General features: G+C 51.4%; 189 protein-coding genes, 4 tRNA genes and 1 pseudogene (1 of these 194 cut by a window edge). 129 read left to right on the top strand and 65 right to left on the bottom strand.

The window, feature by feature from the left end; translation table 11 throughout:
- Nucleotides 1-818 carry the 3' portion of an MBL fold metallo-hydrolase gene (locus ACQ9LF_RS03110; RefSeq protein ID WP_462487903.1) on the top strand. It extends 25 nt beyond the left edge of the window, so 818 of the gene's 843 nt are visible here — the last part of the coding sequence; the start codon falls outside the window, past its left edge; the stop codon is at nt 816-818.
- Nucleotides 819-861: 43 nt separating this feature from the next.
- On the opposite strand, the gene ACQ9LF_RS03105 is transcribed toward ACQ9LF_RS03110, so the two are convergent.
- From ACQ9LF_RS03105 to ACQ9LF_RS03090, 4 genes are all read right to left on the bottom strand, one after another.
- Nucleotides 862-2,910: an amylo-alpha-1,6-glucosidase gene (locus tag ACQ9LF_RS03105; protein ID WP_462487902.1), complete on the bottom strand. Its 2,049-nt coding sequence runs from the start codon at nt 2,908-2,910 to the stop codon at nt 862-864.
- Between the two features lie 16 nt (nt 2,911-2,926).
- Nucleotides 2,927-4,144: a glycoside hydrolase family 57 protein gene (locus ACQ9LF_RS03100; RefSeq protein WP_462487901.1), complete on the bottom strand. Its 1,218-nt coding sequence runs from the start codon at nt 4,142-4,144 to the stop codon at nt 2,927-2,929.
- Between the two features lie 27 nt (nt 4,145-4,171).
- Nucleotides 4,172-5,524: a glycosyltransferase gene (locus tag ACQ9LF_RS03095; protein WP_462487900.1), complete on the bottom strand. Its 1,353-nt coding sequence runs from the start codon at nt 5,522-5,524 to the stop codon at nt 4,172-4,174.
- A 343-nt stretch (nt 5,525-5,867) separates the two neighbouring features.
- Entirely contained in the window at nt 5,868-6,083 is a 216-nt protein-coding gene (locus tag ACQ9LF_RS03090; RefSeq protein ID WP_462487899.1) for a hypothetical protein, read from the bottom strand.
- 307 nt (nt 6,084-6,390) lie between these two features.
- Between ACQ9LF_RS03090 and ACQ9LF_RS03085 the strand changes: the two genes are divergently transcribed.
- Together ACQ9LF_RS03085 and ACQ9LF_RS03080 are read left to right on the top strand one after the other, a co-directional pair.
- Complete coding sequence (locus ACQ9LF_RS03085) at nt 6,391-6,702, top strand: hypothetical protein (RefSeq protein ID WP_462487898.1); 312 nt, start codon at nt 6,391-6,393, stop codon at nt 6,700-6,702.
- A 41-nt stretch (nt 6,703-6,743) separates the two neighbouring features.
- A complete protein-coding gene (locus tag ACQ9LF_RS03080) occupies nt 6,744-7,088 on the top strand; it encodes a hypothetical protein (protein ID WP_462487897.1) in 345 nt (114 codons plus the stop codon).
- 83 nt (nt 7,089-7,171) lie between these two features.
- Here ACQ9LF_RS03080 and trpA read toward each other — a convergent pair whose 3' ends face one another.
- The 6 genes from trpA to ACQ9LF_RS03050 are packed head-to-tail and all read right to left on the bottom strand — an operon-like array spanning nt 7,172 to nt 13,097.
- Nucleotides 7,172-7,969, bottom strand: coding sequence for a tryptophan synthase subunit alpha (gene trpA, locus ACQ9LF_RS03075; protein WP_462487896.1), 798 nt, complete (start codon nt 7,967-7,969; stop codon nt 7,172-7,174).
- A gap of 9 nt (nt 7,970-7,978) precedes the next feature.
- Nucleotides 7,979-9,157, bottom strand: coding sequence for a tryptophan synthase subunit beta (gene trpB, locus ACQ9LF_RS03070; protein WP_462487895.1), 1,179 nt, complete (start codon nt 9,155-9,157; stop codon nt 7,979-7,981).
- Complete coding sequence (locus ACQ9LF_RS03065) at nt 9,154-9,792, bottom strand: phosphoribosylanthranilate isomerase (protein ID WP_462487894.1); 639 nt, start codon at nt 9,790-9,792, stop codon at nt 9,154-9,156. Before ACQ9LF_RS03065 ends, trpB begins: the two co-directional genes overlap by 4 nt.
- A gap of 22 nt (nt 9,793-9,814) precedes the next feature.
- Complete coding sequence (gene trpD / locus ACQ9LF_RS03060; RefSeq protein WP_462487893.1) at nt 9,815-10,831, bottom strand: anthranilate phosphoribosyltransferase; 1,017 nt, start codon at nt 10,829-10,831, stop codon at nt 9,815-9,817.
- Nucleotides 10,832-10,849: 18 nt separating this feature from the next.
- Complete coding sequence (locus ACQ9LF_RS03055; protein WP_462487892.1) at nt 10,850-11,455, bottom strand: anthranilate synthase component II; 606 nt, start codon at nt 11,453-11,455, stop codon at nt 10,850-10,852.
- 10 nt (nt 11,456-11,465) lie between these two features.
- The gene (locus ACQ9LF_RS03050) at nt 11,466-13,097 is read right to left on the bottom strand and encodes an anthranilate synthase component 1 (RefSeq protein ID WP_462487891.1); all 1,632 of its coding nucleotides are present in this window, start codon (nt 13,095-13,097) and stop codon (nt 11,466-11,468) included.
- A 461-nt stretch (nt 13,098-13,558) separates the two neighbouring features.
- Here ACQ9LF_RS03050 and ACQ9LF_RS03045 point away from each other — a divergent pair, with 461 nt between their 5' ends.
- From ACQ9LF_RS03045 to ACQ9LF_RS03035, 3 genes are all read left to right on the top strand, one after another.
- On the top strand, nt 13,559-14,944 hold the full coding sequence (locus tag ACQ9LF_RS03045) for a sulfatase-like hydrolase/transferase (protein WP_462487994.1): 1,386 nt from the start codon (nt 13,559-13,561) through the stop codon (nt 14,942-14,944).
- 99 nt (nt 14,945-15,043) lie between these two features.
- Nucleotides 15,044-16,075 (top strand): 2-hydroxyacid dehydrogenase, encoded by a 1,032-nt coding sequence (locus ACQ9LF_RS03040; RefSeq protein ID WP_462487890.1) that lies wholly within the window; start codon nt 15,044-15,046, stop codon nt 16,073-16,075.
- A 118-nt stretch (nt 16,076-16,193) separates the two neighbouring features.
- On the top strand, nt 16,194-18,551 hold the full coding sequence (locus ACQ9LF_RS03035) for a phosphoketolase family protein (RefSeq protein ID WP_462487889.1): 2,358 nt from the start codon (nt 16,194-16,196) through the stop codon (nt 18,549-18,551).
- A gap of 16 nt (nt 18,552-18,567) precedes the next feature.
- Here ACQ9LF_RS03035 and ACQ9LF_RS03030 read toward each other — a convergent pair whose 3' ends face one another.
- The 10 genes from ACQ9LF_RS03030 to hydG all read right to left on the bottom strand — a co-directional run bounded on the left by ACQ9LF_RS03030 (nt 18,568) and on the right by hydG (nt 32,053).
- A complete protein-coding gene (locus ACQ9LF_RS03030) occupies nt 18,568-19,722 on the bottom strand; it encodes a SpoIIE family protein phosphatase (RefSeq protein WP_462487888.1) in 1,155 nt (384 codons plus the stop codon).
- Nucleotides 19,719-21,461, bottom strand: a complete 1,743-nt coding sequence (locus ACQ9LF_RS03025) for a [Fe-Fe] hydrogenase large subunit C-terminal domain-containing protein (RefSeq protein ID WP_462487887.1) — start codon at nt 21,459-21,461, stop codon at nt 19,719-19,721. Before ACQ9LF_RS03025 ends, ACQ9LF_RS03030 begins: the two co-directional genes overlap by 4 nt.
- Nucleotides 21,462-21,579: 118 nt before the next feature.
- The gene (locus ACQ9LF_RS03020; protein ID WP_462487886.1) at nt 21,580-23,598 is read right to left on the bottom strand and encodes a [FeFe] hydrogenase, group A; all 2,019 of its coding nucleotides are present in this window, start codon (nt 23,596-23,598) and stop codon (nt 21,580-21,582) included.
- Between the two features lie 2 nt (nt 23,599-23,600).
- Nucleotides 23,601-25,496: an NADH-ubiquinone oxidoreductase-F iron-sulfur binding region domain-containing protein gene (locus ACQ9LF_RS03015; RefSeq protein WP_462487885.1), complete on the bottom strand. Its 1,896-nt coding sequence runs from the start codon at nt 25,494-25,496 to the stop codon at nt 23,601-23,603.
- Entirely contained in the window at nt 25,496-26,005 is a 510-nt protein-coding gene (gene nuoE, locus ACQ9LF_RS03010; RefSeq protein ID WP_462487884.1) for an NADH-quinone oxidoreductase subunit NuoE, read from the bottom strand. Before nuoE (ACQ9LF_RS03010) ends, ACQ9LF_RS03015 begins: the two co-directional genes overlap by 1 nt.
- Nucleotides 26,006-26,083: 78 nt before the next feature.
- Complete coding sequence (locus ACQ9LF_RS03005; RefSeq protein WP_462487883.1) at nt 26,084-26,731, bottom strand: redox-sensing transcriptional repressor Rex; 648 nt, start codon at nt 26,729-26,731, stop codon at nt 26,084-26,086.
- 203 nt (nt 26,732-26,934) lie between these two features.
- Nucleotides 26,935-27,987 carry a [FeFe] hydrogenase H-cluster radical SAM maturase HydE gene (gene hydE, locus ACQ9LF_RS03000; RefSeq protein WP_462487882.1) on the bottom strand — a complete coding sequence of 351 codons (1,053 nt, stop codon included), beginning with the start codon at nt 27,985-27,987 and terminating at the stop codon, nt 26,935-26,937.
- Nucleotides 27,987-29,231, bottom strand: coding sequence for a [FeFe] hydrogenase H-cluster maturation GTPase HydF (gene hydF / locus ACQ9LF_RS02995; protein ID WP_462487881.1), 1,245 nt, complete (start codon nt 29,229-29,231; stop codon nt 27,987-27,989). The genes hydE and hydF overlap by 1 nt, the downstream gene beginning before the upstream one ends.
- The gene (locus tag ACQ9LF_RS02990; protein WP_462487880.1) at nt 29,212-30,657 is read right to left on the bottom strand and encodes an aspartate ammonia-lyase; all 1,446 of its coding nucleotides are present in this window, start codon (nt 30,655-30,657) and stop codon (nt 29,212-29,214) included. Before ACQ9LF_RS02990 ends, hydF begins: the two co-directional genes overlap by 20 nt.
- A 1-nt stretch (nt 30,658) precedes the next feature.
- A complete protein-coding gene (hydG, locus tag ACQ9LF_RS02985; RefSeq protein WP_462487879.1) occupies nt 30,659-32,053 on the bottom strand; it encodes a [FeFe] hydrogenase H-cluster radical SAM maturase HydG in 1,395 nt (464 codons plus the stop codon).
- 363 nt (nt 32,054-32,416) lie between these two features.
- On the opposite strand from hydG, the gene ACQ9LF_RS02980 reads away from it, so the two are divergent.
- A complete protein-coding gene (locus tag ACQ9LF_RS02980) occupies nt 32,417-33,205 on the top strand; it encodes an HAD-IIA family hydrolase (protein ID WP_462487878.1) in 789 nt (262 codons plus the stop codon).
- 1 nt (nt 33,206) lies between these two features.
- Here the strand turns inward: ACQ9LF_RS02980 and ACQ9LF_RS02975 are convergent, their stop codons facing one another.
- The gene (locus tag ACQ9LF_RS02975) at nt 33,207-34,145 is read right to left on the bottom strand and encodes a site-specific tyrosine recombinase (protein ID WP_462487877.1); all 939 of its coding nucleotides are present in this window, start codon (nt 34,143-34,145) and stop codon (nt 33,207-33,209) included.
- Nucleotides 34,146-34,279: 134 nt separating this feature from the next.
- Between ACQ9LF_RS02975 and ACQ9LF_RS02970 the strand changes: the two genes are divergently transcribed.
- From ACQ9LF_RS02970 to ACQ9LF_RS02955, 4 genes are all read left to right on the top strand, one after another.
- A complete protein-coding gene (locus ACQ9LF_RS02970; protein ID WP_462487876.1) occupies nt 34,280-34,852 on the top strand; it encodes a hypothetical protein in 573 nt (190 codons plus the stop codon).
- On the top strand, nt 34,849-35,832 hold the full coding sequence (gene galE, locus ACQ9LF_RS02965) for a UDP-glucose 4-epimerase GalE (protein ID WP_462487875.1): 984 nt from the start codon (nt 34,849-34,851) through the stop codon (nt 35,830-35,832). The genes ACQ9LF_RS02970 and galE overlap by 4 nt, the downstream gene beginning before the upstream one ends.
- Nucleotides 35,833-35,873: 41 nt before the next feature.
- The gene (locus ACQ9LF_RS02960) at nt 35,874-37,181 is read left to right on the top strand and encodes a hexokinase family protein (protein WP_462487874.1); all 1,308 of its coding nucleotides are present in this window, start codon (nt 35,874-35,876) and stop codon (nt 37,179-37,181) included.
- Nucleotides 37,182-37,468: 287 nt separating this feature from the next.
- Nucleotides 37,469-37,897 carry a hypothetical protein gene (locus ACQ9LF_RS02955; RefSeq protein ID WP_462487873.1) on the top strand — a complete coding sequence of 143 codons (429 nt, stop codon included), beginning with the start codon at nt 37,469-37,471 and terminating at the stop codon, nt 37,895-37,897.
- A gap of 5 nt (nt 37,898-37,902) precedes the next feature.
- Here the strand turns inward: ACQ9LF_RS02955 and larE are convergent, their stop codons facing one another.
- Nucleotides 37,903-38,736 (bottom strand): ATP-dependent sacrificial sulfur transferase LarE, encoded by an 834-nt coding sequence (larE, locus tag ACQ9LF_RS02950; RefSeq protein WP_462487872.1) that lies wholly within the window; start codon nt 38,734-38,736, stop codon nt 37,903-37,905.
- A gap of 71 nt (nt 38,737-38,807) precedes the next feature.
- Nucleotides 38,808-38,879: transfer RNA gene (locus tag ACQ9LF_RS02945), tRNA-Thr, on the bottom strand.
- Nucleotides 38,880-39,073: 194 nt separating this feature from the next.
- Here ACQ9LF_RS02945 and mscL point away from each other — a divergent pair.
- Nucleotides 39,074-39,490 (top strand): large-conductance mechanosensitive channel protein MscL, encoded by a 417-nt coding sequence (gene mscL / locus ACQ9LF_RS02940; protein ID WP_462487871.1) that lies wholly within the window; start codon nt 39,074-39,076, stop codon nt 39,488-39,490.
- Between the two features lie 39 nt (nt 39,491-39,529).
- Here mscL and ACQ9LF_RS02935 read toward each other — a convergent pair whose 3' ends face one another.
- Nucleotides 39,530-40,177: a precorrin-2 dehydrogenase/sirohydrochlorin ferrochelatase family protein gene (locus ACQ9LF_RS02935; protein WP_462487870.1), complete on the bottom strand. Its 648-nt coding sequence runs from the start codon at nt 40,175-40,177 to the stop codon at nt 39,530-39,532.
- 155 nt (nt 40,178-40,332) lie between these two features.
- Here ACQ9LF_RS02935 and ACQ9LF_RS02930 point away from each other — a divergent pair, with 155 nt between their 5' ends.
- The 3 genes from ACQ9LF_RS02930 (at nt 40,333) to ACQ9LF_RS02920 (ending at nt 42,179) form a co-directional block, all read left to right on the top strand.
- Nucleotides 40,333-40,869, top strand: a complete 537-nt coding sequence (locus ACQ9LF_RS02930) for a FumA C-terminus/TtdB family hydratase beta subunit (protein WP_462487869.1) — start codon at nt 40,333-40,335, stop codon at nt 40,867-40,869.
- 52 nt (nt 40,870-40,921) lie between these two features.
- The gene (ychF, locus tag ACQ9LF_RS02925; protein WP_462487868.1) at nt 40,922-41,989 is read left to right on the top strand and encodes a redox-regulated ATPase YchF; all 1,068 of its coding nucleotides are present in this window, start codon (nt 40,922-40,924) and stop codon (nt 41,987-41,989) included.
- Between the two features lie 116 nt (nt 41,990-42,105).
- A tRNA-Val gene (locus ACQ9LF_RS02920) sits at nt 42,106-42,179 on the top strand.
- A gap of 345 nt (nt 42,180-42,524) precedes the next feature.
- Here ACQ9LF_RS02920 and ACQ9LF_RS02915 read toward each other — a convergent pair.
- The 3 genes from ACQ9LF_RS02915 to adhE form a co-directional block, all read right to left on the bottom strand.
- Nucleotides 42,525-43,220, bottom strand: coding sequence for a methyltransferase family protein (locus ACQ9LF_RS02915; RefSeq protein WP_462487867.1), 696 nt, complete (start codon nt 43,218-43,220; stop codon nt 42,525-42,527).
- A gap of 21 nt (nt 43,221-43,241) precedes the next feature.
- Nucleotides 43,242-43,751, bottom strand: a complete 510-nt coding sequence (locus ACQ9LF_RS02910) for a cupin domain-containing protein (RefSeq protein WP_462487866.1) — start codon at nt 43,749-43,751, stop codon at nt 43,242-43,244.
- Nucleotides 43,752-43,847: 96 nt separating this feature from the next.
- Nucleotides 43,848-46,478, bottom strand: coding sequence for a bifunctional acetaldehyde-CoA/alcohol dehydrogenase (gene adhE, locus ACQ9LF_RS02905; RefSeq protein WP_462487865.1), 2,631 nt, complete (start codon nt 46,476-46,478; stop codon nt 43,848-43,850).
- A 305-nt stretch (nt 46,479-46,783) separates the two neighbouring features.
- On the opposite strand from adhE, the gene ACQ9LF_RS02900 reads away from it, so the two are divergent.
- A complete protein-coding gene (locus ACQ9LF_RS02900; protein WP_462487864.1) occupies nt 46,784-47,191 on the top strand; it encodes a hypothetical protein in 408 nt (135 codons plus the stop codon).
- Nucleotides 47,192-47,198: 7 nt separating this feature from the next.
- Here the strand turns inward: ACQ9LF_RS02900 and ACQ9LF_RS02895 are convergent, their stop codons facing one another.
- Nucleotides 47,199-49,316: a spermidine synthase gene (locus tag ACQ9LF_RS02895; protein WP_462487863.1), complete on the bottom strand. Its 2,118-nt coding sequence runs from the start codon at nt 49,314-49,316 to the stop codon at nt 47,199-47,201.
- A 266-nt stretch (nt 49,317-49,582) separates the two neighbouring features.
- Between ACQ9LF_RS02895 and ACQ9LF_RS02890 the strand changes: the two genes are divergently transcribed.
- The 9 genes from ACQ9LF_RS02890 to ACQ9LF_RS02850 all read left to right on the top strand — a co-directional run bounded on the left by ACQ9LF_RS02890 (nt 49,583) and on the right by ACQ9LF_RS02850 (nt 61,172).
- On the top strand, nt 49,583-50,290 hold the full coding sequence (locus tag ACQ9LF_RS02890; protein ID WP_462487862.1) for a PTS sugar transporter subunit IIA: 708 nt from the start codon (nt 49,583-49,585) through the stop codon (nt 50,288-50,290).
- A 49-nt stretch (nt 50,291-50,339) separates the two neighbouring features.
- Nucleotides 50,340-52,346, top strand: a complete 2,007-nt coding sequence (locus ACQ9LF_RS02885; protein ID WP_462487861.1) for a proton-conducting transporter transmembrane domain-containing protein — start codon at nt 50,340-50,342, stop codon at nt 52,344-52,346.
- Between the two features lie 64 nt (nt 52,347-52,410).
- Entirely contained in the window at nt 52,411-54,393 is a 1,983-nt protein-coding gene (locus tag ACQ9LF_RS02880) for a proton-conducting transporter transmembrane domain-containing protein (RefSeq protein ID WP_462487860.1), read from the top strand.
- 1 nt (nt 54,394) lies between these two features.
- A complete protein-coding gene (locus ACQ9LF_RS02875; protein ID WP_462487859.1) occupies nt 54,395-55,303 on the top strand; it encodes a respiratory chain complex I subunit 1 family protein in 909 nt (302 codons plus the stop codon).
- Nucleotides 55,304-55,305: 2 nt separating this feature from the next.
- Complete coding sequence (locus ACQ9LF_RS02870) at nt 55,306-55,947, top strand: hydrogenase (protein WP_462487858.1); 642 nt, start codon at nt 55,306-55,308, stop codon at nt 55,945-55,947.
- 3 nt (nt 55,948-55,950) lie between these two features.
- Nucleotides 55,951-57,381 carry a proton-conducting transporter transmembrane domain-containing protein gene (locus tag ACQ9LF_RS02865; RefSeq protein ID WP_462487857.1) on the top strand — a complete coding sequence of 477 codons (1,431 nt, stop codon included), beginning with the start codon at nt 55,951-55,953 and terminating at the stop codon, nt 57,379-57,381.
- Nucleotides 57,381-58,913 carry an NADH-quinone oxidoreductase subunit D-related protein gene (locus ACQ9LF_RS02860; protein WP_462487856.1) on the top strand — a complete coding sequence of 511 codons (1,533 nt, stop codon included), beginning with the start codon at nt 57,381-57,383 and terminating at the stop codon, nt 58,911-58,913. Before ACQ9LF_RS02865 ends, ACQ9LF_RS02860 begins: the two co-directional genes overlap by 1 nt.
- Before the next feature lie 142 nt (nt 58,914-59,055).
- Nucleotides 59,056-59,856, top strand: a complete 801-nt coding sequence (gene nuoB, locus ACQ9LF_RS02855) for an NADH-quinone oxidoreductase subunit NuoB (RefSeq protein WP_462487855.1) — start codon at nt 59,056-59,058, stop codon at nt 59,854-59,856.
- Nucleotides 59,857-59,969: 113 nt separating this feature from the next.
- Nucleotides 59,970-61,172 carry a THUMP domain-containing class I SAM-dependent RNA methyltransferase gene (locus ACQ9LF_RS02850; RefSeq protein WP_462487854.1) on the top strand — a complete coding sequence of 401 codons (1,203 nt, stop codon included), beginning with the start codon at nt 59,970-59,972 and terminating at the stop codon, nt 61,170-61,172.
- 77 nt (nt 61,173-61,249) lie between these two features.
- On the opposite strand, the gene ACQ9LF_RS02845 is transcribed toward ACQ9LF_RS02850, so the two are convergent.
- Nucleotides 61,250-61,636: a hypothetical protein gene (locus ACQ9LF_RS02845; RefSeq protein ID WP_462487853.1), complete on the bottom strand. Its 387-nt coding sequence runs from the start codon at nt 61,634-61,636 to the stop codon at nt 61,250-61,252.
- 306 nt (nt 61,637-61,942) lie between these two features.
- Here ACQ9LF_RS02845 and ACQ9LF_RS02840 point away from each other — a divergent pair, with 306 nt between their 5' ends.
- The 14 genes from ACQ9LF_RS02840 (at nt 61,943) to ACQ9LF_RS02775 (ending at nt 80,354) form a co-directional block, all read left to right on the top strand.
- On the top strand, nt 61,943-62,827 hold the full coding sequence (locus tag ACQ9LF_RS02840; RefSeq protein WP_462487852.1) for a metallophosphoesterase: 885 nt from the start codon (nt 61,943-61,945) through the stop codon (nt 62,825-62,827).
- A 19-nt stretch (nt 62,828-62,846) separates the two neighbouring features.
- On the top strand, nt 62,847-63,962 hold the full coding sequence (locus ACQ9LF_RS02835; protein ID WP_462487851.1) for an MJ1255/VC2487 family glycosyltransferase: 1,116 nt from the start codon (nt 62,847-62,849) through the stop codon (nt 63,960-63,962).
- A 320-nt stretch (nt 63,963-64,282) separates the two neighbouring features.
- Entirely contained in the window at nt 64,283-65,926 is a 1,644-nt protein-coding gene (locus tag ACQ9LF_RS02830; protein ID WP_462487850.1) for a hypothetical protein, read from the top strand.
- A 459-nt stretch (nt 65,927-66,385) separates the two neighbouring features.
- Nucleotides 66,386-67,045, top strand: coding sequence for a PEP-CTERM sorting domain-containing protein (locus tag ACQ9LF_RS02825; protein ID WP_462487849.1), 660 nt, complete (start codon nt 66,386-66,388; stop codon nt 67,043-67,045).
- Between the two features lie 41 nt (nt 67,046-67,086).
- Nucleotides 67,087-68,610 (top strand): alkaline phosphatase, encoded by a 1,524-nt coding sequence (locus ACQ9LF_RS02820; protein ID WP_462487848.1) that lies wholly within the window; start codon nt 67,087-67,089, stop codon nt 68,608-68,610.
- Between the two features lie 301 nt (nt 68,611-68,911).
- Nucleotides 68,912-69,898, top strand: a complete 987-nt coding sequence (locus tag ACQ9LF_RS02815; RefSeq protein WP_462487847.1) for a YibE/F family protein — start codon at nt 68,912-68,914, stop codon at nt 69,896-69,898.
- 463 nt (nt 69,899-70,361) lie between these two features.
- Nucleotides 70,362-71,615 (top strand): hypothetical protein, encoded by a 1,254-nt coding sequence (locus tag ACQ9LF_RS02810; protein WP_462487846.1) that lies wholly within the window; start codon nt 70,362-70,364, stop codon nt 71,613-71,615.
- Nucleotides 71,609-74,590 carry a TonB-dependent receptor gene (locus ACQ9LF_RS02805; RefSeq protein ID WP_462487845.1) on the top strand — a complete coding sequence of 994 codons (2,982 nt, stop codon included), beginning with the start codon at nt 71,609-71,611 and terminating at the stop codon, nt 74,588-74,590. The genes ACQ9LF_RS02810 and ACQ9LF_RS02805 overlap by 7 nt, the downstream gene beginning before the upstream one ends.
- A gap of 221 nt (nt 74,591-74,811) precedes the next feature.
- A complete protein-coding gene (locus ACQ9LF_RS02800; protein WP_462487844.1) occupies nt 74,812-75,579 on the top strand; it encodes a DUF3450 family protein in 768 nt (255 codons plus the stop codon).
- 14 nt (nt 75,580-75,593) lie between these two features.
- Complete coding sequence (locus ACQ9LF_RS02795; RefSeq protein WP_462487843.1) at nt 75,594-77,045, top strand: MotA/TolQ/ExbB proton channel family protein; 1,452 nt, start codon at nt 75,594-75,596, stop codon at nt 77,043-77,045.
- Nucleotides 77,042-77,734 carry a MotA/TolQ/ExbB proton channel family protein gene (locus ACQ9LF_RS02790; protein ID WP_462487842.1) on the top strand — a complete coding sequence of 231 codons (693 nt, stop codon included), beginning with the start codon at nt 77,042-77,044 and terminating at the stop codon, nt 77,732-77,734. Before ACQ9LF_RS02795 ends, ACQ9LF_RS02790 begins: the two co-directional genes overlap by 4 nt.
- Nucleotides 77,735-77,778: 44 nt before the next feature.
- Nucleotides 77,779-78,192 (top strand): ExbD/TolR family protein, encoded by a 414-nt coding sequence (locus ACQ9LF_RS02785; RefSeq protein ID WP_462487841.1) that lies wholly within the window; start codon nt 77,779-77,781, stop codon nt 78,190-78,192.
- 12 nt (nt 78,193-78,204) lie between these two features.
- Complete coding sequence (locus ACQ9LF_RS02780; protein ID WP_462487840.1) at nt 78,205-78,879, top strand: energy transducer TonB; 675 nt, start codon at nt 78,205-78,207, stop codon at nt 78,877-78,879.
- A 5-nt stretch (nt 78,880-78,884) separates the two neighbouring features.
- Nucleotides 78,885-80,354 carry a tetratricopeptide repeat protein gene (locus ACQ9LF_RS02775; RefSeq protein WP_462487839.1) on the top strand — a complete coding sequence of 490 codons (1,470 nt, stop codon included), beginning with the start codon at nt 78,885-78,887 and terminating at the stop codon, nt 80,352-80,354.
- 21 nt (nt 80,355-80,375) lie between these two features.
- On the opposite strand, the gene ACQ9LF_RS02770 is transcribed toward ACQ9LF_RS02775, so the two are convergent.
- Entirely contained in the window at nt 80,376-81,590 is a 1,215-nt protein-coding gene (locus ACQ9LF_RS02770; protein WP_462487838.1) for a 6-phosphofructokinase, read from the bottom strand.
- A gap of 213 nt (nt 81,591-81,803) precedes the next feature.
- Here ACQ9LF_RS02770 and ACQ9LF_RS02765 point away from each other — a divergent pair, with 213 nt between their 5' ends.
- The 17 genes from ACQ9LF_RS02765 (at nt 81,804) to purH (ending at nt 99,218) form a co-directional block, all read left to right on the top strand.
- Entirely contained in the window at nt 81,804-83,375 is a 1,572-nt protein-coding gene (locus ACQ9LF_RS02765) for a Ppx/GppA phosphatase family protein (protein ID WP_462487837.1), read from the top strand.
- Complete coding sequence (ppk1, locus tag ACQ9LF_RS02760; protein ID WP_462487836.1) at nt 83,375-85,492, top strand: polyphosphate kinase 1; 2,118 nt, start codon at nt 83,375-83,377, stop codon at nt 85,490-85,492. The genes ACQ9LF_RS02765 and ppk1 overlap by 1 nt, the downstream gene beginning before the upstream one ends.
- A gap of 398 nt (nt 85,493-85,890) precedes the next feature.
- Nucleotides 85,891-86,508 (top strand): nicotinate (nicotinamide) nucleotide adenylyltransferase, encoded by a 618-nt coding sequence (nadD, locus tag ACQ9LF_RS02755; RefSeq protein ID WP_462487835.1) that lies wholly within the window; start codon nt 85,891-85,893, stop codon nt 86,506-86,508.
- Between the two features lie 150 nt (nt 86,509-86,658).
- Nucleotides 86,659-88,425: a HEAT repeat domain-containing protein gene (locus tag ACQ9LF_RS02750; RefSeq protein ID WP_462487834.1), complete on the top strand. Its 1,767-nt coding sequence runs from the start codon at nt 86,659-86,661 to the stop codon at nt 88,423-88,425.
- A 34-nt stretch (nt 88,426-88,459) separates the two neighbouring features.
- Nucleotides 88,460-88,729 carry an AtpZ/AtpI family protein gene (locus tag ACQ9LF_RS02745; protein WP_462487833.1) on the top strand — a complete coding sequence of 90 codons (270 nt, stop codon included), beginning with the start codon at nt 88,460-88,462 and terminating at the stop codon, nt 88,727-88,729.
- Nucleotides 88,730-88,737: 8 nt separating this feature from the next.
- Nucleotides 88,738-89,241 carry a hypothetical protein gene (locus ACQ9LF_RS02740; RefSeq protein WP_462487832.1) on the top strand — a complete coding sequence of 168 codons (504 nt, stop codon included), beginning with the start codon at nt 88,738-88,740 and terminating at the stop codon, nt 89,239-89,241.
- Nucleotides 89,168-89,950: a F0F1 ATP synthase subunit A gene (atpB, locus tag ACQ9LF_RS02735; RefSeq protein ID WP_462487831.1), complete on the top strand. Its 783-nt coding sequence runs from the start codon at nt 89,168-89,170 to the stop codon at nt 89,948-89,950. Before ACQ9LF_RS02740 ends, atpB begins: the two co-directional genes overlap by 74 nt.
- An 85-nt stretch (nt 89,951-90,035) precedes the next feature.
- Nucleotides 90,036-90,308 carry an ATP synthase F0 subunit C gene (atpE, locus tag ACQ9LF_RS02730; RefSeq protein WP_462487830.1) on the top strand — a complete coding sequence of 91 codons (273 nt, stop codon included), beginning with the start codon at nt 90,036-90,038 and terminating at the stop codon, nt 90,306-90,308.
- 27 nt (nt 90,309-90,335) lie between these two features.
- Nucleotides 90,336-90,956 (top strand): F0F1 ATP synthase subunit B, encoded by a 621-nt coding sequence (atpF, locus tag ACQ9LF_RS02725; protein WP_462487829.1) that lies wholly within the window; start codon nt 90,336-90,338, stop codon nt 90,954-90,956.
- A gap of 24 nt (nt 90,957-90,980) precedes the next feature.
- Nucleotides 90,981-91,604 carry an ATP synthase F1 subunit delta gene (gene atpH, locus ACQ9LF_RS02720; protein WP_462487828.1) on the top strand — a complete coding sequence of 208 codons (624 nt, stop codon included), beginning with the start codon at nt 90,981-90,983 and terminating at the stop codon, nt 91,602-91,604.
- Nucleotides 91,605-91,655: 51 nt separating this feature from the next.
- A complete protein-coding gene (gene atpA / locus ACQ9LF_RS02715) occupies nt 91,656-93,179 on the top strand; it encodes a F0F1 ATP synthase subunit alpha (RefSeq protein ID WP_462487827.1) in 1,524 nt (507 codons plus the stop codon).
- A 22-nt stretch (nt 93,180-93,201) separates the two neighbouring features.
- Complete coding sequence (atpG, locus tag ACQ9LF_RS02710; RefSeq protein ID WP_462487826.1) at nt 93,202-94,098, top strand: ATP synthase F1 subunit gamma; 897 nt, start codon at nt 93,202-93,204, stop codon at nt 94,096-94,098.
- A 33-nt stretch (nt 94,099-94,131) separates the two neighbouring features.
- A complete protein-coding gene (gene atpD / locus ACQ9LF_RS02705) occupies nt 94,132-95,559 on the top strand; it encodes a F0F1 ATP synthase subunit beta (protein WP_462487825.1) in 1,428 nt (475 codons plus the stop codon).
- Between the two features lie 11 nt (nt 95,560-95,570).
- Nucleotides 95,571-96,014, top strand: coding sequence for an ATP synthase F1 subunit epsilon (gene atpC / locus ACQ9LF_RS02700; RefSeq protein ID WP_462487824.1), 444 nt, complete (start codon nt 95,571-95,573; stop codon nt 96,012-96,014).
- Between the two features lie 109 nt (nt 96,015-96,123).
- Nucleotides 96,124-96,420 (top strand): hypothetical protein, encoded by a 297-nt coding sequence (locus tag ACQ9LF_RS02695; protein ID WP_462487823.1) that lies wholly within the window; start codon nt 96,124-96,126, stop codon nt 96,418-96,420.
- A 13-nt stretch (nt 96,421-96,433) separates the two neighbouring features.
- The gene (locus tag ACQ9LF_RS02690; RefSeq protein WP_462487822.1) at nt 96,434-97,564 is read left to right on the top strand and encodes an outer membrane protein assembly factor BamB family protein; all 1,131 of its coding nucleotides are present in this window, start codon (nt 96,434-96,436) and stop codon (nt 97,562-97,564) included.
- Between the two features lie 40 nt (nt 97,565-97,604).
- A complete protein-coding gene (purH, locus tag ACQ9LF_RS02685; protein ID WP_462487821.1) occupies nt 97,605-99,218 on the top strand; it encodes a bifunctional phosphoribosylaminoimidazolecarboxamide formyltransferase/IMP cyclohydrolase in 1,614 nt (537 codons plus the stop codon).
- Here the strand turns inward: purH and ACQ9LF_RS02680 are convergent.
- Entirely contained in the window at nt 99,212-100,312 is a 1,101-nt protein-coding gene (locus ACQ9LF_RS02680; protein WP_462487820.1) for a Rid family hydrolase, read from the bottom strand. The genes purH and ACQ9LF_RS02680 overlap by 7 nt on opposite strands.
- 631 nt (nt 100,313-100,943) lie before the next feature.
- Between ACQ9LF_RS02680 and ACQ9LF_RS02675 the strand changes: the two genes are divergently transcribed.
- From ACQ9LF_RS02675 to ACQ9LF_RS02630, 10 genes and pseudogenes are all read left to right on the top strand, one after another.
- Nucleotides 100,944-102,026, top strand: coding sequence for a sensor histidine kinase (locus ACQ9LF_RS02675; protein ID WP_462487819.1), 1,083 nt, complete (start codon nt 100,944-100,946; stop codon nt 102,024-102,026).
- A 108-nt stretch (nt 102,027-102,134) separates the two neighbouring features.
- Complete coding sequence (locus ACQ9LF_RS02670; RefSeq protein ID WP_462487818.1) at nt 102,135-102,878, top strand: IclR family transcriptional regulator; 744 nt, start codon at nt 102,135-102,137, stop codon at nt 102,876-102,878.
- A 21-nt stretch (nt 102,879-102,899) separates the two neighbouring features.
- Nucleotides 102,900-104,000, top strand: a pseudogene (locus ACQ9LF_RS02665) (glycoside hydrolase family 88/105 protein); the annotation flags it as partial.
- Nucleotides 103,983-105,110: a DUF4861 family protein gene (locus tag ACQ9LF_RS02660; RefSeq protein ID WP_462487993.1), complete on the top strand. Its 1,128-nt coding sequence runs from the start codon at nt 103,983-103,985 to the stop codon at nt 105,108-105,110. The pseudogene ACQ9LF_RS02665 and the gene ACQ9LF_RS02660, both read left to right, overlap by 18 nt.
- 10 nt (nt 105,111-105,120) lie before the next feature.
- Nucleotides 105,121-105,951, top strand: a complete 831-nt coding sequence (gene kduI, locus ACQ9LF_RS02655) for a 5-dehydro-4-deoxy-D-glucuronate isomerase (protein WP_462487817.1) — start codon at nt 105,121-105,123, stop codon at nt 105,949-105,951.
- A 12-nt stretch (nt 105,952-105,963) separates the two neighbouring features.
- A complete protein-coding gene (kduD, locus tag ACQ9LF_RS02650) occupies nt 105,964-106,725 on the top strand; it encodes a 2-dehydro-3-deoxy-D-gluconate 5-dehydrogenase KduD (RefSeq protein ID WP_462487816.1) in 762 nt (253 codons plus the stop codon).
- Between the two features lie 28 nt (nt 106,726-106,753).
- Entirely contained in the window at nt 106,754-107,851 is a 1,098-nt protein-coding gene (locus tag ACQ9LF_RS02645; protein ID WP_462487815.1) for a glycoside hydrolase family 88/105 protein, read from the top strand.
- A 2-nt stretch (nt 107,852-107,853) separates the two neighbouring features.
- A complete protein-coding gene (locus ACQ9LF_RS02640; protein WP_462487814.1) occupies nt 107,854-108,954 on the top strand; it encodes a sugar kinase in 1,101 nt (366 codons plus the stop codon).
- A gap of 84 nt (nt 108,955-109,038) precedes the next feature.
- Nucleotides 109,039-110,253: a glycoside hydrolase family 88/105 protein gene (locus ACQ9LF_RS02635; RefSeq protein WP_462487813.1), complete on the top strand. Its 1,215-nt coding sequence runs from the start codon at nt 109,039-109,041 to the stop codon at nt 110,251-110,253.
- 44 nt (nt 110,254-110,297) lie between these two features.
- Nucleotides 110,298-110,975, top strand: a complete 678-nt coding sequence (locus tag ACQ9LF_RS02630) for a bifunctional 4-hydroxy-2-oxoglutarate aldolase/2-dehydro-3-deoxy-phosphogluconate aldolase (RefSeq protein ID WP_462487812.1) — start codon at nt 110,298-110,300, stop codon at nt 110,973-110,975.
- On the opposite strand, the gene lexA is transcribed toward ACQ9LF_RS02630, so the two are convergent.
- The 13 genes from lexA to ACQ9LF_RS02565 all read right to left on the bottom strand — a co-directional run bounded on the left by lexA (nt 110,972) and on the right by ACQ9LF_RS02565 (nt 125,584).
- Nucleotides 110,972-111,622: a transcriptional repressor LexA gene (gene lexA, locus ACQ9LF_RS02625; RefSeq protein WP_462487811.1), complete on the bottom strand. Its 651-nt coding sequence runs from the start codon at nt 111,620-111,622 to the stop codon at nt 110,972-110,974. The genes ACQ9LF_RS02630 and lexA overlap by 4 nt on opposite strands.
- Nucleotides 111,623-112,378: 756 nt before the next feature.
- Nucleotides 112,379-113,368 carry a hypothetical protein gene (locus tag ACQ9LF_RS02620; protein WP_462487810.1) on the bottom strand — a complete coding sequence of 330 codons (990 nt, stop codon included), beginning with the start codon at nt 113,366-113,368 and terminating at the stop codon, nt 112,379-112,381.
- A 13-nt stretch (nt 113,369-113,381) separates the two neighbouring features.
- Nucleotides 113,382-114,257 (bottom strand): diaminopimelate epimerase, encoded by an 876-nt coding sequence (gene dapF / locus ACQ9LF_RS02615; protein WP_462487809.1) that lies wholly within the window; start codon nt 114,255-114,257, stop codon nt 113,382-113,384.
- Between the two features lie 102 nt (nt 114,258-114,359).
- The gene (gene plsY / locus ACQ9LF_RS02610) at nt 114,360-115,016 is read right to left on the bottom strand and encodes a glycerol-3-phosphate 1-O-acyltransferase PlsY (protein ID WP_462487808.1); all 657 of its coding nucleotides are present in this window, start codon (nt 115,014-115,016) and stop codon (nt 114,360-114,362) included.
- Nucleotides 115,013-116,203, bottom strand: coding sequence for a glycosyltransferase family 4 protein (locus ACQ9LF_RS02605; RefSeq protein ID WP_462487807.1), 1,191 nt, complete (start codon nt 116,201-116,203; stop codon nt 115,013-115,015). The genes plsY and ACQ9LF_RS02605 overlap by 4 nt, the downstream gene beginning before the upstream one ends.
- Nucleotides 116,204-116,226: 23 nt before the next feature.
- The gene (locus ACQ9LF_RS02600; protein ID WP_462487806.1) at nt 116,227-117,078 is read right to left on the bottom strand and encodes a lipopolysaccharide kinase InaA family protein; all 852 of its coding nucleotides are present in this window, start codon (nt 117,076-117,078) and stop codon (nt 116,227-116,229) included.
- Entirely contained in the window at nt 117,075-118,109 is a 1,035-nt protein-coding gene (gene waaF, locus ACQ9LF_RS02595) for a lipopolysaccharide heptosyltransferase II (protein ID WP_462487805.1), read from the bottom strand. Before waaF ends, ACQ9LF_RS02600 begins: the two co-directional genes overlap by 4 nt.
- Before the next feature lie 7 nt (nt 118,110-118,116).
- On the bottom strand, nt 118,117-119,187 hold the full coding sequence (locus ACQ9LF_RS02590) for a D-glycero-alpha-D-manno-heptose-1,7-bisphosphate 7-phosphatase (RefSeq protein WP_462487804.1): 1,071 nt from the start codon (nt 119,185-119,187) through the stop codon (nt 118,117-118,119).
- A gap of 9 nt (nt 119,188-119,196) precedes the next feature.
- Nucleotides 119,197-120,672, bottom strand: a complete 1,476-nt coding sequence (gene rfaE2, locus ACQ9LF_RS02585; protein ID WP_462487803.1) for a D-glycero-beta-D-manno-heptose 1-phosphate adenylyltransferase — start codon at nt 120,670-120,672, stop codon at nt 119,197-119,199.
- Nucleotides 120,665-121,741, bottom strand: a complete 1,077-nt coding sequence (lpxK, locus tag ACQ9LF_RS02580; protein WP_462487802.1) for a tetraacyldisaccharide 4'-kinase — start codon at nt 121,739-121,741, stop codon at nt 120,665-120,667. The genes rfaE2 and lpxK overlap by 8 nt, the downstream gene beginning before the upstream one ends.
- Nucleotides 121,742-121,785: 44 nt before the next feature.
- The gene (locus tag ACQ9LF_RS02575; protein WP_462487801.1) at nt 121,786-122,859 is read right to left on the bottom strand and encodes an isocitrate/isopropylmalate dehydrogenase family protein; all 1,074 of its coding nucleotides are present in this window, start codon (nt 122,857-122,859) and stop codon (nt 121,786-121,788) included.
- A 296-nt stretch (nt 122,860-123,155) separates the two neighbouring features.
- The gene (locus ACQ9LF_RS02570; protein ID WP_462487800.1) at nt 123,156-124,310 is read right to left on the bottom strand and encodes an iron-containing alcohol dehydrogenase; all 1,155 of its coding nucleotides are present in this window, start codon (nt 124,308-124,310) and stop codon (nt 123,156-123,158) included.
- 35 nt (nt 124,311-124,345) lie between these two features.
- Nucleotides 124,346-125,584 carry a DUF401 family protein gene (locus ACQ9LF_RS02565; RefSeq protein ID WP_462487799.1) on the bottom strand — a complete coding sequence of 413 codons (1,239 nt, stop codon included), beginning with the start codon at nt 125,582-125,584 and terminating at the stop codon, nt 124,346-124,348.
- Between the two features lie 213 nt (nt 125,585-125,797).
- Here ACQ9LF_RS02565 and ACQ9LF_RS02560 point away from each other — a divergent pair, with 213 nt between their 5' ends.
- From ACQ9LF_RS02560 to ACQ9LF_RS02525, 8 genes are all read left to right on the top strand, one after another.
- The gene (locus ACQ9LF_RS02560) at nt 125,798-128,701 is read left to right on the top strand and encodes an FAD-linked oxidase C-terminal domain-containing protein (protein WP_462487798.1); all 2,904 of its coding nucleotides are present in this window, start codon (nt 125,798-125,800) and stop codon (nt 128,699-128,701) included.
- A complete protein-coding gene (gene amrS, locus ACQ9LF_RS02555; protein ID WP_462487797.1) occupies nt 128,698-129,711 on the top strand; it encodes an AmmeMemoRadiSam system radical SAM enzyme in 1,014 nt (337 codons plus the stop codon). Before ACQ9LF_RS02560 ends, amrS begins: the two co-directional genes overlap by 4 nt.
- Before the next feature lie 40 nt (nt 129,712-129,751).
- Nucleotides 129,752-130,621, top strand: coding sequence for a PAC2 family protein (locus tag ACQ9LF_RS02550; protein ID WP_462487796.1), 870 nt, complete (start codon nt 129,752-129,754; stop codon nt 130,619-130,621).
- A gap of 230 nt (nt 130,622-130,851) precedes the next feature.
- Nucleotides 130,852-131,451, top strand: coding sequence for an RNA polymerase sigma factor (locus ACQ9LF_RS02545; protein WP_462487795.1), 600 nt, complete (start codon nt 130,852-130,854; stop codon nt 131,449-131,451).
- Nucleotides 131,448-132,410, top strand: a complete 963-nt coding sequence (locus ACQ9LF_RS02540) for an anti-sigma factor family protein (RefSeq protein WP_462487794.1) — start codon at nt 131,448-131,450, stop codon at nt 132,408-132,410. The genes ACQ9LF_RS02545 and ACQ9LF_RS02540 overlap by 4 nt, the downstream gene beginning before the upstream one ends.
- 49 nt (nt 132,411-132,459) lie before the next feature.
- Nucleotides 132,460-132,999 carry a hydrolase gene (locus ACQ9LF_RS02535; RefSeq protein WP_462487793.1) on the top strand — a complete coding sequence of 180 codons (540 nt, stop codon included), beginning with the start codon at nt 132,460-132,462 and terminating at the stop codon, nt 132,997-132,999.
- Between the two features lie 164 nt (nt 133,000-133,163).
- Entirely contained in the window at nt 133,164-133,907 is a 744-nt protein-coding gene (gene kdsB / locus ACQ9LF_RS02530) for a 3-deoxy-manno-octulosonate cytidylyltransferase (RefSeq protein WP_462487792.1), read from the top strand.
- A gap of 15 nt (nt 133,908-133,922) precedes the next feature.
- Nucleotides 133,923-135,707, top strand: a complete 1,785-nt coding sequence (locus ACQ9LF_RS02525; protein ID WP_462487791.1) for a CTP synthase — start codon at nt 133,923-133,925, stop codon at nt 135,705-135,707.
- Nucleotides 135,708-135,751: 44 nt separating this feature from the next.
- Here the strand turns inward: ACQ9LF_RS02525 and ACQ9LF_RS02520 are convergent, their stop codons facing one another.
- Entirely contained in the window at nt 135,752-136,087 is a 336-nt protein-coding gene (locus ACQ9LF_RS02520; RefSeq protein ID WP_462487790.1) for a hypothetical protein, read from the bottom strand.
- A gap of 281 nt (nt 136,088-136,368) precedes the next feature.
- On the opposite strand from ACQ9LF_RS02520, the gene ACQ9LF_RS02515 reads away from it, so the two are divergent.
- From ACQ9LF_RS02515 to ACQ9LF_RS02505, 3 genes are all read left to right on the top strand, one after another.
- Nucleotides 136,369-137,538: an FtsW/RodA/SpoVE family cell cycle protein gene (locus ACQ9LF_RS02515; protein ID WP_462487789.1), complete on the top strand. Its 1,170-nt coding sequence runs from the start codon at nt 136,369-136,371 to the stop codon at nt 137,536-137,538.
- 30 nt (nt 137,539-137,568) lie between these two features.
- Nucleotides 137,569-138,684 carry a UDP-N-acetylglucosamine--N-acetylmuramyl-(pentapeptide) pyrophosphoryl-undecaprenol N-acetylglucosamine transferase gene (locus tag ACQ9LF_RS02510; RefSeq protein ID WP_462487788.1) on the top strand — a complete coding sequence of 372 codons (1,116 nt, stop codon included), beginning with the start codon at nt 137,569-137,571 and terminating at the stop codon, nt 138,682-138,684.
- Between the two features lie 293 nt (nt 138,685-138,977).
- Nucleotides 138,978-140,162 (top strand): glycoside hydrolase family 88/105 protein, encoded by a 1,185-nt coding sequence (locus ACQ9LF_RS02505; protein ID WP_462487787.1) that lies wholly within the window; start codon nt 138,978-138,980, stop codon nt 140,160-140,162.
- A gap of 211 nt (nt 140,163-140,373) precedes the next feature.
- Here the strand turns inward: ACQ9LF_RS02505 and lpoB are convergent, their stop codons facing one another.
- The 7 genes from lpoB to ACQ9LF_RS02470 all read right to left on the bottom strand — a co-directional run bounded on the left by lpoB (nt 140,374) and on the right by ACQ9LF_RS02470 (nt 147,088).
- The gene (gene lpoB / locus ACQ9LF_RS02500; protein WP_462487786.1) at nt 140,374-140,994 is read right to left on the bottom strand and encodes a penicillin-binding protein activator LpoB; all 621 of its coding nucleotides are present in this window, start codon (nt 140,992-140,994) and stop codon (nt 140,374-140,376) included.
- A gap of 76 nt (nt 140,995-141,070) precedes the next feature.
- Complete coding sequence (locus ACQ9LF_RS02495) at nt 141,071-141,511, bottom strand: YcfL family protein (protein WP_462487785.1); 441 nt, start codon at nt 141,509-141,511, stop codon at nt 141,071-141,073.
- A 26-nt stretch (nt 141,512-141,537) separates the two neighbouring features.
- Entirely contained in the window at nt 141,538-142,896 is a 1,359-nt protein-coding gene (locus ACQ9LF_RS02490; protein WP_462487784.1) for a COG3014 family protein, read from the bottom strand.
- 305 nt (nt 142,897-143,201) lie between these two features.
- Nucleotides 143,202-143,287: transfer RNA gene (locus tag ACQ9LF_RS02485), tRNA-Leu, on the bottom strand.
- Between the two features lie 41 nt (nt 143,288-143,328).
- Nucleotides 143,329-144,447 (bottom strand): glutamate 5-kinase, encoded by a 1,119-nt coding sequence (gene proB, locus ACQ9LF_RS02480; protein ID WP_462487783.1) that lies wholly within the window; start codon nt 144,445-144,447, stop codon nt 143,329-143,331.
- 2 nt (nt 144,448-144,449) lie between these two features.
- Nucleotides 144,450-145,775 (bottom strand): glutamate-5-semialdehyde dehydrogenase, encoded by a 1,326-nt coding sequence (locus ACQ9LF_RS02475; RefSeq protein ID WP_462487992.1) that lies wholly within the window; start codon nt 145,773-145,775, stop codon nt 144,450-144,452.
- Nucleotides 145,776-145,936: 161 nt separating this feature from the next.
- Nucleotides 145,937-147,088, bottom strand: coding sequence for a putative glycoside hydrolase (locus ACQ9LF_RS02470; protein ID WP_462487782.1), 1,152 nt, complete (start codon nt 147,086-147,088; stop codon nt 145,937-145,939).
- Between the two features lie 164 nt (nt 147,089-147,252).
- On the opposite strand from ACQ9LF_RS02470, the gene ACQ9LF_RS02465 reads away from it, so the two are divergent.
- The 22 genes from ACQ9LF_RS02465 to ACQ9LF_RS02360 all read left to right on the top strand — a co-directional run bounded on the left by ACQ9LF_RS02465 (nt 147,253) and on the right by ACQ9LF_RS02360 (nt 166,206).
- Nucleotides 147,253-147,717 (top strand): Fur family transcriptional regulator, encoded by a 465-nt coding sequence (locus ACQ9LF_RS02465; RefSeq protein ID WP_462487781.1) that lies wholly within the window; start codon nt 147,253-147,255, stop codon nt 147,715-147,717.
- 53 nt (nt 147,718-147,770) lie between these two features.
- Nucleotides 147,771-148,343, top strand: coding sequence for a rubrerythrin (gene rbr, locus ACQ9LF_RS02460; RefSeq protein WP_462487780.1), 573 nt, complete (start codon nt 147,771-147,773; stop codon nt 148,341-148,343).
- Nucleotides 148,344-148,580: 237 nt separating this feature from the next.
- Nucleotides 148,581-149,093, top strand: coding sequence for a thiol peroxidase (gene tpx / locus ACQ9LF_RS02455; protein WP_462487779.1), 513 nt, complete (start codon nt 148,581-148,583; stop codon nt 149,091-149,093).
- A 55-nt stretch (nt 149,094-149,148) separates the two neighbouring features.
- A complete protein-coding gene (locus ACQ9LF_RS02450) occupies nt 149,149-150,327 on the top strand; it encodes an FprA family A-type flavoprotein (protein ID WP_462487778.1) in 1,179 nt (392 codons plus the stop codon).
- Nucleotides 150,328-150,394: 67 nt separating this feature from the next.
- Nucleotides 150,395-150,769, top strand: coding sequence for a desulfoferrodoxin (locus ACQ9LF_RS02445; RefSeq protein ID WP_462487777.1), 375 nt, complete (start codon nt 150,395-150,397; stop codon nt 150,767-150,769).
- 63 nt (nt 150,770-150,832) lie between these two features.
- On the top strand, nt 150,833-151,351 hold the full coding sequence (locus ACQ9LF_RS02440; RefSeq protein WP_462487776.1) for a ferritin: 519 nt from the start codon (nt 150,833-150,835) through the stop codon (nt 151,349-151,351).
- A 113-nt stretch (nt 151,352-151,464) separates the two neighbouring features.
- Nucleotides 151,465-151,956 (top strand): ferritin family protein, encoded by a 492-nt coding sequence (locus ACQ9LF_RS02435; protein ID WP_462487775.1) that lies wholly within the window; start codon nt 151,465-151,467, stop codon nt 151,954-151,956.
- A 139-nt stretch (nt 151,957-152,095) separates the two neighbouring features.
- Nucleotides 152,096-153,124, top strand: a complete 1,029-nt coding sequence (locus ACQ9LF_RS02430) for an RnfABCDGE type electron transport complex subunit D (protein WP_462487774.1) — start codon at nt 152,096-152,098, stop codon at nt 153,122-153,124.
- A complete protein-coding gene (locus ACQ9LF_RS02425; RefSeq protein WP_462487773.1) occupies nt 153,121-153,726 on the top strand; it encodes an FMN-binding protein in 606 nt (201 codons plus the stop codon). The genes ACQ9LF_RS02430 and ACQ9LF_RS02425 overlap by 4 nt, the downstream gene beginning before the upstream one ends.
- On the top strand, nt 153,723-154,349 hold the full coding sequence (gene rsxE, locus ACQ9LF_RS02420) for an electron transport complex subunit RsxE (RefSeq protein ID WP_462487772.1): 627 nt from the start codon (nt 153,723-153,725) through the stop codon (nt 154,347-154,349). The genes ACQ9LF_RS02425 and rsxE overlap by 4 nt, the downstream gene beginning before the upstream one ends.
- A gap of 5 nt (nt 154,350-154,354) precedes the next feature.
- The gene (locus tag ACQ9LF_RS02415) at nt 154,355-154,966 is read left to right on the top strand and encodes an Rnf-Nqr domain containing protein (protein WP_462487771.1); all 612 of its coding nucleotides are present in this window, start codon (nt 154,355-154,357) and stop codon (nt 154,964-154,966) included.
- Nucleotides 154,967-156,070, top strand: a complete 1,104-nt coding sequence (locus tag ACQ9LF_RS02410) for an FAD-binding oxidoreductase (protein WP_462487770.1) — start codon at nt 154,967-154,969, stop codon at nt 156,068-156,070.
- Between the two features lie 9 nt (nt 156,071-156,079).
- Nucleotides 156,080-156,538, top strand: a complete 459-nt coding sequence (locus ACQ9LF_RS02405; RefSeq protein ID WP_462487769.1) for a hypothetical protein — start codon at nt 156,080-156,082, stop codon at nt 156,536-156,538.
- 88 nt (nt 156,539-156,626) lie between these two features.
- Entirely contained in the window at nt 156,627-156,785 is a 159-nt protein-coding gene (gene rd, locus ACQ9LF_RS02400) for a rubredoxin (protein WP_462487768.1), read from the top strand.
- Nucleotides 156,786-156,836: 51 nt separating this feature from the next.
- Nucleotides 156,837-158,375, top strand: coding sequence for a glucose-6-phosphate dehydrogenase (zwf, locus tag ACQ9LF_RS02395; RefSeq protein WP_462487767.1), 1,539 nt, complete (start codon nt 156,837-156,839; stop codon nt 158,373-158,375).
- A 250-nt stretch (nt 158,376-158,625) separates the two neighbouring features.
- Nucleotides 158,626-159,267 carry a redox-sensing transcriptional repressor Rex gene (locus ACQ9LF_RS02390; protein ID WP_462487766.1) on the top strand — a complete coding sequence of 214 codons (642 nt, stop codon included), beginning with the start codon at nt 158,626-158,628 and terminating at the stop codon, nt 159,265-159,267.
- A complete protein-coding gene (locus ACQ9LF_RS02385; RefSeq protein ID WP_462487765.1) occupies nt 159,264-161,105 on the top strand; it encodes a cache domain-containing protein in 1,842 nt (613 codons plus the stop codon). The genes ACQ9LF_RS02390 and ACQ9LF_RS02385 overlap by 4 nt, the downstream gene beginning before the upstream one ends.
- 3 nt (nt 161,106-161,108) lie before the next feature.
- Nucleotides 161,109-161,462, top strand: a complete 354-nt coding sequence (locus ACQ9LF_RS02380; protein ID WP_462487764.1) for a (2Fe-2S) ferredoxin domain-containing protein — start codon at nt 161,109-161,111, stop codon at nt 161,460-161,462.
- A gap of 113 nt (nt 161,463-161,575) precedes the next feature.
- The gene (nuoF, locus tag ACQ9LF_RS02375; protein WP_462487763.1) at nt 161,576-163,369 is read left to right on the top strand and encodes an NADH-quinone oxidoreductase subunit NuoF; all 1,794 of its coding nucleotides are present in this window, start codon (nt 161,576-161,578) and stop codon (nt 163,367-163,369) included.
- A gap of 14 nt (nt 163,370-163,383) precedes the next feature.
- A complete protein-coding gene (locus ACQ9LF_RS02370; protein ID WP_462487762.1) occupies nt 163,384-165,156 on the top strand; it encodes an NADH-dependent [FeFe] hydrogenase, group A6 in 1,773 nt (590 codons plus the stop codon).
- A gap of 14 nt (nt 165,157-165,170) precedes the next feature.
- Entirely contained in the window at nt 165,171-165,668 is a 498-nt protein-coding gene (gene nuoE, locus ACQ9LF_RS02365) for an NADH-quinone oxidoreductase subunit NuoE (RefSeq protein WP_462487761.1), read from the top strand.
- A 154-nt stretch (nt 165,669-165,822) separates the two neighbouring features.
- Entirely contained in the window at nt 165,823-166,206 is a 384-nt protein-coding gene (locus ACQ9LF_RS02360; RefSeq protein WP_462487760.1) for a response regulator, read from the top strand.
- 61 nt (nt 166,207-166,267) lie between these two features.
- Here the strand turns inward: ACQ9LF_RS02360 and ACQ9LF_RS02355 are convergent, their stop codons facing one another.
- The 3 genes from ACQ9LF_RS02355 to ACQ9LF_RS02345 are packed head-to-tail and all read right to left on the bottom strand — an operon-like array spanning nt 166,268 to nt 169,799.
- Nucleotides 166,268-167,077, bottom strand: a complete 810-nt coding sequence (locus ACQ9LF_RS02355) for a ZIP family metal transporter (protein ID WP_462487991.1) — start codon at nt 167,075-167,077, stop codon at nt 166,268-166,270.
- A 41-nt stretch (nt 167,078-167,118) separates the two neighbouring features.
- Nucleotides 167,119-167,997 (bottom strand): EamA family transporter, encoded by an 879-nt coding sequence (locus tag ACQ9LF_RS02350; RefSeq protein WP_462487759.1) that lies wholly within the window; start codon nt 167,995-167,997, stop codon nt 167,119-167,121.
- Nucleotides 167,998-168,005: 8 nt separating this feature from the next.
- Nucleotides 168,006-169,799, bottom strand: a complete 1,794-nt coding sequence (locus ACQ9LF_RS02345; RefSeq protein ID WP_462487758.1) for a YgiQ family radical SAM protein — start codon at nt 169,797-169,799, stop codon at nt 168,006-168,008.
- 149 nt (nt 169,800-169,948) lie between these two features.
- Between ACQ9LF_RS02345 and ACQ9LF_RS02340 the strand changes: the two genes are divergently transcribed.
- Nucleotides 169,949-170,020, top strand: a tRNA-Ile gene (locus tag ACQ9LF_RS02340).
- A gap of 292 nt (nt 170,021-170,312) precedes the next feature.
- Here the strand turns inward: ACQ9LF_RS02340 and ACQ9LF_RS02335 are convergent.
- The 3 genes from ACQ9LF_RS02335 to ACQ9LF_RS02325 form a co-directional block, all read right to left on the bottom strand.
- Nucleotides 170,313-171,473, bottom strand: coding sequence for a hypothetical protein (locus ACQ9LF_RS02335; protein ID WP_462487757.1), 1,161 nt, complete (start codon nt 171,471-171,473; stop codon nt 170,313-170,315).
- A gap of 41 nt (nt 171,474-171,514) precedes the next feature.
- Nucleotides 171,515-173,833 carry a tetratricopeptide repeat protein gene (locus tag ACQ9LF_RS02330; RefSeq protein WP_462487756.1) on the bottom strand — a complete coding sequence of 773 codons (2,319 nt, stop codon included), beginning with the start codon at nt 173,831-173,833 and terminating at the stop codon, nt 171,515-171,517.
- 370 nt (nt 173,834-174,203) lie between these two features.
- Nucleotides 174,204-174,665, bottom strand: coding sequence for a MarR family winged helix-turn-helix transcriptional regulator (locus ACQ9LF_RS02325; RefSeq protein ID WP_462487755.1), 462 nt, complete (start codon nt 174,663-174,665; stop codon nt 174,204-174,206).
- Between the two features lie 197 nt (nt 174,666-174,862).
- On the opposite strand from ACQ9LF_RS02325, the gene ACQ9LF_RS02320 reads away from it, so the two are divergent.
- From ACQ9LF_RS02320 to ACQ9LF_RS02300, 5 genes are all read left to right on the top strand, one after another.
- A complete protein-coding gene (locus ACQ9LF_RS02320; protein WP_462487754.1) occupies nt 174,863-176,254 on the top strand; it encodes an MATE family efflux transporter in 1,392 nt (463 codons plus the stop codon).
- Nucleotides 176,255-176,459: 205 nt separating this feature from the next.
- Nucleotides 176,460-177,530, top strand: a complete 1,071-nt coding sequence (locus ACQ9LF_RS02315; protein ID WP_462487753.1) for a class II aldolase/adducin family protein — start codon at nt 176,460-176,462, stop codon at nt 177,528-177,530.
- 53 nt (nt 177,531-177,583) lie between these two features.
- Nucleotides 177,584-178,852 carry an L-rhamnose isomerase gene (locus ACQ9LF_RS02310; protein WP_462487752.1) on the top strand — a complete coding sequence of 423 codons (1,269 nt, stop codon included), beginning with the start codon at nt 177,584-177,586 and terminating at the stop codon, nt 178,850-178,852.
- 23 nt (nt 178,853-178,875) lie between these two features.
- Complete coding sequence (locus ACQ9LF_RS02305) at nt 178,876-180,150, top strand: L-rhamnose/proton symporter RhaT (protein ID WP_462487751.1); 1,275 nt, start codon at nt 178,876-178,878, stop codon at nt 180,148-180,150.
- 136 nt (nt 180,151-180,286) lie between these two features.
- On the top strand, nt 180,287-183,550 hold the full coding sequence (locus ACQ9LF_RS02300) for a family 78 glycoside hydrolase catalytic domain (RefSeq protein WP_462487750.1): 3,264 nt from the start codon (nt 180,287-180,289) through the stop codon (nt 183,548-183,550).
- Nucleotides 183,551-183,610: 60 nt separating this feature from the next.
- On the opposite strand, the gene ACQ9LF_RS02295 is transcribed toward ACQ9LF_RS02300, so the two are convergent.
- The 3 genes from ACQ9LF_RS02295 to ACQ9LF_RS02285 form a co-directional block, all read right to left on the bottom strand.
- Nucleotides 183,611-184,519, bottom strand: coding sequence for a helix-turn-helix domain-containing protein (locus tag ACQ9LF_RS02295; RefSeq protein ID WP_462487749.1), 909 nt, complete (start codon nt 184,517-184,519; stop codon nt 183,611-183,613).
- Nucleotides 184,520-184,578: 59 nt separating this feature from the next.
- Nucleotides 184,579-187,053, bottom strand: coding sequence for an alpha-ketoacid dehydrogenase subunit alpha/beta (locus ACQ9LF_RS02290; RefSeq protein ID WP_462487748.1), 2,475 nt, complete (start codon nt 187,051-187,053; stop codon nt 184,579-184,581).
- A 62-nt stretch (nt 187,054-187,115) separates the two neighbouring features.
- Nucleotides 187,116-187,904: a DeoR/GlpR family DNA-binding transcription regulator gene (locus ACQ9LF_RS02285; protein ID WP_462487747.1), complete on the bottom strand. Its 789-nt coding sequence runs from the start codon at nt 187,902-187,904 to the stop codon at nt 187,116-187,118.
- A 160-nt stretch (nt 187,905-188,064) separates the two neighbouring features.
- Between ACQ9LF_RS02285 and ACQ9LF_RS02280 the strand changes: the two genes are divergently transcribed.
- The 6 genes from ACQ9LF_RS02280 to ACQ9LF_RS02255 all read left to right on the top strand — a co-directional run bounded on the left by ACQ9LF_RS02280 (nt 188,065) and on the right by ACQ9LF_RS02255 (nt 196,917).
- Nucleotides 188,065-189,660 carry a 2-oxo acid dehydrogenase subunit E2 gene (locus tag ACQ9LF_RS02280; RefSeq protein ID WP_462487746.1) on the top strand — a complete coding sequence of 532 codons (1,596 nt, stop codon included), beginning with the start codon at nt 188,065-188,067 and terminating at the stop codon, nt 189,658-189,660.
- Between the two features lie 36 nt (nt 189,661-189,696).
- A complete protein-coding gene (gene lpdA, locus ACQ9LF_RS02275; protein WP_462487745.1) occupies nt 189,697-191,127 on the top strand; it encodes a dihydrolipoyl dehydrogenase in 1,431 nt (476 codons plus the stop codon).
- 17 nt (nt 191,128-191,144) lie between these two features.
- Nucleotides 191,145-192,404, top strand: a complete 1,260-nt coding sequence (locus ACQ9LF_RS02270) for a hypothetical protein (protein ID WP_462487744.1) — start codon at nt 191,145-191,147, stop codon at nt 192,402-192,404.
- Between the two features lie 84 nt (nt 192,405-192,488).
- Nucleotides 192,489-193,580, top strand: a complete 1,092-nt coding sequence (locus ACQ9LF_RS02265; RefSeq protein ID WP_462487743.1) for an SDR family NAD(P)-dependent oxidoreductase — start codon at nt 192,489-192,491, stop codon at nt 193,578-193,580.
- Nucleotides 193,581-193,749: 169 nt separating this feature from the next.
- Nucleotides 193,750-195,429 carry an alcohol dehydrogenase catalytic domain-containing protein gene (locus ACQ9LF_RS02260; protein WP_462487742.1) on the top strand — a complete coding sequence of 560 codons (1,680 nt, stop codon included), beginning with the start codon at nt 193,750-193,752 and terminating at the stop codon, nt 195,427-195,429.
- A 9-nt stretch (nt 195,430-195,438) separates the two neighbouring features.
- Entirely contained in the window at nt 195,439-196,917 is a 1,479-nt protein-coding gene (locus ACQ9LF_RS02255; protein ID WP_462487741.1) for a rhamnulokinase, read from the top strand.
- 26 nt (nt 196,918-196,943) lie between these two features.
- On the opposite strand, the gene ACQ9LF_RS02250 is transcribed toward ACQ9LF_RS02255, so the two are convergent.
- Nucleotides 196,944-197,888, bottom strand: coding sequence for an AraC family transcriptional regulator (locus ACQ9LF_RS02250; RefSeq protein WP_462487740.1), 945 nt, complete (start codon nt 197,886-197,888; stop codon nt 196,944-196,946).
- A 439-nt stretch (nt 197,889-198,327) separates the two neighbouring features.
- Between ACQ9LF_RS02250 and ACQ9LF_RS02245 the strand changes: the two genes are divergently transcribed.
- The 18 genes from ACQ9LF_RS02245 to ACQ9LF_RS02160 all read left to right on the top strand — a co-directional run bounded on the left by ACQ9LF_RS02245 (nt 198,328) and on the right by ACQ9LF_RS02160 (nt 224,869).
- Nucleotides 198,328-199,164: a prepilin-type N-terminal cleavage/methylation domain-containing protein gene (locus ACQ9LF_RS02245; RefSeq protein WP_462487739.1), complete on the top strand. Its 837-nt coding sequence runs from the start codon at nt 198,328-198,330 to the stop codon at nt 199,162-199,164.
- A gap of 62 nt (nt 199,165-199,226) precedes the next feature.
- Nucleotides 199,227-200,393 (top strand): Gfo/Idh/MocA family protein, encoded by a 1,167-nt coding sequence (locus ACQ9LF_RS02240; RefSeq protein WP_462487738.1) that lies wholly within the window; start codon nt 199,227-199,229, stop codon nt 200,391-200,393.
- A 33-nt stretch (nt 200,394-200,426) separates the two neighbouring features.
- Nucleotides 200,427-201,428: a sugar phosphate isomerase/epimerase family protein gene (locus ACQ9LF_RS02235; RefSeq protein WP_462487737.1), complete on the top strand. Its 1,002-nt coding sequence runs from the start codon at nt 200,427-200,429 to the stop codon at nt 201,426-201,428.
- 14 nt (nt 201,429-201,442) lie between these two features.
- Nucleotides 201,443-202,759: a Gfo/Idh/MocA family protein gene (locus ACQ9LF_RS02230; RefSeq protein WP_462487736.1), complete on the top strand. Its 1,317-nt coding sequence runs from the start codon at nt 201,443-201,445 to the stop codon at nt 202,757-202,759.
- Between the two features lie 420 nt (nt 202,760-203,179).
- On the top strand, nt 203,180-206,515 hold the full coding sequence (locus ACQ9LF_RS02225) for a ThuA domain-containing protein (RefSeq protein ID WP_462487735.1): 3,336 nt from the start codon (nt 203,180-203,182) through the stop codon (nt 206,513-206,515).
- 35 nt (nt 206,516-206,550) lie between these two features.
- Nucleotides 206,551-207,927, top strand: coding sequence for a Gfo/Idh/MocA family protein (locus tag ACQ9LF_RS02220; RefSeq protein ID WP_462487734.1), 1,377 nt, complete (start codon nt 206,551-206,553; stop codon nt 207,925-207,927).
- Nucleotides 207,928-207,980: 53 nt separating this feature from the next.
- Nucleotides 207,981-209,351, top strand: a complete 1,371-nt coding sequence (locus ACQ9LF_RS02215) for a Gfo/Idh/MocA family protein (RefSeq protein ID WP_462487733.1) — start codon at nt 207,981-207,983, stop codon at nt 209,349-209,351.
- Nucleotides 209,352-209,405: 54 nt separating this feature from the next.
- Nucleotides 209,406-210,824, top strand: a complete 1,419-nt coding sequence (locus tag ACQ9LF_RS02210; protein ID WP_462487732.1) for a 3-keto-alpha-glucoside-1,2-lyase-like domain-containing protein — start codon at nt 209,406-209,408, stop codon at nt 210,822-210,824.
- Nucleotides 210,825-210,843: 19 nt separating this feature from the next.
- Nucleotides 210,844-212,199 (top strand): Gfo/Idh/MocA family oxidoreductase, encoded by a 1,356-nt coding sequence (locus ACQ9LF_RS02205; RefSeq protein ID WP_462487731.1) that lies wholly within the window; start codon nt 210,844-210,846, stop codon nt 212,197-212,199.
- A 19-nt stretch (nt 212,200-212,218) separates the two neighbouring features.
- A complete protein-coding gene (locus tag ACQ9LF_RS02200; RefSeq protein ID WP_462487730.1) occupies nt 212,219-214,042 on the top strand; it encodes a cytochrome c3 family protein in 1,824 nt (607 codons plus the stop codon).
- A 1-nt stretch (nt 214,043) separates the two neighbouring features.
- Entirely contained in the window at nt 214,044-214,667 is a 624-nt protein-coding gene (locus ACQ9LF_RS02195; RefSeq protein ID WP_462487729.1) for a hypothetical protein, read from the top strand.
- Between the two features lie 30 nt (nt 214,668-214,697).
- Nucleotides 214,698-215,864 (top strand): MFS transporter, encoded by a 1,167-nt coding sequence (locus ACQ9LF_RS02190; protein WP_462487728.1) that lies wholly within the window; start codon nt 214,698-214,700, stop codon nt 215,862-215,864.
- A 22-nt stretch (nt 215,865-215,886) separates the two neighbouring features.
- Nucleotides 215,887-217,143, top strand: coding sequence for a Gfo/Idh/MocA family protein (locus ACQ9LF_RS02185; RefSeq protein WP_462487727.1), 1,257 nt, complete (start codon nt 215,887-215,889; stop codon nt 217,141-217,143).
- 71 nt (nt 217,144-217,214) lie between these two features.
- Nucleotides 217,215-218,000 (top strand): discoidin domain-containing protein, encoded by a 786-nt coding sequence (locus tag ACQ9LF_RS02180; protein WP_462487726.1) that lies wholly within the window; start codon nt 217,215-217,217, stop codon nt 217,998-218,000.
- A gap of 121 nt (nt 218,001-218,121) precedes the next feature.
- Nucleotides 218,122-220,614 carry a flippase activity-associated protein Agl23 gene (locus ACQ9LF_RS02175; RefSeq protein WP_462487725.1) on the top strand — a complete coding sequence of 831 codons (2,493 nt, stop codon included), beginning with the start codon at nt 218,122-218,124 and terminating at the stop codon, nt 220,612-220,614.
- A gap of 152 nt (nt 220,615-220,766) precedes the next feature.
- Nucleotides 220,767-222,791: a sodium:solute symporter family transporter gene (locus tag ACQ9LF_RS02170; RefSeq protein WP_462487724.1), complete on the top strand. Its 2,025-nt coding sequence runs from the start codon at nt 220,767-220,769 to the stop codon at nt 222,789-222,791.
- A 13-nt stretch (nt 222,792-222,804) separates the two neighbouring features.
- On the top strand, nt 222,805-224,058 hold the full coding sequence (locus ACQ9LF_RS02165; RefSeq protein WP_462487723.1) for a galactokinase: 1,254 nt from the start codon (nt 222,805-222,807) through the stop codon (nt 224,056-224,058).
- Between the two features lie 187 nt (nt 224,059-224,245).
- Nucleotides 224,246-224,869 (top strand): FMN-dependent NADH-azoreductase, encoded by a 624-nt coding sequence (locus tag ACQ9LF_RS02160; RefSeq protein WP_462487722.1) that lies wholly within the window; start codon nt 224,246-224,248, stop codon nt 224,867-224,869.
- A 15-nt stretch (nt 224,870-224,884) separates the two neighbouring features.
- On the opposite strand, the gene ACQ9LF_RS02155 is transcribed toward ACQ9LF_RS02160, so the two are convergent.
- The 3 genes from ACQ9LF_RS02155 to ACQ9LF_RS02145 all read right to left on the bottom strand — a co-directional run bounded on the left by ACQ9LF_RS02155 (nt 224,885) and on the right by ACQ9LF_RS02145 (nt 230,565).
- Entirely contained in the window at nt 224,885-225,832 is a 948-nt protein-coding gene (locus tag ACQ9LF_RS02155; protein ID WP_462487721.1) for a fumarylacetoacetate hydrolase family protein, read from the bottom strand.
- A gap of 37 nt (nt 225,833-225,869) precedes the next feature.
- The gene (locus ACQ9LF_RS02150; RefSeq protein ID WP_462487720.1) at nt 225,870-226,190 is read right to left on the bottom strand and encodes a hypothetical protein; all 321 of its coding nucleotides are present in this window, start codon (nt 226,188-226,190) and stop codon (nt 225,870-225,872) included.
- A 535-nt stretch (nt 226,191-226,725) separates the two neighbouring features.
- Nucleotides 226,726-230,565: a glycoside hydrolase family 2 TIM barrel-domain containing protein gene (locus ACQ9LF_RS02145; RefSeq protein ID WP_462487719.1), complete on the bottom strand. Its 3,840-nt coding sequence runs from the start codon at nt 230,563-230,565 to the stop codon at nt 226,726-226,728.
- Nucleotides 230,566-230,686 lie beyond the last annotated feature (121 nt).

Genomic DNA, 230,686 nt, shown 5'->3' with positions numbered 1-230,686 from the left:
GGATGCCGCAATTGGATGTGTGCTTTGATATCGGCAAGGCGCCGGATCAGATAATTCCGATTCAAAACATCCTGTTGACGCATGGCCACATGGATCACGCGGCGGGGATTGCGTATTACCTGTCGCATCGGAATTTTTTGAAGATGAGCCCGGGAGTGGTGTTGACGCCGCCGAATACGATCGATTCCCTGAACCAGATCTTGCAGGCCTGGGGGCGTCTGGATGGCAGCCGGATACCGGCACAACTGGTTCCGATGCGGCCAGGTGATGAATATAAGGTTAAACCCAATCTGTTTGTGCGTGCATTTCCCACCAAACATACCCGGGAATCCATCGGTTTTTGTGTGATTGAACGACGAAAAAAACTCAGGCCGGAGTATCATGATCTCAGCGGGCCGGAGCTGGTGCAGCTCAAAAAGAAGGGCGTTTCAATCGACAGCCCGCTGGAAATTCCGATTGTTACATATCTGGGGGATACCTCATATGTGGATTTTTCGCAACTGGACTATGTTGCCAATAGCCAGATTCTGATTGCGGAGTGCACTTTTTTTGAAGATGAACATACTGATCGGGCCGATGCCGGTCGTCATATGCATATTGATGAATTCGGGCCGCTGCTGGAGCGAATGAATAACCGGTATATTGTGATTACTCATTTAACTCAGCGAACCACGGTGGGACAGGCACGGGCGATGCTGCGAAAAAGGCTGCCGTCTGATGTGTTTAAGAAAATTTATTTCTTAATGGATCGAAAATACCGTCAGTTCGGTGATACTAATATACCAGAACACCCCACAAGTAATTCATCCGAGGCTTAATGTCAGTTCCATCGCCATTCGGCGAAGGCCACTGCACGAGGGATTATTTGCCTTTATGAATCAGCATCCAGGCACGCAGGACTTCGGCAACACTCCATGCCTGGGCAAAGCAGCCTTTGGGTTTCTGGGGCGGGTCGCCGTCAAAGACCTCGCTGATACTGCCGATGCAGCCATCCTCGATAAAATGCGTCAGAAGCGGTTCAAGAAAAAGACCGGCCTGGCGTTTGGCTTCCGGCGTGAAATTGTTAACCCGTAAATAGGCTTCGATAAAAGGTCCGATCAGCCATGCCCAGACGGTTCCCTGGTGATAGGCTGAATCCCGTTCATAGGGGCCGCCTTCGTAACGTGGGGCATATCGGCTGTCCGTCGGGCTGAGACTTCGCAGGCCGTGTGGGGTCAGAAGATGGTCTTGTACCACTTGAACGACTTTTTGCTGCTGCGACCTGGTCAAGGGTGAATAGGGCAGGCTGACGGCCAGGATTTGATTGGGTCGAATACTGGCATCTTCGGTGCCATCCGGCAGGACACAGTCAAACAGGCAATTGTATTTTTCATTCCAGAAGACCCTGGGAAAGTTTTTGTGAACCTCTTCGGCCAGAGAGTGATAGAAGGCGGTCTGCTCAATGTTTTTGTCCTGATAATACCATTCCAGATTCCGCAGGGCATTATACCACAGTGCGTTAATTTCGACGGCCTTGCCATAGCGGGGTGTAAATACAACCCCGTTGCATTTGGCGTCCATCCAGGTCAGCTGGGTATCGGCGTTGCCGGCAGATATCAGGCTGTCTTTATCGGCATGAATGTCAAAGCGGGTCCCTCGCCGATAGGAGTCTACGATCCATTTAATGGCAGGAAGCAGTTTGCCGCTGAATGTCTGGCGATCGTCGGTGGTTCGTAAATAGGCGAAGGCGGCATGGATAAACCACAGTGATGCATCGACGCTGTTATAATGAGCTCCATGACCATAATCGTCAAAACGGTTCGGAATCATGCCTTCACTGACGGCTTTGGCAAAGGTTTGCAGCACGCCGGCAGCGGTCAGATATTGTCCAGTACACAGGCACAGACCTTCCAGAGCAATAAAGGTGTCCCTGCCCCAGTCAAGGAACCACGGATAACCGGCAATGATTGTTGGCGTTGGGCGATCGCCGATATTTCGCTCCACCACAAACTGGCCGGCGGAAATGAACAGCTGGCTGCAGACAGGTTCAGTGGTGTCGGCTTTTTTGAGCCACTCTTTGTGCTTGAGCGTCAGACTGTCGATGACAATATCGAGATCCATTTGATCCAGATTGTTATTGGGTTCCATCTCATCGGCCAATGATGCCCAGAATGTCAGTCGGCAGGGTTTTTCGATTCGCCGTGTAAAGATGCCCGGCGACCAGAGGTCTTCAAAGCAATCCTGCCCGCGACGCTGTTCCTGACGATAGAAAAACCGTCGCCACCACTGGGGATGCTGTTCAAACCGAGTTGAATCACAATACAACAGCAGCTTGCCATGATGGGGACTGTCATTTTGAACAATGATTTCCTGGTCATTCCACAGAGAATAAAGATGGGAGGATTCATTCTGGAGGCTATGGAAGTCTTGCATGGAGGCAAACGGCCTGATGGAAAAATCAAACGGCTCTTTGACTTCGGTAAAATGATAGCTCAACGCTATCGTGTCGCTGTCAGGAAGAAGATATAGCGACCGGGTCAGTGCGGCAAACTCCATGCGGTAATCCCAGTGAACGCCGATATCTTTTCGAAATGCGGTCAGATATTGATATCCCTGGGGGTGAAATGCCTTATCGAACTCAAAACAACTAAAAGAAAATTCCTGGCCGTTGCTCCGAAGCAAGGTTTCCAGGCAGGTCGCCAGAGCTTTAATGCGGTTGGCCGGGGGAGTACGGGACCCAACCAGCAGGGCGTGATAGCGGCGGGTATTGCAGCCGGCCAGGGTGCTGCTTGAAAAGCCAGCCCGACTGTTGGTCAGCAGCCATTCTCGCTCCACTACATGCTCCAGCGGGGCGTTTTTGAGGTTAAACTGAATCGTCGTACCTTGCAGGTGTTTCTTGGTCTGGGCCATAAATTCAGGAACTCGGTTCACTGGTCAACCCTTGTCGCTATTGAGATGAATCCTTTTGTGTCGCCTGTCCCGGCAAGGCTTGTTCGCAGCGAGCCTTGAGATTATTCAGGACGTTCATATAATTGATATAAGAATCGTATGGTGAATCATAGGGGTTGAAATACTTGTGCACATCGCCGTCGGCAAAGTATTTGGTGCACATATAATAAAAATGATCCGAGGTTTGCAGCTTTCTCCAGTCTGCCAGAAGCTGATCGTCCCGTGTCTGCTTGACCATCTTTTCAAGACGATAGACCTCGTGGAGGGCATTGGACTGCATGGCGTTGCCAAGCCAGGCCGACAAATCCCGTTCGGTATCAGCCCAGCTGATGATATGCGGGACATCGACGACGTCCATAGCCGGGTAGGCATCTGCCACTTCACTGGGTGTTTTGAAATCATTGTCCTGATGGCTGAGGACTTCCCGGGGCAGATGGGCCATGAAATCGAATATCCCGGTATCCTGCCACTGGTGCTCACCGAAGGTTTCGTAGTCCATAAAGAGATTGACGACCTGACCGTTGCCGTTGATGCGGTTGACCCACGATGCGAATTTGTTGGCCATCAGGGGATATTCATTCCACTGGCGGTTACTGAATCGAAATGCGATATCGTCACTGAGCGAATAATTTTTCAACAGCAGCTTGAGATGCTTGCAGTTCGGCGGGCGATAGACGAAATTGCTGTTGCGATGGCCCAGGACATGGTCGGCACCTTCGGTAATTACGGCATCAAATTTCCCCATGGCCTCGATAGTCTCGGCAAGCTGATTGTTGTAAATCAGCTCGGTATTGCGAAAGACCCGAGGTGTCTGTCCGAACAGTTTTTGGATCAACTGCATCTGCATGTTGACCTGCTCAATGAATTCCTGGCGGGAGTACAGAAAACTGAGGCTATGATAATAGGTTTCCGCCAGAAATTCCACACAGCCGGTCTGTGCCAGGGCATCGAAGGTACTCATGACCTCAGGACAGAACTGCTGAAATTGTTCAAGCACCACTCCGGTCAGGCTGAAAGCGATCTTAAACCGTCCTTCGTACCGCCGGATGATATCCAGCAAGAGCCGGTTGGTAGGCAAATAACATTTGTTGGCTACTTTACGACAGATAGACGCATTACGAAAATCATCGAAATAATTCGGTGTTTTATCGAATACCGTATAATGTCTGAGTCGAAAAGGCTGATGAACTTGAAAGTAGAAACAAACCGACGGCATAACAATCCTTATTGTTCAGCAAAGCGATCAAGCGCCCTGCGTCATTTCCTGATAGACTTTTATACATTTCCTCGCGGCATCGGACCATCGCAGCTTGCGAACCTCGAAATTGCCGTGCTCACGCAGGGTTAGCTGCAGGGGGGGATATTTGAGCACTGCGATAATCTTGTTGGCCATTTCGTTGATGTCCCAGAAATCAACCTTTAATACGTGATGCAGCACTTCAGCCACACCACTTTGCTTGCTGATGAGCACGGGCACATCATAATTGAGGGCTTCCAGCGGAGCAATTCCAAAAGGCTCCGATACGGAGGGCATGACATATAGATCCGCCATCTGGAAGACTTTCTGGACGTCTTTGCCGTGGAGGAAGCCGGTAAACAAGACTTTGTCGCCGATGCCCATTTGTGCGGCCATTTCAATCATTCGGTGCATCATATCGCCGGAACCGGCCATGACGAACTTGACATTATCCATGACCTCAAGGACTTTACGGGCAGACATCAGAAAGTATTCCGGACCTTTCTGCATGGTAATGCGTCCGAGGAACAGGACGATCTTCTCGTCGCTGCGAATGCCCATTTTGTTGTATTGTGAGGCGTCCCCGTTGCGTTCGACACCATTGTAGACAACTTCTACCTTGTCCCCGGTAATGCCATAACGAGCCAAAATGATATTTCGGGTCATGTGGCTTACGGCAATAATCTTCCGGGCGGCGTGCATTCCCCGGCGTTCGATGTCGTAAATCATCGGATTGACATGCTCGCCGCTGCGGTCATATTCGGTCGAGTGGACATGGATAACCAGGGGCTTTCCGGTGAATGCGGCAACGGCAATGCCGGCCGGATAAGTCATCCAGTCGTGAGCATGAATGACATCAAATTGTTCCTGCATGGCCAGCCGAACGGCCGAGGCAGCATAGCGATGGACTTCGGTGTACATATCGCCGCTGTAATTGCCGGGCTGTCCCATGACAGTGGGTTCCTGGCTGAGCCAGTGACAAATCTCATCCATACCGCCGATGGCTTTAAGCTGCTCCTGTGTGACCTTCTGATGGATGAGCTGTTCAATTTGCTGCTGATACATCTGTGGTGTAGCATAGGGCTGCAAAGCCGAGTTAATGGCATGGAATGTTACATGTTTGAGCTCTTTTTGAGTAAAACTGGTTGCAATTTGGGTGGATGTTCCCGTTTGCGGTTTGACCTGCAAAGGCGTCAGCATGCGTACATGGTTGCTCGCGGTTTGTTGAAATGGTTTTGGAAGAACGAAGATAACTTCCACGCCCAGATCGCTCATCGCCCTAGTCAATCCGTGACAAGCTGTTCCAAGGCCACCGCTGATAAACGGTGGAAACTCCCAGCCGAGCATGAACACTTTCATAGCTTAACCCCGATTCGCCTCAATGCTTTATGTTTATGTGAAAATTCCATTTTTCAGCCAGAGCTTAAGACATAAAATGTCATCTTTATTTTTAATTCTATTATTATAAAGATGGTTTGATGAAGCGTCTATAAATTTTTTATGAAAAAATTTGAAATGAGAGAATCAGGGCAACAGAATTTAATTCTATATTAAAAGGTAATGTATATATACTACTATATCTATTGAGGCTTTGCTGTGGTCAAGTCCTTTTATGAAGAAAAAGACCGTTTCTTTTGAAACGGTCTTTTTCTGTTGAGTCATGTCAGACGAGCCACTCAAGGCAGGGTCGTCGAATCCCCAATTAGAGGTCCTGGGGTTTCAGAGTGCTGCGTTTGTTGGCTTCAGTGCGAGCCAGAGCGGCATCCAGCATCGCGTAGATGCAATCATTCAGCGCCGGGAGTGCTTCCGAAGATGTCATCATGCCTTTGCTTTTGACATAGGCCTTGACTTTGCTGGCGACGATCAGCATTTCTTTTTCTTTCTTGGCGCTCTTTGCTGCGGCTTTCTTCTTTGCCATTTGTGTTTACCTCCATGTTAAGTGGTTCCAATAATATCGCCTGATTTAGGCGTAAAACGCAATCCTCGTGGGTATTTTGTAAATCTTGACGGTGAAAAGCAACAAAAAAATTTGAAAAAAACACAAAATTTTGCATTCGGAGGCCGTATAACCGCAAATTATGAATTTTGCGAAGCTGTTTTTGGTGTTTTGCCCGTGAATTTTGGTTCCGCAAGCCTGTTTCACGTTAACTCATCCCCCGAAATGACCGAAACAACCTGCGTCTGATGCGTTGTATTGAGGCCTCAGAAGTCAAGAAAGGCTGATTATGGGAAGACCCAAAAAACTACTGGAGACTCCGCCGGACCTCAAAAATTTAGTTACGGTGGCGTTTGCCGAGGATATGGAGCTGGCTGAACAATATAAGCGACAGTTGCTCGAAAACAGCATTCCGGCGGCAATTGAGCCGCTTTCGGATACAAAAAAGATGCCTATGGCTGAGGTTGCCGTCATGGTGCCGGAGGAGTATCTTGAACAGGCGTATACATTTCTGGCTCGCCAGGCTGCCTGTGATGATTTCTTTGATATGGTCTTTGGTTCCGATGGCCAGACCAGTGAACAGTGGGATGATGAAGACTAATACGTTTTTGAAAATCAGGAACCTTTAACTACGGGTGCAGAATGACAGAACAAAAAAACACGACGACCGGCGATCAGGAAGAACGTCGCGGATTTATTGAACGCAGGAAAAATGTAGTGGATCGCCGTCTTGGGCTGGATCGTCGCAGAGGTCCTGGTCATCGTCGGACCGAAGAGCGACGCAGTGCCGAAGAAGGCGAAATGACGGAAGAACAGTTCGAATTTCTGATGGCCATTGACCAGTATAAACGGGCCAACCAGCGTCCGTTTCCCGCCTGGACAGAAGTGCTGGAAGTGATCAAGGCACTGGGCTATCGCAAGGTTGCCGAGCCGCAATCCCTGGAATCCTTCCGCAAACAGGATAAGGAGCAGCCGGTTCACGTTTAAGGCTGAACAAGGCATTACACCAACGGCCGCCCGGGACTGCTGAGGCGGCCGTTTTTTATTGGTATGAAAGATGGTTTTGGGGTTTATGCTTTTTGGAGTGCTGTCTGCACCGAAGCGATAAACGCTGCAACCTGATGTTTCATAGTCTGAGGATTGTCAAGGTTGTCTTCGATAATTTTAACCACGCGAGAGCCGATAATCACGCCGTCGGCCCCGGCCGAAGCAACCTGAGCGGCATGGTCGGCGGAACTGATACCGAAGCCGACACAAATCGGTTTATCCGTGATGGCCTTGAGTTTGGCAACAAGAGGCCTGACTGCTGCGGATAAGGTATTCCGCTGTCCGGTGGTGCCCAGCAGGGAGACGGTATAGATAAATCCGGTGGTTTTGTCTGCAATTTGCTGCAGTCGGTGATCGGGGGTATTGGGGGTTACCATAAAAACGGTTTCCAGTCCTGCAGACAAGGCGGCAGGGGTGATTTCGTCAGCATCATCAATGCTGATGTCTGCGACCAGGACACTGGTCCCGCCGGCCTGTTTGAAGTCTTTGAAAAACGCCTCCACGCCATAATGGTAAATCAGGTTGTAATACACCAGTAATCCTATAGGGATGGCTTTATAGGCTGTGATTTGGGCGATCAAATCGAGGGCTTTTCGGGGTGTCATGCCCGCCTGTAAAGCTCGAATATCGGCTTTCTGGATGGTCGGGCCGTCGGCAATCGGATCTGAAAAGGGAATTCCCAGCTCAAGAATATCCGCTCCCGCGTCAATGGCTGTTTTAATTAAATCCAGACTGGTTTTTTCGTCCGGATCTCCGAGCACAAAAAAGGGGATCAGTGCTGTCCTGTTTAATTGATTAAAAATGGTTTTGTATGAAATCATAAGCGTGCCTTATTTATTCAAAGGTCGATGTTGTTCCACGATACCGATGTCTTTATCGCCGCGGCCTGACAAATTTACGACGACGACGGTTTGGCTGGGGTATTTGCCTTTTTGTTCACTGACCCAGGCCAGGGCATGGGCGCTTTCCAGTGCCGGCAGAATACCCTCCAGACGTGTCAATAGGAAAAAGGCGTCCAGAACCTGTTCATCGGAGACATGGACATAGCGGGCACGCCCCATATCCTTAAGATAAGCGTGTTCGGGGCCGACGCCGGGGTAATCCAGGCCGGCGGAGATGCATTCGGTTTCGTGAATCTGGCCGTTTTCGTCCTGGAGCAGATAGGTTTTGGCTCCGTGAAGGACTCCCACTGTGCCTGTGCACAGGGTGGCACAATGATGGCCGGTCGAAATGCCTTTGCCGCCGCCCTCAACACCAATTAATTGAACCGTGTTGTCGGGGATGAAGCCGTTAAAGATGCCGATGGCATTGGAACCGCCGCCGACACAGGCTACGACCATGTCCGGCAATTTACCAATCTGATCAAGGCATTGCTGGCGGGCTTCCTTGCCGATGGGGGACTGAAAATGCTTGACAATGGTGGGGTAAGGATGAGGGCCTCCTGCCGTGCCGAACAGATAGAATGTATCCTCGACATGGGATGTCCAGTACCGCAGGGCGTCGTTGATGGCATCTTTGAGAGTGCAGGTTCCGCCGCGAACAGGGATCACTTCTGCTCCCAGCAGTTTCATTTTATGGACATTGAGGCTTTGCCGCTCGACATCAATAGCTCCCATGAAAATTTTGGTTTCCATGCCAAACAAGGCCCCGACGGTTGCGGTGGCCAGGCCGTGCTGGCCGGCACCGGTCTCGGCAATCAGCTTCTTTTTGCCCATATATTGAGCCAACAGCCCCTGGCCCAGGGTATTGTTAATCTTGTGTGCACCGCCATGCAGCAGGTCTTCGCGTTTGATGTACACCTGAAATCCCACATACTCGCTGAAGCGTCTGGCATAATACAGGGGGGAGGGTCTGCCGGCATAATTGGTATAGAGAGTATTCAGGTCGGCTACAAATTGCGGGTCGTTTTGAAATCGATCAAACGCCTGTTCGATTTCCTCCAGGGCCGGAATCAGCACTTCCGGCACATAAAAGCCTCCGAATTGGCCAAATCGTCCGTTGTGTTTCATGCTCGTACCTTCCAGCCTGTGGCCTGATGAATGTTGTCAAATAATTGTTTCATTTTGATATGATCTTTTTTGCCGGGAGCGGATTCTATGCCGCTGCAGACGTCGATGCAATAAATGCCTATCTGGATGGCCTGAACTGCATTGTCGGGATTGATTCCTCCGGCCAGAAATAATCTGCGATGCAGGTTTCCAATCAGCGACCAGTCAAACGGCTTGCCTGTCCCGCCATAGAGATTCTTATCATAAGAATCCAGCATAATCGCATCGACGGGATATTGATAGGCTCTCTGGATATCCTCAGCGGTTCTGACGCGGATGGCCTTAATCAGGCGGGCATTTGTCCAGGTCAATGAGCGGCAAAACTCCGGTGTTTCATCACCATGAAGCTGAATCCAGTTTAAGAAGCCTCCTTCGACAATCCGTTTTAATTCCGTGGGTGTGGGGTTGACAAATACTCCAACGGTGTCAATGGAGGTTGGTATTTTCTTGATAATTTGGATGGCCTGTTCATAGGGGATATAGCGAGGGCTTTTCTCGTAGAAATTAAAACCCAGCATATCCGCCCCCAGATCCACTGCCGCAAGAGCGTCCTCACTGTTGGTGATACCGCAGATTTTGACTTTGATTGATAACATAATGCCGCTGTCTCCTGAGTATTCAACTGTTGCTGATAGCAATTAATTGTTCCAGGCATTTGGCTGCCGACCCGCTGTGGATGGCTTGATCGGCCAGCTCGATACCTTCGGCAAAATCTTTTGCCAGACCTGCCACCATTATAGCCGCTGCGGCGTTTAATACCACAATATCTTTTCGCGGCCCGTTCTGGCAGCCGGTGATAATATCCCTCACGATGCGGGCGTTGGTTTCCGCTTCGCCGCCGATCAGGTCATTATAGTCAGCTCGGGGGATACCCAGATAAACCGGGTCAAGGCATTCATTGCGGAACTGTCCGTTTTCTAAGTGAATGATATTGCTGGGGCTCATCGTGCTGATTTCATCCAGCCCGCAACTATGAACCACGATGGCTCGCTTGACCCCCAAAACCTTCAGTGTCTCGGCGATGCGGGGCATCAAAGATTCATCCGAGACCCCCATGACCTGGGCGGTTGCCCCGGCCGGATTGGCCAGCGGGCCAAGGATATTAAAGGCTGTTCGAAAATCCAGAGATTGCCGCACCGGCTGGACGTGCTTCATGGCGGGGTGAAACTGAGGGGCAAACATAAAACCGATATGTGCCTGACGAATGCACTGTGCGACTTTTTCCGGCCCGGGAGCGATATTGACACCTAAGGCCGTCAGGACGTCGGCAGAGCCGCAGGTGCTGGTGATGGCACGATTGCCGTGTTTGGCAACATATACCCCCGCTCCGGCCGCCACCAGCGCGGCGGCTGTGGAGATGTTGAAGGTTTTCATCGCTGCACCGCCCGTGCCGCAGGTATCCACCAGATTATCCAGACCGGTTTCGACCTTGATGGCGTGATTTCGCAGGGAAGAAGCCAGCCCGGCCAGTTCACTGACGGCGGCTTTTTTGACCCGCATGGCCGCCAGAAAGGCTGCAATCTGCAGCTGAGGGACCTCGCCGGTGAAAATGATATCCAGCAGGGTTTGGGCCTGTTCAAAACTCAGGTCTTTTCCTTCCAGAATAATCTCGAGATATTCGGTAATCTTTTTCATCTTGGAGGCTCCGATAATTTATTGATTTGGTTTAAACGCTGAGGCAATCGCCAGCATGTTTTCGATAATGCGTCCACCGGTTGGAGTTAAAATGCTTTCCGGGTGAAACTGGACACCATAAATCGGCAGTGTTTTATGATTGGCTCCCATGATAATTCCCTCGAATTCTGCGGTGGTTTCCAAACAGTCCGGCATTTTTACCGCAGCAAGACTGTGATAGCGTCCAACCTGCAGGGGATTTTCAAGGCCCTCAAAAAGCCCACGCCCATTGTGGGTGATGCGCGACGGTTTGCCGTGCATCACTTCACGGGCATGGCTGATGACACCGCCGAAATACTGGACAATGGCCTGATGACCGAGGCAGACACCCAAAATAGGCAAATGTCCCTTGAAGGCGTCAATTGCTGCCAGTGTTACTCCGGCAGTGTCGGGGTTACCCGGTCCTGGCGACAAGACCAGCAATTGAGCTCCAAACTCCTGCGCGGCCTTCTTGAGTTCTTCCAGCGGCGTATCGGCCCGATAGACTTTGGTCGGACAGTGTCGCTTCGCGAATTCATCCACCAGATTATAGGTGAACGAATCAAAGTTATCGATAAACAGGACTCGAACAGTTGGTTTTTCCATTGGGATTTCCTTATTGTTTGTGCGGTTTTGCGATGTCTTCGACGGCACTGCGAATGGCCTTCAGACATGAGCCGGCTTTGTGAACGGTCTCTTCATATTCGGTTTTGGGGACGCTGTCATGAACGATTCCTGCACCGGCCCGGATATAGGCCTTGTGGTCGCGTATCTGCATACTGCGTATCGTGATGCAACTGTCAAACTGGCCATCCACAGTCAGATACATGACGGCGCCGCCATAATAGCCCCGTTTGGTATGTTCCAGATTGCGAATGATTTTCATGGCTTCGATTTTCGGCGCCCCCGTCAGGGTTCCCATATTCATAGTGGCCAGATAGGCGCTGAGGGCGTCGAGGTCTTTGCGGAGAATCCCGCGCACATTACTGACCAAGTGCATCACAGATTCGTATTTTTCCACCGTCAGCATCTCGTTGACGGCCCGACTGCCGGGGTTGGAAACGCGGGCGATATCATTGCGGGCCAGATCGACCAGCATCATATGTTCGGCCAGTTCCTTGCGATCCAGTTTCAGCTCGGCTTCATACCGCATATCCATATCGGGATCGATTTTGTTGTTTACCCGACCGCGGGGTTTGGTGCCGGCAATCGGGCGGATTTCCACGACGCGTTCTGATGAACCACTGACTCGCAGATTCAATTCCGGGCTGGCTCCCATCAGTACGGTATTGTCCGTATTCAGATAAAACATATAAGGAGACGGATTGAGCTTTCGGAGCTTGCGATAGACATCCAGCGCCTCGGCAGGGCAGGGTTCAATATGCGTCCGACTCAGAACCACCTGAAAGATATCGCCATCCAGAATGTGCTGTTTGGCCTGGAGCACCATGTTTTCATAATCTTGCTGCGGGGTGTCGGTAGCGGGACCGGGCAGGGGGACAGTGCAAGGCCTGGGCTGCGGCATTTCCTTGTGTATTTTATTGGTATAGAAATCAAAGGTATCCATGGCTTCCTGATATATCTGGTCCCGGTCGCCATCGGTGACTACGGCGTTAACGACAACAAAACCCTGTCCTTTTTTATGGTCCATCAGGAAGATGTTGTCGGCAAAATACAGCTCGTAATCGGGGTTTTCGAGGATATCACAGCGGCTTGCCGGCAGTTTTTCAAATTGATCGATAAAATCATAGCTCAAGGCCCCCAGCAGCCCGCAGGTGATGCGGAAAGGTTTGCTGGCCAGCTCGAAAGCAAATGCTACGGCTCGAATGACGTCCATCTGATTAGTGCTTTTCAGACGACTTTGTTCATCGAGGGTTTGCTGTGGCAGACTAAATGATCCGACAATCCGATCCTGTTCGTAGGAGACCCTGTCGCAAAAGGAGAAGCGTCTTGGGTTTGAAGCCAGATATCTCAAAATACGCTTCCCGGCAGGAGTTAATGCTTCGATCCGAAAGTGGGTACCTTTGCCGGTTAAGTAAAGGGCGGGCTGTGCTGTTGCAAAGGTTAATTCACCTGCTCCACTTCCGGACAAATAATCTCTTGATTCAAACAGGCAGCATGGTTTACGCCGGCCATAATCAGTCAGCCGGGCAAAGTATTCTACCGGACATCGGATGTCGATTTCACGCACAATGGGGATGATTTGTCCCGGCCGGGCCTGGTGAATGCGTTTTTGTAATTCGTTCATAATCAAGACCTTGTGAGTAATGTCAATTGTGTATTAATAAAAAAAGACCTGAATGCTATTTTCGAGCCTTCAGGTCGTTATTTCGTGTTATAGACTATAGAAACCTCGGATCCTGTCGGCCTATCCAACAGGGCGCCACCAACCAAAAGATACGATCTTATTTGTATTGTTTCTATTCATAGAAACAACTATACATCAATTTGTATTTCAGGTCAATCCCAAAAATATTTTTTTGTGTAAAAAATTGCGGTCTCCAGTCAAATATGCATAATGGATGTATAGAGCCTCATTGGCCATTTCGTTAGGTATAGCGGGAAGAGATATTCACCTTAAGCTGATTTTGCTCATAGAATAATCCTGTCTGTGAGGCAGAGAAAGGACATTGCGATCTCGTGTATTCCAGAAGAGAATTTATGAAATGGATGGGAACTGCTGTTGCGGCAGTGGGCGGTGGTGTCAGCATGCTGCGGGCTGACGAACCGAAGGTGGTCCAACCGAATATTGTTGTTGTGTTTATTGATGACATGGGATGGGGGGATCTGTCCTGTTTTGGGGGGCGGGACGTTACGACTGAAAATATTGATCGTCTTGCGAGCGAGGGGATTCGTTTCGAACAGTTTTATGTGAATTCCCCGATCTGTTCGCCTTCCCGAGTGGCTATCTCCACCGGGCAATATCCGCAGCGCTGGCGCATCGGTTCTTACCTGAGTGACCGTGCAGAAAATGAGAAACGCGGCATCGCCCATTGGCTCGACCCCGCCGCACCGATGCTGGCGCGTTTTCTGAAGGAAGCCGGTTATGCCACGGGCCATTTCGGCAAATGGCACATGGGCGGCCAGCGTGATATTGGTGAGGCTCCGCTCATCAGCCAATATGGTTTCGATGAGTCGCTGACCAACTTCGAGGGGCTTGGTCCCCGTGTTCTGCCGCTATGCGACTCTTATGACGGCAAAGGTCCCCGGAAATATGCCCTTGGCTCCGATACTCTTGGACGCGGCCCCATCACCTGGCAGGACCGCTCCAAAGTGACCGAATCGTTTGTTGCGGCTGCGATTCACTTTATCGAAAAAGCCCGCGCCCACAAGAAGCCCTTTTACATCAATCTCTGGCCTGATGACGTTCATTCTCCCTTCTTTCCACCCGAGGACATGCGGGGGGACGGCAAGAAGCGGACGCTCTACAACAGCGTTCTGGATACCATGGACCGACAGCTTGGCGTTCTGTTCGACACCATTCGTCGGGACGAGGACCTGCGGAACAATACCCTCATCGTCTTCTGCTCGGATAACGGACCAGAGCAGGGGGCCGGTATCGCCGGACCGCTGCGGGGCCTGAAGGCCATGCTGTATGAAGGAGGGATTCGCTCGCCGCTGATTGTGTGGGGACCGGGGCTGATTGAGTCAAGACAGGCAGGGACGGTCAACCGACACTCTTTTCTGGCGGCCATCGACCTGGTTCCGTCTCTGCTGGCGATTGCCGGGGTTAAGGTGCCGCAGGATGTTCAGTTTGATGGGCAGCCGCTGGAGGATGTGCTGACGGGCCGATCAAATCGCTCACGTCAGGGGCCGTTGTTTTTCCGCCGGCCTCCAGATCGGGATGCAATCTTCGGAATCGATGACCTCCCTGATCTTGCAGTGCGTGAGGGCGAATGGAAGCTGCTTTGTGAGTATGACGGGTCAAACGCTCAGCTATACAATCTTGCTGCTGATCCCGCCGAACGGCGGAACCTCGCATCTGAGTATCCTGAACGGGTCGAGCGACTGACCCAGGCGGTGATTCAATGGCATCGGTCTATGCCGCCGGATCGCGGTGCAACTTACGGAAAAAAGAATAAAGAAAAACCGTAATCCGCTGTCAAGTCAGATACGCAAAGCTATTTACCAGTCCGATCGCTGTCAGCAAGAACAAATAGCATTATCAAACGTATCAACAGCAGAGGTGCAGCAATGAAGATCGCATTATACAGCAATAAACCCTATACACAGCGATATTTCGAGATGGCCAATAAAGCTTTCGGCCATGAAATAATCTATTTGGAACAGCGGCTGGGACCTGATACGGTAGAACTTGCCAAGGGCTGTCAGGTTGTCTGCGTGTTTGTCAATGATGTTCTGGATGCTGTGGTATTGACCCGCCTGGCGGAGCTGGGAGTTCGGCTGATTGCCCTGCGATGTGCCGGATTCAATAACGTGGAACTGGATACGGCTGAGAAACTGGGACTTTCGGTGGTCCGCGTTCCTGCCTATTCGCCTTATGCTGTGGCCGAGCACACGATTGCCCTGATGCTGGCGCTGAATCGTCGGACGCATAAGGCCCATGCACGGGTTCGTGAGGGTAATTTTTCACTGGAGGGCCTGCTGGGTTTTGATATGTACCAGACGCCGGTGGGCATTATCGGCACGGGTAAAATCGGCGCTCTTGTGGCCCGGATACTGCATGGCTTCGGGTGCGATTTATACGCCTATGATGTTCATCCGAATCCGGACTGTCTGAAACTGGGTGTCAGGTATGTATCGCTGGATGAATTGTACAGGACGTGCCGGATTATTACCCTGCACTGCCCGCTGACCCCGCAGACATATCATCTGATCAATGCCGAGTCTATCGGTAAAATGCAGGATTGTGTGATGCTGATTAATACCAGCAGAGGAGCACTGATCGATACCAAAGCCGTCATCGAGGGACTCAAAACCGAACGGATTGGCTATCTTGGCCTGGATGTCTATGAGGAAGAAGGCGATTTATTCTTTGAGGATTTGTCCAACCAGATTATTCAGGATGATGTCTTTGCTCGGTTATTGATGTTTCCCAATGTCATCATTACCGGGCATCAGGCCTTTTTCACCCATAATGCCCTGACTGCGATTGCTGAAACGACGCTGTCCAATATTAGTGAATTCGAGCAGGGCCGCTGCCAGAATGCCGTTCTATGCCAGAACATGGTTTCCCACAAAAAATGCGGTCGTCAGTCGCATTAAATCCTGATTGCAGCAATCAGAAGGGTGATTTTTTTCTTGTACTGCTCTCAAACAGGGTCTAATATGGATTGCTGGAATTGCAGCATAACCAGTTTCAGGAGCATGGAAAGGAGTCTATATGGCCACGGCATTAACGGCAGCAGAACAAAAACGACTGGATGCATACTGGCGTGCGGCAAATTATCTGTCCGTCGGACAGATTTACCTATATGATAATCCCTTACTCAAAAAGCCGCTGTCTATCAAGCATATCAAGCCTCGTCTGCTTGGGCATTGGGGTACGACGCCGGGGTTGAATTTCATCTATGTCCACCTGAATCGGATTATAGACAAATACGACCTGAATATGATTTATATTGCAGGCCCCGGCCACGGCGGTCCGGCCTTGGTTGCCAATACGTATCTGGAGGGTACGTATACAGAATTTTACCCGGCCGTGACGCAGGATGAACAGGGGATGAAAAAGCTCTTTAAGCAGTTTTCGTTCCCCGGCGGCATCCCCAGCCACGTCGCCCCGGAAACACCCGGCTCCATTCACGAGGGGGGAGAGCTTGGGTATGCCATTTCTCATGCCTACGGGGCGGTGTTTGATAATCCGGACCTGATTGCCGCCTGTGTGGTCGGTGATGGGGAAGCCGAAACCGGGCCGCTGGCGGCTTCCTGGCATTCCAATAAATTCCTCAATCCTGCCCGCGACGGGGCTGTCCTGCCGATTTTGCATTTGAATGGCTATAAGATTAATAATCCCACGCTGCTGGCCCGGATCAGCAAGCAGGAATTGCAGGAACTGTTCAGGGGGTACGGCTATAAGCCTTATTTTGTCGAGGGTTCCGACCCGAAAAAACTTCACCCGCTAATGGCCGAAACACTTGACAAGATAATTGCTGAAATCCGCCGAATACAGACCGACGCCCGCAGTAAGAAAGGGATTAAACGTCCTCTGTGGCCGATGATTATTTTCCGTACCCCCAAAGGCTGGACTGGCCCGCGTCTGGTGGATGGAAAGCCCGTCGAGGGGACCTGGCGATCGCATCAGGTGCCATTTTCAGAACTGGCGGAGAAAAAATCTCACATTCGCCTGTTAGAAAAATGGATGAAAAGCTATAAGCCCAGGGAATTATTTGATGCCGAGGGCCGGTTTAAGCCTGAACTGGCGGCATTGGCTCCCAAAGGGGCAAGGCGGATGGGGGCCAATCCCCACGCCAACGGCGGAGTCCTGCTCAAAGACCTCAAGATGCCGGACTTTAAGGCGTATGCTGTCAAAGTACCCAGACCCGGCAACGTTACCGCTGAAGCCACACGGGTTATGGGTGCCTTTGTTCGGGATATCATGAAAAATAACCCCGACAATTTCCGATTGTTTGGGCCGGATGAGACCGCCTCCAACCGTCTCGGGGCGGCTTTTGAAGTGACGGATAAGACCTGGGTGGCCGACCAGCTTCCAACCGATGAACATTTAGGTCCTGACGGACGGGTGATGGAAATTCTCAGCGAACACACCTGCCAGGGCTGGCTGGAAGGGTATCTTCTGACCGGAAGACATGGGCTGTTCTCCTGTTACGAAGCCTTTATCCACCTGGTGGATTCCATGTTCAACCAGCATGCCAAGTGGCTTAAGGTTACGCGCAGCCAGATTCCGTGGCGGCGTTCTATTGCCTCGCTGAATTATCTGCTGACCTCGCATGTTTGGCGGCAGGATCACAATGGTTTCAGTCATCAGGACCCTGGTTTTATTGATCACGTGGTCAACAAAAAGGCTGATATTGTCCGAGTCTATCTGCCGCCGGATGCCAATACACTATTGTCGGTTACAGACCATTGCCTTCGCAGCCGCAATTATGTCAATGTGATTGTTGCAGGCAAGCAACCGGCTTTGCAGTATCTGGATATGGATGCGGCGATCAAGCACTGTACCGCCGGGATCGGCATCTGGGAATGGGCCAGTAACGACCGGGGCGGCGAGCCGGATGTGGTTCTGGCCTGTGCCGGAGATATTCCAACCCTTGAAATCCTGGCGGCTGCGTCAATTTTGCGAAAACAACTTCCGGAGTTGCGTGTTCGAGTCATCAATGTGGTTGACCTGATGACCCTCCAGCAGAAAGAGGAGCATCCCCATGGGCTTTCAGACAAACAATTCGACGCCCTGTTTACGGTCGATAAGCCAATCATCTTTGCCTATCATGGTTATCCATGGCTGATTCATCGGCTGACCTATCGCCGTACCAATCACGACAATCTGCATGTGCGGGGATATAAGGAAGAAGGGACCACCACCACGCCATTTGATATGGTCGTCTTGAATGATCTCGACCGGTATCATCTGGTGATGGATGTGATTGATCGCGTGCCCGGCCTGGCAGTCAAGGCCGCTTATCTACGCCAGCAGATGCGGGATAAGCGCATTGAGCATAAGCATTACATCTATGAACATGGCGAAGATATGCCTGAAATACGCAACTGGACATGGCCATTTTAAAGGCTGCGGCACTGTTTTAAAAAGGATGGATGACGACCAGTTTGCCTTTAGCCCGGAGTTTATCAGCCAGGATAGGGACAATCTTTTCGCGGGTTAGAATGCCTTTCTGGCAGAAGGTAATGCCGCCGGAGCCGGGATTTTTCCGGTTGCCCATCAAAAACTCGATGCGGTCTGCATCCATGAGGAGGTCATACAGTTCGGTCACAGAATTGGTCTCTTCAAATTTCGGCTCTGCGATATCCAAGATGTTGCAAAGCTGATTTAAAGTGACCGCTCCTTCTGTTGCCAGATCAATCCCTTCCATATAATATCGCGGGGGAGCGACCAGACTGGATGGCATGTCTTCCATTTCCAGAGTTTTATTTCCTTCGCGGGCAACAACTGCAGCGGTCGTTGCGCCGCAGACCACCTTGGCACCTGCGGATTGCAGAAAACGTCGAACGACGGCTGCATCTTTGGCCGGCTCCGAAGGGGGGCCGGTCAGAATAGTCACTGTCCGTCCGGGCCGGCATCGGGCATAAATCACCGTGGCGTCATCGTGCGACTGGCCGCCGGATAAATCACAGGCTTTCTCAAGAATCCTGTCACAGTACTCCGCCGCAGGGGTGTGATCGGCAATCAGACGACTCAGATAATCGGCAACCCGTTCGCTGCCCCAGCCGCCGATCAATTCTCTGCCTAAACCCGCCTGGCTGATACCGTCGCTAAAGAGTACGATTCCTTCTCCGGCAATCAGATAACAGCTATATTCGTGGGCTATCGCTCCTTCCATGAGGAACGGTTTTTGCGGCAGGACCGTGGCGATTCCCTGCCCGACCAAAACAGGAGCCGGGGCTTCATAAGCCAGAACCGTGGTCTGGCCATCATTCAGAATGCGAGCCGCACTGATCGCACAATACGGCATTTGCGGGTCCTTCCATTGTTCCAGCGTCTTGACGACAATCTGAAACGCCTGACGAAAGGAAAATCCGTTATCCAGTAATCCCTTGAACGTGGAAGTGCACAGTGTGGCTGCAATATGGGCCGAGGAGCCGGAGCCGACCCCATCGCACAGCAGGATTGTGGTCGCTTCTTCAGTGCGCCATTGCAGGATGGCATCGCCGCAAACATCATCAAAACGCTTGGGCATCTGCCGGGACAAAATGTCGATATGCAGGTATCCGGATTTCATTGTTCGGGTGCCAGCGGTTTCCGCGGAGGATTCTTTTCCTGGGCCATCTGCATCAGATTGTCCACCAGCCGTTGTCCCTGAGCGGAACTTTCACCCAGGAACTGAGCAATCCGGCGGGCCATATCAATCTGGTGGCTTAACAGGTTCTGAGCCTGCTGAAGTGTCTGGCTGCGCAGCTCGTCGAGCTGTTTACGTTCAGCCAGACTTTGTGTCATATCCACAAAGATCCCGACATATTGCTTTTCCTGCGGCAGGGCGTACACAATCTGGTGACAGACCAAACCGTATTTTTTATGTTCAATGAGGGCTTGCAGTCGCTCTTTCTGACCGCTGGCTACTTTTTCAAAGGTATCCGGGTCAATCAGTGTTGAGATATGCTTGCCGCATAAAGCCGTTGAACACATGAACATTCGTCGAAACGAGGGGTTCATGTTCAGGATGTTGAGATGTTCATCCAGAATAACAATCCCGTTGGGGCTGGTGTCGATAATCTTATCGGTTTTCTGCTCAGCCAGTCGTCGCATAAAGGGAATGCACATCTCCGGCTCGGCCATCTGGCGAAAGACAGCAATGGCCTGCTGACGGCAAGTCGAGTACCCGCATGCTCCGCAATTCAACTGGTCGGAAGGATCCTTTTTGCCGCTCATTTCCAGAATAATCCGGATGACTTCCTCGTTAATTGGTTCCTCAGCCACGGGATTGAGTCGATATGGCTTTTCGGTAATGCCCGCAGGAATCGCTTCGATGGATTCCACGCCGGGCAAATTGGCCGCATAGTCCAGCACGGCTTTGCGACGCTGGAATACCGGTAGTGTCTGTTGAGGCACGGCCGGGCCGTTAATACAGCCCTGTCGGCAAAACAGCGGTTCGACCAGAACATGCTGTCCCTTCCCGTCTCCGCAGGAGGCGATCCATTCCCGGATTTCCTCGACACCGCTCATGGCCAGGGTGTTCTCGGCCAGCATATCGGTGTTCTCCGAAGCTGTTTTCAATGCTCCCCCGGCCAGGGCAAACAATCTTGCCCATCCGGCGGGCTGCTGATCAAACGGACTTTCTTCCAGATTGGCCAGATTGAGATGGTCTGATTCAAACCATTCTTCCAATTCCTGAAACGTTAGTACTGCATCTATGGGTTTGTCCGGATAGCGGTCTGCCTCGGCCTTTTTGGCCACACAGGGACCGATGAAAACCACCCTGGTCCCCGGCCCCAGTTGAATCTTGAGCATACGGCCGTGGGCAATCATCGGTGAAACCACCTGTGCCAGATTAGCGGCCAGTTGCGGCTGCAGCCGTTCGATAAACCCCACCACAGCAGGGCAGGCCGTACTGATGCAGGCTCCCTGCTGGCACTGCTCAAAATACTGGCGTGTCGCCTGAGCAACCGGATACGCTCCGACGGAGGTTTCCGCGACAAATGCAAATCCAAGTTTGCGCAGAGCACTGGGCAGACGCTTCTGCTGCCAGGGCTGGAAAAAGGCAGCAAACGACGGGGCAATTGTTACGGCCACCGGTCCGCCTTGATGCAGTAAATCCCGAACCATTTCCACATCGTTGCGATAAACCTTGGCTTTTTGAGGACATTCTCGAATGCAGGTCCCGCAGCAGATGCATTTTTGCGGGTCGACATACGCCTGCCCATCACGGATCCCGATGGCGTGGACCGGACAGATGCGAATGCACCGGTAGCAGTCCCGACATCGGGCTTTATTCGTAAACACGACTTGATTGGGCGTCTGCATGGTTCGAGTTCCTTAACTAATTCAACTTGTAATGTCCCATTTCGTCGCGGCTAAGACCAGCAGCTTCAACCTCTTGTTTTTTTGTTCGCGGTATACTCAAACCGATTGAGTATCAACATCAGGCACGGACATTTAACTGGTTATCAATCTCCCGGGTTGCTGTTTTCAGGTCGCATTTATGCAGAATCGTATCGCCGATTTTGACCGTGGGTCCTTTAGTGCATGCCTCAAAGCAGAATGTCGCCTTGATGTGCAGCTTATCATCGATGCCTTTGGTACGGGCGGTATCCAGCAGTTGCGTCAACAGCGTCTGAGAGCCGCGGAGGTAGCAGCCGGTTCCCACGCAGACCGATACATTCAGCTTGCCGTCACCATTGCCTTCCGACAGGTTGATGGCACTGCCGCACAGCCGTTTGCGGCTGTTGTATTCAGTATGCAGGATCTCATGAGCCTTATGGCTGCCGGGTTTTTCCAGAGTCGTCTGGTAGCACTGCTGAATATAGGGGTTATCCTGCGACTTATGAAGCTGGAGAGTCTTATCGGCTTCATAAAGGCCTTTGGCACGCTGCAGGATGACCTCGCTGCCTTCACAGACCGGCTGGCCGGCCCCGGCAACGCATCCACCCGGACAGGCCATCACTTCAATTAAATCATAATCACAATTGCCGGCCTTGACCTGATCGGCAATCTTGCGGGCATTGGACAGGCTGTGTACAATCGCCAGTTTCAGATAAATGTCCCCGATTCGCAACGTCTTGCTGAGGATACCGGTGTTGCCGCGGACCTCGGTGAAATCAGGATTTTCCAGCCGTGTCCCGGTCAGCTTCTCATAGGCATATCGCAAGACCGCTTCACTGACACCTCCGGTGGTGCCGAAAATCACGCCGGCACCGGTCTTAAAGCCCATCGGCATATCGAGCGATTCGGGAGTCAGTTTATGGAATTGAATACCGGCCTGCTTAATCATCTTGCCCAGTTCCTGGGTCGTCAGGACCGCATCTACATCGGCACCGGCCGGACCACGAAATTCAGGACGTTTGGCCTCGAATTTCTTGGCCGTACAGGGCATAATCGATACCACATACAGTTGTTCCGGCTTGATCTTTAATTGGTCCGGCAAAGTGGTCTTGGCTAATGAACCGAACATCTGCTGCGGGCTGCGGCAGCTCGACAGATTCGGAAGCAGTTCGGGATAATACTGCTCGGCATACTTGACCCAGCCTGGGCAGCAGGAGGTAAACAGCGGCAGCTTCTTGCCCAGAGTTTTACGTTCTATAAATTCTGTCGCTTCTTCCAGCACCGTCAAGTCGGCGGCAAAGCTTGTATCATACACTTTGTCAAAGCCGATTTTTTTCAGAGCAGCGACAATGCGCCCGGTCGTAGCCACGCCGGGTTCCAGTCCGAACATCTCGCCGAGGGCCACACGCACCGCCGGGGCAATCTGAGCCACGACAGTCACATTCGGGTCATTAACGGCTTTCCAAACCTCCTCAATTTCGCTCTTGGGAACAATCGCACCGGTGGGGCAGACGCTGGCACAAAGGCCGCAGTTGACGCAATCAACCTGCCCCAGGTCTTTATTGAACGCCGGAGCGACGACGGTGTTGGCACCGCGGCCGGCAAAGTCAATTGCACCTATACCCTGAATTTCGCTGCAAGCCCGGACGCAGTCGCCGCAGAGAATGCATTTATTCGGATCACGTACCAGCGAGGGGCTGGAGGTATCGGCCTGCATATGTTTGGGAATGGACGGGAATCGCACCTCCGTCACACCCATCTGCCGGGCTAGTTCCTGCAGCTTGCAGGCGTCGGATTTATCACAGGTGGTACAGCTCTGGTGGTGGTTGGCCAGCAGCAGTTCCAGAAACACCCGCCGCATCTTGCGAAGCTGGTCGGTATGTGTGCGAACCACCATGCCGGGAGTCGGCACTGTGCTGCACGAGGTGACCACGCCCATGCCGTCAATTTCCACGATGCACAACCGGCAGGCGCCATAAACGCTTAATTTTGAATGATAGCAGAACGTCGGCAGTTCAATGCCTGTTGATCGAATCAGCTCCAGCAGATTCTTTTGCCCGTTGATCGCAACCGGCTGACCGTTCAGAAGGATCTGTTCATTGGTTCCATTGGTATTCATGATTATACTCCAGCAACCGCGTTAAACTTGCAGGCCTGGGCACAGGCGCCGCAGCGTATGCATTTATCCGCGTCAATTTTATGAGGTTGTTTCCGTTCGCCTGTGATTGCCCCGACAGGACACTTCTTGGCACATAATCCGCAGCCTTTGCACAATTCGGCTACAATTTCCGGCATCGCCAGCGCCTTGCACGCACCGGCAGGGCAGCGTTTCTGGAAAATATGCGCTTCGTATTCATGCCGGAAATAATTCAGCGTGCTCAATACCGGGTTGGGGGCCGTTTTGCCCAGCCCGCACAGCGAGCCTTTCTGGACGGCTTCGGCCAGCGTCTGGAGGGTGTCCAGGGTCTTGGCAGTGCCCTTGCCTTCCATAATTTGTTCCAGCAGCAGCAGCATCTGCTTGGTGCCTTCCCGACAGGGGATGCATTTGCCGCACGATTCATTCTGTGTAAACCGCATGAAAAAGTGAGCGATCTGCACCATGCAGGTCTTGTTATTCATCACCACCAGACCGCCGGAACCTACCATGGCCCCGATCTTTTTGACCGTGTCGAAATCCAGAGGATAATCCAGGTGCTCTTTAGTCAGACACCCGCCGGATGGTCCGCCAATCTGAACGGCCTTGAAGGCATCCGGGTCGATTTCGCCGGTGGCATCCGTGACGCCGCCGCCAATATCAAACACGATTTGCCGCAGTGTCGATCCAAACGGAACCTCAATCAGTCCCGTATTGGCCACATGGCCGGTCAGGGCAAAGGTTTTGGTCCCCGGTGAGCCTTGCGTGCCGCACTCACGATACCAGCCTGGCCCGTTGGTGATGATCAACGGGACACAGGCCAGGGTTTCTACGTTGTTAATCACGGTGGGTTTGCCCCACAATCCAGATTGTGCCGGGAACGGGGGTTTGGGACGCGGCATTCCGCGCTGGCCTTCAATCGAGGCCATCAAAGCAGTCTCTTCGCCGCAGACAAATGCACCGGCACCTTCCATGACCTCACAGTCAAAGGCCATGCCGCTGCCGAATACATCTGCTCCCAGGATGCCCAAAGCCCGTGCATCCTCCACAGCCTTGCGTACCCGTTCCACAGCCAGCGGGTATTCCGCACGAACATATACATATGCAAAGTCCGCTTCGATTGCACGACCGGCAATCATAATGCCTTCCAGTACCCGGTGTGGATTGCCTTCCATTAGACTGCGATCCATAAAAGCACCCGGATCGCCTTCGTCTCCATTGCAAACGACATATTTCCTGTCGGATTTCTGCTGCAGGGTCAGTGCCCACTTTTTCCCTGTGGGAAAACCGCCGCCGCCGCGTCCTCGCAAGCCCGACGCCGTAATTTCTTCGCAGACCTGCTGGGCCGTCATCTTGGTATAAGCCCGGCGAGCCGCCTGATAGCCGCCTTGGGCGATATATTCCCGGATATCCTCCGGATCAATGTGGCCGCAATCACCCAGCTCGATGCGTTTTTGCTGGGCATAGAAAGGGATCTCTTTTTGCGTATGACAGACCTGGCCATGTGCCGGATCCACATACAGCAGCCGTTCGACCTTGCTTTTATCAATGAGTGTGGTCTTGATGATTTCGGCTGCATCCTCAACCTTGACTTTCACATAAAGGATACCTTCCGGTTCAATCGTGACCAGCGGGCCCATCTGGCAGAATCCCTGGCAGCCGCTCTTGCTCAGATGAATCTGGCCTTCATTGCATTCCTCCAGTGCCACAACTGCGGTCAGTCCGTTGGCTTGGACTTCTTTTTTCAGGGCTTCAAATACTTTCAATGAGCCATTCGCGACACAACCGGTACCCGCACAGATGATGATACGATGCTGGATGGGCTTGGCCGCCTTGTCATAACCCTCTTTAATCTGTTCCAGGTTTTGCATATCAGTAAGCATTAGTTTCGTTCCTTTTTGATGATTTCATCGACAATGGCCACCGCCGCTTCGGGGGTGACCTGGCCGTGCACTTCTTCATTGACTGTCATTACCGGGGCCAGTCCGCAGGCTCCCAGGCATGACACCGGCTGAACCGTGAACAGCATGTCTGTTGTCGTATTATTTTCCGCTGTAACATTCAGTTTTTTGAACAAGGCGTCTTTAATCTTGCCCGAGCCTTTGACATGGCAGGCTGTACCCTCACAGATATGAATGACATACTTGCCTTTGGGTTTGAGGGCAAAATTGGCATAGAAGCTGGCGACCCCGTACACCTTGGCAGGGGACACACCCAGCGAGGTTGCGATAAATGCCATCACTTCTTCAGGTAAATACCGGTATTCTTTCTGGACTTCCTGCAGAATTGGAATCAGCCGTGATGGATTATGCTGATGTTTGTCAAGAATTCGGCATACTTTTTCAAACCGCCGAACCTGCTCCTGCTGAGCATTACAACACGATGAACACATGATTATCCCTTTCTATCTATAGACGCTGACCGTTGTCAGCTATCATTCGTATTCAGATTCAGAATATATACCTGTATGTTATTTGTTAGCTGCCTTTAATTTGCTGGATAAGACCGCCAGACTGGCCGCCAGATCAACCTGTTCCACGATGGTATTATCACTCACACTGAGTTTTACCGGCGTGAAATTCCATATTGCGTGAATGCCGGCCTTTATCAGCATATCGGCAACCGGCTGAGCCACTTTACCCGGGACTGTCAGAATGCCGATTTGAATATGCATCCGCTCCGTCAGAGAAGAAAGCAATTCGATATCAAACACGGGTTTGCCGTGAATTTTCATTCCGATAATTTCAGGGTTAGAATCAAACGCGGCAACGATATTCAGGCCATAACGGGCAAACCCATCATATCCCAGCAAGGCTTGTCCCAGATTGCCGGCCCCGACAAGAATCGCATCCCGCATATTGTCCCACCCCAGCAGGCGTTCAATGGCACCGATAAGTTCGCGGACATTAAATCCGACCGCAGGCTGACCAGTAACCCCAATCCCGGCCAAATCCTTGCGAACCTGGATTTGTTCCAGACCGAGGCGGTCTGCAATCAGGGTGCTGCTGACGTGCTCACTAGATGACTCAATCTCTTTGAGAATAGTCATATACAGTGGTAAGCGTCGCACCGTTGGAACAGATACACTGGTTAACTCTTTCAATGTTTGGTTCTCCATCTATGAGTATATGTTATCGATACCATTATATCGATAAATATATATCATTTCTTGAAAGATGTCAACCTTAATTTTGTGAAAAAAATCACTATATTTAAAATAATAATATAAATAATTAATATACATATTATTTAATGTGTTATATATCACAATAAATTGTGTTGGTGTTATAAAAGCTTAGTTTTCTGAATTGAGAATCAAGGCTATTTGGGTCTTATATGTCTTCCGCCTGGCCCAGTTCCAACGGTTCTGCCAATAGAAGCAATTCGACTCCGCAGACAGCCATTGCATTGCTCCGCTGTCTCATTAATGCAGGCTTTTCCAGGATAAATCTCATATTTTTCACGGTATTGCACCGGAGTCAGGTTCGGCATCACAACATTGGCTCCCCGCATTAGCCCTAATTCCCGTCCGCTTTCCTTATTGATGGTTGCAAGGGCGGTGGTGCTGGGGATATTGGCATCCGGACGGACAAGCCGCGTCAGGGCGACTACCTTATAGGTCATTAATTCCGTGTTCGGAACCTGTTGGGCTGGATCAATATCAAAATGGATTTCACCTCGTCCCAAAGGCGTATTCGGACTGGGAATAAAGGGCCCCACCCCTATCATGTCCAAATCCATCGTACTAAATATCTGGATATCTCGGGCCAGGATTGCATATGTCTGGCCGGGAATACCAATCATCACGCCGCTGCCAGCCTCGTACCCCAGTTCCTGAAGCTGCCGCAGGATTTCAAATCGATCGGATTTTTTCCCCGGCAGCGAGGGGTGAATTAATTCATATAAATGCGAATCGGAGGTCTCAAATCGCAGCAGGTAACGATCTGCCCCGGCCTGTTTCCAGAGTTTCAATTCGTCGTAGGGTCTTTCACCCAGGCTCAGCGTTACAGCCAGCGGCGTTTGTGTTTTGATTTCTCGAATCACTTCAGCCAGCCAGTCGGCGGTGATCCCATAATCTTCACCGGCCTGCATGACCACAGTGCCATAGCCCAGCCGCACGGCCTTCATCGCACACTCTAAAATCTCCTCCCGCGTCATCCGATAGCGTTCGATGGTTCGATTGCCTGCAGCCAGCCCGCAATAGGCGCACCTGCGCACACAGTGATTGGAAATTTCAATCAGGCCGCGCAGATGTACCTCGTCGCCAACTGTGGCTTTGCGTACTTGATCCGCTCGTGCCCAGAGCGTCTCAAGGGCCTTTTCGCTGGTTTCTCTAAGCCAGTGTTCTATTTCATGCAGAGTGATCGGTTCCATTATGACGCTTGTTCTTTCTGTTTGAATTGGCGATATACTTCACGTGCCGCCGGGAATGGCTCCAGAGCACGCTCAAAAATACCAAGGCTGTAGGCTATGACCAGCCCATAATTCGTAATCGGCACACCCGCCTTGCGGCATTCCAGCAGTCGCGAGAGCATCTGGCGCCGATTCCACATGCAGGCGCCGCAGTGAATAATCAGTTTATACTTGCTGATATCCTCCGGCCAGTCCCGTCCGGCCAAAATCGTAAAATCGAGCTTGCCGCCGACATAATGTGTCAGCCATCGCGGAATTTTCACACGACCGATATCTTCTCCAATTGGATGATGGCTGCAAGCCTCGGCAATCAGAACCGGATCACCTGCTTTCAGGTTATCGACTGCCATCGCTCCGAGTGTCTGTGTTACAAGGTCGCCTTTGAAGCGGGCAAACAAAATCGAAAAGCTGGTCATCAAGACCTCTTTGGGGGTATCTGCGGCAACCTTCAAAAACGCCTGCGAATCGGTCACTACCAGCTTTGGCGGTTCTCTCAGTTTATCAATTGCCGCTCGCAATTCCCGTTCTTTAACGACCATACAGCAGGCATCTCCGTCCAGTAAATCTCGTATCGTCTGGACCTGCGGAAGAATCAGTCTGCCCTTGGGGGCCTCTTTATCAATCGGAACAACCAGAATCGCCGTCTGTCCGGGTCCGACCAGGTCGGCCGCTATTGCTGGATTTTCAACAAACTCGGCAGGGGCATTATCCAGCAGAGCCTGTCGCAATTCAGTCAGCCCTCGTTTTTCTTTGGCGCTGACTAAGACTGTCGGCACCTTGTTATTGTGTAAAGCATCGATAATCTGCTGTTCCGGGCGAACCTGGTCAATCTTATTGAACAGGGCAATATAAGGGATTTTCAGTTCGGCAAGCTGGCTGGCAATAGCCTCTTCAAAGCCCCCCCACAAGCCATCGCTGACGATCACTGCCAAATCAGTCCGTTCAAAAACCTTGCGTGTCCGGGCAATGCGCAGTTGACCCAGCGCTCCCTCATCATCCACCCCGGCCGTATCAATAAACACCACCGGCCCCAGCGGCAGCAGTTCCATCGGCTTTTCCACCGGGTCAGTGGTTGTTCCCGCATGTTCGGATACAATCGACACATCCTGTCCAACAATGGCATTGAGCAGGCTGGATTTGCCGACATTGCGTCTGCCGAATAGCCCAATATGAAGACGTAAACTTTTAGGTGTTGTCTGATCCATGGTTTTTAGGTTTTGTTTTCTTTTTGGGGTGGCCTAACCGACAGACGGCCTCGGGGCTGATTATGGCCTCAAATTCCTGCTCTGTCAGCAGGTGCTGTTCTGTTACAAGCTGACGAATGGATTTCCCGGTCGTTTCTGATTCTTTGGCAATTCGGGCACAGATATCGTACCCGAGCTCAGGCAGCAGGGCAGTAACCACTGCCGTGGCATTTTCCACATATTGCCTGCATTGCTCGTGATTGGCCTTGATGCCTTCTACGCAATATTTTCGTAATATATTGCTGGCTACCGTCAGCAATTCAATACTTTCCAGCAAATTCGCTGCAATCACCGGCAAAAAGGCATTCAACTCAAGGGTGCCAGCCGAAGCGGCATGGGCAATCACGACATCGTTGCCCAGGACCTGCATTGCTGCCTGGCTGACTGATTCGGGAATTACCGGATTGACCTTGCCGGGCATAATGGATGAGCCGGCCTGTCGCGGCGGCAGGGTGATTTCTCGCAGTCCCCCCGCAGGTCCGCTGGACAATAGCCGCAAATCCCCGCTGATTTTTAACAGGGAACTGGCGCAGGCCTTTAGGATCCCCGACACCTCCACAAATACATCTGCATTTTGTGTGGCATCAATCAGGTTTTCGGCCCTGGCCAGTCCCAGACCAGTCAAATCTCGCAAGGTTTCTGTCACACGGAAAATATAGTCACGCGGTGCCGATAGTCCCGAACCGATCGCCGTTCCGCCCAGATTCACAACCCGCAGCCGTTCAACACATTTATAAACACGCCAGCGGTCTCGGTTGATCGCTTCTGCATACGCTGACATTTCCCGCCCGAGGGTGGTCAGTACGGCATCCTGGTATTCCGTTCGTCCGATTTTGACCACATTGGCAAACTCTTTTTCTTTGGCCTGAAATGTTTCCTGCAGGGCAACCAGAACTTTTTCAAGTTGCTGGATCGATTGAATTGCTGCGACACGCAACGCTGTCGGAAACGTATCATTGGTCGATTGATAGCGATTGATATCTTCCAGCGGATGAACGCGGTCATAGCTGCCCAGCGGCAGATTCAGGATTTGCAGTGCCCGGTTAGCCAGGACTTCGTTGACATTCATATTCAGGCTCGTTCCTGCTCCACCCTGGAACAAATCCACCCGGATATGTTCATCAAGCAAACCCGCAGCCATCTGGGCACAGGCTCGTACCATTGCGTCGCCTTTGGCAGGCTCGTCGGCCCATTCACCAAGCTCAAGGCAGGTCTGGATACAGGCCTGCTTGACTACCCCATAGGCACGAATAAATCCAGACGGTACCGGCCGGGACGAGTAGGGGAAATTCTCCATTGCCCGTACGGTATGAATTCCGTACAGTACCTCTGCCGGGATGTCCATTCGCCCCAGCGAATCCTGTTCTGATCGATATCTCTGGGCCATGTCAGCAATAGACGTCCCGCTTGCCGGATCGAACCGCTTCGAGCATTTTTGTGCTGCGCATTCTGGGTTTGTCATCCATGCTGTTTAAGGTTTTTTCGATCAATTTCAACCCGGCCTGCCTGGTGGCTTCCGATGCGTAGTCCTGCAAGTATTCCAAAAAGGTTGATAGGGCGTTTGGGTCGCAGTGTTCTTTGATCAAGCCCGGCTTGGCCATATCCATAAAGTCCTGTCCGGTCCTGCCGAGGCGATAGCATCCTGTACAAAAAGAGGGAATATAGCCTAATTCTGTAATGTCCCGAATGACCTCATCCAGCCCACGGTGGTCACCCAGCGAAAATTGTGCCTCATCCAGCACATCCTTGCCCTCAACATAACCGCCGGGATTGGTGCGGGAGCCTGCCGATATTTGAGATACACCCAGGGCAAAGGTTTCACGCCGCATATTTGGATTTTCGCGGGTGGACATAATAATGCCCGTATAGGGTACTGCCAGCCGCAGAATGGCAACAATCTTGCGAAACTCGACATCTTCGACCGGTTTTGGCGGGTGACTGGCCATGTCCGACCCCGTGGCCGGCTCAAGTCGCGGTACGCTGATGGTGTGCGGGCCAACGCCAAATTTGGCTTCCAGATGATGGATATGCTGCATCAGGGCCAGGAGTTCATAACGCCAGTCGCACAGACCAAACAAGACACCAATCCCTACGTCATCGATGCCTGCCTCCATCGCACGGTCCATCGCAGACACTCGCCAGTCATAATCGACTTTCTTTCCACCTAAATGTACACTCTTATAGGTCTGTCGATGATAAGTCTCCTGAAACAATTGATAGGTTCCAATCTTGGCCGCTTTGAGCTGCTTAAATTCTTCCAGGGTCAACGGGGCCACATTTACATTGACCCGGCGGATTTCACCCGGCCCGACTTTGACAGAGTAAATCGTCTCAATCGACTTCAAAACATACGAAAAACCTTCTTTGGGATAACTTTCTCCGGCCACCAGAAGGACACGTTTGTGACCTTGTTTGACCAGTTCTTCGACTTCCCTGTAAATTTCAGGCTGGGTCAGGGCTCTTCTTTTAATCTCTTTATTTCGAGCTCTGAATGCACAATATAAACACTCGTTGCTGCAGAGGTTGGAAATATATAAAGGAGCAAACAATACCAGACGACGTCCATAAATGGTTTCTTTGACCTTCTTGGCTGCATCAAACAGTTTGGCCAGCAATTCCGGATCACTGATGGTTGAAAGTATCGCGATATCCGGCAAATCTAACCCCTTCATTTCCAATGCTTTAGATATAACATCTTCGACTGCCGCCCGGTCTTTGCGAACCGCATGGCTGAGCGTCTGTTCAATCACTGAATCCTGAATAAAATCCGACTGTCCGTTCATTTTTATCTCCAAAAATCACATCATCAAAAACACAGAAAGAGCAGGTCGCAAATCAGATATAGCTCTTTGCCTGCTCTTATTATCTATCAAAACAGATGAAAATCCACCCATCTTTTCATATTTTACGCCATATTATAAAAGGCTGTTCAAATTAATGCAACAAATATCACCAATAATATTCTTTTTCGGAGCAATAAATGGATTTGTTGTTATATAATGTGAATAGTGGAACAATAATGCATGTATATTAAAAACCATATTTTATCTATTACAGCGAATCCAGATTCTCAGCTCTAAAAGATATGAAAAGATTGCTTATCCGGGTATAATTCTGAGGCACTAAAAAGAAAGGAATCCGATACGATGACCATGCTTGAGGAAATTCGCAATAAACGAGCCTTTATCTGTGATATGGATGGTGTGATTTATCATGGCAGAAAGGTTTTGCCTGGTGCCAAGCCTTTTATCAATTGGCTTAAGAAAAATGAGAAACCTTTTTTATTTCTGACCAACAGTTCCGAACGCACCCCCCAGCAACTTTCTGACCGTCTGGCCGGGATGGGGATTTCGGTTGGGCCGGATCACTTTATGACCAGCGCCATTGCCACTGCCAGTTTTCTGCGAAGCCAGTCCCCAGGTGCCAAAGTCTATGCCATTGGCGAAACGGGTTTAATGGAAGCCTTACGGGAAGGAGGAATGCAATTTGACAGCGAGAGTCCCGATTATGTTGTTTTTGGCGAGACCACCCATTATACGTATGATAAAATTGAAACTGCCATACGCTGTGTTCTTCGTGGTGCCCGGCTCATTGGCACGAATCCTGATGTTACTGGCCCGGGTGAAAAGGGGATTGTTCCCGCCTGCCGGGCGCTGATTTCCCCGATTGAGCTTTCTACGGGCCGCCAGGCGTATTTTATTGGGAAGCCGAATCCACTGATTATGCGGCATTCACTCAAGAAGCTTAATGTTCGACGTGAAGAAACGGTTATTGTGGGGGACCGTATGGATACGGATATTATTGCCGGCATAGAATCGGAAATCGAAACAGTCCTTGTTCTTAGCGGGATTACCAAAAAAGAAGAAATAGAACGTTATGCGTATCGCCCCAGCCTTGTACTGGATCATGTGGGGCAAATTGCTGAATCGCGATAAGTTACGGTCTGGGGTGAAATTGTTTGTGTATTTTTCGCAGCCGATCGTTGTCCACATGGGTATATATCTGGGTCGTGCGAATATCGGCATGCCCCAGCATCTCCTGCAGAGAACGCAAATCGACTCCGCCCGACAGCAAGTGTGTGGCAAAGCAATGCCTTAGCGTGTGGACTGTCATGGTCCTGGGCATTCCTGCCCGCAGGGCGTGCCGTTTTACGATTCGCCACAAATCAATCCGGTCCATCGCTCGCCCGGTCCGGGTCAAAAACAGGTTTTCGGGGCTTTTGGGTTTTTCTAAAGCTGGGCGAAGATTGTCCAGATATTGCTGGATGACCTGCCCAGCCACTGTTCCCAGCGGTACAATCCGTTCTTTACTTCCTTTACCAAAGCATCGGACATATCCGACCTTGATATTGACATCTCGAATCTTCAGATTGACAACTTCCGAAGCCCTCGCACCTGTGGCATACAACACCTCCAGCAGTGCTTTATCTCGCAGATAGTATGGCTCCTTCGGGTCCGGTGTATCCAGCAGCTTGAATATCTGCTCATATCCGGCCACACTGGGCAGACGTTTCCACAGCTTGGGGCCTTCCAGACTGCTGACAAAATCGTCCTTTAGCTTGCCTGTGGAAAGACAGAACCGCAACAGCATTTTGATGGCTACCATCGCCCGGCTGATTGAGGCTTCGACCTTACCTGCCCGGCTAATAGCTTTTAAATGTCCATAAATATGGGTCACTTCCAGGGCCGAGATTTCTTTCAAATTGATGCCCTGACAATACCGGCAAAATTCCAGCAAATCGCGTCCATAAGCCAGGACGGTGTTGGCGGATAATCCAGCTTCCAGGGCTAAATAGTCCAGAAATTGGCAGACTTCGGCCCCAATTGCATAGGTTCCCAGTTTCTTTTTTAGGGTGATGATTTGGTTGTTCAGCATACCCGAAATTCTAATTCGAAACTCAAGAATTGTAAATTGTTATCCTCAACTGGATAAAAAAGGGGGTTTTGACCCTTGAGAGTTGCAACAAAAGCCGATAGAATAACCCGGAATTTGATAAATAGGGTAAGACTATGAAAAATGGATTTTATCAGGCGATTATAGTTGGTTTATTGGTTGTTGTGGCTGGCTGTGCAAATCAGAACAAGCAGCTTAGCCAGCCATACTGTTTTGACGCCATCGGTACGGAAAAGCTGATGCAGGTTTCCGAAAAAGTGCTGCTGGACATGCAGTTTCGAATCCAGAAATTTGATGTCGACAATGGCATCATCCGTACCCATCCGCTTCGGGCCAAACAGTTCTTTGAGTTTTGGCGCCGGGATAATGTTGGTTTTTATAATTCGGCCGAGGCCAACCTGCAAAGCCTTCAGCGTTCTGTGGAACTGGTCTTTCGTACGGAACAAAATCGTGTCTGTGTAGAATGTATTACACTCGTCCAGCGGTTATCGCTGCCCGAAGAAGCCATCCGAGGCTACAATACCGCACCGGCCCTTTATACCGCCAGTGATCGCAGTAAACAGCGGCTTGAAGTGGAGCCGGAACGGCTTGAACAAATGCGATGGATTGATCTGGGACGTGATGACGCTCTCGAGTATCAAATTATAACTCAAATCCAGAAATCAATTGAAAAGGAACTCCGTTCATGAAAGTTCTCGTTTGCGGCGGGGCCGGATATATCGGCAGCAACATGACCGAACTGCTGAGTCGTGAGGGGCACAGCCCGGTCGTTTTGGATAATCTCAGCAAAGGCCACAGGGCCGCGGTTCAGAAAGCAGAATTCGTTCAAGGCGATTTTGGTGATTTCGACTTTACGGTCGAAGTGCTCAAGAAACACAAAATTGAAGCGGTTATGCATTTTGCTGCGTTCATCGAAGTGGGTGAATCGGTTGAACAGCCGCTGCGATACTATGATAATAACGTCAGCAAAACCCGCACACTTCTGGCGGCGATGGAAGCAGCGGGGGTGCAGAAATTCGTCTTCAGCAGTACCGCTGCCGTGTATGGCATGCCCGACCAGATTCCGATTACGGAAGACACCACCAAATGTCCCATCAATCCATATGGTGAAACCAAGTGGGCAGTGGAGCGGATGTGCCATTTCCAGAGCCAGACGGGTCGGCTGCGTTACGCGGCCTTGCGGTATTTCAACGCCTGCGGTGCCGGCTTTAATGCCACCCGCGGCGAAGACCACAAGCCCGAATCACACCTGATTCCGCTGATTATTCAGGCTGCTATGGGCAAACGTGACAATATCAAGATTTTCGGTACCGATTATCCGACGCCGGACGGCACCTGTGTCCGCGATTATATTCACGTTGAAGACCTCGCCAAGGCTCATTTGCTGGCATTGGCTCGGCTTGATTCAGAAGCCCAGCAGGTGTATAACCTCGGCAACGGCAAAGGCTATACGGTTCGTCAGGTGATTGACTGCGTTCGCAAGGTCTCCGGCAAAGCGTTTAAGGTGGTTGAGACGGGACGCCGTCCCGGGGACCCGCCGGTGCTGACTGCTGATGCAAGCAAGGCACGCAGTGTGCTGGGCTGGAAGACTGATTACCCAGAGCTGGAAAAGATTGTCGAGTCAGCATGGAAATTCCATATCGCCAATCCCAACGGGTATTGTGAATAGCACAACAGCCCCCTTTATTATCCACATAAGGAGAAATGACCGTGAAGACAATCAAACGGAATGTTGTTCGTTTTCTGAGTGATTACGGGATGGACTATCGGGATGTGGATATGGATGCCAATGTAAAGTTGTTTCTGGAGGAGATGCAGCGAGGCCTGGCCGGTAAGAAAAGCAGCCTTGAAATGATCCCTACTTACATCAGTGTCGAAGGCGATGTCCCCACCCATAAAAAGGTTATCGTTGCCGACGCCGGCGGGACCAATTTCCGGGTCGCTACCGTTTATTTCGACCATCAGAAAATGCCCGTGATTGAAAATCTCAAACTGTTCAAGATGCCCGCGGTGGATCGTGAGATGGGTAAAACGGAATTTTTCAGGACGATGGCCGGGTATTTTCGTGATGTCATTGAGGTTTCCAGCAATATCGGTTTCTGTTTTTCCTATGCGGTCCAGATGTATCCTAACAAGGATGGCCGACTGATTCGCTTCTCCAAGGAAGTCCGTGCCGAAGAAGTCAAAGGCCAGCTTGTCGGCGAAAATCTCAATCAGGCGCTGGATTCTCTGGGGATGGGGGGCAACAAGCATATCGTTCTGCTCAATGATACTGTCGTTACGCTGCTGGCGGGAATGGGTTATAAAAATAAGGTGTACAGCGGTTATATCGGGTTTATCCTCGGTACCGGCACCAACACCTGCTATATTGAGAAAAACTGTAATATCACCAAAAACAAGGACCTGGATCCGGCCAAGACTCAGATTATCAATACAGAATCCGGCGGTTTTGCCCGCGGTCATCGCGGCAAACTCGATATTGCCTTTGACAAATCCACCGCCAATCCCGGCGTCAACCCATTCGAAAAGATGATCTCTGGTGCCTATCTTGGCCCGCTGTTTGGGGATATTATCCGCAAGGCCTGCAGGGATGGCTTGTTTAGCAAAGCCGTCGCATCCCAACTAACCGCCCTCAAAGACCTTTCGACTAAAGAGATGAATGAGTTCATGATATATCCCTATGGCAGCAGCAGGCTGGCCGAAATCTGCAGGCGGGGCGGCGATGCGGACACCCTGACGATGTATCTGCTGGCCGATCGCACGACCGAGCGAGCGGCGAAATTCACAGCGATCAATCTTTCGTCCATGGCCATCAAGAGCGGCCAGGGCACCGACCCGTCCAGGCCCATCTGCATTGTCGCGGAGGGCACGACCTTCTACCAGATGAAGACCCTCAAATCTCGTGTCGAGTTCTATCTCAAACAATATCTGGAAAACAAGAAGGGCATCTTCACCGACATCATCTGTGTCGATAACGCAACCCTGGTTGGTGCGGCGATCGCGGGATTGACCAACTGAGTATGGACTCAGTATGTGATTGATATGGCATAGAGACAGTATAGAAGGAGAACCTTATGATATTGCCGTTGACGGAAAACTTTCGGGCGAAAGTTATTTCCCGGGGAATTGTTTTCGCTCTGCTGAGCCTGGGGATGATTTCGTTCTGGATGGCTGGAACATCATTATTTGGCAGTGTATCCGGCAAATCCTTATTTTTGCTGTTTTTTGCGGTACCCTTTTTTATTTTCAGTTATTTTTGCCTTCGCGATGCCTATCTGATGTGGACCGGCCCGTCTGTCTCCGCCATGAATCATTTGGCCTGGATTGTGGCGATTCTGGTGTTTATTGTATCCGGCGTGCTCTTGAATGATCTATTCGGTTCCCTTGATAAACAGCATGTGCATGGCCTTGCGTTATCAGGTCAATTTCTATCGTTATGCGCGGCAGGAGCCGGCTTTTATCTGACAAAATATAAACTGAGCCTATTGCTGAATATTCAAATGAATGAAGACTGGTCAAAAAGGGCTTCGGCCTGGCGTACCTATTTCACATGGCTGGCATTATTCCTGTGGGGCAGTATTGGTGTCGCATGGTTTGAATATGAGAAAAAGACAACGCAGCAAGGCGATGATAAAAATGTCTTGCTGGGAGTAATTGTCCCTCTTGCAGTTGCTATTATTTTTTATTACACCTGCATAGCCATCTTTTGCCGTCGGCCGAAAGAGCAGGAATAAAGGCATTAGTGCATTTTCTGCTCTATTGACAGTCCTTCGTTCATTGAGCCGCTGCGGAAACCCTGTAAATCGAGGGTGACATAGCCAAAGCCGATGGTCTTCAACTCATCCACAATCTGCCTGCGAACCGATTCACTCGTGATTTTCTGGAAATCGTCCGGCCGGACTTCAATCCGGGCAATTACCCCGTGATGGCGAACCCGAAACTCCACAAATCCCAGCCTTCGCAGTACCTCCTCGGCTTTTTCCACCTGGGCCAGTTTTTCCGGGGTAATCTCCATTCCGTAAGCCACCCGGCTGGCCAGGCACGGTGAGGCCGGCAAGTCTGCTGTAGGCAACCCCAGTTGCCGGCTGTATTCCCGAATTTCTGCCTTGGTGATCTCCGCATCCATCAGCGGGCTAAGTACTCCAAATACCTGGGCCGCATGGTGCCCGGGACGGTAATCGTCTTTGTCATCAAAATTGGCCCCGCAAAGGACATAATCGATCCGCTCCTGCCAGGCTTTTTCAGTGAATAATTTGTACAAGCGGCTTTTGCAATGAAAACACCGGTCTGCTTTATTGGCCCGGTAAGCATCGTTGTCCATCTCATCGACCGGGATTTCCTCCAAGCGGCAGCCAACCAGCTTGGCAATCTCACGGGCCTGAGCCAACTGATGGGCGGATAGCGAACTGCTGATCCCGATACAGGCCAGCACATTGGAAGTACCCAGCGTGTCCACGGCGATTTTCAGCAGAAAGCTGCTATCTACCCCGCCAGAAAAGGCGACCAGTACACGTTTCAGGCCGGACAGTTTCTGCCGAAGATGGTTCAGTTTGTCATGGGAGATTGGGGGCATCAATATAGTTAAATACTGGTGATATCGGAATTACTATGAACTATGAACTCAAAACTACGAACTTTTATCAAAGCCGAAGATGGGATTTGAACCCACAACCCCGGCTTTACGAAAGCCGTGCTCTACCGTTGAGCTACCTCGGCGGAAAAAAATGAATATATCTAACCACAGGGGTTTTGTAAAGACTTTTTCCAGCCAGTCCGGGTGTTTATTTCTCTGAAATTAGGCTTTACAGGGGAATAATATCGAATACACTGGATACAGTTACAGAGGTTGGGTTATTTGACAAGTGTAAATTAAATATATCCAGACAACACTTATCTTGAAAGGGCGAATTATGAGCTTATGGCAGGAATTCAAAACATTTGCGATGCGCGGTAACGTGATGGACATGGCCGTTGGTATCATTATCGGTGCCGCATTTGGGCAGATTGTCAATTCATTAGTCAAGGATGTGATTATGCCGCCCATCGGGATTCTTCTGGGCAAGATGGATTTTTCCAAACTTGGCATCACGCTTAAAGCGGCAGTGATGGAAGGGGATAAGGTTGTTGCAGAGGCAGTGAAGATCAATTATGGGGTATTTATCAATACGGTAGTGAATTTTCTGATTGTTGCCGTTGCGGTGTTTGCGATGGTTAAAGTCATGAATATGGCCAAGAAGAAAGAAGAAGCCAAACCGACGCCGCCGCCAGCTCCGACTAAAGAAGAATTGCTGCTGACAGAAATCCGGGATATCTTAAAATCCAAATAACAGAGGTGTCTGGTCCACTTGGCCGGGTGGCCTGAGGGGTTAGCTCTGCTGGATTTTGTGAATTTGTTCGCGGCAGTGCCGGTGCCACTGTTCGGCACCATAGGCGCTGAAATATTCAAAGGATTCGTCGCTGGCCAGATCGCCTAATAGAATCTTGCGATGGTCAGGATTGGGGATTTCCACGATCACATGCCGCCGGACTCTTTCCAATTCTTCGACAAACCGCCCATGGGTCTCGGTAAAGAGCTCCTCAAGTTTTTTCCGGATATGCCCGGCATAGGCTGGACAATTGCCGTCGGTCCCGATGGCAATTTGTAAATTACCCCGTTTAACCACCGCCGGGACATAAAAATCACATAACTCCGGCTGATCCACCACATTGCACAAAATCTCGAGTTCCTGGCAGTCTGCGTAGATCTGTTTATTCACTGCCATATCATTGGTTGCGGCAATACACAAAACCGCACCCACCAGATAATCCTTCCTGTAAGTACTTATCACCAATTTCACATTGGGCAGGTTAAATGCGGACACCATATTGGCCGGTACATGTTCAGCAACGACTGTCACACGTGCTCCGGCTTCAACCAGGGATTGTGTTTTCCGCAGGGCTACCGTTCCCCCGCCTATGACCACCGTCCGGCGGTTTGACAATTCAAGATAGATTGGATATTTAGCCATACTCATATTATAACCCGTTTTGGGATGTCCAGAGCAAAAAAATGGGGTAATTCGTCAAAAAATACAACTTCAAGGTTAGAATCTTCAGTTTTCAGTCGAAAAACGCGAAAAATTTGCTAAAATAGACGCAAACTTTTATCTTTAATATGAATAATTGAGCCATGACCATAAAATCCATACAATTACAGACGCCACTGGATGATGCGGACGTCAAAGCCTTGCGGGCTGGCGATGAAGTCCGGATCAGCGGCTATGTCTATGCTGCCCGGGATCAGGCCCATAAGCGGCTATGTGCCCTGATTGAGCAGGGGCAGCCATTGCCATTTGACATTCGTGGAGCGATGATCTATTTTGTCGGTCCGACACCCGCCAGGCCCGGCCAGGTTATCGGAGCTGCAGGACCGACCACCTCCAGCCGGATGGACGCCTTTAGTCCGATGCTCTACTCGCAGGGCCTTAAGGCTACGCTGGGCAAAGGCTACCGCAGTTCCGAAGTACGCCAGGCCCTGCAGCAGCACACTGCAGTTCACTTGTCCACGCTCGGCGGGGCGGGGGCGCTGCTCAGCAAACACATTGTCGCAAGCGAACTGGTCGCCTACGAAGACCTGGGTGCGGAAGCCATCCGCAGGCTCACATTTAGGGATTTTCCGGCTGTCGTTGCGTATGATGCGTATGGTAATACTGTTTACCAGCTGTAACCAGCTTTGGTTTCCAATAATAATAAACCGATAACAATATGAGGTAGTTTGAATGAAAGTTGCATTAATTGGCCTGCCCCAATCTGGCAAGAGTACGATCTTATCCGCTATCTCCGGCAAAGCCCCGGCGATGATGGGGTCCACTGAAATCCATGAACAGATTGTGCCGGTACCCGATGAGCGGCTCGATTGGCTGAATAACCTGTATCAACCCAACAAGCTTGTCCCCGGAACCGTGGACTGTCTCGATTTGCCGGGAGTGTCTTTTGCGGATGAGCATGGCAGAGCCGCTGCACGCAAGTTGTTCGGCAACATCCGTACCGTGGATATGTTTGTGCTGGTGGTGCGGGCATTCGCCAATGATTCAGTGCCTGCGTATCGTGAACGTATCGATCCAGCCAAAGACCTCGAAGAGCTTCGCACCGAATTCCTGCTGGCTGATCTTGAGCTGGTCACCACCCGCATCGAACGCCTCGAGAAACAGGTCAACAAACCCACCAAGACCCAGGCTCAGGATAAGGCTGAGCTGGAATTGCAATTGAAACTGCAAAAAGCCCTCGAATCTGAACAGCCTGTCAGGAGCGTCATCCAAAGCGATCATGAACTGGAGATTATCAAGCCACTGGGCTTTCTGACGCTGCGTCCCATGATGGTTGTTGTCAATGTTGGCGAAGACCAGATCGACAAGCCTATTGATTTGTCCAGGGTTGCTCCCGGGGTCGAAATTGTTCAGCTTTGTGCCAAAATCGAAAGCGAGCTGGCCAGCCTGGATCCGGAAAGCCGTAAGGAATTCATGGCCGATCTTGGCCTCAAAGAGCCGGCTTCCATCAAATTTGTCCAGAGTTGCTACAAAACCCTCGGCCTGATCAGCTTTCTGACGGTTGGCAAAGATGAAGTTCGAGCCTGGCCCATTACTGCCGGAACGACGGCGCTTGACGCCGCTGGCAAGATTCACAGTGATATCAAACGCGGCTTCATCCGTGCCGAGACCATGGCCTACAACGACCTTAAACAGCTCGGCGACGAAAAAAATGTCAAAGCGGCCGGCAAAATGCGGCTCGAAGGCAAGGCCTATGTCGTTCAGGATGGTGACATTATCAATTTCCGCTTTAATGTATAGAGGCAGAATAGCCAGGATAGTGGATGGGGTAGGGATACATAAATTGCTATATTATAATCCTTGTCCACAAACCTCTTGACAGAGCTGGATTTTGGCTATATAAATTATTTTCTTTCGGGCGTTTAGCTCAGTTGGTTAGAGCGCACGGATCACACCCGTGAGGTCACAGGTTCGAGTCCTGTATCGCCCATTGGACAAGATTTGTCTTGAATTTGTTCTGCTCTGTAACAACCCGCAAACATAGAGATTTATGTAATATCCTCGGTTTTTTGATGGTCCATACCAGTCCCTGATTGTGCCGCTTTTTTGGGCCTTTTTGCATACTTGAAGTATCTTATTCAGTACCCCGCTAAGGTTAGGTAAACTGCTGATGAGGTTATGGTCGGAGTATAGTTGGGGACGGGGACAAGCATTTTCCGCATAATGAGCAGATTGCCTTCCAAAGGAAAAAGACAGCGTTACGGAAATCCGTAAAAGGCCGTTCCGGGAAGGTGAGAGATATTTTTCCCATGTCCCGACAAGACAAAAAATCTGCTTACCAGAGAAGCGGGATGAGACGATACCGTGTTTTCTGGCAGTAGTCCGGATAGCCCGGCAACTGGTCTCGCAGCAGGGTTTCTTCCTGCAGGAGCCTGAACACGATCAACGGCGGCAGGAGGGCAAAGGGAATTAACGCCCAGTAGGACCCGAGTGCCAGCGGGGTAAAGAGATAAAATAGGATGGCACCCAGATACATCGGATGGCGAACCAGGGCATAGGGGCCAGTGGAGATGACCTGCTGCCCCTGTTCGACTTCAATGATGCGTGAGGCGTAGGTGTTTTCCCGAAAGACGAAAAAGATCATTGTGTAGCCCAGAAAGACAAACACATCGGCGATAAGAACCAGTGCCGCCGGGACAGCCGACCCCAGGTGACGATGGTCCAGGCCGGCAATTATCAGGCCTGCGAAAAATAGAAAACCCATCAGCCGGACGATCCATTGCTGCGTTTTTTGTTTTTCGCGTTTTCGGGCGCGTCGCGACAGCAGGGCGGGGTCATATTTCCATAAATACATCAGTGTGGCCATGGATGGGATGGAAATGAAACCATAATAAAGCCACCCCTGCCAGTAGTGAAAGCTCCCGGCAGGCATAAACAGGAGCATTGCCAGGATAACGTAGAACAGGCCTGCACGGATTAATAACCGTCGTTGTGTTTTACGGATGTCCAACTGAGGTTCGTTGTGGTTCATGGTGTTAATTGAGCCTGATTATCAGGTCAGTTGCAGGATGTCCTTTTTCCGTTTGGGCCAGCGGGCGATTAAGTCTTCCGATCTGCCGTGCTCGTAATCTTCGTATTCGAATCCGGGCGCGACGGTGCAGCTCATCAGGCACCACCGGCCGGCGTCGATGAGCCGGGCTCCCTGCCATGTGCCGCGAGGGACGATGACCTGGACCTGCTGGCCGTGCAGGATATCGGGTCCGATGACGATTTCGCGGCTGGTTCCATCCGGACACAGCCACAGCATCCAGGCTGGGTCGCCGAGGTGATAGTGGAATATTTCATCGCTGCGGACGCGGTGCATCTTCGAACATGACTCCGGAGTTAACAGATACAGAATATCCGTGCAGTAACAGCGGTCGCCGGGGTAGCGGGCAGCCAGGCTGGTCCGGGCGATTTTCTCGGCGGCCCGATAGGTCTCCACGAACCAGCCGCCTTCCTGTCCCAGCGGCTGCATGCCAAAGTGGTCAATAATCTGTTGTGCGGTATAGCTGTTCATCATTGCAGCAGTATAGCATCAAGCCATGATGCCACAAAATAAAAAAGGCCGAACACAAGGTCCGGCCATACTATAGAACATCGGCGAGAGCCAAAAGGGTTAGCGTTTAGGAGGATTGAACGCCTGAATATACAACTGTTTAATCTCGCCGAATAAGGGATATCGCGGGTTAGCCCCAGTACACTGGTCATCGAAGGCCATTTCGCTAAGCTCGTCAAGGCTGTTCATGAATGTCTTTTCGTCTACGCCGGCGTTTTTGATGCAGGCCGGGATGTCCAGTTCGTATTTCAGTTTGTTGATAGCCCCGATCAGGCTTTCGACAAGCTGGTCATCGTTAGTGCCGGGCAGTTCCAGATACCGGGCGATGCGGGCATAGCGGGCCTTGGCGTTGGGATACTCGTACTGCGGGAAGGCCGTCTGCTTGCGCGGGGCGTCGGTGGCATTATAGCGAATGACCTCATTAATCAGCAGGGCATTAGCCAGGCCGTGGGGCAGATGGAACATGGCCCCCAGTTTGTGGGCCATTGAGTGGCACAGCCCGAGGAAGGCATTGGCGAAGGCCATTCCCGCCATCGTCGCGGCGTTGTGCACTTTTTCGCGGGCCAGCTCATCCTTGGCGCCGTTTTTATATGCACGCGGCAGGTATTTCATCAGGATGCGAATGGCTTCCAGTGCCAGGCTGTTGGTATAGTCGGTGGCCGTCACCGCGGCAATCGCCTCAATCGCGTGGGTCATTGCATCAATACCGGAATAGGCGGTCAGGGTCTTGGGCATGTTCATCACCAGCTCGGAATCGACGATTGCCATGTTGGGTGTCAGCTCATAGTCGGCAATCGGGTACTTCCGGCCAGTCTGGTCATCGGTAACCACGGCAAACGGCGTCACTTCACTGCCGGTACCGGAGGTGGTGGGAATCGCCACGAGGATTGCCTTTTGGCCGAGTTTTGGGAACTGGTATACGCGTTTGCGAATGTCCATGAACCGCATGGCAAGGTCTTCAAACTCCACGCCGGGATGTTCGTATTGCAGCCACATAATCTTGGCCGCATCCATGGGGCTTCCGCCGCCCAGAGCGATAATTACATCCGGCCCGAAGACGTTCATCTGCTCAACGCCTTTGTGAATTGTGCTTAGATCCGGGTCGGGTTTGACTTCATAGAAGATGTCACTTTCGATACCCATTTGTTCCAGGATCTGAGTCACTCTGTCAGTCATTCCGAGTTCAAACAGCGGCTTATCGGTCACGATAAATGCCTTCTTTTTGCCCGCCAGGTCCGACAGGGCAATCGGCAGGCAGCCGCGTTTGAAATAGACTTTCGGCGGGACACGGAACCACAGCATGTTTTCACGCCGTTCGGAAACGGTTTTGATATTCAGCAGGTGCTTGACGCCAACGTTTTCAGAGATGCTGTTGCCGCCCCAGCTTCCGCATCCGAGTGTCAGTGACGGTTCCAGACGGAAATTGTAAATATCGCCAATGGCGCCATGACTGGAGGGCTGATTAATCAGGACGCGTGCCGTGGACAGATGCCGACCGAAGACCTCGATGCGGTTGTCGTTGGCTTCATCGGTATAAAGCACGGCGGTGTGGCCCATGCCCCCGAACTCGACGAGTCTGGCTGCGACCCTGACGGCATCCTCAAATGCAGGGACACGGTACATCGCCAGAACCGGCGAGAGTTTCTCAAAGCTGAACGGTTCGGTTACACCTACGGTCTCAACTTCGGCAATCAATATTTTGGTTTCTTCCGGCACATTGAAGCCTGCCAATTGGGCGATTTTGTGTGCGGATTGTCCGACGATAGCCGAATTCAGCTTGCCGTCCTTGACAATGGTCTGGCCGAGGGCGGTCTTTTCTTTGCCTTTGACGATATAGGAACCGCGACGCAGGAATTCATTGCGAACTTGTTCATAGACAGCCTCTACTACGACAACTGACTGCTCTGAAGCACAAATCATGCCATTATCAAAGGTTTTACTCAGCAGGATGGAGTTGACGGCCATTTGGATGTCGGCGGTTTCGTCGATGACGGCGGGGGTGTTGCCTGCCCCCACACCCACGGCGGGCTTGCCGGAAGAGTAGGCCGCACGAACCATGCCTGGGCCGCCGGTAGCCAGGATCATATTGACCAGTGGATGGGTCATCAACTGATTGCTCAGTTCAACGGTGGGCTCCTCGATCCATCCAATGATGTCCTGCGGGGCACCAGCCTCCACTGCCGCCTGGAGAACGACCTTGGCGGCTTCTATGGTGCACCGTTTGGCACGAGGGTGCGGCGAGAAGATGATGCCGTTGCGGGTCTTCAATGCCAGCAGGGCCTTGAAGATGGCCGTGGAGGTAGGGTTGGTTGTGGGGATAATCCCCGCCAGAATCCCGACTGGTTCGGCAATCTTTTTGATGCCAAAGGTCTCATCGTCTTCGATGATGCCGCAGGTGGGCGTGTTTTTGAATTTGTTAAAGACAAATTCGGATGCAAAATGGTTTTTAATCACCTTGTCCTCGGCGATGCCCATGCGAGTTTCCTGAGCGGCCAGCTTGGCCAGCTCGATGCGTTTGGAATTGGCCGCCATTGCTGCTTCACGGAAGATTTCGTCCACCTGTTTCTGGGTATAGCTCGAATAGAGCCGCTGGGCGTTTTTGACCTTTTGGATCAAAGAATCCAATGCTGCGGCCGGAGTTGGCGTATTGTCGACAACCGTTGTCTGTTCTTTGTTAGTCTGAGTAGTCATTGTACATTCTCCTGAATATAATAAATAGGGAATCGTCTTTGTGTCACAATCGGACTGTTACTGTTTATATCAGTAAATTAATATCGATATATTACAATCCATTGCTATTCGAGTCAATAAAAAATGTGAAAAAAATCATAATATATTTATTTTTTTATATTCTGTTGTTTTTATAACAATAATTATTGTTCTTTATTGGTATATTAATGCGGAATTCTAATTAAAACCGGATAAAATTGTGTTATAAAGGTCTCTATGCCGATAAGTTTTCAATAGGAGTTCAATTGCAAAGGCAGGGATTGATCATGCGTGATGAAAAAATGCTGAAAATACTCCTGCAAATCACAGGCGGGGTAATGATGATGGCGATTGTCTTTGTTTTTTGTCCATTTTCGTGGATGCAGGCCATCCATAAAATGATTGGTCTGGGCGAACTGCCGTTCACGCCGTTGATGGCGTACCTAACTCGAAGTTTGTCCGGCCTTTATGTCCTGTTAGGGTTTGTTTTGGTTTTTATCGCTCGGGATATCCCGCGATATCTGGACCTGTTGCGGGCATTGACCTGGTTGAGCCTGGCGGCATCGGTGTGTCTGGCTGTATATGATTTTGTGATTAAGATGCCGCTGTTCTGGTCGTTGTCGGAAGGACCGGCGACGATTGTATTGTGTGTCGCTATCCTGTTGCTGTGCCGGAAAATCAGCCGCACGTCCTGAGTGAGAATTATTCGACTTTTTTCTTCAATATTTGCAGCAGGTTTATGTGGTCATCGGTCCATAAATTCACTCCGCTGCTATCCGGGGGCTGGGTGCTGATCGCCTTGGCTATCTGCGGTGTCGCCAGCATGGCAGGGTTGCGGCTTAGCAGTATCCAGTCCGAAAACACGCTGCCGCTTTGCGGATTGATCTGGCCTTCAATGTAGACTGAGTGGAGATGGTATTCCTCGGCCATCCGCCAGACGACTTTTTCCAGATGCAGATAATTGGACGAGATATGAAATGCCAGCACGCCATCGCTGTTAAGGTGCTTCAGATAGATTTCGATAGCTTCCTTTGTCAGCAGATGTACCGGTACCGAGTCAGAATTGAATGCATCAAGGACCAGGACATCGTAATTTTGCGGCGGCTGATTCTCGAGTGTCAGTCGTGCATCCCCCAGAAGAATCTGAATCTCCGCTTTGGATTCGGATAAATAGGTAAAATAGCGTCTGGCCAGACGCTCCACTTCGGGATTGATTTCATAAAAGCAAATCTGGTCCGTCGGCTTGCCGTAGATGGCGATAGTCCCCACACCCAAGCCGACAATCCCGATGCGGCGATGGTCCTGTTTGGGCATTGATTCCAGCAGCAGACCCACGCCGCTGGTTGGGCTGTAATAGGACGTGGGCAGCAGTTTTTTGTCGGGTGCCTGAAACTGCAATCCGTGGAATGTGGTGCCGTGCTGCAGGAGTAATTTATGATCTTCCGGGATGTGCGGTGCTTCTTCCCATACGGTCAGCACCCCGAAGAAATTACGGACATTAATAATGGCGGTTTGATCCTTGACGGATTTGCGTCCCTGAAACACGATGCCGACGGCGCCGACAAGCACCAGTGCCGTTACCCAGATCCGCCGGCGTTTTTGCTGGTCGGGTTTCAATCCCTGCTGGGCCATCATCACGGCTGCCGCCGAGGCCAGCAGGCCCAGGTGCAGTTCGTGATAGACTCGGAAAATGAGCGGAGCGATTACTGCCACCAGAATCCCCCCAATGGCTCCGCCTGTCGAGATTGCCAGGTAGTATGCTGTCAGTTGCGAGGACTCTGGCCGCAGGCGGAACAGTTCACCATGACAGACCATCGAGCAGAAAAACAGCATCGCCAGATAGAGTCCAACCATCGTTGCAGTGTTGAGATGTTCTCCGAGGTTGATGGCGATAATCACGCCGATAATTCCGGCCATGAACAGGATCAGAAAGACCGGTCGGACATACCAGCGGGGATGGTCAAAGCAGATGATAAACGACAGCAGATACAAACTCAGGGGCACAATCCATAAAAACGGAACGACCGCGATATCCTGTGTGATTTTGGTTGTCACCGCCAGCAGCTCAACCGATGCGCAGGCCGGCAGGGCGATCCACAGCCAGAACAGCGACCGTGTGATTTTCGGCGCAGGCTTAAGGGACTCGGGGCCTACCGATGCGTCAGCGGCAGGGGCGGACCGCCATTGGAGGAGTGCCGCTGCCGCATACAGCCCCGCATATATCAAAAAACCTGCCGACCAGAATTTGGCGATTGCCAGCCGGGTAAAATACGGCTCGAAAAACAACGGGAAGCTGACTAAGGCCAGCAGGGATCCGGCATTGCTGAGGGCATATAAACGGTAGGGCGACTGGCCCGGCAAGAGCTTGGCAAACCACGATTGCAGCACTGGCCCCGTGGTGGACAGCAGAAAATACGGCAGTCCCACGCTGGCCGCACATATTAGCAGTATCTTGAGTATCGGGTTGTCCGTTGGTGCGGGCTTCAGCGAATCGGCCGGAACCACCGACAGCGTTACTGCCGCGATGACCAGAAGTCCAATCTGGACAAGACTTTGCCTCCGGGGAGTCAGAAAGCGGATGCACAGATGCGCCCATCCGTAGCCGGCCAGCAGGAACAACTGAAAAAACAGCATACAAGTTGTCCAGACCTCAGGGCTGCCCCCAAACCACGGCAGCAGAAACCTCCCGATCAGCGGCTGGACCTGAAATAGCAAAAACGCTCCCAGAAAAATGGTTACTGCAATCAGCGAAGCAAATCCGGGTCGCTTGACTGCGACAGTGGTCTGAATTTTTGTTGTCTGGTTTACTTTGTTTTTCATTTTCGTCTGGATTTTAAATGGCTTTTGAGCTTATCGGGTTTCAGTAAAAAAATCAATTTATATCCCATAAAAGATTATCCGCAAAGAATATAAGGATAAGTCAGGAAAACAAAAGGAGGGGGAATCACACAATAGAAAATGTGGATAATCCTATATTGATAATATGATGTGTGTCATTTTTGGATTTATATTGACATTCTTGGACATGCTGTAATAAAATTCCATGGTGTCCTATTAAGGGCAAATATTACTGTGGAGAGTCATAAATGCAATTGTCAGTAAAAGATACAGCGGCGCTGTTAAATGTTTCTGAAAAAACGATTTATCGCTGGATTAAGCAGGAAGCGATTCCGTTTTATCGAATCAATGAGCAATTCCGATTCAACCGGTCCGAATTGCTGGATTGGGCTACCTCCCGGCGGATTCAAGTATCACCGGAGATTTTCAAGGAAGTGGACCCGAATAAAACACCGTTACCCAGTTTGACGGATGCATTAAAGGCCGGAGGGATTTATTATCGTGTTGGCGGCAACGACAAGCCGTCCGTTTTGCGGGCAATTGTTGACGTGCTGAATCTTCCGGAGGAAGTGGACCGAGAATTCCTGTATCAAGTGCTAATGGCTCGTGAAACGCTCGGTTCGACCGGTATTGGGGATGGAATTGCGATACCGCATGTCCGGAACCCAGTTGTTCTGCATGTCTCAAAGCCTAGTATGGCCCTGTGTTTCCTCGATCACCCGATTGATTTTCATGCGATTGACGGTCAGCCGGTCGGTACTTTATTTACGCTTACCAGTCCCACTGTTCGGGCGCACCTGCATATGCTGTCGCGTTTGGGGTTTGTTCTGCAGAATCAGGAATTCAAGGCAGCCCTGAAACGTCAGGCCTCGCGAGAGGAATTAATGGAGACTTTGGCCCGTGCCGAAGCCTCGCTGCCAACAGCTCCTGCGACTCAGAATGGTCAGAGTAAATGATTTGACGTGAACGGATGCCGACGGATTGCCGGCCTGAAAGGATGCATTGATGTCTTTATCCCTGATCCTGATAGCAATTGGTCTTGCAGCCGCCAGCGGTCTGCCGGGACTGGGCCTGTCGCGGTCATCAGTCTGGGTGCAGAGGTTGTCCGCTGGGTTTATGATGCTTGCCGCGATTTCAGGATTGAGTGGTGCTGCGGGGGGCTTATTCACACAGTATAATCCAATTATTCAGTTCCCCTGGCAGGCGGCGGGGGATTCCTTTGTTGGCCTTGATGCTCTCAGTGCTTTTTTTCTGTTTCCGATTTTTTTGATGGGGGGGCTGGGGGCGATTTACAGCCTTGGCTACTGGTCCCAGCAGGAGTATCCGCACAATGGCCGGAAACTTCGCTTGTTTTGGGGTTTGTTGACGGCGGGGATGGCGCTATTGGTCATTAGCCGACATGCCATGGCCTTTTTGTTCGGATGGGAAGTGATGGCCCTCGCGGCATTTTTTCTGGTCTCGACCGAAGATGAAAAAACCGAGTGCCAGCAAGCGGGCTGGATCTATCTGATTGCCACGCATATTGGCACACTGACTTTGTTTGGCATGTTTGCCCTGTGGCGATGGGCTACGGGGTCTTATACCCTGACGCCGGTCGCTCACGATGTTCTCAGTCTGCCGGTGATGAACATCCTGTTTGTTATGGCGCTGGTTGGATTTGGGCTTAAGGCAGGTGTCATGCCGCTTCATTTCTGGCTGCCTGGAGCGCACGCCAATGCTCCCAGTCATGTCTCGGCGATGCTGTCGGGGGTGGTGCTCAAGATGGGCATCTACGGATTGGTACGGTTTTTGTGGCTGCTTTCCGACCCGCCTGCTGTCTGGGGCGGCCTGATTCTTCTGCTGGGCGCTGTTAGCGGTTTGCTTGGCGTTGTATTTGCCATCGGTCAGCACGATCTCAAGCGCCTGCTGGCTTATCATAGTGTTGAAAATATTGGTATTATCCTGATGGGGCTTGGGCTGGCGATGCTGGGTCGTTCTCTGGACCGGCCCGAATGGGTCGTGTTGGGACTGGCCGGGTGTCTGCTGCATGTGTGGAATCACAGCCTGTTCAAGGCATTGTTGTTTTTATGTGCCGGCTCGGTTGTGCACTGCACCCATACCCGCCAGATTGATCATCTCGGCGGGCTGGCCAAAGCCATGCCCTGGACTGCGGCGATGTTTCTGGTTGGTGCGGTTGCCATCTGCGGGCTACCGCCGCTGAACGGCTTTATCAGTGAATTATTTGTCTATTTGGGCTTGCTGGGAGCGATGTCTTCGGATGGGACCACTGGCTCGGCGGCGGTTCTTGTCGTACCTGTGCTGGCGATGATCGGGGCACTGGCAGTGGCCTGTTTTGTGAAAGTCTATAGCGTGGTTTTTCTCGGCAGCCCGCGCACGCCGGCTGCGATGAACCCCCACGAGGCTCCGTTTTCGATGCGAGGACCGATGATTGTGCTTGCTGTCTGCTGTGCGGTGATTGGCATTGTGCCGATTTTGCTGAGTCCCGTTCTAGATTCTGCGATTGCCGTCTGGATGCTGGATTCGGATCTTATGTCGCCTGGTGTCTGTATGGCGGCCCCGCTGGGAGCCATCAGTGTGCTGTCTATCGTGCTGATCACTTTGTTTGCGGGATTGTCGCTGGCTCTGGGGCTGCATCATTCGCCTCTGCGTTCCACGGTGACCTGGGATTGCGGCTATGCCGCCCCGACCAGCCGGATTCAATATACGGCGTCTTCGCTGGCCCAGATGATTGTGGCCTTATTCAATTGGGTGCTGCGTCCCCGGATGCACAAGCCGCATGTCGAAGGTGTATTTCCTCATGCGGCACAGATGCACAGCCACGTGGACGATGCGGTTCTGGATAAGGTGCTGCTTCCTTTTGGGAGCAGGATTGAGAGATGGTTTGGCTGGTTTCGTCGATTCCAGCATGGCATGATACAACAATATGTACTCTACATCCTGATTGCGGTAATCCTGATGCTGAGTACATTAATACCTTTTGAGGAATTTATGACGCGACTGTTTGCGCGTTGAGTGTTAAAGAAGATGAATGCGGCCGCGGTTGATATGCGATCCGTATCAAGGATATGAAAACAATATGAGTGTGTGGATGATACTTGCGGCGATTGCCGCACTGGGCCTTAGTGGTCTGCCGGCGTGTCTGTTTTCGTCCCGGTGGGCGGCGGGGCAAAAGCTGACAACATTATTGATGCTGCTGGGCAGCGGACTGGGATTGAGCGGTGTTGTGATGTCGCTGAATGAACCAACAACGGCGTCGGTGGGTGCTGCATGGTTTTTGCCCTGGGGCCGATTTGCTGTTGCCATCGATCCGCTCAGTGTTGTGTTTCTGCTGCCGGTGTTTGTGGTGCCGGTGCTGGGTTCGATTTACGGCCTGGGTTACTGGAACCAATCCGAGCATTCGAGCAATGGCCGGCGGCTCGGGTTGTTTTATGGCCTGCTGGCCGGTGGGATGGCGCTGGTGACGATTGCCCGGGATGGTGTTCTGTTTCTGATTGCCTGGGAAATCATGGCAATTGCCGCCTATTTTGCCGCGACTGCCGAAGATGACAACCCTGAAGTTCGCCGTGCGGGCTGGGTGTATCTGATAGCGACCCATATCGGGACCCTCTGTCTGATAGCGATGTTTGCCCTTTGGAATCAGGCGACGGGATCCTTTGCCCTAAGTCCGACACAAGGCATGTCGTCGGAACTGGCCGGAGCACTTTTTATCCTCGCAGTGATTGGTTTTGGCTTCAAGGCAGGCCTGATGCCGCTGCATGTCTGGCTGCCGGGTGCTCACGCCAACGCTCCCAGCCATGTCTCGGCGGTCATGTCCGGTGTCATGCTTAAGATGGGCGTATACGGGATTGTCCGGATGACTGCTCTGTTGCCGGCTCCGGAGATGTGGTGGGGCGGTGTCTTGCTGGCTGTGGGGGCGGTTACGGGGATTGCTGGCATTGCCTTTGCGATTGGTCAGCATGACCTCAAACGCCTGCTGGCCTACAGCAGCATCGAAAATATTGGCATTATTGCGATGGGGCTGGGGCTGGCACTGCTGGGCCGCACGCAGGATCGTCCCGACTGGGTTCTGCTTGGACTGGGTGGGGCCCTGCTGCATGTCTGGAATCACAGCCTGTTCAAGTCGCTGCTGTTTTTTAATGCCGGTGCGATTATTCACGCCGTGCATACACGGGATATCAACCGGTTGGGCGGCCTGACACGACACATGCCGCTGGTGATGGGACTATTTGTCGTGGGGGCGGTTGCCATCTGTGGATTGCCTCCATTGAACGGCTTTGCCAGCGAATGGCTGCTGTATGTAGGCTTATTCCGTACACTCGGTTCGGAAGTGCAGGCGGGTTGTCCAGCTGCGGCACTGGCGGCGGTGGCTCTGGCGATGATCGGGGCGCTGGCAGTGGCGTGTTTTGTCAAGCTGCTATCGGCGGTTTTTCTGGGTTTGCCGCGTTATGCCTTGCCGGGGCATCCGTATTCGGTCTCGACCCGCATGACGATTCCCATGCTCCTGCTGGCCGGTGGATGTACAGCAATAGGGCTGTATCCGATGTTGACCATCGGTTTGCTCGAAAGAGCTATCGGCATGTGGATGACATTGCCTGTCATGGCGAACTCTGTCAGAGCGGTTGCTCCGCTGAACTGGGTTACCATGCTGGGGCTTGCCCTGATTGTTCTGGTTGGTCTGATTAGTCTGGTTGTGAGGTTTTTGCCCATGTCAACCGTTGTTCGCGAAGTGGGTACCTGGGATTGCGGCTACAGCCGACCGACTGCCCGCATTCAGTACACCGGTTCGTCACTGGGCCAGATGCTGGTCAGGCTGTTCGGATTTTTCCTGTGGCCCAAAACCGAAGGGCCAAAACGGCAGGGCATTTTTTCCGGGGCCACCCAGTTCAAGAGTCTTGTTCCGGATACGGTGCTGGACCGGCTGGTTGTACCCGTGTTTAATCTGGCCGGGCGATACCTGCCGTGGCTGCGGATTATGCAGCAGGGCCAGACGCATTTGTATGTACTCTATATTATTGTCATTGTGATGATATTGATGATTTGGGGGGCGATTGGGAATTAGTATGGTCGAAAAAGTGATTCATATTGGGGTGCTGCTGGTTTTGCCGCCGCTATTGCTGGGCGTGATCAACAAAACCAAGGCGTGGTTTGCCGGACGCAACGGTCCGGTTTTGCTGCAGGTCTATTACGATCTGTTCAAGCTGATGCGCAAGGGCATGGCCATCAGCACGACGACAACCTGGGTTTTTCTGGCCGGGCCGGTGATTACCCTGGCTACCGTCCTGCTGGCGGGGTTGCTTGTGCCGATGGGCCGTTTTGATGCCCCGATTGCCTTTACGGGCGATCTGATTCTGTTTGCGTATCTGTTCGGCCTGGCGCGATTTTTTACGACCACCGCGGCGATGGATACGGGTTCTGCCTTTGAAGGCATGGGCACAGCGCGTGAGGTGACCTTTGCCTGTTTGTCTGAGCCGGCGTTATTTTTTGCTTTGCTTGTGCTGGCCAAAGTGTCTGGTTCGCTGAAGCTGACCGAGATGCTGCATGGCCCTGCGGGTGGATTCACCGCAACGGTGGCGGCGCCGCTGGTGCTGGTAGCTATTGGCCTGTTTATTGTGCTGCTGGCTGAGACCTGCCGCATTCCCGTGGATGATCCCAATACCCACCTCGAACTGACCATGATTCACGAGGTGATGGTGCTGGACCACAGCGGTCCGCTGTTCGGGGTGATTGTCTATGCTGCGTCCCTTAAGATGCTGGTTATCGGCTCGGTCCTGCTGCATGTGGTCTTTACGTTCCAGACCGGCCGGGCGTGGCTGGACTGGCCTTTGTTTATCGGCGAACTGCTCGGGCTGGCCGTGGTGATTGGGGTTGTCGAATCTGTGATGGCGCGACTTCAGATGCGCCATGTTCCGTATCTGCTGATTGCCGCAATCCTGTTTTGCGGTTTCGGTTTTATTCTGCTGGTGAGGTAATTATGACCAATCTGCTTAATGCTGTTCTGGTATTGCTGCTGGTGATGAATTTGGCGGCGCTGGGCACCAGCCGTATCCTGGCGGTTACGCATATTGTTGCCGCGCAGGGTGTCCTGCTGGGGCTTATCCCGCTATTGGTGCATGAACACCTGTCGATGGCAGTGGCCCTGACGGTGATCGCGGCGGTGGTGATCAAGGCTGTCGTTATTCCTGCGATTATTATTCGTGCCCTGCGGGACGCCCAGATCAAACGGGAAGTTGAGCCGCTGATCGGTCTGCTGCCGTCTTTGATTCTGGGTGCGATTGCCACAGCTTTTGCGCTGCTGTTTGCTGACCAGCTTCCCCTGGCTAAAACTCATGAAGGTACTCTGATTGTCCCCACAGCTATTTCGACAGTCTTTGTCGGTTTTATTGTCCTGGTCACCCGCTACAAAGCCATCAGCCAGGTCATCGGCTACCTGATTCTCGAAAACGGCATCTTCATCTTTGGTATGCTGCTGATCGAGGCCATGCCGCTGGTGGTGGAACTGGGTGTGCTGCTGGATCTGTTTGTAGGCATTTTCGTAGCCTGTATTATCATTAATCACATCAACCAGGCGTTTTCCTCGATGGATACACGCAAGCTGGTTTCTCTGAAGGAATAATTCATGGCTTGGGTAATGATTTGTTTTCCGTTGATGATGGCAGCTCTGACTGCGGCGATTTCCTCCAACCGCCTGCGGCCCTGGCTGCTGCCGGTGACCGCCGTGGTGCATCTGGCCATGGTTGTGTTTGTCCTGTCCCGGCCGGAGCTGATGACTGCTGCGGCGTGGCTGGTGCTGGATCCGCCCGGACGCATCGTCCTGCTGGTGGTCAGTGTGCTGTTTTTGTTCTGTTCGTTCTATGCTGCCGGATACCTGCAGTATCGGTCCGAACGTCCCAACCGCGTCTTCTGTGCCTGTCTTCAGGCTTTTGTCGGCATCATGAGCCTCGTTGCCTGGTCGCATCATCTGGGGCTGATGTGGGTGGCGATTGAAGCCACCACGCTGGCTACGGCACCGCTGATATACTTCAATCACACCCAGCGCAGCATCGAAGCCACCTGGAAATACCTTATCGTCGGCTCTGTGGGTATTGCGCTGGCGTTGCTGGGTACTTTTTTTCTGGCCTATGCCTCGCTGGAAGGCGGGCTGGAATCCACAATGACTTTTGAATCCCTTCTGCAGCACGCCTCGCAGTTATCCAAACCGTGGCTTCGGGCGGCATTTATTCTGCTGCTGGTCGGATATGGTACCAAGATGGGCCTGGCCCCGATGCACACCTGGAAGCCGGAAGCCTATGGCGAAGCTCCCGGCGTGGTCGGCGCGATGCTGGCCGGCGGTGTTACCAGTTGTGCGTTCCTTGCGATACTGCGCATCTATCATATTTGTCTGGCCGCCGGAGAAAACGTTTACATCTCCCGACTGCTGATATTTATGGGGCTGTTTTCTATGGCTGTCGCGGGTCTGTTTATGGTTGGCCAGCGGGATTTCAAACGCATGCTGGCCTACTCCAGTGTTGAACACATGGGTATCCTGGCGCTGGGGCTGGGTATCGGCGGACCAGCGCTGTTCGGCACGATGCTGCACGTCATTACCAATGGCATGACCAAAGGAGTCTTGTTTCTGTCGGCTGGCAATATTCATCGTGCCTACGGCAGCAAAAACCTCGATCAGGTCAGCGGTGCCATGCGTAAGGTCCCCTTGTCCGGGATGCTGTTTCTGGCCGGCTTTCTGGCCATCACCGGCTCGCCGCCATTTGGCCCATTCATTAGTGAATTTGCCATTCTCAACGGTGCATTTAATGCAGGACGCTTCATTGCCGCAGGGCTGTTCCTGTTTTTGCTCCTGGTGGTCTTCATCGGCATGGGCTCGACTGTCCTGCAGGTGGTTCAGGGAACGCCATCGAAGGAAATCACGGATAAACCCTATCGCGAGAGTATTCTGACGGCCGTACCCGTTGTTGTCCTGATGGCGATTGTGTTGCTCATCGGTTTGTATATCCCCGCCCCGTTAAGTGCATTAATTAACGACGCGGTGGCTTTTCTGGAGTGTAAATAATGACTTCCAACACGATACAGTTTGCGACGCTGACCAGTGGTCGGGCCGTGAGGCTGGATTCAATTCCGACTCTGACGATGGACGATTTCCAGCAGGGCATCTGCAATGCCGTTGCATTCGATCATCGCGTTTCAGCCCTGTTTGGCGTCTCGACCAGCCAGGCCGACCTGACACAGCTATATGTCGTTCTGGCCGATGACGCCCAGAACCAGCTCTATGTCGGCCGTACCGAAGTCAAAGGGAACAGTTTTCCGTCGCTGACCCCGCGCTGCCCGCAGGTCCATCTGTTCGAGCGTGAAATCGCCGAGCAGTTCGGCCTTAAGCCCATCGGTCATCCCTGGTTCAAGCCAGTTCGGTATCATCGGTCTTTGACCGGACGTGATGCCTGGGACCGGCCTGCCAGCGAGGCCATCCTGCCTGCCGTCAGCGATTTCTATCGCGTCGAAGGGGATGAAATACACGAAGTTGCCGTCGGTCCCGTCCACGCCGGCGTGATCGAACCGGGCCATTTCCGCTTTCAGTGCCATGGCGAAAAGGTCTTTCATCTGGAAATTGCTCTGGGCTTCCAGCACCGTGGTGTCGAGCAGGCCCTCATCGGCGGCCCCAATCGCCGCAGTCTGCATTATGCTGAAACGCTGGCCGGCGATACGACCATTGCCCACACCACCGGTTATTGCCAGATGATCGAGGCGTTTGCCCGCTGTCAGAAATCCGCCCGTGCCCAGACGCTGCGCGGTATCGCTCTGGAACTCGAACGCCTGGCCAATCATATCGGCGACCTTGGCGCTATTGGCAATGATGTAGGGTTCCTGCCTACTTCCAGCTATTGCGGCCGGATCCGCGGCGATGTGCTCAATATGTCGGCGGTGCTGTGCGGCAGCCGCTTTGGCCGGGGTATGGTCTGTCCCGGCGGAGTCGGCTTCAATATCGACGACGCCCGTGCCGCTGAACTTCTGCGTCGGCTGGATTTGGCCGAACGCGACGCTACCGTTGCCATCAACCTGCTCTGGGATACGCCGTCGGTCATGGCCAGGCTGGAAAACACCGGCCCGCTGCCGCGTCAAATCGCCATCGAGCTGGGTATCGTCGGTCCCGCGGCTCGTGCCGCAGGTTTGGCCCGTGATATCCGTCAGGACCAGCCCTCGGGCATTTTTCGCTTTGTCCATGTGCCTGTATCCACCTGTGAGACCGGCGATGTCTTTGCGAGGGCCTTTGTCCGCTGGCTGGAGATCCAGCAGTCCTTCGAGTTTGTTCGTGAACAGCTCCGTGCTATCCCTGCCGGGGCACCCCAGTCGTCGGTTGGTTCACTTGCGTCGGAAAGTCTGGCGGTCACGCTCAACGAAGGCTGGCGCGGCGAGGTTTGCCACGTTGCTATCACCGACTCGCAGGGCCGCTTTGCCCGCTACAAGGTGGTGGACCCGTCTTTCCATAACTGGTCGGGGCTGGCCTATGTTCTTCGCAACCAGGAGATTTCCGATTTCCCATTATGCAATAAAAGCTTCAACCTTTCGTATTGTGGATATGATTTGTAATATATATCCAACGGATATGATTATTCCGCGAGCAAAAGAAGCCCGTGGTCAATGCCGCTAGACTTAGCCGCGACGAAACGGAAATGTTCAAATAAGATTAGTATAACAAGACCGCGTCTGATACGCGGATGAGGAACCAGAGATGTTTAAGATTATTCTTGCACGACTCCAGCAGGGCCACAGAACAATTAAATACCCCGACGGCCTGCCGCCGGAATTGCCCGATCGGCTGCGTTGCCGCCCCTTGTTCGATACGAGCAAATGCCCCGATGGTTGTCATGCCTGTGTTGAGGCATGCCCGACCGGGGCGATTACGATGGCCGGCAAAAAGGTCACGGTGGACCTGGGCAAATGCCTGTTCTGCACTGACTGTGCCAATGCCTGTCCGCACCAGGCCATCACTTTTTCGAGTGACTACCGCCTGGCTGTCCGTCAGCGTCAGGACCTTGTCGTTGATAATCAGCAGACCCTGAAACTGGCGGCTGCTCTTGACGGCAAACTCAAGAAGCTGTTCGGCCGCTCGCTGAAGCTGCGTCAGGTCTCCGCCGGCGGCTGCAACGCCTGCGAGGCGGATTGCAACGTGCTTACCACGCTGGCCTGGGATCTTGGACGCTTCGGCATCCAGTTTGTCGCCTCACCCCGTCACGCCGACGGCCTTTTAATCACAGGTCCCGTTACCGAAAACATGCGTCTGGCCCTGAAAAAAACCTACGATGCTCTGCCCGACCCTCGTATCGTGATTGCCGTTGGCTCCTGTGCTGTGTCCGGCGGCCCCTATATCGACCATCCCCAGGCTCATAACGGGGCCGAGTCGGTTGTTCCCGTGGATCTGTATATCCCTGGCTGCCCGCCGCATCCGCTGACCATTCTTGATGGGTTGCTCCGCTTCATTGGCCGTCTTGAAAAAGGCGATCCCTATCGTCCCCCGGTTGCTGCAGAATAAGGGGGTATCCCATACAGATAAAGGTTAAAAGCTTTTTACAATGTGATTGCATTTGTATCAATCTGTGATACAGTCATTTTTAAGATAAAAAACACTTAGAAATGACTTGATTTATGAATCCTAACGAGAAAAATACAATATTAGTGACCTGTTCGCCGGGACTGGGGGAGTATCTGCAAAAGGAACTCCAGTCTCTTGATTTTAAGTTGGATACGGTCCGCCCAGCCGGCGTCGAGCTGCAGGGGACGATGTCCGATGCCATGCGGCTCAATCTCCATTTGCGGACGGCCTATAATGTCCTGTGGCTGCTCAAGGAATTTCGGGCAGTCCGGCCGGATGACTTATACCGTGAAGTCAAGGACTTCCCCTGGGAGGAGATTATCTCCACCAAAGAAACGCTGACGGTCATCGGCCGAGTCGATACTGAGGCCATTGATAATTCCATGTTTGCCAACCTCAAGGTCAAGGATGCCATTGTGGACCGCATCGCCGATAAGACCGGTTCCCGTCCCGACTCCGGCAAGGAAAAAACCGGCGTGGTGGTGCAGTTTTTCTGGAAGCAGGACTCTTGCCGGGTGTTTCTCAATACCTCCGGCCTGAAACTGTCGGACCGCGGCTACCGTCGAATGCCCCACAAGGCCCCGCTGCGGGAATCACTGGCTGCGTCTATTCTGATGGCAGCCGAGTATGACGGTACTGTACCGCTAATTTGCCCGATGTGCGGCAGCGGGACGCTGGCGATCGAAGGGGCGCTGATGGCCACCGGCCGCGCTCCCGGACTGCTGCGTTCCAACTACGGCTTTATGCATACCCGTTTTTATGACCCGGACCTTTGGCAGCAGATGCGGTCGACTGCCCTTAAGCAGAATAAAAAGCGGGGCGGCAAGACCGACACCAAGCCTGCCCCGATTATCGCCACCGATATTGACCCTGAGGCTGTTACTGCTGCCCGCAAGAATGCAATGACGGCTGGAGTAGATCACCTGATTGAGTTTGGCGTCTGTGACTTCGCCGAAACGCCTATGCCTGCCCAGCGGGGGATTGTGATTCTGAATCCCGAATACGGCAAGCGGATGGGCGAGATTGAAAAGCTGCGGGAAACGTATAAGCGAATTGGCGATTTTTTCAAGCAGAAATGTGTTGGCAGTACTGGTTATGTCTTTACCGGCAACCTTGAGTTGGCCAAGGCTATCGGTCTGCGGACCAGCCGCCGCATTATCATGTTTAATGCGGATGTGGAATGCCGGCTCCTGAAGTATGAACTCTACGCCGGCAGCCGCAAGCACACCGATATACCGCCTGTTCCGGCTGACTAATACAATCATCACTGGGGGAGCAGGAAACCAGATAACGATAGTCATTTCACCTGTATTGTCGTAGAGATCCGCAACGGTCATTCATAGAACAGTTCGGCGTACTCTTCGTCCTGTTCCCAGTCTTCGATTTCCATGAGATAATTGACAAATAAACTGGTTTTGTCAGCCAGCAAGCTGATGTCAATGCCCGGCCGTAAACGCATGGCATCACGTAATGAATCCGCTAAATAGCGGCATTGCGGGGTGATATTGTCGGAATCTGGAGTGGGCCATTGTAATTCCCACCATGTGCCCTTGAGTTTTTCCAGACACTCCTCTGTGATTTGATTATGATCGGCCTGGTGTGAGTGTCTTATGTGAAGCGATTTTATATGCAGTATCGTATCCAATTTCTCTGAAAAGCCGTTTTGGGTTAGAAAATCAACCAATTTTTCAAACGGTAGCAGTGAACTGTGGCATTCCATGGTTTATTCTCCTGAAAAGCAATCTTTTATTGTGATTCTACGGCAGGAGATTAGGGTAGTATTAAGGCCAGATGAGAAAATAGCAAATCTTTGATACCCAAGGGTATGATTATTCCGCAAGCCAAAGAAGCAAGGGGGGGCAGTGACTGTACTTAGCCGCGACGAAACGGGAAATTTCAAGTAGGATCAGGAGAGAAAAGAGTGCCTGCTGTGTACGGCTAATCCAAATCTAACACACCGCTAACTTATCCCCAAAATCTCTGTGTTATTCATTTAAACGTGGGGACGTTATTTGAAAGGAAAACTGTGCCTGCGAACCATGAGGTAAATCGGGATCGGCATGAGCATGACATCTTTGTGGTGAGTGACTTGCATATCGGCGACGGCTCAGCTAAAGACAGCCTGTTGAAGCGGGATAATCAGACCTTGTTATATCGATTTCTGGACAAGGTGGACCACTGCAGGGGGCGTCTGATTATTCTGGGGGATTTATTTGAGTTATGGCGCTATTCACCTCAGACCGTGGTAAATCGATGGAGTGGTTTGCTGGATCGATTTGCGGTCATGGATGTGACTTATGTGCCCGGGAACCACGACTGGCAATTCTGGAAAGAACGCCAGTACTGGCAGCTGCAGCATCCTTTTTTTGCCCGGATGAGAAAGCCGTTTGTGATGAAAATTGGTGACAAGTATTTCAAATTTATGCATGGCCATGAGGTGGACCCGATGATTTCGGAGACGATGGGGCGTTTGCGTCCGGCGATGAAACTGATTAGCGGTGTGCTGGAATTTCGATCTGACTCATGCCTTGTGACGTCGGATTGTCTGACCGATATACTCCTTGAAGCCGGCGAACAGATACTGCATCTCTGGCAGCGGCTGACGCGACAATTCAATCGGGCAATCTATGAACCTCTGGGGCTGGATGACGGGTACCGTACTATCATTCGTCCCATCCGAACACGCAATATGATGGCCCGGTTTTATCACCAACAGCAGCAGGGAGCGTATAACGTTACCATTACCGGGCATACGCATCAGGCGGGCCGATTCGGGCAATGGTATTTCAACAGCGGATGCTGGACTCAATCCGTAGTCAATTACCTGCGTATTCGTCCGGAGGGAACAATCGAAGTCTTTAACCGAAAGGCCGATGGAGAGAGTCTCAATCATACTGTGGTTTTACGTTAATGGATAAAAACGAGTAAACATGGCAAAGGTTCTTTATGGTGTGGCCGGCGAGGGGTATGGGCACAGCAGCCGATCCGAAATCATTGGTCGTCGTTTGCTGGAAGCGGGCCATGAAGTTCGATTTGCGGCGTCGGGGAAGTCTCTGTCTTATCTGGCGCCCTTATTTCCGGGGCGAGTGCATGAGGTGTTCGGACTTCAGTTGGTTTATTGTCATGGTGCAGTGCAAACCATAAAAACCATTGGACAGAATATAAAAGAATATCGGGCTGGAAGCTCTGTCAATCAACGCCTGTTTGAGATGGCCAAACAATTTGAGCCGGATCTTGTTATTTCCGATTTTGAACCGTTTTGCGGCTGGTGGGCATTTCGTCGAAGAATTCCCTGTGTCTATATTGATCATCAGCATATTTTAACTTTGGCCAGACTGGAAGGGATTCCGATGGGATGGGGACGGCTGCAGACGGATTGTGTGGTTCGTGCCTATCACAGTTTTGCACAATGTTATGTGGGGATCAATTTTTTTCGGGTAGAGGTCAAGACGCCCAGGCTTGTTCCGGTCAATCCTGTCGTACGCAGACAGGTGATGGAATTGTCCCCCACTTACGGCGACCACATTCTGGTTTACGTTACTGACTCAAGGCCCGAAACCCAGCAATATCTTATCCAGCAATTTGGACCTTTTTGTTCCTATCACTTCCATATTTATGGATTTCACGTCGAACAGGAGCATGGTAATTGTATTTTTCGAAAGATCAGTACCGATGGTTTTCTGCAGGATTTATCATCTTGTGCGGGAGTCATTGCGACGGCGGGTTTCTCCCTGATTAGTGAATGTCTTTATCTGAAGAAACGAATGCTGCTGATGCCCATCAAGGGGCAATTTGAGCAGCAGGTGAATGCGGTATATGCTGAGCGGCTGGGGTTTGCCCGCAATGTCAGAAGGCTTGAATTGGATTCCCTGGAGCTGTTTCTGAAGGATATCGAAAGAGAGTTTCCCCGGGATGATCGGATTCTCTGGCCGGATAATGAGCGTTTTTTCAGTAGTCTGGATCATGTACTGCGGAGCAATCGGATCTATTTAGGCCTCAATCGGACAGCGGCAGGGCGTTTATGCGACCGCAGCCTTTTGTCTTAGATTTGCATGTACCGGGTGATGCTCTGGATTCTGGACTCTGTTGCGGTTGAAGCAGTCGCTTTGTGATTTATTCCAAATCTAACACAAGCCAAGTTCTTTTTTAATACGCCAATGGACAATGGAGCCTTTGGCTATCAAGACTCATCAATGACCGCCAGAGGCAATCTAATGGAAATCTAACTCAGGTCTAACAGGGGTGTAAAAATTCATAAATGAATATGGTGTAGGGTGTGGCAAAGAGGATGGTGTTTTGGGTTCGGGTGTGTTGCCCGATGCCGTAAAAACGCTCTAATGAATTCAAAAGAAGAAAGGTTGACAGAATGAAAAGCTTGAAACAAATTGCAATGCTGGTTGTGTTGATAGCCCTGTCTATTGCCCAGTCCGCCGGGGCGGCAGAGGTGCTGGTGACCGAAGACATTGCCACGTCCGTCACATGGACGGCGGACAATGTGTATAATCTCCAGAAACAAATTTATGTTTTGCCGGGGGCGACGCTGACTATTGAGCCGGGTACTCTGATACAAAGCACAGCCGGCCTGGGCGGCAGTCTGGCGGTTTGCCGCGGGGCCAAGATTTATGCCAATGGCACCAAGGATGCACCCATTATCATGACTTCCACCAACGACAATTTGACCTCGTGGCATGAAGGCTGCAATGAGTGGGGCAATCTGACTATCATGGGGAATGCCCTGATTTCGGCTTCGCACTATGGCGGTCAACAGGTGGGTTCCAATACCAAACTGCCGACCGGCCTAAATGAAAAACAGATGGAAGGGCTTGTTGCGGCTTATCCTGGCGATCCCAAGGTGATGTACGGCGGCAACAATGATAATGATGACAGTGGTTCCATCAGCTACCTGTCGCTTCGTTATGGCGGCAAAGTGGTGGGATTGGCAAATGAGTTGAATGGTCTGTCTCTGGGGGGTGTTGGACGTGAAACGGATATTCATCATATTGAGATCATGAATAATGTGGATGATGGTATCGAAATCTGGGGCGGCACGGTCAATCTGAAATATGTCAACATTTGGAATGTTGGTGACGATAGTCTGGATGTGGATGAAGGCTGGCGCGGCAAGGCCCAGTTTGGCTTGATTGTCCAGGGATATAGTGCTGACGCTGTTCAGGGTTCTGGTGTGGGTGATAACTGTATCGAAATGGATGGCGCTGAAGATTCGGATGCTCAGCCGGTAACGACATCGACCATTTATAATTTCACCGTGATAGGCCAGCCGATTGACGGCGATCACGGAACCGCTTGGCGCGACAATGCCCGTGTTCAGTTCCGTAACTGTATCTTTATGGATTTAGGTGAAGTGCTGGTCAAGAATGATCATTCCGACGGAGATGGTGCCAATGGCTACGGTTACAACGGTACTCTGTCGTGGGCAAATACCTGGGCTACGGATTACAGTGTGACTTCACCGGTCAATATCGGTTCGGCGGACCCGTCAGTACTCTATACTGTTCAAACCTCCGGCAAGCTGGCTGAAATTACCGACAGCGTCTTCTTCCGTAACCTCTATGCTTCGGCCTATACCGAATCCAACACGGTCGGGGTCACCGTGTCTGGCGGCAGCAACCCGGCTAAGAATAATGTGGTTGCCCCCTATAATTCCGCTTCTCCAAATGATAACATGCCGATTCAGTCTCTGACACGCGGTGTGCTGGTGACCAAGGGCGGCAAGAAGATGCTTCCTGTGACCCATATCAATCCGTGTGCAGCCAATGCTGCAGTGCTCAGTGCTGCCAAAGCTCCGGAGGATGGGTTCTTTACGCCGGCCCCCTATCGGGGTGCTTTCAGTCCCTATCAGAACTGGCTGGAAGGCTGGACTGCGGTAGCCGCTTATGGCATGACCGATACATCCATGAACAGTCCCGCCACCGGCGATATCAGCGGGGATGGTGTGGTGGATATCACGGACTTTGTGATTCTCAGTCAGGACTGGCTGCAGGTCAAATAATATCTCTAACACAGATATTCCAAATACGCTTCTGTTGCCTGTCAAACAGGGCCGACGGCGGAGACTCAGTGCTCCGCCGTTGGTTTTTGATGGGGGTTTGCAATGACCTGCCGTGGTAGATTCACAAGGATGGTCTGTGATAGGCAGGACTTCTGAGAATCATTTTTCGCTGATTATGTTTCTTCGTATCGCAGAGAGGTGACGGATGAAGAAACAGCCTTCCATGAGACCGAAAATACAGGAAGGATCCGTCTATGTTGAAATTAATCGTAATCATATCATCTCTTTATCGGGCGTAAATAATAGGTCTGTATACTTTTCCTTGTAAATGGGAGTCATTGCTGCAGCAGGGATGATTCCCTGATACCCTGGAGTTGAGTGACCTGTTGGTCATGCTTTGGCTGCCGGCGCCAAAGGTGTCGAATGTTAACCCAATAATACTCTTTTCAAGGAGATTCTATGCGCAAAATTGCTGTTTTGTTGATGGTGCTTGCAGCCCAGTGCGGGCTGAGGGCGGGCCTGTCTCTGCCGGAATGGATTGGCGGCCCAGGTACAGTTCACGCGGAATGGTCCCGATGGGATGCTGCCGAAGGCGTATTTATTCCGGATACCTGGTTTGCAGCCGAGGCTTCTGCGCTGAGCCTGGCAGATGCGCCGGATGCGATGGTCTATGAGGACGCCTGGTTTGTGAATCAGCTTGATGGCCGTGATGGAATAATGATGCTGAAGGGACTGGGGTATTCGAATATGGATTTCTTCGTTCCCAATTATAAGGATGGGATTTTGAAGGAGATTTGTTTCGAAATAACCTATCAGGCGATCGGATACAGCCCCAATCTTGGGCTGGAAGCCTTTGTCGGGCAAACCCCTCTGACCAGCGGCATTCTGGGCCCTTATTGGGACGGGCGGCAGGTCGAGCAAGGCAACTGGATAACCGAGGCGTACCGGTTTGTGATTGCTTCTTGCTGTGATTATGAATTCGTTACGCTGGGTTTTGGTTACAGTGGAGATACGGCGATTGCTGTGGATCGTGTTGTGATTGATACCGTCTGTGTACCTGAGCCGGCGACGATGGGGATTCTGGCTTTGGGTGCGATGGTGCTGATGCGAAAAAAATAAGTCAATACAAGGATTACTATTTCAAAGAAAGGATTGCAGACATGAAAACAAAGACCATAAAAATGATGGTAGTGCTGGCAATGCTGGCCGTATGTGTGACCGTTGTTCAGGCTCGCCCGTCTCGGGAGCCTTATGCCGGGGCCAAGTATGTCTTTCTGTTCATTGGCGATGGTATGTCGATGGCTCAGATTCACGGTGCCGAAGCCTATTTAGCGGCAAGTTATGCACCGGGACAGGATCCGAAAGATCCAAACAAGCTTTTGCCGGTTCAGCCTGTACAGGCTGCCAAGCTGGTGATGACACAGTTTCCGGTCATGGGGCTTTGCACGACCTATGATTACGGCAGTCTAATCACCGATTCAGCTTCGGCTGGAACCGCTCTGGCAACCGGCAAGAAAACACTGAGCGGAGTCATTAATTTGTCTCCGGATTTCAGTACAAAGTACACAACGATTGCCGAGTTAGCCAAAAAGATGGGCAAGAAAATCGGCATTGTCACCAGTGTATCGCTGGATCATGCCACTCCGGCGTCGTTCTATGCTCATCAGAATTCCCGCGGGAATATGTATGAAATCGGTATCGAGCTGGCCAACAGCGGTTTTGATTATTTTGGCGGCGGCGGTTTTGTGATTCCCGTATCGAAAAAAGACCCCAATGCTCCAACGGTCTTTGATGCACTGACTGCCAATGGTTATACCTATGTAAATACCAAAGCGGCTTTTGAGGCGTTGACGCCGGGTATGGGCAAGGTTGTGGCGGTCAATCCGGTTCTGGACAGCAGCAAGGCTTTGCCGTATGAAATCGACCGTAAACATGATCAAGCCAATAATATTTCACTGGCTGAATTTACCCGCAAGGGCATTGAGATGATTTATGATGCAGCCAATCCCTATGGTTTCTTTATGGTGATTGAAGGGGGCAAGATCGACTGGGCCAATCACGCCAACGATGCCCGTTCTGCACTGGAAGATACCCTGGCATTCGACGATGCGGTTGCCCAGGCAGTGGCCTTCTACAATGAGCATCCGAATGATACCCTGATTATTGTTACCTCCGACCATGATTGCGGTGGTATGTCCCTGGGATGGGCTGGGACGGCGTATGATAACCGCTTTGATCTGCTGGACGGCCAGACGGTTTCTTATCTGACATTTGAGGCCCAGGTGAAGGCCTATCGTGCAGCACATCTGGACCCTAACGGGGTGTATGCAGGGCCTGCAGATATGGATGAACAGATGAAATCCATGATTCTTGCTGGATTTGGGATGGATCTGTCCACGCTTTCACCGGCTCAGCAGCAGTCCATCGAGTCGGCTTTTGATGTAGCGATGGCGGGTCAGAAAGGCGACTATGTACTTTACGGCGGCTATAATCCGCTGTCAGTAACCCTGACCCATGTGCTGAATAACAATGCCGGTATAGGCTATACCAGCTATTCCCACACGGGTATTCCGGTGCCGGTGATGGCTCTGGGAAAAGACAGCTATTTGTTTGAGGGCTATTATGATAACACCGATATTGCCAGAAAGATGGCAGGTATCATGCGGCTGAAACTGGCGAATTAAGGTTTTGGCTCCTCGTATCCCGAACCCGTACCAAGGCAGACCTTTTTGGCAAGGTCTGCCTTTTTCCTGTTAACAGTTGGACCTGAGTCGAAAGTAGTGTGAGATGGAAAAGAAAAACAGTGTTATCGTGATCTTGTTGATATTATGTTGTCTGGCATTATATTGGATGCCGACAGGGTATGAGGGAAGTCGTCAAACGAATTCGACTATAGCAAGAGGTCGGATTCTGTCTGTAAAAGACGAAGTGATTCATACTGCCAGGATCATCAAGACAGGAACCCAATTACTGCAGGTGGAGATTATGGAAGGGCAATGGAAAGGCAAGCAGATGGAGGCAACCAATCTCTTGACCGGCAAGCTGGAAGTGGATGAATACTATACGACTGGCGATGAAGCCCTGGTGGAATTTTCGGTTGATTCTCAGGGAACAATCCGGGCCAGTTTTGTACGCGGACATTATCGGCTGCATTATGAATGGATTCTGGCAATCGTATTTTCAGTGCTGTTGCTGGTGACGGCGGGGTGGACCGGTGTCAAGGCCCTTCTGTCGTTTGTCTTTTCTGTGCTAATGATCTGGAAATTCATGGTGCCGCTGTTTTTGCGAGGCGGCATTTCCTTTGGGGGCCGGTTATGGGGGATTGATCCGGTTGTTCTGGGGTTGTGTGTGGTGGCTTTATTGACGGCGGCTGTATCCTTCCTGGTGGGCGGATTCAGCCGCAAAGGCGTTACAACGCTGGTTGGTTCATTTCTCGGCTTGCTGCTGACCGGAATCCTGGCAATCTATTTTACGAAATGCTTCAAAATTCATGGGGCTGTGCAGCCGTTTTCGGAGATGCTGTTGTATTCGGGGCATCCTCATGTGGATTTAACGCGTATTTTTATTGCCAGTGTGTTTATCGCTTCATCGGGGGCAGTGATGGATTTGGCGATGGATGTCGCTGCGGCCATGGATGAGATTAAATTGAAAAATCCAGGTATGAAAATGAAGGAGCACATGGAATCCGGGCTGCGTGTCGGGCGGGCGGTCATCGGGACCATGACTACAACCCTGTTTTTGGCGTATTCAGGGGGGTATATTTTTCTGTTGATGTATTTGATGTCCATGCAGATACCCGGCCCCATTTTTTTAAACAAGACCATCATTGCCGCCGAGATTCTTAATACCCTGGTTGGCAGTCTCGGGTTGGTGATGGTGGCACCCCTGACAGCAGTTACAGGGGGAATTGTATATCACGTTGCTGAAAGAAAGTCCAATAAACAAGAGGCCATAATGCATCATGCTGCTTGAACAGCCATACAGGAATTGCAATGTGTAGCCTCCATTTGAAGGAATTGTTGTACTATGGCTGACTGTGTGATTTACGGTCATTGCTGCAGGTTGCTGAGAGGGCACTCCATCGGGGATTAGCTCATCTATAAACCCGTAAGCTGAAAAAGCATGCGGTTGAAGCTGCTGTCCTTTACCGTAACAAATGAAAAAGGACAAGCGGGTTTTATTCTATTATGACAGCCACATCAAAACTGAATAAAACGCTAACCATATGCACATAATCGGGTGATAAAGTTCGCCCTCAAGTACCCTGTGCTGATTGGTCGCGGCAATGGAAATGCAGCGTATCAATACGGATAAGTCATGATGCGGTGTTGTCAGTATTTGATAATCCAGATTTGGGTCCGCCGATCAATCAATAGTGGAACCAGGAATAATGCAGGGAGTGTTTGTCGGGAATATCAATAACAAAGGATATTGAGTGAGCAACAGAGCGTTAAGGATCAGATTCATTCTTATTGCGGCTGGAGTAGTCTGGCCGGCGTTACTATGCGGTTGTGATCGCAAGTCAGGCCTGGGACCTTCTGCCGCGACCGGACCCGTTCAGGCCGTGTCCATTTCCGATCAGCCCCTGGCGGAGTATCAAGTCAGGCTGCTGGACCTGGCCTTCCAGACGGCTTCGGCCATTCCGAAAAATCCACATCTCAAAGACCGAAGTCGTGCCCAGGAGGCTGTGGTGATGGCCTGTTTGAAGCTGGAGCAGCCCGAACGTGCGGTCCGGTACTGCGAAGGGATTGACGACTGGCGGCGAGGACTGTGTTATGCGGAACTCGCGTTTTATTACGCCAAACGCGGGGCGATCGAGACGGCGCGGGATTATCTGGACAAAGCCCAACAAATATGCGACGAGGCTCAGGATTGGCGCAAAGATACAATCCGGGTTAAGATGGCCGGCGTGCTGGTCCTGCTGGGACAAAATGATCAGGCCAGTCAATATGAAACCGGTGTGGTGGATTCGCAAAAAGGAAAAGTTGCCGGCATTCGAGCAATGCAGTGCGATGAAGGGGCTTTTGAAGAGCAGATGCAGGCACTGGCATCCCTGGGCAAAGAAGGGGGCTTTGATGTTCTTCAGAATGTCCAGCAGGCGTATGCTTTATTGTTCAATCGGTTTTACTCCGATACGCAGCGTCGTGATCGAATCGAACAACAGATGAAATCACTCTGGAATACGATGCCGTATTTCGTTCGGATGGAACTCTTGATGACACTGGCCGGATTTGCGTTGAATCACGGTGATTCCGTCAAGGCCCTGGACCTGGTCCATGAGGCGGATCAGCTCTTGAACGAAAGCCAATGGCGTCTGGATCATCGCATCTTCCTGATGGCAAGCCTTTCAGCGATTCGGTTTAAGGCCGGCGATACCACAACAGCTCGCCATGACTGCGATGCTGCACAGTCCCTGTTTGACGCTCAGCGGCTTTCGATTGTCAATATCGATCGCGCCCGGACGCTGCATAAACTTGCCGAAGCCTATCAGGTTATGGGAGACACCAGGACGGCACTGCTGGTTTACAAAAAAGCCGTCGAAGAAGGGGTTGAAAATCCAAATTCCAGACCGCGGGCCGAGGATTTATCGGCTGCCTGTTGCTCCATGGCATTGTCTGCTGTCGAGCCGGACGCTGAGTTGTGGACTCGACTGAACCAGATTCGTGAGGGACTGAGCCAACCATGGTAAAATGCCGTCTGTTCTGCAGATTCTGGGTGATGGTATTGCTGCTGTCTGCTGCGTCCGCACGGACGGCTGAGCAGACCGGCGGTATTCGCGGTGTGATATCGGACCAGGATTTTGATGTTCCGCTGGCCGCGGTGGAGGTCACGATTGTCGAGACTGGGGCGAAAACCATCGTCACCGATGAAGGTAATTATGTGTTCAATCAGGTTCCGGCGGGTACCTATACCCTGATTTTTGCCAAAGAAGGCTATCTTCGCCAGGTCAAGCCCGGTGTTGTGGTCAAAGCCGGGGCCATGACTGAGCAAAATGCAGCCCTGGCCGGAGATTTTACTGAGATGGAGGAATTCATCGTTCAGGATATTCAGCTTGGCGGGGGCACGGAAGCGGCACTGCTGGACTTGCGAATGGAAAGTCCTGCCCTGATGAGTTCAATCAGTGCTGAATTGATGAGTCGGGCGGGAGCCAGTGACGCAGCGAGTGCCCTGAAGCTGGTTTCCGGGGCAACAGTCCAGGATGGCAAATATGCTGTGATACGCGGCCTGCCGGATCGCTATGTCAATTCCCAGATGAATGGTGTACGCCTGCCGACGGCGGATACCGACAAGCGAGCAGTGCAGCTGGACCAGTTTCCTTCGGCGGTGATCGAGAGCATTCAGGTCAGTAAAACCTTCACTCCCGATCAGCAGGGCGATGCATCCGGCGGGGCGGTCAATGTGGTCCTTAAGGGCATTCCGGAACAAACCGTATTCAGTTCATCCATCGAAACCAGCTTCAATACCCAGGTCTTCCGTAATAATGATTTTCTGACCTACCATGGAGGGGGAGTGAATTGGCTGGGCAGGGATAAGCGGGATATCCCTTCAAATGGCTTTTTTGATGAATCGGTAGGAGTGACGCGAGATAATGCTCCGATTGACTACAAGTGGTCGCAATCGGCCGGCGGGAAATATGTGTTTGATAATGGCGTTAAGATAGGTGGTTTCGGCAATGTTTTTTATGAACGCGACAGTTCTTATTATGATGATGGAATAGATGACTCGTATTGGGTAGAAAGTCCCGGCAGTCTGATGACACCTCAATATAGCCAGGGATCGCCGGACCATGGGGATTTTAAGACGTCTTTGTTTAATGTGACGCAGGCCAGCGAAGAAGTGCAGTGGGGCGGGCTGGGTGTTCTGGGGATTGAAACGGACAGCAGTGCCTATAAATTCCTGTATATGTACACGCGTTCCGCCGAGAGCACTGCTACCCTGGCCGAAGACACCCGCGGCAAGGCCTGGTATTTCCCCGGCTATAATCCCGCTGATCCTTTGGATCCGGGCAATCAGGAGCCGGATGCGGCGCCGTATTTGCGAACCGAAACCCTCGAATATACAGAACGCACGACACAAACCGTTCAGATAAGCGGGAAACATACCCTGCCGGAACTGGAATGGACGCTGAAAAACCTGTTTACCTTCCTGAGTCCTGAAGTGGATTGGGGTGTTTCCTGGAATTCAGCGACGTTGTATCAGCCCGACAAGCGGCAGTTTGGTTCGTTGTGGGTGGCGGAGTCTTATGACCCCGGTTTTCCGCCGTGGGTACCACCGTCAACAAATCCTGCTGTCCATTATCCCTTTAAACCTGCGGCCAATTTTACACTTGGTAATCTTCAGCGCACCTGGAAAGAGATTGAGGAAGAAAGCAATCAGTACTATGTGAATCTGAAATTACCCTTTGAGCAGTGGACCGAAGATGAAGGATATATGAAATTCGGGATTTTCAGCGATAGTACCACCCGGGATTACAATCAGGATTCGTTTAGTAATTTTAATGATAACAGTGCCTATTACGAAGGCCCCTGGAGCGATTACTGGAGCCATGTATTTCCATATGAAAACCACCCGGTCACGGCAGCCGATATTGATGTGGATTACCAGGGGCAGCAGGATATCTCTGCGGCCTATTATATGCTTGATGTACCGGTCAATTCCTATTTCAATATCATCGGTGGTGCCCGATTTGAAAAGACCGAACTGAGCATTACCAATGAGGCCGAAAGTGATGTGACCTGGATACCCCCGGGGGCAGCTGGCCCGGTTGCACTGAATCCCGGCGATGCCGATGTGGATTTCAAACAGCGGGATATACTCCCTTCACTTGGATTTGAATTTACCCCGTTTGATCCCTTTTCGATTCGCGGTTCCTACAGCCGTACTGTCGCTCGTCAGACGTTCAAGGAGTTGACTCCGATTCAGCAACAGGAATTTCTTGGCGGTGATGTTTTTATTGGAAATCCCGGCCTGCAGATGAGCGATTTGCACAATTACGATTTACGGATGGACTATACACCATACCAGGGAGGATTGTGGTCGGCCTCATATTTCTATAAATACATTGAAAATCCGATTGAATATGTCCAGCGAAACGCAGGGTTCACCTATACAACGCCGATGAACTATCCGGAAGGAACAGTACGCGGGATAGAGCTGGAAGTGCGTCAAAAACTTGAGCATTTGTGGGATAGTCTGGATGGTATTACCGTTGGCGCCAATGCCACATTTATTCGTTCAGAAGTGATTTTGCCGGATGAGGAAGCTGCTGAGTTCGACCAGCCCAATATCAATGCTCCGATGTCAAAACGGGATATGACCAATGCCCCGGAACATATTTATAACTTTTTTATGACCTATGATCTGAAAGAAACCGGGACCCAATTGGGCTTGTTTTATACCATACAGGGCGATACCCTTGTGGCCGGGGCAGGGCAATCCAATGGAAAGTATATCCCCAGTATTTATGCCCGGGAGTACGGTACCTTGAACTTCAGCCTGACTCAAAAGCTGGGAGATGTCTGGAAACTGAAATTCCAGGCCAAGAATCTCCTCGACCCGGCCATCAGGACGGTCTATCGATCGGATTATATTGGCAGTGATGTGACCCGGAGTTCATATCACAAAGGTATGGAGTTTGGAATTGCTCTTATGGCTGAGTTTTAAGGATAACCCGAAGTAAACTGGTTGGTTCACCACTGAAGGATGAACACAACCTAATTGTATCGTAACAGAACGCTAATGCTTTGCTCATATTGGATTGTTAGGGTTTGGCATTGATGAGGTGTACCCTATATAAGGATGACAGAAAGATGTTAAAACAATTGCACAGATTTAATTGCAGGTCGGGTGGCGGGGGTCGAACTGGTCGAAAAGGGATCCGGTGGATGGGGGCAACGATCGTATGGGCCGGCCTATCGGCTTTGATGCTGATGGGAGCTTCGCCGGATGACAATACTCCCCAGACTATTCAGGATACCCGTTTGGCACTTGAGAAATGGGTTGAAACCCAGCGGATTATTTCACTGGAAAAACGTGATTTGGCCCTGGCTGTCGAAATGCTCAACGAACGAATCGGAATGGTTCAGCGGGAAATCGAATCCTTGCGCACCAAGATAACCGAATCCGAAGCCGGGATTGCCGAAATGGATGCCAAAAAGGCTGGCCTGATGGAAGAAAATGACAAACTGAAGCAGGCCTCCGCTTCTCTGGGAGATACGATTGCCGCCCTGGAAGATCGGACGCGGCGACTACTGGTACGGCTTCCAGATCCTATTCGGGAACGCGTCAAGCCCCTGAGTCAGCGGCTGCCGGAAAAGGGTGCGGAAACGAAACTGTCCATTGCAGAGCGTTTTCAAAATACCGTGGGTATTTTAAACGAGGTGGATAAATTCAATCGGGAAATCTCCCTTGCCAGTGAGGTGCGGACATTGCCGGATGGAACCTCAGTCGAGGTTACGGCAGTCTATATCGGCATCGGGTATGGATACTATGCCAGCGCCAACGGGACTGTTGCAGGAATTGGTACTGCGTCTGAGACCGGCTGGATATGGACTCCCAATAATACGGTGGCACCGCAGGTCCGCGATGTCATTGCTATCTTGAAGAATGAAAAAGTAGCGTCATTTGTGCAGTTGCCCGTGGATATTCGCTAAACAGGAAATCAGGTATGTCAAACAGATACAAAATAGGTTTTGGACTTTGGTTGCTGATGATTTCAGGGATTATTCTGGCACAGGAACAGCCGCAAGACTCCGGATCGACGTTCCAACAGGTTGCCGGGGTGGTGCAGAAAAAGCTGGAAGACAGCCTTGCACAACTGCGTTCCCTGCGGGAACAGGCCGCAGCTGAAAAGATTCCCCTGAGTCGCAAACTCAGTGAATTGGAAAGTGAATTATCACAAGTACGCCTGGAATATCAGCAGGCCTCCCGTCTGGTGGATACCCGGACGCTGGATTTGACCAATTTGCAAAATGAGATCAAATCTCGTCGCGAAGAATCCGCCTATCTGTCCAACTTGCTGAGCGAATATATCCGCAATTTTGAATCCCGGCTTCACATCGCCGAAATTCAGCGGTATCGAGAAGCCCTGGAAACCGCCAAATTGGCTGCGGAAAATACCGGATTGTCGGAAGAGGATATCTATCTGGCCCAGGCCAAACTGCTGGAGGTGTCTCTGGATCGGCTGGATGATGCCCTTGGCGGAACTAAATTTGACGGGACTGCGGTGGATTCGACCGGTTCGATTCATCATGGAACATTTGTCCTGGTTGGTCCGGCGGCTCTTTTTGAGTCGGATGACGGCAGGAATATCGGGACCGCTGAACAGCGGCTTGGTTCTCTGGAGCCGGCGGTGATTCCCTTCGGCACTCCTGCTGACGCCCAGGCAGCGACTCATTTTTTTGTTCGCACTCAGGGTTTGTTTCCTCTGGACCCTACCCTTGGAAACGCTCATAAAATAGAACAGACTGAGGAAACACTGATTGAGCATATTCAAAAGGGTGGTCCGGTCATGTATCCGATTTTTACGCTGGCAGGAGCAGCCTTATGTGTAGGGCTTCTGAAGTGGCTGAGCATGGCGTTTATTCGCAATCCCTCGCAAAAACGCATCGCGGCTCTGCTGAAGGCATTGTCTGCCCATAATCACAAAGCTGCCCTTGAGGCGGCCCAATCCATCGGCGGGCCGGTGGGGGAAATGCTGCTGGCCGGAGCCCAGCATCTGGACCAGCCCCGTGAACTGGTGGAAGAGGTAATGTATGAAAAAGTCCTGTCCATGCGTCTAAAACTGGAGCGGTTTTTGCCGTTTATTGCCATCAGTGCTTCAGCTGCCCCGCTGCTGGGGTTGTTGGGGACTGTGACCGGGATTATCAACACCTTTAAACTGATTACGGTGTTTGGTTCCGGCGATGTCAAGACCCTGTCGGCTGGGATATCTGAGGCTTTGATTACAACGGAATTCGGCCTGATTGTAGCCATCCCTTCGCTGTTGATACATGCCTTTTTATCGCGTAAAGCTCGCGGCGTGATTAATCAGATGGAAAAAGCCGCTATTGCCATGGTCAATCAGATTAGTAAACAATCCGACGCATTGGTTCAGGCAGCGGAAGGTGTCGAAGAATGAACGGGACGCTGGGAGTACAGTTTGAAAAGGTATGGCAGCAGGCCGTTGAAATATGGATTTCCGGCGGCTGGGCAATGATCCCGATCGCTGTCAGTGCCCTGGTGATGTATGCTCTGGGTATGCATGTACATCTGAGGTTGTTGGGTAAGGGATTCACCACGATATCTGAGAAGACCTGGCGTCACTGGATTGACCATCCCCGGGAACGTAAAGGCCCGATTGGCGAGCTGCTGGATTTTGTGACTGGTGGGGAGTCGCTTGAGGATATGACGCTTTTTTTTGAAGAACTGCATGTGACGGAAATTGCTCCATTTGATCGGGATCTGCGAGTGATGAAAATCTGTGTCGGCGTGGCGCCGCTGCTTGGATTACTGGGTACGGTAACCGGTATGCTGGCGACATTTGCGGCACTGGCTTCCGGTTCGGGTGGAGAAAAAACGATGGGCATGATTGCCAAGGGAATTTCCGAGGCCCTGATTACAACTGAAACAGGGCTGGTGGTTGCCTTGCCGGGCTTGTTTTTCCGGTACCAGCTGGTGCGAAAGCATGAGCGATACAAAGCCTTTTTGGCGCACCTGGAAACGGTATGTACACAGAAACTGTATAAAAAGCTGCATCATCAAAACCAGCAGAATGAATGTGAATCACAATCTCCGACCAGGGATTGCAGCCGGCTGCCGGCAGAATAGCACTGCGGAAATTTGGATTGATTGTATTAACCAATGAGGATTTTATGGGACGATTTCGTCAAACAGGATCGGATGAAGGCAATGAAGCCGGAATCGACATGTCGCCGATGATGGACTGCATCTTTATCCTTTTGATTTTCTTCATCGTCACAACAACATTTGTGGAAGAGACAGGTATTGAAGTGGACAAGCCCCAGGCGGCATCCTCAGTCAGGCTGGAAAAAACCAGTATTCTGATTGCACTGACGGCCAAAGGGGAAGTGGTGTATGGCGGAAGGGAAATCGGCTTTAGCGGTATTCAACCCCTGGTCAAACGGATGCTCCAGAAAGAAGAGATTCCCGTTATTATTCAGGCAGATACAGCGGCACCGTCCGGCCTGCTGGTTCGCGTTATTGATGAGGCCAAGCTGGCCGGAGCGGTCAAGGTCAGCGTGGCGTCACGGCAAAACAAAAAATAAATCATACCTGATATGAATAATCTCCAATCCAAATCATTGTGGATGCTTAAGGAACTGGCTCATCGGCTGCTGGTGTTGCTGGGAGCCGTCGGGCTGACGTTTCTGCTGTTTCTGGTTCTGCCTCTGATGCAGACGCTCAGTAAGCCGCCTTCCACAGACATGATTGTTCAGTCAGTTGACACGGCCAAGCTCGATGCACCGCCTCCGCCGCCGCAAGAAGAACCCCAGAAAGAAACGCCGCAGGAAGACACACCTCCGGAATTAAATGAAGAAGCTCCGCCGCTGGATCTGTCACAGCTTGAACTGGCGCTGAATCCGGGTATCAGCGACGGCTGGACGACTGGCGATTTTGCGGTCAAGCTGAATACAGTGGTCTCCTCTGGAGAAAGCGGCGTGGATGCGCTGTTTTCGGTGGCTGATTTGGACCAGACACCGCGTGTAATCTATCAGCCTGGCCCCATGCTGACCAGGGAACTGCGCAAAAAAGCACCCGGCACTGTATATATTATCTTTGTGGTCGATCAGGAAGGCCGAGTCGAAAATCCGATGGTCCAGAAATCCTCGGATCCGATCTTTGAAAAGCCGGCTCTGAATGCCGTAAAACAATGGAAATTTGAACCCGGTAAACGCAACGGCAAGCCCGTGCGATTCCGGATGCGTGTTCCCTTTACTTTTCCAAAAGGATAAGCGTCATGAAAGCAAAACAGATTATGAGGAAACAAGGCAAGATGAAGTGCTTTTCAATCCAGTCCTTCCGGCTGAATGCCGCCACCAGGTGCCTGCTGCGGGCTGTATTCATTGCAATCCTACATCAGTCTGCCCTGGCACAAGCTACGGTTGAATCTCCGATTCCCGTCGAGACACATTTAACCCAAGAGCAATTAAAGATATGGAATGATCCAGCTTTTCAAAAGCAGTTTATTGAAAGTTACATGGCCGAAACCGAAATTGAGCCGCGAGTAACAACTAATGAACGTGACCAGATGCAGAAAGTGCTGGATTTGATTTCTTCTGATAAAATGGATCAGGCGGTCGAGTTACTTAAAAAAAGTCAGACCAAAGCGACCAGTGCGGTATTCGATTTCACGCTGGCCAACATCTATTTCCAGCAGGAAAAACTTGACCAGGCCGCTGTATCTTATCTGGCGGCTGTGGAAAAATATCCAAAGTTTCGTCGGGCATGGCGGAACCTGGGGCTGATTTATATCCGTCAGAACCAGTATGACAAGGCCTTACCCGCCCTGACACGTGTTATTGCTCTGGGCGGAGGGGATGCAATTACCTTTGGATTGCTGGGTTTTGCGTATGCTTCAGTGGATAATCATCTTTCGGCTGAGTCTGCTTATCGCATGGCGATTCTGCTGGATCCGGCGACTCTGGACTGGAAGATGGGGCTGGCACGCTCTTTTTTCAAGCAGGAACGGTTCGGCGAAGCAATTGCGGTGTGTAATCAACTGGTTGAAGCTCATCCTGATCGGTCGGATTTGTGGCTCTTGCTGGCCAATGCCTATATTGGTATGAATCAGCCCGCAAAAGCTGCGGAAATTTATGAATTAGTGGACCAGATGGGGCAATCCACCATCGCCAGTCTCAATATGCTGGGAGATATCTATATCAATGAGCAATTGTACGAATTGGCTGTCAAATCGTATATTCGTGCCCTTGACAAAAAACCGCAGGGCTCTGCGGATCGCTTTATCCGGTCGGCTAAAGTTCTGGCTGCCCGCGGGGCAACCAGGGAAAGCCGCCAGTTGATTGAAACAATCGAAGCTTGTTTTGGTGATACCATTGGCTCCCAGGAGCGTAAGGATATCCTGAAATTAAAGGCTCGACTGGCTGTGGCTGAAGGAGCAGGCCAGGAAGAAGTCAAGGTTCTTGAAGAGATTGTCGCGTTGGATCCGCTTGATGGGGAGGCCCTCATTCTGCTGGGACAAAACTATGCCCGCAAAGGAGATGCGGAAAAGGCGGTATTCTATTATGAACGAGCGGCCAGTATTGAGTCATTCGAGGCTGATGCCAAGATTCGTCATGCCCAATTGCTGGTGGGAAATGGCAAATATGATGAGGCTTTGCCGCTGTTGCGTCGTGCCCAGCAGTTGAACCCGCGGGACAACATCCAGAAATATCTGGAACAGGTCGAACGTGTGGCCAAAAGCCGGTAGTGCAACTGGCCGTTTGATCAATTAAAATTTGGGGATTTCATCCCCCAGGCAGGTTCCGACCAGACGGGCCGAGATGATCATCGGATGAGATAACGGAATGGTTTTTCGTTTGTATGCGACCTCTGCGATGGGAATGGGCTTGCAGATCCCTGAATCATAGGCAACCATAACGTTGTATTCCCCCCTGGCTAATAATTGAACGGCTTTGGTGCCCAATCGTGTGCACAGCAGGCGATCAAAGGAGCTGGGGGTACCGCCTCGCTGAACATGTCCGAGCGATGTTACCCGTGCTTCGATGCCGGTCAGTTCCTGCAGTTGCCGGGCCAGCCGACTTGCCGTGGGTTCCTCAACCAGGGTATAGGGCCGTTTATCATCGTCCATGGAGTCACTTAGACTGTCTTCCAATTCTGCCATGCCAGGTGATACCGACGATTTCTTTTTGCGATTCTTCTTGGTTGTTTTATTGTTGATTGATTTGGCAAGTGCTTTTTCGCGGGCCTTGGCTTGTGCAACAGAAATGGCGCCTTCGGCTACCGCAACAATGGAAAAACGGCTGCCGCGTCGTCGGCGTTCCTGGAGATATTCGGCTACAATATCCAGATCGTAGGGTATTTCGGGTATCAAAATCACATCTGCTCCGCCGGCAATACCGGAACTCAAGGTTAACCAGCCTGTGTTATGCCCCATAATTTCACACACGATAATGCGATGATGGCTTGTGGCCGTTGTGTGCAGCCTGTCTATGGCTTCAGTGGCTATCTGCATGGCCGTATCATACCCAAATGAGACATCTGTACCGTCAATATCGTTGTCGATTGTCTTGGGCAAATGAATGACATTGATTTTCCCCTCTTCATGCAGCCTCAGGGCATTTTTGAGTGTTCCGCCGCCGCCCAGACAAACCAGGCAGTCAATGTGATGACGTTTGAGGTTTTCGACAGCAACCGGGATCATATTGCGATATTTTCCGCCCATTAACATTTTGTGAATTTTGTCACGACTGGTCCCAAGGATGGTTCCGCCGCGGGTCAGGATGCCGCTGACATCTTTTTGTTCCAGATGAATAACCCGGTTTTCGACAAGCCCGCGAAAGGCATCAAGGATCCCGATAACCGTCATCCCGTATTCATTAATGGCCGCTTTCGTCACGGCCCGAATGGCAGCGTTCAAACCCGGACAGTCACCGCCTGCAGTTAATATCCCTATACATCGAGTTTTGGATACGAGCTTTGCCATAATCAACCTCATTTCTGGTACCAATTGATATTGTGGATACTATAACTATCTAACCGATACCAATCAACCTTTTTATGTGACCAGGGTGGTTTATGGTATGCATTTCCTGGGATTGAAAGCGATTCAGGGATGCAATCAAATTGAATCTTAATCGAATTCTAACAATTCAGACAATTGACAAAGAAGACAAATTACCTCAATATATTAAATCTTATGACTCAACAACAGCAAAATGAATTTGAATCGCAGACCCTGGCGGCTATCGATATCGGAAGCAACTCGATTCGCATGACAATTGGCCAGCTTAATCCCGATGGGACTTTCGATATTCTTGAACGAGCCAATCGGCCGGTGCGGCTGGGCAGGGATTGCTTTCGTTATTTTCGTTTGACGCCGGCGACTATGCGGGCGGTAGTCAATATCCTGCGGGAATTCAAACGCCGTATCGATGAATATCAAGTCCGGCATATCTGGACGGTTGCAACCAGTGCGGTGCGTGAAGCTCGTAATGCGGATGTATTCTTGGATCGGATACTGATGGCTTGCGGTTTGCAGGTACAGATTATAGACGCCTCACAGGAACGACGCATTACCGTTTCGGCGGTACGGGCAGCGATGAATAGCAGCCCCATGCGTTTTCCTGGCGGTCAGATGATGATTTGTGAAGTCGGCGGCGGCAGTACGACCATAACGATTATGCAGCGTGGTAAAGTGATTAGTTCGCACAGCCTGGTGCTCGGATCAATCCGAATCCAGGAGATGTTCGGCTCCGAAGGGCGTTCCACGACACAAATTGTCGAGTTGATCGAAAACGAAATTGATTCAGTGCTGGCGACGGTGAAAACCCTGGTACCGCTGGGACGTGTCAAAACCTTTATTGCGGTGGGCGGTGATGCTCGGTTTGTGGCATCTCGTGCCGGACAGCCGATGGATAATCCTCAATTTCATCGAATCTCCCGTCAGGCCTTTGAAGACTTTGTTCAATCTCATCGCAATCAGACGGTTGATCAATTGGCGCTTCAGTCGGAGTTGTCGTATTCGGAGGCCGAAACGCTGCTGCCGGCACTGCTGATTTTCCAATCCCTGCTGCGGTTGACCCGTGTCAAAGAAGTGATTGTTCCTGCGGTATCCATGCGTGATGGGCTGCTGCTGGAACTGTCCCGGCGGTGTCGGGGGCAGGAAGATGAATCCGTCGCTCAGGAAGCAATCCAATCGGCGATGGCGCTGGCAGAGAAATACCGTGTCAATCTGCATCATGCCCGTCGTGTTGCGGATTGTGCCCTGCGTCTTTATGATGAAATGAAGAGCATTCATGGATTGGATTTGAGGGCAAGGCTGCTTTTGGAAGTCGCGGCGCTGCTGCATGAGTGTGGAACCTTTGTTTCAACTCGTGCTTATCACAAACATACGTACTATCTGGTAGCCAATTCGGAAATATACGGTTTGCTGCCCAAAGAAGTGGCGGTTGTTGCCCATGTTGCACGATATCATCGTCGCAGTGCACCCAAGATATCCCATCTGGAATACACGGCACTTCCCCAGGAATCCCGGATTCTGGTCAATAAGCTGGCGGCAATTTTGCGGCTTGCCAAGGTGCTGGATGTAACCAATATTCGTCGGATTGACCGTGTGCGATGTATACTGGATCAGGATTCCGTACGGATTCAGGTGCCGGATTTGTCAGATGAGTCGCTGGTTAAGCGATCCATGGAAATTCACAGCAGTATGTTTGAAGATGTATTTGGATTAAATCTTGAACTGGAAGCATTACTGGAATTGACTTGATGGCTGCGACTTCAAAGATACCACTGAATCTGGATGAGCCCCGATACTATATCAACAGGGAGCTGAGCTGGTTGTCCTTTAACGAGCGTGTGCTGGAAATGGCTGAATGCCAGGATGTGCCGTTCCTGGAACGGATGAAGTTTTTGGCGATATTCAGCTCGAATCTCGATGAATTCTTCATGATTCGTGTGGCGGGTCTGATGCAGCGTGTGCAGGCGGGTGTTCAGACCAAAGACCCGAGCGGATGGACTGCCAATGAACAGCTGGAAGCGGTTCGTCAAAAGACACTGGCCCTGTCAGCACGTCATGCCGAGGCTGCCAAAACGCTGTTGAAGCTGCTACAGAAGCATGGGCTTTATGTCCTGAATCGGAAGACCTGGAATAATGACCAGCGTCGATTTTTAAGGGACTATTTTCAGTCACATCTGTTGCCGTTGCTGACCCCGATAGCGGTGATGGATACGCAGTCTTTCCCTCTGCTGCCCAATTTGCAGCTGCATATTGGCATTACACTGTCTGCCCAAGCCGGCGACGAAAAACAGCTCATGGTGATTCCCGTTCCCACCGTCATGTCGCGGTTTATCGGATTGCCCAGCAGAGAGGGGGAATTCTGGGTCATGCTGGAAGACGTGTTGATGGAATATGCAGGCCTGGTGGTCCAGGGCAAACGGATCGAAGCGGTGGATTTGTTCCGTATTACCCGTGATGCCGACATCAAGATCCAGGAAGAAGAAGCCGGAGATTTGCTGGAAACGATTGAGGCGGCGGTTCTGGAACGTCGTCATCGCCAGGCTGTTCGTGTGGAACTGTCTGCGGATTGTTCTCCGACACTGCAGAACTGGATTCTTGATCAGTTCCAGGTTGGCCCGCAGCAGATTTATCCCATCGCGGGAATCCCGGACTTGCGATGTCTGTGGGAACTGGTTGGGCGGGGAGGATTTGAAACGTTGCGATGGCCGGACTGGCCTGCACAGCATCCTGCCGATCTGGCGGGTTATGAATCGATATGGGATGCTGCCAGCGATCATGATGTGATGTTGTTTCATCCCTATGAGTCATTTGAGCCGGTGGTGGAATGGATCCGGGAGGCAGCTGAGGATCCCAGTGTGCTTGCCATCAAGCAGACGCTGTATCGAACCAGCCCGGATTCGCCTGTGATCTCGGCGCTTGAACAGGCCGCACGCAGCGGGAAGGAAGTGACGGTCCTGGTTGAATTAAAAGCACGATTCGAGGAAGCTCGAAATATTCGATGGGCCAGGCGGCTGGAGGATGCGGGCTGCTATGTGGTTTATGGTGTTGCAGGTCTTAAAACCCATGCCAAGGCCTTACTGATCATTCGGCGGGAAGCCGGACGCATCAAACGCTATGTCCATCTGGCAACAGGTAATTATAACGAAAAAACAGCCCGACTTTATTCGGATATCGGTCTGATCACTTGTGATCCCCAGTTGACATCGGATGTGGGGGCTTTTTTTAATTTGTTAACCGGTTTTTCGGAGTCGGTGGGCTGGTCAAAACTGACCATTGCTCCCACTTCATTGCGGCAGCGAATACTCGATTTAATTGAGCGGGAAATTAAAGCCAGCACGCCGGATCATCCCGGTTTGATTATGATTAAGGCCAATTCCCTGGAAGACATTCGTGTGTGTCAGGCTTTGTATCGCGCCTCGGCGGCTGGAGTCAGAATTAAACTCAATATTCGCGGCATTTGCTGTTTACGTCCTGGAATTAAGGGACTATCCGAGCACATTGAGGTAGTCTCTATTCTGGACCGGTATCTGGAACATGCCCGTATTTATTATTTTGATAACGGCGGGCATCCCGAAGTGTATTTGAGCAGTGCCGATATGATGGGACGCAATTTGGATCGGCGTCTGGAAATGCTTTTTCCAATTACTCAGCCGGGTCTCAGACAGCGACTGAGTTCAATCCTGGAGACGTATTTTTCTGATACAACCAATGCCTGGCATCTTTCTTCGGATGGGACCTATCGACGAATAGTATCCCCCAAAGCCCCTCTGCGAAGCCAGCAGTACTTTTATGAACAGATTTCTGACGCAGCAGGATTCCAGAAAGCCAAGTTCCGATTTCGGCCAATACGATCGAATGGAAAGTAGACAGATTAGTCACATCTCGCGTTGATGGTTAAGACGCCTATCCTGGTGTACTGATGGTGCCTCAGTAAGTGATAGTACAACTCCTTTCTGATTAGTCACGTTCTGAGATTTTTTCAATCGTCCTGCGGTCCCGATCGAAAACTCAATTAGACCTGACTACATCACCAGGGAAGGGCGGTTCTGATGTTTCTGTTATCTCCGAAATACTATAGACTTCCCGCATACTCTGGCGTAAAATACCCCGCATGCTCAAATTATCTGAAATCGTTCCACAGGAACACCGGGCCCAGGACTAACTAACGGTCTTTAATCGTGCAGCTTCTCGTGTTGCATACGGCCAGGGTTGTTATGAAATGGGCAGGGTTGATATGGCTTGTAATTGGGAACCGTGAAACAAGATGAATTCGAATGGAGTCATTCTGTTTGGTGGGTCTTTTGATCCGGTGCATCAAGGTCATATTCAAATGGCTCAATTTGCCATGAGCTATTTGCATGCGGACCGCTTGGTAATGATACCGGCAGCCCGTTCTCCCCATAAGCACCACCCGCCGGTAGCCGAAGGCCGGGAGCGGTTGGAAATGATTCGTCTTGCGATTCGGGGTATTGCCGGCCTTGAGGTCAGCGACATCGAGCTGAAACGGCCGCAGCCAAGCTACACCTATGATACGGTTGTGGCCTTCCGTGAGCAGGTTGGTGTGTCTGCTCCGCTTTACTGGCTTGTGGGAGCAGACGCAGTGGGCGATTTGCCGTATTGGTATCGTATTGGGGAATTACTGGATATATGTCAGCTGTGTATTATGTATCGGGCAGGGTATGAAAGGCCGTCATTCAAGGCATTGCAGTGTTCATTTCGTCCGGACCAGATAGCTTCTTTGGAACAGCATATAATCCCGACACCGTTGGTTGATATTAGCAGCACAGAGGTCCGCCGGCGTATCGCCGCAGGACAGGCTGGGGAGGATATATTGTGTCCTGAGGTATTAAAATATATAATAAAAAACAAACTATATCATTAAATAGGTTATATATGAGAGTAAAAAGCTGACGGAATTGACCTGCTTTTGTGTTTTTGATTGACAGCCTTTATTTATTCCTTATATATATGAAATCTTATCTTTAGGTGGACTGTATGTTGTTTTCAGGACTCATTTTCGGAGATTATAACGATGGTACTTGGAAAGCGGATTCTTGGGGTCGTCTTTTTATTCGTGTTGGCGACATCAGTGTTGGCCGAAGGTGTGAGAAGTGACTGGAATGACTTTTTGCACTACACCGCAATTGGACGATTTGACCTGGCACAGGGATACGGCCAAAAGATTGTCCAGGCGAATCCTGATCCACAGGAACTGCTGGCCTTAAGCGAGGAGAATCCGGATGGGTATAACATTTTGCTGAAAATGAATGCCGAAAGCGAACAGCTTCGGGACGTCAGCGGTAAAATCCTGGAGATCATCGAGCAGGGGCGTTTTGTTCGTCGGACCGATCCCAAGATTATCGTTGAGGAGATTCGTCGTCTGAGTACCACCATTCGGGGTAGAATCGCCGCTGAAGAACGGCTCCGCAATGCCGGCGAATATGCCATTCCTTATATGCTCAGTGCTTTGGCGGATGAGGGTCGAAAAAGTGAGTTCGCTCCGATTACTCAGGCCCTGCCCAAAATTGGTAAAGGTGCGATTCGTCCGCTGACTGCGGCGCTTCAGACTGACAATGCCGCTGTCAAGGCTGAAATTATTCGGGCACTTGGCAAGATTGGCTATTTTGAACCATTGCCTTATTTGAAATGGATTATGGAACAGGATCCATCTCCTGAGCTTAAGGCCCTGGCAGAAAGGGCAATCAGTGAAATCGATTCAAGTGCATTGAAAGTCCCTGCGGCGGAATTGTTCTTTAAGCTGGCAGAGATGTATTATGATCGTGCGGAATCTGTTGCACTCACCGACGATAACACTTTTGGCAATCTGTGGTTCTGGGATGCTGCGGGCAAGGGATTACAAAGACACGAGGTCAATAAAGCCTATTTTAATGAATTAATGTCCATGCGAAGCTGCGAATGGGCACTGAAGGCGGACCCTGCCATCGGCAAAGCGATCGGGCTTTGGCTGGCTGGTTATTTCCGTGCTGAATCGTATGGCATTGCGATGCCGGACTATTTCGGGCAGGGGCATCCGGATGCGATGACCTATGCCACTACGGCCGGGCCGGAATATCTGCATCAGGCCCTGGATCGGGCATTAAAGAATAAGGAAGCGTTTGTGGCTCTGGGAGTGGTTGAAGCTTTGGCCGTCAATGCCGGCACAAAATCACTGCTGTATCAATTGGGTACCGAACAGCCGCTGGCCAGGGCGCTGACGTTTGATGATTATAAGGTGCGTTACAGTGCTGCAATAGCCATCGCACTGGCTTTGCCGACCAACGGATTTGTCGGCAGCGAGAAGATTGTGGAAAATCTGTCCGAGGCGATTCTTGAACAGGGAGCGGATCAGGTCGGTGCGGAACTGGCTGCCCGTTATGCTCTTCGTTCCATTCGAGCAATGGAAAAGCTGGCACTGACGCATAATCCGATCGTTGATTTATCCAAGGCGATGGAGGCCCTGGTCAAGGTGAGCACCTCGGCAAATCCGCAGATGCAGACACTGGCGGCCGAAGTGCTGGCACGACTGGAAAGCCCGGAAGCTCAGCGAGCGATTGCTGCGATGGCCTTGTCCGACAAGAACAGTGCCGAGGTTCGCATTGCGGCGTTTGCTTCACTGGCGACGTCTGCAAAACTCAATGCAAATCTGCTGCTGGCCGAACAAATCGATGCGATTTATAGTCTGGTCAGCTCAACCGAGACAGACCCGGCGCTGCGTTCGGCCGCGGCGGGGGCCTATGGTGCCTTGAACCTGCCCAGTGAGAAGGTTAAGACCTTAATCCTGGACCAGGCGAAGTCCTAAGCATCTGTCTACCCCTGTGGGGGAAATATCTGAAATGACCCGCAAATTCAAAGGTCTCAAAGACGAGAAGTTTTACCGCAGCGGGATGCGCTGGATGGGGATCGGCTTTGAATTCTGCATCGTCTGCGGGGGGATGGCCTGGCTGGGTACTCAGATGGATAAATGGGAGAATACCAGCCCGGGCTGGATGATTATTGGTTTTTTTGTGGGTTTCGGGACAATGTTTTATCTGATGGTCAAACGTGCCCAGAAATCCAATGAAGATAGCGACAAGAACTCCGAGGAAAATAACACAGACAGGTAAACAGTTTGATGTGGACGGAAAATGTCAAGAAGGTCTTCGGTTGGTTTATTACCACGGGACTTTTTCTGGGTTTTCTCTTCCTTTTGACATATCGTTACTGTGAATTAGCCGGCCCCAGGGCCGAAAAAGCATGCGTTGTAGCCATGGTTACCGCAACTCTGGGCGGGCTATCCGCCTTCTGGCCCCTCAGTAAAGTCTGGCGTCGTGAGCCTGAGAAGATGGTTGTCAGCGTTTTTTTAGGCGGGGCAATTCGCATCTTGATTGGTTTTGTTGGAATTGTTATAATCTTCTTTTTTACCGGTATCAGCCGAACATGGTTCCTGGGATGCTACGGCATTTTTTATACCGTATTTCTGTTGGTAGATTCGTGGCTGATTATCCGGCTGTTGCATAATTACGGTCTGAACAAGGACGATTCTAAATATGAATGTGTGTGGAATGATGCTCGCGAGTACCAACGTACTCGAAGAAATTGTCAGCAAAAAGTGGATTATTCCCATAGGACCTTATGAGGTCCCGTTTACCAATCACATGCTGATGATTACCCTGGCGTCGCTGACGCTGATGGTCGTGTTGCCGATGGTGCTCAAAAAGCCCGTTCTGGTTCGCAGTGGTTTGGGTAATCTGATAGAGACGATTTGTGTCTATTTGCGTGAAGATGTGGCCCGGCCTTTTCTCAAGGATCAGACCGATCGTTATATTGGCATTCTCTGGACCTTGTTTTTCTTTATCCTGACTATGAATTTACTGGGATTGATGCCGATTCCCCAGTTGATGTATATCCTCACCAAGCACAAGCATATCGGCGGCGCCCCCACGCTAAATGTCTGGGTCACCGGGGCTTTGGCGACGTTTTCATTCCTGTTATTCCATATCGCCGGGATTCGTGAAAAAGGGGTGTGGCATTATCTCAAAACATTCACCCCCAAAGTCCCCTGGCCGATGTTTCCATTCATGTTTGTCATCGAAGTCGTCAGCTCATTTGTCCGGTTGTTTTCGCTGGCGATTCGTTTATTTGCAAATATTCTGGCCGGGCATATTTTGCTTGCAGTAATTTTAGGTTTTATTATGATGTTCAAAAATTATATGGTCGCCTTCACTTCCCTTAGTGCTACGGTGCTGTTTAGTCTTTTGGAAGTGTTTGTGGCGTTTCTGCAGTCATATATATTTGTATTTTTAACGACCATATTTATCGGATTCGCTATTGCCGATGAACATTGATTATAGAACCCGCCATTGTGGCGGGTTTTTGTCTAAATAGAAGTGTCTGAAAACGTAGTAACTGACGTACAGGAGATGCTGTAAGATGTTTGAATTAATGACTTTAGCTCCGATGCTGCTGGCGGAACTGAACATTGACGACAAAGGTTTGGGTATGCTTGGCGGCGTGCTGGGCTGCGGCCTGATTGTGATGGGGTCTGCCAGAGGTATCGGCCAGTTGGCCGGCAGTGCGGTGGAAGCCATTGCCCGTCAGCCGGAAGCGGCCAACCGTATTTTCACCACGATGATTATCGCCGCGGCCCTGATCGAAGGCGTGACGCTGTTTGCGATGATTATCTGTCTGCTGGCTGTGCTGTAAGAAACGTAATTTTACCAGGACACTGTGATGCGAATGCTCAGGTTATTGCCGGCATTTTGCCTGTATTATGTTGCGACCGCAGTAACGCAGGCCTCAGAGGCCGTAGCGACTGCTGAAGAAGGCCACGAACAAGCCCCCAGCGTCTTCACGGGTGACTGGGCCGAGTCGGTCTGGACGCTTTTGTGGTTTGCATTGCTGCTGCTGGTCTTGTGGAAGCTGGCATGGAAGCCGCTGCTCAAAAGCCTGTCGGACCGTCAGAACCACATCCAGAAGGAAATCGATGACGCCGAGAAGAGCCGCAAACAGGCTCAGCAGGTGTTGGATGATTATCGCAGCAAGCTGGCCGATGCCGAGCGGCAGGGTCGGGAAATCATCAATCAGCGGGTCAAGCAGGCTCAGGCCGAAGCGAAAGAGGTTGAGGCCCAGAGTCGCAAGCAGATTGAGCAGATGAAGATTCGCTTTGAGGCCGATCTGGAACGAGAGAAAGGTGACGCTCAGGAACAGCTCTGGACACAGGCCGGCGATATTATTCAAACCATCGGCCAGGAAGTATTCGGCAAGGCACTCAACGATGAGGACAACAGGCGATTGATTTCTCAGGCGATCGAACGACTCAGGCAGGCACATCGGAATCCCGGCGTGCAATAATAATAGTTGAATCAGGCGAACAGTATGGCGGCATCTTCCAAACATATCATTTACGAGATTTACAGCGATGTCCTGTTTCAGCTGGCCGAAGAATCCGGCCAGGTGGAACAGGTGCTGGAAGACCTGGCTGCGGTGGGTACGCTCCTGCGGGATGAGCCTGAGTTTTTAAAACTGATTACTTCGTCCAAGATGAAGGAGGACGAAAAAACCGCGGCTTTGCGGCGAGTGTTCAGCGGACGTGTCCATCCGCTGACCCTGGATTTCCTGTGCGTGTTGGCCCGCAGAAACCGAATTGGCGGGCTTTCCGGCATCTTTGACCGGTATGAAGTGCTGGTGGACAGCCTGAAAAACTGCCGGCTGGTGGAAGTGGTGCTGGCAAAGCCATTGCCGGATGCTGAACTCGAAAAGCTGCGTCTGGAAATCCGGGATGCCATCAAGGCCGAAGTGAAACTCAAGGTCCAGATTGACCCGGATATTCTGGGCGGCATTGTGATTCGGCAGGGCGATCTGATGATTGATAATTCTGTCCGAACCATTTTATCCCGGACAGTCAGTGGTATTGTGGAGCGATCCAGAGAAACGTATTACAAACAAAAAAATAAACCCGGTGAGACGACACCGAAGGGATCTGATTCGGTACAGGGGTAATGGCCCGCGGGTACCAGGCGGATAAACACATTTGTAAACGAGTAAATACTAATGAAATTCGATGTATCTGAAATTTCGAGTCTGATCAAGCAGGAAGTCCTGCGATATCAAGCCCGGCTTGAGGTTTCGCAGGTAGGCACGGTACTGGAGGTCGGTGACGGCATTGCCCGTATCTACGGCCTTGACAATGCGATGGTTGGCGAAATGCTGGAATTTGAAGGTGGTATCGTCGGCGAAGTATTTAACCTTGATGAAGACTCGATTGGCGCAGTTGTATATGGCGATTTCCAGAAAGTGCGTGAAGGCGGAACGGTTCGCTCCACCGGCAGGCTGTTGTCGGTTCCTGTCGGCCCGGAACTGCTGGGCAGGGTGGTTAACGCCTTGTGCGAGCCGATTGACGGGGCTGGTCCCTTCAAGGCACAGTCACGCCGTTTTATCGAGTTTGCTGCCCCCGGTATTGCCCAAAGACAGCCGGTTAAGGAACCTCTGGCAACAGGCTTAAAGAGCGTGGACTCGATGATCCCCATCGGACGCGGGCAGCGCGAACTGATTATCGGTGACCGCAAGACCGGCAAGACGGCCATTGCCCTGGATACGATCATCAACCAGAAGGGCAAGGGAGTGATTTGTGTTTATGTCGCCATCGGCCAGAAGGAATCCACGGTCGCGGAAGTGGTGGCAACATTGAAAAAGTATGGGGCAATGGACCATACCGTGGTGGTTTCAGCCACGGCTGCCCAGAGTGCTGCAATGCAGTATATTGCTCCGTATGCTGGCGCGGCGATTGCAGAATATTTTATGTATGAAAAACAGGGCCATACGCTGTGTGTGTATGATGACCTCAGCAAACATGCGATTGCCTACCGTGAATTAAGTCTTCTGTTGCGCCGTCCTCCGGGACGGGAGGCTTTCCCGGGTGATATTTTCTATCTGCACAGCCGGCTTCTGGAACGCAGTGCCAAGCTGTCCAATGAGCTGGGCGGCGGTTCGATGACAGCGCTTCCGATTGTCGAGACGCTGGAGGGGCAGGTGTCGGCCTATATCCCGACCAACATCATTTCCATTACCGATGGTCAGATTTATCTGCAGCGAGACCTGTTCCTGGCCGGTGTTCGTCCTGCTATCGACGTAGGCATCAGCGTAAGCCGCGTAGGTGGGGATGCTCAGCCGCAGGCGATGAAAAAAGTCGCCCCCAAGCTGCGTCTGGACCTTGCAGCGTTTCGCGAGTTGCAGGATTTTGCCCGTCTGGGTACCGATCTGGATGAAATGGCACAAAAGCAGCTTGACCGAGGCTACCGTATGGTCGAGGTACTCAAACAGAAACAGTTTTCACCGATGAGTGTGGCTGAAGAAGTTGTCAGTATTCTGGCCGGCTCCAGTGGAATTCTGGATGATATTGATGTTGCTCATGTGGGGCATTTCCTGGAGGAATTAATCGACTGGCTGAAGCTGGAGGCAGGCGAGTATCTGGATGAAATTAATAAAACCGGCAAGCTGTCGGATGAGCTGTTGTCCGCGATGAACGATGCGGTCGCTGCCTATAAGACCATTTATAAGTTCAGCTTCGGGGCATAGCGGGTTAAGGTTGTAAGAAACAATGGCCAATACACGACAAATTCTGCAGCGGCGTAAAGCAGCATCCAATATCAGCAAGGTCACCGGCACCATGGAGACGATTGCTGCGGTCCGCTACCGTCAGTACTACAATCAGTGGGCGCAGGGCATTGAGTACTTTGATGCACTGGCTCAACTGGCGTACCTGATGGTGATTGCTGAACAGGGTATCAATCACCCCCTGTTGAAGCCCAATTCCTGCAGAACCAATGCTGTCATTGCTATTGGCAGTAATCGCGGTCTGTGTGGCGGCTATAATGCCGAAGTCTTTCGTCAGATCGATACCCACATCAAAATGTCGCAGCGGTTCAAGCGGGAATTAAAGATTTATGCCAAGGGCCGCAAGGTGGTCAATTACCTGGAACATCGCAAAATTGTGCCGGATGGCGTTTATTCTGATTTTGATGAGGTGCCGTCTGTCGAGCAGGTCCACCAGATTGCCAATCATTTTGTCAAGCTATATATGGCCGGCCATATTGGTCGTCTGGGGGTTATTTATAACCGGTTTCATTCCCAGGCTTCGCAAAAGGTTCAGACGCTGACCATCTTGCCGGTGACTGAACTGATTGATGACCTGACGACCCGGGCTACAGTTATCTGGCCATGGGAATTGGCGTTTGAAGATTTTCTGCTTGGTGATGATTCCTATACGATGTTTGAAACGCTTGCCACGATGCTGATTCGGTCGGCTTTGGCTGGGTGTTTTCTTGAGGCGGTGACCAGTGAATACCTGGCTCGGGTGGTCTCCATGCGAAATGCCAGCGACAATGCTGATCAGATGATTCAGGATTTAACCAAAGATTATAACCGTGCACGACAGGGACAAATTACGGTGGAACTGCTGGATATTATCACCGGTGTCAGTGCCGCAAAAAAATGAAAGTAAATTAGACGATAAAGCAGAGTCAATACTATGGTAAATACAGGACGAATCACGCAGGTAGTCGGAAGCACCTTTGAGGCGGAATTCCCCGCCGATCGGATTCCGGCCATTTATAACGCCTTAACCATCAAAGGTGAATTTGAAGGCAAGCCATTTGAGCTGGTCGGTGAAGTCCAGCAGCATTTGGGGGGCGGACGGGTCCGTGCGGTGGCTTTGGGCAGCACCTTTGGTATGCGCCGTGGAATGGAGGTGGTCGATACGGGGGGCCCGTTGGAAGTCCCAGTTGGCAAGGAAACACTTGGCAGGGTATTCAACCTGCTTGGCCAGCCTGTGGATGGCGGCCCGGCTATTCATGCCAAGCAACGTTTGCCGATTCACCGCAAACCCCCTAAATTCGTCAATTTGACAGCCAAATCCGAGATGTTCGAAACGGGCATTAAGGTGATGGATTTGTTGTGTCCTTTTGTCAAAGGGGGTAAAACAGGTCTTTTTGGAGGTGCCGGCGTCGGCAAGACCGTTTTGATTCAGGAACTGATCGCTCGTATTGCCACCCAGCATGGCGGATATTCGGTCTTTGCCGGGGTTGGCGAACGTACCCGGGAAGGTAACGATTTGTGGTTGGAAATGCAGCGAACCAAGATCGGAAACACGGGGGCATCGGTATTAGATAATACGTGTCTTGTATTTGGGCAGATGAATGAACCGCCGGGGTCACGTCTTCGGGTTGCATTGACAGGTTTAACCATGGCCGAATATTTATGTGAGGCGGGCGGCGGTGAAATTCTGTTGTTTATCGATAATATTTTCCGGTTTTCTCAAGCTGGATCGGAAGTGTCGGCTCTGCTGGGGCGTATCCCGAGTGCGGTAGGGTATCAGCCGACCCTGGCCAGCGAAATGGGGCAGCTTCAGGAGCGTATTGCATCCACAACATCTGGTGCGATTACCTCGGTACAGGCGGTTTACGTGCCTGCCGATGACTTGACCGACCCGGCCCCGGCTACGACCTTTACTCATCTCGATTCCTCGGTGGTGCTTTCGCGTAAGATTACTGAAAAAGGCATCTACCCTGCGGTGGATCCGCTGGAAAGCACATCTCGAATTCTGGACCCCAATATTGTGGGCAAAGACCATTACGAAGTGGCCCAGAAGGTGCTGGAATACCTGCAGCGATACCAGAGCCTCCAGGATATTATTGCTATTCTTGGTATTGACGAATTGAGTCGAGAAGACAAACAAATTGTTGCCCGTGCCCGAAAGCTGGAACGGTTCTTCTCGCAACCGTTTATTGTATCTCAGCACTTTACCGGCTTGGAAGGCAAGTATGTGCCTGCTGCTGAGACGGTTCGCAGCTGCCGCCAGATCTGTGAAGGCCAGTGGGATCATCTGCCCGAGCAAGCCTTTATGTATATCGGTGCAGTCGAAGAAGCCCAGCAAAAAGTCCAGAAGAAAGCGGTTTAAGGAAATAATCGGTGGTTGGATTGGTGACAAAACCTACATTTCGTGTGGTCCTTCTGACCCCCAGAGCCAAACTGCTGGATTGCAGAGCAGGCTCGGTGATTATCCCCTGTTCCGATGGTCAGCGGGGTATTCTTCGGAACCATTGCCCGCTGTTGACGGGATTAGAGCTTGGGATTATGGAGGTACAGGGTATTCCAGACCGTGAAAATGCCTATTTCGTGATTGATGGAGGTTTTGCTCGGTTTAGTGAAAACAATCTCACGGTGCTGGCCTATGATGCAGTGACCTTTGAAAACCGGGATGCTGACAAGATCAAACAGATTATTTCACAGGCTCAGGGGGTGGTTGCCGGACAGGAGTACATCAAAACCCAGGAGCAAAAAGTCAATATGGTCCGTAGCCGCCTGATCCTTCGGATGGCGCAGCTGGCCGGCAAACTGGAGTTGGTAAAGTAACCCTTTCATAACTGGGTACTTACAAAAAAAACTGTGCCCGCTTTTACTGAAAAAAGTTGCTTTTTTTTATGTTTGAATGTACGATTTGGCCCGTATTTGAGTTTGTCTTATGGCCAAAACTCCTGAAAAAAAACTGGTTGCTGACGGTCCTGATGCGAATGCTGAGGTGCGGCGATTTATTGACAGTCTTGATGATAAGCATCGGATGCTGATTGTGTTAAAGTCGCAGCTGTATGGGAACCGCTGGGAGCCAATGCTGGAGGATCTTCGAAACCGTCTGGAAGGCAAGCCGTATATTTTCAAGCTGGTCAATCGAATCAAAGATGATATTGACCGAATCGAACGAATGAAATCCTTTGAAGCTGATTATAAAGTCGATTTAACGGAATATATAGATATAACCTGACCGGAGAAATCGGATGAATTCGATGAAAATGGGTATCGCAATGGTTGTACTGTGCGGGGCGGGTGTTTTAGCAGCAGGATTGTCGGCATCCCCGGCAGATTATCTGGTTGCATCGGAGCTGCTGGGCAAGGCGGATCTGGAGACCGGATGGCAGGTCAATCTGCCTATGAAGCCGAATGAAAAGATCGACAATTTATATGTCTATGACAATTATTTATATGTATTGACAACCCAGAACTTTTTGTTTTCGATTGATCGTACGACAGGTCAGGTGCGTTCTCTGCTGCAGTTGGCTGCTCCCGGTCTGCCGATTCTGCCGCCGATGCATTTTGATAAGAAAAGCGTTTTTCTGGTGGGTCAGGAGATGGTCGTCTTTGATCCGGCTTTCGGCCAGGTTACCGAGACGGTTACTCTGAAAAATCTCGGTGGCAATTACGGAGGAATCGCCCGGAATCGCAAATACGCTTATGTCTGCGGTTCAGATAACCGTTTGTATGCCTATACAGTTGATGAAGGCATTCGTGTGTTTATGGTGTCGGCGGATAACGATTCCCCCATCTATTCGGTTATTGCTTCGGACATGCAGGTCTGGTTTAGTACGCAGGCTGGCAATGTGATCGCCATGGATTCCGATAACGGCCGCAAAGTCTGGCAGTTTAATCTGTCTGGTCCGATGAGAGCACCGCTGGTGATGGATCAGGGGTATATTTATGCAGCGGGCCTGGATACCAAGCTGTATAAATTGAATGCCCTGATAGGTACTCAGGCCTGGGAAAAGCCTTTTTTTGCCGGGGATAAGGTGGAGATGCCATTGACGATGGGCAAGACGTGTGTGTACCTGTACACCGTCAACACCGGCGTCTATGCAGTGGATAAAGAGACCGGCAAAGCCGTTTGGAATCTGCCGGCGGGATATGCGGTACTTGCCGAACACGGTTCGCGGGTCTATGTGTATGTCAAGCCGGGTATTTTGTCGGTGATGGATAATGCGCAGCGTAAAGAACAGCTTTCCATTAATATTGCCAGGGTCAATCGTGTCGCGGTGAATATGACGGATTCGTGGCTCTATTTGGGCAGCGACAAAGGGCAGGTACAGGCTGTCAGGCCGATTGAGCCAAAACCGCAGACTGCCCCATCAAAGTAAATCAAAGTTGTGTGAGTATTCGAAACGAAAGCATAGAATCATGGATGTAAAAATCAAGCGAGCGTTAATTAGTGTTTCCGATAAAACTGGCGTGGTCGATTTTGCCCGGCAGCTGGCGGCGATGGGGGTGACTCTTATCAGTACTGGCGGAACGGCCAGAGCGTTATCTGATGCGGGATTGTCTGTTGTCAGCGTCGATTCGGTGACCGGTTTTCCGGAAATGATGGACGGTCGCGTCAAAACCCTGCATCCCAAAATTCACGGCGGGCTTCTGGCCCTGCGTGATAAAGCCGACCATGCCGCGGCCATGAAACAGCATCAGATTGAGCCGATTGACCTGGTCTGCGTGAATTTGTACCCCTTTGAACAGACCGTAGCCAGGGCGGATTGTTCTTTCGAAGACGCCATCGAGAATATCGACATTGGCGGGCCGAGCATGGTTCGTTCGGCAGCCAAGAATCACCTGTATGTGACGATTGTTACGGATCCATCACAGTACCCAATGGTGCTTGATGAGATGAAATCCAAAAATGGCTGTACCAGCCTTGCCTTGCGCAAACAGTGTGCCCGTAAGGCTTTTGCCTTAACGGCTTCGTATGATGCAGCGATATCCAAATACCTGAACGAACAGGCCGGCGAGGTATTTCCCGACAGGCTCAGTATCGCGCTGAGGAAAGATCAGGAACTTCGCTACGGTGAAAATCCGCATCAGAAGGGGGCATTCTACCGGCTGTCCGATGCCAAAGAAGTCAGCGTGGGCACTGCCCGGCTGATTGATGGAGCGACTACCCCGATCAGCTTCAACAACCTGATGGATGCCAATGCCGCATTTGAACTGGTTAAGGAATTTGATGAGCCGGCTGCCGTGGTGGTCAAACACATGAACCCCTGCGGGTGTTCGGTGGATGCTGATATTATCAAGGCCTATGAGCGAGCCTATCTGGGGGATGTAGTCAGTGCCTTTGGCGGGATTATTGCTCTGAATCGAAATGTTGATAAAGAAATCGCAACGGTGATTATGGAGTCCTATGCACGCTTTGGCAAGGCCAAAGGTGCGGCGGGTTTCTTTGCCGAAGTGATTGTGGCCCCGTCTTATGATGCGGATGCGATTCAAACCATTCGCACGCTCAAGGAATGGGGGCAGCGGGTTCGCCTGCTCCAAACCGGTCCGATTGACCGCAAGGTGGTGGATGCCCGCCAGTATGATGTCCGCTGTATCGTGGGCGGTCTGCTGGTACAGCAACGCGATCTGGTCGGCTGGCAGCCCGAGACATTGACATTCCCAACGAAAGTGAAACCCACTCCCCAGCAGATGGAAGATTTGCGTATTGCCTGGCTGGTTGCCAAGCATGTCAAGAGCAATACGATCACATTAGTCAACAACAAATGCCTTGTGGGTGTCGGTGCCGGCCAGATGAATCGCGTGGAATCAGGCATGCTTGCGGTTAAGCAGGCAGGCCCGATGGCCAAAGGTGCTGCGATGGGGTCAGATGCCTTCTTCCCCTTCCCGGACAATGTCGAAAACGCGGCCAAAGCCGGAATCGCCTGTGTGATTCAGCCCGGCGGCTCAAAGAAAGACGATGAAGTCATCGCCTGTGCTGACAAACATGGTATTGCGATGGTCTTTACCGGCGTACGGCATTTTTATCATTGATACGTTTGAATCGCATCCAGCTCGAGTTCAAACAGCAGGTCGTCACGGCAGATATCGCATTCGAGTTTGATATGCGGCATGGGGATATTATGCATTTGGAGCCACTGGTCAAATAGGGGATAGTCTTTTCTCGACTTGAAATAAGCGATGGCCCTGACCGTATTCCTCCACTCCATGCCGACATGTTGCAGGATCGCCTTGACAACTTTCATGGTGTGATCAATTTGGCCAGGTGTATTGCCCAGAAAAATCGTCTTGCCGTGCGGGTCAATACTGGCGGTTCCGGAAATATATAATCGTTTTTGCTGGGGAGTGACAATTTCCATGGCCCGGCTGAATGAAGAACGGTATTGTGTGGCTGGACATTGCAGGGGGGATTCCACGGGTCGGATTTGAACGGAACCATTTTTCGGCACAGCGGCCAGCAATTCTGTCTGAATCGCATAATCCAGAGGATTGGATAAGCTTACCCCCGTACTTGCTGGAATACGGTGGTTAAACACCCCTTTTTCTGTAAAGAAGCGATCTCTCGCCCGGTTGAGCTTGTCATACCAGGACAGAATGTCGTGAGCATATAGCCAGGTTCTGGCAGTGGAATGAAAATCAAGCCCGCAACTGTGTAATACAGCATCCATTTTCTGAAACACCGAATAGGTCTGAGTCTGATTGTCTGTCTGTTTGTTGTCCGGGAAAAGATGCAGTTGGTAATACCGAACATGGTCATCTTCGAAGATGCATCCTGTTGGTGACTTGCCATTGGGTATCACCTCAATGGGGGAGCCAGACAAGGCATGAAGCTGAACAACGAACGTGGGGCATTTGTCTCCAGGGGACTGTGTAAACCAGGTAATCGGGCAAATCAATTCCGGCAGTTCGTTTTTGAGGGCATGAGCCACTTGGGTTTGTTTATCTTTGGGAATCGCAACACGGCAGCTTATACTACCGGCCTGATTTGTTTTTAGGAAGTTGGAGATCTGTTTTAAAATATCAGCCTGGTCTGAATCGGAATAACCCTGCGAATTGATAAAAAACTCCCGGCCAAAACGGTGCGGTACAGTCACCACATCAAGGTTGGATATCTTTGAAAATTCCATGAATACCCCATACTGTCTATATTTACACATCGCGACTATTCTTGTCGTTTAATCATATTGACGTATTGGGGGAGCAAAACTCTACACAAAAACAAAAAAACTTCGGGTTGAAAAAGAAAAAACTAAGGGGAGTGTGAAGGTCTTTTATTGAATCAGGAGAATTTTCTCAGCTCGAATAGGGGTAAAATGAGGGTCTTGCAGCCTGATGCAAAAAATTTAAAGTTTTTGTGGCAGGTTTTCGATAATTGTGTAGTGGATTTTTACGAAAAGTTAATATAAAATATAGAAACGCAATTATTGAGCTTTTCATCACCCTCCTCCGAAGCCAGATTCCAGTATGGGGTCTGGCTTTTTCTTTGGATTGGATGGCAAATCAAGCCAATGATATATGGCTTAAGGATGGGAACAAACCACGCTGTGATCGGATTTGAGAATATAGGTTCCGCCCAAAGGACATTTAGGTGTTCCTGCGGGGAAAAATTCCTTATTATTCAAGATGTCGGCCATCGAGGCGGGGTAGCATCCTTTTTCTTCGCTGTATAATTCCACGGCGGAATTTAACAATTCGATGTTAGATTTGCAGACCGACTCTCGGTCCAGTGTTGCGCTGTGTGACATCCGAGGCATGGAAATGGAAGCCAGTGCGCCAATGATTAAAAGCACAATCAGAATTTCCGCTGCGGCCATTCGTTTTGTTTTTAAATCAGACATAAGCTTATCCTGCCTAAAAACGATATTCTACATGTCTATTGAATCGGTTAATTATGCCATTCAGTTAATTAATTCTTGCAGAATCATAGATCGGAGTTGGTTTTTGGCCATATTATCGGACAGCAGTATTGCGGCAGCCACTCCTGCCGGGCCCGCTATCGATTTTTGTTCACTCTTCGATAAAGAAAGCATACAAAATATTCGATATCAAAGGGTGAAAAACAGCTATGAAATGAATCGGCAAACCATTCAATATAAGGAATTCGCCATGAGCGAGGTAGAATTGCTTGAATCTATCGAACAATCCGCACAAATGGATGAAAAAGACAGACATTATGCGAAGGCAGGTAAGGCCCTCCGGGAGCTGTCTCACGCTCTGAAGAATATCCTTCAAATGGTTGGCGGAGCGACAGAAGTAATTGATTATGCATTCCAGTTAAAGCAGATGGATAAAGTCGAAAAGAGCTGGCCGATTTTGAGTCAGAATGTCAAGCGGATGAAAAAAAATCTAATGGACATTCTTGATTATACAAAAAAACAAAATCTCGAAAAATGTTCCTGCAATCTTAACGAGGAGCTCAAGCGTGTGCTGAATTCGCTGAAATCTGTCGCTCAGGTTAAAAAATTCAAATTGCAGGCTCAGTTAGATGCGAGCCTGCCTGAGGTGAATATCGACCCTGAACGCATCGGATTGATGACCTTGAACATGCTGCTCAATGCAATTGACCAGGTTCCTGAAGAAGGAGGCATGGTTACCATTCAAACCCGATATATTGCCTCTGAAAGTCAGTTTGAAATTTGTGTCTCTGATAATGGTGACCCTTATACGCCGGAGTTTCAAAAGCAGATATTTACGCCCCATGAAACCCATAAACAACGGTTCAGTACCGGCATCGGAATGATGCTGGCACAGCAGATCGCCAACCAGCATGAAGGGGTTATCTCCGTGCATTGTTCAGCAGGTCAAAACAGCCTGTCGGCAATGATTCCTATCAAAGACTGATTCTCAGGAGAATGAACTTCACCAGGGATGCAATGGCATCCCTTTTTTTATTGACACTATAAGATTTGTAGAGTATAAAGTTCCATATAAGAAAATCGAATTTCATATATGGAACAATATTTAACTCCAAACTTGGTTAAAGCCTTAGAAGTGCTCAGGCTTCTTGCTAAAAACGAACACGGGCTTAGCTCGTCGGCTCTCGAAAAGCATCTTTCTATCCCGCGAACCACGGCATTTCGCATCCTGAAGACTCTCTGTTATGCGGATATGGCACAAAAACGCGGGAATTTGTATTTTGCCGGGCCGGTGCTGTTTGAGATTGGATTGCTCGCTATCAGCAAACTGAATTTACGGGAACGGGCCGTTCCGGTTCTTCAGGAGTTAACCCGCCAGACCAGTCAGACCTCGCATTTAGCCATTCCGAGCGGCTGGCATTCCCTGATACTGGAAGTTTGCGATAGTCCTCATCCCATACGTGTTGCCTCGCGTTCAGGAACCCTGGCGGACCTGCATTGCTCTGCGACAGGTAAAATATTCCTTAGCTATTTATATGCGGAACGGATTGATGAGTTCTGTAGCGCGGTCCATCCTGCCAGACGTACTCCCAATACTATGATTACGCCCGAAGAACTTAAGTCCATGGTTGAGCAGGTTCGCCGCGACGGATACTCTCGGGATGACGAGGAATATCACCAGGGTGTTCGCTGTATGGCGGCACCGGTGTTTGATATGCAGGGGGAACTGCTGGCTGCCATAGGCATTACCGGGCCAGCCGATCGCATTCATTGGAACAACGCCGACGTCGTGAAGGCTGCCGCAGAACAATTGTCACGTTCTTTGGGAAAACGTTAACTTATACAGTGGAGGTATTGTATGAATAAAATGGTTATGCTGTTGATAACGGCATTGCTGGTATCTGGGTGTATGAAGGCCAATACGAAAGTGGTTTTGCCGTCCCAGGCTCAGCCGCAGGCCATCAAAGAGGTCATGGCCAGGGTTGCGGACTGGCAGATTGCCAACCCCAGCAAACATCATCCTGCCGATTGGACGCAGGGTGCACTGTATTCCGGATTCACTGCCTGGGCGATGATGGCCGAAGATGCCAAATATATGGAATGGCTCAAGAGCACCGGCCAGAAACTGGACTGGCAGCCGCATCAGCGAGTTTATCATGCTGACGATCATTGTGTTGGCTGGATGTATCTGGAGTTGTACAACCTGTTTAAAGACCCGCAGATGCTCAAGGGGATAAAAGATCGGTTTGATTTTATTCTGGCCCATCCTTCGCAAGTGACGCTCAAAACTGGCCAGCAGAAAGGCATGGATCGCTGGTGGTGGTGTGATGCGTTATTTATGGCTCCTCCAGTCTGGGTGCAGCTTGGAGCGATTACGGGAGATTCCCGCTACATCGATTTTATGAATCAGCAGTGGTGGGCGACAACCGAGTATCTATATGATAAGGATGAACACCTGTATTTCCGGGATGATACTTATTTTGCCAAACGCGAAGCCAATGGCAAGAAGGTTTTCTGGTCGCGGGGCAATGGCTGGGTATTTGGCGGTCTGGTTCGTGTGCTGGAATACCTGCCGCAGGATTATCCGGACCGGCCTAAATATGTCAAGCTGTACAAAGAGATGGCTGCTCGTCTGATTGCCCTTCAGCAGCCGGATGGATTCTGGCATTCCAGCCTGCTGGATCCGGCCAGTTATCCTGCGCCGGAGACCAGCGGTACGGGCTTTTATTGTTATGGGCTGGCCTGGGGCATCAATCGCGGCATCCTCGATGAAAAGACTTATCTGCCGCCGGTGCTGAAGGCCTGGCAAGGGCTTGTCAGCTGTGTCAACGCAGAAGGTAAATTGGGATACGTCCAGCAGATTGGGGCCGACCCCCGACAGACCTCTGCAGACGAGACTGAAGTGTATGGCGTCGGGGCGTTTCTATATGCCGGCAGCGAAATGTATAAAATTGCAATTCGCAGTGGTATCCAGACCGCGGTAGTCGATGTAACCAATCCCACGGCACAATTCCGGGATTATGAAACCATCTGTCTGAACTGGTCGGACGTCTTGAAGAAGAATCATTCCATTACCCCAGATAATGTGTCGGTTTTTGATTTGAAGACCAATCAATTCCTTGTGACGCAAACCGTAGACAACAATGCCGATGGCAGGGTGGATGAACTGCTGTTCCAGTCGCATCTGGCCCCCGGCCAGCAGAAGGTATTCTGGGTTATGCCTCTGCCGGAAGGCTTCAGCAAGCCGCAGACGCAGGAAGTCACGTATGGCCGATTTGTGCCGGAACGGTATGGGGATTTTGCCTGGGAAAATGACCGGATTGCCTTTCGCATGTACAGCAAGGCCCTCGAATGGGAAACAGTCAGCCCGGGTATCGATGTCTGGGTCAAGAAGGTTCGAACTCCGATGATTGAGCATTTGTACAAGGACATCAAGGAAAAGAAGTCATACCACACCGACCATGGCGAAGGGCTGGATTGCTATAAAGTTGGTCCGACACTGGGTTGCGGCGGCCTGGGGATTCTTGCGGAAGACAAGCTCATTCTATCCCGCAATTTTGTGGATTGGAAACAGCTGGCGAATGGTCCTATCCGAATCATATTTGAATTGACCTATGATGCCTGGGATGCCGGCGGTGTGACTGTCAGCGAAGTCAAACGCATCAGCCTTGACAGAGGCTCCAACCTCAATCGGATTGAAAGCCGGATGACCTGCAAGGGGGCTAGGCCGCTGGCTTTGGCCGCAGGCATTGTCACCCGCGGCGGGCAGGACACCAAGACTCTCAAGTCTGATGAGAAATGGATTTCGTACTGGTTTGCCCCGGATGAGATCAACGGCATGACCGGCTGCGGCATCGTTTTTACCCCCGACACCGCTGTTCAATTCAAAGAACAAAACGACCATTTACTCGGTATTGTTGCACAGTCCTGCGGCAAACCGTTTGTGTATTATACGGGGGCCTGCTGGGATAAGGGATTGGATTTCAAGACGGTTGAAGACTGGCAGGCCTATCTGTCTGCTTTTGCCGCCAGACTGGCCAATCCGATTCAAGTAACCTTTGCAAAGTAAGGATGGATTTATGGAAGTACGCTATAGCCCGGATCCGATTCGATTTGAACGGATGACTACGCAGGAAACCCGTTATCATTTTCTGGTGGAATCGCTGTTTGTACCCGATACGATCGAGATGATATACATCGATATTGATCGTGTGATTGTTGGCTCGGCAGTCCCGATGGAGCAGCCTCTGCCTTTAACCAGTGCCGGCCAACTGCGGGCGGAGTATTTCTGTCAGCGCCGCGAACTGGGGATTCTGAATATCGGTCAGGCCGGAACCATCAAGGTGGACGGGAAACGTTATGAGATGGCCAATCGCGACGGTTTATATATTGGTCGCGGCTCGCAGAGCATTGTTTTTGAGAGTCAGGACCCCAAACGGCCGGCTCAGTATTATTTAGTCAGCTATCCGGCCCATGCCGCCTATCCCACGACCCATATCGTCCAGGCTCAGGCCGCTGCGGTGCCGCTGGGCAGTATTCCGCAGGCCAACAAGCGGACCATTTATAAATACATTCATCCCGATGGTGTCAAAAGCTGCCAGCTGGTGATGGGCTTTACTGAACTGGCCGAAGGCTGTGTCTGGAACACCATGCCGCCGCATACCCATGAACGGCGCATGGAAGTATATATGTACTTTGATTTTCCCGATACGGCTCGGGTCTTTCACCTGATGGGCAAGGCCGACCAGACGCGTCATATCGTGGTGGCTCCCAGGCAGGTGGTCATTTCGCCGAGCTGGTCGATTCATTCCGGCGTGGGGACCCAGGCCTATTCGTTCTGTTGGGCGATGGGCGGTGAAAATCAGACGTTTGATGATATGGATGGTATTTCCATTGCAGATATTAGATAGCGAGGTGAACAGATGATTCTGGATCAATTTAAACTCGATGGCAAATCCGCGATTGTAACCGGCGCTGCTCGCGGACTCGGACAGGCGATGGCTCTGGCCCTGGCTGAAGCGGGAGCGGATGTCGCTGTGGTAGATGTGTTGAATATGAGCGATACAAAAGACCAGATTGAAAAGCTGGGCCGTCGCTGCGTTACCATCACTGCGGATTTGACTAAAAAAGACAGTGTGGATATGATTGTCAGGGTGACTGTTGAAAAACTGGGCGGGATTGATATTCTGTTCAACAATGCCGGCATTATCCGCCGGGCACCGTTTACGGAATTTACCGAAAAAGACTGGGATGATGTGATGAATCTCAACATTCGCGGGGTATTTTTTCTCAGTCAGGCCGTAGTCAAGCAGATGATTCAGCAGGGTCGCGGCGGCAAAATTATCAACACCGCTTCAATGCTCAGCTTTCAGGGCGGCATTCTTGTGCCGTCTTATACATCGTCTAAAAGTGCCATTATGGGCCTGACCCGCCTGATGGCCTGCGAACTGGCCAAGTATAAAATCAATACCAATGCTATCGCTCCGGGCTATATGGCCACCGATAACACCAAGGCGCTGCGTGAGGATGAAGTCCGCAACAAGGCGATTCTGGACCGTATTCCGGCGGGGCGGTGGGGGACTCCCGACGACCTGAAGGGGGTTGCGGTCTTTCTTGCCTCTCCGGCGTCGGATTATATGAATGGTTATACAGTGGCTGTCGATGGCGGCTGGCTGGCACGATAAATGATAAATCAAGAGAGGATTGCGACCTATGAACAAAAAGACTGTACTGCTTGCTATCGTAGCACTCATCACGGCTTCCTGTGCGACCCATACGAAATCTCGCTCATCCAGTCCGTGCGATCTGCGTCAGACCGGCACCCGCGTGGTCGAAAATCTGCTGGGGCGTTCCTACATGCTTTATGGCAACAAGGACAATCGCAAAGGATTGCATTATGCCGAGGCCTGTACCGCGGTGGGGGCGCTTCGTTTTGCCAAAACAGTCGGCGATCAGGAGATGCTCAATCGGCTCATTGCCCGCTATGAAGGCTTCCTCAATGAGAAAGATGATAAGGTCCTGTTTTCTCGTACCCCTCATGTGGACCATAGTGTGATGGGGATTGTTCCGCTGCAGATTTATCTGGTCAGCGGGGATAAACGGTACCTTGACGCAGGCTTGAGTTTTGCCGACAAGCAATGGGAAAATCCGCTGCCGGAGGGTCTGACCTCGCAGACGCGGTGGTGGATTGATGATATGTATATGGTGGGGATGCTGCAGATTCAGGCCTATCGTGCCACACAGGATATCACATATGCCAATCGTGCCGCACTGCAGCTTGTCTCCTATCTGCGCAAGCTTCAGCAGCCCAACGGCCTGTTTTACCATGGGCCGAAATATCCCTATCACTGGGGCCGGGGCAATGGCTGGGTTGCATCTTCCATGGCCGAAGTATTGTCCTCGCTGCCCAGTGATAATCCGTATCGGCACGAAATCATGGCCAGTTATAAGAAAATGATGGCTCAATTGCTTGCCTGCCAGTCGGATAACGGCATGTGGCGACAGTTGATTGACTATCCGTATGCCTGGACGGAAAGCTCCTGTACCGCGATGTTTGCGTATGCCATGTCGGTTGGAATCCATCACGGCTGGCTGGGACGGGAATACCAGGCTGCTGTGGACAAGGCGACGGAGGCCCTGTGTGCTCATGTGGATCGCAAAGGCAACGTGCGGGATGTGTGTGCCGGTACAGGACAGGAAGATGATATTGAATTTTATCTGAACCGACCGCGTCTGCTGGGAGATTTTCACGGTCAGGCGCCGGTGTTATGGTTGATTAGTGAACGTCTTCAGCAGGAACGCAAGGGGTAATCATGAATGGCTTGAAGCTCAGACAGCAATCGGAATGCAAATATGATATCCTGTCTCTGGGTGAGATCATGCTGCGTCTGGACCCGGGCTCGGAACGGATTCATACAACGCGGATGTTTCGTGTGTGGGAAGGCGGCGGCGAATACAATGTGGCTCGCGGCTTGAAACGCTGCTTTGGCAAGCGAGCTGCAGTAGCGACGGCGATTGTGGATAATCCCATTGGCAGGCTGCTGGAGGATTTTATCTTCCAGGGCGGCGTCAGCACCGAATACATCCGCTGGGTTCCCTTTGACGGTATCGGCAGAAAATCCCGTGTGGGGCTGAACTTCACCGAACGTGGTTTTGGGGTTCGTGCCGCGGTGGGCTGTTCCGACCGAGCCAACAGTGCCGCCTCGCAGATTAAAAAGGGCGACTTTGACTGGGAAAAAATTTTCGGTCAGGATGGTGTCCGCTGGCTGCATACCGGCGGGATTTTTGCGGCCCTTTCAGAAACCACCCCGGACGCCATCATCGAAGCCGTTACGATTGCCAAAAAATACGGCACGGTGGTCTCCTATGATCTGAACTATCGTGCCTCGCTGTGGAAGGATATCGGTGGTCAGGACAAGGCCCGTCAAGTCAACCGGGAAATCGCCAAATACGTCGATGTGATGATCGGAAATGAAGAAGATTTTACGGCGGCTTTAGGCTTTGAAGTGGAGGGACTGGATGAACATTGTTCTAATCTTGACCCATCCAATTTCAAGAAAATGATACAGAAGGCAGTTGCCCAATTCCCCAATTTTAAGGCGGTCGCTACTACCCTTCGCAATGCCAAAACCGCCGGGCGGAATGATTGGGGTGCGATTTTATATTTCGATGGCCAATTTTATGAAGCCCTGCTGCGGACGGATCTGGAAATCTACGACCGGGTTGGCGGGGGCGACAGCTTTGCCTCCGGCCTGATTTATGGTTTTATGGAAGGCAAGTCCCCCGAACAGGCTGTCAATTATGGGGCGGCCCACGGTGCACTGGCGATGACCACGCCCGGCGATACCTCGATGGCGACCTTAAAGGAAGTCGAAGCAGTGATGAAAGGTGCAACTGCCAGAATTGCCCGCTGAGGTACGACCATCAAGACAGCTGCGGCGTGATGACAGGATTGAAGAGGTCCCTTAATACAATGCGTTATGCAGGAAGGATCGAACATGAATTCAGTCAAGATGTATGCTTTGATTGTGCTATGGGGGCTTTGTATTATGATGGCCGGGTGTGTTTCCACGGCTTCCAATGTGTCGTCCGAGCCATGGTCTGTCAAAATGACTCAGACGGTCATGAAACGCAATGCGGATATCTGGTCGCTGGACTTTGCTTCCAAGCCCAAGTGGAGCTATACCTACGGGACGGTCTATAAGGCGATGTGGCAGAGCTATCTGAACACCAAAGACCCGGCGATTCCGGCCTATATCGAACGGTATTACGATGCCCTCATTCAGGAGGATGGAACGATTCTGACGTACTCGATGAAGGATTACAACATTGATCAGATTAATCCTGGCATGACGCTGTTTGATGTGTATCACTATACCGGCAAGGCCAAATACCGTCAGGCAATCCAAACCCTGCGAGATCAGATGAAAGTCCATCCGCGTACGACTGAAGGCGGTTTCTGGCACAAGCAGCGTTATCCTCATCAGATGTGGCTGGATGGTTTGTATATGGGTTCCCCTTTCCTGGCCCGATATGCCGTGGAATATAAAGAGTCGCAATTGCTGGATGATGTGGCCAACCAGTTTGTGTTGATGGAAAAACACGCCCGCGATGCCAAAACCGGCCTGTTGTATCACGCCTGGGACGAAGGACGTGCCCAGCGATGGGCCAATCCCCAGACGGGCCAGTCTCCGAATTTTTGGGGGCGAGGGATGGGCTGGTATGCGATGGCGTTAGTGGATGTGCTGGATTATATGCCTGCATCTTATCCGCGCCGGCCTGAGCTGACGGCGATTCTGGACCGATTGTTTACAGCGTTAACAAAGTACCAGGATTCGCAGACGGGCCTGTGGTATCAGGTGGTGGATCAGGGGGGCCGGCAGGGCAATTACCTGGAGGCTTCAGCGTCGTCAATGTTTGTCTATGCGATGACCAAGGCTGTGCGTGTGAATGCTGTCGGTAAAAAATATCTTGCCGTCGCCCGCAAAGGATATCAGGGCATCTTAACACATCTGATTACCGAAGACTCGGATGGCCTGGTCAGTATCCATCAGTGCTGTGCGGTGGCTGGCCTGGGCGGGACTCCCTACCGCGACGGATCCTACGAATATTATATCGGTGAACCAGTACGCGACAACGATCCCAAGGCGATAGGCCCGTTTATTCTGGCTGCCCTCGAATGGGAGCGGCTCGAATCCGGCAAGAGTAATTAATGAGAGAACCCTTTTGTCAGAGATACTATGTGAGGAGATTCTAAATGGCTCGTCATAACCGTTTGAAGGTATTATGTGCAATGAAAGAAATTGGCCTTGTGCCGGTGTTTTATCATTCCGATGTGGACACTGCATGGAAAATCACGTGTGCCTGTGCCGATGGCGGGGCGATGCTGGTGGAATTCACCAACCGTGGCGACAGGGCGATCAATGTCTTCAATAAGCTGACTGAACGTCGTGATATGCATCGCCCGGAGATTATTCTGGGGGTTGGCTCGATCTGCGATGCACCGACTGCGGCGATGTATATCAACGCCGGGGCGGATTTTGTCGTCGGGCCGCTGTTGGATGAAGATACAGCTAAAGTGTGCAACAGTCGCAAGGTGCCCTATCTGCCCGGCTGTGCTTCGGCGACTGAGATTCACCGGGCCGAGATGCTTGGCGTGGAAATCTGTAAGGTCTTTCCGGGCAAAGAAGTCGGCGGCCCAGCCTTTATTAAGGCCGTCAAGGGGCCTTGTCCGTGGACGGAAATCATGCCTACCGGCGGCGTGGATCCCACCCAGGAAAACCTTGCCGCCTGGTTTAAGGCCGGCGTGGCCTGCGTCGGTGTGGGCTCCAACCTGATTACCAGCCAGATTGTGGCGGCAGGCGATTTTGCCCAACTGACCAAAAATGTCCGGGAAACCCTGTCCCTGATCCGCCAAATACGCCAGACAAATTAAAAACGCCGAACCAATCCCACCACAATGGCCTGAACCTGACAGTCTTTGGACAAAATCGGAGTGAAAGCGTCGTTTTCCGGCATCAGGCGGATATTCTGCTTATCTTTGAAGAACCGTTTGACCGTGGCGTTTTGTTCATCCAGCAGGGCAATAACTAATTGGCCGTTTTCTGCGGTCCGGGCGTGTTTGCAGATGATGTAATCGCCGTCAAGAATGCCCGCATTAACCATACTGTTGCCGCGAACCTGCAGGACAAATAAACTGCCGTGATTGCCAAAAATCTCTGTAATCCCGAAGGGCTGTTGGTTTTCAATGGCCTCAATCCCATAGCCGGCACTGACATACCCCAGCATCGGCAGGACCTCTGCCTGCTGCTGTTCAGTCTGCGACGATTCAATCTGTTCAAGCAGTCTTTTTGCCTTTTGCGTAAGTATTAAAGAGCGAGCCTTGCCGCTGGATTGCTCCACCAGATTTTTTTCGCGCAGGGCGACGATATGCTCGAATACCGTTGGCCGGCTTACGTCCAGGGCGTTTGCCAGTTCGTCCATCGTCGGCGAATAACAATGCCTGACGTGAAATTGTTCGATTTCCTGCAGTACTGCCAACTGCCTGGGGGTGATGATGACTGGATCGGGATTTGTTGTCATGTGCAATATGCTCCACCTCGGATACAGGTTGTGTTGGAGTGCTTGAATTTGCAGGAGTATTTTCCATCAGCAGTTCCGGCTGGATTGACCCACCCACCAGATCGGCGATGATTTCAAGCACTTTCAATAATGGATTCGATACGGTTTCCGATACCGGTTTGACCTTATTCTCGATAATTTCGTAACTGAATTCTCCGCCCGGTCCCAGCTTGAACAAAGGCGGCTGCTGCTTAAAACGGTTCCATTCCATGGTTTTACCTTTCTTCTATATCGTCCATCCATCGACTTAATACTCTATCGGCAAAACCCTGTCGAAATCCTAACAAAAACCGTACAGAAAGGAAAGAAAAATATGATTATTTTCATAACTCTTTTTTGTTTATCCGCTTACGCGCCTACCAAAAAACCAAAATAATTAAGAGTTGCTGTTCTATTGGGACGTGTCATCTATATGCCAAAAAAGACCGCCCGTACTTCGCAGAAGGAGGAGGAAGTCGGTGTACTTCCCAGGGCTACTGAAGTTACGGGCGGCAGAAGGAGCTTTCAGGTTAAATGTTGCATCGAACTTTCTTGCAACAGCTCAATGGCAACAAATGCAATCTATGGTATTCGTTAAGCCAATGCAAGAAAAAAACGGGGTTAGTAAAAAAATTTTAATAAAAAAATAGGTAATAATACTGATATTTGGATGTTGCAAGTCTGATATGAGGTATAGCCGTTTTAAAAACGATGTTTAGATTCCCAGGTATATCAAAGCTATTTTTGTCGAATTAAAAGCTCTGTCTTGAGTGACTTCAGAAGATTGAATTTCTTAAGGTCGGCAATAAATCGCTGGCCATCCTGCCAGTACCCTGCGGTGGGCTTGAGCACCGGGCAGGTTTTGGCGAAATAACGGTTTAACTCCTCCACCAGCAGCTCGCGGATAAGCTTGCTGGTCATCGATGCCAACGCCACCGGCAGAAATTTACTGTCGGCCTCAACGCAAAAATGCAGACGCATCTTTTTGTTGCCGCTGCTCATCTCATAGCTGCTGAGTGTTTCGCTTTCGCTTAAGATTGTCAATTCCATCCCCGGAAACATCCCAAGCAACTCCTGATGGTATTGCATTCGTCCGCCTTGACGATCGATCAAAAATTGGACTGGGCCATCATGGTCTGAATAGTGACAAAACACCTCATGAATCAGGGAACAGATTTCGATAAACAATACCCGTGATTTGTTTTTTATTTTGTCGATGCGTTCGTTATAAAGTCCTGCTTCCAGAAAGCGGGTTTGCATCCAGAGCAGCTTCATCTGCTGCTTTTCGAGCGTCCGCTGCCAGACTCCTGCGGCGATAGCGGCATCCTGCGGCCAGGACAAGGCTGCTGAAGATAATTCTTTATACCACGGATAGCGGCTTAAATCCCCCCAGGATGCAGGACTAATCTGTTTGAGCAATTCTAAAAGAGTCTGCGGTGCTGCAAAGGGAGCCAAAGGATTTTGCGATTGCCAGAGGGTTTCAAGGCAGGCCAGAACGGTGCGTAATAAATGAACAGGACCTTTTTCACGGGAGAACGCCTTCTTGCTGTCGTTAATCAAAAGCCTTCCAGCAAGCCCTTTTTTATCCCTTGAGACGGCGTTGCTTAGCACCGTCCATAAATCCGACTTGAGCAGCGACTGGGGGAGTGAAAAGGCCACCCCTGATACGACCAGGGGCCCCAGCAACGGGCCATAGCCCGCCTCATCGATACCCACCAGAATTGCCATGGATGGCTCCCGGTTAATCCGGCCAGATACCGGAAAAGACCTCAACGGCCGGACCGGTCATATAGACACAGTTATCCGTATCGCTCCAATTCAGTTCCAGGTCGCCTCCGGGCAAATGAGCAATCGTGACGCGCTGACATCGTCCGGTCAGAAAGCCCGCAACCGCACAGGCACAGGCTCCGGTGCCGCAGGCCAGCGTAATCCCGCTGCCGCGTTCCCAGGTTCGCATGGTGAATTCCTGCGGACTGTCGGCCTTGACAAAATGTACATTGATCCGCTCAGGAAACAGCGGATGATGTTCAATCAGCGGCCCAACCACGGACAAGTCGATGGCATCAAGGTCTTCACAGAAAAAGACCGCATGCGGATTGCCCATGGAAATACAGGTCATGCTTAGTTCCTGCCCGGCGACCTGCAGCGGAACGCCGACAACCTGGTCGGTTTCGAGAGCCACAGGAATTTGCGAGGCCTGAAGAATCGGCTGGCCCATATTCACGCAGACCCGAACGACTTTATTATCCCGGTTGGTATCCAGCCCCAGAGTCAAAATGCCCCGGCCAGTCTCAATGCGAAGCGAGTGCGGCATGGTGGCCATCCCTGGAACAGAAAATTCAGTATTGGCCGGGGCCAGTCCATGGTCGTAAACATATTTGGCGACGCATCGTATCCCATTACCGCACATCTGGGATTCTGAGCCGTCGGCGTTAAACATCCGCATCCGAACATCAGCTATCGTAGAAGGGCAAATCAAAATCAGCCCATCCGAACCGACACCACGATGGCGGTCGCTGATTTTAACAGCTAATTGTGAAGGATTTTCAATTTTATGGCGGAAGCAATCGACATATACATAGTCATTGCCAAGCCCGTGCATTTTTGTAAATTCCATAATCTCGCCTCACTCAAAGGTCTATGCCAGGCCCAAGAATAACCTGAAATTGACAAAAAAGCAAGCAAAACAAGATATGAAACAAAGTATATATAGAATGGCTTATATCGATGATTTCCGGCCGATTTTATGTTCTGAGCCTTCCATCAGTCGTTTGATATTTTCCGCATGGCGAGCAATGACCAGCAGCGGCATCAGAATTGCTACGATGAACAATGGCCACAATTGCCCCAACTCCCACTCGGTTAGCAAGAAGGTCAAAATCGCCAGGGATACCGGAAATATGATCGCTGCCAGAATTGAAGCCAGTGAGACATACCGCCAGATCCACAGGGCAATGCCCCAGACGGCAAAGGTTATCAATCCGCAAACGGTATAATAAGGCCACAGGCCCAGCACAACGCCCAGGCTGGTGGCAACGCCTTTACCGCCCTTGAAGCCCAGATACACTGGAAACACATGCCCCACTATGGCCAGGCACCCCACTAACAGCCACAACGAAAGCTGTCCCAGCGTTGCCTGCTCCTTATTGATTAATCCAAACGCCGGCACCAGCAGCATCGGAATCAACCCCTTGAGCACATCCATCGCAAAGCACAGGTAGCCCCATTTTTTACCCAGCGTCCGGGTCACATTGGTCGCCCCAATATTGCCAGAGCCGACCTTCCGCAGGTCCACCCCCTGAGTGCGGGCAATCAGCAGGCCAAATGGGATCGCTCCGACCAGATATGCTGCAATGGCTAAGACCGCAAAAATCATCGACTATGTCGTCCTTTCTTTCGCTCAATAATCATTTTATACAAATCCAGCAGTTGCCTGACGTGCCGGCTAATCGAGACACGCTCTTTCAAGTTGTCAGCAAGGATATTGCCTGCCAGTCGTTGTATTGTATCAGGATTTGCCAGGTCTGCAATAGATTTAGCCATTGCAAATATATCGGATGGTGATTGGATAATAAATCCATGCCGGCCTGCTTCGTACTGTTCTGAGGCACCGTTAAATGTGGTCGTAATGACGGGTTTGCCTGCGGCCAGTGCTTCAAGGATAAATCGTGAACACGGATCATACCAGGACGGCAAAATCGCCGCATCACAGGCCGTCATGGCGGTGGCGGTTTCCTGCTGCGGGCCGCAAAAGAGAATCCGGTCGCCAACACGATATTGCCTGGCCAGCCGCTGATAGGCGGAGATCTGATTGGACCCGGCCGCCACGATGACAGCGGGGCACTGCGGGCAAAGCTCGATCGCTTTTGAAAGCGAGATAATCGCTTCACGCAGGCCTTTGAGCCGAAAATTCGTCGCGGCAAAAAACAGCAAAATGGCTTTATCACGAATCTGGGTCGGGATTTTATCGAGAATCCCTCGACGAAAGGCCTGACTTTTTTGTGGATCGGCAGGGCGGTTGGGATTGATGCCGTTGGCAATCACGGCAATCCGGCTTTCCGGCAGATGATAATGCCGCAGAAACTGCTGTTTAACATACTCTGACAGTGCCGCAATAATGGTCTGCGGGTGCTCAGCACATAAACGGGCTTCAGCCCGAAGAAAGGCCGTTCGCCGGAAATTCAGAAAATGGCTTGTCTCTTTCCAGAGCCGCAGCCACGGAGTTGAATAACTGGCCGCATTTTGCAGCATGGCCTCTTTGAAGCTGCCGCCGCGCGGCTGGTAGATATCAGCACAACCCAGCGGCAGGGTGCTGTGAACAATGTCGAAAGGATGCTCAGACAGATACTGTTTGATGGCGGTTTCAAATGTGTTCCATGAGGTGCGTTGATGGTCCCGCTGGGAACATAAAATCCTGACATCTTCGCCGGGTTTGCCTGCCGCAGCCAGAATCTGTGTATGGACACCCTGGGCCTTGAGTTCCTGTGCCAGTTCAGACACGGAACGCTCGGCTCCGCCAAGGCGTATGGAGGTTCGTTCAATAATGATTGCAGCCGATAGCATGATAGTATTGTATCGTCAGAGGTTTATTTAGCAAAGGGGACTTCTTTGCCCCGGCGGATTTCACGGTCAGCCATCCACCAGGCTTTTCGTTTGAGCTGACGTATAAAACGGCGGTCTGAGGCTGCCAGTCTTTCCTTTTGACAATAACGCAGGTAAAACCGCAGCCGGTCTGACCGGCTGATGATATCGCCGGGTGAGGAATAATACAATTGTGTCAAGTCTTTTAAAATCCATCGTCGTCGAAACAATCGCGGCTGGAAGGCCCGCTGCAAATCAATCAGCGAAAAACCGTTGGCCGCAGAATAAAAAATATGGCACAGGTATAAATCCCGATGGCAATAACCGGCCTGGTGAAACCGTCGGACAAAATCGGCCAGTGCATGAAGGAATGCGACGCGTTCCGTCCGGCTGCTTTCCAGCGGCGTTCGGGTCAGACAGTCCGGCAGTTTTTTTTCCAGCGATTGGGCGGCCGGGATTTCCTGCAGGATAACAAAGCTTTTCTCCTCAAACAACCCCTGCCATCGACCGCCATAAGCAATTGTTTGATACGTGCTGACGCCGGCCTGTTCCAGCGGCCCGCAGGGCAGATAATCATACTGTGCGGTCAGACCCCTTTGCCCATGAGCCAGCCAGTTGCGAAGCTGTGTCATCTTTGGCGGGTGATGATATCGCTTCAGGAAACAACGCTGCGAAGGGTTGCCGATGACCAATTCCGTCCGGCTCCGCCAGTGCGTCAGTTCTTTCTTGACCAGTGTCGTGCCGCCTTCAAAAGCAAATATGGCATCCAGCGTATCCAGATGCATCTGTTTGAGCGTCTCGGCATAATCCGGATGCACAAAAACCTCGGGGGTGAGCTGGATATAGTCGACTGTCATGACGCGGATATTCCAAGAAAGGATTTGGCAGTATTAAATACCTGTTCTACACGGATCGACAGCATGCAGTAGTGTTCTTGTTCAATGCAGCGTGGTTTATCACACGGGGCACATGGGCTTTGTCCGACAATCTGAATCTCATTGGGATTGTGTGTTTGAGTCCAGGCCGGGTTATTGGGACCAAACAACGTAATCAGTTTTTTATTCAAAGCCGCGGCAATATGACGCGGCCCGGTGTCGTTGGTAATGACCAAATCGGCCTTTTCATAGAGAGCTTTCAGCGGACCGGGCTTGAGTGGTCGCTGTCCGAGGCTCAATATCGGATGCTTGGCATTGCTCTGAATCTGTTGGGCGATGGCGATTTCCTGCGGTGTCGGAGCAATCGAAATTACGATGGTAGCTCGATAGGTCTCTATTAGCCGATCCGCCAGTTCGGCAAAACGCTGGACAGGCCACAGTTTGCTGGGGCCAAAAGCACCGCCGGGCACAAGAATCACCAGCGGGCCTGCCTTCGTATTCAACTCCGGCCACGATTCGGCCAGGTTCTGCCGATCGGCATCAGTCAGCCCAATCGACAGTGTTTTATTCGTGATACTGCCGCCAAGATACTCTGCGATGCGAAGATAATAATCCACAGCAGAGACCGGCTTGAAATGGCCGTTTTCTTTTTCGGGTCTCAGTGTGTCGGTCAGCAGCCAGCCTCGCCCTTCACGGGCATAGCCCACTCTGACGGGAATGCCCGCCAGCTTCACCGCCAGCGCACTGCCGAAAGAATTCTTGAATAACACAGCCATGTCAAACCGGGAATGGCAAAGCTTGCCGAGCGTCCGAAAATAGGATTTGTCCAGTTCCAACCAGTCGTCGCAGAACGCCGAAGGCTCCAGAAAGGCCCTGTTGGTTTTGCTGGCAAGGCAAGTGATTCTTGCCGACCGAAACCGGTGGCGTATCGACGACAGGGCGGGTGTGGCCATAATTGCGTCCCCCAGCGGAGACGGAATCCAGACCAGAATATGCTGTGGATTGGCAATCATAGGGTTTTCAATGCCGATTTCGCATTAAAAAAAAGGTTAATGTCATCAGTTGCAGCACCGCTGCAAAGCCGATCATAATCAGAATGTGTTCGACCGACCGCGTCGAATCGAGGAAAAACCACAGGCTGACCACCAGGCAACCGATCGCCATAATCTGACAGGCACCTGCCAGAATCATCCAGAGGGAAAAGTCATCGTCTCGGCCCAGCTTATAGGCTGCCTTCAGATGAATCAGCACATCGTTGAGCAGAGTCTCGGTGTCCCCGGGTAAAGGCGTCTCCGCCTGGGGGGCTGGTTTTTGCTGAGCGACAGGGGCCTGTTCCTGCTGCGATGGATCTTTGACTGTCGGGGAGTCTGGAATCAGCCCGACGGTCTGAACAGGCTGGAATTGGGTCGAATTTGCTGTTGAACGCGATGGATTGACAGCAGTGGTTTGGCGAGGATTTTGCTGATCGACCTGCGTTTCCACTCTGTTCTGGGTTGGCAGAGGTTCTGCTGCAGGCTTATTGTCATGATGCTGGTCAAACATTCGAATGATATTGACAGCCTCACGAATATTCACCGCCTGACGATCCGGCTCTGGATCGGAGGGATTTTTTACCACCGGCTTGACCGGATTATTAATCAGAATGGTTTTGCAGCCTGCTCGTTTGCCGGCTTCAACATCCCGGTACGAGTCACCAATCATCCAGGACTGGCTCAGGTCAATATCCAGTTCTTTGGCCGCTTTCAGGAGCATGCCGGGTGCCGGTTTGCGCAGCTCGCTTTCCATGCGGTATTTGGAAACCGACCCTTCCGGGTGAAACGGACAGTAGTAAATGGCATCCAGATACGCTCCTTCATCGGCCAGCAGCTTTTCCAGAGTATGATGAATTTGAGCAAGGCCTTCCTCGGTGACTAACCCGCGGGCTACGCCGGATTGATTACTGACGACCACCAGCCGATATCCAATCTTGCGAAGCTGTGCCAGGGAAGCTGCTGCGCCCGGCAGCAATTTGACCTGGCTGGGGTGATTGATGTATCCCGGGTCTTCAATTAGCGTATCGTCACGATCCAGAAATACGGCTTTATGTTTCATGACAGGCCCTTATTGCTGTTTCATTTTCTCGATGGTGGCTGTGGAGCTTTTGCCCTCCACCATCGGTGCCAGAATTGTCTGGCCGCCGTAAGAGGCGACAAATTCCCGACCAATGACGCCTTTGGTGGCCCAGTCGGCTCCTTTAATCAGTACATCCGGACGCACCTGCTCAATCAGTGCCAGGGGGTCGAGCTGGTCGAAAATCGTTACATAATCCACGTACTCCAGTGCCGCCAAGACCGCCGCCCGCTCATGCTGGTTATTAATCGGACGGGTTGGTCCCTTGAGCTGCCGGACAGAATTATCCGAATTCAGACCGACAACGACAATATCCCCGTGGGATTTGCAGAATTTCAAATATTCGATATGGCCCAGATGCAGCACATCGAAACAGCCGTTGGTAAAGACAATCTTTTGTCCTGATTTGCGGTGAAATGCCAATTCCTCCCGCAGGGCGTCTATTTCCCGGATCTTTCCGGCCTTCCCCTTGCGTGTAGCAAGGATTTCATTGACGATTTCGTCAATGCTGACGGTGGCCACGCCGAATTTTTCGACTTCCAGCCCCGCAGCGATATTGGAGATCTGCACTGCCGTTTTGTAGTCGCATCCTGCCGCCAGCGCCACCGCAATCATCGCCAGCATCATATCGCCGGCACCGGTCACATCATACACAGTGCGAGGCTGGGTGGGAATCTGTTCGGAGATGGTATCCGAATGCAGATAGGCTCCTTCTTTATCCAGCGTGATAATCGCTGCATCCAGACTCAGCTGCGAATACAGTTTTTGAGCGGCCTGCTGGGCAGCCTCGATGCTGTTGATGTTGATTCCCGAAGCAACCGAGGCTTCCTTGCGATTGGGGGTAATCAGGCAGGCGCCGGTGAATTTCGAATAATCCTCGTGCAGCGGCGGGTCGACCAGCACTTTTTTGCCTGCTTGGCGGGCCAGCGTAATCATCTGCTGGCAAAACCACGGCTGCAGAATGCCTTTGTTATAATCCTGAAGGCAAACCACATCCGCTTTCGGCAGACGTTCCTTATATAAATCCAGAAGCTGGCTGTAGCGTGCGGGATCCAGGGGGTCGGTAATTTCATCATCCACCCGCAATAACTGTTGGCGATGACGGTGCTGAGCAAGGCCGATGATGCGCTGTTTGGTAATCGTCGGGCGTTCTTCCACTGCCAGCAGTCCCGACAAATCCGCTCCGCGTTCGATCAGCTTAGTCCGTAACTGCTGTCCGGTTTCATCTGTGCCGGTAATCCCGATGCACAGACAGTGAGCTCCCAGCTCCAGCACATCCGCTGCAACTGACGCCGCACCGCCGCAGGCATATTCCCGTCGAACAACCTTGAGGACCTGTACGGGGGCCTCCGGGCTGATTCGCAGCGCATCGCCATACACATACATATCCAGCATGAAATCGCCCACCAGCAATACCGTCGGCGATCCCAATCCGGTTACAATCTTTAATAAATCTGTACTATTCATATTTTTTATGTGCTTGTCTTTGTATTACCTGATCAATTAGGGCCTCAATAGCCTCTGCGTTGGCCGCAAATTCCAGTTCCAGGGCCATCGCACCAAATGAAAACGACTCAATCTGTCGACAGAACACAGCGGTTTTGACCCAGTCTTTTTGGGTACAGACCGCCATGTCGGCACCGCAGTGTTGGGCCTTCGCAGCAATGGATTTGATATCCTGCATTGTATAGTCATGATGGTCATTGAAAAAACAGGTGCCGACAATCGTAAAGCCATCCTGCTGCAGACAATGCATAAAAGCCTGCGGATTACCAATGCCGCAATAAACGAATAATTTCATGGTTCGCAGCTTTTCCAGCGGCAGCGGCTGACCGTTGGTCAGTATCGCATGGGTGTGCCGATGGACTGCCCGGGCCACAGGGATCGGCCCAGCCAGATCCCTGATCCGCTGTTCAATGTGACTGGCCTGCTGGGCATCGGCCAGATCAAACCGCGTGATAATGGCTGCATCGGCACGTTTCAGTTCGCTTATGGGTTCACGCAGCAATCCCGCCGGAAGCAGCTTGTCATATCCAAACGGACACGTCGCATCGATGGCCACGATATTTAAATCCCGCTGAATCCGCTGGTGCTGAAATCCATCATCCAGCACCAGCACCTGCGGCTGATAATCCCGAAGGGCTTTTTCCGCCCCGGCTACCCGGTCGGGATGGACCACCACCTGCACTCCCGGACAACTCTTGGCCAGCAGGGCAGGTTCGTCGGACATTTCCCCCGCGGTGGTTTTATAGCCTCGGGTCAGCACTGCACAGCGAATCTGCTTTTGGCTTAAATACCGGCACAGCCAGATGACCAGCGGTGTCTTGCCGGTCCCGCCGGTGGTGATATTGCCGATACTGATGACCGGTACTTGCATCGCATGGCTCCTGATCAGGCCATACTGATACAGCAGATTTCGGCAACGCACCGCCGCCGCATATACGAGAGCAAAGCATCTCAGCACCGCCCGCAGCAGTACCGCCCGCAGTCGGCGGTCCTGACCGGAAATCAACATCCGATAAGCTGCCTGATTCAATGCTTATGTCCTCGGATTCCCACCATACAATCCCGGCTTAACATCTATAGCCGGGCTATAATCGCATCGGCCATCTGGCTGGTCCCCACTGCCGTTGGGTCGTTGCGGTCGTCTTTCATATCGTAGGTGACATATTTCCCTTCCGCAATGACCTGGGCAACGGCGTTTTCGAGGGCGTCAGCTTCCTTGGTCAGATTGAGGTGCCGTAACATCAGCACCCCCGACAAAATCAGTGCCGTGGGATTGACTTTGTTCTGGCCCTTGTACTTGGGAGCACTGCCGTGGGTGGCTTCGAAAATAGCTCCTTTTTCGCCGATATTGGCGCCCGGAGCCACTCCCAGCCCGCCGACCAGCCCAGCGCACAAATCGCTCAAAATATCGCCGTACAGGTTAGGCAGTACGATCACATCATACAGCTCCGGCTTCTGCACAAGCTGCATGCACATATTGTCCACAATCCGGTCCTCAAATTCTATATCCGGGAAGGACTTGGCGACGTTGCGGCTGACTTCCAGCCACAGACCGTCGGTGTATTTCATAATGTTGGCCTTGTGAACGGAAGTGACCTTTTTTCGGTTGTTCTTGCGGGCATAGTTGAAGGCATACCGCACAATCCGCTCGGTGCCTTCCACGGAAATCGGTTTGATGCTGATGCCGGCATGCGGACCGATTTGCCGCTTGGAATGCTTATTGAGCCAGTCAATGAGTTCCAGCGTTTCGTTTTTGCCTTTTTCGAATTCAATGCCCGCATAAAGGTCCTCGGTGTTTTCACGCACAATCACCAGGTCAATATTTTTATAATAGCTGCGTACCCCCTGATAACTTTTGCAGGGACGAACACAGGCATACAAATCCAGGGCCTGACGCAGATAGACATTCACGCTGCGAAAGCCTGTGCCGACCGGTGTAGTAATCGGGGCTTTCAGGCCGATGCCGTTGGCCTTGACCGATTCCAGAGTCGCCTCCGGCAGGGGGGTCCCCGCCGTTGCCATCACATCCACACCTGCCTGTTGAATATCCCATTGTATTTTCGCTCCCGTGGCATCAATGCACCGGCGGGTAGCTTCGGCAATCTCCGGACCAATCCCGTCGCCCATAATCAGCGTTACTTTAGTCATTTGCGATATACTCCTGTACAAAATACTTGTATGGCCGAGCGGAAACAGCCCGCCCTCTTTGCTTCAAGCCATCACAAAGTGCGTTATGTTACAGGAAGTGACCCACTCGGTCAATTGAAAACGGCCTTTACTGAATTTGGATATTGTGAATGCAGTTTATGGGATATTATTTCAGGAACGTGTATCTTTGCTATATCCCAAACCATTTCACCTTAAGCTGTGTCCAGTTTTAAAGACGTCCTCAAGATGTTGGCTAAAATCTCTCCTGAATTATCTGTCCAATCACAAAGAAGCTCTTATAAACACAGGGTTAGAATTTCGCGTACCTGGTTGGCTTGAATATTCTGATGCTCACCCAGCGTGGTGCCGCGTTGCCGGAAACGCTCCACGACTTTCTCAATGTCGGTCTTGCTGATATGGTAATCACTCAGGCGGGTAGGCATATGGACCGAATGGAAAAAGGCTACCGTCTTCTCGATGGCCGCGCGGGCCTGAGTATCAACATTACCGTCCACAACATGCCAAATCCGGCGGGCCAGTTGAGCCAGCTTGGCTTTTTTATTCTCAAATTGATGCTGCCACATGCCCGGCAGGACGATCGCCAGCGACTCGGCATGAGCGACACCGAAAAAGGCCGTCAATTCATGGCCAATCATGTGCGTGGCCCAGTCCTCGACGACACCGCATGAAATAATGCCATTGAGGGCATGGGTTGCGGCCCACATGAAATTGGCCCGGCTGTCGTAGTCTTTTTTATTCAGCACATCCGGCGCGACATCAATCAATGTTCGTACCACAGCTTCGGCCTGCCGATCCTGAAGGGGGGTATTAACCGAATAGGTCGCATACTGTTCCATCACATGGACGAATGCATCGACGATGCCGTTACGCAGTTGATTCTGCGGCAGCGAATAGGTAATCTCGGGGTCCAGAATCGAAAAGACTGGATAGACTTTGGGATTGCCAAATGCTAGTTTTTCCTGCGTGCTGTCGCGGGATATGACTGAAAAACAGTTCATTTCCGAGCCTGTTGCCGGCAGAGTCAATACCGCACCAATGGGCAGAGCGGACTGCAGGGCACTGCCGCCGGAGATCAGAATCTGCCATGGGTCTCCGCCGGTAAAGGGAATCGCCCCGGCGATAAACTTCGTGCCATCCAGAACCGACCCGCCGCCAACGGACAGCAGAAAATCAACTTTCTCTTTTCGGGCCAGCTCGACGGCCTTCATGCAGGTTTCATAGCGGGGATTCGGTTCGATCCCGGCAAATTCTATCACCTTTCGGCCCTTCAATGCCGCCTGGACCTGGTCATAAACGCCGTTTTTCTTGATCGACCCGCCGCCATACAGAAACAAGATGGTTTTGGTCGGGTCGATTAAATCCGCCAGTTTGGCAACGGTGTTTTTGCCGAATACAACGCGTACCGGGTTGCAGTATTCAAAATTGTTCATAGTCAACCTCCGATTATAGGGGTAATTTGTTTCTATTATAGTAATTTTGCTGCCAGAATTCCACCCACCGCAATACAGGCAATCGGCCCGATTAGCAGCAGGATAATCCGTCCCAGAGGCGCCTCAAAGTAGCTGGCCGACAGACTCAGGCATAAATGCACTGGCGTCAGATACAGCCCGCACAACAGGCCCGAAAACGCCAGTGTCTGCATCCCGATATCGACGCCGGCTCCGGTCACGATATACGGCATCAGCAGTGGAAACGTAATCGCCACCGTCGGCATCGTCAAGCCCGTCAGTGCCGCCACCAGCATCGGCAGCACAAACAGCAGAATCATCCCCGGCATATGAATGTCTGCAAAAAACTGAACCACCGCTGAAATGCTGTCGGCCGCCTGCAGATTCAGCTTGAACAGCAGTGCCCCCAGGATCAGCAGAATCAGGTCCATTTCAAAACCCTCTCGAAATAAATGCCCGCATCGTCCCAGCGGAATCCGATATACCAGCATAAACAGTGTGATGGAAATCAGGATGCCAATGGCAGGATTGACATTCAATGCAGCATGAAGGCCCGCTACAAGCCCGATTGGCCAGAACGCCTGAATAAACACATGCAGGCTGTGGAGCCATTTGGCCTTGTCCCGCCGATCCTTTTTTGGAGGGATGCCCGACAGCAGCAGGAAAACGATCCCACCGGTGATGCCGCAAATCGAGATGACAATATTATGCTTAATCAAGGCAATTGCCGAAATCCCCAGCATCCCCTGAATTAGCGGTATCGACGGAAACAGCGGCCAGACCATCTCCCACTGATGGCGAAAGAAAAAGTTGATTGCCGCCGAACGGCTGCGCGTGACCCCAATACTGTCGGCCAGGTCTCGCACCATCGGTGCCGACAGCATAATCCCGCCCGGCGTTGGCAAAAGGCCCATCAGCATCGGGATACCGACCATCGCGCCCCGCCGGCTTTTGAACAGCACTAAAAGCGCCTCAGTCAGCTTGCCGGATACCCCCGTTTCTTTCATCGCAAGGCCCAGAATATTCACAAATGTCAGCATCGACGCCAGGGTGACAAACAGATACCCCGTCGTCTGGCTCAATGGCTTATCCCGCCATTCCTGTACAAACTCCCCCCACAGCCTCAACGGACTGACACCCAGCAGCAGTTCCAGCACACACGCCGCCAGGATCATTGACATCCCAATTTTCATTTTCAGCCGCAACAGGAGCACAAAAGTGCCTAATGCGACACCCATCACAATCAGTTCATACATAAAAAAACAAGTTCAAAAGCGTTTCGGCGGTTAGTATTCCCGCTTGTGCGGGTTTAACAAGTCAAATCGGCCAGCCAGTTTCAATAGCCAATCTATCCTTGTCGACTCCTAAAAGCAAGCTTCCAGATGAGATAAAATTTACCCATAAAGGTTTGTTTCCAGACGTATTCTATTATATACTGACTATGACAGAGTGCTCAAAATGGATGAAGTATGGTGGTAAATACAAACAACACAAAAACAGCCGAACACATAGGTTTTGAGCTGGCAAAGCAGGTCAAAGGCGAGGTCTTGATAGATATCTATAATCGCGTCGCCTTTAGCACTGATGCCAGCATCTATAGTATTCGTCCCGAATGCGTCGTAGCCCCCAGAGATGAAGCGGATGTGGTTGCGGTTATCCGGTATGCCTATCAACATTCTATTCCGATTGCCCCCCGCGGTGCCGGCAGCGGTCTGGCCGGAGAGTCACTGACCAGCGGTATTGTCATCGATTTTCGCCGCTATATGAATCGAATCATCGACATTCGCAAGGGAGGCCAGGCCGTGGTCTGTCAGCCGGGAGTTATTCTCGACCGGCTCAATCAGCAACTGGCCAAATATAAAAAGAAAATCGGCCCTGACCCCTCCAGTTCCAACCGGGCTGTCATCGGCGGCATTGTTGCCAATAATGCCACCGGTGCCCACTCGCTCCAGTATGGCTATATTGCCGGCTATGTCCGCCGCATCCGTGCGGTACTCTATGACGGCTCCATAGCCGAACTGACCAATGCCATGCTGCCGGAGGACATTGAGAATCCGACCTTGCGAACGATTGCCCGCCAGTGCGTCCAGCTGCTGGCCGGTCAGGAAGAGCTGATTGCCAAATCCCAGCCCAAAACCCGGCGCAACCGCTGCGGCTATACGATTCAGAATATCTGTTCCAAGGGACGAATTGATCTGGCACGCCTGATGGCCGGTTCCGAAGGCACGCTGGCGGCTTTTACTGAAATTGAACTGGCCACGGTGGATGTCCCCGCCGTCGCAGGTCTGCTGCAACTGGAATTCGATGCGTTTGAAAAAATGGCTCAGGCCGTTCCGATTATCGTACAGACCGGCGCTTCTGCCTGTGAATTGATGGATCAGCGGCTAATGACCATGGCACGTCGTGCTTTTCCCCATTATCAGGATGTCCTGCCCGAACACTGTGTCGCGACGCTGTTGGTTGAGCATGTTGGTGACAGTATCGAACAGGTCAAGGCCAAGATTCAAAACACCTTGAATGCAGCCGGGAACCTCTTTACCGGGTGGATGGAAGCGTTGGATGCCCAGCGTCAGGCCAAACTCTGGAAAAGCCGTAAAGACGCCGTTCCGCTGCTGAATCGTGAAAAAGGTCCCAAACACCCCATTGCGTTTATCGAAGATGTCTCCGTCGAACCGGACAAACTGGATCGATACGTTGCCGGACTGGAAGGGCTGTGCAAAAGATACGATATCCCGATGGCTTTCTACGGCCACGCCGGCGATGGCGAATTGCACATTCGTCCCTATCTCGATTTAACCAACCCCGACGACATTAGGCGGATGCGTGAGATTGCCGAGCAGGTTTTTGAGTTGGCCTGGTCACTGGGCGGCTCCATCAGTGGTGAACACGCCGACGGCCTGGTTCGCGCCCCCTATATCGAACGCCAGTACGGCAGGGACTATTACCGTCTGCTGGCTGCAATCAAGAAAATCTTCGATCCGTCCGGCATCTTCAATCCCGGCAAGATTATCAATCCTGACCCCGATGTCATTGAAAAGAATCTGCGGGGTCTGGAACTGGCCGGGGCAAAAAATTTCAAGACCGACTTGCACTTCGGACCCAATCAATATCGCTATGAAATCGATCAATGCAACGGCTGCGGTGTGTGTCTGGCCGCGGGAGCAGGGCGGATGTGCCCGGTCTTTCGTGCGATGGGTGAAGAGCTGGCCAGCACCCGTGCCAAGGCCAACCTGCTGAGGAATTATATTGGCGGTCTGCTGGACAAGCAGCAGGATTTCCAAATCAACCAGTTCCGCAACATTCTCGGCCTGTGTGTCAATTGCAAAATGTGCTCGGTGGATTGCCCGGCCGGTGTCGATATGTCCGGCCTGATTATCGAAGCCCGTGCCCAGTTGGCCCGACACGCCGGCTTTTCAGTCACCGAGCTGGCCCTGTCCAACAACCGCTGGATGAGCATTCTGGCCAGCACGTTTGCTCCATGGAGCAACTGGATAATGAATTGGCCCATCACACGCCTGCTTCTGGAAAAGACACTCGGCTTTGACCGCAGCCGCCAATTGCCCGCCTTTCAGCCAGGCAGCTTCATCCGCAAAGCCCGTCGCTTTTTGCAGCAGGCCGGTTCGGTTGCCAATCCTGCCGACAACGTCGTGTATTTCATCGATTCTTATGCACGCTACAACGACCATGCACTGGGCCTTGCCGTCCTGCAGCTTTTGCGACACTGTAATGTCCACGTCGAAATCCCTGACCAGCGGCCCGCACCGCTGCCGGCCTATGTCTATGGCAACCTCAAACAGGCCCGCCGGGGTATGGAATATAATATCAAGACGTTGATGCCCTATGTGGACAAAGGCTGGAAAATCATCTGTTCCGAACCCAGCGCCGCGATGTTTCTTAAAGAAGAACTGCCGCTGCTGATGGATACCCAGCAAGCCCGAAAAATCGGCGCCGCAACCGTCGAATTAATGGATTATCTCAAAATGCTCCATGCCGCAAGACCCTGTCTTAAGGCTGGCGGCACGGGAAGCCAAAAAATCTATTACCACGCGCCATGCCATCTCAAATCCATGAACGGCGCCAGGACCACCATCCAGATGTTTGGTCAACTGGGAGTCTCCGTAACAGACCTCAACGGCGGCTGCTGCGGCCTTGCGGGGACGGCGGGCATGCAGGCCAAGAACCACACCCTCTGTGATGATATCGGCGGATTCCTCAAGGATACGATTGACCGGGCCAATCCGGATGTTATACTGACAGAATGTGCCGCTTGTAAAATGCAGATTGAGCATTTGACTGGCCGCTGTGTCATCCATCCTGTCAAGCTTCTTGCTCAATGGCTTCAATCAATTAAATCGCAGGAGGTGAGCCTATGAAAGAGGCAGTGTTATGGGAAAAACAAGAAGGGCAGAAGGTCCTCTGTAAGCTGTGCCGATGGAATTGTGTCATTGCCCCCGGCGGGCTGGGCCGCTGCCGTGTTCGCAAAAATAGTGAGGGGACCCTTTATTCGCTCAATTACGATAAAGTCTGTGCCGCCGCCGATGACCCCATCGAAAAAAAACCATTATTTCATTTCTTCCCCGGCTCGCAGGCCTTTTCCATCGCCGCCCCCGGCTGCAATTTCCAGTGTGTTTTCTGCCAGAACTGGCAAATCAGCCAGGCCCCTTATAAAAATCAAATTGACGGCAGCGATTACAGTGCCGAACAAATCGTCAATGCCGCTATCGACACCGGCTGTAAAGGTATCGCTTATACCTATACCGAGCCGACAGTCTTCATGGAACGCTGTACCGAGACAGCGATTCTGGCCAGACAGCGCGGATTATACAATGTATTCGTCAGCAACGGTTATATGAGCATTGAGGCTATTGAGTGGATGCGTCCCTGGCTGGATGGGATTAATGTGGATCTGAAGGCTTATACCGAGCCTTTTTATCATAATTTATGCAAGGCCCATCTGGAACCCGTACTTGATACCATCAAATACATCGCTCAAAAAACGGATATCTGGATGGAAATTACGACCCTGCTGATTCCCGGCCAGAACGAAGACCCCAATGAACTTGCCGAACTGGCGGCATTTCTTGTTAAAGAATGCGGCCCTGACATCCCCTGGCATATCAGCCGTTTCTATCCGCAATACAAAATGGCCGACCTCCCACAGACCAATACCCAGGCCCTCCAGAAGGCCTATGACATCGGTAAGCAGGCAGGGCTTCGGTATATTTATGTGGGCAATCTGCCCGGTAATCGTGCCGAATCCACGTTTTGTTATTCCTGCGGAAAACTTTTGATTGAACGGACCGGCTATCATATAATGCAGAATCATATAAAAGATTCGGCGTGTCCGCAATGCGGGGTGGTAATTGCCGGAGTCGGGCTCTGACAGAAACCATGATCTGCTAAAACAAGGGAAAGACTGGAGCATGAAGAGGGAAAAACTAATCGTTAAGCAGCAGCCTGTCATCAATAATGCCTCCTTGGTGATTGGGCTTTCCGGCTGGATGGACGGCGGCGATGTATCCACAGGGACGGTGGAATATCTCCGTCAGACCTTCAATGGCCAGGAAATTGGTCGAATCGACCCGAATGGATTTTATATTTATAACATGCCCGGTCCGATGGAAACCGTGTCCCTGTTTCGGCCCCATGTCCGGATTCAGGATGGCCTGATTGAAACCTGGGATCTGCCTGAAGCGGTTTTCTTTGAGGCGGCTCAGCAGAATTTGCTTTTGTTTGCCGGCAGAGAACCCAACCTCTCGTGGCGTGAGTTTGCAGATACAATCTTTGAGATGTGTTCCCTGTGTGATGTAAAACGTATTATATTTGTGGGCAGCGTAGCCGGCGTGGTCCCCCATACCCGGGAACCGCGTATCACCTGTTCGGTATCCAACAGGGCGCTCAAGCAGTGGCTTTCCCAGCTCGGGATCCGTTTTAGCAACTACAATGGCCCCGGCAGTTTTGCCAACTGCATCATGAACGCCGCAATTCATCGCAATATCGAGATGATATCCCTGACCGCTGAAATTCCCGCCTATCTTCAGGGCTACAATCCGATCGTCATCGAACAGGTGCTGCGATATGTGGCTAAATTTCTGGAACTGCATATTCCCTGTGAGGAATTGCGTGTTCTTGGTGATGAATTCGAAAAACGCGTCTCAGAATTGGTTAAACAAGAGCCGGAATTATCTAAAAGAGTGGCTCAGCTCGAAGAGCTTTATGATCAGGAGATTTTTGACACAGAAATGGGCGATTTAAAAAATTGGCTGGAACAAAGAGGTCTCCGGCTCGACTAAATCTAATAGTATAAGGGCGACTTCAGACAAGGCCGTATTTTTCTTTTCAAGATTGATGCAGATACGGTATTGCTTTTTCTTTATTATTATGCAAATATAGGTGTTTATACGGATATTCGGATAGTGAATTGTTTGTATGCGGTGGAATGTCGTGAAAGACGAGATACGCGGACTGTGAACAGGCAATTGCGTCATAAAAATCTTGTTATCGAGGGATAAAAGGGCTTTCTGTGCACGCAAAGTCGGACAATATCAGCATTGACGATGCTATTCTTGTAAAACAATGCCAGCGTGGGGATTCCGACTCGATGGCGTGTCTGATTGTGAAATATCAGGATCGTCTCTATAATGCAATTCTCAAAATCTGTGGAAATCCCGATGATGCTGCGGAACTTACCCAGGAATCATTTGTCAAAGTATTAGAGAACATCGGAACCTTCCGCTCCCAAAGCAGCTTTTATACGTGGCTGTTCCGGGTAGGAATCAATTTGACTTTGACATTTTGCAGTCGGAGGTTAAGGTTGGGGATGCGTTCGCTCGACAATTCTCTCTGCAGCAAAGAGAGTCTCAAATTGGCGGACGTTCTTGCGGATACCAAACAAGGGTCCCCCTTAGCAAACGTAGAAAAGCGAGAAATGATTCAGAGAATCCTTGCGGCCCTCGAAAAGCTGGAAGACCACCAGCGGGTCCTTGTGGTGCTGCGGGATATCGAAGGCATGAGCTATGAGCAAATTGCCGAGGTATTACAGCTTGAGATAGGCACAGTGAAAAGCCGATTGAGCCGGGCGAGATTGGCGTTACGGGAACTTCTGCAGGCGGTCTGGATATGAGTGATAAAGACAATCTGGAAAAACATGAGCTTCTCAGCGGTTATATTGATGATCAGTTGTCGCCGCGACAGGCAACTGAGCTCAAACGCCTTCTGAATAATAATCCGCAAATGGATGCAGAACTCAAGGCTCTTGAACAGCAGTGCAATCTGTTGCGTGCGCTGCCAAAGGAATCTGCCCCTGAAGGGATGGTCGAAGACATCAAAATAGCTCTGGAACGACGGTTTATTCTGGATTACAATTGCCGCCATCAGGATAATGCTGGAAGATGGGGGCTTGTTTTTCGCAGGCTCGCAGCAACTGCGGCAATGGTTTTGATTCCGATGGGCATTCTCGGCATTGTGGTTTATTCCATCGTTCGCCAGCCCCAGACTGCCCAGGACACGATGCCTGCAATATCTCCGATTCCCCCGATTGCGACCAATGTCTCCAATCCGGTTCCTCTGTCGGAAGAAGGAACTGCTGCGTACAGTGCGTTATTGCAGTTTCAGACGCATCATCCCGTGCAGTCCCGGGATTTCATCGAAAAGAAAATCCATACACTCGGCCTGATGGATATGACCCAGATCCGAGCATTGTCCGACCGGACCAGTTATAAAATTACAGCCTCCCGTCAGTATGTTGTTGGCTTAATTCGCGATTTACAGGAACTATGGCCCCAAACGGAAAAAGCCACATATGCGTTGCTTGCCGGACAGGGAAAGGACAAGGTGCTGGTCGAGGGGATTGACTTCAAACAGACCGTCGAAATGCTGAACCTGGCAGATATCAAGACGGCCGCTGAGCTGGCCAAAACGTTCACTGAACAAAATAGCCAGCGAGATCTGGCCGCGAATCCTGACGGTTCGCCGCTGGATAATCCCTCGCAGCCCATTCTGGCCTGGGATGTCCGGCCGACTGAAATCGAACAAGATACCTCCGATACAATTTGTCTTGTCATTGAGGTTCTTGGGTTATAGAATCACTTTGGTTTGCTACGTTGCGTGTTGTTAAGGTGATAGGACATTAATGCTTGATTCCAAAACATGTTGTCTGGTGCTGATTGATGTTCAGGAAAAGCTGTTGCGGGTGATGCATAATCCTGAAACGACGGTCAAAAATTGCAGCATTTTAATTCAAATTGCCAATGCCCTCCATATTCCGGTCTTATGGTGTCAGCAATATCCAGCCGCTTTGGGGCCGACAAGTCCCCGGCTCACCGAGAATCTGACCCGGAGTCTGCCCATCGACAAACGGTCATTCAGTTGCTGCGGCAGTTCGGCATTTACGGAACAATTGAGTTCATTACAGGTGGACTCCGCAGTGCTCTGCGGCGTCGAGACCCACGTCTGCGTCTTCCAGACCGCCATGGATTTGCTCCAGAGGGGATTCAAAGTCCATGTCATTGCCGATGCCGTCGATTCGCGATCTGAACACAATAAACAGATTGCCCTCAATCGACTGGCTGCCAACGGTGTCGTCATCAGCTCCACCGAGATGCTGCTGTTTGAACTTCTCCGCACCTCTGAACACCCCCAATTCAAAGCACTATCCGCCCTGATTCGTTAATTTCCAGTCACGCGGCTTTATGCCGTTTGGAGGGTCAAAATCAGGGTCTTTTTGGTATAAAATCTCAAAATTCTGAGGTTGACATCTTCTTGCCGATGGCATAATATATCCGGGCAGTGGTTTTTGGATATAGATGTGTAAAAAACACTGCAAAGGGACTAAGTGTGAAAATTGTGGTAGTGATCCCCGCCCGCTACGGTTCCAGCCGTTTCGAGGCCAAGGTTCTGGCCAACAAAACAGGAAAATATCTCGTTCAGCATAGCTATGAACGCGCATTGCTGGCCCGAGGTGTGACCGGTGTGATTATCGCAACCGATGACGACCGGGTCCTGCAGGCCTGCAAATCCTTTGGGGCGCCGTGCGTCATGACGTCGGCTGCCCACCAGAGCGGTACCGACCGCATTGCCGAGGCTGTCCAAAATATTCCTGCTGATATTGTCGTCAATCTGCAGGCCGATGAACCCGAAATCGACCCGGCCAATATCGAGAAAGTTGCCGGACTGCTGGTCCGGGATGCCGGCGCTGAGATGGCGACGCTGATTGCCCCATTCGAATCTGCCGAACAGGTAGCCAATCCCAATATTGTCAAATGCGTGACGGATGTGCACGGCAGGGCGCTTTATTTTTCCCGCAGCCCGGTGCCGTATAATCGTCAGGCCGGCGGGGTTGGCGGTTCTGTGAAAGGCTATTGGCGGCATCTGGGGATTTATGCTTACCGCAAGAGCTTCTTGATGAAATTTACACAACTGGCCCCCAGTTTTCTGGAAACCACTGAAAAGCTCGAGCAGCTTCGGGCACTGGAAAACGGGTTTACCATCCTGACGGCCAAAGTAGATCGTGTCTGGGATGGTGTCGATACGCCCGAACAATATGAAGAATTTGTAAAACGATTTCTCAATCAGAAATAATCGCGTGGTATAAATATGTCAGAAACCAAAGAATTATTTGCAAAAGTCAGCGGTGCATCAACAGATAACGAGTATTTTCTGCCTCTGCCCAAGGGGTATCAAAAAGGCAAAACCCGCTATGTTATTGTAACCGGTACAGTGATGAGCGGACTGGGCAAAGGGATTTTTTCCTCCTGTTTGGCCAAGCTCCTGCAAGACAAGGGCCTTAACGTCGAGCCGATTAAAATGGAAGGCTATCTCAATATTGATTCGGGAACGCTGAATCCCTTCCGCCATGGTGAGGTGTTTGTTCTTGATGACGGCATGGAATGCGATATGGACCTGGGGACCTATGAACGGATGCTCGGCAAAAACTTGTCGCGGGCCAATTTCACCACCAGCGGTCAGATCTATCGGGCCGTCCTCGACAAAGAACGCCACGGCGATTATCTGGGGCGGGATGTCCAGATGATTCCCCATGTCACTGGCGAAGTCAAAATGAAGCTGCGGACTCTGGCCATGCAAAGCAAGGCAGATGTGGTCTTTGTGGAAATCGGCGGTACGGTAGGTGACCTTGAAAATGCCTTTTATATCGAAGCCATGCGGGAACTGGCCTATGAGGAAGGCCCCCATAGCTGCTGCTTTGTGGCGCTGACGTATATTCTGGAGCCCAATGCTCTGGGCGAACAGAAATCCAAGGCTGCTCAGCTTGGCATCAAGCAGTTGATGCAGATGGGTATCCAGCCCGATATCATCGCTTGCCGGGCGGAACATCCCGTCAGTGTCCAGGCTCGCCAGAAGATGAGTGTTTTCGGGAATATCCCCTTTGAACGGGTTTTCAGTATGCACGACTCAGCCAGTATTTATTCCATTCCAGCGATGTTGCGGGATTGTGGACTGGATTTTGAGGTGATTCGCATGCTGCGAATCGAGGATCGCATCAACCTTCGCAAAGAACGCCGCGAATGGGAGCGATGGTGTGATTTCACCGACAAAATTGGCAATGAAAAACATGATGTAACGATTGCTATTACGGGCAAATACACCTCCGTTCGCGACAGTTATGCTTCTATCCTGCACGCGCTGGAACATTCCGGCATTCACCTGGGTTGTAAAGTCCATATCAAATGGATCGATACCTCGGACCTGACCGATGCCACTGCCGCCGAAGCTCTCAAGGGAGTCGATGGTATTATCGTTCCCGGCGGATTTGGGACACGCGGCATGGAAGGCAAAATTGCCTGTATTCGTTATGCTCGACTGAATAATCTGCCTTATCTGGGATTATGCCTTGGATTTCAGGCGGCGGTTATCGAATTTGCCCGCAACGTCTGCGGCCTGGAAGGGGCCAACAGTACCGAAATCGACCAGAACTGTGCCCACCCCGTTATTGATATGCTGCCTGAACAAAAGAAAATCGAAGGTCTGGGCGGCAATATGCGGCTGGGCGGTCGCGATGTGGAATTGAAAAAAGATACTCTTGCCTGGAAAATGTTTGGCTGCAAGGATACCACTCGTATGCGGTTTCGACATCGTTATGAAGTGGACCCCCGCTATGTTCCCGACCTTGAAAAAGGCGGATTGGTTTTCTCTGGCAAGGCGCCCAATCAGCCCATTATGCAGATTCTCGAACTGCCGGGGCACCCCTATTTCATTGGTACCCAGGCCCACCCGGAATTGACCGGCCGGCCTATCGATCCGCATCCGATGTTTGTCGGCTTGGTTGCCGCCGGACGCAATTATCATTATCCCAAAGAAAATTTCCCGGATGCAATAACAACCATACAGGCCCTCAGGAGAGAACTGGTGCCAAACCAGTGAGGGCCGGTTGCACCAAAGAGGTTGCTTCAGGGGCTTGTGTGGGATTATTGCGGTGTTGGTACTGGCGTAATGACGGCAGAGTCAGAGCCTTCATATTGGGCCAGTTTGGCCTGACAGTCGGTCAGAAGCTGTAATAGTTTAATGCTGGACTGGCCGGTGTCCTCCTGGAACTTGGCATATTCGGCTTTGAGCCGTTCAATTTCTGTTTTCAGCTCGGCAATCTCGGCATCTTTTTGCTGGATTTCTTTTTTGAGCTTGAGATTTTCGTTGCCAACCAGTTGGGCACGCCTGACCATCGGGTCGGAACTTGTCTGACAGGAACTGGCCAGCGTGATCAACCCCAGTGTTGCCAGCGAGAGAGTAATGATTTGTCTTGTCATAGTGGCTCCGTTTTAAAGAGATTATCGACATCATTCATACAGATACTATTTTATGACCTTTTGTCTGATTTTTCAAGAGGGAATCCTGACGTGAAAAAAAGACATATCGAATATCGGTTTTTTATTGCAAAAACGTTATTTTGCCGAAATATCAGGTACAGGTATAGGTTGTTGCAGGGATAGCAGCGGAGAGAATCGGTTTTCCAGACATTGTCCTGACTAATATGCAGGTATGATAGAGTTTGGGTCTGGGCTGGCGACCAAAAGTAAGATCATTGAAAATGAAGCAGTTAGAACTGAAGATAAGATACGATTACTGGCTGGAATTAGTGACCTTGACACTGATGGCTATAGGTACAGTCTTTGTATTTTCCGCCGGAGCGAACGTGAGCGGTCAGTACGACTGGAAGCGTTTCTATGAATTTACCACCCTCAAACAGCTATTGTTTTTCCCTGTTGCGGTAGGAATGATGTATCTCGTATCGTGCATCGATTACCGACGATTCGGCTTTATCAAAAAAAATCCGCTCAAATCTCTGACGCCGTACCTGGTGGTTCTCAGTCTCGTACTGCTGGTGGTGGTGCTGGTATTCGGAGAGGAGCGTAATTATTCTAAGCGCTGGCTGTTTCTGACTCTGGGGCCAATAAACCTCAGTTTTCAGCCATCCGAGCTGGCCAAGTGGGTTATGATTATTTTCCTGGCAGCAATCCTGGACCGCTGTCATGATGATTTAAACAAATTTTTCACCCGTTTTGTGCCCATCTGTATGGTTCCGGCCGCTGCTATTGCCCTGATTATTACCCAGGATTTCGGCACGGCTGCTTATATCGCCCTGATGACGGCGGTATTGCTCTGGCTTGGCGGCGCAGTCTGGTGGCATTTCCTGACGCCGCTGCCGCTGGTGATTCCTGGTTTTATTGCGGCTATTGTGACCTCGCAGACTCGCATGAATCGCATCAAAGACTTCCTTGACCACGGAACCATGGCCTATCAGGCCGAGCAGTCTCTGAAGACCATTGCCAGCGGCGGACTGATGGGCAAGGGGCTTGGCAGGGGGGTATTTAAGTACGGCCACCTGCCCGAAGACACCACGGATTTTATTTTCTCTATTGTCTGTGAAGAAACCGGATTTATTGGTGCCCTGGTGGTAGTGGCTTTGTTTGTTTTATTTACCGTCCTGGGCCTGACTGCGGTGATGCGATGCCAGGATCGATTCGGACGGCTTCTGGGCCTGGGCATTGTGCTTTGTATTTCGATCCAGGCTGTAATCAATATCGGTGTTGTGACTGTCGTCCTTCCAACCAAAGGCATTCCCTTGCCGCTAATCAGCGCCGGCGGCACCAGTATGCTTCTGACCGCGACAGCAATGGGGATTCTACTGAGCATTCTGCGGCATAATGAGGCCCAGCTGAATCCGGTCAATGCAGGGGTATTCCTTCAACGTGATTGATGTTCTATGACACAGACTGATGACCAAACAATGTCTAAATTGAACCAGACGCCATATATCTTTTTTGCTGGCGGCGGGACCGGCGGGCATTTATATCCTGCCCTGGCCGTGGCCGAACAGGTGCGAAGTCTTGTTCCGGACTGCCCCATGACTTTTTTTTGCAGCAGCCGTGCCGTCGACGCCCGGGTTCTGGGAGCCAGTGGGTATGATTTTCTGCCCCTTCCTGCCGAGGGCCTGGGGTTGTCCCTCAGAAAATTTGTCCGCTTCTATGCCGGATTCATTAAGAGTTATTATTTTGTCAAACAGATCCTGGCAGCCCATAAACATAACGCCGTTGTTGTGGGTACTGGCGGTTTTGTCTGTGCCCCGGTCGTATTAGCCGCCCGCTCTTTGAAAATCCCTGTTTATCTGATCAATGTGGATATTGTGCCCGGCAAAGCCAACCGCCTGCTGGGACGCCTGTCCAAAAAGATTTTCGTTCAGTTTTACGATACGCTGCATTATTTCAGGGCCGACAAAGCCGTGGTGACAGGCTGCCCCTTGCGCAGCGGATTTTATCACCCCGACAAATCCCGGGCAATCGCCAGCCTCAAACTGGACCCTGCCAAAAAGACCCTGCTGGTTACCGGCGCCTCTACCGGATCACGCGATATCAACAATGCCATCATGAGTATGCTGCCCCAACTGGCACGTTTTTCGGACCAGTGGCAGATTGTTCATCTGACCGGCCAGGCGAACTATCAAGCCGTCGCCTCCCAGATTAAAGACAGCCCGATTGCCTATATCCCGGTCGAATATTATGACGACATGCCCAATCTGTATGCTGCCTCGGATTTGATCGTCGGCCGCAGCGGAGCCGTCAGTGTCGCCGAATATGCCGCCGCGGGCAAACCCAGCATCTGTATCCCATATCCTTATCACAAGGATAACCACCAGTATCTTAACGCCCAGCAGTTAAGCCGTCGTAACGCTGCTGTCATTGTTGCTCAGGACCTCCGAAATCCCTCCCGGTTTACACAAAATCTGTGCAAGGCACTCATTGAGCTGATGTCCGACCAGCCGCGACGCAATGAAATGGCCCTTGCCGCCCAGGAATGTGCCGCCGGCAACGCTGCCGGGACCATTGCCAAAACCATCCTCAGATAGTATACTGATTGTACTTGAATTTTTCCGTTTCGGCGCGGTTAAGGAGCATTCTGCTGCCAGCTTCCAGCAATCTCTCTATCACCGCGGCAGCACAGGGCAACGTAACCCCGTGAATACCCGCGGCACAAAACGGCCTGTGCCCGCCGCGGAATAATCATACCCGTTGGGCATAATTTTTACTTGACGCAGCCAATTCCCACCGACGATAATCAGGCTCGTTCTGTATCGAACGGATTAGTCTCAAGGCCCGGAAGCCTTGACCAATGGGAGTGAATTTCAGACAGGAGACGGCAATGAAACAGGGACTCTTACGGAATGGCTCAGCATATCTTTTAGTCATGGGATTCGTGGCGATTTTTTGTTCCTCATGTTCCACATCTGAATCAAATAAGGCAAAAACACTCACTTTACCCGCACAAAGCGATATCCTGGCCAAAATGACCCTGACCAATCAATATTTTATGGCCAAATGGCCCGACCCTGGTGTTCCCATCATCACCGACAAAAAACGTCCCAGCAATATCTGGACTCGTGCCGTATATTATGAGGGTCTGATGAAGTTGTATGCCATCGATGCCCAGAAGAAGTATTATGATTATGCCGTTGCCTGGGCGGAGGCGCATCAGTGGTCTTTCCGCAGCGGCAACAAGACTCGCAATGCCGACGACCAGTGCTGTGGCCAGACCTATATCGACCTGTATCTGATTGACCCCCAGCCCAATCGGATTGCCCCCATCCGCGAATGCATCGACAACATGGTCAATAGCGATATCAATGACGACTGGTGGTGGATCGATGCCCTCCAGATGTCGATGCCGATTTTCGCCAAGCTCGGTGTGGTGTACAAGGACGACCGGTATTTCGAGAAGATGTACCAGTTGTATATGTACACCAAGACGCGTCACGGCACCCATGGGCTGTACAATCCCGAAGACCATCTGTGGTGGCGCGATAAAGATTTTGTCCCGCCGTACAAGGAGCCTAACGGCGAAGACTGTTACTGGTCTCGCGGCAATGGCTGGGTGTTTGCGGCACTGACCCGCGTGCTGGATATAATCCCCGAAAATGCCCCGCATCGTCAGGAATACCTGACGACATTCAAAGAGATGGCCGCCGCGATAAAAGCCGTCCAGCGGGACGATGGCTTCTGGAACGTCAGCCTGCATGACCCCGACAACCTTGGCGGCAAGGAACTGTCCGGTACCGCCTTTTTCACCTATGGCATGGCCTGGGGCATCAATCAGGGCATCCTGAGCGAAAAAGACTATCTGCCTGTCGTCGTCAAGGCCTGGAATGGTATGGTTAACGACAGCGTCCACCCCAATGGTTTTCTCGGTTATGTCCAGGGCACCGGCAAGCAGCCCTCCGATTCTCAGCCGGTCACGTACGACCGCGTGCCAAATTTCGAGGATTATACCCTCGGTGCGTTTCTCCTTGCCGGCAGCGAAGTTTATCAACTGGCAGGCCGGAGCAACTGATAGGTGGAATTTGACTGAAATGTGTGTGGCATATATCGTGATATGATATATTACTTTTGCTCAGTGCATTGAGCAAATTCATAATTGCTGTCAGTCATGAATCAAAGCCCCTTGTCTATAGATGCAGACAAGGGGCTTTTTGTATTACCCAAACCAGCAGGCTAAAATACTGCTTCAGGAACAGAGATAGCGGATTGTATCTTTGTAAAACTTACCAGGGTACGACTTTTTTGCTGCCGCGTTTGCCGATGAAGGCTTCTTTTTGCCAGTAGCTCAGACCCGTGGCGATTTCCGCGACGCGAAGCTGGAAATAGTACTCCACCTGCTGGAGATTGTTGTCATAGCGGATATTTTTCTGGTAGATTTTGCCCGAGATGCTCAATTCCGGTGCGACAATCTGGCCCTTGCCAGGCATGGTACCCTGCTTGAATTCGTCGCTTTTGTCGGAATCCCGCAGATCCCGCATCTGATAGACCATCTGGTCGGGGGCACCCTTGCCGCCGACGGCCGCGGTCATAACCACCTGTCCGCTGTTAACGAGGTCCTGTTCGATTTTGAAAGTCAGCTGATCAGTGTCAATTCGCTGCATCGTGTCATTGATGATTTTGGCGGTGGTAACCACATAGCGGCTTCCATCGGCTTTCTTGAACACCCCGGACGACAGCATCGACTGGACCATTTCAGTCGCCGCTTTATCGAAATCGCGATAATCCAGCTCCATCACAGCTTTGCCTTCATCATTGGCAGTGTCGATGTTTTTCGTCGGCGGAGTGCATCCGGCGACGGCTAATGCCAAGATCATCACAATTACTGCAAACCATTTTGTCTTCATGAGACTATTCTCCTAAACATTGTTTATGATAACGAATATTCCTATTAACGCATTTCAGAGCTTGTACCCGAGGGTTTTATTTGTCCAGATTCTTGGCGATGCGGGTATTGATACGGAAATCCGCCGAGTCGGCTGTCGGAGAAGTCACCTTGAATGTAAATGTGGACTTGGGGGTAACCGAGACCGTCATCCATTTGGACATCACTGTGTCTATCAGCATCCCATTGCCGTCAAGCCATTCGGCCTTGTATTCAAAACGTTTTTTGAACATGGACTGGTTATAGCCGGAGACCTGGACCTCAAGAAAACCTTCCGGGGTTCGGGCTTCTTTGACGTTGTTGACCACGATTCCTTCACCAATGATGAAGCTGACGATACCGCCCAGAGGGCGGGTAATGATATTGTTGCCCAGACTGTCGCTGCGGACGCCCGGAGCGACCTGCACGCGTTCATCGTGAGCTTTGTAGCATCCCGCCAGTAACACCACCACACATAGTCCAATTGCTGTTTTGTTCATGACTGCCCCTTTCCTAAGGCCATCTGTTAATACGCTATCACTTCGATTGTCGGCTCAACCAAAGCCGATACCATTTTAATATAGACGATCGCATATCTGCAAGGATGAATCACAATCGGATACGTATATCCCTGCGGACTGCGTATATCCAGTTTTCCATCGGCCGGCATGGGAATCCGGGCAACCTGAAAATTCTTGGGCAGGGCCGACCAGATTCTAAGATCCGCGGCTGTTGTGGCCCAGCTATACAATGCCACAGCCGCGGCAGCCAGTTGGTTGGAGCTTTCGTTTTGTTGCAGTATGGCCACCTGTGCCGCTGCCTTGGCACCTGCCGCAACAATGGCTCGGGTAATAATCCAGGGGTATTCTTTGGCAAACTCTGTCTGAATGACCCGGTCCATATCTGCGACCAGTTCGGTCTGGAATGTTTGGCCGTTACTCTGTACAGACAGACGCGGCGTGGCGGGCCAGCGTTGAACCAATCTGGGCAAAGCAATACCGGCATAGTACACTTTTCCAGTGAACAGAAAAAGCGGCAAATCCACTCTGAATTCGTCCTTAATAGGCCCAACCCCATTCTCAAAGAAGACCCAGACGGTCGGTTCCGGCGTGGCGAGGTTGTTTATCCATCGATCGGCGACTTCAAAGTCCTTTTGGATATAGGGATTGTCGGGGACCATCCCGGCGCTTTCCCGCAGCAAATCCCGAGCCTTGCCGACATCGCCAAGAATAGTGAAAAAGACGCCGGCAAGGTAGGTTGAAAACGGATTGGTAAAGTCCGGATAAGCCTCGAATTCATAAATCTGCGGATAAGCCTGCTGGATTCGGCTTTTGATGTCGGGGTTATCGCTGGATTTGGAGTAGTCCACTTTCTTATCGGCATTGAGCTTATCCAGTTTATCTTTTTCCTTCTGGATCTCGGCACTGAACTTTTCCTTGGCTCGAGTCTGACGCTCGATAGCACGGTTGAATTCCACACGGGCCAGGTCGTCTTTGCCGATGGCGATAAAATTAAGGGCTTTATAGGTATTCACGAGGATGCCATCATAAGTCTGGCCGCGATAAGGAATTACGTTGTCATTGACCAAAGTGGTGCCAAGGACGTCGGTTTCTCGCCACTGAGGGTCGAACGTCTTCATCATTTCCTCACAGCGGTCAAACCACAGGGTACTCTCGTCATATTTTTTCCGGACACGCTGGACGGCAGCCAACTGCAAAGACCACAGCAGGTCTTCCCGGCCGGGATTGGTGTGATTTTTAATCTTGTCGGCACAGAATTTTTCAGCTTCGCGGAATCGACCCTGCTGGTAGAGGCTGTTGAACTCTTCCATCCGTTGTCGAGCAGGATTGCAGCCGCCAACAATCAAAATGGAAAGAAGCCCCATTCTATACAAGATAAACCTTAGCAAGTTAAGGTTTTTATGATACAAGAGCAAATATCTCCAGTTCAATCCATTTATTCGACAGAAAGGTTCTATAGAAATCGTCGTTCAAATTATATCCATGAATGTAGACATCTGCAAAAGGAAATGTGTTACATAAGAGATGGGTTAGGACAAGGATGGGGTTTGAAATAGCGAGCTGCACTGATACGCTAAACTACATTTCAGATCAGCATTTTCTGATTGGTTCTGGCATCGGTTGTTTTCAGGAAAAAGCAAGGTTACTCTGTGACAATGAAGAAGGCAAGTGCCGGAGGTGGGACTTGAACCCACACGGGGTGTGAACCCCTCAGGATTTTGAATCCTGCGCGTCTGCCAGTTCCGCCACTCCGGCCGAAAGTAAAAAACTAACCATATCCGAAAAAGCTGTGCCGGTCAAGACAAATCTCCTGCCGGATTGTCCAGAAATACGATATCTTCGGGCACGGCGGCGACATCTCGTCGGTCCGGCCCCAGCAGCGACCGGATTTCCCGGCTGTGTTTGCCGGCCAGCATCTTTAATTCGTCGCTGGACAAGCTGGTAACCGCCTTGGCGGCGTCGTTAACCATGACTACCGCCCCGACTTCGAAAGTGCCCTCGATTTTGCGGATGCCGCTGGGCAGTAGGCTTTTGTGGTTTCGCAGGGCTTTCATAGCGCCGTCATCCACCCAAATGGTGCCTTCCGGGGCGTTATTCAGAATCCAGCGAGTCCGGTTTGATAGTTTTTCCTTGGGCAAGAACAGAGTGCCGAGGTCTTCGCCATCCAGTAATCGACGGATAACATCTTTTTCACGGCCATGGGCCAGCAGGACCCGGCAGCCGGCATAGGCAGCGATTTTGGCGGCCATAATTTTGGTTTTCATGCCGCCGGTAGAGTACATGGAACCCTTGCCGCCGGCAGCCTTGACGATTTTGTCGGAGATTTCGCTGACGACTTTGATGGGCTGGGCGTCGGGGTGCTCTTTGGGATTTTTGTCGTAAAGGGCGTCGATATCGGTCAGGAGAATCAGGACGTCGGCGTCAATCTTGCTGGCAACGAGTGCACTGAGGCGGTCGTTGTCGCCGAAGGCCGTGCCGATTTCCGCAGTCGAGACACTGTCGTTTTCGTTGATGATGGGGATGACACCCATCTTGAGCAGAGTCTCGATGGCGTTTTTCAAATTGAGGTAACTTTTGCGGTTTTTGAGGACTTCAGACGTTAATAGCACCTGCGCAACGATGAGTCCCTGTTCGGCGAAGACGTCGTGATATTCATGCATCAGCAGGGGCTGGCCGATGGCGGCACAGGCCTGGCGGGTCTGCATGTCGGTGATGGGGCCGGGCAGGCCGAGCCGTTTGGCTCCCATGCCGATGGCGCCGCTGGTGACGAGAATGGCTTGTTTGCCCTGTCGATGCAATAGTGCGATTTGTCCGGCCAGGCTGCGGATGTAGTCCATATCAATGCCGCTGCCTTTGGTCAGAGTGTTGGTGCCAACTTTGACAACGATGCGTTTTGCGCTGCTGAAGTTTCTCATGGTTAGAAAGTCCAGTTTGTATCCAGTTTCTTATGGGTATAGGCTTTGGCGGCAGGGCCGCTATAGTTTTCGACGATGTGGCCTTTGCCGGCCAGAAGCCATTTATAGATGACTAAGCCTTCCAGCCCGACCGGGCCGCGAGCGTGGAGTTTGTGAGTGCTGATGCCGACTTCGGCGCCCAGTCCATAGCGGAAGCCGTCGGCAAAGCGTGTGCTGGCGTTCCAGAAGACATCCGCCGAATCGACGCGGCTGAGAAAACACCTTGCGGCCTGTTTGTCTTCGGTCACGATGGCGTCGGTGTGGCCTGAGCCGTAGTGATTGATGTGGTCGATGGCCTCGCCGAGGCTGCTGACAACCCGAATCGACAGGATATAGTCAAGATATTCGGTTTTCCAGTCCTCTTCCGTGGCGGGCTTGCAATCGATGATCTTGCGGGTCTGTTCGCAGCCGCGGAGCTCGGTTTTCTTTTCATCCATGGCGGCCTTGAGCAGCGGAAGGAAGGCCGCGGCGATGTCCTGATGGACCAGCAGCGTCTCGGCGGCGTTACAGACAGCGGCGTACTGGCATTTGGAGTCCACGGTGACTTTGACGGCCATGTCTATGTTGGCGGCTTTGTCGATATAGACATGACAGATGCCGTCGGCGTGTCCCATGACGGGTATGCGGGTATTGTCCATGATGTGCCGGACAAAGGCGTTGCTGCCGCGAGGGATAATCAGGTTGATATAGTCGTCGAGTTTGAGCATGGCGGTAACATCATCCCGCGTTTCCAACAGTCCCAGCCAGCCGGCCGGCATTCCGGCCTGAAGGGTGGCGTTGGAAATAAGATCTGCCAGAATCTTGTTGGTGTGAACGGCTTCGGAACCACCCTTAAGCAGGACGGCGTTGCCGCTTTTGAGGCATAGCGAGGAAATTTGCACGAGAGCGTCCGGGCGAGATTCGAAAATGACACCGATGACACCGATGGGGCAACTGACCTGATAGAGTTCCAGCCCGTTGTCCAGTTCCGTGGCCGACAAGGTCTTTCCGACGGGGTCATTGAGCTTAATCAGGCTGTCCAGCCCTTTGCAGACCTCATCGATTTTGGCGGCGTCAAATTTTAAGCGTTTGAGCAGGGGGGTTGACAGCCCGGCCATCTGGGCGGCTGCCATATCTTCGGTGTTGGCGGCGATGATTTTGTCCTGATGGCTTTTCAGGCTTGAACGGATGGCCTCCAGTGCAGCGTTTTTTCGCTGACTGTCCATCGCGGCAAGCTCAATGGATGCCTTTTTTGCTCCGGCAGCTATATCGCAAATATCCATATTCCATATATCCTGTTTGTCGCATATGTTATCTGGCGGCTAAGTATATCCATAGGAATGAGTTAGGCACTTTTGTGCCGTCCTTTCCGATGCTTGGCGGATATTATATCCGGAATGAGCCGGGTTTCCAGTTTTTTGTGGTGGGATTGGGGCCAGATGTATGACCCGGCCCGAGCCAGCTCACGACATTAATTCAGGAATAAATCGCCATCTCCCGAAGGGACGCTATGTTCAGTGGCTGTCTTGCCAGTCGCGGCGCTTTTTACCGGGTTAGGGAATTTAAACACAGCGGAAGAATTGCCCATGGGATTATAGACAGCCAGTCCTTTTTCAAAGGTGCGGGTATAACAGCCGTTGTCTTCTTTTTTGCCTTTGGCGGTGGGTTTGCCTATTTTGGTGTCCCAAAATGGATACCAGTTATGCAGGTGGTCTGGTGTGGGCAGGGGGTTCGGGTCGGAAAACAGACAATATCCATCTGTTACCGTCATGGACAGGGTGGTTGTAGCACGCATTAAGTTGAGGTCTTCTCGAGAGTTATGATACCATGTCTCCAGGCAGTTGATAGTTGGCTTTCGCAGATTTTCACCCGCCCATTGCAGGGTATTGGCAATGCGTTCCCAGTCAGCGGCGGTTTTGCTGCGGGTACACTCCATAAAATAGCCGTTGATGTAGGGTGCGGATTGTGGGGTGGTGTTATCGTTGGTGTTACATAGTATTAAGGCGTTGGTACCAATTGCTTTACGAATAGTTTTGATCAGTTCCAACCGGTCGGCGTCATCCCGCCACCAATCCAGCATGATGCCATCATAAACGCCGGAGTCCACAACGGCTTTGGCTTGCTTGGCGATGTGCTCACGAAAATCCGGATTTGTATAGTCCAATAACAAGTGGCCACCTTCAGTCCACCCCACCAGCGGAACGCCATTGGGATCGCGTTTGAACCATTCATGATTTGAGGGCAGGTAGGAATTGGGGGCGTCATAGTAGCGGATTTCAGCTAAAAATATAAGATTAGGGTTCATCTGGAGGAGCTTAGAACGCCGCTGCAAGGCCGCCTGGACACTGTCAGCATCTAAGCTGTCGGCTAATCCAGGGTGGTCATTATTCCATTTTAATCCCAAATGGTCCGGCAAACAAAAAATCAGGTCATGGCGGGCGATGGCTTTGTCAGCATCTTCATTTTTGATGCTGTCACAGGGATTCCAGGCCTGAAATACAGAAGGAAAGTCCCTGTTTTTGACACGCTGAAGTATTGTTTTGTTGTTATTAGAGCTGTTTTGTTCTTGTGCAAAGCCAAAGTTGGAAACAACCATTATCGCCAAAAGCCATGTCTTCTTCATATGTATTATCCATTACTTAACAACGCTTAAATTAGAAACAGCATTTCTACAAGAAATCATAAAAAAAACAAGATTATTTCATTTTTCAAAAAAGTTTCGAACTTAAATAATAAATAGTAGTAAATATTACTTGATAGAAAATACTAATTAGGTATTATAAGAGTATGGATAAAGAACAGATAGCAATCAAAGTCAGAGATTTTGAAAGGCGATGCAGAGAGTCGGGTTTAAAGCTGACTCCGCAACGGTTTGCGGTTTATAGGGCTTTGATTAATACAGACACCCATCCAACCGCAGAAGATATTTACCAGGAAGTCCGAAAGGAGATGCCGGCTATTTCGCTGGATACGGTAAATCGAACTCTATTGACTCTGGCGGAGATCGGGGCAGCATTTGTCGTCGAAGGTACCGGGCAGCCAAGACGATTCGACGGTGGTTTGGAAGATCACCAGCATTTTTTATGTGTTCACTGTGGTAAAATTATTGACTTTCACCATCCGCCGTTTGACAATATTACACTGCCGCCTGAGATTCAAGGGAAGTTTAAGGTCCTGAGAAAAACGGTCTATTTGGAAGGGCTCTGTAATGCATGTCAAAATCAGTCACGTCATACTCAACCGACTGAATAACTTTAGTCAATTAACCAAAAACTAACATGATTTAAGGAAAGTGAGGTTACACAATGGGTTTGAAGGGAACCAAAACGGAAAAAAATCTCTTAACTGCTTTTGCCGGAGAATCCCAGGCTCGGAATCGGTACACGTATTTTGCCGGCCAGGCGAAAAAGGAGGGTTTTGAGCAGATCGCTGCAATTTTCGAGGAAACCGCCAATCAGGAAAAGGAACATGCCAAGCGGCTGTTCAAGTTTCTCGAAGGCGGCGAAGTAGAAATCTGTGCAGCCTTTCCGGCAGGGGTAATCGGGACCACATCGCAGAATCTTGAAGAAGCGGCGGCGGGTGAAGATTATGAAACCAAGACGATGTATCCGGATTTTGCGAAAATCGCGGAAGGGGAAGGGTTTACGGAAATTGCTGCGGTGTTCCGTAAGATTGCAGTTGCTGAGGCACGGCATCGGGATCGCTATCTGGCCCTGAAAAAGAATGTGGATACCAATAAGGTATTCAAAAAAGACCAGACCGTTCGCTGGGTATGTCGTAACTGCGGGTATATCCATGAAGGTCCCGAGGCACTCAAGGTATGTCCGGCTTGTGCCCATCCCCAGGCTTTCTTTGAACTGGAAGCGACAAATTACTAAATCTCATTGATACAGCCAGTTTGAATTGTATTGGTTCATGAATAGGAGGCCGGGTCCGAATTTCATCAGGCGGACCCGGCACTCCGAGGGCTCAAAGAGCCTGAATTGGGTTCGTTTGGTCAACAGGATCCCGCAAGTAATTATAGGTATATAGTAATGTTAAAATGGGTAAAAATTCTGGGAATCACATTTACGGCAGTCTTGCTGGGCCTGACTGGCTGCCAAAGGAGTACAAACATGGAAGAAAGAAAAGGAATCGTCACGTTTAAGGGTGGTCCGCTGACACTGGTTGGGCATGAACTGAAGCTGGGACAAAAGGCTCCCGATGCAGTTGTTACGGGCAATGACTTGTCGGATGTTGCTATATCATCATTTGCGGGCAAAGTGGTGATAGTTTGCACGGTTCCATCTCTGGACACTGCGGTATGCGACATTCAGACTCGTAAATTTAATGAAAAAGCAGGGGCTTTGGGGGATGTGGTGGTTTTAACCATCAGTATGGATTTGCCGTTTGCTCAGAAACGCTGGTGTGGTGCGGCCGGTGTTGATAAGGTCAAAACGTTGAGTGATTATAAAGATGCCAAATTCGCAAGGGCCTATGGGCTTTTGATAAAAGAGCTGCATTTGCTGGCTCGTTCGGTCATTGTGCTTGATAAACAGCAGACGATTCGGTATATTCAGATCGTGCCAGAAGTGGCCAGCGAGCCGGACTATGATTCGGTCTTGAAAGCAGTGCAGCAGGTGCTATAGAATCAGCTTTGCGCCCTCCTCCGGGCCGCACAAGCGAAAGAAAGGAACAACAAGGATGCGTGCATTAACCAAAAATGTCTATGCCGTGGGCGTACAAGACTGGGATCGTCGGTTATTCGATGAATTGATCCCTTTGCCAGACGGCACCAGCTACAATGCCTACCTGATTAAAGGCTCCGAAAAAACAGCCCTGATTGATGCCGTTGATCCGGCAAAAATCCAGGACCTGATTAGTCATCTGGTTGGGGCCGGGGTTGAGAAGCTCGATTATGTGATCAGTCATCATGCCGAACAGGACCATTCTGGCGGTATCGTGGATGTACTGCTGATGTATCCGGATGCCAAGATTGTAACCAATGCCAAGTGCAAAGGTCTGCTGCTGGACCATCTGGATGTGGATGAAGAGCAATTCATTGAAGTGGCGGACGGACAGACGTTGTCGCTGGGCGACAAGACCCTCCAATTTATTATTACTCCCTGGGTACACTGGCCAGAGACGATGTGTACCTATCTGAAAGAAGATAAGATTCTGTTCAGTTGTGATTTCTTCGGGTCACACCAGGCCACCAGTTCGGTTTTTGTCGAAGATGAGGCCAAGGTCTATGAGGCGGCCAAACGCTACTTTGCTGAGATTATGATGCCGTTTCGCAGTGCGATAGCGGGTAACCTTAAGAAGCTGGAGCCGTTCGAGATTGCGATGATTGCCCCCAGTCACGGTCCGGTGTATCCGCGTCCGGCGCTGATTATGGATGCGTATAAGGACTGGATCAGCGAGCGGGTTGAGAATAAAGTAATTGTGGCTTATGTGTCCATGCATGACAGTACCCGCCGGATGGTGGAGTATCTGGTGGACTCCCTGATGGATAAAGGTGTGGGGGTTAAGCAGTATAATCTGACGGGGATTGACCTGGGGCATCTGGCGATTGACCTGGTCGATGCGGCCACGGTTATTCTGGCTGCTCCGACGGTTCTGGTCGGGCCTCATCCGACGGCGGCCCATGCGGCATTTGTGGTCAATGCCCTGAAACCCAAAACCAAATTTGCCGGAATTATCGGTTCGTATGGCTGGGGCAGCAAGCTGGTGGAGACGCTGACTGGCCTGCTGGGTAATCTGAAGGCAGAAATTCTGGAACCGGTGATGGTCAAGGGGCAGCCGAAGCCTGATGATTTCGAGAAGCTTGAGGCCCTGGCTGAAACCATTAAAGCCAAACATCAGGGATTGAATATTCTTTGATAAACAGCATACAACAACACTCTTATGGAGTCGCAGACGGCGACGGAGAAAAGGAAAGGATCAGAGTATGGCAGCGAAACTGGAAGTCTATAAATGTACGTTATGCGGTAATGTGGTGATGGTCATGCACGGCGGCGACGGTCAGCTGGTCTGCTGCGGCCAGCCGATGAAGCTGATGACCGAGAACACCTCTGATGGAGCCAAGGAAAAACATGTTCCGGTGATCGAAAAGATTCAGGGCGGTTACAAAGTCAAGGTGGGTTCGGTGGCTCATCCGATGGAAGAAAAGCATTATATCGAATGGATCGAACTGCTGGCCGACGGCAAGAGTTATGTTCAGTTCCTCAGTCCCGGTCAGGCTCCGGAAGCGACCTTTATGGTGACCGCGGATAAAGTGGTTGCCCGGGAATACTGCAATCTGCACGGTTTCTGGAAGGCCTAAGCCGGCTGCCATACCGTTTGTGTTGCAATTTTGTCATAGTGATTTTGATAGCGAGGAAAGCCGATGCTGAAAAAAAGCATAGAAAAAGCGTTTAATGAACAGATTAATGCCGAGACATACTCAGCGTATCTGTACTGGTCGATGTCGGCCTGGTGTGAGAAGCACAATCTGGCGGGATTCGCCAACTGGATGCGTGTTCAGGCTCAGGAAGAGATGAGTCATGCGATGAAGTTTTATACGCATATTCTGGAACGCGGCGGCGAAGTGAAATTGACAGCGATTGATGGTCCGCAGACCGAGTGGGACGATATTGAAGCTGTGTTTGCCGCGACGCTCAGTCATGAAAACCATGTGACGGAGCGAATCAATGCACTGGTCGATCTGGCTATCAAGGAAAAGGATCACGCCGGCAATCAGTTTCTGCAGTGGTTTGTCAATGAGCAGGTGGAAGAAGAGAAAAATGTCGAGCAGATCCTGGGACAACTGAAGATCATGGGCAAGCAGCCTGGTGCGGCCCTGTATATGCTGGACAAGGAAATGGCGGCCCGTGTTTATACGCCGCCTGCGGCACCTGCGCAATAAGCCCCTGTGTTGTTAGGGGGGGTGTCTGAGGAATGAGCAACCAGGTCTTCTATCGCCGTGCAGTCCATAACGAATAACGTTATTACAAGAACTCAAATGTAAGGAGACAGCGGATGGCTATCACGTTCAATGTCGATGAAATTTTTGAAATGGCAGAGGAAATTGAGCGCAACGGGGCACGTTTTTATCGAGAAGCTGCCAGCAACAGCACGGATGCCGAGACCCGGAGACTGTTTTTGGAAATGGCCGCTATGGAAGACGGGCACGAGAAGATATTCGCCAATATGCGTCGTGAGTTGACAGCGGATATGAAAGAGCCGGTCACATATGATCCGGATAACCAGGTTGCCCGCTATCTTCAGACGATGGCGGATTTCCACGGCATGGAAGGCAAGGCTGCTCCCAATCAGAAATTTACCGGCAAAGAAACGCCCGAAGAGGTGCTGCGATCGGCCCTGCAGGCGGAGAAGAATTCGATTGCTTTTTATGTTGGCATCAAGGATTTTGTGCCGGATAAGAAGGGCAAGGACAAAATTCAGGGCATTATTATCGAAGAAATGATGCATGTATCAACGATTGGCGGCAAGCTGCAAGCCATGAAATAATCGTGGAATGGTCAACGGTGCGTTGCGGAAGGACAGGCAGTGTTTCGGTGCTGATCCTGGCGGGCATCGGCTGCAAGCAGAAAGAATTTCATCAACGATGGGCGTATCTAAAAAAACTTTTTTTCGCAAACAGCCCGCAATGCGGAAGGTTCTGATCGGGCTGACCCCCTGCATTGCAGGCGGGGTGTATTTTTTTGGCTGGCGGTCTCTGGCTGCGGTGCTGTTTTGTTGTGCCGTAGGGCTTTTCTGTGAATGGCTGTTTTGCCGCTGGCGAAAGGAACCGGTCAGTGAAGCGGTGTTTGTGACCGCGGTGCTGTTTGGGCTGGTGATGCCGCCGGGGGTGGGCTGGCATGTGATGGCCGTTGGGATGGTGTTCGCTGTTTTATTTTCCAAAGAGCTGTTTGGGGGTTTTGGCAAGAATATATTTAATCCGGCGATTGCCGGCCGGTGTTTTGTGTATATTTGTTTTCCCATTGCACTGACAGCGACATGGTATCCGCCTGCGGAAGGTCCATGGGGGGCGTTAGGGCGCTGGAGTACCATGACCGATGCCCAGGGTGTCTCGACTCGGACGACAGCAACTCCGCTGGCCCATGCCAAGGCCGGCCGGCTGGAACCGGTTTGGAGCACGGGGCCCGATGTGGTTTCGGTTGTGCCCTGGACTGTGTCCGAGGACCAGCATATCAAGATTTATGTCTGGCAGTATTGGAAGGCTTTATTTTTGGGCGGCATTCCGGGCACCATGGGGGTAACCAGTGCCGGATTGATTCTTGTGGGCGGGATTTATCTGTGGATGACAAAAGTGGCCAGCAGGACGATTATTGCCACGATGATTATTGCGTATCCTTTGCTCAGTGAGATATTTTATCAATTTGGCGTCAAGCCCGTACCGCAGGGGTTCTCGGCCATGCTGGGAGGTGGTTTTTTGCTGGCGGCTTTTTTTATGGCGACCGACCCGGTCAGTTCGCCGCGTAGCGAGCAGGCCAAGGTTGCCTATTGTCTGATTATCTGTATCTGTACGCTGGTTATCCGTAATTTCTCAATCTTCAACGGCGGTCTGATGTTCAGCATCCTGATTGGTAATATGTTTGCTCCGATTCTGGATTATGCGGTCAAGACCTATTGGCCCAAAAAGCCTGTGCCGGCAGCAGTCAAGGGGGGCCAATGAGAGAGTCCCGCTACTATGCTGTGATATATATGTTTGTGCTGACAGCGTTGTGCAGCACGCTATTAATTGGTCTGGCTCGCCTGACGGAGGCAAAGGTTAAATCCAATGAACAGATTGCTTTTGAACGAGCAGCTCTGGCGGTATTTCCAGGGATTCACGTCCGGTCGGATGCTGACGTTCACGCGGTTTTTACTAAAGATTTTGCTGCTCCCAAAAGCCCCGGAGGGGCGTATGAGTATCGCCCGCAGGGGCAGCTTGCCGGGTATGCGCTGCCTTTTGAAGGGCAGGGATTCTGGGCTCCGATTCGCGGCGTAATTGGAATTGGGACAGATTCTCGGACGATCACGGGCATCTGGTTTTATGAACAAGCCGAGACGCCGGGATTGGGTGCCAGGATTGTCGAGCCATTTTTTTATCAGCAATTTGCGGGAAAGCAATTTGCTGATGGGGCCAGGCCGATACGGATTCGGCCTCCGGCGGAAGCGTCGGACAAGGATATTCAGGCGATCACCGGCGCAACCCAAACCTGTATTCGTCTGGAAAAGCTGCTCAACGAAGCGGTAACCCAGTGGCGTCAGAAAAACGAGGCAACGCAGCCATGAACGGACAGACTGCAACCAAAACGACAAATCAAATTATTCTGGATGGGCTGTGGCGCGATAATCCGATCTTTCGCCAGATACTCGGAATCTGCAGCACGCTGGCGGTGACGAATAACGTGACCAATACGGCGGTGATGTGTGTGTCGCTGTCGCTGGTGACAGCGTTAAGTTGTGCGACGGTGTCGGCGCTGAAAGCATGGACGCCCAGGACGGTGCGGATGATGGTGCAGGTGCTGATTATCGCGTTTTATGTGATTATTGTGGATATTCTGCTGCGGGCGTATTGGCCGGATATGAGCCGTAATCTTGGGCCGTATGTGGGGTTGATTATCACCAACTGTATTGTCATGGGACGCTGTGAGGCGTTTGCCCAGTCAAATCGTCCGTGGCCGTCGTTTCTGGATGGTCTGTTCAGCGGACTGGGGTATTCGCTGATTCTGCTGGTAATTGCGGCGATTCGGGAAGTGATGGGGATGGGGACGCTGGCGGGGTATCCGCTGCCGTATTTTTCAACGCAGTGGGATAAATGGGTGATTATGGTAATGCCGCCGGGTGCGTTTTTTGTGCTGGCCTGCCTGCTGTGGGTGTGTCGATCGATTGGAATCAGGAGGAAAAAGGCATGATCTTGATGGCAGTAGAGACAAGCCATATCGGAGCTGAAGTCTGGATGGCGGTGGTAACCTGTTTTGCGGCCATCTTTACGCAAAATATTCTGTTGAGTTATTTTCTGGGAATGTGTTCGTTCATCTCGGTATCCAGGGAAGTCAAGACAGCCGTTGGACTGGGGGCGGCGGTGGTGTTTGTGATGACGGCCACGACCATTTTGAACTGGATGGCCTATTGGTGGGTGCTGGTGCCGCTGAATCTGGAATTTTACAAGTATATCCTGTTCATCATCATCATAGCGGCATTTGTCCAGCTGATAGAGATGGTGATTGACCGTTATAGTCCTGCCCTGTATCAGAGTCTTGGGATTTTTTTGCCGCTGATTACAGTTAATTGTGCCATTTTGGGGGCGGTGTTGTGGATGGTGATTCGGAAGTATTCGCTGATCGTGACGGTAGGGTTTGGTTTTGGCAGCGGGGTGGGCTGGATGATGGCGATTGTGGCGATGGCGGGGATTCGGCAGCGGATTGATGAGTCGAAGATTCCCGCCGGGCTGCGCGGGCCGGGGATTACACTGATTATTGCGGGCATTATGGCACTGGCATTCGTGGGCTTTACAGGGGTACTGCAATAAATGATGGAATTTATCTTTTCAGTATTGCTTCTGAGCGGGATCGCGGCGGGGCTGGCGATGATTCTGGTAATCAGCGAAAAGGTGATCCAGAATTACGGCCCCTGCAAAATTACGCTAAATCGGGGCAAAAAGGAATTGACTGTAGAAGGAGGCAAGCCGCTGCTGACAACGCTTAAAGAGCAGAAAATCTTTTTGCCGAGTGCCTGCGGCGGACGCGGGACTTGTGGGGTTTGCAAGTGCAAGGTACTGGAAGGGGGCGGGCCGCTGTTACCGACGGAAACGCCTTATATCGGCGAGAAAGAACGAAAGGAAGGCGTTCGCCTGGCTTGCCAGGTGAAGGTGCGAAACGATATGGCAATCGAAATTCCGGCGTTTCTGTTTGCCATTCAGCAGTATCAGGCGAAACTGGCGGCAGTGGAGGATTTGACCTATGATATGAAGCGTTTCCGCTTTGAACTGCTTGGGCCGGATACGATGGATTTTATCGCCGGGCAGTATGTGCAGATTACCTGTCCTGCCTACAAGAGCGGGGTTGACGAAGTGAGCCGAGCGTATTCGATTGCGTCGGATCCGAAGGACAATCATTTTGTGGAGTTGATTGTGCGTCGGGTGCCCAACGGAATTTGCACGACATGGCTGTTTGATTATTTGAAAGTGGGGCAGCCGGTTCAGTTGACCGGGCCGTATGGTGAGTTCCGAATGAGCGATACGCAGGCGCCGATGATTTTTATTGCCGGCGGAAGCGGGATGGCTCCGTTTGTGTCGATTCTGCATCAGATGCGGCATACCGGATCGACGCGGAAGGCAGATTTTTACTTTGGCGGCAATTCGGTCAGGGATTTATGTCTTCAACAACAGATGGCCGAATTTGAAAAAATGATTCCATCCTTTACCTTTGTTCCTGTCGTGGCGCGTCCCCAGCCGGAGGATCACTGGGTCGGCCAGACCGGACTCGTTACGGAAGCGGTTCAGCGTCAGTATTCGGATTTGAGCGGGCACGAAGGGTATCTTTGCGGCAGTCCGGGCATGATTGATGCGTCAATCAAGGTTCTTGTTGGGCTGGGAATGCCGCAGGACAAGGTGTATTATGACAAATTTGCATAAGGTGCGAATATGAAACAGTCACCGCAGGATAAAAATCTGGAAGGAATGCTGCGTTCGGGCCGTCTGGTTGCCGGCGGTTTTCTGGGGACGGATCCAAGACACCTTGAGGATATTATTGCCGAGGATGCGGCTGTCCTTCAGCGGCTGGGGTATGATGCTTCGCAAGTGGCGGCCAGGATGCAGGATTTGCGGGATTTGGCCCGTCCGGGGCTGGGTACGTGGATTCAGGTTGATGATGTGCTGGAGGTCAAAAGCGAGGATTATAAAGGGGTGATTGTCTGTCCCTGGCCGCACGAAGGCCGGTACGAAAAACGGATAACGACTGCTCACCGGCTGGATACCGGACAATCCATCAGCTGGTCGGATCTGAATATTCATTTTATTCGGGATCACGGCTTTTTTGAGGGCCGGGGTGCGTTTTTCCGAATTGAGCCGGAGGAGCTGATTAATGTGATTTTCCATCGGTAAATCGCTTGACCCTCTGCCAGTTCCCCGGTAATAATAGCGTTGGAAGAAGTGACAAACTTGAACCTTATAAAATGATCAGGAGTAAGCCATGAAAAAGTACAAATGCATGCTGTGCGGCTACATCTATGACCCCGCCAAAGGCGATCCGGATAACGGTGTGGATCCCGGAACCGCTTTCGAAGACCTTCCGGATGGCTGGGTGTGTCCGGATTGCGGTGCCGGCAAAGAAGAATTTGAGGCAATGTAAACGGGTTGATAACCCTCGGTTTGTTCCGAGGGTTTTTTTATGGGCAGGTTTATGAAACGAGTTGAAGCGACTGCGGACAAGCAGGATATTTTGTGTGCTGAAACGCCAGCCGGGCCGGTGTCTTTGGTGGTGTTTGGGGCCAGCGGTGATCTGGCATGCCGGAAACTCTATCCAAGCCTGTATGAACTGTATCGGCGGGAACTGATGCCCTCGGGGTTTTATGTGGTGGGCTGCGGTCGAAGTGATCTGTCGGATGACCGTTTTCGAGATATGGTGGAAGAATCGCTCGAAAATGCGGGAATCGACACGATTCAGAATTCTCACGACTTTCTTGGTCGGTTTTATTACGAATCCGGCCACTATGATGATTCTGCATTTTATGCTCGGATTCGTGAAAAATGTATCGAGCTGGATAATCACTATAATCTGGATGGATGTCGGATATTTTACCTGTCCCTGCCGCCGTTTCTTTATACGACGGTGACGCAAAAACTCCGAGAAGTGCATTTGGCTTGTCCTGCGGCCACGGGGCGTATGCAGGCGGTTCGATTGATTGTGGAAAAACCGTTCGGAAATGATTTGCGTACGGCCAAAGAACTGGATGATCATTTGCACCGGTGTTTTGATGAGTCGCAGATTTATCGTATTGACCATTATCTGGGCAAGGAAACGATTCAGAATCTGATGGTGTTTCGGTTTGCCAACAGCATTTTTGAGCCGCTATGGAATCGCAATTTTATCGACCACGTGCAAATTACAATTGCTGAAAGTGTCGGTGTTGAGCACCGAGCGGGTTATTATGACCAAAGTGGAGCGATGCGGGATATGTTCCAGAACCACCTGCTGCAGATGGTGGCACTGGTGGCGATGGAGCCGCCGGCGGCATTTGAAGCCGACGCGGTGCGGGATGAAAAGGCCAAGCTGCTAAGAAGTATTCGGCCATTTACGCCGGAGCGGATTCCGCAAGAGATTGTGGCCGGACAATATGGCCCGGGGACGGCTGGCGGACAGCGTTATCCCGGATATCGCGAAGAAGCAGGTGTAAATCCTTCTTCCCAGACCGAGACCTTTGTTGCCGCAAAGCTGACCGTGGATAACTGGCGATGGAAAGATGTACCGTTTTATCTTCGCACAGGCAAGCGGCTGGCGAGGAAACTGACAGAAATTGTCATTGGATTTAAGCCTATTCCGCATTCGATGTTTGCCAATGCCGGGCTGGAGGAGTTTGAGCCGAACCGGCTGCGTTTCCAGATTCAGCCGGATGAGGGGATTTATCTGAGTTTGCAGGCCAAGCGGCCCGGGTCCAAACTCTGTATGAGCGGGCTAAAATTGGCAGTGGATTACCAGAAACTGTTTGAGATGAAAATGCCGGAGGCCTATCAACGGCTGCTTTTGGATTGTATGACGGGCGACCAGATGCTGTTTACTCGGCAGGATAGTATTATGCTGTCCTGGCAGCTGATTCAGCCCATATTTGATTATTGGGCAGAACATCACAAGCATTTGTGTATTTATCCGGCGGGGGCTTCGTCTATTTCACCGGCGGAGGAGATGATGGAAAAGGAAGGCAGGGCCTGGACGAAATTGTAAGTTTTGAGAAGTTCTTTTTATCACAAAAAGTCTTAAAAGAGTATCTGTGTCCATATTATATTGTTCTGTATTTAGCACGCCAAAAGGATTTATTTTTTTGTTAAAATTATTGTGAAAATCAAAGCAATAAAACTTGCTTTTATAAACAATAACTCTATAATTACTTCAAGAATGTTCTTTATTGTTCTTTTTATGTGAAAAAGACACCCAAAAACAGCCAGATGAGAGATTAATTGGGCAGGGCCTGACTATGGTAATGAATAGAAAATGTATCATTCGGCTTTCGCGGTACAAGAATGCACTGAAACGACTGAAGTCGTTGGGGTTTGTAAAGGTCTTTTCGGGCAATCTTGCCGATGCGGCAGGGGTGACCTCCTCCCAGGTTCGCAAGGATTTTTCCCTATTTGGGATAACCGGCAATCGGCGTGGCGGCTACCGCGTGGACGAATTGATTGAGCGAATCAGCCATATTCTGGGTAAAAACGAGCTGCAGAAGGTGGTCATTGTCGGCATGGGTAACATTGGCAAGGCGCTGATGCGATACCGCGGGTTCGAGGCCGGCGGGATTAAGGTTCTGGCGGGGTTTGATATTGATCCGGCCAAGTACAATAAGCTGGCGGAAGTCCCGATATTGCCGCTGGAAGATTTCCGTGAATTTGTTCAGTCGCATGGGGTGAAAATTGCGATTTTGGCAGTTCCGGATGTATCGGCTCATCATGTATCGGAATTGATGATATCGGCGGGGATCAAGGGCATTCTCAACTTTGCCCCGATTCAGCTTCGTGGCGCTGATGATGTGGTTGTCAGCAGTATTAATCTTGAAGTCGAGCTGGAAAATCTGATTTATTTTGTGAATGCGGGTGCAAAAGCGGAACCTGAAATCGAGGCATGAAAATCCATCGGTTGAAAACCCGAATTCTGCTGGCTTTTTTGGCGATTATCTTTGTGCTCGGAGTCAGCATATTCGCCCTGGGCTTTTACGTGATTAAAGAGGATATTTATGCACGTGCCAAGCGACAGGTAGGACATTATCTTGACAGTGCGCGGACGGTTTACAGTTCGGAAATCGAGCGTATCGGCAATGCACTGGAATTGGTTGATTTGAACAGTGACCTGACGGTTTTGCAGCAGAAGATTGGGCTTGATTATTTGTATCGGGTGGATGTGGAGGAGGCTAAAACAGGTCCCAGTGAAATTGTCCGTGCCTGTGTGGAACAGGGCAAGGCGATTGGCGGGACGCGGATTGCCCGATGGAATGAAGTCGCTCAGATGCGTCCGGAAATTCAGACGCGGTGTCGGATTGCGATTCAGGAAACCGCGAAAGCCCGCCCCAGCAGTATGAAAGAGCTGGATTCGGCGCTGGTTAAGGAATACGCAGTGCCGCTGCTCAACGCCAGCGGCGGGATGGTTGGTGTGGTCTATGGAGGACGTGTGGCCAATCAGGATTATTACCTGGTGGATCGCATCCGCAACCTGGTTTTTGGTCAGGAGATGTATGACAAATGGCCGGTTGGTACCGTGACGGTTTTTCTGGATGATGTGCGGATTGCGACCAATGTCGTGGATGAACGCGGCCAGCGTGCGATTGGCACGCGGGTCAGTCACGAGGTGTACCGGCAGGTGGTTGAGAATGGCGTTCAGTGGCATGACCGGGCGTTTGTGGTCAATCACTGGTATATGACTGCCTATGAGCCGATTCGCAATATTCAGGGGACGATTATCGGCATCCTGTATGTGGGTATTCTGGAGGCGCCGTTTAATGCGATGGCGGCACGAGCGCTGGCCGCCTTTCTGGCAGTGATTCTGCTGACGTGCTTGTCGGCCATGGCCTTTGCGGTGTGGATTGCAGATTCGGTCAGTCGGCCGCTGACGCATCTGCGGGATGCGACCCGTAAGCTGGCTCATGGCGAGCTGGGCCATGAAGTGGAATTTCAGGGAACGATTCAAGAGCTTAACGAACTGGCGGTATCGTTTAACGAAATGAGCCTGAAGCTCCAGGAGCGTGAGCGAAGCCTGAAGATTACCAACGACAAACTGGAAGAATTGAATAAGAGTTATCTGGATTTGCTTGGATTTGTGGCCCATGAATTAAAAGGCATTTTGTCCTCGGCGATGATGAATGCCTATTCGATTCGGGATGGCTTTTTGGGCATGATTAATTTTAAGCAGAAACGAGCCGTGGATTCGATCTGCCGCAACTTGGATTATCTGGCAGCAACGGTTAAGAAATTTCTGAATCTGAGCCGAATTGAACGCGGTAACCTGGAAATCAACCGGACCGAGTTTAGTTTGTGGAAGGATGTTTTTGAGCCGGCGATTCAGACCTTCGCCAAGCAGATTTCTGACCGCGGGATGACGCTGATCAATCAGATGGATCCGGCTATCCGGGTGAATGCCGACCAGGACTTGCTTCAGATTGTGGCGAATAACCTGATTAACAATGCGGCCAAGTACGGGATTGACCAGGGACAAATTATTCTGACAGCCCGGCAGGATGAAAAATACGTGACCGTCGATGTTTACAATGACGGTCGTCCGATTACCGCCGAGCAGGCATCCATGCTGTTCAAGAAATTTTCACGGCTGGATGTGCCGGAAAAGAAGCTCGTTAAAGGCACTGGGCTGGGGCTTTATATCACCCGGCAGATTATCGAAAGCCACGGCGGGACGATTCAAGTGAAACCGAAAGAACATGGGAATTCTTTTATTTTTACTATAGAAAGGGGATAAATCGTGGTAACGCCAATGGATATTATCAAGCGTAAACGCGCTGAGGCGGTGGCTCGGATTATCAGCAAAGGGTATCTGTCCACCAAGCGGGTGTATGTCGGGATGGCGACCTGTGAGATTGCGGCCGGATCCAAAGAGGTGATGGACGTCTTTCGTCAGGCTATCGCCAATGGCCTGACCGATGTATATCTGAGTCAGAAAGGCTGTGCCGGCCGGTGTAATCTGGAACCGACGGTGGAAGTGGTTGAAGAAGGCAAGATTCCGTACAAATACGGCAAAGTCACACCACAGCGGGCCAAGGACATCATCGAAAAGCATCTGAAAAAAGGGGAAGTGATCCGGGAGTGGCTGATTTAAGCCGATTGCTCAGAACATGTCTTCAAGGCGAAATTAAGGATGGGGCCGGCCGGAATGCGATGCGGGGGAGCCGGAACGGTCCTGGCGAATGAGAATAAGAAAGGAAAACAACTGTGCCCAAGATTCAGTTTAAGATTACACTGTGCGACGCGCCGAGCTGCATCCAAAAGCAGTCCAAGCAGATTCGTCAGGCGCTGGATAGAGAGCTGGAAAAGCAAGGTCTCAAAGACAAAGTCAGCATCCATTTAAGCGGCTGTCTTGGCATGTGTGCCAAAGGCCCCATTATGATTGTCAACCCGGGGTATGTGATGTATGGCCATGTGACCGAAGGTGATGTCGCGGAAATCGTCGAATCGCACCTGAAGCATAATAAACCGGTGGCTCGTCTGGTCATCGGGGAAGACCATCTGTACAACCGCTTTTTCCGCATCTTCGGTGATGTGGATTTCTTCGGCAAGCAAATGCGTATTGCGCTTCGCAACTGCGGTATTATTGACCCTGAAAATATCGATGACTACCTGTCGCTTCGCGGGTATGAAGCACTGGCCAAAGCGTTGACAGAGATGACGCCTGAACAAGTTATCGCTGAAGTCAAGAAAAGCGGTCTCCGGGGACGCGGCGGTGCTGGTTTCCCGACCGGGATGAAGTGGGAATTTACCGCCAAACAGCCTGGCCCTGAAAAATATGTCATCTGTAACGCTGACGAAGGTGACCCGGGGGCGTTTATGGATCGCAGTGCCATTGAAGGCGATCCCCATACAGTGATTGAGGGAATGGTCATCGGGGGATATGCGATTGGTTCCAGCAAGGGGATTGTTTATATTCGTGCCGAATACCCGCTGGCCATCAAACGTCTTGAGAAGGCGATTGCCGCAGCCAGAGAAAACGGTTTCCTTGGCGCCAATATTTTAGGCTCTAATTTCTCTTTTGATATAGAAATCCGTCTGGGGGCCGGCGCCTTTGTCTGCGGAGAAGAGACGGCATTGATTCATTCGATTGAGGGATCGCGTGGTATGCCGCGACCTCGTCCTCCGTTCCCGTCGGTCAGCGGTCTGTTCGGCAAGCCTACCCTGATTAATAACGTGGAGACCTGGGCGAATATTCCGGTGATTCTGCTGGATGGCGGTGCCTGGTTTTCGGGCATTGGAACAGCTACCAGCAAGGGGACCAAGGTGTTTGCTCTGGCCGGCAAGGTTCGCAATACCGGACTTGTGGAAGTGCCGATGGGCACAACCCTGCGTGAAATTGTATTCGATATAGGCGGCGGTATTCCGAATAATCGGAAATTTAAAGCCATTCAGACCGGCGGTCCCTCTGGCGGGTGTCTGCCGGAGCAGTACCTGGATACGCCCATTGATTATGAATCGCTGGCCAAGGCTGGTTCGATTATGGGGTCCGGCGGCATGATTGTGATCGATGAAGATTCCTGCATGGTTAATATCGCCAAGTTTTTCATTGAATTCACCCAAGATGAGTCCTGCGGCAAATGTACTCCCTGCCGTGAAGGAACTAAGCGGATGCTGGAGATTCTGACCCGCATCACCGAAGGCAAAGGCCAGCCCGGCGACATTGAAAAGCTGGAACGTCTGGGGACGATGATTAAAAAATCCTCATTGTGCGGTCTGGGACAGTCCGCTCCCAATCCGGTTCTCAGTACCATCAAGAATTTCCGTGAGGAATACGAAGAGCATATTCATCACAAGAAATGCCGTGCTGGTGTCTGTTCAGCCCTGCTCAGTTACACCATCAATGACAAGTGTGTCGGCTGCGGTGCCTGCAAACGGGTTTGTCCGGTTGACGCCATCGAAGGAACACGCAAAGAAAAGCATCGGATTGATCAGAACAAGTGTATCAAGTGCGGTCAGTGTTATCAAACCTGTAAGTTCAGCGCGATCACACGTGCCTAAAAGGATTATAAGCTATGGAAAAATTGATTACGATTTATATTAACGGCAGAGAATATAAGGTTGAGCCGAATCAGACGATTATGCAAGCAGCGGACAAGCTGGGATTTCATATCCCGCGGCTGTGTTATCACCCCAAACTGTCGATTGAGGGGGCCTGTCGAGTCTGTATTGTCGAGGTGGAAGGTGCCAAGAGTTTTGTGGCATCGTGTGCCTATCCGGTTAATGATGGGATGAAGATTCACACCAATACGCAGGAACTGCGTCGGGCCCGTCGCGACATTGTGGAACTGCTGGTGGACAACCACCCGATGGATTGCCACACCTGCGAACGTGACGGCAACTGTGAACTGCAGCGGCTGGCCGCGTCCATGGGCATTCGTGCCCGGCATTTTGAGGGAGAACGCAAGCAGTATGGCGTGGATGTCTCCGGCCAGGCGGTGATTCGCAATCCCGATAAATGCATTCTGTGCGGACGCTGTGTGCGTATGTGTTCGGAAGTGCAGCAGGTTCACAACCTGACCCAGGCTCATCGCGGCTTCAATACGGTGGTTATGCCGGCGTACAATATGCCGATGGCCGAAAGCGTCTGTACTGCCTGCGGTCAGTGCATCAATGTCTGTCCGACCGCTGCGTTTCTCGAAAAGAACTATACACAGGAATTGTTCGAAAAACTGAATGATCCGAATCTGATTAAGGTGGCACAGTTTGCTCCGTCGGTACGTGCGGCAATTGGTGAAGCGTTTGGTATTGAGCCGGGGGCCAACATGGAAGGTCAGCTCGTTGCGGCGCTTCGCAAACTGGGTTTTGATTATGTATTCGATACTCAGTTCTCTGCCGACCTGACCATTATGGAAGAGGCCACGGAGTTCCTGGAACGGGTCCAGAACAAAGGCAAGCTGCCGATGATTACCTCCTGCTCCAGTGCCTGGATGAAATGTCTTGAGCAGTTTTACCCGGACCTGATTGACAATGTATCCACATGTAAGTCGCCGATGTCGATGCAGAGTGCCATCACCAAGACCTATTTTGCTCAGAAACTCGGTGTGGATCCCAAGAAAATTCTCAGCGTTGCGGCTATGTGCTGCACAGCCAAGAAATACGAAGCGGCCCGTCCGGAACTGGAAGTCAATGGTCTGCGGGCCACGGATATTGTCGTGACCACCCGTGAAATTGCCTGGATGATTAAATCTGCGGGTATTGATTTCCTGAATCTCAAACCCGAAGAGCAAGACCATCCTCTGGGGATGTCCAGCGGTGCCGGGGTGATTTTCGGTACCACCGGCGGTGTGATGGAAGCTGCTATTCGTACGGCCTATGAACTTTATACCGGCCAGACCCTGGTTGATATAGAAGTGGATGCTATTCGTGGTCTTAAGGGTATCAAGGAAGGCAAACTGGTCATGGATGGTCAGGAAATCCGTGTTGCGGTGGCTCACGGTCTGGGCAATGCCTGCAAGCTGCTCGATGTGGTTCGCAAAGATCCCGGCCGATACCATTTCATAGAAATCATGGGTTGTCCTGGCGGTTGCGTTGGCGGCGGCGGTCAGCCCTATGCCGGCGCCAATTCGATTCCGCTGGATGAGGAAGCCCTTCAAAAACGGGCTCAGGCATTGTATGATGAAGACCGGTCCAAGACGATTCGTCGCAGCCACGATAATCCCGATGTTCAGAAACTATATAAGGAATTCCTGCAGCGGCCGGGCAGCCATATTGCTCATGAACTGTTGCACACACACTATAAACAGAAATTCCCGAAAGGGATTATCCCAAAAGATGCCCTCAAGTAAGATGGAGTATTACAATGCCAGAGATTACAAAGGAAAAAATGGATGAACTGAAGGCGTTTATCGCCGATTGTTTACAAAAAGAATATCCGGATTCTTATCTGATTGCGGTTCTTCATAAGGTTCAGGGATTGTTTGGATACCTGCCTCGTGAAGTTATGGATCAGGTGGCGGATTTAATGCAGATTCCCACGGCCCATATTTGGGGTGTGGCGACCTTCTATCATTATTTCAATCTGAAACCCATCGGCAAGCATACCATCAGTGTGTGTCTTGGTACCGCCTGTTATGTCAAAGGTGCTGCTGAAGTCCTGGAGGCCATCAAGCGAGAACTCGGAATCCAGGTCGGCCAGACTACCGAAGACATGCTGTTTACCCTGCAGGAAGCCCGTTGTCTGGGGGCCTGCGGGATTGCTCCGGTGATTATGATTGACGACAAGATTTATGGTGAATTAGACGCTAAAAAGGTTGTTGCCGTGATTAATCAGTACCGTAAAGGTGCACAGGTGGCATAAAAATCAGTTTTTTGTTCCGGAAGTTGCATTCTTTGTGAAAAATGACTTGAATTTCCGGGGCAAAAGAACAAAATAGAGATAAAATAAGTCCCAAGGCGATCTGTGAATCAAATGCCCGGGATCACAAAAAGAACAAAGATACAGGAGTACCGAGATGGCGAAGAAGATTTTGGTAATCGATGACGATCCGGATTTTGTGGAATCTGTAGTCAATCTGCTGGAAGCCAAGGGCTATCAGGTCGCCTCGGCTGCCAATGGTAAGGAAGGCGTGGCCAAGGCGACAGCCGACAAGCCCAATCTGATTTTGTTGGATGTAATGATGAACACCAAGGATGAAGGCTTTAATGTAGCCCGTCAATTGCAGCAGTTGCCGGAAGTGAAGGGGACACCGGTTATTATGGTCACAGGTGTTCGTAAAGAAATGAATTTGCCCTTTGGATTTGAGCCGGATGAAACCTGGCTGCCGGTTAAGCAAATCCTTGAAAAGCCAGTCAAGCCTGAGATGCTGATGAAGGCCGTTACCGACGCGATTGGATAAGTGATTATTGGATCCTGATTTAAAAGACAGCGAAGACGCTTTTCGCTGTCTTTTTTTATGGTTATCCGAGGGCGACATCCAGCGACATCATAATGGCAAACCCCAGCATGACTCCCATGGTAGCCAGGTCGGTGTTACCCTCGCGTTGAGATTCTGGGATAACTTCCTCGACAACGACGTAAATCATTGCACCGGCCGCAAAAGCCAGGGCATAGGGAAGCAGGGGCGCAACCAAGGTGACGGCTAAGGCCCCTAATACCCCGGCGGCTGGTTCGACCATGCCGGAAAGCTGGCCATACCAAAAGCTCTTGGTTCTGCTAAGACCCTCTCGCCGCAATGGGACGGCAACCGCCACACCTTCGGGGAAGTTCTGCAGGCCTATACCCATCGCCAGGGCACAGGCGGCGGTAAAACTGGCTTCGGTGAGGCCGTATTTTAAGGCTCCGAAGGCGACGCCGACGGCCAGACCTTCTGGGATATTATGGATTGTAATAGCAAGCACCAGCAGAACACTGCGCCGCCAGTGGGTGTGGATGCCTTCTGCCTGATCAGTTGGATAGCCCAGATGCAAATGCGGCATAACAAAATCGACCAGACGGAGAAACGCTCCACCCAGTAAAAAGCCAATTACGGCCGGTATCCAGGCGATTTGCCCCTGATTTTGGGCCATTTCAATGGCGGGTGCCAGCAGGGACCAGAAGCTGGCGGCAATCATGACGCCGCCGGCAAAGGCCAGCATGAAATCGAGAAATTTCCGGTTGATGGTTTTAAAGAAAAACACCATGGCGGCCCCGGCTGCGGTCAAACCCCATGTAAAGAGGGTGGCAATAAAGGCCTGTGTAACCGGACTTAGATTTTCAAGCTGCTCCAGCATAGGGATATCCTTGTAGCACAATTGCTGGAATTATAGATTTACAGCAGCGAACGGACAAGCAAAAAAGCCAGCAAAATGGCTGACAGGCTGGCTGTCAGAGTCATGGGTTTGGGGCGTTCTTTCAGGGCGACCAGTCCAAGCAGGACGATAATCGGCAAATGCAGCATGACCAGAGATTTGACGTTTACCACGGCGCCGGCAATCGTTTTGGAGTACTGGACGGCATATTGCTGGGTCAGGAAGGCTCCGGTTGCAGCCAGGCCGTATAACAGCAGGGGGACGGCCGTTCGCACCGTGAGCGTTTGAAATGCCTTGACGCGGAAGGTTTCGCCGGTCATCAGGAGGGTGCTGAATAAATTCCAGCAGGCCGTATATGCCAGGGCGCCCTGGGCGATACGATTGATTGCCACGCGGTCGAGGATGGTGGAGATGCCGAAAAGAACCGCCGCGGCCAGCGACAAAAGCGTATAAATGGATTTGCCGGCGGAGGATTTATCCCGGTTGGCAGCATAGAGTGTCCAGCCCACAGCGGCCATACTCAGCAGCATGTACAGAACAGATTCGTTTTTCGGTGTCTCATGCCAGCCCAACCACAGGGTCAGCAGAGAAAAAACAGGCACTGCTGCCTGCATGGGCATGACAATCGTGAGATTGCCAAATTGAATGGCTTCGGTAATCCAGATACTGCCGGCAAACGTAATCAGGGCTGTAGTCAGAATGACCAGCCAGAACATGCCATCCAGCGGGAAACCCACCCCGCAAATAAACAGCATCGGCAGCAGGATAACCGCACTGACGATACGTGAGGCCAGCACCACAAGGCGGGAGTGAATGCCGGTGCACAGCTTGCGAATAATCAGTACCTTGGCCACTTCGCACAGCATTGCTGACAGACTAAATACAATCCAGAGGGGCATGGGCGGGCTTAACGTCCTTTCCGTAATTCAGACTGGGATTGGGCATGACGAATGCGGGCCAGCAGTTTGTGCAGATTTTTGCTGCTCAGGTAATTGGCCAGCATTTTGGCATTTCGGCGGTCATGGTATTGCAGCAGGGCAAGCTGAAGTTTTTTCTCGCCCTGGCCGCGCGGGATGTGGATGGTCTTTTTTCGTGGCGACAGGCCTGAGACATACATCGCCGCTGACATCGTCAGGGGGACGGGCACAAAGTCCTGCACCTGACGCAGCCGCCAGTTGCGATTGACCAGGTATTCGGTCAATTGAATTGCATCGTCGGGTGAACAGCCGGGATGAGAACCGATAAAATAAGGAACCAGATACTGGTTCTGGCCGGCTTTGTGAGACATCTGTGTAAATTTGTCTTCAAACTGTTCGAACACCTCAAAGGAGGGTTTTCCCATCAATTCCAAAACATGCGGACAGTAATGTTCCGGGGCGACTTTCAGATGTCCTCCGGTAAAATGGCGTGCCAGCAGCTGCATATAGTCGGGGGACTGGAGTGCCAAATCATGCCGGATGCCGGATGCGACATAGGTGCGGAGTTTTTGTTTTTTTCCTCCCTGCCAGCTCAGAACCGCGTCCATGAGTTTCAGGATTTGACTGTGATTGGCCTTCAAGTTGGAGCACAAGGAAGGAAACAGGCAGCTTGTGCGTATGCAGGGACTTGTTTTGGTACACGTCATGCCATACATGTTGGCCGTAGGGCCGCCGATATCGGTAATGGTGCCGCCGAAGCCTCGCTGATGGATTAACAGGTCTGCTTCGGCAAGAATTGATTCAATTGAACGGCTGCGGATGGTTTTGCCCTGATGGAAAAAAATCGAACAGAAATTGCACCCGCCGAAGCAGCCGCGGTGGGTGGTGATGCTGAATTCCACCGGTTTAATGGCTGGCACGCCGCCCTGGGAGATATACATCGGATGGCACTGTCGCGTGAACGGCAGGGCATAAAGGGCATCCAGTTCGTCTGATTCCAGCGGCTGGGCAGGGGGATTGACCACGATCACACCCGCCCCCTGATCTTGAATCATAGGCTTATCGCCGGGATGAGCGTGTTTCTGATAAGTCAGTTGTGCGTCCATAAACAGGCTGCGATCCTGTTCTATTTGTTCCAGTGAGGGCAGCCGTATCCCATCGGCAGGGATTGGAATGTCTCGGACGATGCGGTACGCAATCCCGGGAATATCGGTCATGTCTGCGATGGTTTTCCCCGTGTTCAGGCGTCGAGCAATTTCAGCAATGGCTCGTTCGCCCATGCCGTGGACAAGGATGTCGGCTTTGGCATCGATGAGGATTGAGCGTTTGATTTTGTCTTCAATGAAATCGTAATGGACCAGCCGCCGAAGGCTGGCTTCCAGACCACCCAGAATGATGGGAATCTGTTTGAAGGCTTCTCTGGCGCGTGCTGAATAGACCAGCAGCGGACGGTCTGGCCGCAAACCGAGTCTGCCGCCGGGGCTGTACACGTCCTCGGTCCGACGGTGCCCCATCGAGGCATAGTTATTTAGTCGAGAATCAATACAGCCGGAGGTAATGCCCCAAAACAGACGGGGCGGGCCGAAAATCCGGAAGCTGTCGGCCGTTCGCCAATCCGGCTGAGCAAGAATGGCGACACGATACCCCTGTTTTTGCAGATATCGCCCAATCAGAGCGACTCCAAACGAGGGGTGATCGACATAGGCATCGCCCGTAATCAGGATAATATCCGGCCGATCCCAACCGAGGGATTGCATCTCTGCCTGTGTTGCAGGGAGAGGCATTATGGTACTATTCTTATGATTCTGAGACATTTCAGAGTATTTTTATCCAGAGACGATAACTGGTTGACAAACAAATCATTATACTTTATCATCTGGCTTTCGTCGATAGCAGTGGGCAGGAATTTGGGGATTGACTCTAACGGCGAATCGGGCCCGTAGCTCAGCGGTAGAGCAGGGGACTCATAATCCCTTGGTCCAAGGTTCGAATCCTTGCGGGCCCAGTTTTAAACCCCTTTAATAAAAAGCACTTACAAATCATACTGTTTTTATCCAGTTTCCTTTTTTGCATTTTTTCGTCTGGTTTTCCGTCCCGATATGGTCGGTAAAGATTGACTGTTTATTAGCCGCCTTGTAATCTGTTCAAGAGCCTGGGGGTCGTACTCTGCAATTAGGGTCCTATTGCCATGACCAGTCTGTAACTGGAGAGTATGCGTCAGAAGGTTTCTTGTCCAGTCGATTATGGCTGAATAACAGCAGTTTAGTTTAAGTCGGGGGTTTGTTTGGGAAAGAAGATTATTGCCTGCAGGCCTGGGGTGGATTCAGGTCGCAAGTCAACCAGTTGGTTGCAATGGCCGCAAGGTCATTCATATCAACACGGCAATCACCGTTGGTGTCGCCGGAAATCGGTGCGGTACAATTTGCAATTGAGGCTCCTTCCAGTTGAACCGCAAAAATGGCACTTTTGCCGGATCGGTCATCTTCGTAAGCCACTAACAGACCATCAATTGCAGGGTATGTCTGATTGTTTTTGTCGCTGGTAATCTGAAATTCCTGCCTGGTAATGAGGTTAAAGCCGTAAATATCCCAATTGCCGTTGCGATTGTCCTGCCAAACCACCAAGTGGCCGCTGAGGGCAGCATTAATTTGTGCTCCAGGGGCATCGCAGATCAAAAACTCAACAGGGTGGGCTGGATTTGAAATATCCGCCCCGTACAGATCAATATCCCCACTGCCAAAATCTTCCTGCCAGATAACATATTTCCCGTGGGTAACCGGTCCTGTTTGATCGATGGTCAATGAAGAGATGGAAAATGATTCCGGCGCATCTCGCCGCCACACGTCAGCAGCAGCAATGTCGTTATCACCCCAGTAATTATCCTGCCAGACAATCATACTGCGATAGACATCCGGATACTGCTGGTCGCCAGTAAAGGCCGCCACCGTGTACCTCAATGGATTGGTTGGATCGGTAATATCTGCTGCGTAGATGTCCCAATCCAGAACATGTGTGTCCGGGTCGGCGATCTGATGCTGCCAGACAACGGTATTGCCGTGAATACGGGGAAACGATTGGTTATTCAAATAGGGAGTCAGGGAATAGGTGGTGATATGCTGCGTGTCGGAAAAATCCGATATCCAGATATCCGTGTCCCCATAGAAATCATCTTCCCATACGGCACGTGTTCCCCACAGCGAAGGATGGGTCTGATTGGCTTCGAATGCCGCGATCCCAATGCGTTGCGAAGGGGCATGGATTACGTCAACACCGTAAATGTCCCAATCCCATTGGCCATTGTATTCAATATACTCCTGCCAGACAATGACACCATTGGAAACCGCAGGCGATTGCTGGATATACGATGACGGCGATACCACAAAGGGAGTTTGTCCACACACGATTGATGACCAGGCCAATACCCCGGCCCAGATTGCAGCATTCATCACCCTTGTCATGCTGTGCTCTCCATTATTCAGAACTATTTTGGTTGTAAGAATTACTGCGGTTTCCTGGCATTTTCCAGTTTAGCCGCCAGGTCTGCCAGTTTACCTGCCGCATCCGCATTGGCTGGATTTTTCGCTGCCTCGCTTAGAGGCCCAGCGGCTTTTTCCAACTCATTGAGCCCAAGATACTGATAGCCCAGCAGAAGCTGGTAGTCTGAACTGAACGGTTCACTGGCGATTGCTTTTTCCAGGGCAGCGATCTGGGCTTTCAGGACAGCCTCATCCCGATATAGACCGCGAGGATAATAAATGGTTGGTTCACTGGCAGGAATCCTGGCAATCACTTCCCGAAGCACGCTGGCGGCCATGGCGTAGTCCCCGGCGGCAAACAACGACTGAGCATAGGTAAACGGCAACACCACATCGTCCGGCGACAGCCGCACCGCTTCACGGAATTGGATAACGGCCTCATCGTAATTGCCTGCTTCAAATACCTTGACCGCATGGTCAAAGCACTGGTCCGCGGCGGTCTCAAATTCCGGAGCATCGACAGGGGCAGTCTCTTTGTTCCAGGAATAATTCGCATCAGATACGGTAATCGTCTCAGCGGGTGTCAATGGACGGTTTGTATTTGTGGCGGGGGCAGTATAGGTGTTATAGGTATTGTATGTATTATAGGTATTATAAGTGTTGTGTTCCGAGTAGGTGGTGACAGGTATCACATCTGCCCCATACCAGTAATAGGGATGGACTCCATACCAGTAGTATCGCCGGTACCGATAGCTGGGCCAGCAGCCGCCCAAACTCACAAACACATATTTACGGTGATAGCCGGGGTAGTAATAGGTGAAACCCCACCAATTGTAATACGGGACAAGTGCGATATATCCGCAGCTTCGGTTGGACCAGTGAAACACCAAACTGCTGCCGCAACTGATCCAAAGTGAGCTTGTCCGAAAATGACTTATGTCATGGAAACGGTGGTGAGGAATAAAGGGTCTGGGATGGTCATAATCCACATTGCCCTGGATAATAACGTTGTTGTCGCCATTGACGACGATTCGACTGGTTCGGTCCTCGGGTGAGCTGGATTCGAAGGAAGACGAGGTATTGGAACTGCTGTCCGCAGTTGGCGAACGTAAAAGGGCCTGCCGTTCGGGATCGGACTGTCGCAACGTCGGGGTGGCAGAGCGTGAGATTTCCGTGCTGCTGGCTGATTTGGTGATATCCGTATCCGTTTTTGGACGAGCCATGCGTTCGGCGTTATCCGCGGGACGAATCTCCTCGGTTAATAGGGTTGTTCGGGCTGCCCTGGTTGTATCTTCGGCACGCGATGTCCTTTCCAGCAGGGTTCGTTGGTCGCTGGTTGTAATCGCAGTCGCACCAGAGCTGTCATCTTTAGCGGCAACTTCAAGGCGATTGACTCGTTCCGGCGAACGAGCGATTTTGTCAGCTGAAACACGCTGCGGTTCGGCCTGGATCGTATCGGTGGAAATGCGAATCGGCTCCACGGTCTTTTGACGCAGGGCCACAGAGCTGCTGCGATCCGTTGTTGTGTCAGCGGCTGCAGTCCTGCTGCGTTTGCTTGCTGCACCATAATAGACAAATCCGGAACTGCTGCTGGAGGAATCACCGCTGGTTGCCTGGGTAGTGATTTGTTCGGCAGGAGTACTGCTGCGTGATTGTCGTGCCGTTATTGGCTCAGCGATTCGGTCCGTTCGAATTACGCCTTGTGACACCGAAGCAGTGGTTCCGACAGAGGTATTGCTTTGTTCCGGGGTATCAGATTCGGTGCTCCGAGAGTTTCTATTAATACCCAGCGGAGTAGCGATAGAAGTCCTTGATACACTCTGACGTGATGCAGGGGTGGTGGTTCTGGATTGCACTGTCCGCTGGCTTCCGGATGTGATTGCATCCGCGTAAGTCTGGCCGGAACGCACCACCTCAACGCTGGGTTGAGCAGGACGTGTGCGAATCTGGGTTTGCTGTGGAGTCGTTTGCGGCCTTGAACTTGGCGTTTGAGTCGAGATGGAAGGACGAGTCCCAGATACAGGAATTGGTGAACTGGTATCGGGCCGGACGGCAGGAGCAGGTGTTGCGGATACAGGCTGTCGGGTTTTGGCTGCCGATTCAGAACGACTTGGAGCCTGCGGTTGTTGTGGTGTCGGCTGGGAGACAGCCTTAGGTGAGGAGCGAGTCTCAGGCCTTGCGGCAGGCGCCGGCGAAGATATGGAGGCAGACTCGGCCTGGGGGGCTACTTGCTGGTCTCCCCTGGCAGGTCTGTCTTTGGCTATAACCATCGGAGTGAAGACCACTATTAAAATGATTGCAATACGCTGGATGGGTTCTGTGCATCGTGCGTCCATTTTCATGTTCATGCTCCTTTCTTCCATTTGCCTCCAAACCGTGCTGCAATCCATATTCATTCTCCGGCAATCAGGGGCAGTGGAATCAGAAATCAAATACGCTGTAATATATTATAGAACCAAAGGCATAAATGTTTAATGATTTATTTTAAAATCAGTTCAAAAAATGAAATAATCAACCGCTGAAACGCTGCAAGTTCATATAAAACAAATGTTTAAAAATGCCATAGTATTCCAACTTGTCCTGTGTTTTTGAGCAATATTTTTATAGGTAAATTTCACAGCTTAATAACAATGTTTTGAATAAATGCCTACTAACTATATTCGGTTTATTGGATTGGGAATAACTTGTATCCCAATACTCAGTCTATTGCGGCTACAAAGCCTCGCTTTTCTTGCCCAGGATCTGATCAATGCAAGCTACACCCCGCTGGCAAATTCCGATTAAAACCTCCCGTTCATGCTCACTGAGTTGTATCGCGTCGAAGAGGGCTTGAAACCGCTGTCGCCGCTGCTTTAATATCTGGTCCAGTTCATTTCGCCCTTTGTCGGTCAGGCTGACTTGCGTAATTCGTTGATTCTCAGGGCTGATGGTCTTGGAGACCAGTTTGCGTTTCCATAATTTTGTTACTGTCATTGAAATGGTGCTTTCACTGAAATTGGGCCAGGCTTCAGATATTTGCGAAACGGTCATGGTACCACGTTCAGCAAGCTGTTGAAGGATTAACGACTCGCGTTCGGTGAGAGTATCTTCAGGCTTTTGATTTTCTTGTATAGCTCGAATCAGCCGCATCCGAAGACTGAGGTCGTTTAACGCTTTTTCTAATTCCGGACCCATATTGACTCCTTAGTTCATAAATAAAAAGTCAGTCGTTTGTATCTAAAATCTCTATTTTCTGGCCAAACGTTTCAAAAATGCGTATTATGGTTTTGTTTGAGAATCATAAATACATTATATTACGAAAAGTACAAAAGTCATATAGTTTTTGTGGAAAACTGTTTATGGCTTGAAGTATTCTGGTTAAAAATGATGCAATGAATAACCCAAAAGGGCAACCATTCGGACGGATTAATCTTCGTTTGCGGGAGATGAATCGCACTTTGACTGTGCTATCGGCGCCGTCGGTTGTCGAAAATTGTCTGTATTCTTTGGTTTTTTTAAGCGATACGCTGATTGTCGGGCGATTACACAATGAGAAATATCTGGCCGCGGCAGGGTTGTCAGGCATTCTGACATTCTTGGTTACAGCTCCCTTTATTGCATTAACGATGGCGGCTGCATCGATTGTCGCTCGAAGCTGGGGTGAAATGGAGTATGAAGTTGCCAGAAAACATGCCGGCTGTTCGATGGTTATTGCATTTTTGATGGCGATTGTCCTTTTTAGCCTAAGTGCCCCATTTACTGCTCCACTTTTACTTGTTTTTGGGGCTGATCCGCAAGTCGTTCCTTACGGGGCAACCTATCTCCAGATTCTACTGATTTCCTGTTTGACTGGCCTGCCTATGATGGTTAGTAACGGTATGCTTCGCGGGATGGGCGACACGTTCCGGCCTATGGTGATTACTGGCATGATGAATGTCGTCAATATTGTGGTCAGTATTATGCTGGCCTTTGGTATTTGGGCACCCAAACTCGGTTTTTATGGTGTTGCCTGGGGCACCGTGGTCGCACGGACGGTGGGGATTTTCTTTTCACTGGCTTTACTCATTGGCCCCCGAGGGCTCGGTCTCCAATGGCAGCATTGCTGGCCCATTCATAAAAAAGTGCTGGGTCGAATCTGGTATCTGGCTTGGCCGGCTTATATTGAGAGGGGGATGAATTCGGTCTATTATATGCTGTTTATGGTGATGGTTACGAATTTGGGCACCACCGTGCTGGCGGCACACCAGATTGCCATGCAGATTGAGAACGTGGCGATCATGCCGGCCTGGGGACTGGCGGTTGCCACGACCACAATCACCGGACAAGCGATTGGTGCTGGCCGGCCAAGAATTGCTAAAATTGCTGTCAAAAAAATCATTGCCGCTGTCAGTGTGTTGATGGTCCTATTGTGTCTGGTATTTCTGGTGTTTGGTCCCCAGATTGCTCGGCTGTTTGGAGCCACGCCGGAGGTGGTTGAGCTGGCAGGGCTGGCAACACGTCTATCAGCGATAGAACTTCCTTTTCTTGCGATTACTTTTATTTTTATCGGGGCACTGCGAGGAGTGGGCGATACGCGGTCGCCGATGTATGTGGCATTTGTCAGTATGCTGCTATGCAGGTTGGGGGGAGTCTGGCTGCTGGCGTATCATCTGAATATGGGATTGGCAGGTGTATGGCTGTCAACGGCCATGGATTGGATGGTTCGTGCGGTTGGGCTGGGGTGGTTCTTCAAACGCGAGGCCTGGACGGTTTTGCATCAAAAAGAAAAAGAGAAGTTTTCCTGACGGGATCAGGGCAGGTCAAAACAGCCCGGGCTTGAGATCGATGCTTTGGCTTTGATTGCAACTTCCTGGCAGGCAAGGAAATAGAGACTTTCAGGGGTGTCGCAAAAAGACAAAACATTGTCGCAAAAAATGGTTTGACTAAGTTTGCCGCCCAGCTACAATCATCCACAATAGCCACGATATCAGTACGAAAGGAGATGATTGTTTGGATTTGCTTGCGACGATAACCCGGCTGTCCCATCAATTTGGAACCTCGGATTATGTCAAAGGGGGCGGCGGAAACACATCTGCCAAAGATGCCCAAACAGTCTGGGTGAAACCTTCCGGGACCGTTTTAAGCGGTCTTAAACCTGAAGATTTTATTGCGATTGACCGAAGTAAACTGGCACTGCTGTACAGTACACCCACGCCCGCAGACCCCCAGGCCCGTGAAGCTTTAGTCAAAGATATTATGGCTGCCGCAGTACGCCCCGGCAGTCAGGGCAGGCCTTCGGTCGAGGCACCGCTGCACGAGTCCCTGGACGCCCGTTTTGTGGTTCACACACACCCGGCTCTGGTTAATGGTCTGTGCTGTGCCAGACAGGGGAAATCGGCGGCCGCAAAACTCTTTCCCGGGGCGCTATGGATCGATTATATTGACCCCGGATATACACTGTGTATGAAAGTCCGCAGGGACATTCACGCTTACCAGCAGCGTTATGGCAAACAGCCGGAGATCATTCTGCTGGAAAATCATGGCATCTTTGTCTCGGCCAATTGCGATAAGCATATCGAACAATTATATGAAGATATCTTTGCTATTCTCAAGGCAGAGTATATCAAGGCTTCTATTCCGGTAGAATTTCCCGCGGTACGGCCTTTGTCCTCGGAGAAACTGGCTTGTGCCCAAGACGCTTTCAGTAAGGTGTTTTCTGCTGAGCATGCGGCATGTATTGCCGGCGTCGAAAGGTTCGCCGCCGCTGAGGGGCCGATTTCGCCGGATCATATCGTGTATTCAAAATCCTTTCCCTATATTGGAAATCCGACAAAAGAAGGCGTTGCCGCGTTTGTTCAACAGCGGGGTTATGAACCGGCGGTGGTGATTACCGAGGAGGCGGTTTATGGTCTTGGGGCAACTGCCCGATCAGCCCAGTTAGCTCTGGAGCTGGCGGTGGATGGGGCAATGATTCTGCACTATGCAGACGCTTTTGGGGGCATCCAGTATATGTCGGATCGGGCCAGGATGTTCATCGAAAACTGGGAAGTGGAATCCTACCGTAAAAAGCAAATGGGTTAGCCGTAACCGTATAGCCATGAGGTCAGACAAGAATTCGGACAAGGAGAATCAGGATGAAAAAACAGAATATCGAACGAGCGTATCAGTTGGCCAAAGAGCAATATGCCGAGATTGGAGTCAACACCGAGCGGGCGATGGCGAAGCTGGCTCAAATTCCGGTGTCCCTGCATTGCTGGCAGGGCGACGATGTGGGGGGGTATGAGAAAGTCGGAGCCGAACTGTCCGGCGGCGGCATTCAGGCAACGGGAAATTATCCCGGCAAAGCCCGTACGATTGATGAACTCCGCATGGACGTGGAGAAGGCCCTGAGCCTGATTCCAGGCCGGCATCGCCTGAATCTCCATGCCTGCTATATCGATAACGGCGGCAAATATGTGGACCGCAACGAAATGCAGCCCAAGCATTTTCAGAGCTGGATTGACTGGGCCAAGGCCCATAAACTCGGGATGGATTTCAATCCGACATATTTCTCCCATCCGCTGGCCGCCGATGGTTTCACACTGAGTCATCCGGATAAGGGCGTTCGTCAATTCTGGATTGAACATGGTATCGCTTGCCGCAAGATTGCAGCCGCGATGGGCAAGCAGCTTGGCACCCCTGCGGTGACCAATTTCTGGATTCCCGACGGATACAAGGATATCCCGGTGGATCGTACCGGTCCTCGTCAGCGGCTGGCGGAGTCGCTGGATACCATCTTTGCCGAAAAAATCAATCCCAAACTGAATCTTGATGCCGTGGAATCCAAGCTGTTTGGAATCGGCGCGGAAAGCTACACGGTCGGATCGCATGAATTCTATATGGGGTATGCGGTCAGCCGCCAAAAGCTGCTTTGCCTGGATGCGGGTCATTTTCATCCAACGGAAATGATTTCCGAAAAGATTTCCTCGGTACTGATGTTCTGTCCGGCTCTGCTACTGCATGTCAGCCGTCCGGTGCGCTGGGACAGTGATCACGTGGTGATTCTGAACGATGAGCTGTTTGCCATTGCCCAGGAACTGGTTCGCAGCGGCAAGCTCGACAAAGTCCATATTGGTCTGGATTTCTTTGATGCCAGCATCAACCGCATTGCCGCCTGGGTGATTGGTACGCGAAATATGATCAAAGCCCTGTTGTATGCACTGCTGGAGCCGTATGACGCACTCAAGAAGATGGAACAGAAGATGGAATATACCGGCAGGCTGGCCTGTATGGAAGAACTCAAAACGCTGCCCTTTGGTGCGGTGTGGGATTACTACTGTATGAAGAAAGATGTCCCGGTGGGTTCCGCCTGGTTTGCTGAAGTCAAGCAGTATGAAGCGGATGTATTGTCCAAACGTTCATAATCTGAAACGCTAAGGAGAACACGATGTCGAATGTACTTCTCGCTGAAATGACCGTAAATCCGGCGTTGGGAATTGTCATCTTTACGCTGGGGGGGCTGGCTGGGGCGGTGTTTTACCTGCCGTTCAAAAAAGTGAAACACTGGGCCTGGGAGAGCTATTGGGCGGTTTATGCTCTGTTTGCGCTGCTGATTGTGCCGGGGGTGCTGATGCTGGCAACCGCCCCCAATTCGCTGGCTGTGCTCAAAGCGACTCCGATGAATAGTCTCGGCTATATCTGCCTGTGCGGTGCAGCCTGGGGGATCGGCGGCCTGACGTGGGGATTGATGATTCGGTATCTGGGTGTGGGGCTGGGGCTGGCACTGGGATGCGGTTTGTGTTCAGCCGCCGGGACGATTATTCCCAAGGTCATCAATCAGGAAATCGGCTTATTATTTGAGCCGGGTGCGGGTATCACATCCTTTATGGGTGTGCTGGTTTCCATTGCCGGGATTGTATTTGTCGGCATGGCCGGGATGAGCAAGGAAAATGAGCTGCCAGAAGAAGAAAAGAAAAAGGCCGTTGCTGAATTCAATTTCAAAAAAGGCATTCTTGTCGTTTTGTTTTCCGGCCTGATGAGCGCCTCGCTGAATTTTGGGTTGCAGGGCGGTCCGGATATTGAGTTAAAGGCTCAATACGGTTCGGAATCGACGCTGGTTAAAGGCGATGAAAAAAACGCACCGCCGGACATGGCTGGTGCAGTCGGAGTCGTTTACGATAAGAGTCGAGGTTTCTGGGTTCTGCCCAAGGCTGCGGCCGGTGAAACCTTAACAAGCCAGACATGGCGAGGCATTCCTGTTCTGGTGGTGGCGCTGCTGGGTGGCTTTGCGGTGAATTTCCTATGGTGCCTGTATTTGAATTTCAAGAACAAGACCTTGAGCGATTATACCAAAAGCGGAATCCCGATTGCGGGCAATTTTGTGTTTGCTGCCATTGCCGGGGCCATCTGGTGTTCTCAGTTTATCTGCTTTAAAACGGGCGAGCCGGCAATGGGGCCGACGGCTTATGTCGGCTGGTCTGTACTGATGGCAGCGCAGATCCTGTTCAGTTCCCTTCTGGGTGTCATGCTTGGCGAATGGAAGGGGACCAGCAGCAAGACGCGGTCACTGCTGGTTGTCGGGCTGCTGCTGCTGGTTGCGTCCAGTGTTGTTGCCGGATACAGCGGTTATCTGAGCCAGTCCAAAACTGCACCTGCGCTAATCGAAGAGGTTGTTCCGGTGGTACCGCAGACCCCTGCTCTATCATTTTTGCGTATTAATTGAGCCTGCGGTGTAACTTGTCTCAGGCCGGTTATATCTATAGGGTGTTGAATTCCATTTCGATTTCCCGATGAGTTGAGGGGTGCCGTGTGGATGTGGAATCATAACAACACGTAAGATTATATTGATGGAGTATACTATGATACGATGTGCCATGATGGCGGGGGTACTATTCTTTGTCTGCAATCCTTTCGGAGCGGACCATGTGTTTGCAGCGGGGGTGTTCCAGAAGACTTTGCAGGCGGCTCAATTGCGTTGTGAATACCGGACCGACCCGCAGGGAATTGATATCCTGCAGCCGCGGCTGAGCTGGGTGCTTCAATCGGACTCCCGCGGCCAAAAGCAGACGGCGTATCGGATTCTCGTGGCTTCTTCCGAAAAAGCACTGGCCGCCAACGAAGGTGATCTATGGGATAGCGGCAAGGTTCCCTCGGATGAAACCATTGGCGCGGTGTATGGGGGCAAACCCCTGGCCTCCATGCAGCGTTGTTTCTGGAAGGTTCAAGTCTGGGATGGCAATGACAAACCGTCGGTATGGAGTGCTCCGGCCCGGTGGTCGATGGGCTTGCTCCAACCGCAGGATTGGAAGGCACAGTGGGTGGGATGTGATGTGGCGATTGAGCCGAGCCTGCTTCCTGAGGAATTCCAGACGGCCCAATGGATCGGGCCTGCCGACATGAAAACCGGAAATGCCCAGCCGGTGGAATTTGGATACCGCACCACGGTACAAGTGCCGGATAAAACCAAAATCCAGAGTGCAAGCTGTTATATGGCCGGGGATAATAAGGCCAGATTGTATGTCAATGGCAAAGCGGCCGGGTCCGAGGTGGGCTTCTCCTCGGCACAAAAAGTCGATTGTATATCCCTGCTTCAGTCGGGCTTGAATACTCTGGCGTTCACCGTCGTTAATGACGGCCAGACACCGAATCCAACAGGCCTTCTGGCGGCAATGGTCATTGAATTGAAGGATGGACAGAAAATTGCGGTCCAGACCGGCGATACGTGGCGTGTTGCTGCCGGCCCCAAAGGCAAATGGATGACGGCGGGTTTTGATGATAGCGGCTGGGAAAAAGCTTATGTCATCGGCGAACACGGTTGTCGTCCCTGGGGAAAAGTCAATCTGGCTACGGAGGTTCTTCCGCCGGCACACTATCTGCGAAGTCAGTTTTCGACGGCCAAACCGGTCCAGCGGGCTACACTCTATGCCACGGCAATGGGCATTTATCAATTGTATCTCAACGGCCAGCGGATTTCGAAGGATTATTTCAGTCCCGGATGGACCGACTACAACAAGCGTATTTACTATCGCACCTATGATGTAACCTCGGCTATCAAACGCGGCGACAATGCCATCGGTGCAATTCTGGCCGATGGATGGTATGCCGGCTATGTCGGTTACGGCAAAAAGCGGAATCACTACGGCCAGAAACTGAGGCTGCTGGCTCAGCTCCATATTGAATACAGCGACGGAACTACCCAGGATGTCTTTACCAATCCGGACTGGAAGGCAACAACCGGGCCGATTCTGCAGGCGGATTTCCTGATGGGCGAGACCTATGATGCAACCAAGGAACTGACCGGCTGGAATGAACCCGGATATGTCGATGCGGCATGGACTCGGGTCAATACGGGTGCTGAACTGACTCCGCAGGTTCAGGCGGCACCCTCGGAACCGGTGGTGGTGTTTGAGGAAGTCAAGCCCGTTTCGGTGTCCGAGCCGACCAAAGGAACCTATGTATTTAATATGGGGCAGAATTTTGCCGGCGTGGTGCGTTTGAAAGTCAAAGGCGTTGCCGGCCAGCCTGTCCAGCTTCGTTTTGCCGAACGGCTGAATCCGGATGGAACCATCTATACTACCAACCTCCGCGCTGCCAAAGCCACGGATACCTATATCTGCAAAGGCAAAGGTACGGAACTCTGGGAACCGATGTTTACGTTCCACGGTTTCCAGTATGTCGAGGTTACCGGATTGAATTACAAGCCGGGCAAAGACACCATCACGGGGCTGGCCTTCAGCAGCGATACTCCGGTGGCTGGGTCGTTTGAATGTTCTGATCCAATGATTAATCAGCTCCACAGCAATATCTATTGGACTCAGCGGATGAATTTTATTGATATTCCTACCGATTGCCCTCAGCGTGATGAACGACTTGGCTGGACAGGGGATGCCCAGGTTTATATTCGTACCGCGACGATGAATACGGATGTGCATGCCTTTTTCACCAAGTGGCTTCAGGATCTGGCGGATGCCCAGCGGAATGATGGGCAATTCCCGATGGTAGCTCCGTTAAAGGTGGCTGAAAGCGATGGGGGTCCGGCCTGGGCAGACGCCGGCGTCATTTGTCCCTGGACGATTTATCAGGTCTATGGCGATAAACAATTACTGGAACGCCAGTATCCCTCGATGGTCAAATTTATCGAATTTTGCAAAAATCGCAGTACTCCGGAACTTCTGCCGCCGGCTCAATTCCACTGTTTTGGCGACTGGCTCAATATCGATGACAATACGCCTAATGATGTAATTTATACGGCGTATTTTGCACTGAGTACCAAATTGACGGCTCAGGCCGCCGGAGTGCTGGGTAAGACGGAAGATGCCCGGAAATATACTGAACTCTATCAGGGGATTAAAACGGCATTTAATAAAGCCTATGTGGCTGGCGATGGGAAAATCAAAGGCGATACGCAGACGGCCTATGTCCTGGCGATAGCGGTGGATTTAGTGGATGGGCCGATGTATAAGACCGCTGCCGACCGGCTTGTCGAACTAATCAAAAAACGCAACTGGCATTTATCGACCGGCTTTATCGGCACCAAGGACCTGATGCTGGTTCTGGCCAAAATTGGCCGCAATGATGTGGCCTGCCGACTGCTGCACAACGATACCTTCCCCTCGTGGGGCTTTTCCATCAAGCATGGCGCAACCAGCATCTGGGAACGCTGGAATGGCTGGACTCCCGAGCAGGGTTTTGGCGATCCGGGAATGAATTCCTTTGCTCATTACTCATTCGGTGCCGTCTATCAATGGATGGTCGAAAATCTCGGTGGTATCCAGGCCGATGACATTGCCTACAAGAAAATCCTCATCAAGCCCTGCCTCGATGAAAAATTATCCTGGGTGAAAACGTCTTATGATTCCATCCGGGGCAGGATTGAAACCTCGTGGAAAAAGAACAAAGACAGCTTTACCATGGATGTTACCATTCCTGCCAATACCATTGCGACGGTCTATGTTCCGGCGGTGTCCATGGAGTCCATAACCGAAAGCGGCAAACCTTTGAATAAAGCTGCCGGCGTCAATCGGCTCAATATGCATAAGGAAATTACGGGACAACAAGTCCAGGATTATGCTGTGCTGCGGCTTGAATCCGGACAGTATCAATTCAAGACAAAACTGAAATAAGTCTGTTTGAAAGTGTATGGTGATTCATACAGACCTCCATCGGCTCGGATGGAGGTCTTTTTATTTGCGGTTATGTTTTTTGCGATAGGCCAGAGGAGTTATTTTTTCGCAGGCTCGGAAGACCTTGCTCAGTCGGTCGGCCCCGGAAAATCCCACGGCCAGGGCAATATGTTCCACCGGCAGGGTGGTGTGAACCAGCAGATGTCGTGCCCGGGCGATTCGGCTTCGGGTGATTTCTCCGGCGACCGTGGCATTGAGATGCTGGGCAAATCGGCGTTCCAGTGTGCGACGGGTGGTGGATAACTCCCTTGCCAAATCCTGTACGGAGATATCGCGATAGCTGTGATTCCAGATGAGCCGCAGCGCCTCTGAAACCAGAGAATCCGAACATCCGGGAATGGATTCCTCCTCTGTCCGGCCGGGGATTTCATTGAGGGTTAAGGCCAGAATCTCCATGGCCATTGCCGACAGTAGAAAGGAGTTATCCAAAGGCCGTGAGCACACCTGCTGCCAGATTCGGCGGTGTGTTTCCAGCAGGCAATCTGCCTGCTGAACATGCAGAACGGCCCTGGCCGGCGACAGGATGCGATGTTTCTGCAGCCGCCACACATAATCGCCGTTGAAGCTGATCCAGTGTTCGCGCCAGCCGGTCTGCGGATCAGGGCGATAGCGATGCCACTGCCCCGGGAACAGCACCATGGAATCATGCTGACTAATCTCAATACGGCCGGTCGCGGCGGATTCAAACTGGCCTTGCCCTTCGCTGATAAAGACCACCTGATACTCGGGCAGCACACGGCCGGACTGCCAGGAAAAATCGTACACTTCCGGATGGCCCGGCGGAGGATAATCGCAGCCCTGCGGAATGAAAGCCTGCCCGATGCCGGTTAGATACAGTCCCCAGTGCAGGTCTTTGGGGTTGAGCGGCAGATAGCGAAAAATATGTTCGACTTGGTTATGTGAATTCATGGCTATCAAAACAAAAAAGGCCGGTCCGACCCTTCGCCGAACCGGCCATGCTTTGTGAATTACAGTCCATGGGCACTACGCTGCATGAGCTCCTGCACGGAACAGGCTCGCTGAACGGAATACCCTTTCAACGGCAGGATATGTTCATGAATCGCATCCATCATATCCGCCGGGAACGGGAAGAACGAATCTTCGATTTCATCCGGCGGAGTAATCCAGTTTTTGGCACCGACGACCACCGGCGGGGCATCCAGTTCGTCAAATGCAAACTGGGTGATTTTGGACGCCATGGTATGCAGATAACTGCCGCGTTCGCAGGCATCGGAAACCAGCAGAATCTTGCGGGTTTTTTTGACTGATTCCAGTACCATGGTATAGTCAAACGGCACCAGACTGCGGGCGTCAATGACTTCGCAGCTGAGTCCATATTGCGTTTCCAGTTGTTTTGCCGCCTGCATGGCCCGATAGAGCGTTGCGCCGATAGTCAGAATGGTCAGGTCTTTTCCTTCCTTGCGGATGGCGGGTTTGCCAAAGGGGACTTCATAATATCCCGTCGGAACACCGCCGGGGACAAATTCTTCGGCGATACCGTAGGTCCTCTGGCTTTCGAAGAAAATGACCGGATCCGTTCCCGTCAGGGCGGTGTACATCATGCCTTTGGCATCATAAGGCGTGGCCGGGAAAACCACTTTCAGGCCTGGAATATGAGCACACAAGGATGTCCAGTCCTGACTGTGCTGAGCGCCATATTTGCTGCCGACTGAGACCCGAACAACGACCGGCATTTTCAGCAGGCCTCCGCTCATCGATTGCCACTTGCATAGTTGGTTGAACAGCTCATCGCCGGCCCGCCCCATAAAATCGCAATACATCAGTTCGACCAGGGCTCGTCCTCCTTCCAAACCATAACCGCATGCCGTCCCGATAATGGCCCCTTCAGCAATCGGGGCGTTGAACAACCGGTGGTAGGGCAGAGCTTCGGTGAGCCCCCGATACACGGCAAAGGCACCGCCCCAGTCCCGGTTTTCTTCGCCATATGCAACCAGTGTCGGATCCACATAGAATCGATCCAAAATCGCCTCAAACAGTGCATCGCGGTAGCTGATGCATTTGTTGTCTTTCAGACGAACGCCATGGGCGTCATAGGCCCAGCGGCTTTTGTCGGCCAAACCCTTGATACGAGGATTCTCGGCGATCGAAATCAGGGTTTCGGGTTTGCGAGTGGTATCCAGTGACTCAATCTTCTGGTTGGAATACATGGTCTGATCCAGAAGACAATGGGGCTTTTTCAGGTCCGGCCGTGGCGAGATGGATAAATCCACCGCTTTTTTGCAGGCCTTGTATAGAATGGTTTCAATGTTTTTGTGCAACGTGTCAATGTCGGCTTGCGTACAGACCTTGGCATGGATTAGATTTTTTGCAAACCCTGCGACGGGGTCATGAGCCTGCCAGGCTTCAACTTCGGCTTTTTCACGATAGCTGCTCTGGTCGGAAGGCGAATGACCGCTGTAACGATAGGTGACAACATCCAGCAGAACCGGGCCGTCTCCCTTGGCAATAATCTCTTTTTTACGCAGAATCGCATCGGCGACGGCCAGCGGATTGTAGCCATCCACACGCTCGGCATGCATTTGTTCCGGATTGACGCCAGCTCCCAGGCGAGCCAGAAACTGCCAACCCATTGTTTCGCCGCAGGTCTGGCCGCCCATGCCATAAAAATTATTCATAAAATTGATAATCAGCGGCAAGCCTCCGCGATAGGGTTCGGCCCATAGTTTCTTGAATTGATCCATGACGGCAAAACAAATGCCCTCCCATACCGGCCCGCATGCACTGGAGGCATCGCCGATGTTGCCAATGACAATGCCGGGTTTCTGATTGACTTTTTTGTAGAGTGCCGCTCCTACAGAAATGTCGCCCGATCCGCCGACGATTGCGTTATTGGGGAAAATGCCAAACGGCGGAAAGAAGGCGTGCATCGAGCCTCCCATCCCTTTGTTGAATCCGGTCTGGCGGCCGAAAATCTCGGCCAGTGTGCCATACACCAGAAAATCAATAGCAAGCTCTTTGACGGAGGTGCCGGTTGCATCTTTTTCAACAACCCGCAGGCATTCACCGCCAAAATAGGTTTTCATGATTTCCATCAGTCTTTGATCATCAAGCTTCTGAATGGCTGAAAGCCCTTTGGCCAGAATCTCGCCATGACTGCGGTGGCTGCCGTAGATGTGGTCTTCGACGTTCAGATGAAATGCCTGCCCGACTGCGGCGGCTTCCTGGCCGATGGACAGGTGGGCAGGACCGGCATGACAGTATTCAATTCCCTGCCATGCGCCGCGAAGCTTGATTTCATTGAGCATCGTTTCAAAGGTGCGAATCAAAATCATATCCCGCTCAATGCGCATCAAATCCTCAGCGCTGTAGCGGGTCAGTTCCTGCTTGAGGGTCTTGTTATATTGATTGACTGGTATCGGCTGAAATTCAATATATCCGCTTTGACGCATCTGTTGCGGATCCACGAATTGATTTTTTGGCATGATTATCTCCTGATCGATTATTATCTTATTTTGCTTGCGGAATAGTCGTACTCCCTGGTATATCAGGGGGTAGGGTGGTCGCAGGAATTCGCCTGCGGATAAATCAGTTCAATATGCTGCGAGGCCAAAAACTCACACCAGGCATCCGAGGGCCGTTTTTCTGTAATCACTTTGGCGATTTCAGACCAGTTGGCAATCTTATAAAGCCCTGGTGTGTCAAATTTGCTGCTGTCGGCGAGTAAAATGGACTGTCTGGCATTTTTGATGGCTTGTCCGAAAATATGAGCACTTTCAATATCGATTGCCGTCAATCCAAAATCCATCCCCAGGCCGTCGGTTCCGACAAATGCCAGATAGCCTCTGAGTTTATCCAGGGAAGCACTGGCCATGGGGCCGATGGTATCCAGACGCTCCGGCCGGTATTGTCCCCCAAGAATCAGCACATGGATTCCCGGTGCATTCAACTCCTGGGCAGTGCGGACCGAATTGACGATGACGGACAGCCCCCGTTTGCTCCGCAGGAAGGCTGCCATCGCATAACAGGTTGAGCCAGAGTCAAGGAAAAGCTGTTCACCGTCGGCAACCAGACGAGCCGCCAGTTCCGCAATGGTACGCTTGGCTTCGACATTTCGCATGGATTTCGAAAGGAAGGAATGATCTGTTCCCCGGACCACCGAGGCGCCGCCATGATTCAGCTCTAAAAGCCCTTCCGCGGCAAGTTCGTGCAGATCCCGGCGGATGGTGGCTTCTGAGACTCCCAGTCCCTCCGACAGTTGCCTGACGCTGACATGACCGTTGCGATAGGCGATGGCCAGGATGTTTTCGCGTCTTTGTTGAATAGAGGTTGTCATAATTCCATCTTAATAATAATTTTTATCAAATATACTATCGAATTTAATCACAATGAGTCAAAAAAATCAATATAAAAATGAAATAATATGCTTGAATAATGATTGAATATGATTTATTATTGCTTATATAAATTTGGTTTGATGATTAACAGGACTTTATATGTATATAATTAATATACCCTCCAGGGTCCGCGGCCTGACTGAGGGAGTGATGCTCAATTGGCAGGTTTCTGAAAACCAATCTGTAGAAAAAGGACAGATTTTAGGGCGCATTGAAGCCTTTGGTCAATTAGTTGATCTGGAATGCCCTCAGTCCGGTGAGCTATTGAAAATCCTGGTCAGTTCCGGCGAACCCTTCTATGGAACCCAGCCTCTGGCCCTTCTGGGTCAGAAAGGTGAAGACGTCGCAAAGGCTCTTGAAACACTTTTTCCAAAAATTGTTGCTAAACCAGCTCCAGAACAGAAAATAAACTCGACGCACTCTGCTGAGCGACCTCAACAATCCGTAAAACAAGAGGTTAAATCTATGGAAAAGATGTCTCCTGTCGGCAAAGTAGTTCCGATTTTGATGCCCCAGGCCGGGCAGACGATGGAGGAAGGCACGCTTCTTTCCTGGAAGGTCAAAGAGGGTGACAAGATCACTGCTGGTCAGGTCATTTTTGAGATTGAAACCGACAAGGCTACTATGGAAGTCGAAGCGATGGAGTCCGGTACTCTGGCAAAGATAGTGGTGGCCGAAGGGCAGTCTGTCCCCGTGAAGACTCCTGTTGCTTATCTGGCTGATAGTCCGGCCGATGTCGAGGCGTTTATTGCCTCGCAAGGCGGGATTGCTGCGGCAACAAAAACGACCCCAGCCCCTGTATCGCAGGCCGATACAATACAGACAGTTCCGGCATCTGGGCCTGTACGCACACTGAATACAGGGCCCGTCAAAGCCTCCCCGGCTGCTCGAAAGCTGGCCGCAGAAAAAGGATTGGATATCACCTCTATTGGCCCGGGTTCCGGGCCGGGCGGAAGAATTCTTTCCACTGATTTGGCCGGGGCCAGACCAGCCGCATATACACCTGCTGTTGGGGGGGATTTTGTTCGATATCCGGTCAGCAAAATGCGGAAAGCCATCGCGCAGAATTTATCCTATTCCAAGCAAAATATACCTCATTTCTACGTCAAGCTGACGATTGAGGCACAGGCAATATTTAATCTCTATAAACAGCTTAAGCAGAAATTCCCATGCAGCATCAATGATTTCATCACATTGGCCTGCGGCAGGGCAATTCGACAATTTGCAGCCTTCCGCAGCCAATATACATCTACTGAAATTGTAGAAAATCCGTCGGTCAATATCGGGATTGCGGTGGGGACCGATAAAGGGCTGACGGTCCCGGTGTTGTTGAATGTGGACCGAATGACCCTGCCACAAGTGGCGGCTGCAACCCGCCAGATGGCTGAAAATGCCCGTAACGGCAAGGTCGAAGGGGTGGGGCAAGGCGTCTTTACCATCACCAATCTTGGGATGTTCGGCGTGGAGGAATTCTCGGCGATCATCAATCCGCCGGAGTCGGCTATTCTGGCCGTTGGTGCTATTCGCGAGGATGTGAAGGTGGAAAACGGGGCCATTAAACCGACCCGCGTGATGATCCTGTCGCTGGCAGCCGATCACCGCATGATTGACGGCGTATTGGCGGCCCAGTTTATGACGACATTAAAAGAGATGCTGGAAAACCCGGAACAGCTTGTGAGTTCACCAGCCACATAGTATAATGCCAACCAAAATTTAATACGACACAAAACGATGACTGAACATTATCAAATCGCAGTGCTCGGCGCCGGACCGGGGGGATACATTGCCGCCCTCAAAGCTGCCCAGATGGGGGCCAAAACCGCCATTATTGAAAAACAGTTCCTGGGCGGCACGTGCCTGAATTATGGGTGTATTCCCTCCAAGGCCTTGCTTGCTTCAGCGGAACTGATTCACAAGATCCATCGCGCCGCAGATTACGGAATTCATGTGTCTGACGGTATTTCTTTTGACTGGACCCAGATTCAGAAGCGTAAGGATAAAGTGCTGACCAAACTGCGCGGCGGGATTAAAAGTCTTTTGGGTGCCCGTCAGGTAACGCTTTATACCGGGCAGGCCGCTTTTGCTGGTCACGGCAAAATTCAGATTACCGACAGCAAGGGCGAAAAAGGGCTGATTACTGCCGACAAAGTCATCATCGCAACGGGGTCTGTCCCCGCACGGATTCCCGGCTGGCCGTCGGATCCTGCTGTGGTGTGTACCTCGGATGAAGCGCTGCACTGGAAGGCACTTCCCAAAAAGCTGCTGATTGTCGGCGGCGGAGTGATTGGCTGCGAATTTGCGTGTATGATGCATGAATACGGCGTTGAGGTCACCCTGGTTGAATTGATGGAGACCTTGCTGCCGGAGATGGAGCGTCAGATTGGCGTTGCCATGGCCGAAATATTCAGCAAGCGAGGGATGAAAATCCATACCGGTGTCAAGGTGGAAGAATTAAAGACCCTTAATGGCGGAATCAATGCCATTCTTTCCGGCGACAAGACGGTGGAAGCTGATAAAGTGCTGGTTGCCACAGGTCGCAGGCCAGCCACTGGGGATTTGGGTCTGGAATCGATAGGATTGACCACGGACCGCGGATTTATTCGCGTGAATGACCGTATGCAGACGGGTGTAAAAGATGTCTATTGTATCGGTGATGCCAACGGCAGATGTCTTCTGGCTCATGCGGCCAGTGCCCAGGGTGTTACGGCGGTTGAGGATGCCCTTGGCCATGGCAAGGACTTCACGCTGCCCATACCCGGTGCCGTTTATACCTTTCCGGAGATTGGAACCGTGGGACTTACATCCCGACAAGCTGCGGAAAAAAATATTCCGGTCAAAGTCGGCCAGTTTCCGATTGGCTTTCTGGGCAAGGCGATGGCCGTAGGCGAGGAAGAAGGCTTTGTGAAAGTGATTCGTCATCGGGATAGCGGTGCGTTGCTGGGCGTGCATGTACTGGGGCATCATGCGACGGAGATTATTGAATCGGCAACCGCGATGCTGGGATTGAAGGCCTCTTGCAGAGATTTGGCCGAGATGGTGTTTGCCCATCCAACCCTTGGCGAAGCGGTCAAGGAAGCCGCCGAAGATAGTTTTGATCAGGCTCTGCATCTGCCGCCTCGCAGTCTGATTAAGATAACCGCTGAAGCCAAAGAAATCAAATAAGACGGAACGCAAAAGATATGGCATCCATATTAAATACGATTCAACACATTGCTCAGCCCAGTCAGATTGATGCCCTTGCCGCCGAGGGATTCGGTCCCAGGCAGCGTCCTGCTGTGAACAGCCATATTCATTTGCCTCCGAATTTCTCGGCTTTTGATACGGTCGAGCAGGCGGTTGTGCTTGCCGCCGAACAGAACGTTCAGATTGTCGGCCTGAGCAATTATTATGATTATGCCGTCTATGAAGACTTCGGGGTCAAGGCCCGGCATCATAAAATCTTTCCTTTGTTTGGTCTTGAAATTATTGCCATGCAGCAGTCGCTGCTCGAACAGGGCATACGTGTGAACGACCCGGGCAATCCCGGCAAGACGTATCTCTGCGGCAAGGGGATTACTCGATTTAATGCGATGACTCCGCGAGCCAAGGAACTGATTGACACGATTCGCAGAAACGATACGAATCGTATGGCGGAGATGACCCGAAAACTGGCGGAATTCTTCGACAGGCACAATATCAAAACCGGCCTTGACGATGCGGCTGTTATTGCTCGTGTCGCCCGCCGCCATCAATGCCCACCGGAGACGGTCTTTCTTCAGGAACGCCACTTGGCCCAGGCATTTCAGGAAGTCTTGTTTGAGCGGGTTGCCCTGACGGAACGCAAGACGGTTTTGGAGGCTGTTCTGGGGCCGGTGAAACATGCCGGTGATGCCGTGAGTATTCAGGGCCAGATTCGCTCTGGCCTGATGAAGGCAGGTAAATCCTGTTTTGTTCCCGAGGCATTTTTGACGCTGGCCCAGGCCAGGGAATTGGTTGGTGAGCTGGGCGGAATTGTCTGCTATCCGATTCTGGCCGATGGGGCGGAACCGATGTGTGAATTCGAACGTCCGGTCGAACAATTAATCGAAACCCTCAAGTCTGAATCGATTGGCATGGTGGAGCTGATTCCCATTCGCAACAAGCCGGAAGTCCTTCGCCATTATGTGATGGCAATCCGGAAGGCTGGCATTGCGGTGGTTGCCGGCACGGAACACAATACTCTCGATGTAATACCCATGGAGCCGACCTGTGTTGGCGGTGTCCCGGTGCCGGATGATTTGAAGGATATTTTTGTCGAAGGTGCATATGTCATTGCGGCACATCAGTATCTAACACTGAATGGCAAGTGCGGCTTTGTAGATTCAGCAGGCCGACCCAATCCTGCGTATCAGGATGCTCAGAGCCGGATTGCTGTGTTTGCCAGAATCGGCCGGGCGGTGGTTGCGAAATATTTGGGATAAACAAAGACTCTCCGGATGGTTTTGTCTTTGAATACACGAGTATTTTGGTATTCTCTGTGGCACATTTGAGGTAAGGTTTAGGGAATGGAAAAACACGAACTGATTTCGGTAATTGCTCCTGCTGTTCGAACACTGCTGCGGGAAGGTGAAATAATGCCAACCGTGTCTTTTCAGGAGACGCTGTGCGATACAAAGGAACGTTGTCTTGAGGTACCCATCGACTTAAACGGGACCAGCCAGCAGATGATTTCCACATTAACGCATACTCTTGCTGCTAAAACCCATCCGATTCAGTGCGTCCGTGTTCCCGGAGTTGGCATTTTTACAGTTCATCCTATTACTTCATTACAGGGTCGCGTTGCAGGCAAAATAGCGGTTGTGACCGGTGCCGCTCAGGGATTCGGGCTGGAAATTGCTCAGGATTTAGCGGCACAGGGAGCGTATGTTGCCCTGGCTGATATTAATGAGGTCGCGGCAAAAGCCCAGGCTGACAAGCTCAGCGGTCAATGGGGGCCCAACCGGGTTATGGCGATTGCGATGAATGTAACCAGTACAGAGTCGATCCGGAAAGCCATCACCGAAGTCGTCAAAAAATGGGGCGGCATCGACATCTTTGTCTCCAATGCTGGCGTCCTGAAGGCCGAAAGTGTCAAAACGCAATCCGAAAAGGATTTTGATTTCGTGACCAATGTCAACTATAAAGGCTATTTTCTCTGTGTTCAGGCGGTTGCCGGGATTATGGCTATTCCTCATAAAATCAACCCCGATTATACGAGTGATATTATCCAGATTAATTCCAAGTCCGGCCTGGTCGGCTCCAATCGCAACGGAGCTTATGCCGGCAGCAAATTCGGTGGAATTGGTCTGACTGAGTCCTTTGCTCTTGAACTGGTTGAGGATGGCATCAAGGTCAATTCCATCTGCCCCGGGAACTTTTTCGATGGTCCGCTGTGGTCGGACCCCAACAATGGTCTGTTTGTCCAGTATCTGCGAACCGGAAAAGTCCCCGGCGCCAAAACCCTGGCGGATGTTAAACAATACTATGAAGACAAAGTCCCGATGAAACGGGGTTGCCGAACTGCAGACGTGATGAAAGCCATTTATTATCTGGTGGAACAGCAGTATGAAACCGGACAGGCGGTGCCCGTTACCGGCGGACAAGTGATGCTGCATTGACCGTTTATGTTGATTGATTCAATAATAAGATGTCTCCTGCGGGGCATCAATAAGACCCAAGGGGCTGATTATTTCGCGAGCATGGAAGTCCCATGGTTTAAGCGGCTGGTCTAAACGGCGACCAGTCGAGAAATGTTAAAAAAGGAACAGGAGTGAAAAGGAACAGGATATGGCTGCTATTCCCGCAATCCAATGCGCAATCCAGCTTGTTGGCCCTGATAAGCTGATACTCAACCGTCGAAAAGAGGTTCACAAAGTCGGTCCGTATCAGATCCTTGCACGGGTAGAAGCAGTGGGCTTGTGCTTTTCTGACCTGAAGCTGCTTAAGCAATTTGATCAGCATGCCCGCAAAAGCGAGATCATCAGTGGAGTGGATACAACGATTCTGCATGAGATTCCCAGTTATTGTCCGGGAAATGCTCCGACAGTGCCGGGGCATGAAACAGTGTGCACTATTGTTGCCGTGGGCCAAAAGGTTCGTCTACATCAAGTCGGTCAGCGGGTGCTGGTCCAGACGGATTACCGCTGGCTTAAAACTGCCGCCTCCAATGCTGCCTTTGGTTACAATTTCGAGGGGGCTTTGCAGCAGTATGTGTTGATGGATGAACGGGTGATTGTTGAACCCGAAAGCGGTGAAAGCCTTCTGCTCCCTGCGGACCCCCGACTCAGTGCCTCGGCGATTGCTCTGGTTGAACCGTGGGCGTGTGTGGAATGTTCGTATGTGACCCGGGAACGCCAGGCTGTTCTGGCCGGCGGGCGTCTGCTGGTTGTTGCCGAACGCGGGCGTGAGGTAGCCAGTTTGGCCGATTGCTTTAAATCCGGAAGACCTGGGACGGTTACGGCGATCTGTACGGAGAAAGTACAACGGGATACCATCCAAAAAATAGTCCCTGCGGCTGCTGTTTGCGAATTTAATCAGCTTGCACCTGACGCGGTCTTTGACGACATAATCTATTTTGGCTCTCAAAAAGAAACCATTGAGCTTCTCAATGATAAGCTGGCCGCCTCGGGTATTATCAATATTGTTCTTGGCGGCCGCAACATTGGCAAACCGGTCAGTGTGGGAATAGGGCGGGTGCATTATGGGAATACCCGCTGGATCGGCACACTCGGCAACCATGCGGCGGAAAGCTATCTTGGCATTCCCGAAATCGGTGAGATCCGGGACAATGATAAAGTAGTGGTTATCGGTGCTGCAGGCCCGATGGGTCAGATGCATGTGATTCGTCTGGTCTGCGAAGGCAAAAAAAATGTCTCCGTAACCGGCACGGATTTTGATGATGCCCGACTGGCATCCCTGGATAAAAAGGCCCGCCCCTTGGCCGAGGCCAACGATGTGGAATTGCGTTTGGTCAATCCCCAGAAAACCCCGGCTCAGGGCAAATACAGTTATTGTGCCATCATGGCTCCCGTTGGGGCGCTGGTAGCTCAGGCGGTACGGGATAGTGTGCCCGGCATGCTGATTAATATTTTTGCGGGCATCCCGGCCCAGGTCAAACAGGAACTGGATTTAGATACGTATATTGCCAATCGCTGCTTTATGCTGGGGACCAGCGGTTCCCGACTGTCGGATATGAAACGGGTGCTGGAAAAAGTGACTTCCGGCCGACTTAATACGGACATATCCGTGGACGCTGTCAGTGGTATGGCTGGTGCAACGGAGGGCCTTGCGGCGGTTGAAAATCGCACCCTGGCGGGCAAGATTATCGTGTATCCAGCCCTTATTGATATGCCGCTGGTGACGCTGTCAAAGATGGCAATGTATCATCCGGAGGTTGCGGCTAAACTGAATCATGGAATATGGACAAAACAAGCGGAACAGGAACTGCTTAAACACACTCAGAAATAGGAGGCAGATATGGCCAAAAGCGGGTATATTGCAGTGGATTTGGGCGCCGAGAGCGGACGTGTCATGCTGGGGGAATTGGCCGGGGGCAAGATTATCCTGAGGGAAATGCATCGCTTTGCCAATGGTCCGACCCAGCAGGGGGATTCGCTGCGATGGGATTTTAATAAGCTGATGACGGAAATTCTTGCGGGTATTGGCAAAGCCGCTGCGGCGTGCCCCGGCGCTCGCAGTATTGGCGTCGATACCTGGGGGGTTGACTTTGGATTGCTGGATCAATCCGGCATGCTGATTGAAAATCCCTATCATTATCGCGACAGCCGCAACAATGGGATAATGGAAAAAGTGTTTGCCATAGTCCCCAAACAAAAAATCTATCTGCAGACCGGCATTCAGTTCATGCAGTTTAATTCGCTCTATCAGCTTTTTGCCTATAAGACCCAAAAGCCAGAGGTGGTTGCCAAGGCAGACAAACTGTTGTTTATGCCGGATTTGATTGTGCATGCCTTAACCGGATTTATGGGTGCCGAATATACGATTGCCAGTACGTCTCAGATGCTTGATATGAAGACCGGCAGGTGGGCCGATGAATTGATTGCTGCGTTGGATCTGCCGCGACGGATACTGCCGGATTTAGTGATGCCGGGGATCAAGGTTGGAACACTCAAGAAGGATATTGCCCAGAAGCTCGGTTGTGCTCAGATTCCCGTTGTCGAATGCGGCGGTCATGATACTGCCTCGGCGGTGGCCGGGGTGCCCGCTGCCGGCAATCGTTCCTGGGCTTATCTGTCCAGTGGAACCTGGAGTCTGATGGGCATTGAGACTCCCATGGCGGTAGTGAATGAAACCAGCATGGCGATGGATATGACTAACGAAGGCGGGGTGCTGAATACCATTCGTCTGCTCAAAAATATCATGGGCCTATGGCTGGTACAGGAATGCCGGCGGCAATGGGCCAAAGAAGGGCAGGAGCTGGACTATGGTCAACTGACGGAAATGGCTGCAGCGGCTAAACCCTTTACAGCAGTCATTCGAACTGAGCAGCCGGAATTTATGGCGATTGGTGATATGCCCGGCAAAATCAATGCCTACCTGACTCACACCGGCCAGACACCGATTCAGGATAAAGGCCAGATGATTCGCGTTATTCTCGAGAGTCTTGCGGTGCGCTATGCCGAAGTGATGGAGATGCTGGAAACACTTGGCGGCAGGAAAATTGAGGTGCTGCATATTGTTGGCGGAGGAACCAAAAACGAATTGCTCAACCAGTTTACGGCGGATGCCACCGGCAAAACAGTGATTACAGGACCGGTCGAAGCAACTGTGCTGGGGAATGTTCTGATGCAGGCCGTTGCGGCTGGCGACGTGATGAGCTTGACCGAAGGCCGTAAGATTATTGCGGATTCATTCGAAATGAAAACCTATTCCCCCAAGGCCCGGAGCGAATGGAAAGCCTATATCGAGAGGTATCGAAAACTCTGTGCAAAATAAGCACCAGACCGGTTTTGAGAAGTGGATCAGGCCCGTTTTTTGTTCGGCTTGTTGAGGGATGCCTGGAGTGTCGAACACAGCACGGCCTGCCCAGCTTCTTTTGAGCAGCACTGCGACCGATAATCACTGGGGCTTAAGCCGATTTTTTTTCGGAACACCGTGGCGAAATACTGGCTGGATTCAAATCCACAGGCTGTGGCCACCTCCAAGATTGAAAAATGGGGGTGTGTCCGCAGGATATGTTGCGCTTTGGTAATCCGGCAATGGGTCAGATAATCCGCAGCAGTCATATTGGTAATTTTTTTGCAGTAATGCGCAAATCGACTTCGCCCCAAATTGCAATGTTTTGCCATGCTCTCCAGGGTCCATGGATAATCCAGATGATTGGACAGGCCGGACAGAAACATCTCTACGCTCCGCTGGGTACTGCTCAGCCGCGGATTTAATTCGATGGTTTTGTTTTGAAACATCTCGTACACTTCAATGAATAACTCATTGATGTAATGCTGAAGTCGGGTCTGGATATGTTCTGGATTATTGGTGGTTTCGGCCAGTTCTGCAATTTTTTCAAAGCAGGCCTCAATGGATTTATTGCCTTGCCAGACCACCTGTTCATTATGGCTGAGGATTTGAGTCAACCGATTGAGGTCTTTTTTGGCAAAGTGTATCCAGTTTGGCCACTTCCAGGCGTCATTGGGACGACGTACCCCCAAGTCGATAACCAGCCAATGCATCCGGCTGGCCGAAATGAGCGGATTGCCGACCTGATGCGGCTGCCAGGGACGCGTGATGGTCATGTCGCCAGCCTTGAGTTTATGATGAATTCCATCGACAACAAAATCCAGAGTACCACGGGTCAGGTACCCCAGTTCAATGCCTTCATTGCGATGCAGATCAAGCCCCCAGGATTGGTCCTTATTGGCATCCCAGATACAGTACACACATAATTCAGGCAGTAGTTTGGTTGGCATTTTGATTCCGGGATAACATCCATGGGCAAGACCTGCCAGATGAAGTTCTCCTCGCCTGCTTGCCGCTTTCAGGGATTCACAGGTGTCGGCCTTATGTGTGCCATTTACGTCATAAAAAATGGCCGGTTGTGGTTTTACGTTTTTTTTCATGCCTGTTTCTGTTAAAAATCTGCCATATTCTATGTATAATAAACTGTCTTTTAGGTCAAGCAAAAAAGAATCAAGCGACTATGACAATGAGGTCTAAACATGTCAATAACGCAACAGGCTATCAGAAGAAGATTTGTGATGTCCTAAATAAGGGTTTCATCCAGCAAGATTGGGGTATGTTGTTTAAAATTAGCCAATGGGAAATATTGATAGAGACATGCTGAGGAAGATTATTGTAAAATAAATGTATTGACATTAATCAAAACAGGTCAAGAAAGGAGAGATTTGTATGTGCCCGAGAGCCAAAAAAGCGTTTACCTTAATTGAACTGCTGGTTGTGGTTGCAATTATCGCGATGCTGCTTGCCATTGTCGTTCCGACACTCCGAAGAGCCAAAGAGGCCGCCTGGAATGTCATCTGCCGAAATAATCTTAAACAGTATGGTCTTGCCGGCAAGATGTACACAGAAGACTATGACGCATTGTTTCCCAACGCATGGGGGTCCATTTTCAAATCTGTTGATCCTTACCGACTGTGTCAATGGCATAATCCGCTCCGAAATCCGCTGGTAGACCCCCAGCTGGCTGGAAGTTTGTGGCCATATCTGGGCAGTCAGGATAAAAGCCATCTGTGTCCGGTATTTGATCGTTTCGCCAGAATGTTCCATAATCCATGTCCGAATAATCTCCAAATGGAACCTGCCTTTGGTTATAGTATGAATGCCTATTTAGGGGGGTTTGAGTTAAGTGGTACCACCCAATATAAGCATATTCTGCAGGTTAAAACATCCGATGTTCGTTCGCCTGCGACAATTTTCTTTTTTGCTGAAGAAAACCCCTGGATTACTACGGGCCGATATTCGTCCACACTGAATGACAATGCCTTGTGCGGGGGACCTCAGCACCCCAGCACCGACGGGGCCTGGACGGCTCCCTTGAACTGGGAGCCGACAGGCAGTCAGACGTATTTGGATTGTTTTGCAAGCTTTCACAAAACGACCTTTGACAAAAAAGAAAGCGGAGATTCTAATGTAGTCTTTATTGATGGCCATGTGGATCTCGTCAACTGGAAAAATACCTATCGGATGTCCCGATGGACGAACAAAATGCCGGTTTTGCGTCAATAATGTAACCGACCGGGCAGTAAGGCAATCTTATAGAGAAAAACCATTATTTTGAGGATGAAGGCATGAAACGAAAACTACGAATGGGTATGATTGGCGGCGGCATGGGGGCATTTATTGGGGAAGTCCATCGCAAGGCATCTCGCATGGACGGACATATCGAACTGGTGGGAGGGGCCTTTGATATTGATCCGGTCAAATCCAAGCAAATGGCTGACGTTCTGGGGCTGGACCCGTCCCGCTGCTATGGTAATTACAAAGAATTGATTGCTGCGGAAAATAAGCTGCCCGATGGTGAACGGATGGATTTTGTGGCGGTTTGCACACCCAATAACTGGCATTTCCCAATTGCCAGCGAACTGCTCAAGGCCGGTTTCCATGTGATGTGCGAAAAACCGATGACAATCAGCGTCGCAGAAGCCAAGACGCTTGTTAAATTAGTGAAGAAAACCGGTAAAGTGTTTGGTCTGATGCACAATTACACCGGATATCCCATGGTTAAATTAGCCAGGGATATGGTGCGTTCTGGTAAGCTGGGCAAAATACGCAAAATTGTCGTACAGTATCCCCAGGGATGGCTTGCAACGGCTCTGGAAAAGAGCGGCCAGATGCAGGCGTCATGGAGAACTGACCCCAAACAGAGCGGCGGCTCAGGCTGCGGCGGCGATATTGGCACGCATGCCGAAAATCTGGCGGAGTATATCACGGGCCTGAAAATTACCCATTTATGTTCGGAATTGACCACCTTTGTTCCGGGGCGGAAGGTAGATGACGACATTAATTGTCTTGTAAAGTTTGATAACGGGGCCAAGGGCATTCTGCATGCCAGCCAGGTTTCCGTAGGGGAAGAGAACAATCTGGCGATTTGGATTTATGGTGAAAAGGGCGGGCTTGAATGGCATCAGGAACACCCCAATTATCTGTATGTTAAAATGATGGGACAGCCGACTCAGGTCTGGAAACGCGGAAATGATTATGTGGGCAAGGAAAGTGCCGCCGCGGCCCGTGCCACCCGACTGCCTTCCGGACACCCCGAGGCCTTTATCGAGGCCATGGCCAACATTTATCTGAATTTTGCTGATACCGTTCGGGCACACATCGAAGGCAAGAAAGTGGATGCCCTCGTGCAGGATTTCCCGAAAGTGGAAGATGGGCTTCGCGGTATGTTGTTCCTGCAAACCCTCTTGAAGAGTGCCGGCAGCAGTAAAAAGTGGACTCCATTTGCAAAATAATCCAAGACAGCCTAATCCAAGGAGAGATTTTATATGGCAAGACCTGTAACGTTGTTTACCGGGCAGTGGGCCGATATCCCGCTGGCAGAATTGGCACCGATGATGGCAGAGATGGGCTATGATGGGCTGGAGCTGGCCTGCTGGGGGGATCATCTTGACGTGTTCAAAGCGGCTAAAGATCTCAGTTATTGCAAACAGCAAAAGGCTATTCTGGAAGCGAATAACTTAAAGCTGTTTGCCATCAGCAACCATCTGGCAGGACAGCTTGTCTGCGACCTGAACAACGACAGTCGTTCGGATGCTTTTGCTCCTGCCGACTGTAAAGGTGACCCGGAAAAGAAACGGGCCTGGGCGGTTAAGGCGATGAAGGCGACTGCCAAGGCGGCCAAGAATATGGGCGTTAAGGTGGTCAACGGATTCACCGGTTCCTCCATCTGGCATTTCTTCTACAGCTTTCCCCCGGTTACGGACAAGATGATTGATGACGGATTCAAATATTTCGCCAAGATGTGGAATCCGATTTTGGATGTGTTTGATGAATGCGGCGTCAAGTTCGCACTGGAAGTCCATCCAACTGAAATTGCTTTTGATATTGTAACGGCCAAGCGGGCTTTGGCGGCACTCAATCACCGCAAGACCTTTGGCTTCAATTTTGACCCCAGCCACCTGCATTGGCAGATGGTCAGTCCGGTCCGGTTCCTGAATGAATTCTCGGATCGCATTTATCATGTCCACATGAAAGATGCTGCGGTTCAATTGGACGGCTACAACGGCATTCTGGCTTCCCACCTGAATTTCGGCAATCCGCAGCGGGGCTGGGATTTCCGTTCCCTGGGGCACGGCGGAGTGAATTTTGAAGAGATTATCCGCACCCTCAATCATATCGGCTACAATGGACCTCTTTCCGTGGAATGGGAAGATTCCGGCATGGATCGGATGCATGGGGCCCGGGAGGCTTGTGCGTTTGTAAAGCGAATCGATTTCCAGCCGTCCAAGCTGGCCTTCGATGCTGCATTTGACAAAGACAATCGATAAACAGGATTATGGCAATGACACCATGCAGTAAAATCAATCGCAGAAGCTTTCTCCGGAAAGCTTCTGCGGCTTTTGCGGGTGCAGTTGGGTTTCCCTATCTAATTAGTCCTTCTGCACTCGGTAAAAACGGCTATATTGCTCCGAGCAACCGCATCACGATGGCAGCGATTGGGTGCGGCTCTATGGGACGCGGCAACATGGATTCATTTCTGCAGATTCCGGAAGTGCAGATCGTGGCTGTCTGTGATGTGGACCAGAACCACCTCCGTAATGCCAAAAATGCGGTTGACAGACACTATGGCAATCAGGATTGCCGCAGCTATGGCGACTATCGTCAATTGCTGGCCAAAGAAAAAGTCGATACTGCCATGCTGGCCCTGCCGGATCATTGGCATGCGGCCATGGCGGTCGCCTGTATTCGGGAAGGGATCGACATCTACGGCGAAAAACCGCTGGCCCGAACCATCCGGGAAGGGCGTGCGATTTGTGATGCCGTCGCCCGCTATGGGACCATCTGGCAGACGGGAAGCTGGCAGCGGTCAATAGCCAATTTCCATCGCGGCAGCGAACTGGTCCGCAACGGACGGATTGGCAAAGTCCATTATGTGGAAGTCGGGCTTCCCGATGGCGGTGGTCCCAAACAGGCCAGCATCAAGCCCGTTCCGCAGACACTGGACTGGGAGATGTGGCTGGGGCCTGCTCCATGGCGGCCATTTATGGATTTTGGCGGCCAGGCTCCACACTGGGACTGGCGGTGGATTATGGATTATTCGGGCGGCCAGTTGACCGACTGGGCAGGCCACCATATCGATATTGCTCACTGGGGTCTGGGGTTGGATGAAAGCGGTCCGGTCACGATTGAAGGCCAGGGCAAGTATCATACGACGGGCGTTTACGATACCCCATATGCCTATTCCTTTGAATGTGAATATGCCACGGGTGTGAAAATCCGAGTTGCCAATGCATCCGCACTGCCCAAAGGGATGGGGACGGTCTGGTATGGTGACCAAGGGTGGATTCATGTGGATCGCGGCGACAGACTCGATGCCTCGGACCCCAAGATTCTCCAGGAAAAAATCGGCCCCGAAGAAATTCGCCTGTATAAGAGCAGCAATCATCAGCAGAATTTTATCGATTGTGTTAAAAGCCGTCGAGAAACCATTACTCCGGCTCGGATTGCTCATCGGTCCATCAGTGTGGGGCTGCTGGGGGAAATTGCGATGCTGACAGGGAGAAAATTGCACTGGGATCCGGCAAAAGAAGAGTTTATTAATGACAGTGAGGCCAACCGTTATTTGTCTCGTTCTTACCGGAGTCCGTGGCGATTATAAAAGTACCAATCTTTGCTTAGAGCAGAGGGATTCCGCAGTGAGTGACTGGCGATCACGGCAGGGGGTGTTGGTGTCGTGTGGCTGAAACGATGTAAATGGACAAACAACAATGACGTTTCCCGATGCATTCTGAATGAGTTGCCGGCAGCCGAAGCCAGGCTCGGATGTCTTGGCGGGTTGCCTGTGGGTCTGTTTGGCTTGGTCCTTTTGGCTGGACGGATGCTGCGGGAACATAACATCCAGTTGAAATCTGTCCCAGAGCCGATGCTCCAAGACCTGGCGAGGGGAAATGCGCGGCAACATCAGGCAAAGCCTATGGCTTGCCCTGCAGCTCTGTCGGCGGGAAAATAAAGAGTAAATTTCTACCTGAAACAACAATCAGGACAAATACGATTATAAGCACGATAGGAGAGTTTAGACATGGTAAAAAATGGGTTGATGGCTGCTTTCTTGTGGGGGATGATTCTGGCGTTGAGCTGTCAGGCTCATGCGGTAACGCAGGATGAAGAAACCAAAATTGCCGCAGCGATGCCGGATAAGCCGATTGTTGCCCCTGCCCGTCCGAGAACTGTTCTGGTGTTCAGCCGGTGTGATGGGTTCAAGCACAGCAGCATCCCCTATTGGATCAAGGCCCTGGAAATCATGTCTGCCAAGACCGGCGCATTTAAGGCGGATTTTTCCGATGATATGTCGGTCTTTACCGAACAAAATCTTCAAAATTATGATGCGGTCTGTCTGAACAATACAACCCACTTGAAATTTAATGATGCCCAGAAAGCTGCATTCATGAATTTTGTCAAAGGCGGCAAAGGCGTAATTGGGATTCATGCCGCGACGGACAATTTTTATGATTGGCCTGAAGCCGCCGAGATGATGGGCGGACAGTTCACCAGCCATCCCTGGGGGGCCGGCGGAACCTGGGCCATCAAGATTGATCAACCCAATCATCCCCTGATGAAAATGTTCGACGGCAAGGGATTCAAGGTCAATGATGAAATATACCTGACTGCCGCACCACTGTATTCCCGCAGCAAACAGCTGGTTCTGATGAGCCTGGATATGTCAGATGAGGCAACCCGAAATGCCCCGGGTGTTCCATCCAAAGATGCTGATACCGGTATAAGCTGGATCAAAAACTGGGGAAAAGGCAGGGTGTTTTATTGCTCGCTGGGGCATAATCATGATTTGACCTGGACGCCGGCTGTCTTGCAGCATTATCTGGCCGGGATCCAGTTTGCTCTGGGGGATTATGATGTACCGACCAAACCATTGCCGGCGTCGGTGGATAAGAACAAGCTGGATGAACTGGTCAAAGAGGCCAAAACCTATGAATATGGAAAAAGCCGCCTGTCGTTTACCCAGCTGCAGGAGATGATTACTGCTTGCATGGACGACCCCGCCTCACGGGCTGAAATTGAAACCGCGGTTTTGACGGCATTGCAGGACGCGATTGTGCCTTATGATGCCAAAGACATGTTCTGTCGGCAACTCGGATTGTTCGGTACAGAAAAATCCATCACGGTTCTTGGTCCGATGCTGGCTGATCCCAAGACATCCGATATGGCCCGTTATGCCCTCGAACGTATTCCGGGGGATGCAGTGGATCAGATTCTGCTGGGAGTGTTAACAAAAACACAGGATGAAAAGATTAAAATCGGCGTCATCACCTCGCTGGGTGCCCGGAAAACGGCTTCGGCAGTCAAGCCGCTGAGTGAATTGTTGGGGGATGCGTCGCAGGCAATTTCTGCTGCAGCGATTTTGTCGCTGGGCCGAATCGGTACCTCCAATGCTGCCGATGCACTGATGGCCTCAATCAAGACTATCTCACAAGACAATAAGATGCTGCTTCTGGATGCACTTCTGAGCTGTGCCCAGAAAGCGGAGAATGCAAAAGCCATCGCGATCTATCAGCAGCTTTCTGGCTCCGATTATCCGTCCGCTATTCGAGCCGGAGCATTGAGAGGGCTGGTGCAGCTGCAAACCGGGCAAGCCGAAAAGCTGATTGTTGCTGCACTGCAGGACCAAGACCCGGTTTTAATGACCGCTGCGATTACTTTGGTTCGTGAGGTCAGGGATACCGCTGCCATGGAAAAAATATTGGCCGGAGCCAGCACCCTGCCGGCAGATCAGCAGGTGCGGATGCTGGGGGCGATTGCCGCTGGCGGGAATCCGGCGGGGAAAAATTACGCTCTCAAGGCCCTGACCAGTGAATCTGCGGAAGTCCGCAATGCTGCAATGGCCGCACTGCAGGTCGTTGGGAAAGCAGACTGTGTCGAACTGTTGGCTCAAACCGCGGCCCGTGCAACCGATCGAAGTGAACAGGACCTGGCTCGCTATACGCTGGACGTGTTGCCTGATGAAAATGTAAATCAGACAATTATGACCATGCTGCAGAGACCGGCGGCGACCGATGCCGACAAAGCTGTGTGCCGGGAATTGATCCGCACCGCAGGTCAGCGACAAATTCGTGCGGCCATGGGCAGTCTGCTGAGTTTGGTTCGCGGCGATGATAACCGCACCCGACAGGAAGCGGTTCGGGCACTGCAGCTGATTGCCGGACCGGATGATTTGACAGCATTGGTTGCACTGCTGGTGGAAAAGCCCGATAATGCCATACAAGGTCTTGTTGTATCCGTGGCCGGCAAACAGGCTCCCGGGCAGGGCGGCGCCAAAGTCCTGACGGAAGCCTTTGATAAGACACGAGATAAGAATGCAAAAATGGCGTTGCTGGCTGCGATCGGACGCATTGGTGACAGCCAGACAGTCGATTTTCTCCGGACACAGGCTGCAGCTTCGGATGTGGAAATTGCTCAGGCGGCGTTTCGTGCGATGACGGATTGGCCAGGCAGCGATTTTGCTAAAGAGATGAAACAGGTTGCAGAAACGAGCCAGGATGAAAAGACCAAAGTAATTGCTTTTCGTTCGTATTTAAGGATGCTTGGCAAAGATTCCACTCGTTCCACGGAGCAGGTTGTTGAAGAGATCGCCAATGCCATGACCCTGGTAAATCGCAGCGCGGAACAAAAGCAGGTCCTCAGCGCCCTGGGGGCCTACGGCAGCGAAAAAGCCCTGAATGTGGCCATAACGGCAATGGAAAATCCTGAATTAAAGGCGGAGGCCGAGGTTGCCGTTGTGAGTATTTGTTCGAAAATAGGCTCGGGACTAACATCGCTAAAAGCCAAAACAGCTTTACAGAAGATCATGGATACATCCTCTAATAATTCTCTAAGAGAACAGGCCAGGAGAATCTATCGAGAACTGGATAAAAAAGCGGGATATATACTGGAATGGGAGATATCGGGGCCCTATATGGAGCCGCAGAAAACGGCCGATGAGTTGTATGATATAAAATTTATTCCAGAAACCAATGCAGGAAGTGTAACTTGGAAGCCGATGCCGAAGTCTGATAATCAAGACCAGTTTTGGCTGGTTAACATAGGGAAACTGTTGTCGGGAAACAACAGGGTTGCCTATCTACGGACCAATCTTGTTTCGGAAGCTCCAATTGATGCTGTGTTTGAGGTGGGCAGTGATGATGGAGTGTTGATTTGGCTGGATGGTAAGCTGATCCATACAAAACGAGAAGTTCGTTCGGTAACTCCGGCCAGTGACAAGGTTAACGTGAGCTTGAAAAAAGGCGACAATCCGGTTTTGGTTAAGGTGGTCCAAGGCTCTGGTGAATGGGGTTTCTGTCTGCGAGTCGTCACTCCGGACGGCAAACCAGTAAATATAGAGGCTATCACGGGTAGTAAATAGCCGGAATAATAAAATCTGTTTTTTTGGAGAGAAGAATGGATAAGCAAAAAAAAGCGGGGCAGGGATTATCGCGTCGTGATTTTCTCGGTTCTGCAGCAGGGATGGCATTATTTACTATCGTACCCAGTTCAGTTTTAGGCGCTGACGGGCAGACTCCACCCAGTCGCAAATTGAATGTGGCCGGGGTGGGTGTTGGAGGAATGGGCGCGGGTAATATTGCCGAAATTGCCAAAACCGAAAACATTGTGGCTCTGTGCGATGTGGATTTTTCGTATGCGGCCGGGACGTTCAAAAATTATCCCCAGGCCAAACAATTCAAAGATTATCGCAAGATGCTGGATGAGATGGGTAAGGATATTGATGCGGTAGTGATCGCGACACCGGACCATACGCATGCTGTGATTGCGATGGAATGCATGCGACGGGGCAAACATGTCTATGTCCAGAAACCGCTGACGAAAACTGTCTATGAAGCACGTATGCTGACGGAAGCGGCTCGCAAATATAAGGTGATTACCCAGATGGGTAATCAGGGCCACAGTGGCGAGGGAATTCGTCTGATTTGTGAATGGATCTGGGATGGTGCCATTGGGGAAGTCCGTGAAGTCCATGCCTGGACCAATCGTCCCGTGTGGCCGCAGGGGCTGTCCCGGCCGACTGAAACGCCGCCTGTTCCCGAATCGCTGGACTGGGATTTATGGATTGGGCCTGCTCCGATGCGTCCGTATCACCCTGCATACCATCCCTGGAATTGGCGCGCATGGGTGGATTTTGGAACCGGGGCTCTTGGGGATATGGCGTGTCACATTCTGGATCCGGTCTTCTGGGCATTAAAGCTGAAATATGCAACCAGTGTGCAGGGGACTTATGCGGCCAATGTTCTGAAAAAATGGGAAAAAGAGGGTGTCGATGAGTCTTATCCGCTGGGTTCGATCATTCACCTGGAATATCCGGCCCGTGGCGATATGCCCCCGGTGAAGATTCACTGGTACGATGGCGGTCTTATGCCCGAAAGGCCAGAGGAACTGGAACCGGGTCGCAAAATGGGCGATGGGGATGGTGGCGTTCTGTTTGTCGGCGATAAAGGCAAGCTGATGTGCGGCTGCTACGGCAAAGGTCCGCAGTTGATTCCGTACAGCAGGATGAAAGATTACAAACGTCCCGAGAAGACATTGCCCCGAGTGGAAACCAGCCATGAGATGAACTGGGTGGAAGCCTGCAAATCCGGCAAACCCGCCTCAACCCCGTTTGACTATGCCGGACCGTTTACGGAAATGGTGCTGATGGGCAACCTCAGCTTGTTTAAACCCGGCGAAAAGATTCTCTGGGATGGTGACAACATGAAAGTGACGAACTTCCCTGAACTCAATAAATATGTCAATCCTCCGTATCGTGAAGGCTGGTCTCTGTAATTCGTGATTTGGACTGAAACGGCAAGTCAAGGTGACAGAACAGGCGCATCACAATGAAGAAACGAAACGGCCCGGTTACCGACTCTCGTTTAAGAGTGTCACGACGCAGTTTTCTTGAAGGTGTGTCGGTGGGTGCCGCTTCGTTTCTTTTTATTCCCTCTTCTGTATTGGGTCAGGCAGGAAAACCCTCGGCCAACAATCGGCTCAATATCGCCGGTATAGGGGTTGGCGGGATGGGACAGCATAATGTCAGTGCGGTGGCTGGAACCGAAAACATTGTGGCTTTGTGCGATGTGGACAGTGCCTATGCCGGACCGGTTTTTAAAAAATACCCCCAGGCGAAGGTCTTTGCCGATTACCGCAGGATGCTCGATGAGATGAGCAATGAGATTGATGCGGTGATAATCGCAACGCCTGATCATACGCATGCCGTCATCGCGATGGAATGCATCAAACGGGGTAAACATGTGTATGTTCAAAAACCCCTGACGCGAACGGTGGAGGAGGCCCGGCGTTTGACCGAGGCCGCACGCCAGTATAAAGTAGCCACCCAGATGGGGATTCAGGGGCATAGCACTGAAGAAGTCCGCCTGACGTGTGAATGGATATGGTCCGGCGCCATCGGCAAAGTCACCGAAGTCCATATCTGGACCAACCGTCCTGTCTGGCCACAGGGAATCGGCCGGCCTGCTGACACTCCGACTATTCCCGGCTCATTAAATTGGGATTTGTGGATTGGTCCGGCACCCATGCGTCCATATCATCCCATCTACCATCCATTTAAATGGCGAGGGTGGCGGGATTTTGGAACCGGTGCACTCGGCGATATCGGTTGTCATTCCTTCGATCGGGTCTTTTGGGCCTTGAAGCTCAACTATCCGATTTCCGTGCAGGGCAGCTATGCCAACCCTCCCTTAGACTGGCAGCGACAGGATATCGTGGAGACATTTCCCACCGGTTCGCGGATCGTTTATGAATTTCCTGCTCGGGATGATATGCCTCCTGTAAAAATCTGCTGGTACGACGGCGGGTTGATGCCCGATGTTCCCGAGGAGATGGAAGAGGGACGGAAATTAAGTCCGGAAGGCGGGATCCTGTTTGTCGGCGATAAAGGCAAACTGCTCAATGGTACGCAGTTGCTGCCGTACAGCCTGATGAAAGAGGTCAAACGGCCTGAAAAAATACTGCCGCGCATCACGACGTCGCATGAAATGAATTGGGTCCATGCGTGTAAAACAGGCAAAAAGGCCTGTGCTGATTTTGACTTCTCTGGTCCCCTGACGGAAATGGTACTCATGGGTAACCTGTCTTTATACTATCCGGGTCAGAAAATCCGCTGGGATGGTCAGGCCATGCAGGCAGTCAATCTGCCCGAAGCAAATCAATATGTAAAACATCTTTACCGCGAAGGCTGGTCATTGTAAAATCAAGCTGAAAAAACGGTTTTGTCAGAGTTCAAACAGAAGAAAGGTTGGGAAATGAATATGATCAAGAAAGCGCCATTTGTTGTTTTACTCTGTGTGTTGGGAGTGACAGGGATGGCCGAAGAGCTCAAGTCACATCCGAAGACCGATGCCTATGATGGCTGGCGTATGGGAACCCAGGCCTGGACCTTCCGACTGTTTAGCTTTTTTGAGGCCGTCGAAAAAACACGGGCATTGGGGCTGGGCTGGATTGAAGCCTTCCCCGGCCAGAGCCTGTCGTCGGAAAACACAGATATCAAGATGGATGCTGCCATGCCCGCGGAGTTCCGCAAGCAGGTCAAGGAGAAGCTGGCTCAAGAAGGCGTGACGTTGGTCAATTTCGGTGTGGTGGGGCTGGGAAATAATGAAGCTGAAGCCCGAAAAGTATTCGAATTTGCCAAAGACATGGGAGTCGAAACCATTGTTTCCGAACCCTCGCTGGAACAGATGGAAATGCTGGACAAGCTGTGTCAGGAATACCGGATTGGTCTGGCTATACATAATCACCCCAAGCCCTCCCGCTATTGGAATCCTGAAACCGTGCTAAAGGCCTGTGAAGGTCGCAGCTCGTGGATCGGGGCCTGTGCCGACGTGGGACACTGGGTCCGTTCCGGCCTGGATCCGGTCGAATGCCTCAAGCAGCTCGAGGGCCGTATCCGTTCCGTCCACATCAAGGAAATCGGCAACGGTGAGGATATTGTCTGGGGTACCGGCCCAGCCCGCATGAAAGGCATTCTTGAGGAATTGCATCGGCAGGGCTACAAGGGGACCTTTTCCATCGAATATGAAACCGCATGGGAAAACAACTCGCCCTTTATTTATCAGAGCCTGGTGTATTTCAATACCATTGCATCTGGATTGAAGCCAACAGGCTGGAAACCGCTGTTTGCCGAAGATTTGTCCAACGCAGATTTCCAGGCCGGCGGCTGGACCATGCAGCAGGGTGTTCTGGAACTGAAGGCCGGCAGCAAGGATATCTGGACCAAAGCTAAATACAGTGATTTTGTGCTGGATATGGAATTCAAACTGGATCCCAAGACCAACAGTGGCGTGTTCCTCCGTGCCGGAGATCACAACTGGCTGCCCTGGGTGGAAGTTCAAGTGGCCGACAACGCCGGGGAGGCCGTGTCCAAGCATATCTGCGGCGGCATCTATGACATACTCGAGCCGACCCGCAATGCTGTCCTGCCGGCAGGACAATGGAATCGTCTGACCATTCAGGCTCAAGGCCCCATCATCCAGGTGGTCTTAAATTCTGAGCAGGTTGTCAATATGAATCTTGACAAATGGACCCAGGCACATCAGAATCCGGATGGCACACAGAATAAGTTTGACGTTGCCTATAAAGATTTGCCCAGGACCGGTTTTATCGGTCTTCAGGATCACGGTGTAAAGGTCTGGTATCGAAATATCAAAATTAAAGAACTGAATTGACGGAAAGGCAGATTGAGCAATGACGCAGAAATTAGACCGCAGAACATTCATGAAAACCACGGCTGCGATTGGAGCTGGATTGTTTGTAACCGGCAGTGCTTATGGTGCCGATGATGCCAATAAAGATGTGATTAACGTTGCCTTGTTGGGAGCCGGCCCCCAGGGACAAGCCCTGATGAATGCGATTGTCAAACTGGGCAAGGCGTCAAATGTACGTTTTGTCGCAGTGTGCGATATATGGGAAAAAGGAAATCTGTCCCGCGTCTCCAAAACCCTCAATGCCTACAAAGCGTTTGGCTGGAAGGGGACGCCGTATGTTGATTATCAGGAGATGCTGGATAAAGAAACCGATCTTGATGCGGTGATTGTTGCGACACCGGATTTCTGGCATGCCGATCATACCGTGGCCTGTCTGAAAAAAGGTCTTCATGTGTATTGTGAAAAAGAGATGAGCAATACCCTGGAAGGTGCAAAGCGGATGGTTTTGGCTGCCCGGGAAACCGGCAAGCTGCTGCAAATTGGCCACCAGCGCCGCAGCAATCCCCGCTACCGGCATTGCTATGAAAAATACATTCAGGAAGCCAGACTGCTGGGTCGGATTACCACGGTCAACGGTCAGTGGAATCGCAGCCGCCAGGCCTGTATCGACAATGTCTGTCCTCCTGGCCAGGAAATTGATGAAGCCATACTCAACAAGTACGGCTTCAAGGACATGAAGCAATTTATGAATTGGCGCTGGTATAAAGGTCTGGGCGGGGGGCCCATTGTGGATTTGGGGTCCCACCAGATTGACATTTACAGCTGGTTCCTCGATGCTCAGCCGACCAGTGTTATCGCCAGCGGCGGTACGGACTACTGGACCGACCATGAATGGTACGATAACGTGATCACCGTCTATGAATACAAGACCAAAGAAGGCATCGTTCGTGCCTCGTATCAGACCACGACGACCAACAGTGCCAACGGTTATTTTGAATGTTTCATGGGGGATGAAGGAACCCTGTTGATTAGCGAAGCAGCCGCTCGCGGCAGTATCTATCGCGAATCCTGGGTGGAAGAGCAGAAATGGGAACCCTGGGTGGCCAAAGGATACATCAAAAAATCCGGCGGCATTGTTGCCAAAAAAGCCGACGAAGCGGCTCCCGCCGATGTACGTGAATCGGTTCCGGCTGCCGAATATAAAATCCCGGTGACCATGGATGTGCCGTATCATCAGCCGCACCTGGTCAACTTTTTTGATGCCATTCGCGGCAAGGCCAAATTGAATTGCCCTGCTGAAATCGGTTACGAAACTGCCGTGACTGTGCTGAAGATTAACGAAGCCATCGAAAAAGGCTGCAAACTGGAATTCAAACCCGAAGATTTCAAGGTTTAGTCGGCGGATGGAACGCAGGATGAAACGACGATTAGGATGGGTATTGCTGGTTGTTTTAAGCAGCGGATGGATATGGGCCGAGGAAGCCCTGATTGGCGACAGCAACGATGGTAACCGCTACACGCCGGTCCATCTGATGCAATTGATGGATGAATCGGGCGTAGCGATACGTGCCGCGGATGCGGATGCCAAGCCGTTTTCCATGGAAAAAACATGCGGCCAATGCCATACCTTTGATGTGATTACCCGGGGCTGGCATTTTCAGTTGTCCGACCCGCAGAAAAACGATGGCCGTCCGGGACAGCCGTTTGTCCTGGCCGACCCCAAAACCCGTACGGTGCTGCCTGTCTCGGAACGCAACTGGCCGGGTGTGTACAGTACCAAACAGCTGGGTATGAGCCAGTGGGAATTTATCAATGCCTTCAGCAGCCATATTCCCGGCAATCACTACGGCAAGTTCACCGATGCCGAGGATGACCCGCAGGTCATGCTTCGCAAGGAAATCAGCGGTACCTGGGAGGTCAATTGTCTGGCCTGTCACAATGCCGACTTCCGTCAGGATCAGAGTCTTGCGGCCCTGCAGGCGGCCCGACAGAATTTCCGTTGGATCAATACCGCGGCAACCGGCATGGCGGTGGTCAACGGAACTGCCTCGGCGCTGTCGGATTTTTTCGATCCGACTGTCGATAAGGGCATTACCGTCGCCTACAACCCCTCGATATTTGATAAAGACGACAAGGTCTTTGTGAATATTACCGGCAATGTCTCCAATGAACGGTGTTATTTCTGTCATTCCGTTCAGGATATGGCTGTCCCGGAACATTCCGAATGGACGCGTGATGAAGATGTTCACCTGCATTCGGGCCTGAAATGTACGGATTGTCACAGGCATGGTACCGACCATCAGATTGCCCGTGGCTATGAAACGGACAATCCGGAGCTGGCTGGTCTGACCTGCGAAGGGTGTCATCTGGGGCCCAAAGGGCAGGAAACCGCGGCAGGGCGGCTGGGCTCTCCGACCCCCCGGCACCCGGGTATCCCGACCATTCATTTTGAAAAATTGACCTGTACCGCCTGCCACAGCGGACCGGCCCCCAAAGATACCGTCGGTCAGGTACGTACTGCCGGCATCCACAAGCTGGGTCTGCATGGCAAGCACAAAGTCGATATGAAACTGCCCCATGTCTATGAGCCGGTGCTGATGAAAGGCCAGGACGGCAAAATCGGCCCTTATCGTCTGATTTGGCCGGCGTTCTGGGCGTCTCTGGATAACAACGAAGTCAAACCGCTGCTGCCGCGTGATGTGGCGGATGCGGTCAGCTCTGTCGTCCAGGGCAACGAACCTAAAGAGAACGACTGGATGACCCTGTCAGAAGAACAGGTTGCCTCGATATTGACCGCTTTGCAGTCCGACGAGCGAAAAACACCTGTCTATATCTGTTCGGGCAAGATGTTCAAACTCGGCGAAGACGGCAAGCTCCTGACCGAATCCCACGCCGCGGCCGCTCCGTATGCCTGGCCGCTGGCCCACGATGTGCGTCCCAAAGATCAGTCGCTGGGAGCCAAAACCTGTGCTGATTGCCATACGACCGATTCGCCGTTCTTTTTTGCCCAACTGCCCGTGGACGGCCCGGTACCAGCGGGTCTGGAACCGGTGGAAATGGTCAGCTTGCAGGGCCTCAGCAGGGTGTATGTCTGGGCGTTTAATTTTTCGTTTGTGTTCCGTCCGTGGCTGAAGATTGTAACCTGGTCAGCCTGCGGCCTGATTGCTTTGGTTTTGCTGCTGTACGGGCTGAGGGCGTTGTCTGCGATAACCCGCGTCTGTGTGGAGGATAAGGCTTAATATGTTTCAATGGATTTCCATTTTGGGACTCGGTGCTGTGATCGGGCTGGTTGTGCTTCATGCACTGATTTTCCCCTGCGGCAGCGGACCGCGATTCTCAGTGATGGGGCTTATCCGCCGTGGTGTGCATCTGTTGACGATGCTGTTTCTCGAACAGCAATTGACATGGATCGGACGTATCCGCAAACTCGTGTATCTGCTGGCCATGCTGGCGGTGCTGGTGCTGATTGTGACGGGCTTTGGTCCGGTGGTCTTCGGCTCGCGTATTGCCGGCTGGCTGCTGATGATTCACGCCACTTTCGCCGGCGTATTTGTGTTCTGCATGGCGTTTCTGGCGGTCACCTGGGCCAATGCCTTTGTCTGCAAGGCCGGGTCGCGTACTACGGAATGCGGCTGTCCCCTGGAAGCCTGCCTTCGCAGGGCCGGCTTCTGGATGATGCTGCTGCTGACGCTGCCCATCAGCCTGACGATGGTGCTGAGCATGTACCCGATCTTCGGTACCCATGGCCAGGAAATGCTGCTGTGGATTCATCGTTATTGCACGCTGTGCTTTGTCATGGTGGCAATTGTGCAGACGTATCTGGCGGTTCGTGCCAGAATATTAAAAGACTGCAAAACTGTATAACTATCGAACTTTATTATCAGGAGGCATGCCATGGATAAGGCGGTAGCATTGTTGAGTGTGTTTGGTCTTGGGATGTGTTTTTCATTGCTGGGCTCGATTGGCGTCAAGCTGATGCCTCGTCTAAAAATTGACCAGGGGCATTTTGGTTCCTTGATTTCAAGTTTTATGTTTAGCTGTTTGCTGGGCTCTCTGGTGATGGGTGTTACCGTGGATAAAATCGGTTACAAACCCGTAGCTGTGTTTGGATTTGTGGCCACGGCAGTATGTGTCTTTATCTTGGCCAATGCCAAAAATTATGCGACAGCAATTTTGCCCTGTCTGTTGCTTGGATTTGGTGCTATGGCCATGAATACCGTCGGTAACACGTTGATTCCGCAGATTCTTTTTGAAGGAAAAAATCCTGCTGCTGCCAGCAATTTGGGTAATGTTTTCTTTGGCCTTGGCTTGTTTCTGACTCCGCTTTTGGTCAGCCTGCTATTCCGTAAGACCAGTTATGAAATCGCGGTCGGTACACTGGGGATTCTCGTTTTGATTCCGACAGTTCTGGTTTTCGGCGCCGAATTCCCAAAAGGCAATGCCGGCTTTTCTCTGGCCAGTGCCGTGGCTTTGCTCAAGGAACCGGCGGCTCTTGTGGCTGCACTGACGTTATTATGCTATATCAGCCTTGAATCATCATTCTGCAACTGGCTTGCACCCTATGGCAAGGAAGTCATTGCCAAAGACTTCCCCTCCATGGCCTCTGATGCGGTGGATGCGACGGCTCAACAGATGCTGTCGTTGTTTGCGGTGGCCATGATGGCGGGTCGTTTGATTGCCAGCCAGATTGGGATGATCACGGCGTATGGCAGTTGGTTTATTTCAGGGGCTGCGGTCATCATGGCTCTTGTGATTTTTGCCATGATGAAAGGCGGAGCCATCTGGACCAGTGCCCTGGCAGTCTGTGCAGGTCTGGCGTTTGCCCCCTGTTTCCCGACGATCGTCGGCGTAACCTTCGCCAAGTTTGATCCGTCTATCTATGGCAGTCTGTTCGGCATTATTTTTGCCGTCGGGCTCGTCGGCGGCATGTTTGTACCCAAAGCCATTGGCAATATGGCCAAAGGCTCTTCGATTCAGCAGAGTATCAAACTGTTACTACCTGCTGTCATTATACTGATTGTTTTGGCTCTGGTGCTGGGCAAGATGAAAGGTACTGTTTAGTTTCCTGATGAAATCGGATAGATTGACACGACGTTTGTTTATCAAAGGCCTGGCCGGCACTTCGGCGGCAGGGCTTCTTTTCCCCGCAGTCATGCCGTCGATAGTGCGCGGCCAGGACGCTCCGTCCAACCGCATCACCCTCGGCTGCATCGGCACCGGCGGCATGGGCATTGCCAATCTCAAGGGCTTTTTGAATACCACGGGCTGCCAGATCGTCGCGGTCTGCGATGTGGATTCGCAGCATCTCAAGCAGGCCCTGAAGGAAGCCCGCCTTCCGGACTCCGCCGGCTATCACGATTTCCGTGATCTGCTGGCCCGGCCCGATATTGATGCGGTCGTGGTCTCTACCCCGGATCACTGGCATGTCCCGATTTCACTTGCGGCGGTCCGGGCGGGCAAAGATGTCTATTGCGAGAAACCGCTGACCCTGACGATAGCTGAAGGCCGGGAATTGTGCAATGCAGTCCGCCAATATGACCGTGTTTTCCAGGTCGGCTCACACCAGCGGTCCGATGTCAATTTCCGGTTTGCCTGCGAACTGGTACGCAACGGGCGAATTGGTAAAATACGAAGAGTCTTTGTCGATATCCCTGCCAATAATCGCCCCAATCCGCTGACGTGGAAGGAAGAACCTGTCCCCGCCCACTTTGATTACGATATGTGGCTCGGGCCGGCCCCGTGGGAACCCTATGTAGCCGAACGCTGCCATTACAATTTCCGTTTCCTCAGCGATTACTCCGGCGGACAGATGACCAATTGGGGTGCCCACCATCTGGATATTGCCCAGTGGGCTCTGGGCATGGATGAATCCGGCCCTATTCGAATCTCCGGCAAAGGCCAATTCCCCACCGACGGCCTGTTTGATACCGCCGACAATGTTCTGATAGAATATACCTACCCCGGTGATATTACCATGATTTGCAGGACCGGCGGCTCATCGGTCTTATTCGAAGGTGATAACGGCAAAATCTATGTCAGCCGGGAAGAATTAAAAACATGGCCGGACTCTCTGAAAGGGACCACAATCCTTCCCACAGAAACCCGGCTGTATCGCAGCATCAATCACAGAGCCAATTTCCTCGAATGCATCCGTACCCGTCGTCGGGCGATAGCCGATGTGGAAATCGGTCATCGCAGTGCGACGGTTTGCCACCTGGGCACCATTGCGATGCAGTTGGGACGTCCTCTGAGATGGAATCCTGCTCTGGAACAGTTTGTGGAGGATTCGGATGCCAATAAGCTTTTATCTCGCAGCCCGCGGGCAAAATGGGCAATATAACTTTTCCTTGTCAAATCATTCTGAAGCGGTACAATATAGTGTTTAACTATCACTAATCAGGAGAAAAAATAATGAGAAAATTGTATGGTTTAGTCTTTTTGGCACTTTTGCTTGCAGTCGTATCCTGCAAAAAACAACCCCCTGCACAACCCACTGCTTCCGGCCCGGAAGTCAACCAGCAGCAGACAACCCCGGCCCCGGAAGCAGACAAGCCCGCAGCGACTCAGCCTCAACCGACGCCTCAGGCCCAAGCTTCCGGTGAGCTGGTTGCGATTCCGCTGGTTCTGCCCAAGCCCCAGTTTGTTGGAACCCCCGAAAACCTGATGGGTATCGAAAATCTTGACAAAAAGCCGGATGGCTGGGTACAGCCTCCCTTCATGGCTCCCAAAGGTGTCGTCAATGTTGCCCTCAACAAGCCCGTTACCAGTTCCGAACCGGAACCGATTATGGGCGAGCTTAAAATGATTACCGATGGCGACAAGGAAGCCACCGATGGCAGTGTTGTGGAATTAGGGCCTTTCAGCCAGTGGGTGCAGGTCGATTTGGGCGAATCTTATGAAATCTACGCTGTCGCCATTTGGCATTTCCACAAACAACCCCGTGTCTATTTCGATATCATTGTCCAGGTCTCCGATGATCCGGAATTTGTAACCGGCGTCACAACCCTGTTCAACAGCGATACCGACAACAGCTCCGGCCTTGGTGTGGGTCAGGACAAAAATTATGTCGATGACCGCAACGGTCTTGTGGTGGATGCTAAGGGTATCAAAGGCCGTTATGTCCGCTGCTACAGCGCCGGCAACAATTCCAGCGACCTGAATCACTACATCGAAGTCGAAGTGTACGGCAAAAAGTAACAAACAACCAGAGACCGAAAGCTGCATCGGCCTTTCGGCACTGTGAAGGTCATTGAAGTGTGTTGTGGGGCGTCCAAAAGACGCCCCATTTCTCTAAAGGCAGGGCGGACGGCAGCAAATCATGTATCTCAATCCTAAGACAGGCTGGATATTCTCGTCGCTGCTGGTCTTGGCCGCAGCTGGGGTGTTGCATTTCGCAGCACTGGACCAGCGTCCCATGCATCCGGATGAAACCGTCAATGCATTCCGGTTTGCCGATTTTCTCCATCGCGGGTATTACGACTATGACCCCGGCGAATTTCACGGCCCGACGCTGCATTACTGGACCTATCCATTTGCGATTGCATTCGGCTGCCGCGACATCAAAACGCTCAACGAAGCTGCATTGCGGTATGCCACGGCCACACTGGGCATTCTGATTTGCGGTGTGCCGTTTCTGTTCTGGGGATACCTGAGCCGACGGGCCATTTTTTTCAGTGCGGCATTGCTGGCATTTTCTCCGGGCCTGGTTTATTACAGCCGCTATTACATTCACGAAATGCTCTTTGCCCTGTTTGCCGGCGCCTTTATCGCCTGTCTGTGGCGATATTTTGCCGAGGAAACACTGCTCTGGGCGATTTTAACCGGCTTTTTCGCAGGATTAATGCACGCCACCAAGGAAACCTGTGTCCTTGTCTATGCCGCCGCAGCGATCGCGATTGTCTTCTCGCACATCACCGACCAGCGGAAATTCATCCGCAACACCCAAAAGAGAATTCTCTGCAAGCTGGCCATGCTGATTATCGCGGTGGGGATATCTGCCTTGCTCTATTCGGGTTTTGGCCGCGATCTCAAGGGAGTAAAGGAATCATACTCGACATTCTTCATCAGCACTGCTCGTGCCCTGCATACCCCCGTTCATACCTATCCGTGGTATTATTATCTGGATTTGTTTACCTGGCTTGAATTTTTTGAAAAACAGCCGTGGAATGAAGATATTCTGGTTGTCCTGTCCGCCCTGGCCGTAGTGATGCTGTTTGGTGCCCGTAAAGTCAGCCTCCCGTGCTCAACGGAAATGCTGCGGTTTACCACCTGCATGACCCTGGCCCTTTATGTCATCTATTCCATCATCCCCTACAAAACCCCCTGGAACGGCGTCATTATCCTCTATGCGATGGCATTGCCGTCGGGCATCATGATCGCCTGGCTGTGGCAGCAAAGCTCCGCATGGCTCAGAGGGCTTCTGATTGTCATATGTCTGATTAATCCGGCGGTGCAAGCCTGGTGGCTGAATTTCAAAATCCCCGCCGACCCCGCCAATCCCTATGTCTATGCTCACACTGGCCCTGAAATGCTCCAGATGAATACCCGCATCCAGAGTATGATTCAGGCCATCGGCGACAAGCCGGATTTCGGCATCTATGTCATCGATGATACGGGCTATTATTGGCCCTGGCCCTGGTATCTCAGGCAGACCGACAAAGTCGGCTACTGGACCGAAATCGACCGGTCCATGCTCTCGGCGACAATCATCCTGGCTCCATTGCGAATGGAAGAACGGATTCTCAGTGCCCTTTATGAATGGCCGCCGCCGGGACAAAAATCGCTCTACATGCCCGTTTTTGATAAACCGCTGCCGCTGCGTCCCGGCGTCCTCTGGCAGGGCTATATCCGCAAGACGGATTATGATAAATGGCAGCAGCACCTTGCCGGTGCAGGCAAAACCCCTGTTACGGAGCCTTCGACAATGAATCAAGACCTATCGATCCTATCTGATAAGCCCATCCGTTTCAGTGAGCAGGCCATGGCGACGGTGTTTGAAATCTATATCAGTTCCTCTGATGCCAAAAATGCCGCCGCTGCGGCACGGGCTGCATTTGCCGAATTGGCCGGCCTCGAAGCCGAATTGAGCCGCTATATTCCCAACAGTGACATATCCCGAATCAATAACCTCCAGCCCGGCCAGGAAACCGTCGTCAGCCCCGACACCATGGACTGCCTTCTGGCTGCCCAAAAACTGTACCGGCTCACCGGCGGGGCATTCGACCCCACCCTCGGCAGGCTCGCCGAAGAGTACAAACAAACGCCCTCACAAGCCCATGCATCTGCCCATCATCTGGGAATGGACAACCTCGAACTGAATCCCGAAATTCTCACCGTGAAGGTGGTTCATGGCAATGCGGATTTGGATTTAGGGGGGATAGGTAAAGGATTTGCTTTGGATAAAATAGCTAAAATTCTTCGCCAATGGGGTATTACCCGGGCAATGCTCAATGCCGGGGCAAGCACCATTTTGGCTCTGGATCCGCCGGCCAACCAGCCCGGCTGGCCAGTTGTTATTAGCCATCCACAGAATCCCGACCAGATTATTGAAAAGCCTGTTCTTGCCAATCAGGTCCTCAGTGCCTCCAGTATAGTTCGTACATCGCACATTATTAATCCAGCCACCGGCAAACCGGTTACCGACCGACTGGCCTGCTGGGTCTTTGCCGCCGATGGGACCTCCGGCGACGCTCTCTCAACGGCAGTCATGATTATGCCCGAAGACAAAATCAGACTGCTGCTGCATGAAAAAAAAGCATCCAAAGTGATTCTCTGCACCCCCGATGCTCAAATTGCTGTTTTAAGCGAATAAGCAGGCCAAAGTGGAATTCTCCTGTCTTCTATAAAAATGATCACCATCCAGGATTCCTGCTTGATATCTGGATAAAAATTGGCATAATACGGGCTGGATTTTTGGTATATCAGAGTGGATATCAGGTTCATTTTAAATTAAAGGAGAAAGACATGTTTCTCGATTTTCTGGTATTTGGTGTTTTCGTGGCCTGCGTTATTGGCATTGGAATGTACAAAAGTCGCCATGAATCCACCGGCGAAGATTATTTCCTGGCTGGACGCGGTTTAAGCTGGTGGCTGATTGGATTTTCATTGATCGCGGCCAATATTTCCACCGAGCAGTTTGTGGGTATGTCCGGCAACGCAGCCAGCCATGTGGGCCTGGCCATTGCAAGCTATGAATGGATGGCGGCGATCACGCTGATTGTGGTTGCTTTTGCGTTTCTCCCGTATTTTCTCAAAACGGGTATCTATACCATGCCGGAATTCCTCGAACATCGGTATAATACGGCAACACGGACCATCATGGCCGTGGCGACGATGTTTATTTATATGCTGCTTTTGGGTGCCGTAACCTATTCGGGCGCATTAACCATTCGCAGCCTTGCCGGCCAGTTGTGGGGATTGAATATCAGTCTGGCTGCGGCGTCCCTGATTATTGGTTTGATTGCCATGATTTATGTTGTCACCGGCGGCTTGAAAGCCTGTGCCTGGGCCGACCTGATTCAGGGCAGCGCTCTGATTGTCGGCGGGGCCCTGATTATGTTCTTCGCGTTCGACAAACTGGGCAGCGTGTCGGAAGCCTGGAAAATCGCTGACGTTAAAACCGGAGCCATTGCTCTTGTGCAGATGAATCAGGGCCAGGGGGCGATGGAACGGTTTATGGATTTGAACCGTGTCCGCCTGAATATGTTCCTGCCTTCTACAGACCCGGTTCTGCCCTGGACGGCGTTGCTGCTGGGACTGTGGATTCCTAATTTTTATTACTGGGGTCTGAATCAGTATATTACCCAGCGAACCCTCGGTTCCGCCTCGCTGGCACAGGGTCAAAAGGGGATCGTGTTTGCCGCATTTATGAAGCTGCTGATTCCGTTTGTGATTGTCATTCCGGGTATTATTGCATTCAACCTGTTTGCCAAAAACATGCAATTCGAGGCCGTCTATGATAACGCCCCGGTGATTTCCAAATACTACAAGGCCAACCCTCAGACACAGATTGTCGAAGTGGTGGACTCTCCGTCCGAAGAAGCCATCGCAGCATGGCCGCAGGGACGATTTATGGTGGCGTTGTTCGACAATGAGCAGACCATCAAGGCCCTCAAGACCAAAAATATGTTTGTTCTTCCTATTGTCAAGTCGGTCTATGAATCACTCAAACCGGCGGAATTTACGATTTTTGCCTCCGATGACCAGTCATGGAATTTTGTCTTTTCCGCGCTGGATGCGGAACTGACAGTGTTTAATGAAAAAACCAAAGCTGCCGCAGCCGCTGCGGCCAAACCCGTGGTTACCGAAAAGTTTATTGCTCATAAATATGACACCGCTTTGGCTCAGCTGCTGGGCAATGTCCTGCCGCAGGGCACAGGCGTGGTTGGATTTGTTCTGGCGGCCTTACTGGGTGCCGTTGTCAGCTCGCTGGCTGCAATGCTCAATGCTGCATCGACCATTTTCAGCATGGATATTTATAAGAAATTTATGAACCCCCAAACCACGCAGAATCAAATCGTTTCGGTGGGGCGTATTTCAGTGGTGGTCTTTGCAGGAATTGCGGTTCTCCTGGCTCCCCAGTTGGGCAATCCCAAAATCAGCCACAGTATCTTCACCATCATCCAGGAAGGCCAGGGCTTCATCTCGCCCGGTATTCTGGCAGTCTTTGCCTTTGGGTTACTGGTGCGCAAAGCACCTGGTATGGCCGGTGTCCTGGGGCTGGTAACCAATATTGTATCTTATGGCGTTCTTAAAGCGGCTGTACCGCAGGTCCAGTTCCTCAATCGCATGGCCATCTGCTTTGGGTTGTGCCTGTTGGTGATGGCATTGATTACGGCCGTTCGCCCGCTGGCTCAGCCGATGGAATTCAAGCAGAATACCACCATTAATCTGGAAGGTTCCCGCGGAGCCTTGTGGGTTGGAATGGTGGTTGTCGTGGTCACGTTGATTTTATATGTTATTTTTAGTCCCCTTGTAATTGCTAAATAAAGGAGGCCTTTCCGTGAAAGCAGTGTCCCTGGTAACCAATGATAAACAGGCATTTGCGGCACTCAAGGCGATTGCTGCAAAGAAAAAAATCAATATCAAGGGCGCCAAAGTCCGCCGCACCTCCTCGCGGTTCTGCCTTGGCGTCGAACACGGTGACTATAACGGCACCGAATTGTTTGGTGTCGGTACCGACCGTTTCATCTGGATGGCCTACAAGCCCAATGGCACCAATAAGATGCGGCTGTACAGCGAGAACTTCCCCGGCGACGGCATCATCCAGTTCGAACTGGGCAAGGTCCCCGCTCCCCGGTCCCCGAAAGTGGCTGACACCTGGGCACGGTTTCCCTATGGCGTGGATTATATCCTGCAAAAAGCCGGCTATAAGCTGACCCAGGGTATCGATGCGGTCCTGCTGGGCAACATCCCCGGCGGCGGCATGAGCCGTTCGGCCTCACTGGCCCTCAATCTGATTCTGTCGGTCCTCGATGCCAACGGCATCGTCGAAAAAGATCAGATGAAGATTGTCGATCTGGCCCAGGCGGTCGAAAATGAATACATCGGCTCTCCCTGCGGCAAGCTCGATCAGATTATGATTCTGTTTGCCAAGCAGGGCATGGGTACCCACTACAAGCCCGCCACCCGCTCCATCAGTTATGTTCCGCTGGGCAAGAAAGCCAAAGATTTCCGCATTGTCGTGATGGATACCGGCACCGTTCGTCCGGGCCTGGAAAAATCGACCTACAAAGTCCGTCGTGCCGAATGTGAAGAACTGGTCAAGAAGGCCAAAAAGGCCGGCTTCAAAATCAACTGTCTGGCCGACATCAAAACCGATGCTCTGTATAACAAAATCAAGGCCGCCTTCGAGAAGAAGGCTCCGCACCTGGTAGATCGGATGACCTATATCTACAAAGCCCAGAAACGCTTCTACAAGATGATGGACGCCTGGAAGAAGGGTGACATTGTCACGGTTGGCAAAATCTTCCGTGAAGATGGTATCGGCCTGCGCGATGAATACAAGATTTCCGGCCCCGAACTGGAAACCATGTGCGATATCGTCCGCACCGTCCCTCAGACCATTGGCGAGCGGATGCTCGGCGGCGGCGATAAAGGGGCCGCTGGGGCCATCGTTCTGGCCTCTGGTGCCGATGCCGTCAAAAAAGCAGTGGATACTGCTTATCCGAAAAGCCGCCCCGATTTTGCCGATAAGTATGCCGTCCATACCTGCAAAGTCGTCGATGGCGTCAAGGTCTTCGAAAAAGTCTTTTAATCTTTTTTTTCGTTGCGATATAACGATACCTGTTGGGTATAATAAGGCTCGTCTGCAAAGGCGGGCCTTTTTTATGGAGCTTCATTGCCCGGCTTATCGTAGGCTGTAAATTCCACATTATTGTTGCGAACTTTATCCGTGCAGGACAAATAGAAGATAAAAAGTGTCGAATGGAAAGGATTCGCCAATGGCAAAGTTGCTCTATATCCAGTGTTCACCGCGTGGGCCCAGGTCCAAGTCGATTCAAGTGGCTGATGCGTTTGTCGAGGCTTACAAGACCCGTAATCCAAAGGATACCGTGGAGGTCCTGAATCTATTTGAGGCCCCGCTGCCTGCCTTTGATGGCCCGGTTGTGCAGGGCAAGTACAATATCATGCACGGCAAACCGCATACCGCCCAGGAGAAAAAGGCCTGGGACGAGGTGCTTGGTGTCATCGACCATTTTAAATCCGCCGATAAATATGTCTTCGCCGTTCCCATGTGGAACTTCGGCATCCCCTATCGGCTCAAGCAGTATATCGATATCATTGTTCAGCCGACCTTGACCTTTGCCGTGTCGCAAACAGGCTATGAAGGTCTTGTCAAAGGCAAGCCCGCATTGGTTGTCCTGGCCCGGGGCGGTGCCTACTCCGGCCCGGCCGAAGGGTATGACCAGCAGAAACGCTATCTCGACCAGGTTCTGAACTTCATCGGCTTTACCCGAATCGAACACATTCTGGTTGAACCGACCCTGCACGGCACCCCCGAAGCCATTGAGGCTTTGGTGGAGGAACGCAAACTCGAAGCCCGGCAGATGGTCGATTCATTCTAAAGACTTTGTTGCCGCTCAAAACATTCCGGTATTCAGCGGTTCATAGAAGGCCTGTGGTTTGGGGCCAAGGGTATTAGTCAGAGTTCCGATTTTTTCGATGGTGCATGCGATGGTGTCGCCGGCTTGCAGATAATTACCAGTAGCGTGACCGACGCCGTGCGGGGTGCCGGTGCAGATGATATCGCCCGGCGACAGCGTCATGATGTGGCTCAGAAAGGCCACGATTTCATAGACATTGTAGGTCATTCGCCCCGTATTGGATTGCTGACGAATCTGACCGTTGACTTTTAATTCTATCCCCAGATTTCTCGGATCGCCGATTTCGTCCGCCGAGACCACCCACGGCCCCAGCGGCAAAAATCCATCGGCCCACTTGCCCGCCAGCCAGTCATAAAATTCATCCCGCGGGCGATTGGTCCGTCCGGCTTTATAGGTTACCGACCGTGCGGAAATGTCGTTGGCAATCGTGTAGCCGAAGATGAATTCGGCGGCCTGTTTGGCAGAGATGTCTTTGCAGGTCTTGCCAATTACCACCGCCAGCTCGACTTCATAATCCAGTTGGCTGCTGTAGCAGGGCCAGGGGATGGTTGCATTCGGGGCCAGCAGGGCAGAGCCGGGCATCAGGAATGGCCAGGGCGTGGTGGTGTGCCTCGGGGTGTCGGTTATGTCCGCAGGCTTGGCATACTCGGCCAGGTGCTGAGGGTAGTTGCACGCCAGCGCCAGCAGCTTGCCGGGCTGGGTGATGGGGCTGGCTAAAACCACTGTATCAGGGTCCAGAATAGTTCCTTTTTGGGGATCAAGCGTTTTCAATTGCGTCATCGCCTGCGGACCTTGTTGGAGTATCTCGAGTACAGAGGTCCATTTATGGGTGTTGCCCGGGTGAGATGGAATATCCATAATTCCCCGTTCGGTGACGATACCGCAGGAGGGCTGATTCTGATAACGATAGCTGGCCAGTTTCATATTCATTCCTTGTCCAAAAGATTCAAATTAGGTGTTGTTATTGTAAAGTAGCACCCGGTTTCCGGCAACCGGCTTTTTGAGAATTGGGTTCGTTTGGCCGGACACGGTCCGGATTTATGCCGCCCGAACGCACGGTGTGACGTAATCCGACATAGCCGCAGACGGGAAAATTGGGTTCGTTTGGTAAAAAAGGAAAAAGGTAAAGGGCAAAGGGAAAAAATGCTGATTCCGCCGGGGGCGGGGTTAATGTTAAGTGTTTCATGGTAAATGTTAAATGGAATGGGTGATTGGCCAGCGATGGTCGATTGGGCCGGATGGGTTTGTTTTGTTTATTCGGTTGTCTTTGCGTGTTATTCATTTTTATGTGCCTCCGTAGTAGGGGCGGGTTTGCAATTTTTGTTCGAAAAATCGAAATAACCCAGTGCGTGAGTTTTTATAAGTGCAGGCCGGGCAAGGAGAAAAATTTTTTTATTTTTTTTACGAATAGCAAGATAGTGGTAGCGTAATTTGTGCTATGTGGACAACAAGAATACAGAATACAAGGATACAGGGATACAAGAAAACGAGTGTACAGGAATACAGGAGGGGAAAAATCCTAAATACTAAACACTAAATCCTAAATAAATCCGAAATACAAAACAAAATAGAACCACAGATTTCAGAGATTACACGAATGAGGGATATAAAGAGGAAATTCTAAATTTGAAACAGATTGGGACAGAAAGTTCGTAGTTCATCGTTCGTTGAGGATCTGAAATTTGAGATCTGCTTCACACATCTCATTTTGACGTGAGGGCGGCCATTGCCGCGTCTGGGGCTGACAATTTCTTCCAGGATCAAAAAAAGCCCCGGCCATTGGGGATGGTCGGGGCTTAGATGACTGAGGAGTTGTGCTACTGTTTTGTTTCGATGTTGATTTCCGCGATGCTGGCAAAGGCCTGGTTGCTGACTTCGCTGAGGGCGACAATTTTCAGGTAGCGGGCATTGACCGGGGTGTCCAGTTTCAGCGTCTGCGGTCTTCTGGCATTCGGAGGGAATTGGCCTTTAAAGGCCGGCTGACCCCAGTTTTCCGGGTCATTGCTCAGATAAATCTCATACTCTTTGAGCCGACCATTGCTCATATCCTGACGAGGGGTGTAAATCACGGCGGTAATATCCTGCGGCTTTTTGAAGTCGATGATCAGGAAATGCGGATGGCTCGGGGCACCGCCGCTGTAACGGCTGTGCCAGAAAGTGTCCGGCTCGCCGTCGATGGCGTGAATTGGTTCGCCCTCATCCGGCTCAAAACTGCTGGCCTTGATATTCCACTTGGCTGCGGGAGATTCAGGGAAAACCAACATACCCTGATAGGGGACCTGCCCCGGCACGGCGGCACGAACCTGTACGGTTCCACTACTCAGCTCAAACGGTGCGGTATAGGTTTGCCACCCGGCACCATTGATAGCGTACTCGATTTTAGCCCCGGCGGCTGCACAGGACAGCGTAACCAGGCCGGCCATATCCCGTGCACCCAGGACGGGCTTAATCCGGTCCTGCGGTATGGGCAGCCGACCGGCGGACGACAGATTTTTCTGGCCGGCCGGCAGCAGACGCAGCACATAGGAGAATGTTGCCGGGTCGGACCAGACAATATACTGGTCCAGCGGTCGCGGGCCGCAGCCGTTGGACCCGACACCCAGTGTCCGTGCGGCCAGGGTCAGGACCGTGCTGGTGCTGGCCGGCAGATCCACAGTGTATTCAATCGGGGTCATTACTTCATCGGTATAAGGCAGGGCAGAAACCTGCATATTGTCGCCATCGGCCTGGGCCAGCAGTGTCGGCATACGCTTGCCGCCAACGGCTGCCCAGCGGACGTCTTCATGATTGCCGCATTCCATCGGTTTGGCATACGGGGTCATCTGGTCTTTGACGCTGCTGCTGTAAAGTCCGATGTCGAAACCGCGTTTGCGGTCGCTGTAGTTTTCCATCGGGCCGCGGCCCAGATAACTGAACTGATCCAGCTTCGGATTCAGCAGCATCCGGACACCCAAACGGGCCAGCGGAATGCGGCGTCCCATCGGGGCAATCGCGTTATCGACAAGGATGGAGCCGTCGCCGTAAATCGTATAGATGGCCGAATGAGTGGCACTAAATCCCCTTTTACCGGTTGCCTGGATAACCGTTTCGATACGCACGATGGAAGGCTGGAGCTGGTTTAAAGAGGTGCTCAGTACCGTGCGTTTCAGATCATCCAGTCCGTAATCCTGCCAGGACCGGTAGGCCCACATATCATCGTTGCGATGCGGAGCTCGCCACAAATGCATTTTGGGGCCGCCCCCGTCGGCCAGCAGGTTGACCTTGTCCCGCACCAGCTGAGTGATCGTTCCTTCGGTCCTGTCGAATACGACGGAAAAGTTCTTGCCGGATACAATGATTTGAGATTCTTTTTCGCTGCATGTAAGCGAATCCAATTTTGCAGTATCCACGGTGACGGTCTGGGCTTTGACAGGCACCTGAAATTGTGCAGCGGCGACTTCAAAGCCTGCTTTGGCCCAGAGTGTTTTCTTGGCCAGGACAAACCAGACCCGCAGGAAATACTCGGCACCGGATTTGGGATTGATTGTCTTGAATGGGATGGTCAGGATTTGTTCGTCCCCGGGGCCGATGGTTAAGGGGTTCAACTTGCCGCTGTCGATTTCTTGGCCGTCTTCGGTCAGCGACCAGTAGCCTTTGAATCCTGACAAGTCGAGGAAAGCATATTTATTGCGGATTTTGATTTTGCCGGCGGCCAGGTCCTCGGCCTCGATGCCGATCCACTGATAGGCCCGTTTCATCTCAGGATAGTGCGGCTTGGGGGAACGGTCGGAGAAGATGACCCCCTTATGAATGAAATAATGGTCATTGGGTACTTCGCCGAAACCGCCGCCATAGGCCATGAATTGGCGCTTGGGGTCACGATTATTCCAGAGGCCCTGATCCTGCCATTCCCAGATGGCGCCGCCCAGCAGCGTCGGGTACTTGTCAAACAGGTCGTTGTATTCGCCGATCGAGCCCATGGAATTAAACATGGCGTGGGCATATTCACACAGATAAAACGGCTTGGTGAGTGTTGTTGAATTGGCGATTTGTTCTACACCGCCGACTCCGGTGTACATCTGGCTGTCAATGTCGGCGGGATTGTCATTGCCGATGCCAAATCGCTCATAATGGGTCGGGCGGTCCGGATCGATGGCCTTGATGGCACGCAGGGCCGCAAGAAAATTCTGGCCGGCGCCGGCTTCATTGCCCAGCGACCAGATTATTACGGAAGGATGATTCTTGAAATTCTCAACATTGGCGACATTTCTGTCCACATGGGCAGCCTCCCACGCCTTGGGATGCGACAGGGATTCTCGTCCATAGCCGTAGCCGTGCGATTCGACATTGGCTTCCGCCACAAGATAAATCCCATATTCATCACACAGCTCATACCAGCGAGGGTCGTCCGAATAATGGCAGGTGCGAACGTGGTTGCAGTTGCCCTGTTTGAGGATTTCCAGGTCACGGATCATTTTTTCTTCGGTAACATAATGACCGGAATCGGGCCAATGCTCATGGCGGTTAGCTCCCTTGAGCTTGATCGGCACCCCATTGACTAAAAAGAGTCGGCCTTTGATTTCAATTTCGCGGAAACCGGTCCGGGCCGACAGAATTTCCTCCTCTTTGCCGTTGGCCAGCGTCAGGACGGTCGTATAAAGCGTGGGGGTTTCAGCGGTCCATTTGGCGGGGGCCATGACCGGCATTGTGAGAGTGACGGTGTTTTCCTGTCCAGGCTCGATTGCCGGCACAGCGATTTGTACTTTTTCGGCCGCGGTCTTGCCTTCACTATTAAACAAGGTTGCGGTCAGGGTGCAGGCCTGGGAAGCCTTGTCGCCATAATTTTTCACCTTGGCGGTAACGTGGAGAGTGGCGTTTTGGTATTGCTCGTCAAGGTCTGTCTTGATGAAAAAGTCGCGGATGTGGACCTGCGGCGTGCTCCAGAGCGTGACATTGCGATAAATGCCGCTCAGTCGCCACATGTCCTGGTCTTCAAGGTAACTGCCTGATGAAAACCGATAGACTTCCACGGCAACCATATTCTTGCCTGGTTTAACATACTTTGTGATGTCAAAATCTGCGGCGTTGCGGCTATTGACGCTGTAGCCGACTTTCTGGCCGTTGACCCACACAAAAAACGCCGAATCTACCCCGTCAAAGGTCATAAAGATGCGGCGGTCCTGCCAGGCTTTGGGCACCTCGAATTCCCGCCGGTAGCTGCCGACCGGGTTGCGTTCAGTGTAGGCAGTGTAATTTTTCGGCGGCTCGCTCATCACACGCGGCCAGTCTTTCTGGAAGATATAGCCGGCATTGCGATAGTAGGGCGTGCCGTAACCAAGTACCTGCCAGTTGGAAGGAACGGGGATTTCCTTCCAGCCGCTGACGTCAAAGTCGGTCTTGTAGAAATCCACCGGCCGCTGGTCAGGGGTGGGAACCCAGTGGAATTTCCACTGACCGTTGAGGCTCCGGCAGAAGGACGAATCGTGGCGTTTGGCGGCAAGTGCCTCCTTGAGATTGGCATAGGGCATCAGGGTCGCGTGGGCGGGTTCCTTATTAATACCCAGACATTCCGGGTTTTCGATTTCCGGCGGCAGGGGTGCAGCGGCCGGACAAATTACTGACAGCACAAGACTTAGACAAAGTCCAGTGAGAATACGAATGCGTGTGTTCTTGTCCATGTTCGATTCCTTTTTCCTGTTTTGACGTTCACAAAAACGGTTTTCTGTTGCGGTTTGGTCGCAAGAAAGATTCCATTCAGTACTATATACCGATTTTCTTCGTATTGTGTCCATAATTCCG

Source organism: Anaeroglomus insulsum, from assembly GCF_050689095.1.
GTDB classification, from domain to species: Bacteria; Planctomycetota; Phycisphaerae; order Sedimentisphaerales; family Anaerohalosphaeraceae; genus Anaeroglomus; species Anaeroglomus insulsum.
The sequence above is the reverse complement of the archived record's forward strand: the minus strand, read 5'-3'. Positions and strand labels throughout refer to the sequence as shown.

Bases quoted from the DNA above. Each gene is read 5' to 3' on its own strand.
- ACQ9LF_RS02765 (WP_462487837.1), top strand. From the start codon at position 81,804: ATGACTCAACAACAGCAAAATGAATTTGAATCGCAGACCCTGGCGGCT.
- ACQ9LF_RS02465 (WP_462487781.1), top strand. From the start codon at position 147,253: ATGGATAAAGAACAGATAGCAATCAAAGTCAGAGATTTTGAAAGGCGA.
- ACQ9LF_RS02225 (WP_462487735.1), top strand. From the start codon at position 203,180: ATGGTAAAAAATGGGTTGATGGCTGCTTTCTTGTGGGGGATGATTCTG.
- ACQ9LF_RS02860 (WP_462487856.1), top strand. From the start codon at position 57,381: ATGACTTCCAACACGATACAGTTTGCGACGCTGACCAGTGGTCGGGCC.
- ACQ9LF_RS02445 (WP_462487777.1), top strand. From the start codon at position 150,395: ATGGCAGCGAAACTGGAAGTCTATAAATGTACGTTATGCGGTAATGTG.
- ACQ9LF_RS02875 (WP_462487859.1), top strand. From the start codon at position 54,395: ATGGTCGAAAAAGTGATTCATATTGGGGTGCTGCTGGTTTTGCCGCCG.
- ACQ9LF_RS02635 (WP_462487813.1), top strand. From the start codon at position 109,039: ATGAATTCAGTCAAGATGTATGCTTTGATTGTGCTATGGGGGCTTTGT.
- trpD (WP_462487893.1), bottom strand. From the start codon at position 10,831: ATGAAAAAGATTACCGAATATCTCGAGATTATTCTGGAAGGAAAAGAC.
- mscL (WP_462487871.1), top strand. From the start codon at position 39,074: ATGAGCTTATGGCAGGAATTCAAAACATTTGCGATGCGCGGTAACGTG.
- ACQ9LF_RS02470 (WP_462487782.1), bottom strand. From the start codon at position 147,088: ATGAAGAAGACATGGCTTTTGGCGATAATGGTTGTTTCCAACTTTGGC.
- atpB (WP_462487831.1), top strand. From the start codon at position 89,168: ATGATGCTCGCGAGTACCAACGTACTCGAAGAAATTGTCAGCAAAAAG.
- ACQ9LF_RS02490 (WP_462487784.1), bottom strand. From the start codon at position 142,896: ATGGGGCTTCTTTCCATTTTGATTGTTGGCGGCTGCAATCCTGCTCGA.
- ACQ9LF_RS02565 (WP_462487799.1), bottom strand. From the start codon at position 125,584: ATGTATGAACTGATTGTGATGGGTGTCGCATTAGGCACTTTTGTGCTC.
- ACQ9LF_RS02535 (WP_462487793.1), top strand. From the start codon at position 132,460: ATGCTTGATTCCAAAACATGTTGTCTGGTGCTGATTGATGTTCAGGAA.
- plsY (WP_462487808.1), bottom strand. From the start codon at position 115,016: ATGATTTTTGCGGTCTTAGCCATTGCAGCATATCTGGTCGGAGCGATC.
- atpF (WP_462487829.1), top strand. From the start codon at position 90,336: ATGCGAATGCTCAGGTTATTGCCGGCATTTTGCCTGTATTATGTTGCG.
- atpD (WP_462487825.1), top strand. From the start codon at position 94,132: ATGGTAAATACAGGACGAATCACGCAGGTAGTCGGAAGCACCTTTGAG.
- ACQ9LF_RS02670 (WP_462487818.1), top strand. From the start codon at position 102,135: ATGGAACAATATTTAACTCCAAACTTGGTTAAAGCCTTAGAAGTGCTC.
- ACQ9LF_RS02895 (WP_462487863.1), bottom strand. From the start codon at position 49,316: ATGAAAAACAAAGTAAACCAGACAACAAAAATTCAGACCACTGTCGCA.
- purH (WP_462487821.1), top strand. From the start codon at position 97,605: ATGGATGTAAAAATCAAGCGAGCGTTAATTAGTGTTTCCGATAAAACT.
- nuoB (WP_462487855.1), top strand. From the start codon at position 59,056: ATGTTTAAGATTATTCTTGCACGACTCCAGCAGGGCCACAGAACAATT.
- ACQ9LF_RS03090 (WP_462487899.1), bottom strand. From the start codon at position 6,083: ATGGCAAAGAAGAAAGCCGCAGCAAAGAGCGCCAAGAAAGAAAAAGAA.
- ACQ9LF_RS02690 (WP_462487822.1), top strand. From the start codon at position 96,434: ATGAATTCGATGAAAATGGGTATCGCAATGGTTGTACTGTGCGGGGCG.
- ACQ9LF_RS02890 (WP_462487862.1), top strand. From the start codon at position 49,583: ATGCAATTGTCAGTAAAAGATACAGCGGCGCTGTTAAATGTTTCTGAA.
- ACQ9LF_RS02795 (WP_462487843.1), top strand. From the start codon at position 75,594: ATGTCAAACAGATACAAAATAGGTTTTGGACTTTGGTTGCTGATGATT.
- ACQ9LF_RS02425 (WP_462487773.1), top strand. From the start codon at position 153,121: ATGAGAGAGTCCCGCTACTATGCTGTGATATATATGTTTGTGCTGACA.
- ACQ9LF_RS02430 (WP_462487774.1), top strand. From the start codon at position 152,096: ATGCGGAAGGTTCTGATCGGGCTGACCCCCTGCATTGCAGGCGGGGTG.
- ACQ9LF_RS02410 (WP_462487770.1), top strand. From the start codon at position 154,967: ATGATGGAATTTATCTTTTCAGTATTGCTTCTGAGCGGGATCGCGGCG.
- atpA (WP_462487827.1), top strand. From the start codon at position 91,656: ATGAAATTCGATGTATCTGAAATTTCGAGTCTGATCAAGCAGGAAGTC.
- ACQ9LF_RS02255 (WP_462487741.1), top strand. From the start codon at position 195,439: ATGGCCAAAAGCGGGTATATTGCAGTGGATTTGGGCGCCGAGAGCGGA.
- ACQ9LF_RS02745 (WP_462487833.1), top strand. From the start codon at position 88,460: ATGACCCGCAAATTCAAAGGTCTCAAAGACGAGAAGTTTTACCGCAGC.
- ACQ9LF_RS02270 (WP_462487744.1), top strand. From the start codon at position 191,145: ATGGCATCCATATTAAATACGATTCAACACATTGCTCAGCCCAGTCAG.
- ACQ9LF_RS02970 (WP_462487876.1), top strand. From the start codon at position 34,280: ATGAAAAATGGATTTTATCAGGCGATTATAGTTGGTTTATTGGTTGTT.
- ACQ9LF_RS02440 (WP_462487776.1), top strand. From the start codon at position 150,833: ATGCTGAAAAAAAGCATAGAAAAAGCGTTTAATGAACAGATTAATGCC.
- proB (WP_462487783.1), bottom strand. From the start codon at position 144,447: ATGAGAAACTTCAGCAGCGCAAAACGCATCGTTGTCAAAGTTGGCACC.
- nuoE (WP_462487761.1), top strand. From the start codon at position 165,171: ATGCCAGAGATTACAAAGGAAAAAATGGATGAACTGAAGGCGTTTATC.
- tpx (WP_462487779.1), top strand. From the start codon at position 148,581: ATGGAAGAAAGAAAAGGAATCGTCACGTTTAAGGGTGGTCCGCTGACA.
- ACQ9LF_RS02935 (WP_462487870.1), bottom strand. From the start codon at position 40,177: ATGAGTATGGCTAAATATCCAATCTATCTTGAATTGTCAAACCGCCGG.
- ACQ9LF_RS02235 (WP_462487737.1), top strand. From the start codon at position 200,427: ATGGCAAGACCTGTAACGTTGTTTACCGGGCAGTGGGCCGATATCCCG.
- ACQ9LF_RS02560 (WP_462487798.1), top strand. From the start codon at position 125,798: ATGGTGGTAAATACAAACAACACAAAAACAGCCGAACACATAGGTTTT.
- ACQ9LF_RS02900 (WP_462487864.1), top strand. From the start codon at position 46,784: ATGCGTGATGAAAAAATGCTGAAAATACTCCTGCAAATCACAGGCGGG.
- ACQ9LF_RS02195 (WP_462487729.1), top strand. From the start codon at position 214,044: ATGTTTCAATGGATTTCCATTTTGGGACTCGGTGCTGTGATCGGGCTG.
- ACQ9LF_RS02300 (WP_462487750.1), top strand. From the start codon at position 180,287: ATGATACGATGTGCCATGATGGCGGGGGTACTATTCTTTGTCTGCAAT.
- atpG (WP_462487826.1), top strand. From the start codon at position 93,202: ATGGCCAATACACGACAAATTCTGCAGCGGCGTAAAGCAGCATCCAAT.
- zwf (WP_462487767.1), top strand. From the start codon at position 156,837: ATGAAACGAGTTGAAGCGACTGCGGACAAGCAGGATATTTTGTGTGCT.
- ACQ9LF_RS03035 (WP_462487889.1), top strand. From the start codon at position 16,194: ATGGCCACGGCATTAACGGCAGCAGAACAAAAACGACTGGATGCATAC.
- trpA (WP_462487896.1), bottom strand. From the start codon at position 7,969: ATGATTTCATACAAAACCATTTTTAATCAATTAAACAGGACAGCACTG.
- ACQ9LF_RS02600 (WP_462487806.1), bottom strand. From the start codon at position 117,078: ATGACAGTCGACTATATCCAGCTCACCCCCGAGGTTTTTGTGCATCCG.
- ACQ9LF_RS02320 (WP_462487754.1), top strand. From the start codon at position 174,863: ATGAATAACCCAAAAGGGCAACCATTCGGACGGATTAATCTTCGTTTG.
- ACQ9LF_RS03005 (WP_462487883.1), bottom strand. From the start codon at position 26,731: ATGGAGAACCAAACATTGAAAGAGTTAACCAGTGTATCTGTTCCAACG.
- ACQ9LF_RS02345 (WP_462487758.1), bottom strand. From the start codon at position 169,799: ATGCCTCTCCCTGCAACACAGGCAGAGATGCAATCCCTCGGTTGGGAT.
- ACQ9LF_RS03065 (WP_462487894.1), bottom strand. From the start codon at position 9,792: ATGTTATCAATCAAAGTCAAAATCTGCGGTATCACCAACAGTGAGGAC.
- ACQ9LF_RS02180 (WP_462487726.1), top strand. From the start codon at position 217,215: ATGAGAAAATTGTATGGTTTAGTCTTTTTGGCACTTTTGCTTGCAGTC.
- ACQ9LF_RS02805 (WP_462487845.1), top strand. From the start codon at position 71,609: ATGGTAAAATGCCGTCTGTTCTGCAGATTCTGGGTGATGGTATTGCTG.
- ACQ9LF_RS02695 (WP_462487823.1), top strand. From the start codon at position 96,124: ATGGCCAAAACTCCTGAAAAAAAACTGGTTGCTGACGGTCCTGATGCG.
- ACQ9LF_RS02740 (WP_462487832.1), top strand. From the start codon at position 88,738: ATGTGGACGGAAAATGTCAAGAAGGTCTTCGGTTGGTTTATTACCACG.
- galE (WP_462487875.1), top strand. From the start codon at position 34,849: ATGAAAGTTCTCGTTTGCGGCGGGGCCGGATATATCGGCAGCAACATG.
- atpE (WP_462487830.1), top strand. From the start codon at position 90,036: ATGTTTGAATTAATGACTTTAGCTCCGATGCTGCTGGCGGAACTGAAC.
- ACQ9LF_RS02305 (WP_462487751.1), top strand. From the start codon at position 178,876: ATGTCGAATGTACTTCTCGCTGAAATGACCGTAAATCCGGCGTTGGGA.
- ACQ9LF_RS02825 (WP_462487849.1), top strand. From the start codon at position 66,386: ATGCGCAAAATTGCTGTTTTGTTGATGGTGCTTGCAGCCCAGTGCGGG.
- ACQ9LF_RS02775 (WP_462487839.1), top strand. From the start codon at position 78,885: ATGAAAGCAAAACAGATTATGAGGAAACAAGGCAAGATGAAGTGCTTT.
- ACQ9LF_RS02280 (WP_462487746.1), top strand. From the start codon at position 188,065: ATGTATATAATTAATATACCCTCCAGGGTCCGCGGCCTGACTGAGGGA.
- ACQ9LF_RS02370 (WP_462487762.1), top strand. From the start codon at position 163,384: ATGGAAAAATTGATTACGATTTATATTAACGGCAGAGAATATAAGGTT.
- ppk1 (WP_462487836.1), top strand. From the start codon at position 83,375: ATGGCTGCGACTTCAAAGATACCACTGAATCTGGATGAGCCCCGATAC.
- ACQ9LF_RS02850 (WP_462487854.1), top strand. From the start codon at position 59,970: ATGAATCCTAACGAGAAAAATACAATATTAGTGACCTGTTCGCCGGGA.
- ACQ9LF_RS02220 (WP_462487734.1), top strand. From the start codon at position 206,551: ATGGATAAGCAAAAAAAAGCGGGGCAGGGATTATCGCGTCGTGATTTT.
- rbr (WP_462487780.1), top strand. From the start codon at position 147,771: ATGGGTTTGAAGGGAACCAAAACGGAAAAAAATCTCTTAACTGCTTTT.
- ACQ9LF_RS02800 (WP_462487844.1), top strand. From the start codon at position 74,812: ATGGGGGCAACGATCGTATGGGCCGGCCTATCGGCTTTGATGCTGATG.
- amrS (WP_462487797.1), top strand. From the start codon at position 128,698: ATGAAAGAGGCAGTGTTATGGGAAAAACAAGAAGGGCAGAAGGTCCTC.
- ACQ9LF_RS02815 (WP_462487847.1), top strand. From the start codon at position 68,912: ATGGAAGGGCAATGGAAAGGCAAGCAGATGGAGGCAACCAATCTCTTG.
- ACQ9LF_RS02510 (WP_462487788.1), top strand. From the start codon at position 137,569: ATGTCTAAATTGAACCAGACGCCATATATCTTTTTTGCTGGCGGCGGG.
- ACQ9LF_RS02160 (WP_462487722.1), top strand. From the start codon at position 224,246: ATGGCAAAGTTGCTCTATATCCAGTGTTCACCGCGTGGGCCCAGGTCC.
- ACQ9LF_RS03050 (WP_462487891.1), bottom strand. From the start codon at position 13,097: ATGAACGAATTACAAAAACGCATTCACCAGGCCCGGCCGGGACAAATC.
- rfaE2 (WP_462487803.1), bottom strand. From the start codon at position 120,672: ATGAATAGTACAGATTTATTAAAGATTGTAACCGGATTGGGATCGCCG.
- ACQ9LF_RS02390 (WP_462487766.1), top strand. From the start codon at position 158,626: ATGGTAATGAATAGAAAATGTATCATTCGGCTTTCGCGGTACAAGAAT.
- ACQ9LF_RS02240 (WP_462487738.1), top strand. From the start codon at position 199,227: ATGAAACGAAAACTACGAATGGGTATGATTGGCGGCGGCATGGGGGCA.
- larE (WP_462487872.1), bottom strand. From the start codon at position 38,736: ATGCCCCCAATCTCCCATGACAAACTGAACCATCTTCGGCAGAAACTG.
- ACQ9LF_RS02990 (WP_462487880.1), bottom strand. From the start codon at position 30,657: ATGGCCCAGAGATATCGATCAGAACAGGATTCGCTGGGGCGAATGGAC.
- ACQ9LF_RS02505 (WP_462487787.1), top strand. From the start codon at position 138,978: ATGAAACAGGGACTCTTACGGAATGGCTCAGCATATCTTTTAGTCATG.
- ACQ9LF_RS02620 (WP_462487810.1), bottom strand. From the start codon at position 113,368: ATGGCAATTCTGGTGGGTATCGATGAGGCGGGCTATGGCCCGTTGCTG.
- ACQ9LF_RS03025 (WP_462487887.1), bottom strand. From the start codon at position 21,461: ATGCAGACGCCCAATCAAGTCGTGTTTACGAATAAAGCCCGATGTCGG.
- ACQ9LF_RS02845 (WP_462487853.1), bottom strand. From the start codon at position 61,636: ATGGAATGCCACAGTTCACTGCTACCGTTTGAAAAATTGGTTGATTTT.
- lexA (WP_462487811.1), bottom strand. From the start codon at position 111,622: ATGACAACAAATCCCGATCCAGTCATCATCACCCCCAGGCAGTTGGCA.
- waaF (WP_462487805.1), bottom strand. From the start codon at position 118,109: ATGATTGCCAATCCACAGCATATTCTGGTCTGGATTCCGTCTCCGCTG.
- ACQ9LF_RS02605 (WP_462487807.1), bottom strand. From the start codon at position 116,203: ATGCTATCGGCTGCAATCATTATTGAACGAACCTCCATACGCCTTGGC.
- ACQ9LF_RS02245 (WP_462487739.1), top strand. From the start codon at position 198,328: ATGTGCCCGAGAGCCAAAAAAGCGTTTACCTTAATTGAACTGCTGGTT.
- ACQ9LF_RS02880 (WP_462487860.1), top strand. From the start codon at position 52,411: ATGAGTGTGTGGATGATACTTGCGGCGATTGCCGCACTGGGCCTTAGT.
- ACQ9LF_RS03030 (WP_462487888.1), bottom strand. From the start codon at position 19,722: ATGAAATCCGGATACCTGCATATCGACATTTTGTCCCGGCAGATGCCC.
- rd (WP_462487768.1), top strand. From the start codon at position 156,627: ATGAAAAAGTACAAATGCATGCTGTGCGGCTACATCTATGACCCCGCC.
- ACQ9LF_RS02295 (WP_462487749.1), bottom strand. From the start codon at position 184,519: ATGAATTCACATAACCAAGTCGAACATATTTTTCGCTATCTGCCGCTC.
- ACQ9LF_RS02640 (WP_462487814.1), top strand. From the start codon at position 107,854: ATGAATGGCTTGAAGCTCAGACAGCAATCGGAATGCAAATATGATATC.
- ACQ9LF_RS02215 (WP_462487733.1), top strand. From the start codon at position 207,981: ATGAAGAAACGAAACGGCCCGGTTACCGACTCTCGTTTAAGAGTGTCA.
- ACQ9LF_RS02145 (WP_462487719.1), bottom strand. From the start codon at position 230,565: ATGGACAAGAACACACGCATTCGTATTCTCACTGGACTTTGTCTAAGT.
- ACQ9LF_RS02785 (WP_462487841.1), top strand. From the start codon at position 77,779: ATGGGACGATTTCGTCAAACAGGATCGGATGAAGGCAATGAAGCCGGA.
- ACQ9LF_RS02325 (WP_462487755.1), bottom strand. From the start codon at position 174,665: ATGGGTCCGGAATTAGAAAAAGCGTTAAACGACCTCAGTCTTCGGATG.
- ACQ9LF_RS02915 (WP_462487867.1), bottom strand. From the start codon at position 43,220: ATGAACCACAACGAACCTCAGTTGGACATCCGTAAAACACAACGACGG.
- ACQ9LF_RS02675 (WP_462487819.1), top strand. From the start codon at position 100,944: ATGGAAGCCAGTGCGCCAATGATTAAAAGCACAATCAGAATTTCCGCT.
- ACQ9LF_RS03055 (WP_462487892.1), bottom strand. From the start codon at position 11,455: ATGGAAAAACCAACTGTTCGAGTCCTGTTTATCGATAACTTTGATTCG.
- ACQ9LF_RS02190 (WP_462487728.1), top strand. From the start codon at position 214,698: ATGGATAAGGCGGTAGCATTGTTGAGTGTGTTTGGTCTTGGGATGTGT.
- ACQ9LF_RS02415 (WP_462487771.1), top strand. From the start codon at position 154,355: ATGGCAGTAGAGACAAGCCATATCGGAGCTGAAGTCTGGATGGCGGTG.
- ACQ9LF_RS02330 (WP_462487756.1), bottom strand. From the start codon at position 173,833: ATGAAAATGGACGCACGATGCACAGAACCCATCCAGCGTATTGCAATC.
- ACQ9LF_RS02575 (WP_462487801.1), bottom strand. From the start codon at position 122,859: ATGACTAAAGTAACGCTGATTATGGGCGACGGGATTGGTCCGGAGATT.
- ACQ9LF_RS02435 (WP_462487775.1), top strand. From the start codon at position 151,465: ATGGCTATCACGTTCAATGTCGATGAAATTTTTGAAATGGCAGAGGAA.
- ACQ9LF_RS03080 (WP_462487897.1), top strand. From the start codon at position 6,744: ATGACAGAACAAAAAAACACGACGACCGGCGATCAGGAAGAACGTCGC.
- ACQ9LF_RS02930 (WP_462487869.1), top strand. From the start codon at position 40,333: ATGACCATAAAATCCATACAATTACAGACGCCACTGGATGATGCGGAC.
- nuoE (WP_462487884.1), bottom strand. From the start codon at position 26,005: ATGTGTTCATCGTGTTGTAATGCTCAGCAGGAGCAGGTTCGGCGGTTT.
- trpB (WP_462487895.1), bottom strand. From the start codon at position 9,157: ATGAAACACAACGGACGATTTGGCCAATTCGGAGGCTTTTATGTGCCG.
- ACQ9LF_RS02205 (WP_462487731.1), top strand. From the start codon at position 210,844: ATGACGCAGAAATTAGACCGCAGAACATTCATGAAAACCACGGCTGCG.
- ACQ9LF_RS03100 (WP_462487901.1), bottom strand. From the start codon at position 4,144: ATGCCGTCGGTTTGTTTCTACTTTCAAGTTCATCAGCCTTTTCGACTC.
- ACQ9LF_RS02955 (WP_462487873.1), top strand. From the start codon at position 37,469: ATGAATCATTTGGCCTGGATTGTGGCGATTCTGGTGTTTATTGTATCC.
- ACQ9LF_RS03095 (WP_462487900.1), bottom strand. From the start codon at position 5,524: ATGAAAGTGTTCATGCTCGGCTGGGAGTTTCCACCGTTTATCAGCGGT.
- ACQ9LF_RS02290 (WP_462487748.1), bottom strand. From the start codon at position 187,053: ATGCCAAAAAATCAATTCGTGGATCCGCAACAGATGCGTCAAAGCGGA.
- ACQ9LF_RS02260 (WP_462487742.1), top strand. From the start codon at position 193,750: ATGGCTGCTATTCCCGCAATCCAATGCGCAATCCAGCTTGTTGGCCCT.
- ACQ9LF_RS02385 (WP_462487765.1), top strand. From the start codon at position 159,264: ATGAAAATCCATCGGTTGAAAACCCGAATTCTGCTGGCTTTTTTGGCG.
- ACQ9LF_RS03045 (WP_462487994.1), top strand. From the start codon at position 13,559: ATGCTGCGGGCTGACGAACCGAAGGTGGTCCAACCGAATATTGTTGTT.
- ACQ9LF_RS02870 (WP_462487858.1), top strand. From the start codon at position 55,306: ATGACCAATCTGCTTAATGCTGTTCTGGTATTGCTGCTGGTGATGAAT.
- hydE (WP_462487882.1), bottom strand. From the start codon at position 27,987: ATGGAACCGATCACTCTGCATGAAATAGAACACTGGCTTAGAGAAACC.
- nadD (WP_462487835.1), top strand. From the start codon at position 85,891: ATGAATTCGAATGGAGTCATTCTGTTTGGTGGGTCTTTTGATCCGGTG.
- ACQ9LF_RS02980 (WP_462487878.1), top strand. From the start codon at position 32,417: ATGACCATGCTTGAGGAAATTCGCAATAAACGAGCCTTTATCTGTGAT.
- ACQ9LF_RS02750 (WP_462487834.1), top strand. From the start codon at position 86,659: ATGGTACTTGGAAAGCGGATTCTTGGGGTCGTCTTTTTATTCGTGTTG.
- ACQ9LF_RS02830 (WP_462487850.1), top strand. From the start codon at position 64,283: ATGAAAAGCTTGAAACAAATTGCAATGCTGGTTGTGTTGATAGCCCTG.
- ACQ9LF_RS02780 (WP_462487840.1), top strand. From the start codon at position 78,205: ATGAATAATCTCCAATCCAAATCATTGTGGATGCTTAAGGAACTGGCT.
- ACQ9LF_RS02350 (WP_462487759.1), bottom strand. From the start codon at position 167,997: ATGCCCCTCTGGATTGTATTTAGTCTGTCAGCAATGCTGTGCGAAGTG.
- ACQ9LF_RS02590 (WP_462487804.1), bottom strand. From the start codon at position 119,187: ATGAAACATAAAGCCGTATTTCTGGATCGTGACGATACGCTAATTGAA.
- ACQ9LF_RS02660 (WP_462487993.1), top strand. From the start codon at position 103,983: ATGTATAAAATTGCAATTCGCAGTGGTATCCAGACCGCGGTAGTCGAT.
- ACQ9LF_RS02265 (WP_462487743.1), top strand. From the start codon at position 192,489: ATGGAAAAACACGAACTGATTTCGGTAATTGCTCCTGCTGTTCGAACA.
- ACQ9LF_RS02230 (WP_462487736.1), top strand. From the start codon at position 201,443: ATGACACCATGCAGTAAAATCAATCGCAGAAGCTTTCTCCGGAAAGCT.
- lpdA (WP_462487745.1), top strand. From the start codon at position 189,697: ATGACTGAACATTATCAAATCGCAGTGCTCGGCGCCGGACCGGGGGGA.
- ACQ9LF_RS02570 (WP_462487800.1), bottom strand. From the start codon at position 124,310: ATGAACAATTTTGAATACTGCAACCCGGTACGCGTTGTATTCGGCAAA.
- ACQ9LF_RS02200 (WP_462487730.1), top strand. From the start codon at position 212,219: ATGAAACGACGATTAGGATGGGTATTGCTGGTTGTTTTAAGCAGCGGA.
- atpH (WP_462487828.1), top strand. From the start codon at position 90,981: ATGGCGGCATCTTCCAAACATATCATTTACGAGATTTACAGCGATGTC.
- kduD (WP_462487816.1), top strand. From the start codon at position 105,964: ATGATTCTGGATCAATTTAAACTCGATGGCAAATCCGCGATTGTAACC.
- ACQ9LF_RS02150 (WP_462487720.1), bottom strand. From the start codon at position 226,190: ATGAATAACACGCAAAGACAACCGAATAAACAAAACAAACCCATCCGG.
- ACQ9LF_RS02645 (WP_462487815.1), top strand. From the start codon at position 106,754: ATGAACAAAAAGACTGTACTGCTTGCTATCGTAGCACTCATCACGGCT.
- ACQ9LF_RS02835 (WP_462487851.1), top strand. From the start codon at position 62,847: ATGGCAAAGGTTCTTTATGGTGTGGCCGGCGAGGGGTATGGGCACAGC.
- ACQ9LF_RS02525 (WP_462487791.1), top strand. From the start codon at position 133,923: ATGTCAGAAACCAAAGAATTATTTGCAAAAGTCAGCGGTGCATCAACA.
- ACQ9LF_RS02520 (WP_462487790.1), bottom strand. From the start codon at position 136,087: ATGACAAGACAAATCATTACTCTCTCGCTGGCAACACTGGGGTTGATC.
- ACQ9LF_RS02285 (WP_462487747.1), bottom strand. From the start codon at position 187,904: ATGACAACCTCTATTCAACAAAGACGCGAAAACATCCTGGCCATCGCC.
- ACQ9LF_RS02540 (WP_462487794.1), top strand. From the start codon at position 131,448: ATGAGTGATAAAGACAATCTGGAAAAACATGAGCTTCTCAGCGGTTAT.
- adhE (WP_462487865.1), bottom strand. From the start codon at position 46,478: ATGACTACTCAGACTAACAAAGAACAGACAACGGTTGTCGACAATACG.
- ACQ9LF_RS02495 (WP_462487785.1), bottom strand. From the start codon at position 141,511: ATGAACAAAACAGCAATTGGACTATGTGTGGTGGTGTTACTGGCGGGA.
- ACQ9LF_RS03040 (WP_462487890.1), top strand. From the start codon at position 15,044: ATGAAGATCGCATTATACAGCAATAAACCCTATACACAGCGATATTTC.
- ACQ9LF_RS02975 (WP_462487877.1), bottom strand. From the start codon at position 34,145: ATGCTGAACAACCAAATCATCACCCTAAAAAAGAAACTGGGAACCTAT.
- ACQ9LF_RS02865 (WP_462487857.1), top strand. From the start codon at position 55,951: ATGGCTTGGGTAATGATTTGTTTTCCGTTGATGATGGCAGCTCTGACT.
- ACQ9LF_RS02310 (WP_462487752.1), top strand. From the start codon at position 177,584: ATGAAAAAACAGAATATCGAACGAGCGTATCAGTTGGCCAAAGAGCAA.
- ACQ9LF_RS02680 (WP_462487820.1), bottom strand. From the start codon at position 100,312: ATGGAATTTTCAAAGATATCCAACCTTGATGTGGTGACTGTACCGCAC.
- ACQ9LF_RS02450 (WP_462487778.1), top strand. From the start codon at position 149,149: ATGCGTGCATTAACCAAAAATGTCTATGCCGTGGGCGTACAAGACTGG.
- ACQ9LF_RS02335 (WP_462487757.1), bottom strand. From the start codon at position 171,473: ATGACAAGGGTGATGAATGCTGCAATCTGGGCCGGGGTATTGGCCTGG.
- ACQ9LF_RS02630 (WP_462487812.1), top strand. From the start codon at position 110,298: ATGGCTCGTCATAACCGTTTGAAGGTATTATGTGCAATGAAAGAAATT.
- kduI (WP_462487817.1), top strand. From the start codon at position 105,121: ATGGAAGTACGCTATAGCCCGGATCCGATTCGATTTGAACGGATGACT.
- ychF (WP_462487868.1), top strand. From the start codon at position 40,922: ATGAAAGTTGCATTAATTGGCCTGCCCCAATCTGGCAAGAGTACGATC.
- hydF (WP_462487881.1), bottom strand. From the start codon at position 29,231: ATGGATCAGACAACACCTAAAAGTTTACGTCTTCATATTGGGCTATTC.
- hydG (WP_462487879.1), bottom strand. From the start codon at position 32,053: ATGAACGGACAGTCGGATTTTATTCAGGATTCAGTGATTGAACAGACG.
- ACQ9LF_RS02250 (WP_462487740.1), bottom strand. From the start codon at position 197,888: ATGCCAACCAAACTACTGCCTGAATTATGTGTGTACTGTATCTGGGAT.
- ACQ9LF_RS02360 (WP_462487760.1), top strand. From the start codon at position 165,823: ATGGCGAAGAAGATTTTGGTAATCGATGACGATCCGGATTTTGTGGAA.
- ACQ9LF_RS02175 (WP_462487725.1), top strand. From the start codon at position 218,122: ATGTATCTCAATCCTAAGACAGGCTGGATATTCTCGTCGCTGCTGGTC.
- ACQ9LF_RS02790 (WP_462487842.1), top strand. From the start codon at position 77,042: ATGAACGGGACGCTGGGAGTACAGTTTGAAAAGGTATGGCAGCAGGCC.
- ACQ9LF_RS02155 (WP_462487721.1), bottom strand. From the start codon at position 225,832: ATGAAACTGGCCAGCTATCGTTATCAGAATCAGCCCTCCTGCGGTATC.
- lpoB (WP_462487786.1), bottom strand. From the start codon at position 140,994: ATGAAGACAAAATGGTTTGCAGTAATTGTGATGATCTTGGCATTAGCC.
- ACQ9LF_RS03020 (WP_462487886.1), bottom strand. From the start codon at position 23,598: ATGAATACCAATGGAACCAATGAACAGATCCTTCTGAACGGTCAGCCG.
- ACQ9LF_RS02770 (WP_462487838.1), bottom strand. From the start codon at position 81,590: ATGGCAAAGCTCGTATCCAAAACTCGATGTATAGGGATATTAACTGCA.
- ACQ9LF_RS02550 (WP_462487796.1), top strand. From the start codon at position 129,752: ATGAAGAGGGAAAAACTAATCGTTAAGCAGCAGCCTGTCATCAATAAT.
- dapF (WP_462487809.1), bottom strand. From the start codon at position 114,257: ATGGAATTTACAAAAATGCACGGGCTTGGCAATGACTATGTATATGTC.
- ACQ9LF_RS02515 (WP_462487789.1), top strand. From the start codon at position 136,369: ATGAAGCAGTTAGAACTGAAGATAAGATACGATTACTGGCTGGAATTA.
- rsxE (WP_462487772.1), top strand. From the start codon at position 153,723: ATGAACGGACAGACTGCAACCAAAACGACAAATCAAATTATTCTGGAT.
- ACQ9LF_RS03085 (WP_462487898.1), top strand. From the start codon at position 6,391: ATGGGAAGACCCAAAAAACTACTGGAGACTCCGCCGGACCTCAAAAAT.
- ACQ9LF_RS02885 (WP_462487861.1), top strand. From the start codon at position 50,340: ATGTCTTTATCCCTGATCCTGATAGCAATTGGTCTTGCAGCCGCCAGC.
- ACQ9LF_RS03015 (WP_462487885.1), bottom strand. From the start codon at position 25,496: ATGCTTACTGATATGCAAAACCTGGAACAGATTAAAGAGGGTTATGAC.
- ACQ9LF_RS02170 (WP_462487724.1), top strand. From the start codon at position 220,767: ATGTTTCTCGATTTTCTGGTATTTGGTGTTTTCGTGGCCTGCGTTATT.
- ACQ9LF_RS02405 (WP_462487769.1), top strand. From the start codon at position 156,080: ATGAAACAGTCACCGCAGGATAAAAATCTGGAAGGAATGCTGCGTTCG.
- ACQ9LF_RS02820 (WP_462487848.1), top strand. From the start codon at position 67,087: ATGAAAACAAAGACCATAAAAATGATGGTAGTGCTGGCAATGCTGGCC.
- ACQ9LF_RS02910 (WP_462487866.1), bottom strand. From the start codon at position 43,751: ATGATGAACAGCTATACCGCACAACAGATTATTGACCACTTTGGCATG.
- ACQ9LF_RS02210 (WP_462487732.1), top strand. From the start codon at position 209,406: ATGAATATGATCAAGAAAGCGCCATTTGTTGTTTTACTCTGTGTGTTG.